At 72.3% G+C, this 226,693-nt stretch carries 208 protein-coding genes, 1 tRNA gene, 3 pseudogenes and 1 riboswitch (2 of these 213 running past the window's edge); of the genes and pseudogenes, 107 read left to right on the forward strand and 105 right to left on the reverse strand.

Features of this window, described 5'->3' with window-relative positions; genetic code table 11:
- Positions 1-713 carry the 3' portion of a cytochrome P450 gene (locus tag OGH68_RS15545; protein ID WP_264244545.1) on the forward strand. The gene continues 526 nt to the left of window position 1, outside the view, so the window shows 713 of its 1,239 coding nt (coding positions 527-1,239); its start codon lies off the left edge, out of view; the stop codon is at positions 711-713.
- On the forward strand, positions 710-1,942 hold the full coding sequence (locus OGH68_RS15550) for a cytochrome P450 family protein (RefSeq protein ID WP_264244547.1): 1,233 nt from the start codon (positions 710-712) through the stop codon (positions 1,940-1,942). Before OGH68_RS15545 ends, OGH68_RS15550 begins: the two co-directional genes overlap by 4 nt.
- 40 nt (positions 1,943-1,982) lie before the next feature.
- Here OGH68_RS15550 and OGH68_RS15555 read toward each other — a convergent pair whose 3' ends face one another.
- Positions 1,983-3,545, reverse strand: coding sequence for a FadD3 family acyl-CoA ligase (locus OGH68_RS15555; protein WP_264244549.1), 1,563 nt, complete (start codon positions 3,543-3,545; stop codon positions 1,983-1,985).
- A 67-nt stretch (positions 3,546-3,612) separates the two neighbouring features.
- On the opposite strand from OGH68_RS15555, the gene OGH68_RS15560 reads away from it, so the two are divergent.
- The 3 genes from OGH68_RS15560 to OGH68_RS15570 are packed head-to-tail and all read left to right on the forward strand — an operon-like array spanning position 3,613 to position 5,966.
- Positions 3,613-4,761 (forward strand): lipid-transfer protein, encoded by a 1,149-nt coding sequence (locus tag OGH68_RS15560; protein WP_264244551.1) that lies wholly within the window; start codon positions 3,613-3,615, stop codon positions 4,759-4,761.
- A gap of 9 nt (positions 4,762-4,770) precedes the next feature.
- Positions 4,771-5,193 (forward strand): Zn-ribbon domain-containing OB-fold protein, encoded by a 423-nt coding sequence (locus OGH68_RS15565; RefSeq protein ID WP_264244553.1) that lies wholly within the window; start codon positions 4,771-4,773, stop codon positions 5,191-5,193.
- Entirely contained in the window at positions 5,190-5,966 is a 777-nt protein-coding gene (locus tag OGH68_RS15570) for an enoyl-CoA hydratase/isomerase family protein (RefSeq protein WP_264244555.1), read from the forward strand. Before OGH68_RS15565 ends, OGH68_RS15570 begins: the two co-directional genes overlap by 4 nt.
- 12 nt (positions 5,967-5,978) lie before the next feature.
- On the opposite strand, the gene OGH68_RS15575 is transcribed toward OGH68_RS15570, so the two are convergent.
- Together OGH68_RS15575 and OGH68_RS15580 are read right to left on the reverse strand one after the other, a co-directional pair.
- Entirely contained in the window at positions 5,979-6,464 is a 486-nt protein-coding gene (locus tag OGH68_RS15575; protein WP_264244556.1) for a hypothetical protein, read from the reverse strand.
- Positions 6,465-6,641: 177 nt separating this feature from the next.
- The gene (locus OGH68_RS15580; protein ID WP_264244557.1) at positions 6,642-7,289 is read right to left on the reverse strand and encodes a TetR/AcrR family transcriptional regulator; all 648 of its coding nucleotides are present in this window, start codon (positions 7,287-7,289) and stop codon (positions 6,642-6,644) included.
- 92 nt (positions 7,290-7,381) lie between these two features.
- On the opposite strand from OGH68_RS15580, the gene OGH68_RS15585 reads away from it, so the two are divergent.
- From OGH68_RS15585 to OGH68_RS15600, 4 genes and pseudogenes are all read left to right on the forward strand, one after another.
- On the forward strand, positions 7,382-7,531 hold the full coding sequence (locus tag OGH68_RS15585) for a hypothetical protein (RefSeq protein ID WP_264244558.1): 150 nt from the start codon (positions 7,382-7,384) through the stop codon (positions 7,529-7,531).
- Between the two features lie 54 nt (positions 7,532-7,585).
- A pseudogene (locus OGH68_RS15590) lies at positions 7,586-8,383 on the forward strand (VOC family protein); the annotation flags it as partial.
- Between the two features lie 471 nt (positions 8,384-8,854).
- Positions 8,855-11,209 (forward strand): PQQ-binding-like beta-propeller repeat protein, encoded by a 2,355-nt coding sequence (locus tag OGH68_RS15595; RefSeq protein ID WP_264244560.1) that lies wholly within the window; start codon positions 8,855-8,857, stop codon positions 11,207-11,209.
- A gap of 604 nt (positions 11,210-11,813) precedes the next feature.
- Positions 11,814-12,422, forward strand: a complete 609-nt coding sequence (locus OGH68_RS15600) for a hypothetical protein (RefSeq protein ID WP_264244564.1) — start codon at positions 11,814-11,816, stop codon at positions 12,420-12,422.
- Here the strand turns inward: OGH68_RS15600 and OGH68_RS15605 are convergent.
- Both OGH68_RS15605 and OGH68_RS15610 read right to left on the reverse strand, forming a co-directional pair.
- Positions 12,409-12,906, reverse strand: a complete 498-nt coding sequence (locus OGH68_RS15605) for a nitroreductase family deazaflavin-dependent oxidoreductase (RefSeq protein ID WP_264244566.1) — start codon at positions 12,904-12,906, stop codon at positions 12,409-12,411. The genes OGH68_RS15600 and OGH68_RS15605 overlap by 14 nt on opposite strands.
- On the reverse strand, positions 12,906-14,012 hold the full coding sequence (locus OGH68_RS15610; protein WP_264244567.1) for an acyl-CoA dehydrogenase family protein: 1,107 nt from the start codon (positions 14,010-14,012) through the stop codon (positions 12,906-12,908). Before OGH68_RS15610 ends, OGH68_RS15605 begins: the two co-directional genes overlap by 1 nt.
- Positions 14,013-14,152: 140 nt before the next feature.
- Here OGH68_RS15610 and OGH68_RS15615 point away from each other — a divergent pair, with 140 nt between their 5' ends.
- Both OGH68_RS15615 and OGH68_RS15620 read left to right on the forward strand, forming a co-directional pair.
- Positions 14,153-15,322, forward strand: a complete 1,170-nt coding sequence (locus OGH68_RS15615; RefSeq protein ID WP_264244568.1) for a thiolase C-terminal domain-containing protein — start codon at positions 14,153-14,155, stop codon at positions 15,320-15,322.
- Positions 15,323-15,359: 37 nt separating this feature from the next.
- Positions 15,360-16,040, forward strand: coding sequence for a pyridoxal 5'-phosphate synthase (locus tag OGH68_RS15620; protein WP_264244570.1), 681 nt, complete (start codon positions 15,360-15,362; stop codon positions 16,038-16,040).
- A 112-nt stretch (positions 16,041-16,152) separates the two neighbouring features.
- Here OGH68_RS15620 and OGH68_RS15625 read toward each other — a convergent pair whose 3' ends face one another.
- Positions 16,153-16,563 (reverse strand): Zn-ribbon domain-containing OB-fold protein, encoded by a 411-nt coding sequence (locus tag OGH68_RS15625; RefSeq protein WP_264250099.1) that lies wholly within the window; start codon positions 16,561-16,563, stop codon positions 16,153-16,155.
- A gap of 38 nt (positions 16,564-16,601) precedes the next feature.
- On the reverse strand, positions 16,602-17,054 hold the full coding sequence (locus OGH68_RS15630; RefSeq protein WP_264244571.1) for a DoxX family protein: 453 nt from the start codon (positions 17,052-17,054) through the stop codon (positions 16,602-16,604).
- A 176-nt stretch (positions 17,055-17,230) separates the two neighbouring features.
- Here OGH68_RS15630 and OGH68_RS15635 point away from each other — a divergent pair, with 176 nt between their 5' ends.
- From OGH68_RS15635 to OGH68_RS15655, 5 genes are all read left to right on the forward strand, one after another.
- Positions 17,231-18,394 carry a flavin-containing monooxygenase gene (locus OGH68_RS15635; RefSeq protein WP_264244574.1) on the forward strand — a complete coding sequence of 388 codons (1,164 nt, stop codon included), beginning with the start codon at positions 17,231-17,233 and terminating at the stop codon, positions 18,392-18,394.
- A gap of 269 nt (positions 18,395-18,663) precedes the next feature.
- Positions 18,664-20,895: an acetate--CoA ligase family protein gene (locus OGH68_RS15640; protein ID WP_264244575.1), complete on the forward strand. Its 2,232-nt coding sequence runs from the start codon at positions 18,664-18,666 to the stop codon at positions 20,893-20,895.
- A complete protein-coding gene (locus OGH68_RS15645) occupies positions 20,886-21,677 on the forward strand; it encodes an enoyl-CoA hydratase/isomerase family protein (protein WP_264244577.1) in 792 nt (263 codons plus the stop codon). Before OGH68_RS15640 ends, OGH68_RS15645 begins: the two co-directional genes overlap by 10 nt.
- Before the next feature lie 58 nt (positions 21,678-21,735).
- Positions 21,736-22,326, forward strand: coding sequence for a flavin reductase family protein (locus OGH68_RS15650; protein WP_264250100.1), 591 nt, complete (start codon positions 21,736-21,738; stop codon positions 22,324-22,326).
- Between the two features lie 42 nt (positions 22,327-22,368).
- Positions 22,369-22,926 carry a DUF1203 domain-containing protein gene (locus OGH68_RS15655; protein WP_264244578.1) on the forward strand — a complete coding sequence of 186 codons (558 nt, stop codon included), beginning with the start codon at positions 22,369-22,371 and terminating at the stop codon, positions 22,924-22,926.
- 57 nt (positions 22,927-22,983) lie between these two features.
- Here the strand turns inward: OGH68_RS15655 and OGH68_RS15665 are convergent, their stop codons facing one another.
- Positions 22,984-24,324, reverse strand: coding sequence for an MFS transporter (locus OGH68_RS15665; RefSeq protein ID WP_413470988.1), 1,341 nt, complete (start codon positions 24,322-24,324; stop codon positions 22,984-22,986).
- Positions 24,325-24,362: 38 nt separating this feature from the next.
- Between OGH68_RS15665 and OGH68_RS15670 the strand changes: the two genes are divergently transcribed.
- Entirely contained in the window at positions 24,363-25,355 is a 993-nt protein-coding gene (locus tag OGH68_RS15670) for a GlxA family transcriptional regulator (RefSeq protein ID WP_264244580.1), read from the forward strand.
- Positions 25,356-25,390: 35 nt separating this feature from the next.
- Here OGH68_RS15670 and OGH68_RS15675 read toward each other — a convergent pair whose 3' ends face one another.
- Complete coding sequence (locus OGH68_RS15675; protein WP_264244581.1) at positions 25,391-26,440, reverse strand: alcohol dehydrogenase catalytic domain-containing protein; 1,050 nt, start codon at positions 26,438-26,440, stop codon at positions 25,391-25,393.
- A gap of 72 nt (positions 26,441-26,512) precedes the next feature.
- Positions 26,513-27,427, reverse strand: coding sequence for an SDR family oxidoreductase (locus OGH68_RS15680; RefSeq protein ID WP_264244583.1), 915 nt, complete (start codon positions 27,425-27,427; stop codon positions 26,513-26,515).
- An 81-nt stretch (positions 27,428-27,508) separates the two neighbouring features.
- Between OGH68_RS15680 and OGH68_RS15685 the strand changes: the two genes are divergently transcribed.
- Positions 27,509-28,435 carry a cyclase family protein gene (locus OGH68_RS15685; protein WP_264244585.1) on the forward strand — a complete coding sequence of 309 codons (927 nt, stop codon included), beginning with the start codon at positions 27,509-27,511 and terminating at the stop codon, positions 28,433-28,435.
- Positions 28,436-28,474: 39 nt separating this feature from the next.
- Here the strand turns inward: OGH68_RS15685 and OGH68_RS15690 are convergent, their stop codons facing one another.
- From OGH68_RS15690 to OGH68_RS15705, 4 genes are all read right to left on the reverse strand, one after another.
- Positions 28,475-28,945, reverse strand: a complete 471-nt coding sequence (locus OGH68_RS15690) for an ATP-binding protein (protein WP_264244586.1) — start codon at positions 28,943-28,945, stop codon at positions 28,475-28,477.
- A 377-nt stretch (positions 28,946-29,322) separates the two neighbouring features.
- Positions 29,323-30,249: an acyl-CoA dehydrogenase family protein gene (locus OGH68_RS15695; RefSeq protein ID WP_264244588.1), complete on the reverse strand. Its 927-nt coding sequence runs from the start codon at positions 30,247-30,249 to the stop codon at positions 29,323-29,325.
- On the reverse strand, positions 30,249-31,382 hold the full coding sequence (locus OGH68_RS15700; RefSeq protein ID WP_264244589.1) for an acyl-CoA dehydrogenase family protein: 1,134 nt from the start codon (positions 31,380-31,382) through the stop codon (positions 30,249-30,251). Before OGH68_RS15700 ends, OGH68_RS15695 begins: the two co-directional genes overlap by 1 nt.
- A gap of 8 nt (positions 31,383-31,390) precedes the next feature.
- The gene (locus tag OGH68_RS15705) at positions 31,391-32,587 is read right to left on the reverse strand and encodes an amidohydrolase family protein (protein ID WP_264244591.1); all 1,197 of its coding nucleotides are present in this window, start codon (positions 32,585-32,587) and stop codon (positions 31,391-31,393) included.
- Between the two features lie 135 nt (positions 32,588-32,722).
- On the opposite strand from OGH68_RS15705, the gene OGH68_RS15710 reads away from it, so the two are divergent.
- Positions 32,723-34,219, forward strand: coding sequence for a class I adenylate-forming enzyme family protein (locus OGH68_RS15710; RefSeq protein ID WP_264244593.1), 1,497 nt, complete (start codon positions 32,723-32,725; stop codon positions 34,217-34,219).
- Positions 34,220-34,315: 96 nt separating this feature from the next.
- Here the strand turns inward: OGH68_RS15710 and OGH68_RS15715 are convergent, their stop codons facing one another.
- Together OGH68_RS15715 and OGH68_RS15720 are read right to left on the reverse strand one after the other, a co-directional pair.
- The gene (locus tag OGH68_RS15715; protein ID WP_264244595.1) at positions 34,316-34,831 is read right to left on the reverse strand and encodes an EF-hand domain-containing protein; all 516 of its coding nucleotides are present in this window, start codon (positions 34,829-34,831) and stop codon (positions 34,316-34,318) included.
- Positions 34,832-35,079: 248 nt separating this feature from the next.
- Positions 35,080-35,454, reverse strand: coding sequence for an STAS domain-containing protein (locus OGH68_RS15720; protein WP_264244597.1), 375 nt, complete (start codon positions 35,452-35,454; stop codon positions 35,080-35,082).
- A 301-nt stretch (positions 35,455-35,755) separates the two neighbouring features.
- Between OGH68_RS15720 and OGH68_RS15725 the strand changes: the two genes are divergently transcribed.
- The gene (locus OGH68_RS15725) at positions 35,756-36,334 is read left to right on the forward strand and encodes a sigma-70 family RNA polymerase sigma factor (RefSeq protein WP_264244599.1); all 579 of its coding nucleotides are present in this window, start codon (positions 35,756-35,758) and stop codon (positions 36,332-36,334) included.
- Complete coding sequence (locus OGH68_RS15730; protein WP_264244600.1) at positions 36,331-37,836, forward strand: zf-HC2 domain-containing protein; 1,506 nt, start codon at positions 36,331-36,333, stop codon at positions 37,834-37,836. The genes OGH68_RS15725 and OGH68_RS15730 overlap by 4 nt, the downstream gene beginning before the upstream one ends.
- A 38-nt stretch (positions 37,837-37,874) precedes the next feature.
- Here the strand turns inward: OGH68_RS15730 and OGH68_RS15735 are convergent, their stop codons facing one another.
- On the reverse strand, positions 37,875-38,180 hold the full coding sequence (locus OGH68_RS15735) for a trypco2 family protein (RefSeq protein ID WP_264244601.1): 306 nt from the start codon (positions 38,178-38,180) through the stop codon (positions 37,875-37,877).
- A 36-nt stretch (positions 38,181-38,216) separates the two neighbouring features.
- On the opposite strand from OGH68_RS15735, the gene OGH68_RS15740 reads away from it, so the two are divergent.
- The 3 genes from OGH68_RS15740 (at position 38,217) to OGH68_RS15750 (ending at position 44,706) form a co-directional block, all read left to right on the forward strand.
- Entirely contained in the window at positions 38,217-41,975 is a 3,759-nt protein-coding gene (locus OGH68_RS15740; RefSeq protein ID WP_264244603.1) for a tetratricopeptide repeat protein, read from the forward strand.
- A gap of 321 nt (positions 41,976-42,296) precedes the next feature.
- On the forward strand, positions 42,297-43,421 hold the full coding sequence (locus OGH68_RS15745; RefSeq protein ID WP_264244604.1) for a hypothetical protein: 1,125 nt from the start codon (positions 42,297-42,299) through the stop codon (positions 43,419-43,421).
- A gap of 7 nt (positions 43,422-43,428) precedes the next feature.
- Positions 43,429-44,706 (forward strand): extracellular solute-binding protein, encoded by a 1,278-nt coding sequence (locus tag OGH68_RS15750; RefSeq protein ID WP_264244606.1) that lies wholly within the window; start codon positions 43,429-43,431, stop codon positions 44,704-44,706.
- A 24-nt stretch (positions 44,707-44,730) separates the two neighbouring features.
- Here the strand turns inward: OGH68_RS15750 and purU are convergent, their stop codons facing one another.
- Positions 44,731-45,582, reverse strand: a complete 852-nt coding sequence (gene purU / locus OGH68_RS15755) for a formyltetrahydrofolate deformylase (protein WP_264244607.1) — start codon at positions 45,580-45,582, stop codon at positions 44,731-44,733.
- Between the two features lie 45 nt (positions 45,583-45,627).
- Positions 45,628-46,074 carry an SCO4402 family protein gene (locus OGH68_RS15760; RefSeq protein WP_264250103.1) on the reverse strand — a complete coding sequence of 149 codons (447 nt, stop codon included), beginning with the start codon at positions 46,072-46,074 and terminating at the stop codon, positions 45,628-45,630.
- 172 nt (positions 46,075-46,246) lie between these two features.
- Here OGH68_RS15760 and OGH68_RS15765 point away from each other — a divergent pair, with 172 nt between their 5' ends.
- A complete protein-coding gene (locus OGH68_RS15765) occupies positions 46,247-47,557 on the forward strand; it encodes an ABC transporter substrate-binding protein (RefSeq protein WP_264244608.1) in 1,311 nt (436 codons plus the stop codon).
- Positions 47,558-47,756: 199 nt separating this feature from the next.
- Here OGH68_RS15765 and OGH68_RS15770 read toward each other — a convergent pair whose 3' ends face one another.
- Entirely contained in the window at positions 47,757-49,496 is a 1,740-nt protein-coding gene (locus tag OGH68_RS15770; protein ID WP_264244609.1) for a hypothetical protein, read from the reverse strand.
- Between the two features lie 229 nt (positions 49,497-49,725).
- A complete protein-coding gene (locus OGH68_RS15775; protein ID WP_264244610.1) occupies positions 49,726-51,111 on the reverse strand; it encodes a transcriptional regulator in 1,386 nt (461 codons plus the stop codon).
- A 287-nt stretch (positions 51,112-51,398) separates the two neighbouring features.
- Here OGH68_RS15775 and OGH68_RS15780 point away from each other — a divergent pair, with 287 nt between their 5' ends.
- The 3 genes from OGH68_RS15780 (at position 51,399) to OGH68_RS15790 (ending at position 54,569) form a co-directional block, all read left to right on the forward strand.
- Complete coding sequence (locus OGH68_RS15780; RefSeq protein WP_264244611.1) at positions 51,399-52,064, forward strand: bifunctional DNA primase/polymerase; 666 nt, start codon at positions 51,399-51,401, stop codon at positions 52,062-52,064.
- 88 nt (positions 52,065-52,152) lie between these two features.
- Complete coding sequence (locus OGH68_RS15785; protein ID WP_264244612.1) at positions 52,153-52,965, forward strand: ABC transporter ATP-binding protein; 813 nt, start codon at positions 52,153-52,155, stop codon at positions 52,963-52,965.
- A 44-nt stretch (positions 52,966-53,009) separates the two neighbouring features.
- Positions 53,010-54,569: a transporter gene (locus OGH68_RS15790; protein ID WP_264250104.1), complete on the forward strand. Its 1,560-nt coding sequence runs from the start codon at positions 53,010-53,012 to the stop codon at positions 54,567-54,569.
- An 88-nt stretch (positions 54,570-54,657) separates the two neighbouring features.
- Here the strand turns inward: OGH68_RS15790 and OGH68_RS15795 are convergent, their stop codons facing one another.
- The 3 genes from OGH68_RS15795 to OGH68_RS15805 form a co-directional block, all read right to left on the reverse strand.
- Positions 54,658-55,521, reverse strand: a complete 864-nt coding sequence (locus OGH68_RS15795) for an alpha/beta fold hydrolase (RefSeq protein WP_264250106.1) — start codon at positions 55,519-55,521, stop codon at positions 54,658-54,660.
- A gap of 608 nt (positions 55,522-56,129) precedes the next feature.
- Positions 56,130-57,800, reverse strand: coding sequence for an IS1182 family transposase (locus OGH68_RS15800; RefSeq protein WP_264243054.1), 1,671 nt, complete (start codon positions 57,798-57,800; stop codon positions 56,130-56,132).
- 140 nt (positions 57,801-57,940) lie between these two features.
- Entirely contained in the window at positions 57,941-58,633 is a 693-nt protein-coding gene (locus OGH68_RS15805; RefSeq protein WP_264244613.1) for a metal-dependent transcriptional regulator, read from the reverse strand.
- 189 nt (positions 58,634-58,822) lie between these two features.
- Between OGH68_RS15805 and OGH68_RS15810 the strand changes: the two genes are divergently transcribed.
- Positions 58,823-59,578, forward strand: coding sequence for an SIS domain-containing protein (locus tag OGH68_RS15810; protein WP_264244614.1), 756 nt, complete (start codon positions 58,823-58,825; stop codon positions 59,576-59,578).
- Positions 59,579-59,973: 395 nt separating this feature from the next.
- On the opposite strand, the gene OGH68_RS15815 is transcribed toward OGH68_RS15810, so the two are convergent.
- The 4 genes from OGH68_RS15815 to OGH68_RS15830 form a co-directional block, all read right to left on the reverse strand.
- Positions 59,974-61,323 (reverse strand): PAS domain-containing protein, encoded by a 1,350-nt coding sequence (locus OGH68_RS15815; protein ID WP_264244615.1) that lies wholly within the window; start codon positions 61,321-61,323, stop codon positions 59,974-59,976.
- Between the two features lie 455 nt (positions 61,324-61,778).
- Positions 61,779-62,606, reverse strand: coding sequence for an ABC transporter permease (locus OGH68_RS15820; protein WP_264244617.1), 828 nt, complete (start codon positions 62,604-62,606; stop codon positions 61,779-61,781).
- Positions 62,603-63,577 carry an ABC transporter ATP-binding protein gene (locus tag OGH68_RS15825; RefSeq protein WP_264244619.1) on the reverse strand — a complete coding sequence of 325 codons (975 nt, stop codon included), beginning with the start codon at positions 63,575-63,577 and terminating at the stop codon, positions 62,603-62,605. The genes OGH68_RS15820 and OGH68_RS15825 overlap by 4 nt, the downstream gene beginning before the upstream one ends.
- 2 nt (positions 63,578-63,579) lie before the next feature.
- The gene (locus OGH68_RS15830) at positions 63,580-64,383 is read right to left on the reverse strand and encodes an ABC transporter permease (protein WP_264244620.1); all 804 of its coding nucleotides are present in this window, start codon (positions 64,381-64,383) and stop codon (positions 63,580-63,582) included.
- A gap of 153 nt (positions 64,384-64,536) precedes the next feature.
- Here OGH68_RS15830 and OGH68_RS15835 point away from each other — a divergent pair, with 153 nt between their 5' ends.
- Positions 64,537-65,418 (forward strand): winged helix-turn-helix transcriptional regulator, encoded by an 882-nt coding sequence (locus OGH68_RS15835; protein ID WP_264244621.1) that lies wholly within the window; start codon positions 64,537-64,539, stop codon positions 65,416-65,418.
- 61 nt (positions 65,419-65,479) lie between these two features.
- Here the strand turns inward: OGH68_RS15835 and pdxH are convergent, their stop codons facing one another.
- Complete coding sequence (gene pdxH / locus OGH68_RS15840) at positions 65,480-66,103, reverse strand: pyridoxamine 5'-phosphate oxidase (protein WP_264250108.1); 624 nt, start codon at positions 66,101-66,103, stop codon at positions 65,480-65,482.
- Between the two features lie 401 nt (positions 66,104-66,504).
- On the opposite strand from pdxH, the gene OGH68_RS15845 reads away from it, so the two are divergent.
- Genes OGH68_RS15845 through OGH68_RS15855 form a run of 3 tightly spaced genes read left to right on the forward strand, consistent with a single transcriptional unit; the run spans position 66,505 to position 68,289 of the window.
- A complete protein-coding gene (locus OGH68_RS15845) occupies positions 66,505-67,605 on the forward strand; it encodes a citrate synthase 2 (protein ID WP_264244622.1) in 1,101 nt (366 codons plus the stop codon).
- A 48-nt stretch (positions 67,606-67,653) separates the two neighbouring features.
- Entirely contained in the window at positions 67,654-67,842 is a 189-nt protein-coding gene (locus OGH68_RS15850; protein ID WP_264244624.1) for a FitA-like ribbon-helix-helix domain-containing protein, read from the forward strand.
- 42 nt (positions 67,843-67,884) lie between these two features.
- Positions 67,885-68,289 carry a type II toxin-antitoxin system VapC family toxin gene (locus tag OGH68_RS15855; RefSeq protein ID WP_264244625.1) on the forward strand — a complete coding sequence of 135 codons (405 nt, stop codon included), beginning with the start codon at positions 67,885-67,887 and terminating at the stop codon, positions 68,287-68,289.
- On the opposite strand, the gene OGH68_RS15860 is transcribed toward OGH68_RS15855, so the two are convergent.
- From OGH68_RS15860 to OGH68_RS15900, 9 genes are all read right to left on the reverse strand, one after another.
- Entirely contained in the window at positions 68,286-68,879 is a 594-nt protein-coding gene (locus tag OGH68_RS15860) for a TetR/AcrR family transcriptional regulator (protein WP_264244626.1), read from the reverse strand. The genes OGH68_RS15855 and OGH68_RS15860 overlap by 4 nt on opposite strands.
- On the reverse strand, positions 68,867-69,598 hold the full coding sequence (locus OGH68_RS15865; protein ID WP_264244627.1) for an enoyl-CoA hydratase family protein: 732 nt from the start codon (positions 69,596-69,598) through the stop codon (positions 68,867-68,869). Before OGH68_RS15865 ends, OGH68_RS15860 begins: the two co-directional genes overlap by 13 nt.
- A gap of 51 nt (positions 69,599-69,649) precedes the next feature.
- Complete coding sequence (locus tag OGH68_RS15870; protein WP_264250110.1) at positions 69,650-71,233, reverse strand: 4-coumarate--CoA ligase family protein; 1,584 nt, start codon at positions 71,231-71,233, stop codon at positions 69,650-69,652.
- A gap of 60 nt (positions 71,234-71,293) precedes the next feature.
- A complete protein-coding gene (locus OGH68_RS15875; protein WP_264244629.1) occupies positions 71,294-72,424 on the reverse strand; it encodes an acyl-CoA dehydrogenase family protein in 1,131 nt (376 codons plus the stop codon).
- Positions 72,421-74,691 (reverse strand): biotin carboxylase N-terminal domain-containing protein, encoded by a 2,271-nt coding sequence (locus OGH68_RS15880; protein WP_264244631.1) that lies wholly within the window; start codon positions 74,689-74,691, stop codon positions 72,421-72,423. The genes OGH68_RS15875 and OGH68_RS15880 overlap by 4 nt, the downstream gene beginning before the upstream one ends.
- An 11-nt stretch (positions 74,692-74,702) precedes the next feature.
- Positions 74,703-76,337 (reverse strand): acyl-CoA carboxylase subunit beta, encoded by a 1,635-nt coding sequence (locus OGH68_RS15885; protein ID WP_264244632.1) that lies wholly within the window; start codon positions 76,335-76,337, stop codon positions 74,703-74,705.
- Positions 76,334-78,010, reverse strand: a complete 1,677-nt coding sequence (locus tag OGH68_RS15890) for an acyclic terpene utilization AtuA family protein (RefSeq protein WP_264244633.1) — start codon at positions 78,008-78,010, stop codon at positions 76,334-76,336. The genes OGH68_RS15885 and OGH68_RS15890 overlap by 4 nt, the downstream gene beginning before the upstream one ends.
- Positions 78,011-78,802, reverse strand: a complete 792-nt coding sequence (locus OGH68_RS15895) for a TIGR03084 family metal-binding protein (RefSeq protein ID WP_264244634.1) — start codon at positions 78,800-78,802, stop codon at positions 78,011-78,013.
- Positions 78,803-79,173: 371 nt separating this feature from the next.
- On the reverse strand, positions 79,174-80,097 hold the full coding sequence (locus OGH68_RS15900; protein WP_264250111.1) for an EamA family transporter: 924 nt from the start codon (positions 80,095-80,097) through the stop codon (positions 79,174-79,176).
- A gap of 192 nt (positions 80,098-80,289) precedes the next feature.
- Between OGH68_RS15900 and OGH68_RS15905 the strand changes: the two genes are divergently transcribed.
- On the forward strand, positions 80,290-81,147 hold the full coding sequence (locus tag OGH68_RS15905; protein ID WP_264244636.1) for a LysR family transcriptional regulator: 858 nt from the start codon (positions 80,290-80,292) through the stop codon (positions 81,145-81,147).
- Here the strand turns inward: OGH68_RS15905 and OGH68_RS15910 are convergent.
- Both OGH68_RS15910 and OGH68_RS15915 read right to left on the reverse strand, forming a co-directional pair.
- The gene (locus OGH68_RS15910) at positions 81,105-81,455 is read right to left on the reverse strand and encodes a hypothetical protein (protein ID WP_264244637.1); all 351 of its coding nucleotides are present in this window, start codon (positions 81,453-81,455) and stop codon (positions 81,105-81,107) included. The genes OGH68_RS15905 and OGH68_RS15910 overlap by 43 nt on opposite strands.
- Positions 81,456-81,508: 53 nt before the next feature.
- Positions 81,509-84,400, reverse strand: coding sequence for an FAD-binding and (Fe-S)-binding domain-containing protein (locus tag OGH68_RS15915; RefSeq protein ID WP_264244639.1), 2,892 nt, complete (start codon positions 84,398-84,400; stop codon positions 81,509-81,511).
- Positions 84,401-84,631: 231 nt separating this feature from the next.
- On the opposite strand from OGH68_RS15915, the gene OGH68_RS15920 reads away from it, so the two are divergent.
- The 3 genes from OGH68_RS15920 to OGH68_RS15930 all read left to right on the forward strand — a co-directional run bounded on the left by OGH68_RS15920 (position 84,632) and on the right by OGH68_RS15930 (position 87,282).
- The gene (locus tag OGH68_RS15920) at positions 84,632-85,243 is read left to right on the forward strand and encodes a GTP-binding protein (RefSeq protein ID WP_413470989.1); all 612 of its coding nucleotides are present in this window, start codon (positions 84,632-84,634) and stop codon (positions 85,241-85,243) included.
- A 131-nt stretch (positions 85,244-85,374) separates the two neighbouring features.
- On the forward strand, positions 85,375-86,493 hold the full coding sequence (serC, locus tag OGH68_RS15925; RefSeq protein WP_264244641.1) for a phosphoserine transaminase: 1,119 nt from the start codon (positions 85,375-85,377) through the stop codon (positions 86,491-86,493).
- 153 nt (positions 86,494-86,646) lie between these two features.
- Positions 86,647-87,282 carry a Uma2 family endonuclease gene (locus OGH68_RS15930; RefSeq protein ID WP_264244642.1) on the forward strand — a complete coding sequence of 212 codons (636 nt, stop codon included), beginning with the start codon at positions 86,647-86,649 and terminating at the stop codon, positions 87,280-87,282.
- On the opposite strand, the gene OGH68_RS15935 is transcribed toward OGH68_RS15930, so the two are convergent.
- Complete coding sequence (locus OGH68_RS15935) at positions 87,272-88,105, reverse strand: ABC transporter permease (RefSeq protein WP_264244643.1); 834 nt, start codon at positions 88,103-88,105, stop codon at positions 87,272-87,274. The two genes, OGH68_RS15930 and OGH68_RS15935, sit on opposite strands and share 11 nt — an antisense overlap.
- Positions 88,102-89,061, reverse strand: coding sequence for an ATP-binding cassette domain-containing protein (locus OGH68_RS15940; protein WP_264244645.1), 960 nt, complete (start codon positions 89,059-89,061; stop codon positions 88,102-88,104). The genes OGH68_RS15935 and OGH68_RS15940 overlap by 4 nt, the downstream gene beginning before the upstream one ends.
- Positions 89,062-89,153: 92 nt before the next feature.
- On the opposite strand from OGH68_RS15940, the gene OGH68_RS15945 reads away from it, so the two are divergent.
- Complete coding sequence (locus OGH68_RS15945; protein WP_264244646.1) at positions 89,154-89,921, forward strand: TetR/AcrR family transcriptional regulator; 768 nt, start codon at positions 89,154-89,156, stop codon at positions 89,919-89,921.
- A gap of 209 nt (positions 89,922-90,130) precedes the next feature.
- Here OGH68_RS15945 and OGH68_RS15950 read toward each other — a convergent pair whose 3' ends face one another.
- The 3 genes from OGH68_RS15950 to OGH68_RS15960 all read right to left on the reverse strand — a co-directional run bounded on the left by OGH68_RS15950 (position 90,131) and on the right by OGH68_RS15960 (position 92,527).
- Positions 90,131-90,523 carry a hypothetical protein gene (locus OGH68_RS15950; protein WP_264244647.1) on the reverse strand — a complete coding sequence of 131 codons (393 nt, stop codon included), beginning with the start codon at positions 90,521-90,523 and terminating at the stop codon, positions 90,131-90,133.
- A gap of 133 nt (positions 90,524-90,656) precedes the next feature.
- Positions 90,657-91,652, reverse strand: a complete 996-nt coding sequence (locus OGH68_RS15955) for a WD40 repeat domain-containing protein (RefSeq protein WP_264244649.1) — start codon at positions 91,650-91,652, stop codon at positions 90,657-90,659.
- A 32-nt stretch (positions 91,653-91,684) separates the two neighbouring features.
- Entirely contained in the window at positions 91,685-92,527 is an 843-nt protein-coding gene (locus OGH68_RS15960) for a class I SAM-dependent methyltransferase (protein WP_264244650.1), read from the reverse strand.
- 105 nt (positions 92,528-92,632) lie between these two features.
- Here OGH68_RS15960 and OGH68_RS15965 point away from each other — a divergent pair, with 105 nt between their 5' ends.
- Together OGH68_RS15965 and OGH68_RS15970 are read left to right on the forward strand one after the other, a co-directional pair.
- Positions 92,633-93,244: a TetR/AcrR family transcriptional regulator gene (locus OGH68_RS15965; protein ID WP_264244651.1), complete on the forward strand. Its 612-nt coding sequence runs from the start codon at positions 92,633-92,635 to the stop codon at positions 93,242-93,244.
- A gap of 98 nt (positions 93,245-93,342) precedes the next feature.
- Positions 93,343-94,044 (forward strand): GDSL-type esterase/lipase family protein, encoded by a 702-nt coding sequence (locus tag OGH68_RS15970; RefSeq protein ID WP_264244652.1) that lies wholly within the window; start codon positions 93,343-93,345, stop codon positions 94,042-94,044.
- A 149-nt stretch (positions 94,045-94,193) separates the two neighbouring features.
- Here OGH68_RS15970 and OGH68_RS15975 read toward each other — a convergent pair whose 3' ends face one another.
- Positions 94,194-95,096, reverse strand: coding sequence for an alpha/beta hydrolase (locus OGH68_RS15975; RefSeq protein ID WP_319020211.1), 903 nt, complete (start codon positions 95,094-95,096; stop codon positions 94,194-94,196).
- Positions 95,097-95,380: 284 nt separating this feature from the next.
- Here OGH68_RS15975 and OGH68_RS15980 point away from each other — a divergent pair, with 284 nt between their 5' ends.
- On the forward strand, positions 95,381-95,860 hold the full coding sequence (locus OGH68_RS15980) for a hypothetical protein (RefSeq protein ID WP_264244653.1): 480 nt from the start codon (positions 95,381-95,383) through the stop codon (positions 95,858-95,860).
- 226 nt (positions 95,861-96,086) lie between these two features.
- Here the strand turns inward: OGH68_RS15980 and OGH68_RS15985 are convergent, their stop codons facing one another.
- Positions 96,087-96,503, reverse strand: coding sequence for an acyl-CoA thioesterase (locus OGH68_RS15985; protein WP_264244654.1), 417 nt, complete (start codon positions 96,501-96,503; stop codon positions 96,087-96,089).
- A gap of 146 nt (positions 96,504-96,649) precedes the next feature.
- On the opposite strand from OGH68_RS15985, the gene OGH68_RS15990 reads away from it, so the two are divergent.
- Positions 96,650-97,084 (forward strand): CBS domain-containing protein, encoded by a 435-nt coding sequence (locus OGH68_RS15990; protein WP_264244655.1) that lies wholly within the window; start codon positions 96,650-96,652, stop codon positions 97,082-97,084.
- A 43-nt stretch (positions 97,085-97,127) separates the two neighbouring features.
- Here OGH68_RS15990 and OGH68_RS15995 read toward each other — a convergent pair whose 3' ends face one another.
- From OGH68_RS15995 to OGH68_RS16010, 4 genes are all read right to left on the reverse strand, one after another.
- Positions 97,128-97,874: an alpha/beta fold hydrolase gene (locus tag OGH68_RS15995; RefSeq protein WP_264244656.1), complete on the reverse strand. Its 747-nt coding sequence runs from the start codon at positions 97,872-97,874 to the stop codon at positions 97,128-97,130.
- Positions 97,871-98,413, reverse strand: coding sequence for an HAD domain-containing protein (locus tag OGH68_RS16000; RefSeq protein ID WP_264244657.1), 543 nt, complete (start codon positions 98,411-98,413; stop codon positions 97,871-97,873). The genes OGH68_RS15995 and OGH68_RS16000 overlap by 4 nt, the downstream gene beginning before the upstream one ends.
- A 128-nt stretch (positions 98,414-98,541) precedes the next feature.
- Positions 98,542-99,018 carry a hypothetical protein gene (locus tag OGH68_RS16005; RefSeq protein WP_264244659.1) on the reverse strand — a complete coding sequence of 159 codons (477 nt, stop codon included), beginning with the start codon at positions 99,016-99,018 and terminating at the stop codon, positions 98,542-98,544.
- Between the two features lie 118 nt (positions 99,019-99,136).
- On the reverse strand, positions 99,137-99,646 hold the full coding sequence (locus tag OGH68_RS16010) for a carboxymuconolactone decarboxylase family protein (protein ID WP_264244660.1): 510 nt from the start codon (positions 99,644-99,646) through the stop codon (positions 99,137-99,139).
- A 24-nt stretch (positions 99,647-99,670) separates the two neighbouring features.
- Between OGH68_RS16010 and OGH68_RS16015 the strand changes: the two genes are divergently transcribed.
- The 5 genes from OGH68_RS16015 (at position 99,671) to OGH68_RS16035 (ending at position 106,055) form a co-directional block, all read left to right on the forward strand.
- Positions 99,671-100,213: a MarR family winged helix-turn-helix transcriptional regulator gene (locus tag OGH68_RS16015; protein WP_264244662.1), complete on the forward strand. Its 543-nt coding sequence runs from the start codon at positions 99,671-99,673 to the stop codon at positions 100,211-100,213.
- Between the two features lie 91 nt (positions 100,214-100,304).
- Positions 100,305-100,922 (forward strand): Uma2 family endonuclease, encoded by a 618-nt coding sequence (locus OGH68_RS16020; RefSeq protein ID WP_264244663.1) that lies wholly within the window; start codon positions 100,305-100,307, stop codon positions 100,920-100,922.
- A 105-nt stretch (positions 100,923-101,027) separates the two neighbouring features.
- Complete coding sequence (locus OGH68_RS16025) at positions 101,028-103,862, forward strand: FG-GAP-like repeat-containing protein (RefSeq protein WP_264244664.1); 2,835 nt, start codon at positions 101,028-101,030, stop codon at positions 103,860-103,862.
- A gap of 260 nt (positions 103,863-104,122) precedes the next feature.
- Complete coding sequence (locus tag OGH68_RS16030; RefSeq protein WP_264244665.1) at positions 104,123-104,941, forward strand: endonuclease I family protein; 819 nt, start codon at positions 104,123-104,125, stop codon at positions 104,939-104,941.
- 124 nt (positions 104,942-105,065) lie between these two features.
- A complete protein-coding gene (locus OGH68_RS16035) occupies positions 105,066-106,055 on the forward strand; it encodes an aldo/keto reductase (protein WP_264244667.1) in 990 nt (329 codons plus the stop codon).
- Positions 106,056-106,191: 136 nt separating this feature from the next.
- On the opposite strand, the gene thpR is transcribed toward OGH68_RS16035, so the two are convergent.
- The 3 genes from thpR to OGH68_RS16050 form a co-directional block, all read right to left on the reverse strand.
- Positions 106,192-106,761 (reverse strand): RNA 2',3'-cyclic phosphodiesterase, encoded by a 570-nt coding sequence (gene thpR / locus OGH68_RS16040; RefSeq protein ID WP_264244668.1) that lies wholly within the window; start codon positions 106,759-106,761, stop codon positions 106,192-106,194.
- Between the two features lie 496 nt (positions 106,762-107,257).
- The gene (locus OGH68_RS16045) at positions 107,258-108,607 is read right to left on the reverse strand and encodes an MFS transporter (protein WP_264244669.1); all 1,350 of its coding nucleotides are present in this window, start codon (positions 108,605-108,607) and stop codon (positions 107,258-107,260) included.
- Positions 108,608-108,634: 27 nt separating this feature from the next.
- On the reverse strand, positions 108,635-109,084 hold the full coding sequence (locus OGH68_RS16050; protein ID WP_264244670.1) for a MarR family winged helix-turn-helix transcriptional regulator: 450 nt from the start codon (positions 109,082-109,084) through the stop codon (positions 108,635-108,637).
- 154 nt (positions 109,085-109,238) lie between these two features.
- On the opposite strand from OGH68_RS16050, the gene OGH68_RS16055 reads away from it, so the two are divergent.
- Entirely contained in the window at positions 109,239-109,421 is a 183-nt protein-coding gene (locus tag OGH68_RS16055; RefSeq protein WP_100107792.1) for a ribbon-helix-helix protein, CopG family, read from the forward strand.
- A gap of 48 nt (positions 109,422-109,469) precedes the next feature.
- Here OGH68_RS16055 and OGH68_RS16060 read toward each other — a convergent pair whose 3' ends face one another.
- Positions 109,470-110,924: an NCS2 family permease gene (locus OGH68_RS16060; protein WP_264244672.1), complete on the reverse strand. Its 1,455-nt coding sequence runs from the start codon at positions 110,922-110,924 to the stop codon at positions 109,470-109,472.
- 234 nt (positions 110,925-111,158) lie between these two features.
- Between OGH68_RS16060 and OGH68_RS16065 the strand changes: the two genes are divergently transcribed.
- On the forward strand, positions 111,159-111,461 hold the full coding sequence (locus tag OGH68_RS16065; RefSeq protein WP_264244673.1) for a DUF2530 domain-containing protein: 303 nt from the start codon (positions 111,159-111,161) through the stop codon (positions 111,459-111,461).
- A gap of 107 nt (positions 111,462-111,568) precedes the next feature.
- A complete protein-coding gene (locus OGH68_RS16070) occupies positions 111,569-113,971 on the forward strand; it encodes a cation-translocating P-type ATPase (protein ID WP_264244675.1) in 2,403 nt (800 codons plus the stop codon).
- Between the two features lie 67 nt (positions 113,972-114,038).
- On the opposite strand, the gene OGH68_RS16075 is transcribed toward OGH68_RS16070, so the two are convergent.
- The gene (locus OGH68_RS16075; protein WP_264244677.1) at positions 114,039-117,782 is read right to left on the reverse strand and encodes a Tat pathway signal protein; all 3,744 of its coding nucleotides are present in this window, start codon (positions 117,780-117,782) and stop codon (positions 114,039-114,041) included.
- A 274-nt stretch (positions 117,783-118,056) separates the two neighbouring features.
- Here OGH68_RS16075 and OGH68_RS16080 point away from each other — a divergent pair, with 274 nt between their 5' ends.
- On the forward strand, positions 118,057-119,361 hold the full coding sequence (locus tag OGH68_RS16080; protein WP_413470990.1) for a phytase: 1,305 nt from the start codon (positions 118,057-118,059) through the stop codon (positions 119,359-119,361).
- A 56-nt stretch (positions 119,362-119,417) separates the two neighbouring features.
- Here OGH68_RS16080 and OGH68_RS16085 read toward each other — a convergent pair whose 3' ends face one another.
- The gene (locus tag OGH68_RS16085; protein ID WP_264244678.1) at positions 119,418-119,822 is read right to left on the reverse strand and encodes a VOC family protein; all 405 of its coding nucleotides are present in this window, start codon (positions 119,820-119,822) and stop codon (positions 119,418-119,420) included.
- Positions 119,823-120,096: 274 nt separating this feature from the next.
- On the opposite strand from OGH68_RS16085, the gene OGH68_RS16090 reads away from it, so the two are divergent.
- Positions 120,097-120,756, forward strand: coding sequence for a maltokinase N-terminal cap-like domain-containing protein (locus OGH68_RS16090; RefSeq protein ID WP_264244679.1), 660 nt, complete (start codon positions 120,097-120,099; stop codon positions 120,754-120,756).
- Positions 120,757-120,823: 67 nt separating this feature from the next.
- Here the strand turns inward: OGH68_RS16090 and OGH68_RS16095 are convergent, their stop codons facing one another.
- Positions 120,824-121,231: a hypothetical protein gene (locus tag OGH68_RS16095; protein ID WP_264244680.1), complete on the reverse strand. Its 408-nt coding sequence runs from the start codon at positions 121,229-121,231 to the stop codon at positions 120,824-120,826.
- Positions 121,224-121,754: an ATP-binding protein gene (locus tag OGH68_RS16100; RefSeq protein WP_264244681.1), complete on the reverse strand. Its 531-nt coding sequence runs from the start codon at positions 121,752-121,754 to the stop codon at positions 121,224-121,226. The genes OGH68_RS16095 and OGH68_RS16100 overlap by 8 nt, the downstream gene beginning before the upstream one ends.
- A gap of 170 nt (positions 121,755-121,924) precedes the next feature.
- Between OGH68_RS16100 and OGH68_RS16105 the strand changes: the two genes are divergently transcribed.
- The 4 genes and pseudogenes from OGH68_RS16105 to OGH68_RS16120 form a co-directional block, all read left to right on the forward strand.
- Complete coding sequence (locus tag OGH68_RS16105) at positions 121,925-122,839, forward strand: helix-turn-helix domain-containing protein (protein ID WP_264250115.1); 915 nt, start codon at positions 121,925-121,927, stop codon at positions 122,837-122,839.
- Entirely contained in the window at positions 122,802-122,930 is a 129-nt protein-coding gene (locus OGH68_RS16110; protein WP_264244682.1) for a DUF397 domain-containing protein, read from the forward strand. Before OGH68_RS16105 ends, OGH68_RS16110 begins: the two co-directional genes overlap by 38 nt.
- Before the next feature lie 272 nt (positions 122,931-123,202).
- On the forward strand, positions 123,203-124,066 hold the full coding sequence (locus OGH68_RS16115) for a hypothetical protein (protein WP_264244683.1): 864 nt from the start codon (positions 123,203-123,205) through the stop codon (positions 124,064-124,066).
- Positions 124,063-124,217: pseudogene (locus OGH68_RS16120) on the forward strand (DNA-binding protein); the annotation flags it as partial. The gene OGH68_RS16115 and the pseudogene OGH68_RS16120, both read left to right, overlap by 4 nt.
- A 160-nt stretch (positions 124,218-124,377) precedes the next feature.
- Here the strand turns inward: OGH68_RS16120 and OGH68_RS16125 are convergent.
- From OGH68_RS16125 to OGH68_RS16140, 4 genes are all read right to left on the reverse strand, one after another.
- Positions 124,378-124,605 carry a hypothetical protein gene (locus OGH68_RS16125; RefSeq protein WP_264244684.1) on the reverse strand — a complete coding sequence of 76 codons (228 nt, stop codon included), beginning with the start codon at positions 124,603-124,605 and terminating at the stop codon, positions 124,378-124,380.
- Positions 124,606-124,876: 271 nt separating this feature from the next.
- Positions 124,877-125,533, reverse strand: a complete 657-nt coding sequence (locus OGH68_RS16130; protein WP_264244686.1) for a class I SAM-dependent methyltransferase — start codon at positions 125,531-125,533, stop codon at positions 124,877-124,879.
- 12 nt (positions 125,534-125,545) lie between these two features.
- On the reverse strand, positions 125,546-126,571 hold the full coding sequence (locus tag OGH68_RS16135) for a cation diffusion facilitator family transporter (RefSeq protein ID WP_264244688.1): 1,026 nt from the start codon (positions 126,569-126,571) through the stop codon (positions 125,546-125,548).
- Between the two features lie 86 nt (positions 126,572-126,657).
- Positions 126,658-127,215 carry a hypothetical protein gene (locus OGH68_RS16140; protein WP_264244689.1) on the reverse strand — a complete coding sequence of 186 codons (558 nt, stop codon included), beginning with the start codon at positions 127,213-127,215 and terminating at the stop codon, positions 126,658-126,660.
- 284 nt (positions 127,216-127,499) lie between these two features.
- On the opposite strand from OGH68_RS16140, the gene OGH68_RS16145 reads away from it, so the two are divergent.
- Positions 127,500-129,800, forward strand: a complete 2,301-nt coding sequence (locus tag OGH68_RS16145; protein WP_264244691.1) for a hypothetical protein — start codon at positions 127,500-127,502, stop codon at positions 129,798-129,800.
- Between the two features lie 55 nt (positions 129,801-129,855).
- Here OGH68_RS16145 and OGH68_RS16150 read toward each other — a convergent pair whose 3' ends face one another.
- The 3 genes from OGH68_RS16150 to OGH68_RS16160 form a co-directional block, all read right to left on the reverse strand.
- Positions 129,856-131,526, reverse strand: a complete 1,671-nt coding sequence (locus tag OGH68_RS16150; RefSeq protein WP_264243054.1) for an IS1182 family transposase — start codon at positions 131,524-131,526, stop codon at positions 129,856-129,858.
- Positions 131,527-131,657: 131 nt separating this feature from the next.
- Positions 131,658-134,816: a sacsin N-terminal ATP-binding-like domain-containing protein gene (locus tag OGH68_RS16155; protein WP_264244693.1), complete on the reverse strand. Its 3,159-nt coding sequence runs from the start codon at positions 134,814-134,816 to the stop codon at positions 131,658-131,660.
- A 332-nt stretch (positions 134,817-135,148) separates the two neighbouring features.
- Complete coding sequence (locus OGH68_RS16160) at positions 135,149-136,090, reverse strand: DUF3027 domain-containing protein (protein ID WP_264244695.1); 942 nt, start codon at positions 136,088-136,090, stop codon at positions 135,149-135,151.
- A 390-nt stretch (positions 136,091-136,480) separates the two neighbouring features.
- Between OGH68_RS16160 and OGH68_RS16165 the strand changes: the two genes are divergently transcribed.
- The 4 genes from OGH68_RS16165 (at position 136,481) to OGH68_RS16180 (ending at position 140,298) form a co-directional block, all read left to right on the forward strand.
- A complete protein-coding gene (locus tag OGH68_RS16165; protein ID WP_264244698.1) occupies positions 136,481-137,833 on the forward strand; it encodes an MFS transporter in 1,353 nt (450 codons plus the stop codon).
- Between the two features lie 443 nt (positions 137,834-138,276).
- Positions 138,277-138,756 (forward strand): DUF2771 domain-containing protein, encoded by a 480-nt coding sequence (locus OGH68_RS16170; RefSeq protein ID WP_264244699.1) that lies wholly within the window; start codon positions 138,277-138,279, stop codon positions 138,754-138,756.
- Positions 138,757-138,766: 10 nt separating this feature from the next.
- On the forward strand, positions 138,767-139,462 hold the full coding sequence (locus tag OGH68_RS16175) for a futalosine hydrolase (RefSeq protein WP_264244700.1): 696 nt from the start codon (positions 138,767-138,769) through the stop codon (positions 139,460-139,462).
- Positions 139,459-140,298: a 1,4-dihydroxy-6-naphthoate synthase gene (locus OGH68_RS16180; RefSeq protein WP_264244701.1), complete on the forward strand. Its 840-nt coding sequence runs from the start codon at positions 139,459-139,461 to the stop codon at positions 140,296-140,298. The genes OGH68_RS16175 and OGH68_RS16180 overlap by 4 nt, the downstream gene beginning before the upstream one ends.
- 36 nt (positions 140,299-140,334) lie before the next feature.
- On the opposite strand, the gene OGH68_RS36160 is transcribed toward OGH68_RS16180, so the two are convergent.
- Positions 140,335-140,718, reverse strand: a complete 384-nt coding sequence (locus OGH68_RS36160; protein WP_319020212.1) for a cold-shock protein — start codon at positions 140,716-140,718, stop codon at positions 140,335-140,337.
- A gap of 182 nt (positions 140,719-140,900) precedes the next feature.
- On the opposite strand from OGH68_RS36160, the gene OGH68_RS16190 reads away from it, so the two are divergent.
- On the forward strand, positions 140,901-141,161 hold the full coding sequence (locus tag OGH68_RS16190) for a hypothetical protein (RefSeq protein ID WP_264244702.1): 261 nt from the start codon (positions 140,901-140,903) through the stop codon (positions 141,159-141,161).
- Here OGH68_RS16190 and OGH68_RS16195 read toward each other — a convergent pair.
- A complete protein-coding gene (locus tag OGH68_RS16195) occupies positions 141,128-141,850 on the reverse strand; it encodes an HAD family hydrolase (RefSeq protein WP_264244704.1) in 723 nt (240 codons plus the stop codon). The genes OGH68_RS16190 and OGH68_RS16195 overlap by 34 nt on opposite strands.
- Positions 141,851-141,939: 89 nt before the next feature.
- Between OGH68_RS16195 and OGH68_RS16200 the strand changes: the two genes are divergently transcribed.
- The 4 genes from OGH68_RS16200 (at position 141,940) to OGH68_RS16215 (ending at position 146,226) form a co-directional block, all read left to right on the forward strand.
- Complete coding sequence (locus OGH68_RS16200) at positions 141,940-142,950, forward strand: FecCD family ABC transporter permease (protein WP_264244706.1); 1,011 nt, start codon at positions 141,940-141,942, stop codon at positions 142,948-142,950.
- 361 nt (positions 142,951-143,311) lie between these two features.
- Positions 143,312-144,385 (forward strand): FecCD family ABC transporter permease, encoded by a 1,074-nt coding sequence (locus OGH68_RS16205; protein WP_264244708.1) that lies wholly within the window; start codon positions 143,312-143,314, stop codon positions 144,383-144,385.
- A complete protein-coding gene (locus tag OGH68_RS16210; RefSeq protein ID WP_264244709.1) occupies positions 144,382-145,236 on the forward strand; it encodes an ABC transporter ATP-binding protein in 855 nt (284 codons plus the stop codon). Before OGH68_RS16205 ends, OGH68_RS16210 begins: the two co-directional genes overlap by 4 nt.
- Positions 145,237-145,251: 15 nt before the next feature.
- The gene (locus OGH68_RS16215; protein ID WP_264244710.1) at positions 145,252-146,226 is read left to right on the forward strand and encodes an ABC transporter substrate-binding protein; all 975 of its coding nucleotides are present in this window, start codon (positions 145,252-145,254) and stop codon (positions 146,224-146,226) included.
- 249 nt (positions 146,227-146,475) lie between these two features.
- On the opposite strand, the gene OGH68_RS16220 is transcribed toward OGH68_RS16215, so the two are convergent.
- Entirely contained in the window at positions 146,476-147,513 is a 1,038-nt protein-coding gene (locus OGH68_RS16220) for a hypothetical protein (protein ID WP_264244712.1), read from the reverse strand.
- A 75-nt stretch (positions 147,514-147,588) separates the two neighbouring features.
- Here OGH68_RS16220 and OGH68_RS16225 point away from each other — a divergent pair, with 75 nt between their 5' ends.
- Positions 147,589-150,120, forward strand: coding sequence for a helicase C-terminal domain-containing protein (locus tag OGH68_RS16225; RefSeq protein ID WP_264250117.1), 2,532 nt, complete (start codon positions 147,589-147,591; stop codon positions 150,118-150,120).
- Between the two features lie 252 nt (positions 150,121-150,372).
- Positions 150,373-152,028: a DNA repair helicase XPB gene (locus OGH68_RS16230; RefSeq protein WP_264244713.1), complete on the forward strand. Its 1,656-nt coding sequence runs from the start codon at positions 150,373-150,375 to the stop codon at positions 152,026-152,028.
- A 240-nt stretch (positions 152,029-152,268) separates the two neighbouring features.
- On the opposite strand, the gene OGH68_RS16235 is transcribed toward OGH68_RS16230, so the two are convergent.
- Positions 152,269-152,460, reverse strand: coding sequence for a hypothetical protein (locus OGH68_RS16235; RefSeq protein ID WP_264244715.1), 192 nt, complete (start codon positions 152,458-152,460; stop codon positions 152,269-152,271).
- 341 nt (positions 152,461-152,801) lie between these two features.
- On the opposite strand from OGH68_RS16235, the gene OGH68_RS16240 reads away from it, so the two are divergent.
- Complete coding sequence (locus OGH68_RS16240) at positions 152,802-154,859, forward strand: HelD family protein (RefSeq protein WP_264244717.1); 2,058 nt, start codon at positions 152,802-152,804, stop codon at positions 154,857-154,859.
- Between the two features lie 470 nt (positions 154,860-155,329).
- Here OGH68_RS16240 and OGH68_RS16245 read toward each other — a convergent pair whose 3' ends face one another.
- The gene (locus tag OGH68_RS16245) at positions 155,330-156,025 is read right to left on the reverse strand and encodes a copper homeostasis protein CutC (protein WP_264244719.1); all 696 of its coding nucleotides are present in this window, start codon (positions 156,023-156,025) and stop codon (positions 155,330-155,332) included.
- A gap of 193 nt (positions 156,026-156,218) precedes the next feature.
- Here OGH68_RS16245 and OGH68_RS16250 point away from each other — a divergent pair, with 193 nt between their 5' ends.
- From OGH68_RS16250 to OGH68_RS16260, 3 genes are all read left to right on the forward strand, one after another.
- Positions 156,219-158,513, forward strand: coding sequence for a heavy metal translocating P-type ATPase (locus OGH68_RS16250; protein ID WP_264244721.1), 2,295 nt, complete (start codon positions 156,219-156,221; stop codon positions 158,511-158,513).
- 42 nt (positions 158,514-158,555) lie between these two features.
- The gene (locus tag OGH68_RS16255) at positions 158,556-159,224 is read left to right on the forward strand and encodes a hypothetical protein (RefSeq protein WP_264244722.1); all 669 of its coding nucleotides are present in this window, start codon (positions 158,556-158,558) and stop codon (positions 159,222-159,224) included.
- 119 nt (positions 159,225-159,343) lie between these two features.
- Complete coding sequence (locus tag OGH68_RS16260) at positions 159,344-160,555, forward strand: Cmx/CmrA family chloramphenicol efflux MFS transporter (RefSeq protein WP_264250118.1); 1,212 nt, start codon at positions 159,344-159,346, stop codon at positions 160,553-160,555.
- A gap of 13 nt (positions 160,556-160,568) precedes the next feature.
- On the opposite strand, the gene OGH68_RS16265 is transcribed toward OGH68_RS16260, so the two are convergent.
- Entirely contained in the window at positions 160,569-161,126 is a 558-nt protein-coding gene (locus tag OGH68_RS16265) for a CGNR zinc finger domain-containing protein (RefSeq protein WP_319020213.1), read from the reverse strand.
- 143 nt (positions 161,127-161,269) lie between these two features.
- On the opposite strand from OGH68_RS16265, the gene OGH68_RS16270 reads away from it, so the two are divergent.
- From OGH68_RS16270 to OGH68_RS16280, 3 genes are read left to right on the forward strand one after another with little or no spacing between them, the layout of a single operon-like run.
- Positions 161,270-161,890, forward strand: coding sequence for an AzlC family ABC transporter permease (locus OGH68_RS16270; protein ID WP_264244724.1), 621 nt, complete (start codon positions 161,270-161,272; stop codon positions 161,888-161,890).
- Positions 161,887-162,201 carry an AzlD domain-containing protein gene (locus OGH68_RS16275; RefSeq protein WP_264244726.1) on the forward strand — a complete coding sequence of 105 codons (315 nt, stop codon included), beginning with the start codon at positions 161,887-161,889 and terminating at the stop codon, positions 162,199-162,201. The genes OGH68_RS16270 and OGH68_RS16275 overlap by 4 nt, the downstream gene beginning before the upstream one ends.
- A gap of 14 nt (positions 162,202-162,215) precedes the next feature.
- Positions 162,216-162,899, forward strand: coding sequence for an RraA family protein (locus OGH68_RS16280; RefSeq protein WP_264244728.1), 684 nt, complete (start codon positions 162,216-162,218; stop codon positions 162,897-162,899).
- 111 nt (positions 162,900-163,010) lie between these two features.
- On the opposite strand, the gene OGH68_RS16285 is transcribed toward OGH68_RS16280, so the two are convergent.
- From OGH68_RS16285 to OGH68_RS16305, 5 genes are all read right to left on the reverse strand, one after another.
- Complete coding sequence (locus OGH68_RS16285) at positions 163,011-164,774, reverse strand: prolyl oligopeptidase family serine peptidase (RefSeq protein ID WP_264244730.1); 1,764 nt, start codon at positions 164,772-164,774, stop codon at positions 163,011-163,013.
- Position 164,775: 1 nt separating this feature from the next.
- Positions 164,776-165,789 carry a hypothetical protein gene (locus OGH68_RS16290; RefSeq protein WP_264244732.1) on the reverse strand — a complete coding sequence of 338 codons (1,014 nt, stop codon included), beginning with the start codon at positions 165,787-165,789 and terminating at the stop codon, positions 164,776-164,778.
- 710 nt (positions 165,790-166,499) lie between these two features.
- Positions 166,500-167,573: a hypothetical protein gene (locus OGH68_RS16295; protein ID WP_264244734.1), complete on the reverse strand. Its 1,074-nt coding sequence runs from the start codon at positions 167,571-167,573 to the stop codon at positions 166,500-166,502.
- Positions 167,574-167,890: 317 nt separating this feature from the next.
- Positions 167,891-168,157, reverse strand: coding sequence for a DUF4031 domain-containing protein (locus OGH68_RS16300; protein ID WP_264244736.1), 267 nt, complete (start codon positions 168,155-168,157; stop codon positions 167,891-167,893).
- On the reverse strand, positions 168,154-168,510 hold the full coding sequence (locus tag OGH68_RS16305; protein ID WP_264244737.1) for a hypothetical protein: 357 nt from the start codon (positions 168,508-168,510) through the stop codon (positions 168,154-168,156). The genes OGH68_RS16300 and OGH68_RS16305 overlap by 4 nt, the downstream gene beginning before the upstream one ends.
- A 56-nt stretch (positions 168,511-168,566) precedes the next feature.
- Between OGH68_RS16305 and OGH68_RS16310 the strand changes: the two genes are divergently transcribed.
- From OGH68_RS16310 to OGH68_RS16345, 8 genes are all read left to right on the forward strand, one after another.
- Entirely contained in the window at positions 168,567-169,481 is a 915-nt protein-coding gene (locus OGH68_RS16310; protein WP_264244738.1) for a MurR/RpiR family transcriptional regulator, read from the forward strand.
- A gap of 39 nt (positions 169,482-169,520) precedes the next feature.
- Positions 169,521-170,492, forward strand: coding sequence for an N-acetylmuramic acid 6-phosphate etherase (murQ, locus tag OGH68_RS16315; protein ID WP_264244739.1), 972 nt, complete (start codon positions 169,521-169,523; stop codon positions 170,490-170,492).
- 27 nt (positions 170,493-170,519) lie between these two features.
- Positions 170,520-171,101 (forward strand): hypothetical protein, encoded by a 582-nt coding sequence (locus OGH68_RS16320; protein ID WP_264244741.1) that lies wholly within the window; start codon positions 170,520-170,522, stop codon positions 171,099-171,101.
- Between the two features lie 106 nt (positions 171,102-171,207).
- Positions 171,208-171,909 (forward strand): ArsR/SmtB family transcription factor, encoded by a 702-nt coding sequence (locus tag OGH68_RS16325; RefSeq protein WP_264244743.1) that lies wholly within the window; start codon positions 171,208-171,210, stop codon positions 171,907-171,909.
- Positions 171,906-173,246: an MFS transporter gene (locus tag OGH68_RS16330; protein ID WP_264244744.1), complete on the forward strand. Its 1,341-nt coding sequence runs from the start codon at positions 171,906-171,908 to the stop codon at positions 173,244-173,246. The genes OGH68_RS16325 and OGH68_RS16330 overlap by 4 nt, the downstream gene beginning before the upstream one ends.
- A 9-nt stretch (positions 173,247-173,255) precedes the next feature.
- Positions 173,256-174,842, forward strand: coding sequence for a serine hydrolase (locus OGH68_RS16335; RefSeq protein ID WP_264244746.1), 1,587 nt, complete (start codon positions 173,256-173,258; stop codon positions 174,840-174,842).
- A 161-nt stretch (positions 174,843-175,003) separates the two neighbouring features.
- Positions 175,004-175,228 (forward strand): type II toxin-antitoxin system VapB family antitoxin, encoded by a 225-nt coding sequence (locus tag OGH68_RS16340; protein ID WP_264244748.1) that lies wholly within the window; start codon positions 175,004-175,006, stop codon positions 175,226-175,228.
- On the forward strand, positions 175,225-175,641 hold the full coding sequence (locus OGH68_RS16345; RefSeq protein ID WP_264244749.1) for a PIN domain-containing protein: 417 nt from the start codon (positions 175,225-175,227) through the stop codon (positions 175,639-175,641). Before OGH68_RS16340 ends, OGH68_RS16345 begins: the two co-directional genes overlap by 4 nt.
- A gap of 5 nt (positions 175,642-175,646) precedes the next feature.
- Here OGH68_RS16345 and OGH68_RS16350 read toward each other — a convergent pair whose 3' ends face one another.
- From OGH68_RS16350 to OGH68_RS16360, 3 genes are all read right to left on the reverse strand, one after another.
- The gene (locus OGH68_RS16350) at positions 175,647-176,639 is read right to left on the reverse strand and encodes a hypothetical protein (RefSeq protein ID WP_264244751.1); all 993 of its coding nucleotides are present in this window, start codon (positions 176,637-176,639) and stop codon (positions 175,647-175,649) included.
- Between the two features lie 75 nt (positions 176,640-176,714).
- Entirely contained in the window at positions 176,715-176,927 is a 213-nt protein-coding gene (locus OGH68_RS16355) for a hypothetical protein (RefSeq protein WP_264250459.1), read from the reverse strand.
- Positions 176,924-177,142 (reverse strand): hypothetical protein, encoded by a 219-nt coding sequence (locus tag OGH68_RS16360; protein ID WP_264244753.1) that lies wholly within the window; start codon positions 177,140-177,142, stop codon positions 176,924-176,926. Before OGH68_RS16360 ends, OGH68_RS16355 begins: the two co-directional genes overlap by 4 nt.
- Before the next feature lie 118 nt (positions 177,143-177,260).
- On the opposite strand from OGH68_RS16360, the gene OGH68_RS16365 reads away from it, so the two are divergent.
- The 5 genes and pseudogenes from OGH68_RS16365 (at position 177,261) to OGH68_RS16385 (ending at position 181,437) form a co-directional block, all read left to right on the forward strand.
- Entirely contained in the window at positions 177,261-178,103 is an 843-nt protein-coding gene (locus OGH68_RS16365) for a helix-turn-helix domain-containing protein (protein ID WP_264244754.1), read from the forward strand.
- Positions 178,084-178,350, forward strand: a complete 267-nt coding sequence (locus OGH68_RS16370) for a DUF397 domain-containing protein (protein WP_264244756.1) — start codon at positions 178,084-178,086, stop codon at positions 178,348-178,350. Before OGH68_RS16365 ends, OGH68_RS16370 begins: the two co-directional genes overlap by 20 nt.
- A 225-nt stretch (positions 178,351-178,575) precedes the next feature.
- Positions 178,576-179,427 (forward strand): annotated as a pseudogene (locus tag OGH68_RS16375) (hypothetical protein).
- A 56-nt stretch (positions 179,428-179,483) separates the two neighbouring features.
- Positions 179,484-180,068: a Uma2 family endonuclease gene (locus OGH68_RS16380; RefSeq protein WP_264244757.1), complete on the forward strand. Its 585-nt coding sequence runs from the start codon at positions 179,484-179,486 to the stop codon at positions 180,066-180,068.
- A gap of 124 nt (positions 180,069-180,192) precedes the next feature.
- Positions 180,193-181,437: an MFS transporter gene (locus tag OGH68_RS16385; protein WP_264244758.1), complete on the forward strand. Its 1,245-nt coding sequence runs from the start codon at positions 180,193-180,195 to the stop codon at positions 181,435-181,437.
- Positions 181,438-181,499: 62 nt separating this feature from the next.
- Here OGH68_RS16385 and OGH68_RS16390 read toward each other — a convergent pair whose 3' ends face one another.
- The 9 genes from OGH68_RS16390 to thrC form a co-directional block, all read right to left on the reverse strand.
- A complete protein-coding gene (locus OGH68_RS16390; protein WP_264244760.1) occupies positions 181,500-181,946 on the reverse strand; it encodes a lasso peptide biosynthesis B2 protein in 447 nt (148 codons plus the stop codon).
- On the reverse strand, positions 181,943-182,200 hold the full coding sequence (locus OGH68_RS16395) for a lasso peptide biosynthesis PqqD family chaperone (protein WP_264244762.1): 258 nt from the start codon (positions 182,198-182,200) through the stop codon (positions 181,943-181,945). Before OGH68_RS16395 ends, OGH68_RS16390 begins: the two co-directional genes overlap by 4 nt.
- A 27-nt stretch (positions 182,201-182,227) precedes the next feature.
- A complete protein-coding gene (locus OGH68_RS16400) occupies positions 182,228-184,039 on the reverse strand; it encodes an asparagine synthase-related protein (RefSeq protein WP_264244764.1) in 1,812 nt (603 codons plus the stop codon).
- 22 nt (positions 184,040-184,061) lie between these two features.
- A complete protein-coding gene (locus OGH68_RS16405; protein ID WP_264244765.1) occupies positions 184,062-184,178 on the reverse strand; it encodes a lasso RiPP family leader peptide-containing protein in 117 nt (38 codons plus the stop codon).
- A gap of 335 nt (positions 184,179-184,513) precedes the next feature.
- The gene (locus tag OGH68_RS16410) at positions 184,514-185,968 is read right to left on the reverse strand and encodes an alanine/glycine:cation symporter family protein (RefSeq protein ID WP_264244766.1); all 1,455 of its coding nucleotides are present in this window, start codon (positions 185,966-185,968) and stop codon (positions 184,514-184,516) included.
- Between the two features lie 289 nt (positions 185,969-186,257).
- Positions 186,258-187,880 (reverse strand): chaperonin GroEL, encoded by a 1,623-nt coding sequence (gene groL, locus OGH68_RS16415; RefSeq protein ID WP_264244767.1) that lies wholly within the window; start codon positions 187,878-187,880, stop codon positions 186,258-186,260.
- Between the two features lie 419 nt (positions 187,881-188,299).
- Positions 188,300-188,503 (reverse strand): cold-shock protein, encoded by a 204-nt coding sequence (locus OGH68_RS16420; protein ID WP_005315736.1) that lies wholly within the window; start codon positions 188,501-188,503, stop codon positions 188,300-188,302.
- Positions 188,504-188,913: 410 nt separating this feature from the next.
- Positions 188,914-189,189, reverse strand: a complete 276-nt coding sequence (locus tag OGH68_RS16425; RefSeq protein ID WP_264244768.1) for a MoaD/ThiS family protein — start codon at positions 189,187-189,189, stop codon at positions 188,914-188,916.
- A 37-nt stretch (positions 189,190-189,226) separates the two neighbouring features.
- Positions 189,227-190,546, reverse strand: coding sequence for a threonine synthase (gene thrC, locus OGH68_RS16430; protein WP_264244770.1), 1,320 nt, complete (start codon positions 190,544-190,546; stop codon positions 189,227-189,229).
- Positions 190,547-190,563: 17 nt separating this feature from the next.
- Positions 190,564-190,691, reverse strand: a riboswitch (SAM riboswitch).
- A gap of 182 nt (positions 190,692-190,873) precedes the next feature.
- On the opposite strand from thrC, the gene OGH68_RS16435 reads away from it, so the two are divergent.
- The 4 genes from OGH68_RS16435 to OGH68_RS16450 all read left to right on the forward strand — a co-directional run bounded on the left by OGH68_RS16435 (position 190,874) and on the right by OGH68_RS16450 (position 196,092).
- Positions 190,874-191,842, forward strand: coding sequence for a glucosyl-3-phosphoglycerate synthase (locus OGH68_RS16435; protein ID WP_264244772.1), 969 nt, complete (start codon positions 190,874-190,876; stop codon positions 191,840-191,842).
- A 38-nt stretch (positions 191,843-191,880) separates the two neighbouring features.
- On the forward strand, positions 191,881-192,168 hold the full coding sequence (locus OGH68_RS16440) for a hypothetical protein (protein ID WP_264244774.1): 288 nt from the start codon (positions 191,881-191,883) through the stop codon (positions 192,166-192,168).
- 425 nt (positions 192,169-192,593) lie between these two features.
- Positions 192,594-194,456, forward strand: coding sequence for an FG-GAP-like repeat-containing protein (locus OGH68_RS16445; protein WP_264244775.1), 1,863 nt, complete (start codon positions 192,594-192,596; stop codon positions 194,454-194,456).
- A 178-nt stretch (positions 194,457-194,634) separates the two neighbouring features.
- Positions 194,635-196,092, forward strand: coding sequence for an alpha,alpha-trehalose-phosphate synthase (UDP-forming) (locus OGH68_RS16450; RefSeq protein ID WP_264244778.1), 1,458 nt, complete (start codon positions 194,635-194,637; stop codon positions 196,090-196,092).
- Here OGH68_RS16450 and otsB read toward each other — a convergent pair.
- The 3 genes from otsB to OGH68_RS16465 form a co-directional block, all read right to left on the reverse strand.
- The gene (gene otsB / locus OGH68_RS16455) at positions 196,089-196,943 is read right to left on the reverse strand and encodes a trehalose-phosphatase (protein WP_264244780.1); all 855 of its coding nucleotides are present in this window, start codon (positions 196,941-196,943) and stop codon (positions 196,089-196,091) included. The two genes, OGH68_RS16450 and otsB, sit on opposite strands and share 4 nt — an antisense overlap.
- 10 nt (positions 196,944-196,953) lie before the next feature.
- Positions 196,954-197,262: a DUF3263 domain-containing protein gene (locus OGH68_RS16460; RefSeq protein ID WP_264244782.1), complete on the reverse strand. Its 309-nt coding sequence runs from the start codon at positions 197,260-197,262 to the stop codon at positions 196,954-196,956.
- A gap of 67 nt (positions 197,263-197,329) precedes the next feature.
- Complete coding sequence (locus tag OGH68_RS16465; protein WP_264244784.1) at positions 197,330-198,604, reverse strand: extracellular solute-binding protein; 1,275 nt, start codon at positions 198,602-198,604, stop codon at positions 197,330-197,332.
- A 241-nt stretch (positions 198,605-198,845) separates the two neighbouring features.
- Between OGH68_RS16465 and OGH68_RS16470 the strand changes: the two genes are divergently transcribed.
- The 4 genes from OGH68_RS16470 (at position 198,846) to OGH68_RS16485 (ending at position 203,614) form a co-directional block, all read left to right on the forward strand.
- Positions 198,846-199,739: an SIS domain-containing protein gene (locus OGH68_RS16470; protein WP_264244786.1), complete on the forward strand. Its 894-nt coding sequence runs from the start codon at positions 198,846-198,848 to the stop codon at positions 199,737-199,739.
- 690 nt (positions 199,740-200,429) lie between these two features.
- The gene (locus tag OGH68_RS16475; protein ID WP_264244789.1) at positions 200,430-201,362 is read left to right on the forward strand and encodes an ROK family protein; all 933 of its coding nucleotides are present in this window, start codon (positions 200,430-200,432) and stop codon (positions 201,360-201,362) included.
- A complete protein-coding gene (nagA, locus tag OGH68_RS16480; protein WP_264244791.1) occupies positions 201,362-202,561 on the forward strand; it encodes an N-acetylglucosamine-6-phosphate deacetylase in 1,200 nt (399 codons plus the stop codon). The genes OGH68_RS16475 and nagA overlap by 1 nt, the downstream gene beginning before the upstream one ends.
- Before the next feature lie 117 nt (positions 202,562-202,678).
- Entirely contained in the window at positions 202,679-203,614 is a 936-nt protein-coding gene (locus OGH68_RS16485; protein WP_264244793.1) for a 1-phosphofructokinase family hexose kinase, read from the forward strand.
- 40 nt (positions 203,615-203,654) lie between these two features.
- On the opposite strand, the gene OGH68_RS16490 is transcribed toward OGH68_RS16485, so the two are convergent.
- The 5 genes from OGH68_RS16490 to cdgB all read right to left on the reverse strand — a co-directional run bounded on the left by OGH68_RS16490 (position 203,655) and on the right by cdgB (position 208,957).
- Complete coding sequence (locus tag OGH68_RS16490; protein WP_264244794.1) at positions 203,655-204,182, reverse strand: DUF5709 domain-containing protein; 528 nt, start codon at positions 204,180-204,182, stop codon at positions 203,655-203,657.
- A 26-nt stretch (positions 204,183-204,208) separates the two neighbouring features.
- Positions 204,209-204,940 (reverse strand): hemerythrin domain-containing protein, encoded by a 732-nt coding sequence (locus OGH68_RS16495; RefSeq protein ID WP_264244797.1) that lies wholly within the window; start codon positions 204,938-204,940, stop codon positions 204,209-204,211.
- Positions 204,941-205,075: 135 nt separating this feature from the next.
- On the reverse strand, positions 205,076-206,002 hold the full coding sequence (locus OGH68_RS16500) for a Rieske 2Fe-2S domain-containing protein (protein ID WP_264250120.1): 927 nt from the start codon (positions 206,000-206,002) through the stop codon (positions 205,076-205,078).
- Between the two features lie 126 nt (positions 206,003-206,128).
- A complete protein-coding gene (locus tag OGH68_RS16505; protein WP_264244799.1) occupies positions 206,129-207,100 on the reverse strand; it encodes a carbohydrate-binding protein in 972 nt (323 codons plus the stop codon).
- Between the two features lie 219 nt (positions 207,101-207,319).
- Positions 207,320-208,957: a diguanylate cyclase CdgB gene (gene cdgB / locus OGH68_RS16510; protein WP_264244800.1), complete on the reverse strand. Its 1,638-nt coding sequence runs from the start codon at positions 208,955-208,957 to the stop codon at positions 207,320-207,322.
- 383 nt (positions 208,958-209,340) lie between these two features.
- Here cdgB and OGH68_RS16515 point away from each other — a divergent pair, with 383 nt between their 5' ends.
- Positions 209,341-209,841 (forward strand): flavin reductase family protein, encoded by a 501-nt coding sequence (locus OGH68_RS16515; protein WP_264244803.1) that lies wholly within the window; start codon positions 209,341-209,343, stop codon positions 209,839-209,841.
- Between the two features lie 105 nt (positions 209,842-209,946).
- On the opposite strand, the gene arfB is transcribed toward OGH68_RS16515, so the two are convergent.
- Positions 209,947-210,381: an alternative ribosome rescue aminoacyl-tRNA hydrolase ArfB gene (gene arfB, locus OGH68_RS16520; RefSeq protein WP_264244804.1), complete on the reverse strand. Its 435-nt coding sequence runs from the start codon at positions 210,379-210,381 to the stop codon at positions 209,947-209,949.
- Positions 210,382-210,521: 140 nt separating this feature from the next.
- On the opposite strand from arfB, the gene OGH68_RS16525 reads away from it, so the two are divergent.
- Positions 210,522-211,097 (forward strand): TerD family protein, encoded by a 576-nt coding sequence (locus tag OGH68_RS16525; RefSeq protein ID WP_264244806.1) that lies wholly within the window; start codon positions 210,522-210,524, stop codon positions 211,095-211,097.
- 137 nt (positions 211,098-211,234) lie between these two features.
- On the opposite strand, the gene OGH68_RS16530 is transcribed toward OGH68_RS16525, so the two are convergent.
- Complete coding sequence (locus OGH68_RS16530) at positions 211,235-211,774, reverse strand: GlcG/HbpS family heme-binding protein (protein ID WP_264244808.1); 540 nt, start codon at positions 211,772-211,774, stop codon at positions 211,235-211,237.
- Positions 211,775-211,929: 155 nt separating this feature from the next.
- Here OGH68_RS16530 and OGH68_RS16535 point away from each other — a divergent pair, with 155 nt between their 5' ends.
- The 3 genes from OGH68_RS16535 to OGH68_RS16545 all read left to right on the forward strand — a co-directional run bounded on the left by OGH68_RS16535 (position 211,930) and on the right by OGH68_RS16545 (position 214,777).
- Positions 211,930-213,237 carry a sensor histidine kinase gene (locus OGH68_RS16535; protein ID WP_413470991.1) on the forward strand — a complete coding sequence of 436 codons (1,308 nt, stop codon included), beginning with the start codon at positions 211,930-211,932 and terminating at the stop codon, positions 213,235-213,237.
- A complete protein-coding gene (locus OGH68_RS16540; RefSeq protein WP_264244809.1) occupies positions 213,234-213,857 on the forward strand; it encodes a response regulator in 624 nt (207 codons plus the stop codon). The genes OGH68_RS16535 and OGH68_RS16540 overlap by 4 nt, the downstream gene beginning before the upstream one ends.
- Positions 213,858-214,276: 419 nt before the next feature.
- Positions 214,277-214,777, forward strand: coding sequence for a hypothetical protein (locus tag OGH68_RS16545; RefSeq protein ID WP_264244811.1), 501 nt, complete (start codon positions 214,277-214,279; stop codon positions 214,775-214,777).
- Positions 214,778-214,819: 42 nt separating this feature from the next.
- On the opposite strand, the gene OGH68_RS16550 is transcribed toward OGH68_RS16545, so the two are convergent.
- On the reverse strand, positions 214,820-215,488 hold the full coding sequence (locus OGH68_RS16550; RefSeq protein ID WP_264244813.1) for a pentapeptide repeat-containing protein: 669 nt from the start codon (positions 215,486-215,488) through the stop codon (positions 214,820-214,822).
- A gap of 125 nt (positions 215,489-215,613) precedes the next feature.
- Between OGH68_RS16550 and OGH68_RS16555 the strand changes: the two genes are divergently transcribed.
- Together OGH68_RS16555 and OGH68_RS16560 are read left to right on the forward strand one after the other, a co-directional pair.
- Positions 215,614-216,798 (forward strand): FAD-dependent oxidoreductase, encoded by a 1,185-nt coding sequence (locus OGH68_RS16555; RefSeq protein WP_264244816.1) that lies wholly within the window; start codon positions 215,614-215,616, stop codon positions 216,796-216,798.
- Between the two features lie 46 nt (positions 216,799-216,844).
- Positions 216,845-217,840 carry a zinc-binding dehydrogenase gene (locus OGH68_RS16560; protein ID WP_264244818.1) on the forward strand — a complete coding sequence of 332 codons (996 nt, stop codon included), beginning with the start codon at positions 216,845-216,847 and terminating at the stop codon, positions 217,838-217,840.
- Positions 217,841-217,899: 59 nt separating this feature from the next.
- Here OGH68_RS16560 and OGH68_RS16565 read toward each other — a convergent pair whose 3' ends face one another.
- Positions 217,900-218,370, reverse strand: coding sequence for a GNAT family N-acetyltransferase (locus OGH68_RS16565; RefSeq protein WP_264244819.1), 471 nt, complete (start codon positions 218,368-218,370; stop codon positions 217,900-217,902).
- A gap of 272 nt (positions 218,371-218,642) precedes the next feature.
- Here OGH68_RS16565 and OGH68_RS16570 point away from each other — a divergent pair, with 272 nt between their 5' ends.
- A complete protein-coding gene (locus tag OGH68_RS16570; RefSeq protein WP_264244821.1) occupies positions 218,643-220,034 on the forward strand; it encodes an NAD(P)/FAD-dependent oxidoreductase in 1,392 nt (463 codons plus the stop codon).
- Between the two features lie 55 nt (positions 220,035-220,089).
- Here the strand turns inward: OGH68_RS16570 and OGH68_RS16575 are convergent.
- Positions 220,090-220,166: transfer RNA gene (locus OGH68_RS16575), tRNA-Thr, on the reverse strand.
- 178 nt (positions 220,167-220,344) lie between these two features.
- Here OGH68_RS16575 and OGH68_RS16580 point away from each other — a divergent pair.
- The 3 genes from OGH68_RS16580 (at position 220,345) to OGH68_RS16590 (ending at position 222,961) form a co-directional block, all read left to right on the forward strand.
- Positions 220,345-221,469: an ABC transporter ATP-binding protein gene (locus OGH68_RS16580; protein ID WP_264244822.1), complete on the forward strand. Its 1,125-nt coding sequence runs from the start codon at positions 220,345-220,347 to the stop codon at positions 221,467-221,469.
- Positions 221,470-221,680: 211 nt separating this feature from the next.
- Entirely contained in the window at positions 221,681-222,103 is a 423-nt protein-coding gene (locus OGH68_RS16585) for a hypothetical protein (RefSeq protein ID WP_264244824.1), read from the forward strand.
- Between the two features lie 135 nt (positions 222,104-222,238).
- Positions 222,239-222,961 (forward strand): nucleotidyltransferase family protein, encoded by a 723-nt coding sequence (locus OGH68_RS16590; protein ID WP_264244826.1) that lies wholly within the window; start codon positions 222,239-222,241, stop codon positions 222,959-222,961.
- Between the two features lie 114 nt (positions 222,962-223,075).
- Here OGH68_RS16590 and OGH68_RS16595 read toward each other — a convergent pair whose 3' ends face one another.
- From OGH68_RS16595 to cysS, 3 genes are all read right to left on the reverse strand, one after another.
- Positions 223,076-224,710: a DoxX family protein gene (locus tag OGH68_RS16595; protein WP_264244828.1), complete on the reverse strand. Its 1,635-nt coding sequence runs from the start codon at positions 224,708-224,710 to the stop codon at positions 223,076-223,078.
- A 155-nt stretch (positions 224,711-224,865) separates the two neighbouring features.
- Positions 224,866-225,816, reverse strand: coding sequence for a 23S rRNA (guanosine(2251)-2'-O)-methyltransferase RlmB (gene rlmB, locus OGH68_RS16600; RefSeq protein ID WP_264244830.1), 951 nt, complete (start codon positions 225,814-225,816; stop codon positions 224,866-224,868).
- 100 nt (positions 225,817-225,916) lie between these two features.
- Positions 225,917-226,693 carry the 3' portion of a cysteine--tRNA ligase gene (cysS, locus tag OGH68_RS16605; protein ID WP_264244832.1) on the reverse strand. It continues 621 nt past the right edge of the window, so 777 of the gene's 1,398 nt are visible here — the last part of the coding sequence; its start codon lies beyond the right edge, outside the window; it ends in the stop codon at positions 225,917-225,919.

The raw sequence follows: 226,693 nt of genomic DNA on the forward strand, positions 1-226,693 counted from the left end.
ACGCCGCGCTCGGCCGGATGATGGAGGGCGGCGACCTCGCGGCCGAGGGCGAGGCGGAGTACGGCAAGTACGTGATGGAGCTGATCGGCGCCAAGATGGCCGAGCGCGGCGACGACCTCACCAGCCGGCTGCTCGACCACCCCCTGCGGCTCACCCCGGAGGAGGTCACCTGGCAGGTGTTCCTCACCCTCGGCGCAGGTCACGAGCCCTCGGCGAACCTGATCTCCAACGCCCTCTCCCGCATCCTCGGCAACCCCGCCTACTACTCCACCCTCACCTCCGGGTCGCGTCCCGTGATGGACGCCGTCATGGAGGTGCTGCGCTACGAGACCCCGCTCGCCAACTACGGCGTGCACTTCGCGCGCGAGTCGACGAGCTTCCACGGGATGTGGCTGCAGGCCGCCGTCCCCATCGTCATCTCCTTCGGGGCGATGGGGCACTTCGCGGAGCGGGACTACGCCGGGGCGCACCATCCGCACGACGCCTCGCACATGTCGTGGGGTGCCGGTCCGCACTCCTGCCCCGTGAAGCAGCCCGCCCTGCTGATCGCCACGGAGGCCATCGAGCGCCTCACCCAGTGGCTGCCGGACCTGCGGCCGCTGGTACCGCGTGAGCGGCTCGGCTGGCGGCCGGGTCCCTTTCACCGATCGCTGACGGCGCTGCCCGTCAGCTTCACCCCTCGCAGCCCCGACCAGGCAGGAGACCGCGCATGACCACGTCCACCCGTGTGGCCATCGATCCGTTCGGCGCCGACATCGTCGCCGAGAGTGCCAGGCTCCGCTCCCTCGGGCCGGTGGTACCCGTCGAGCTGCCGGGCGGCATCCCGGCCTGGGCGCCCACCGGTCACGACATCCTCAAGTCGCTGATCCTCGACCCCAGGGTCAGCAAGGACCCGCGCAAGCACTGGTCGCTCTTCCCCGAGATCGGTGACAACCCGGAGTGGGCCTGGATACTGGGCTGGGTCGGCGTCACGAACATGCTGTCGACGTACGGGAGCGACCACACGCGGCTGCGCAAGCTCGTCGCGCCCAGCTTCACGGCACGCCGCACCGAGGCGATGCGCGACCGGGTCGAGGCCATCACCGGGGAGCTGCTGGCCGGGATGGAGGCCGCCGGGGCGGACGGCTCCGTCGTGGACGTGAAGGCCGCGTTCGCCCACCCGCTGCCGATGCGGATGATCTGCGAGCTGTTCGGTGTGCCGGACCATCTGGTCGAGGCCACCGGCCGGCTGATCGCCGCGATCATGGACACCTCGGACCCGAGCCCGGAGCACGGCGCCTTCGTCCAGCAGCAGATCGGCACGGTCCTCGGTGCGCTGATCGCCCACAAGGTGGAGAACCCGGGCGACGACATGACCACCGAACTGATCAGGGTCCGGGACGAGGACGGTGACCGGCTCGGCGACGAGGAGCTGCTCCACACCCTGCTGCTCGTCATCGGCGCGGGCTTCGAGACGACGGTCAACCTCATCGGCAACGCCGTCGTCGCGCTCCTCGAACACCCCGCCCAGCTGGCCGCCGTACGCACCGGTGAGATCGGCTGGGAGCAGGTCATCGAGGAGGTGCTGCGCGTCCGGCCGTCCATCGCGAGCCTGCCGCTGCGCTTCGCGGTCTCCGACATCACCGTCGGCGGCGTCACCGTCCCGGCCGGCGACGCGATCCTGACGACGTACGCCGCCGCGGGCAACGACCCGGCCCGTTACGGCGACACGGCGGCGGACTTCGACGCCATGCGGGCGGCGGACGACCATCTGTCCTTCGGTGTCGGGGTGCACCGCTGCATCGGCGCCCCGCTGGCCCGGATGGAGGCGATGACCGCGCTGCCCGCGCTCTTCGAGCGTTTCCCCGGCCTCGTGGCCGCGTTCGAGGCGGGCGAGCTGAAGCAGGTGCCGTCGTTCATCGCGTACGGCTGGCAGGAGATCCCGGTCCGCCTCCACGGCTGACCGTCCGCGGACGTTCGCAGACGTCCCCGGTCGTCCGCCGTCATCCGCCGCGCGAGCGGAGCTCGGTCTTCAGGACCTTTCCGCTCGCGTTGCGCGGCAGTTCGGTGACGAACTCGACCTGCCGGGGCACCTTGTAGTTCGCCATCTCCCGCCGTGACCAGGCGATCAGGTCGTCACGGGTGAGTGTCGAGCCGGGCCGGCGCACCGCGTACGCCTTGCCCACCTCGCCGAGCCGCGCGTCCGGTACGCCGACGACGGCGACGTCCGCGATGTCCGGGTGCAGGCCGAGCAGCTGCTCGATCTCGGCGGGGTAGGCGTTGAAGCCGCCGACGATGAACATGTCCTTGATCCGGTCGGTGATCCGCAGGTTCCCCGCCTCGTCGAGGACGCCGACGTCGCCGGTGCGCAGCCAGCCGTCGGGGGTGATGGCGGCGGCCGTGCCCTCCGGGTCCTCGAAGTAGCCCCGCATGACGTTGTGTCCGCGCACCAGGATCTCCCCCGGCCGGCCCGGTGCGGCGAGGACGCGGACCTCGGTGCCGGGTATCGCGCGCCCCGAGGTGGCGGCGACGGTGCCCGGGTCGTCGCTGCGGCGGCACATGGTGACGATCCCGCCGGCCTCCGAGAGGCCGTACGCGGTCAGGACGGTGGCGATGCGCAGCTCGCTGCGCAGCCGTTCGACCAGCTGGAGGGGGACGACGGCGGCGCCGGTGACGACGAGGCGCAGTGCGCTCAGATCGTGCCGGTCACGGGCGGGGTGGTCGAGCAGCGACCGGTGCAGGGTGGGCGGGCCGGGGAGCACGGAGATGCGCTCGGCGGCGATGTTGGCGAGGACGGTGTCCACGTCGAAGACGGGCTGCGGGACGATCGTGGCGCCGCGGGTGAGGCAGGCGATGACTCCGGCCTTGTAGCCGAAGGTGTGGAAGAACGGGTTGACGACGAGATAGCGGTCCCCGGCGCGCAGCCCGGCGAGTTCGCTCCACAGGTCGTAGCAGCGCAGGGTCTGGCCGTGGGTGATGACGGCGCCCTTGGGGCGGCCGGTGGTGCCGGAGGTGTAGACGATGTCGGACGGGTCGTCGGCCGTGACGGTGTCGGCGCGTTCGCGCACCCGGGCGGCGGGGACGCCGTCGCCGCCCGCGAGGAAGTCCTTCCAGGTGCGGTAGTCCTCGGGTGCCGTGTCGGCGAGGACCACGACCTGTTCGAGGTCGGGGAGTTCGACGTCCGCGCGGCGCAGCGAGGCGACGTAGGAGGTGCCGAGGAAGGTGCCGGTGACGAAGAGGAGCCTGGCACGGGAGCGGCGCAGGACGTGGGCGGCCTCGGTGCCCTTGAAGCGGGTGTTGAGGGGGACGAGCACACCGCCCGCGGTCACGGCGCCGAGCGCGGAGACGATCCAGTCGAGGGTGTTGGGGGCCCAGATCGCGACCCGGTCGCCCTTGCGGACACCGGCGGCGATGCACGCGGCGGCGGCCCGCTCGACGCGCAGGGCGAGCTCCTCGTACGAGACGCGGGTGCGGCCGTCGGCGACGGCCTCGCGCCTGCCGTGGCGCTGCGCGGCACTGCGCACCAGCTTCCAGATGGTGCCCCATTCCAGGTCGCCGCGTCGCATCGCATGCCTCCCGTACGGCCGGTCCGCAGGAGCTGACGGTACGTCAGATTAGCTGTACGCTCCGGCCATGGCGACCCTCAAGGACAAGGCAGCGATAGTCGGAATCGGCCGGACGGCCTTCGCCAGGCGGCTGCCGGAGTCGGAGAAGACCCTGGCCTGCCGGGCGATCCTCGGCGCGCTCGACGACGCCGGCATCGCCCCCTGCGAGGTGGACGGCTTCGCCTCGTACACGATGGAGGAGACCGACGAGGTCGAGATCGCCAAGGCCGTCGGCGCCGGCGACGTCACCTTCTTCTCCAGGGTCGGCTTCGGGGGCGGCGGCTCGTGCGCCACCGTCGCGCATCTGGCGGCCGCGGTCGCCACCGGCCAGGCGGGCGTGGGCGTGGCCTGGCGGTCCCGCAAACGCGGCTCCGGCCCGCGCCCCTGGACCAGTACGGCGGCGCAGCTGCCGACCCCCGCCCAGTGGACCCGGCCCTTCGGGCTGCTGCGGCCCGCCGACGAGATCGGCATGCTCGCCCGCCGCTACATGCACGAGTACGGCGCGACCCGCGACCACTTCTTCAACGTCGCCCTCGCCTGCCGCAACCGCGCCAACCAGAACCCGGCCGCGATGATGTACGACCGGCCCCTGACCCGCGAGATGTACATGACCGCCCGCTGGATCAGCGAGCCGCTCTGCCTCTTCGACAACTGCCTGGAGACCGACGGGGCGCTGGCCTGCGTGATCGTGGGCGCGGAACGCGCCCGCGACTGCCGGCAGAAGCCCGTGTACGTCCACTCCGCGGCCCAGGGCCTGCCCGCGCAGCACCACGGGATGGTCAACTACTGGAACGACGACCCGCTCACCGGCCCCGCGTGGACGGCCGCCCGGCAGCTGTGGAAGCAGGCCGACTTCGGACCGCAGGACGTCGACGTGGCCCAGATCTACGACGCGTTCACCCCGCTGATCCCGCTGTCGCTGGAGGGCTACGGCTTCTGCGGCCGGGGCGAGGGCGCGGCCTTCACCGAGGGGGGCGCGCTGGAGATCGGCGGCCGGCTGCCGCTGAACACCGCCGGCGGCGGACTCAGCGAGGCGTACGTCCACGGCTTCAACCTGATCACCGAGGGCGTCGCGCAGCTGCGCGGCACCTCCACGGACCAGGTCCCGGGGGCCGGGACGTGCCTGGTGACCGCGGGCGAGGGCGTACCGACGTCGGCGCTTCTGCTGAGGAGCTGAGGAGCTGAGATGCTGCGACCGGTCATCGACGACGACGGCGCCCCGTTCTGGGAGTACGCCGCCCGTGGCGAGCTGCGGGTCCAGGCCTGTGCCGCGCCCGCCTGCGGCGAACCGCGCTTCCCGCCCCGGCCCTGCTGCCCGTGGTGCGGCTCGTTCGACAGTGAGTGGCGCCCGGTGAACGGCCGCGGCCGCATCTGGTCGTACGTGCTCCCCCACCCGCCGCTGCTCCCCGGCTACGCCGAGCAGGCCCCGTACAACGCGGTCGTCGTCGAACTCTCGGACGCGCCGCGCATCCGGCTCGTCGGCAACGTGGTCGCGGCACCGGACGCGCCGCTGAACTCCGTCGACCCTGCCCGGCTGCGCATCGGGGCCGCCGTACGCGTGGCGTTCGACGGCGACGGCATGCCCCGCTGGCTCCTGGATCGCTCATGAGCATCCGGGTCGAGAAGGACAGCGCCACCGGCGTCGCCCTGGTCACCCTCGACCGGCCCGCCAGGCACAACGCGATCGACCTGGAGACGGCCGCCGCACTCGGCGAGGTGTGGCGGGACTTCCGCCATGACGCGTCGGTGCGGGCGGCCGTGGTCACCGGCGCGGGCGGCCAGGCCTTCTGCACGGGCATCGACCGCTCGGCCGACGTCCCGCAGCCGCAGTCCCCCTACTCCGTCGACGACCCGCTCCTCACGGTCGGTCCCAAGGCCAACGACCTGTGGAAACCGGTGATCGCCGCCGTGGAGGGGATGGCCTGCGGCGGCGCCTTCTACCTGCTCGGGGAGAGCGACTTCGTGATCGCCTCGGACGAGGCCACGTTCTTCGACCCGCACACGACGTACGGCATGGTCAGCGCGTACGAGACCGTCTTCATGGCGCAGCGGATGCCGGCGGGCGAGGTCGCCAGGACGGCCCTGATGGGCACGGCGGAGCGGCTGACGGCCCGGCGGGCGTACGAGATCGGGCTGGTCTCCGAGCTGACCGGACCGGGCGGCGCCGCGACGGCGGCCCTGCGGGCCGCTGCGGTGGTGGCGTCGCACCCGACGGACGCCGTTCAGGGGACGGTCCGCGCGGTGTGGTCGGCGACCGAGGCGTCACGCACCCAGGCGCTCGCCCTCGCCCCGCACCTGGTCGCGCTCGGCAACCTGCCGCCGGAGCGGCAGGCCGAGCTGTTCACGAGCCGGCGGGGCAGGGGCGGCTTCCGACTGCGCTGACCCCTGCGGGGCTCAGCTGCGGCTGACCCGCGTGACCTCGCACTTGGTGTACTCGGAACCGTCGCCGGAGCCGGTGTACGGGGTGGTCAGCTCGGCGGTCTGCGTGGAGCCCCCGGTGACGGCGATCCCGGTCTTCATCGCGGTCGCGGGGACCGCGGTGCTGCCGGCGCCGCCGGTGAACTTCATGGTGACGTTGTAGTCGTAGTCCAGCATGTCGCTGTTGTCGATGCTGATCTTCGCGGTCAGGTTCTTCGTCGCGGGGTCGTACTTGCACTCGTCGATGGTCACATCGCGAGCGGCCTTGTCCGCGCTGGAGCCGCCGGACACCGAGCCGCCGGAGCTGGTGGAGCCACCGGTGCTGTCGTCGTCACGGTGGCTGCCGCCGCTGCTGGAGGAGCTGCTGGAGTTGTCGCAGCCGCCGCCGGAGCCACGGGCTCCCGTCAGCGCGACGAGCGCGATCCCGAAGACGGCGATGGCGCGGACATGACGGATCTTCACGTTTCAACCCCCGTTGAAAGTGTCGGCAGATGGGCTCGATTGACGAGCGCACGTCACCCTAGCAGCGGGAACGACCCCTCTGAGCACAAGAGCACCGACGGCGGCCACCCGGTGGGTGGCCGCCGTCGGCGTGACAGGACTCTCGTACAGGGAAGGGGGCGGAGCTCCGCCCCGTGGTTACTTCGCCGGCTTCTTGCCCGTGATGCCCAGATGCACCAACAGAGCGAGGTTCGGCTTCAGTTCGGCCTGCTTGACCCCCCAGGTCGTGAAGCCCTTCTGGTGGGAGGCGACCGCGGCCAGCATCGCCACCAGCGAACCGGCCATCGCCGCGGGGCTGACGTCCTTGTCGACCCTGCCCTTGCCCTGCAGCTCCTTGACCGCGTCCGTGAGGGAGTTGGTGACGGAGTTCAGGACCTTCATACGGATCTTGTAGAACCGCTTGTCGCCCTCTGCCGCGCCGAGATCGACGACCCGCAGGATCGCGTCGTTACGGCGCCAGAAATCGAGGAAACCCTCGACCAGTTCCTCCGAGGTCTGCCAGCCGGCCCTGCCGGTCCAGGAACGCCCGGAGACCAATTCGGTCAGCTGGGCGCCCTCCTTGGCCATTTCCTCGGCGATCTCGAGGACAGCGCCCTCGACATCGGGGAAGTACTGATAGAACGTCGCGGGCGAAGTGCCCGCTTTCCGGGCAACGTCGATGACTTTGACGTCCCGGTACGGCGAGGAACTGAGCATCTCGCTGAGGCAGTCGAGCAGCTTCTGCCGCGTCGCCTGGCCGCGTCGTCCGGCGACCCGGCCGTCGACGGTGCGTACTTGTCCTGTCATGCCGTCAGCTTACCGAGGGGTGATCGGGGCGCGATTCGGCCGACTGCAAATGGGGCCCCCGCCACAGAACGCAATAGTGTTATCAACAGCCTGTGGACAACTTCGGTGGACAACTCAACAAAATCAGCGCCACCGCAATCCACCCCGAGCGCCCGCCCCGCCTGCCCCTTGCCACGCTCGCCACCCGCCAGAACGGCATCTTTTGGACAAACGTTCGATTTGATTCCGCGCGCCCCGCGTGATGCGCCGTTAGCTTGATGGTGACGGGCACCACACCCAGGGAAGGAATCAGGTCCATGGCCGCATTCACAGAGGGCACGCCGTGCTGGGTGGACGCATCGCTTCCCGACGTGGAGGCGGGCAAGCGCTTCTACGGCGAGCTCTTCGGATGGACCTTCACCGAGCGGGGCGGCGGCCAGGTCCCCGGCGGCGGCGCACGCGCCCGCCACGCCGACGCGTACAGCGACGGACGGCTCGTCGCCGCACTGACGCCCAAACGGGACGGACGCATGCCCACCGTCTGGGGCGTCTACTTCGCCACTCCCGACGCCGCCGCCCTCGGCCGGCGCATCACCGACCGGGGCGGCCAGGTGATCACCGCCCCGCTGCCCGTCGGCCCCGAGGGGACCTCGGCCGTAGTCGCGGACCCCGGCGGCGCGGTCTTCGGCCTGTGGCAGGCGGGCGAGCGGGCGGGCTTCGAGAAGCACGGCGAGGTGAACTCGTACTGCTGGACCGAGGTGTACACCCGGGACCGGGAGCGCACCGACGCCTTCTACGAATCGGTGTTCGGCTTCCAGGGCACGGACCTGACCGGCCCCATGGCCGGGTTCCGCATGTGGTCGCCCGCCGGCACGGAACCGGGCGAGGCCACCGCCGTCGGCGGACGCAGTGTGATCACCGACGAGTTCCCGCCCGAGATGCCCGGCCACTTCCTCGTCTACTTCTGCGTGACCGACTGCGACGCGGCCGCCGGGGCGGTCGTCCGGCTGGGCGGCCGTGTCCGCAGCGCGCCCGTGGACACCCCCTACGGCCGGATCGCCACCTTCGGCGACAACCAGGGCGCCATCTTCGCGGTGCTCGCCGCGCCGGACCGGACGGCGGCGCCGAGCGGGGAGAAGGACCAGGAGGAGCACGGCGAGGACATGTCCACCGGCGGGTCGCAGCGGTTCGAGCCGCCGGCACGGGAGGCCGCGCGACAGTCGGAGGCGGCCGGGAGCGCGCCCGCCGAGGACTCCCGCCCCGGCTCCGGCGCGGCGGAGGGCGGGGACGAGGACGGGCACGAGGGCAGGGACACCGGCGGCAGAAAAGCGGGCTGAGCCGGGCGACGCCCCGGCCGCTGACTCCGGCCCGCCACCTTCCTGGGCGCCGCAGCCCCGCACCCGGCTCACAGAGGTGTCCGAAACGCGGTGAGACACCCCGATCCGCCCCCGGGTTCGCAACCATGGCCCCGGACAGGAAGAATCAGGGTGCTCACCGCCGAGGGGCTCGATGGTGAGACCCTGCACGGGGCTGTAAGTGACGGGCTCCATTTCGTGGGAGCCCGTACGGGGAGGTGGCACGCAAGTATGGAGCAGCTGACGCAGCACGACCCGAGACGCATCGGTCCGTTCGAGGTGCTGGGCCGGCTCGGTGCCGGCGGCATGGGACTGGTCTATCTCGCGAGGTCGGCGTCCGGCCGCCGGGTCGCGATCAAGACCGTGCGAACCGAGCTCGCCGAGGACCAGCTGTTCCGCGTCCGCTTCACGCGCGAGGTGGAGGCGGCCCGGGCGGTCAGCGGCTTCTACACCGCGGCCGTGGTGGACGCCGACCCGCGGGCCGCCGTGCCGTGGCTGGCCACCGCGTACGTCCCGGCGCCCTCCCTCGAGGAGATCATCAACGAGTGCGGTCCGCTGCCCGCCCAGGCGGTGCGGTGGCTCGCGGCGGGCATCGCCGAGGCCCTGCAGTCCATCCACGGCGCCGGCCTCGTCCATCGAGACCTCAAACCGTCCAACGTGCTGGTCGTCGAGGACGGGCCGCGGGTCATCGACTTCGGCATCGCGTCCGGCGTCTCCAACACCCGGCTGACGATGACCAACGTCGCCGTCGGAACCCCTGCGTACATGTCGCCCGAGCAGGCGCGTGACTCCCGCAGCGTGACCGGTGCCAGCGACGTCTTCTCGCTCGGGTCCACTCTGGTCTTCGCCGCCACCGGCCACGCCCCCTTCCACGGCGCGAACCCGGTGGAGACGGTCTTCATGCTGCTGCGCGAAGGCCCCGACCTGGAGGGCCTGCCCGACGAGCTGCGGCCGCTGATCGACTCGTGCATGCAGATGGAGGCCGGGCTGCGGCCCACACCGGAGGACCTGCAGGCGCAGCTCGCGCCGCACCTCTTCTCGTCCGGCGGCGACGACAGCGGCACCGCCTCCGCGTGGCTGCCGTCCAGCGCCACGGCGATGATCGAGACCCGCCGCGGCGGCGGCCGCCCCGCGGCCGCGCCCCAGCGTCCCGCGCCCTCCCGGCCGCCCACTCCGCCGCCCGCCCCGCAGGCGCCCCCGCCGCCGTCCGTCGCGCCCGCTCCCGCGCACGCGCCCGGCGGCCCGGTACGGCTGCCCGGCTCCAACGTCCCCATCGGCCCCGGCCCCCGGGTGGCGGACACCGGCCGTACCGCGCTCGCCGAGGCCGCCCCCGCCACGGGTTGGGTGCGGCCGCCCGGCGGGCTGAACGGCACGGACCACGCCGGCGCGGCGGTCACGTCCCCGGTCCCGTCACCTGTCCCGCCTCCGGCCCAGGCGCCCGACGCCGGCCCCGGTCACTGGCGGCCGTGGCGTTTCCGCATGTCGAACGACGTCTGGGGCACTCCGGTCGTCGACGGCGATCTGCTGTACGTCACCTCGTTCGAGGTCCACGCCCTCGACGTCGGAACGGGCCGCCGCCAGTTCAAGACCCGTGACGTGGCCTGGGCGATGGCCGTTGCCGCGGGCCGCATACACGCCTCCGACGGGCCGACGCTGTACGCGCTGGACGCCGGGACCGGCAACGAACGGTGGCGGCTGACGACCGACGCCTGGGTGTACTCCCTCAAGGTCGACCGCGGCACGGTTCTCACCGGCACCCGCGGCGGCGGTGTACAGGCGTGGGAGGCGTCCAACGGCGACAAGCTGTGGGAGATCACCGGCGCCCAGACCGACTTCGAGACCCCCGAGGCCGGACCGACGATCTTCGGCGACACCGTCTACGTGTGGAAGGACGCGCGGCTGCGCGCCCTGGAGGCCCGTACGGGTGACGAGCGCTGGTCGTACCCGATCGGCGACGCCGCCTCGTGCGGGAACGTGCCCGTACGGGTCCGGCCGGCGCCCGACGGCTACGTCTACATCTCGGCCGGCACGCGCGTGCTCGCCGTCGACATCGCGTCCGGCCTGGTGCGCTGGCACTTCGAGGCGCCGGCCGTGTTCCTCTCACCACCGGCCTTCGCCCCCGGCCCCGCGGTGACCGGCGGCGGCGTGTACCTCGCCGACTACCTCGGCACCGTGTACGCCCTCGACGCCACGACCGGCAAGGACCGGTGGCGCATCGCGACGGAGTCCCGCCAGTCCAGCGAGCCGGTACTGGTCGCCGCGGGCAACGTCCATGTCGGCAGCGGCAGCGCGCTCTACACGCTGGACGCGGTGACCGGCACACCGATGTGGCGCTTCGCGGCAGGCGGCGACGTCGTCGGCACGCCGGTCGTCGCGGACGGCCGCGTGCACTTCGGCTCCGCGGACCACGTGCTGTACACGCTGGACGCGAGCGGCGGCCAGCTGCGCTGGAAGCTCGCGACGGGCGGCGAGATCACGGGGTCGCCGGTGGCGCAGAACGGTGTGGTGTACGCGTGCAGCAAGGACCGGTGCGTGTACGCGCTGGACGCGGTGAAGGGCACGGCAACGGGCCGCACCACCCGCTGACGCCCGACCCCGGAGGCTCCGCCCCCGGGCCCCTGCGCCTCAATCGCCGGCGGGGCTGGCACTTGCCGGTCCCGTCGGGGCTTCGCGCCGAACCCCGCGCCTCAAACTCCCCCTACGTCCTGGCGGCCGTGGGAGGGGGCCCAAGCGAGGCTGGATGGACCCCTGCCGACGGGCTGGAACTTGCCCGTCTTGTCGGGGCTCCGCCCCGGAACCCCGCGCCTCAAACTCCCCCTACGTCCTGGCGGCCGTGGGTGGGGGCACCTCCCACGCCGCCAGGCGTAGGGGCGGACCCCCAGCGAGGCTGGAACTGGCTCCCGCCCGGCGGGCTGGGTGCCGCGCAGGGGCACACCAAGCCCGGCCGGCGATTGAGGCCACCGCGCGGAGTGCGGTACCGGGGCCCGGGGCGGAGGCCCGACGGGGTCCGGGGGCGGAGCCCCCGGTTTCGGGAAGGGGCGGGGTGGGGGAAAGCCCGCGCGGCGTCCGCCCGCACCCCGGGCCTACCCGGACGTTCCGGATGGCTCCGGCGGGGTACCCGCCCCCCACGCAGCGTCGTGACACGAAAGCGCGTGTCAACGACCCGCGGCTGACACAAGGAGGCCCGGCGATGATCCGCAACGTCATCGGTTCCGTCCTCGCTCTCGTCGGAGCGACGGCCGCCGTATGGAGCCCCTTCCTCGACTGGTACGAGGGCCGCCACGGGAGCGACTACCGCATCCAGGACCTCTTCGGCGGCATCAGTCAGAACGAAGGCGCGCTCGTCACGTCCATCCTGCTCCCCATGGCCTTCGCCGCCCTCGTCACGCTGGTCGGCCTGCTGCTCAGGTCCCGGCTGCTGGTGGCGCTCGCGGGCGTGATCGTGCTGGGGTTCACCGTGCTGTGGATGGTCCGCCAGGGCCAGGAGGCCGGCAGTCTCACGGTGGGCGCCGACGGTGACGGGCTCGGCCTGGGCGTGGCGCTCGCCGGCGGTGGCGGTGTGCTGCTCCTGCTGGCCGCCGCGCTGATGAGCGGCCGTCATGTGCTGCGGCGCAGGCGCGAGGAGCCGTACGACGAGGAGCCGCCGGGCCACGCGCCCGCAGACGACTGGGGCCCGTACGGGCAGGACCCGAACCGCGCGGCTCCCTACCCGCAGCAGTACGACGAACCAGGACCGGGACCGGGGCCCGGGCCGGAGCCGCAGGCTCCGCCGCGGCACTCGAGGTTCAGGCGCCACTGACCTCGTCACCGGCCTCGCGCCGGGCGGCGCGGAAGATCCGGATCTCGCGGTCCACGCGCGCCTGGTAGGCCGCGTACGGCGGCCAGAAGCGCACGGCCGACTGCCAGGCCGCCTCCCGTGCCGTGCCCGTGAGGAGCGTGGCGCGGACCGGGACCGTCCCGCCCTTCCGGCTCATCTCCGCGTCCGGGTGGGCGAGCAGGTTCGCCGACCAGGCGGGGTGGGTGGGGCGGCCGAAGTTGGACCCGATCAGGAGCCAGGTGCCCGTCTCCTCGGGCACGCAGGCGAGCGGGGTGGACCTGGGCAGTCCGGTTCTCGCGCCGCGGACGGTGAGCACGACGCCGGGCAGCATCCGGGCGCTCGGTAGCACCTTTCCGCGGGTCAGGCGGTGGACCGCGCGGTCCACCGCGGGAACGACGTGCGGCGCGAGCTTCGCGAAGGCGCGGGTGGCGGAGACCTTCTGGACCAGGCGGAGGGCGGTGGACATCAGGCCGCCGTCCCCTCGGCGGTGACCAGCCCCGCCCGCTGCGCGGCGGCGTCCCGCAGCCGGTGCACGGGGCCGAAGAGCCTGGCTTCGGCGGCGGCCCGTCCGGCGTACCGGTGCGTCGTCCCGTCGTCCCGGACGAGGCCGGGGCCGCCGGTGAGCCGCACGGTCTCGTCCGCGACGGTGCGCAGCGCCTCCAGGCCCTGGGCGAGCGCCGACGGGCCGGCGGTCGGGTCCCAGGCCGCGTAGTACGCCGCCGAGCGGGCCGCTTGGACGTGGGCGTACAGGTCGGAGAGCCGGTGTCCGACGGCGTCGCGGGCCGCGATGTGCCCGACGGCCCGGGACAGTGCGCCGGCGGCCGCCCCCGCTGCTTCCGCGGCGAGCAGAACGGCGGCCCTGCGGCCGGTGGCGGCGAGGGCGCCGGGGACGTCGGCGCCGTCGTCCGTGCCGAGCAGCAGCGCGGGACAGTCGCGGAGCTGGAGTCCGGCCAGGGGGCGCGTCCCGTCGGGTGTCGTGAGCCGGGTGCGGGTCAGCCCGGGGGCGTCCGCGCCGACGTGGAAGAGCAGGGCGCGGCTGCGCGGGAAGCCGCCCGTGTGCGCGGCGACGAGCAACAGCCGGGCGCTGTGGCCGTCGAGGACCTGCGGGGCCTCGCCGTACAGGGTCCAGCCGTCGCCGGTGCGTCGTGCCTGGAGGCCCCCGGACCGGCCGCCTCCGGCCCACGCTCCGGTCGAGTTGTCACCGGTCAGGGCGAGCGCGTCCGCGAGGCTGCCTGGAACGGCGAGTGTGCCGGTGAGTGAGGCGTCGGCGATCCGCGGCAGAAGCGCGGAACGCTGCTCGGGGGTTCCGAGGGCCGCGATCAGCGGTGCGGCAAGGCCGGCCGTGGCGAGCAGCGGGGACGGCGTCAGGTCCCGGCCGGTCTCCTCGCAGACGACGGCGAGGCCGGTGATCGTGCGGTCCGCGCCGCCGGACGCCGCCGCCGGGAGTGCGAGGCCGGGCAGGCCGAGTCGCCGGACGAGCCGGGCCCACCCGGCCGGTCCGGTGGCTCCTGTCAGCGCTTCGCGCACGGTGCGGCGGAACGCGTTCTGCTCGGCGGTGAGGACGGCATCCATCCGGGGCTCCTCTCCACAGTGACCGGCGGCCACGACCTGACGGGCCGTCATGTTAGAGGCGTCCGCCCCGGAAGCCCAGACGTCTTCGGCACCCGTTCCACCGGTGCCCACCGACCTTCACCTGATGTACCGTCAGAAACATGCCCTCCACACCGCGCAAGGTCGCCGTCGTCGGCATATCCCTCTCGGACTGCGGCCGCGTCGACGGCCCCACCCCCTACGCGCTGCACGCCCAGGCGGCCCGCCGGGCGCTCGCCGACTCCGGACTCGACCGCTCCGTCGTCGACGGCCTCTGCTCGGCCGGTCTCGGCACGCTGGCGCCGACCGAGGTCGCCGACTATCTGGGGCTGCGGCCGGTCTGGGTGGACTCGACGGCCGTCGGCGGGGCGACCTGGGAGGTCATGGCCGCCCACGCGGCGGACGCGATCGCCGCCGGCCACGCGAACGCGGTCCTGCTGGTCTACGGGTCGACCGCCCGCGCGGACATCAGGGCGGGGCGCCGCGCCTCGGAGCTCTCCTTCGGCGCCCGCGGCCCGCTCCAGTTCGAGGTCCCGTACGGTCACACGCTCGTCGCCAAGTACGCGATGGCCGCCCGCCGCCACATGCACGAGTACGGCACGACCCTGGAACAGCTCGCCCAGGTGGCGGTCCAGGCGCGGGCGAACGCCGCCGCCAACCCGGACGCGATGTTCCGCGACCCGATCACCGTCGACGACGTGCTCGAAGGGCCGCTGGTCGCGGACCCTTTCACGAAACTGCACTGCTGCATCCGCAGCGACGGCGGCTGCGCGGTCCTGCTGGCGGCGGAGGAGTACGTACCGGACACCGCGAAGACCCCGGTGTGGATCCTCGGCACCGGCGAGCACGTCTCCCACACCGCCATGTCGCAGTGGACGGACTTCACACGCTCCCCGGCGGCGGTCAGCGGCCGGCTCGCGTTCGAGCGGGCCGGGGTACGGCCGCGGGAGATCGATGTCGCGGAGATCTACGACGCCTTCACCTACATGACCCTCGTCACCTTGGAGGACCTGGGGTTCTGCGCCAAGGGCGAGGGCGGCGCCTTCGTGGAGAAGGGGCGGCTGCTGCGGGACGGCGAGCTGCCGGTGAACACCGACGGCGGCGGCCTCTCGGCCTGCCACCCGGGGATGCGCGGTCTGTTCCTGCTGGTCGAGGCGGTACGGCAGCTGCGTGGCGAGGCGGACGGCCGCCAGGTGCTGAGGGCCGGCGGCCGGCTGCCCGAGCTGGCGGTCGCGTCGGGGACGGGGGGCTGGTTCTGCTCGTCGGGGACGGTGGTGCTGGGGCGGGGCTGACCTGCCTCCGCAGGCGGGCGCGATGTTGAATGCGTCCATGGACCACGAGGAGCGAGACCCCCAGACCGCCTTCCGCGCACTGCTGCACGCACAGCGGGTCTGGGTCGTCCCGCTGCCCGCGTTCGACCCGGCCGGCGCGCCCGGTGAGCCGCTGCCGCTGTTCCACCGGTGGTTCGCCGAGGCCGTGGCGGCCGGGCAGACCGAGCCGCACACCATGACCCTGGCGACGGTGGACGAGCAGGGGTGTCCTGACGCGCGGATCGTGATGCTCCACGACGCGGACGCGCGCGGCTGGCACTTCGCCACGCACGCCACGAGCGCCAAGGGCCGGCAACTGGCGGCCCGGCCGGAGGCGTCGCTCGTCTTCTACTGGGCGGCGCAGGGCCGCCAGATCAGGGTGCGCGGCAGGGTGACGGCAGCGCCCGAGGAGGAGAGCCGGGCCGATCTCGCCGTCCGCTCGACCGGGGCGCTCGCCGCGGCGCTGACCGGCAGGCAGAGCGAAGTGCTGTCGTCGGTGGACACGTTGGCCCGCGCCTCGCAGGCCGCGTGGGAACGGGCGCAGTCGGAGCCGGACGCACCGGTGCCGACGTGGACGCGGTACGTGCTGGACCCGCGCGAGGCGGAGTTCTTCCAGGGCGACGAGCGGCGCAGGCATGTCCGGCTCCGCTACCGGCGGGCGGCGGGCGGTACGTGGGAACGGGAGCTGCTCTGGCCCTGACCGGCGCGCCCGTCCGGAGCGGGAGGCCCAGGACCGTACGGTCACGCCCTCCGGAGCGAGAGGCCCAGGACCGGTACCCTCACGCCCGGAGCGAGAGGCCCGGGACCGGTCGTCACGCCGGGCGGAAGACGGCCACGGCCACGCCGTCCTCCCCCGTACGGAAGGCGGCCGTCAGCTCCATCCCGACCGCCAGGCGCTCCGGTGGGCAGTCCACCACCTCCGTCATCATCCGGGGCCCTTCCGCCAGTTCGACCAGGGCCGCCGTGTACGGGACGCGGTCGCGATGCGGCGGCAGGTCGTTGCGGTGGACGACGGACCAGGTGTAGAGCGTGGCCCGGCCGGTCGCCCGTTCCCAGCCGACATCCTCGCTCCAGCAGTGCGGGCAGAACTCGCGCGGGTAGTGGTGCGGCCGCCGGCAGTCGGCACAGCGACGGATCAGCAGGTCGCCCGCGGCGGCGGCGTCCCAGTAGGGGCGGGTGAGGTCGTCGATGCCGGGGGTCGCCGGGCTGCCGGTGCCGGTCACTGCCGGGGTACCGGTGCCGGTGCCGGTCCCCCTGCCCGTCACAGGAACAGTCCGATCGCGCTGTCGAGGGACCAGACCTGCCAGGACATCGCGAAGAGGGCGACGAGCGATATCAGGGCCATCATCGCGTTCTGCCCCTGCTCGGCCCAGTCGTGGATCATGAGGATCAGATAGAGCAGATTGAGCACCAGCCCGCCCGCCAGCGCGATCGGCGTGAGGAACCCGGCGACCAGCCCCAGACCGAGGGCGAGTTCGGCGTGGACGACCAGGTAGGCCATCGCCCTGGGCCGGGGGGCCACGATCTTCTCGAAGCCGGTACGGACGGGCCGCCAGCGGTGTTCCGCGGCGACGCCGGCCGCCCAGGTGATCCCCGTCCCGCGCTCGAACCAGCCCTTCTTGTCCTTGTGCCGCCAGCTCTCCAGCCACCACAGGCCGAGGCCGATACGCAGGACGGCGACCCATTCGGCGCCGGTGAGCCAGATCGTCCGCATGGCCCGCTCTCCCCTCACCACTGTTTCTGACAGTACGTCAGTTTCCGGGTGTGCGGGCGGCCCGCGCAAGAGGGAGGGTGCCGGGGCGCCCGGAGTTCCCAGGTCGTGACCCATTCGCAACCGAACCCGGTCTTGACTGAGACCCATCAAATCGGCGGTTCATTACGCTCACGCTCATGGCCGACGAAAAGGACAACGACAGATTCCCGGGCACCGACCGGACGAACCACCGGCCCGTGTACGTCGTCGGCGGCGGCCCGGGTGGTCTCGCCGCCGCGGCCGCCCTGCGGGGGCGGGGCGTGCGGGCCGTCGTGCTCGAGAAGTCGGAGTCGGTCGGCGCCTCCTGGCGCCGCCACTACGACCGGCTCCATCTGCACACCACCCGCAGGCTCTCCGCACTCCCCGGGCTGCCGATGCCGCGCTCGTTCGGCCGCTGGGTCTCGCGCGACGACGTCGTCCGCTACCTGGAGAAGTACGCGGAGTTCCACGAACTGGAGATCGTCACCGGCGTCGAGGTGTCCCGCATCGAACCGGCCGGAGGCGAATGGCTGCTGCACGCCACCGGCGGTCGCGAGCTGACCGGCCGGGCCGTCGTGGTGGCCACGGGCCACAACCACACCCCCCGGCTGCCCGACTGGCCGGGCCGCGAGACGTACGGCGGCGAACTGCTGCACGCGCGCGACTACCGTGACCCGGCGCCCTACGCGGGCAAGGACGTCCTCGTCGTCGGGGTGGGCAACACCGGCGCCGAGATAGCCGTCGACCTGGTCGAGGGCGGGGCCGCGCGGGTACGGCTCGCGGTGCGCACCGTCCCGCACATCGTGCGCCGCTCCACGGCCGGCTGGCCCGCGCAGCGCACCGGCATCCTGGTCCGCCGGCTACCGGTGCGACTGGTGGACAAGGCCGGGGCACTCATGTCCCGGGTCGCCGTGCCGGACCTGGCCGCGCAAGGGCTGCCGCGCCCCGACACGGGCCTGTACTCACGCGTCAGGCAGGGCGCGATCCCGGTGCAGGACGTGGGCCTGATCGACGCCGTCCGCGCCGGCCGCGTCGAGCCCGTCGCGGCTCTCGAGTCCTTCGACGACGGCAAGGCGGTACTGGCGGACGGCACCCGGATCTCCCCGGACACCGTGATCGCCGCGACCGGCTACCGCCGGGCGCTGGAGGGCCTGGTCGGGCACCTGGGCGTGCTCGACGAACAGGGCCGGCCGGTGGTCCACGGCGGACGGACGCCCAAGCAGGCTCCCGGTCTCTACTTCACGGGCTTCACGAACCCGATCAGCGGCATGCTCCGCGAGATGGCGATCGACGCACGCAGGATCGCCAAGGCGCTGGCGTAGTCCCCGCTCTCCGGCGGCACGGAGCCGGGGCCGCGCCGCGGGAGCTGCGCCCCGACCCCGGCCCGGCACGGGGCGGACCCCTGCGGCGCGGCGCGACCCCGGACCGGCACGGGCGCGACCCGGCCCCGGCGGCACGCGCCTGCGCGGGAGGCGGCTGAGGCATTGCCGGCGCGGCACCGGTTCCTGACTTTCCGTCAGTTCGCTAATCTGACTGTGCGTCAGTTAAGTGGCCGGGCAGCTCGGCCATCGAGCAGGAGCGGAGACCAGCGATGCTCGGATCGACTCACGGCACACTCACCTCCGACCTCCGCGCGCGCGTCGTCGCCTGCGGCGATCAGCCCAGAAACGCCGTCCACGAGGCGGCCGGACCCACCGCCCTCGCCGGTGACCTCGACGTCGGCGGCCGTCCGCTGCACGCGCCCGTGCCCGACCTGGACCGGTTCTTCCAGCCCTCGTCCGTCGCCGTCGTCGGCGCCTCCGACGGGGAGGGCCGGCCGAACACCGGGATCACCCGGCAGCTCGTCGACTGGGCCGCCCGCGCCGGCGCCCGCCTGTATCCCGTGCATCCCACCCGTACGACCGTCTTCGGCATCGACTGTGTGCCCTCCGTGGCCGAACTGCCCGAACCGGTCGACCTCGCCGTGCTGCTGGTCGGCGACCCGCTGCCGGTGATCGGGCAACTCGGCGAGGCGAAGGTGAAGTTCGCCGTCGCCTTCGCCTCCGGTTACGCGGAGACCGGCGAAAAGGGCGCCGCCGCACAGGCACGGCTGGCGGCGGCCGTGGAGCGTTCCGGCGTCCGCCTGCTCGGGCCCAACACCAATCTGAACGCCTTCGAGAGGTTCCGCGACGACCTCGACGGACCGGCGATCGCGCTCGTCACCCAGTCCGGCCACCAGGGGCGACCCCTCTTCACCCTTCAGGAGCTGGGCGTACGGCTCTCCCACTGGGCGCCCACCGGCAACGAGGCCGACCTCGAGACGGCCGACTTCGTCTCGTACTTCGCCGAGCGCCCCGAGGTCGGGGCCATCGCCTGCTACGTGGAGGGCCTGAAGAACGGCCGTTCCTTCCTGCTCGCCGCCGACCGGGCGGCCCGCCGCGGGGTGCCGGTCGTCGCCGTCAAGGTCGGCCGCACCGACACCGGGGCGCGCACGGCCGCCTCGCACACCGGCAAACTCACCGGCAGCGACCAGGTGGTGGACGCGGCGATGCGGCAGTTCGGCGTGATCCGCGTCGACGGCCTCGACGAGCTCCAGGACACCGCCGCCCTGCTGGCCCGCGCCCGCCCGCCGGTGGCCGACGGAGTGGCCGTCTACTCGATCTCCGGCGGTACGGGGGCGCACTTCGCGGACCTCGCGACGGCGGCGGGCCTGCGTCTGCCGCGGCTCGGCGACGCCCGGCAGGCGGAGCTGCACCGGTGGATACCGCCGTACCTGAACGTCTCGAACCCGATCGACAACGGCGGCCACCCGGTGGGCGACTGGCGCGGCCGCAGGATCATCGACTCGATCCTGGCCGACCCGGAGGTCGGTGTGCTGGTCTGCCCCATCACCGGGCCCTTCCCGCCGATGAGCGACCGGCTCGCACAGGACCTGGTCGACGCGGCGGAGACCACCGACAAACTGGTGTGCGTGGTGTGGGGATCGCCGCTCGGCACCGAGTCCGCCTACCGCGACACGCTTCTCGGCTCCTCCCGCGTCGCCACCTTCCGCACCTTCGCCAACTGCATCACGGCGGTGCGCGCCCATCTGTCCCACCACCGCTTCACGGCCCGCTACCGCTCCCCCTTCGACGAGGCCCCGCGCACCCCGTCCCCGTCGTTCCGCAGGGCGCAGGCGCTCATGCAGCCGGGCCGGCAGCTGAGCGAGCACGCGGCGAAGAGCCTGCTGCGCGCGTACGGGATCCGGGTGCCGCGCGAGCAGCTGGTGACCAGTGCGGCGGCGGCCGTACGGGCGGCCGCGCTGGTCGGCTACCCGGTCGTGATGAAGGCGTCCGCGCCGCAGCTCGCGCACAAGACCGAACTGGGTCTGGTCAGGATCGGGCTCACCTCCGCGAGCCAAGTGCGCGACACCTACCGCGAGCTCACCGACATCGCCCGCTACGAGGGCGTCGACCTGGACGGCGTACTGGTGTGCCAGATGGTCGAGCGGGGCGTCGAGATGGTCGTCGGGGTCGCCCACGACGAACTGTTCGGCCCGACCGTGACCGTGGGGCTCGGCGGCGTCCTGGTCGAGGTGCTGCACGACACCGCCGTACGGGTCCCGCCCTTCGGCGAGGACCAGGCACGGGACATGCTCGGCGAACTGCGCGGCCGCGCGCTGCTGGACGGCGTACGGGGCGGCCCGCCGGCGGACGTGGACGCGCTGGTGGAGGTGGTCCTGCGGGTCCAGCGGATGGCGCTGGAGCTCGGCGACCAGCTCTCCGAGCTGGACGTCAACCCGCTGATGGTGCTGGGGCGCGGACAGGGCGCGGTGGCGCTGGACGCGCTGGCGGTGTGCCGGTGACGACGGGCGTCCTGCACCGGGTCGAGGAGTCCGTCTCGTGGATCACCCTCGACCGCCCCGAGGCCATGAACGCGGTGACGTGGGAGCAGCGGGAGCGGATCATCGGGCTGCTCGCCGAGGCGTCGTCCGACCCGGCGGTCCGCGCGGTCGTCGTCACCGCGAGGGGGCGCGGCTTCTGCGCGGGCGCCGACCTGCGCGGTGCGCCGGCGCGCGAGCCGGCTCCGGGGGACGTCGCACGCACGATCCGGCTCGGGGCGCAGCGGCTGATCGGGGCCGTACTGGACTGCGAGAAGCCGGTGATCGCCGCGGTCAACGGAACGGCGGCGGGCATCGGCGCGCATCTGGCGTTCGCCTGCGACCTGGTCCTGGCGGCGGCGGAGGCGCGCTTCGTCGAGGTGTTCGTACGGCGGGGTCTGGTGCCCGACGGCGGCGGGGCGTACCTCCTCCCCCGGCTGATCGGCCCGCAGCGCGCCAAGGAGCTGATGTTCTTCGGCGACGCGGTGTCCGCCGAGGAGGCGGCACGCCTCGGGCTCGTCAACCGGGTCGTGCCCGCGGCCGACCTGGAGAAGACGGCCCGCGAGTGGGCCGGCCGCCTCGCCGCGGGCCCGACGCGGGCACTCGCGCTGACCAAGCACCTGGTCAACGCGTCCCTCGACGCCGACCGCGCGACGTCCTTCGCGGCGGAGGCCACGGCCCAGGAGCTGAACATGACGACGAGGGACGCCCAGGAGGGCGTGGCGAGTTTCCGGGAGCGGCGCGCGGCGCGGTTCGAGGGCCGCTGACCGCTTCCCATCTGATGGACCGTCAGGTTCAATGGACGGCGTGATGGGACACGCAGCCATGGCCGCCACCGCCGTCCGGTATCTCCGGTCCGTCGGGGCACCCGTCGGCACCGATGTGTACGAGGCGCTGCCGGCGCCGGTGCTGCGGGCGGTCGGGGAGGACGAGCGACCACCGGTCGGGGCCGGCGAGTTCCGGCGGGTGCTGGGGCACTTCGCCAGCGGGGTGACCGTCGTGACGGCGGTCGACGCGGACGGCCCTGCCGGGTTCGCGTGCCAGTCGTTCGCGTCCCTGTCGCTCGAACCGCCGCTCGTGGTCTTCATGGTGGGGCGCGCGTCCACGACCTGGCCGCGGATCGCCCGTGCCGGGCGCTTCTGCGTCAACGTGCTCGGCGAGACGCAGGGGGAGTTGTGCCGCGGCTTCGCGGTGAGCGGGGCGGACAAGTTCGCCGGGGTGTCGTACCGGCCGGCGCCCGTGACCGGGGCGCCGCTGCTGGACGGCGTGGCCGCCTGGATCGACTGCACGGTGCAGGCGGTGCACACCGGCGGCGACCATCTGGTCGTGGTGGGCCGGGTCGAGGCCCTGGACGCGGACGAGCAGTGCGCGCCCCTGCTGTTCCACCGCGGGCGGTTCGGGCGGCTCGACGTCTGAATCCCGCCAGCGGCGGCGCGCGCCGTCCCGGAGGGTGGACGCATGACCACGACGCATGAGGCCCGGGCCATCGCCCCGGATGTACTGAAGCAGCTCCGCGAGCGCGACGACGCCGGCCACACCCGGCAGCCGTTCACCGACCCCGAGGGCGGCGAGGCCCTGCGCTGCTGCCTGCGGCGCAGCGCGGCCGGTGAGCGCATCGTGCTCGTCTCGTACGCGCCGCTGCGCCGCTGGGCCGCCGAGACGGGCGCGAAGCCCGGCGCCTACGAGGAGTGCGGCCCGGTCTTCGTCCACGCCGAGGAGTGCGAGGGGCCGGCCTCCGGGCCCGGCTACCCGGCCGGACTCCACGGCGCCCGCCGGGTGCTGCGCGCCTACAGCACCGACGGGCACATCCTCGGCGGGAGGCTGGTCGAGATCCCCAGGGAGCGTGCGGCAGAGGTGGACGACGCCCTGCGCGACGTCTTCGCCGACCCGGCGGTGGCGCTGGTGCACGTACGCGCCGTGGAGTTCGGCTGCTTCATGGTCGAGATCCGCCGCGCCGGGGCCGGCGGCGGGCGTGTCAGCCGGCCAGGCGTTCCACGAGCAGGAACCCGCCGATGACGATCATGACGGCCCCGGAGGCGCGGGTGACCGCCCGCGCCGCCGAGGGCCGGGTTGCTAGACGGCGGCCCGGGGCGCCTTCGGCAGTGGCTTGCGGCGGATGACCAGGGCCATCAGGGCCGCCGCCGCGCACAGGGCGCCGGAGGCGTACCAGATCACGTCGTACTCGCCGAAGACGTCGCGGACGACGCCGCCGGCGAAGGCGACGACGGCGGCGCCCACCTGGTGGGAGGCGAGGACCCAGCCGAAGACGATCGCGCTGTCGTCGCCGTAGTGCTCGCGGCACAGGGCGATCGTCGGCGGGACGGTGGCGACCCAGTCGAGGCCGTAGAACACGATGAAGAAGATCATCGGCGGTTGGACGGTCGGCCCGAGCAGCATCGGCAGGAAGAGCAGCGAGACGCCGCGCAGCGCGTAGTAGACCGCGAGGAGGCGGCGCGCCTCGAAGCGGTCGGTGAACCAGCCGGACGCGATGGTGCCGACGACGTCGAAGACCCCGATGACGGCGAGCAGCGACGCGGCCGCGGTGATGGGCATGCCGTGGTCGTGGGCCGCCGGTACGAAATGCGTCTTGACGAGGCCGTTCGTGGAGGCGCCGCAGATCGCGAACGTGCCGGCGAGAAGCCAGAACGGGCCGGTGCGGGCCGCCCGGAAGAGGACCGCCAGTGCTCTGCGCGCCGCTCCCGGCACCGGGTCCGGCTTGGGCGTGAAGCCTTCGGCGCCGTACGCGGCGATGCCCACGTCCGCCGGGTGGTCGCGCAGCAGCAGCCAGACGAACGGGACGACGGCCAGCGCACAGAGCGCGACGGTGATCGCGGCGGGCCGCCATTCGTGGTTCTCCACCAGCCAGGACAGCAGCGGCAGGAAGACGAGCTGGCCGGAGGCCCCGGCCGCGGTGAGGATGCCGGTGACCAGGCCGCGGCGCTTGACGAACCACCGGTTGGTGACGGTGGCCGCGAAGGCGAGCGCCATCGAGCCGGACCCGAGGCCGACGAGGACGCCCCAGTAGAGGATCAGCTGCCACGGCGCGGTCATCCACACGGTGAGCACCGAGCCGGCCGCGATCACAGTGAGCGCGACGGCGACGACACGGCGGATGCCGTACCGGTCCATCAGGGCCGCCGCGAACGGCGCGGTGAGTCCGTACAGCGCCAGGTTGACCGAGACGGCGAAGCCGATCGTGCCGCGCGACCACTCGAACTCCGCGTGCAGGGGCTCGATCAGCAGGCCCGGCAGGGACGCGAAGGCCGCGGCGCCGATGATCGTCACGAAGGTGACGGCGGCGACGAACCAGGCGCGGTGGACGCGGGGAGGCCGGCGCAGCGGCTGCTCGGAGGTGGTGTGCGGAACGCTTGTCTGGGTCACGTCACCCAGCTTCCGGCCCGGGCCGTCCACCATCGAGTGGCCCGAAGGACAGTGTTCGTTAGGATCGGGCCATGACACAGTCCCGACGGCATCGCGTGGTGGTCCTGGCGCTGACCGGGCTGCTCCCCTTCGAGCTGGGCATCCCGCACCGGATCTTCGGCCGCGCCAAGGCGCCGGACGGCAGCCCTCTGTACGAGACGGTCACCTGCGGTCTCGCCCCCGGCCCGGTCCGTACGGACGCGGACTTCGCCGTCCACGTCGAGCACGGCCCGAAGGCCCTGGCCACGGCGGACACCGTCGTCGTCCCCGCCTCCTACGAGCTGGGTCCGGTCTACGACGAGGGCCGCCTCACCGAGGAGCTGGCCGCCGCCCTCGCGTACGTCCGGCCCGGCACCCGGATGGTGTCCATCTGCACGGGCGGGTACGTACTGGCCGCCGCCGGATACCTGGACGGACGGCCCGCGACCACCCACTGGTCGTGCGCCGAGCACTTCCAGCGGCTCTTCCCGTCCGTCGCGGTCGACGCGGACGTGCTGTTCATCGACGACGGCGACGTACTGACCTCCGCGGGTGTCGCCGCCGGGATCGACCTGTGTCTGCACATCGTGCGCCGCGACCACGGCGCGGCCGTCGCCAACGAGGTCGCCCGCCGGACCGTCGTACCCCCGCACCGCGACGGCGGCCAGGCCCAGTACATCCACCGGCCCCTGCCCGACCCGCAGATGGCGACCACCACGGCCGCGCGGGCCTGGGCGCTGAGCCGGCTCCACGAGCCGCTGCAGCTGCGGGACCTGGCCGACCAGGAGTCCATGTCGGTACGGACCTTCACCCGGCGCTTCCGCGAGGAGGTCGGCATCAGCCCCGGCCAGTGGCTCACCCAGCAGCGGGTGGAACGGGCCAGGCACCTGCTCGAGTCCACGGAGCGCTCCGTCGACCAGGTGGCCAGGGACGCCGGCTTCGGCACGGCCCAGTCGATGCGCCAGCACCTCCAGGCGGCGCTCGGTGTCCCGCCCACGGTCTACCGGCGCACCTTCCGCGCGCGGACGGTCCCCTCCGGGGACTGACGGCCCGCTGCGGGTCGCACCGTGCGCGCCGTGCCTCAGAACGTCAGCACGCCGCGCGCCACCCGTCCCTGCTGCGCGTCGTCCGCCGCCTTGGCGAAGTCCTCGACGGGGTAGGTGGCGGTGACCAGTTCGTCCAGGAGGAGGCGGCCCTGCCGGTACAGGTCCGCGTAGAGGGCGATGTCGTGCTGCGGGCGGGAGGAGCCGTAGCGGCAGCCGAGGACCGACTTGTCCAGGAAGAGGGACGCGGGCAGGAAGGCGGCCTGTGCCGACGGGGAGGTCATGCCCAGCAGGACGGCCTGGCCGCGGCGGTCGAGCAGTTCGATCGCCGCGCGGATCAGCGCGGTGCTGCCCACACACTCGAAGACGTGGTCGGCGCCGGCGGGGAGGACGTCCCGCACGCCGTCGACGGAGGCGAGGAAGTCCGTGGCGCCGAACTGCCGTGCCACGGCCTCCTTCGCCGGGTTCGTGTCCACGGCGACGATCGCCGAGGCGCCCGCGATCCGCGCTCCCTGAAGGACGTTGAGGCCGACGCCGCCGGTGCCGATGACGACGACGGTGTCGCCCCGTTCCACCCTGGCACGGTTCAGTACGGCCCCGACGCCGGTCAGGACTCCGCAGCCGATGAGCGCGGCGGAGGTGAGGGGCACGTCGGCGGGGATCTTCACGGCCTGCACGGCCTTGACGACCGTCCGCTCTGCGAAGGCGGAGTTGGCGGCGAACTGGAACACCGGGGCGCCGCCGCGGGAGAAGGGGCGTCCGGGGCGGCCGATGGCCCGTCGGCACATCGTCGGGCGGCCCCGGTCGCAGTCGGCGCAGGCACCGCAGTTGGCGAGGGTGGACAGCGAGACGTGGTCACCTGGGGCGACATGGACCACGCCGGGGCCGACCGCCGCGACGACGCCCGCGCCCTCGTGGCCGAGGACGACCGGCACGGGGAAGGGGATCGTGCCGTCGACGACGGACAGGTCGCTGTGGCACAGCCCGGCGGCGGCGATCCCGACGAGGACCTCGCCCGGACCGGGGGCGCGTATCTCCAGGTCGTCGACGACCCGGACCCGTTCCCCGTCGAACACGACACCCTTCACCGCGGCTCCTTCGGCAGGCCGGGCGTCCACCCGGCGGGGACGTGGCGCCGGGCCCCGCCCGGCGCGCCCGGCTCACGCATTGGGGCGGGCGCCGCGCTGTGCCGCCGCGGACATGGCGTCCAGCTGCGCCAGCAGCGGCATGGGGTCGGTGCCGACCGTGCCCGGCAGGAAGTCGGCTATGCGGTCCGGGGTCCAGGGCCCCTCGCCGTAGGCGGCGCGCAGTTCCCTCGGCTGGGCCCAGACCGCGATCTTGGGGCCGGCGATCGTGTAGACCTGGCCGGTGATCCGCTCGGCGCGGGCCCGGTCGGAGAGCAGGTAGACGACCAGGGCGGCGACGTCCTCGGGCTCGCCGATCTCCTTGAGCTCCATGGGCACGTTCGCCGACATGCGGGTACGGGCGACGGGGGCCACCGCATTCGCCGTGACGCCGTACTTGTGCAGGCCGAGCGCCGCGCTGCGGACGAGGGAGATGACGCCGCCCTTCGCCGCCGCGTAGTTGGCCTGCGAGACGGACCCCTGGTGGTTGCCGCTGGTGAAGCCGATCAGCGTGCCGGAGCCCTGTGCCCGCATCACCGCGGAGGCGGCGCGGAAGACGGTGAAGGTGCCCTTGAGGTGGGTGGCGAGGACGGAGTCCCATTCCTCCTCCGCCATGTTGAACAGCATCCGTTCGCGCAGGATCCCGGCGACGCACACGGCCCCGTCCAGACGTCCGTACTCGGCGAGCGCCACGTCCACGATGCGCCGGCCGCCCGCCATCGTGGCGATGTCGTCGGCCACGGCGACCGCCGTGCCGCCGGCCGCCTCGATCTCCTTGACGACGCCGTCGGCGACCTCGGAGGTGGGCGAGGACGCCCCGTCCACGGAGACACCGAGGTCACCCACGACGACGCTCGCGCCCTCGGCGGCGCAGGCCAGTGCGACCGCCCGTCCGATGCCGCGGCCGGCTCCGGTCACGGCGACGGCCTTGCCTGCCAAGAAGTTCCCCACGACCGGCCCCTTCCCGCGGTTTCTGACGGACCGTTAGATTCTGGGGAGTCGGACACATGAACACAAGCCCCGGGAGGCCCCATGTCACTGCCGGCCGCGTTCCACGACATCGCGAAGCGCGTCAACAACTGGGGGCGCTGGGGCGAGGACGACGAGATCGGCACCCTCAATCTGATCGACGACGAGGTGGTCACCGGCGCCGTCGCCACCGTCCGCAGCGGGCTCCGCGTCCCTCTCGCGCTGCCGCTGAGGCAGGGCGGCGTGCAGACCGGCGTCATCCCGGGCCGGATCGACCCGCTGCACACGATGGTGCAGATCAACCAGGAGCTGTTCGGGCCCGGCACCGTGGCCACCAGCGACGACACGGTGACGATGGGACTCCAGGCCGCCACCCACTGGGACGCCCTCACCCACGCCTCGCACTCGGGCCGCCTCTACAACGGCCGCCCCGCAAACACCGTCACCCCGCACGAGGGCGCCCGTTTCAGCGGCATCGAGAAGGCCCCTCCCGTCGTCTCACGCGGCGTACTGCTGGACGTGGCCGGTGCGAAGGGGCTCGACCGGCTGCCCGGCGACCACGCCGTCACACCGGAGGACCTGGACGAGGCGGCGGAGTACGGGGGCGTCACCGTCCGCGGCGGCGACATCGTCCTGGTGCGGACGGGGCAGATACGGCTCCTGCTGGGTGGCGACCGGCACGGCTACGGGTATCCGTCGCCCGGTCTGTCGGTGCGTACGCCCGAGTGGTTCCACGCCCGCGACGTCGCCGCCGTCGCGAACGACACCCTCACCTTCGAGATCTTCCCGCCGGAGATCGAGGACCTCTGGCTCCCGGTGCACGCGCTGCACCTCGTGGAGATGGGCATGCCGCAGGGCCAGAACTGGAATCTGGAAAAGTTGTCCACAGCCTGTGCACAGGCCCGGCGGTACGCCTTTCTGCTCTCCGCGATGCCGGAGCCGTTCGTCGGCGCCACCGGGACACCGGTCGCCCCGGTGGCTGTGCTGTGAGTCTTCGGCGGCCGTGCGTACTGCGATTCCGCGGCGGTCTCAGGCCCCGCGCGCGACGACGGGTCCGCGCGCGACGGGCCCGCCGGCCAGCCGGTGCGCGCCCGTGGGCAGACCGCGGTCCACCTCGCACCAGATGGACTTGCCGGCGCCCTCCCGCCGCCAGCCCCAGCGGTCCGCGAGCCCGTCGACGAGTTCCAGGCCGCGGCCGCCGGTGTCCTCACCCTGCGCGTGCCGGGGCCTGGGCGGGCAGGCGCTGACGTCGGCGACCTCGACCCTGACCGTCCCGGCCCCCGCGGCGCCCCCGCCGAAGAGCATGCGCAGCACCGCCGGACAGCCGGTGTGCACCACAGCGTTGGTCACCAGCTCCGAGATCAGCAGGATCAGTGTCTCGGCCAGCCGCTCGTCGTCGCCCACCCCGGACTTCACGAGCCGCGCTCTGGCCCATCTGCGGGCCCGTCCCACTTCCGAAGGGTCGGACCCGATCTCCAACTGCACCTGAAGCACCTGCACCGCTCACACCACCCGAACCGGCGGACACATAGCCTCGCGCCTCACAGCCATAACGGAATGTGATTCCCTTGCAGCACAGCTTGATTGACTTACAGTCACCGCAACAAGCGCTTCGGGCATATTCCAGCGTGAAGGAGTACGCGTGGTGCATACTGTGCGACGCACGCCGCGGCGAGTCGAACACAGTGCCGCAGAACGCATTCGCACAGGCCGAACAGCTCGCATCGACGGGACCGGGACCGCCGTACCGGCGGCACCGTGAGACCCCGTCATCGCAGCGACTCGCATCCAACGGAGCGTACCGGAGTGCCGCCCCGACTCCACCGTGTGACGAGTCGCCCGAAGGACACAACCCGATATCGACACACGGTGACGGCTCAGAGCGCCGCGGCCAGGGCCTCGGCGTGCATCTCCTCCGCCTGTGACGTCGTCACCCACATCCGGGCCCGCAGCAGAGCCCGTTTGAGGTGGAGATGGACGTCCGCCTCCCAGGTGAAGCCCATGCCGCCGAGCACCTGAAGGCAGTCCCCCGCATTGCGCACCGCCGCCTCGTCGGCCGCCAGCTTGGCCCCCGCGGCCTCCGTCAGGTCCGGGCCGACGGCCGCCGCCGCATAGACGGCGGCGCGGGCGACCTCCGTACGCACCAGCATCTCGGCGCACAGGTGTTTGACCGCCTGGAAGCCGCCGACGCTCTGCCCGAACTGGACCCGGTGCTTCGCGTGGCGCACCGCCTCCTCCGTGCTGCGGGCCGCGCTGCCGAGCTGCTCGGCGGCGGTGAGGAGCACCGCGGCGGCCGGCAGCGGGCCGGGCGCGGCGGGCGGCGGCGGGTGCGGGAGCCGGTGCAGGGGCGTGAGCGGGTCGAGGGACCGTACGGCGGCCGCCTCCCGTAGCTCCACAGCCTCCAAAGCGCCTGCCCCGAGCGCGACCACGGCGTCCGCGTCGTCGAAATGCTGTACGAGGTGGGCTAGTTGGTTCGCGCAGGTGACGACCGCCGTGCCGTCCGCCGCCCCGGGCACCGTCCCCGCCGCGAGATGTGTCGCCACCAGCGGACCCGGCAGCAGCGCCCGGCCCGCCTCCTCGAAGAGCAGCACCGCCTCCGGCAGCCCCAGCCCGGCGCCGCCCTCGCTCTCCGGCAGCCGCAGCGCGAAGAACCCCGCCCCGCCCAGCTCGCGCCAAAGTTTCCGGTCCACCCTGCCGTCACGGTCGACGGCGGCCCGCAGCGCCTCGCGCGCGAAGCGGCCGTCGAGCAGCTCGCGCGCGCCGCTGCGCAGCGCCCGCTGGTCGTCGGTGAGCCGGAAGTCCATCAGCGTCCCTTGGGCAGGCCGAGAATGCGCTCGGCGACGATGTTCCGCTGGATCTGCGAGGTGCCGGCGGCGATCGTGTACGAGAGCGACGACAGCCGCTGCACGGTCCACGGCCGTGACAGGTCGAACGCGTCGGGTCCGAGGACCTCGGCGGCCGCGTCGTACAGCTCCTGACGGGCGTGCGAGTAACGGAGCTTGAAGACGGACCCGCCGGTGCCGGGGACGCTGCCGGTCGCGGCGGCCTCGCTGACGTTCCACTGGACGAGCCGCCACAGCGCCGCGAACTCCGCGTGCAGCCGGCCGAGTCCGCGGCGGAGTACCGGATCGTCCCAGCTGCCGTTGGCCCGTGCCTCGGCGGCCACCTCGGCGAGCGTGCGGCGGCAGGCGACGACCTCACCGGCGAAGGCGGTGCCGCGTTCGAAGGAGAGCGTGACCATGGTGACGCGCCAGCCGTCGTTCTCCTCCCCGACCCGGCAGTCGGCGGGCACCCGCACCTCGTCGAGGAACAGCTCGGCGAACTCGGCGGACCCTGCAAGGGTGCGCAGCGGCCGTACGGTGATGCCGGGCGCGTCCATGGGCATCGCGAGCCAGGTGATGCCGCGGTGCCGGGGGGCGGCGGGGTCGGTGCGGACGAGCAGTTCGCACCAGTCGGCGACCTCGGCGTGCGAGGTCCAGATCTTGGAGCCGGTCACGACGTACGCGTCGCCGTCGCGGACCGCCTTGGTGCGCAGCGAGGCGAGGTCGGAGCCGGCGTCCGGTTCGCTGAAGCCCTGGCACCAGATCTCGTCACCGCGCAGGATCGGCCCGAGCCAGCGTTCCCGCTGCTCGGGGGTGCCCTCCGCGGCGATGGTCGGCCCGGCGTGCAGCAGTCCGACGAAGTTGGCGCCCACGTACGGCGCTCCGGCCCTCTCCGTCTCCTCGAGGAAGATCAGCCGCAGGGTCGGGGAGGCGTCCCAGTGCACGTTCCCGTAGCCCGCGTCGTACAGCGCGCGCTGCCAGGCGGTGTCGTACGCCCGCCGCGCCGGCCAGTCGTCGGGCGGCGGCTGCGGGGGCAGGCCGGGCAGGGCGGCGGCCAGCCAGTCGCGGAGCCGGGCACGGTACTCCTTTTCGGCGTCGGTGTACGCCAGGTCCACGGGCCCTCCTACGAGTCCAGGTCCAGGCCGAGCATGCGGATCGCGTTGCCGCGCATCAGCTTGTACACGGTCTCGTCGTCGAGGTCCTTCACATGGTCGAGGGCGACCTCCTTGGTGTGCGGGAAGGTCGAGTCGACGTGCGGGTAGTCGGTCTCGAAGGTGGCGTTGTCGCGGCCGACGGTGTCGAGGGAGGCGACGCCGTGCTTGTCGCGGAAGAAGCAGCAGAAGATCTGCCGGTAGTAGTAGGTGGAGGGCGGTTCGGGGATCAGGTCGCGCACCCCGCCCCAGGCCCGGTGCTCCTCCCACACGTCGTCGGCGCGCTCCAGGGCGTACGGGATCCAGCCCATCTGGCCCTCGCTGTAGGCGAGGGTGAGGCGGGGGAAGCGGACGAGGACACCGCTGAAGAGGAAGTCCGTCATCGAGGCCATGGCGTTGTTGAACGACAGCGCGGCCTGCACGGCGGGCGGCGCGTCCGGGGAGGCGGCGGGCATCTGGGAGCTGGACCCGATGTGCATGTTGACGACCGTGCCGGTCTCCTGGCACACGGCGAAGAACGGGTCCCAGTGGCCGGAGTGGATCGAGGGCAGCCCGAGGTGGGTGGGGATCTCGGAGAAAGTGACGGCACGCACGCCCCGCGCGGCGTTCCTGCGGATCTCGGCGACCGCGAGGCCGATGTCCCACAGCGGGACGATGCACAGCGGGACGAGCCGCCCGCCGCTGTCGCCGCACCACTCCTCGACCATCCAGTCGTTGTAGGCGCGGACACAGGCGAGCGCGACCTCCTTGTCGTGGGCCTCCGCGAAGGTCTGGCCGCAGAAGCGCGGGAAGGTCGGGAAGCACAGCGACGCCTCGACGTGGTTCAGGTCCATGTCCTTGAGGCGTTCCACCGGGTCCCAGCAGCCGGGACGCATCTCGGCCCGGGTGATGCCCTCGAGGGTCATGTCGTCGCGGTCGAAGCCGACGGCGGCGATGTTGCGTTTGTACGGGAACCTCAGGTCCTCGTAGATCCACCAGTCGGTGGGCGGCCCGTCGGGGTCCATGGTGATCCGGTACTTGCCGCCGACGTAGGCGAGCTCGCCGATGCCGGCGGTCACCGGTTTCGGTCCGCGGTCGCGGTACTTGGCGGGGAGCCAGGTCTCGAAGAGGTGCGCCGGTTCGATGACGTGGTCGTCGACGCTGACGATCCGGGGCAGTTCCCTTTCCATCGGGACCATCCTCCGTTCCTGACGGTGCGTCAGTTCGGGTTGTCAGGCTAGCGCCGCACCCCTGGACCGACAAGGCGCGGAACCCTACGATCTGACGTGTCGTCAGTTATTGTCGGATCGCGGAGGTGCCCGGCCATGGACGAGACCGCACACGCCCTGGGCGCCGCCGCCACCCTCTGGGAGCTCGTCGACCGCCGGGCCGCCCTCACGCCGGACCGGCCCGTGCTGCTCCAGGGCGGGCGCCGTCTCACCTTCGGTGAGCTGCGCGACCGCGCGGAGCGGACCGCCGCCGGGCTGTACGCGAAGGGCGTGCGCCCCGGCACGGTCGTCGCCTGGCAGCTCCCCACCCGTATCGAGACGGTGCTGCTGACCGTGGCCCTCGCGCGGCTCGGCGCCGTGCAGTCGCCGGTCATTCCCTTCTACCGGGACCGCGAGGTCGGCTTCGCACTGCGGGAGTCCCAGGCCGCGTACTTCGCGGTGCCGGGCGAGTGGCGCGGCTTCGACTTCACGGCCATGGCCCGGCGCACCGGCGCCCGCGGCGTCTTCGAGGCGTACGACTCGCTGCCCGACGGCGACCCGGCGGCGCTGCCCGCGCCGCCCGCCTCCGGTACGGACGTGCGCTGGATTTACTGGACCTCCGGCACCACGTCCGACCCCAAGGGCGTGCTGCACACCGACCGTTCACTGATCGCGGGCGGCTCGTGCCTGGCGCACGCCCTGCGGCTGTCCGGGGACGACGTCGGCTCGATCGCCTTCCCGTTCGCGCACATCGGCGGCCCGGACTACCTGGTGATGCTGCTGCTGTACGGGTTCCCCGCGGTCCTCTTCGAGACGTTCGCGCTGCCCGACGCGCTCGACGAGTACCGCCGCCACGGCGTGACCACCGCCGGCGGCTCCACCGCCTTCTACTCGATGTTCCTCGCCGAGCAGCGCAAGCAACCCGGCGTCCGGATCGTCCCCACGCTGCGGCTGCTCGCGGGCGGCGGCGCCCCGAAGCCGCCCGACCTCCACCGCGCCGTGGTCGGCGAGATGGGCTGCGTCCTCACCCACGGCTACGGCATGACCGAAGTGCCGATGATCACCATGGGCTCGCCCGACGACTCGGAGGACGACCTCGCCCACACCGAGGGAAGACCGCCCGCGGGCATGGAGATACGGATCGTCGACGGCGGGATCCGGCTGCGCGGCGAAGCGGTCTGCAAGGGATATCTGGACCCCGCCGCGACGGCGGCCGCCTTCGACGCCGACGGCTTCCTGATCACCGGCGACCTCGGCCGGCTCACCGACAGCGGCCACCTGGTGATCGCGGGGCGGGTTAAGGACGTCATCATCCGCAAAGGGGAGAACATCTCGGCCAAGGAGGTCGAGGACCTGCTGCACGGCCATCCGGCGGTGGGCGACGTGGCGGTCGTCGGGCTGCCGGACGACGACCGCGGAGAACGCGTCTGCGCGGTGGTGGAACGGGCGCCGGGCGCGGCGGACCCCACGCTGGAGCAACTCACCGCGCATCTTCGCGCCGAGGGCCTGTCCGTCCACAAACTCCCCGAACAGCTCGAGGTCGTGGACGCGCTGCCGCGCAACGAAACCCTGCGCAAGGTGCTCAAGTACAAGTTGCGCGAACGGTACGCGTGACAGCGGGGCACGCCCCGGCCGCGGCCGCGGCCCCGGTCACGGCTGCGGCTCCGGTCCGGTCCGGTCCGGTCCGGAGCCGCGGTCGGCCGAGCCCGCCTATTCCGGCTCGGGAGTGACGTAGTAGGCGGCGAAGGCGGACAGGACGTCCTCCTCGCCGATCCGTCCGTCCCCGTCCGTGTCCAGTGCCGCCCCGGCCGCCGCCGCGACACCGGCGTCGACGCCCAGCGCGCCGAGCACACGCTCCACGCCCGCAGGGGTCACACCCCGGCCGTCCTCGTCGGCGACCCTCATCACGGCGTGCACGAACGGGCGGGCGATCTCGCCGAACCGCTTCGGGTTGTCGCGCAGTCTCTTCACCGCGCCCGTCACGAACTCCTCACGGGTCACCCGCTGGTCGCCGTCCACGTCGGCGATACCGGCCATGCCCTGCCAGAACGCCTCCGCACCGCTGTACAGGTCCTGCCCCCTGTCGGAGCGGGCGGTCACGGAGAACTCGGCGAGCAGCCTGGCCGCGGCGGAACTGAAGTCCTCGCGGTCGATGTAGCCGTTGCCGTCCTGATCGAAAGCGGCGAAGCGGGAAGCGATCTTCCGCTCGTACTCTGCGCTGTCCATGCGGGGAGCGTAAGGCCCCGGAGGCCGGGGTGGGTACGCGGCCGGACGATTGCACCGCGGCGACATCGGGGCGAAGGGCAGGTGACGGGTGTGCGACGGGGCGTACGGGGGCGCGCAGGTGAGGCGCGGGGGCGCGCGGCGCATCGGGGCTCCTGGGGCGCAGGGGGCGTCCGGGACGGCCGGGACGGGGGATCTTCGGGAGTTTCGGGGCTTTTCCGGCGTTACGGTCTTTCGGAGCATTTCCGGCGTCAGGCGGTGAGCGGCTGCGCACCGTCGTCGGTGGCCGAGCCCGTGTCCGCGTAGACCTCGAAGAGGCGGCGCACACCGAGAGCACCCAGCACCCGGTTGACGTGCGAGCCGTCCTCCGCACCACGGGCCGGCAGGATCAGCCGCAGCCTGCCCCGACACGAGCGCATCAGCCGCCGCGCGGCGATCAGCACCCCGACGCCGCTGGAGTCGCAGAAGAACACCTCGGAGAGGTCGAGCACGACATCGTGACGACCGGCGGCGACCGCGTCGTGCACCCTCTGGCGCACCACCGGCGACGACACGAGATCGAGCTCTCCGCGCACATGCAGCACGGTCCACGAGCCCTGCCGGGTCTCGGCCACATCGAGCATCACGTCTGGACCCTCCTCATGCCGGTCGCAGAAGACCGGAAGCTGCCCTTCCACTGCCGCTGCCCGAGCGGCCGTCGCTGAAACGCGACATTCGTCACGGAGCGCTCTCACGGGGCGTTCTCACGCCTTCCCCACACCTCCCCCACGGGTTCTTACCCGTCTTGGCCCGTACCATCCCGGGACCACCGGAGGGGCGTGGTTCGACACAAAGGCACGTGCGTTGTCCGCCCGGCGCACTACATTCGAAATGAACGACGAGTACGAGGGCAGAGGCAGCAGGGACCGAGCGCAGTTTGGAGGCCGCATGACGAAGGACGCACCACCGCGCTGGGACCGCAGGATGCAACAGCGGCTGGCACGGGGCGAGGCCGCCGCGCTCGGCGAGCTCTACGACAGGTTCGCCGCGCTCGTGCACAGCCAGGCCCACCGAGTGCTCGAGGACGAGGAGGCGGCCGACCAGGTCACCCGCGAGGTGTTCGGGTACATATGGGAAAACCCGGACGCCTATGACCCCAGGCAGGGCTCCATGCGGTCCTGGGTGGCGAGGCTCACCAACAGCCAGGCCGTGCACCGGCTGCGCCAGAGCGAGGCCGCGGCCCTCGCGGAAGGCGGCGGCACCACGGAGGAACTGGAGCAGAAGGTACGCAGGGCTGCCGTCGCGGCCCGCGCCGACTACATCGTGACCTCCATGCCGGCGCCGCTGCGGGCCGCGCTGGAGTCGGCGTACTTCCAGCGCAGGGACTACCGCCAGACCGCTGCCGACCTCGGCGTCACGGAGGACGAGGCAAGGCGGCGGCTTCGACTGGGGCTCCAGCTGCTGTCGACCGCGAACACCCGCGCGCTCGAGGGCTCCTCCCCGCCCCGCTACGGACGCGCGCTGTGAGCGGGCCTCCGGCCAGCGGCGGTGACGACGGCGAGGAGGTGCGCGGCGTGCCGCGCATACCGTCGCCGCGTGCCGCGGCGGACGACCTCCACCCCGGCGCGTACCGCCCGCCGGCGCCGGAGCCGCCGAAGGCGGCAGGGCGGCCCGAGCCGGCGCGCCGGGCCGAGCCGGACGCGGTGCCGGACGCCGACGCGGACAGCCGCGGGGCCCGCCCCGACGGCACGGACGTGCCCGGCACCACCGGCACGGACACGGCTGCCGACACCGCCGGTGCCCTTGCTCCCGACACGAACGGGCCGTGCCCGGCCGGGACCGACGACGCGGACGCGGAACGGCCCACGGCGGACGGCACCGACGCGGCCCCGCCCAGGGCGGACGACACGGGCACGGCGGCCACGACCGCCGCGCCCTCCCACGCGCTGCTGAAGTCGCTGCTCGGGGCGTGGGCGCTCGCCGCCTGCTCCGCCGAGGAGACGGCGGCCGTGGAGGAACACCTCGGCGAGTGCGCCCCGTGCGCGGAGGAGGCCCTGCGCCTGAGGGACGCGGTCGGGCTGCTCCACACCGATCGCGACCTGGACCTCGACCCGATGCTGCGGTTCCGGGTGCTGGAGAACTGCCTGGGCCGCCGGCCCGCCCGTATCCCGGTGCCCGCCTGGGCCGACCCGTACGACGCGGAGACCGCCAGGCTGGACGCGCTGCTGCGGGACATCGGCGATTCGGAGTGGCACGCGCCGGTGCGGCTCAAGTGGTTCGACGGCAGGGCACAGGTGAGCCGCCGTACGACCGTGGCCGGTGTGATCGGACATCTGATGGCCGTCGACGGACTCGTCGTCGGCGCGCTCGGGCTCGACGATCCGCTGGGTCACCACGCGCCGTTGCTGCCGGCCGCGCGTACCGAGTCGTTCTGGGACAGCGCGGACCGCCCGTCCACCGGCGCGATCCGTGAGCCGTGGCGCGACCAGAGCCACACCCTCATCCGCACGGTGTCCTTCGCGAGCCGGGGTGTCGCCGAAAAGTCCGTGTCGTACGGGGCGTTCGCGATGCCTCTGCGGGACGCGCTGCTCGACCGGGCCTTCGAGTGCTGGATCCACGCGGACGACATCGCCGACGCCGTGGACTACCCGTACGCGCCGCCGAGCGGTACGCATCTCAACCGCATGATCGACCTGGCGGCCCGGCTGCTGCCGGCTGCCCTCGCCGAGCGCAGGCGGGCGGGGCTCGCCGGGCCTCCACGGCATCTGGTCGCGGCGGGCTCGCCCGGACGCTCGCTCCATCTGGAGGTCGAGGGCTCCGGCGGCGGCAGCTGGTACATCGCCCTGGACTCGCCGGCCGCCGTCGCGTCCCCCGACCGGTCGGTCGCCCAAGTCGCGCTGGACGGTGTCGAGTTCTGCAAGCTGATGGCCGGGCACGTCTCCCCGGAGGAGGCCGCCGCAGGTCAGGACGGCGATCGGGAGGCGATCCGGGACGTGCTGTTCGCGGCCGCCGCGCTGAGCCGTCTGTGAGGACGGCGGCTGCCGGCCGCCCTCAGGCGGCGCCGGCGTCACTCCCCGCCGACGCTGAGGTTCGGGTTGCCGTCCGGGCCGTGGGGTTTCAGCTCCACCTGAATCGTGTGCGTGGTGTCGCGTGCCGCGGTCCCGCCGCCGCCGGCCGTCAGCACCCCGATCCGCAACTCGGCCCGTCCGCTGCCCTCCCGCCGCACCTGCACCGCGAACTCGAGGTGCACGCTCTCCACGCTGAACCGCAGATCGCGTCCCGCACCGGCCTGTTGGGCGCGCTCCAGCTCGTCCCGGACCTGCCCGATCACCTCTGCCAGTCCCACTACCGCGGTTTCGTCACGCTCAGCCATCGCGTCCCCCGCCTTCCGTAGTTACCGTTGAGCAGTATGAGCGAGCCGCTTCGCACCGCCAACTCCATGGCGCAGGAGGAGAGTTGGCGCGTACGGCTGCTCCGTGGCCCGGACCGGGCCGGCAGGCCGCTGGGTGCCGGGGTGCTGCTCCCCGGCGGGCTGGTGCTCACCTGCGCGCATGTGGTCCTCCTCCGCCCCGGCTCCTCCGGTGTCCGTACCCCGCTGGAGGAGGTCTACGTCGACGTGCCACGGATGCCTGCGGGCGACGCGACGCAGCCGCTGCGGGCCCGGCTGCTGAGGGAGTACCTGGTCATGCCGACGGGGCAGTTCGGCGGCGACCTGGCGCTGCTGAAACTCGATCACGAGCCCGCGGTCCCGCACGCCGTGCTGCACCGCCAGATCCCGGCGCGCGGCGACATGGTGCACTTCACCGGATACCCGGAGGACCTGCCCGGCGGTGAGCATCTGGACGCCCGGCTGATGGGGCGCGGCGGTCCCGCGCCGACCCCGGAGTGGGTGCAGCTCGACGCGCTGAACGCGCCGTACGTGGTGCGGCGCGGGTACAGCGGGTGCGCGGTGGTGCACAGCCGTACGCGGCGGGTCATCGGCATCGTGGCGCACCAGTTCGGCACGCCGCAGGCGCGGGTGCACCGTGACCACGCGTACATGATCCCGACCGAGACCGTGCTGAAGCATCTGCCGCTGGAGCGGCTGGGGCTGACGGTCACGGGGAAGCCGGCCGTCTCGCACGACGTCGCGGTCGCGCACGAGCGGACCGCCTCCGGGCGGGTGCCGGGCCTGCACCGGCGGCTGACCCGGTGGCTGGACGGCGCGCCGGACACCGATCCGGTGGAGCCCGTGTTCGCCGGGGAGGGCGAGCACGACCTGCTGCACACGGTCAGGTCGGTGCTCACCCTCGCCGACCGGGAGCAGAGTCCGCCCGAGGCGCCGCAGTCCCGGCCGAGCGGGACGGGCGCCGCGGACGGGGCCGACGATCCGCAGGCGGGCACCATCGACATCGCCGTCGACGCGACGAATCGGACCGTGGCGGACCTGGCCAGGGACGCGGCGGAGCGCATCGGCCTGGACCCGCTCCCCGACGGCACGGGCGGGGACGGCGGCCCGGACGGCCGGTCCGGCCGCACGGGCGGGGACGGCGGCCCCGAGGGCACAGGCGGCCCCGGCGGCGGCGCCCCGCGGCCCGGCGGTGACCTGCCGCCCGGCGGTGACCTGCTCGCGCGGATCGCGGCGGAGAGCCCGCCGCTGAGCGCCGCAATCCTGTCCGTCGACCGGTCGGCCTCCACCGACGACGAGATGCTGCGGCTCCTCACCGCGCTCCTCGCCCGCGGCCAGAGCCGGCTGCTGCTCGTCTTCAGCGACCCGCGCTCGCCGCTCCTCGCCCGGGTGCGCGCTGAACTGCTCGGCCCCCACTGGGCCGCCCGTCGCACCGAGCGGCTGGGCACCCGGGTGAGCCGGCTCGCGGAGACGGAGCAGCGGCTGCGCGGGCTGTCCGGCCGGCGGCCCCCGGAACTCGCCCCTCGGTTGCGCCGGACGCTCGGACAGCTCGGCCCCGAAGGCCCGTTGCACGGTTCGGAGGACCAGCCGCACGCCCTCTTCCGCTGCGCCGTCGACATCGAGGCCGCTCTGCTGGTCGCGGAGACCGCCGAGCAGGAACTGGCCGGCCCGGCGGGGCCGCGCGAGTTCGTCGTCGGGCCGCCGGGCGACGGACTGACCGATCTGCCCTCCGTCGCCGTGCGCGACCCGGACGCTCTCGTCACCGAGCGGACCGGGGACCGGCTGGAGGGCGGCGAACGGCTGCACCAGCAGTACGAGGTGGTGGGACCCATCGGCCAGGGCAACCACGGCAAGGTGTACCTCGCCCGCGACCTGCTCCTGGAGAACCGTCCGGTCGCCCTCAAGGGCATCCTCGACCCGGGCGATCCGGCGGCCGTGCTCCAGGCCCACCAGGAGCGGCTGCGGCTCGTCAGCCTCAATCACCCCTCGGTCATCCGGGTGGTCAACTACGCGCGCCACGAGCCCACGGCGGCCGAGTTCATCGTCATGGAGTTCGCCGACGGCGCGCCCCTGTCCTGGGTGGGGTCCCGGATCGCGCGGCGCGTCGAGCCGTTCGCGGGGCCACGCGTACGCGAGTTCATCGTCGCGTACGGCCTGCTGGTCCTCGAGGCGTTCGACCATCTGCACGAGGAGGAGAGACTCGTCTACGGCGACCTGTCGCTGACCAACGTCCTCCACTGCGGCACCGGCATCAAGCTCATCGACGTCGCGGGCGTACGCGAGCCCGGCGCGCCGGGGCCGGTCAGCCACCGGCCGCCGGACAGCGGGCCCACCGGCGGGATGACCACCGCGGGCGACCTCTACACGGTCGGCGCGGTCCTCGGCGAGCTGCTCGCCAAGGACCCATCGCCGCCGTCCGACCTCGGCACCGAGTCGCTGCGGCGGGCCCTGTCCCGCGCGACGGCCACCGACCCGCGGCAGCGCTACGCCTCCGCGCAGGAGATGGCCGTCCAGCTGCGCGGTGTGCTGCGCGAACTGCGGTCGCTGCGGCTGGATGAGGAGACGTTCGAACCCTCGCCGCTCTTCGACTCGGCCGCCATCGCCCTCGACGGCCGCCTGGGCAGGCCCCCGCCGCTCGAGCGCTGGCGGGCGGACGGCCCGGCCGACCGGCTCGGCGCGCATGTGCCGGAACCGGCGGAGGCGGCCGTGGCCCTGCCGGTGCCGAAGGCGGACGTGCAGGACCCCAACTGGAAGGAGCTGCAGCGCACCTCGTACGACGATCCGGCAGGTCTGCTCCAGCTCAGCAACGAGTGGCTGCCGTCGCCCGAGCTGCATCTGCTGCGCTGCCGGCTCCATCTGGAGCTGGCCGGCACTCGCCGCCACGGCCGCGACAAGGAACTGGTGACCGCCGCGGTGGAGCTGGAGCGGGCCGGGGGGCTGCTCGGCGACCGGGCACGCTACGACTGGCGTCTCGACTGGCACCGGGGCCTGACCCAGCTGGCGCACGGCCGGCTGCACCGGGCGCTGAACTGCTTCGACGAGGTGTACGCGGCGATACCGGGCGAGTACGCGCCCAAACTGGCGCTCGGCTACTGCCACGAGAAGCTCGCCGACGAGTGGCGGACCGGCGAGCAGGCCGAGGCGCCGGAGGCGCCGACGGCCCGCGAGGCGCACGAGGAGCAGGCCATGCTCTTCTACGACGCGGTGTGGCGGCGCAACCACGCGCTGGGCGCGGCCGCGTTCGGGCTGGCCCGTATCCATCTCGCCCGGCACAGCCCGGACCGCGCGCTGGCCTCCCTCGACGGCGTCCCGCCGGACTCCCGGCACCGCACGGCGGCGCGTACGGCGATGGTCCGCATACACGCCGGCACGCCCACGGTCACCTCCGCGGTCCGGGCGCACGCCGCGCTGCACCGGCTCGCCGCCCACGAGGGTTTCACGGACCGGCAGGCGCAGGAACGGCTCACCGCGGAGCTGCGGGAGCAACTGCTGGAGCTGGTACGGGCTCAGGGCGTCGATGTACTCCTCCAGCTGCGGGCCGCGCTGCCCGCGGCGGTGCCGCTGCCGGCGACGGAGCGGGAACTGCGCGAGCAGTTGTCGACGAGCTACCGCCAACTGGCGAAGCAGGTACCGCACACGGACCGCCCGGACGGCGCGGCGCTGGCGGAGGCGTTGCTGGACAACGCGTACAGCACGCGTCCGCTGGGCCTGCGGCACGCGCGGTCGCGCGGTGGGCGGCGGTCGTGGTTCCGCTCCCTGCCGCTCCGCGAGCCCCGATGACCGCCTGCGGCGGGCCTGTCCCCCACCCGCCCCTTCCCGCTGCACCGATGTGCGGCTCCGCCAGGTGGCGGAGCAAGCCCCGGGCCCCGGTACCGCGCTTCGCGCGGTGGCCTCAATCTCCCCCTACGGCCTGGCGGCCGCGGGTGGGGGTACCTCCCGCGCCGCCAGGCGTAGGGGGAGTGCCCCCAGCCGGGCTGGATTCTCCAGCCTCGCCGGCGTTTGAGGCGCGGGGGTCCGGGGGCGGAGCCCCCGGTTTCGGGAAGGGGCGGGTAGGGGAACGAGCCCGCCGCAGGCGGTCGGTGGCAGAGACGAGGAGGCCGGATGGGAGCCGCGGGCGCGGTCGTGCAGCGGTGGGCCGCGGCACTCGGGCGGGGCGCCACCGGCGCGGGACCCGCGCTGTGGGCGCACGCCGTGGGCCGGGGGCCCGGCGGACGGCGGCCGACGGCCGCGTTCCTGCGGCGCCGCATGCTCGTGCTGCCCGCCCTCGCGTTCGTCGCGCTCGCGCTCTGCGCCGCCGCGTACGCCGATGTGCACGACCGCTCGGAGCGGCTGCGCCATCGGTCCGTCCCGGCCCTGGAAGGGCTCGCGCACGCGCGGACGTCGTTGGAAGCGGCCCAGGACCAGGCCGAACTGCGTCTGCTGACGGCGGCGCAGGCCGGCAAGGTCGATCTGGGTGAGACGTACCGCTCGCGGCTGACGGAGGCGTCGCAGAGTCTCAACCGGGTCGCCCAGACCGGTGCCCTGAGCCGCGGGCAGGAGCAGGAGCTGCGGGTGGTCTCGGGGCTGGTCGTCGCGTACGGGGACAAGATCGCCTGGGCGGACCGCAACCGTGACAGCGAGGTGCTGCGCGAAGCCGGCGTCAGGTACGCGGCCGTCCTGCTTCGGGGCCCGGGCACCGGCTCGGCCGCGCCCGGGGAGCCGACCGCCGTGCTGGAGCGGATCAGGGAGCTGGAGCGTCAGCTGCGGCAGGAGTCCGGCGACCTCGCGGCCTGGAGCCCGCTGACGCTGACCGCCGCCGCGGCCGCCGTGCTGACGACGGGGCTGTTCGGCTTCCTGACCGTCGGCACGGCGCTGTTCCTGCGGGACCGGCTGCGGCTGGTCAGCGTGCAGATGGCGGCCGGCGCGCTGCCGGTGCTGCTGGCACCGGTGCTGCTGGGGTTCGGCGGGGCACAGGAGCAGGCCGCGCAGCAGCAGGCGCACGCGGCCGTGGCCGGCATGGTGAAGGTCGAATCGGGTCCGGCCGCCCCACGGGAGATCGAGAAGAAGGCGGACACCGCGTACGCGCGGATCAGCGAGGCGAACCCGGACGGCTGGTCGCTCACGGCGGGTGTCGTCGTGCCGGGTGCCGGGGTCGGCGCGCTCGCGTGCGGCGTCACGCTGTATCTCTACGGCAGGCCGTATCCGGCCGCCCGCACCGCCCTGAGACGCACGTACACGGAGGCGTGAGGACGTCATGAGGAGACGCAGAGGTCTGCGGGTGCTGCTGGCGGGATGCCTGATCGCCGTGGCGTCGGCGGTGGCCGGCTGCGGCGGCCCGCCGGAGGAGCGCACGCTGGTCGTGCTCGGCCCGTGGACGGACGGCGAGGAGAAGCCGTTCGTGGACGCGCTGGCCGCCATCGGCAAGCGGACCGGGCACCGTTACGTCTACAAGGGCACGCGTTCGCTGCGCGAGACCCTCGTCGCCCAGCTCCAGGCCGGCGCACCACCGGACATGGCGATCCTCAACAGCCCCGGCGAACTCGCCGAGTACGCGCGGGCCGGTGACCTCCATCCGCTGCCGGAGCGGGTGGCCGGTGCGGCCGTGCCGCCGTGGGCGCCGACGGTCACGGTCCAGGCGGCGGACGGCGAGGCGCGGACCCGCGCCTATTGGGCCCCGATCCGGGTGGATCTCAAGTCGCTGGTGTGGAGCCGCACGGACGTGACGGACAAGGAGCCCGTGTGGTGCGTCGGTCTGGGATCGGGCGCGACCTCCGGGTGGCCGGGCACCGACTGGCTGGAGGATCTGATGCTGCAGCGCCGGGGCTCGGCGGCGTACGAGAAGTGGGCGACGGGCGGGACAAGATGGCAGGAGACGCGGTCGCTGTGGGAGGAGTGGGGGCGGATGCTGACCAGCGGCGGCCGTGCCCCCGACCCGCGGTGGCTGGACGACTTCGAGCTGCTCGGCGTCAACCGCCACGGGCTGCTGAACCGCAGCGACTGCACCCATGAGCACCAGGGCTCGTTCATCCGCAGGCATTACGGCGACGACGTCCGGCCGACCCCGACGGCCCGCCATCTGACCGGAGGGCCGGCGGCGTGGAAGGACGAGAACGCCTTCGAGGTGTCCGGCGACATGGCCGCGGTGTTCCGGGCGAGCCCCGCGGCCTGGGACCTGCTCGGCCGGCTCACCTCGAAGGAGGCCCGCACGATCTGGGCGGACTCGGCGTCGCTCCCCGGTGAGCGTCCGTTCTTCCCCGGCGGCACGACGGCGCCCGACGGGGCGTCCGGGCCGACCGCCGAGGTGCAGAAGCTGTTCGACGCGGCGGACCGGATCTGTTTCGACGCCTCGGACGCTATGCCGCCGACGCTGCGCGACGCGTTCCACCGGGCGGTGCTGGAGTTCGTGGGCGACCCGCGCGACGAGGCGTTGCTGGAGCGGCTGCTCGGGCAGCTGGAGGCGGAGCGGCTGCTGCAGCGCGCGGAGGATGCGTTCGTGCTCGACGACCTGTGCGACAGACCGGTCGCCGAGTAGGAGCCGGCCGGGAGGGGCGTCGCGTCAGGTGAAGACGACCGTGCGGCGGCCGTTGAGCAGGATGCGGTGCTCGGCGTGCCACTTCACGGCGCGCGCCAGTGCCTGGCACTCCACGTCCCGGCCGATCGCCACGAGCTGGTCGGGGGTGACCTCGTGGCCGACCCGTTCGACCTCCTGCTCGATGATCGGGCCCTCGTCGAGGTCGGCCGTCACATAGTGCGCGGTCGCGCCGATCAGCTTCACGCCGCGGGCGTGCGCCTGGTGGTACGGCTTGGCGCCCTTGAAGCTCGGCAGGAAGGAGTGGTGGATGTTGATGATCCGGCCGCTGAGCTGCTTGCAGAGGTCGTCGGAGAGCACCTGCATGTAGCGGGCGAGGACGACGAGCTCCACGTTCTCGGCGTGCACCAGTTCCAGCAGCCGGGCCTCGGCCGCCGCCTTGGTGTCCTTGGTGACCGGAATGTGGTGGAACGGGATGTCGTAGGAGGAGACGAGCTCCGCGAAGTCCGTGTGGTTGGAGACGACGGCCGCGATCTCGACGGGCAGGGCGCCGGTGCGCGACCGGAAGAGCAGGTCGTTCAGGCAGTGCCCGAACCTGCTGACCATCAGGACGATCCGCATCCGCTCCTCGGCGAGATGGATCTGCCAGTCCATCTGGAAGGAGTCGCCGACGGCGGCGAAGCTGGCCCGCAGCTTGTCCACCGTGACCGGGGCCTCCGCGGAGAAGTGGACCCGCATGAAGAACAGACCAGTGTCCCTGTCACCGAACTGCTGACTGTCCTCGATGTTGCAGCCGGTGATGAAGAGGTAGCTCGAGACTGCGTGCACGATGCCCTGTTTGTCCGGGCACGAGAGCGTCAGGACGTACTGATCGGTCATTCTTGTAGCCTGCCACATCCCACCGGCCCGCCCGGCACGCGTCCGTCAGGCGGAACGCGTCATGATCCGCAGCACCTCGAGGGAGCGCGGCGGGGCGTCGGGGTCCTCGCCGTCGCTCGTGGCCATCCGGACGTGCGCTTCGCGCGCCGCCCGTACGGCCTCCGGCCAGCCATGGTGCTCCAGGTACGCGGAGACCGGGGCGTCGGCGCCGATCTGGTGCATGATCCGCAGCACGCGCAGCACGGCGACGTCCACGAGGGCGGCCTCACCGGAGTCCCGGAAGATCGTCCCGACGTACTTCTCGGCCGACCAGTTGTCCAGCCAGGTGTCCTCGACCAGGCGGTACACGGCATCCGTGACGTCGCCGTATCCCTCGCGGCCCGCCAGCCAGCACTCCTGGTGGAAGACGGGATCGGAAAGCATGTGCAGCGCCGAACGCACGTTGCTGCGCCAGCGCCACCAGGGCATGTCGTTGAGCGGCATGCCGCCCATGGTGGAGGAGCGACGGCCGCGACGGGAAGGGTTGTCCGAACCTTGCTGCACGCCTTCGATCGTACGTTCCCCTTCCGCTCGTCCGGACCCACCCCGGTAATTCACTTCGACGTCACCCCCCGTTGAACGATGCTCACTGTGTCGTTACCTGGAACCGGAAGCGTGCACAGTCATGACCGGTAGGCGTCGCTCCTTCCCTCACCCCTTCCAGACCTTCTCAGTCCGTACGGCGTGTACGGCGGCGGTGGCGGCCGGGGCGTCGCTCATCGCCGGATGTGGCGTACTCCCTGGAGACCCGGGGGGCTCCAGGGAGCCCGTCACCGTCATGACCTTCGCCCCCGAGGACACCGAGGCGACCAACATGCCCGGCATGCCGGCGATGGCCGAGGCCTACGCCCGCTGGGCGGCGAGCAGAGGTGGTGTCGACAGCCACGAACTGCGCGTCATCACCTGCAACGAGCAGAACACCCCCAAGGGTGCGGCCACCTGCGCCCGGCAGGCCGTCGACAAGGGCGCCGTCGCGGTCGTCGGCTCCTACAGCCAGTACGGCGACGCCTTCATGGCGCCGCTGGAGGCGGCCGGCATCCCCTTCATCGGCGGATTCGGCGTCTCCGACGAGGAGTTCACCAGCTATCTGTCCTACCCGGTCAACGGCGGCCAGGCCGCGCTGCTCGCCGGCAACGGCGAACAACTGGCGGACGTCTGCGACAAGGTCTCGCTCGTACGGCCGGACAGCCTCGCCGGTGACGACCTGCCCGACCTTCTCAACGCCGGCCTGACCCGCAGCAAGGCCCGTGAGTCGGCGGACATCCTCGCCGCCGACAACGCCACCGGCTACTCCGGCGAAGCCCGGCGGGCACGGGAGCGGGCGGCCGAGCCGACCTGGGCCGAGACCGCGGCCGACGGCGACCGGCCGGGCTGTGTCACGGCCGCGCTCGGCGATCGCACGGAGACCTTCTTCGACTCGTACCGGCGACTGCCCGAGGACGGCCGGAACATCAGGATCGCGTCGGTCATGGGCAGTGTCGGCCAGCCCCTCATCGACAGCGCCGGCGGTCGCAACGGCATCTACGAGGGCGCCTACATCACCGGCTGGTACCCGGACGCGGCGGACGCCCGCTGGGACCCGATGCGCGACGTCATCCGCACCCACGCCTTCGGCGACAACAGCCTCGACCCGGCGGACGCCGGCGTGCAGACGACATGGATCGCGTACACCGTCCTGGAAAAGGCCGTCCGGGCGATCGACAGCGGCACCGTCACCCCCGGCAAGATCTCGCACATCCTCGACCAGGGACTGAAGGTGTCGACCGACGGTCTGACACCGGACCTGCGGTGGGGTTACGAGGACATGCTCGGCGCCGCCCGCTATCCCCGGATGGTCAACAGCAGCGTGACGTTCCAAGTGGTACGCGACGGCCGCCTGGTGACGCAGCGGCAGGGCTTCGTGGACGTCGGCGCGACCCTGCTGGACGCGTCGTAGCGCTGCCGGTCCGAGCGGCCTCGGCCCGGCCGCCTCCGGTCCGGAGGATTCCGGCCCGGGGCGCTGCGGTGCGGGGCGCTGCGGTGCGGGGCGCTGCAGTGCGAGGGGCTGCGGCGCGGAGGGCCGCGGCCGGTGGGTCACGGCCGGGGCTGCCTCGCCGCTCTCGGTTCCGGTCCGCCGCTCGGTTCCGGTCCGCCGCTCAGAGCTGGCCGCTGCTGCGCTGCGTCAGGTCGTACTTACGGGCGATCGAGTTCCACAGCTTCGACGCCTGGTTCTTGGCCGCGGTCGCCTCGCGGCTCGCGTCGTTGCCCAGGGCCGTCTGCTTGGTGACGCGCGCCTTGCCGTCCTTGCAGCCCTTCTTGCCCTTGACCTGCACCGCCCACGCCGCGTAGTGGTCGTCCGCCGACGCCGACGCCTGCCACGCCTTGGTCAGCGACGCGGTCAGCGCGGCATTGTCCGGCAGCTTGTCCACGCTCAGGGCGCTCAGCCGGGTCACCAGCTCACGCCGCTGCTCGGCGGCGCCCTTCAGGTCCGCGGCGGCCTGGTCCAGGTTCTTGCACACCTTGATGTTCTGCACCGAGCGCACGACGGCGTCGCGGCTGTTGTTGCTGTCCGCGAGAAGCTTGTCGAGCTCCTCGGCCTGCGGCTCGGCCGGATCGGCCGACGCCTCGGGCGACGGACTCTCCGGGGTGGGCGCGGGCGAGTCGGCCGCGACGATCTTGTCCGGCGCCGGGTCCTTGTCGTCGTCCTCGCCGCCGAACATCACGGCGCCGACGCCGAGTCCGAGTACGGCACAGCCGATGACGAGCGCGGCGACCACCGGCGCGGTGGACCGGCGGCGCTGCTCGGGCTCGGCGTCGTACTGCGGAGCGTGCCGGGCCGACGGCGGCTGCTGATGAGGCTGCTGCCGGTAGGCGGGCGACGGCTCCTGGAAGCGGGGCATCTGCTGGGTGGCGTCGGCCGGTTCGGGACCGCCGTGGCCCTCCGAACGGAAGAGGCTGTCGAACTCCGCGGGCGGCTGGCGGTCCCCGGGAGCGCCGGGCCGGATTCCGAACGGTGCCCCTGAGGGCGCGGGCGGCACGGGGGCGATGTACTGGGTGGCCTCCGCGTCGGCGCCCTGGGGCGGCGCGCTCTGCGCGCTCTGCGGTCCGCCGTGGTCGAGGCGTCCGGTGCCGAGGAAGGTCGTCGACTCCGCGGGCATCTCGGGCGGCAGCGCACCGGGCCCGACGGGTGCGATGTACTGCGTGGCGTCGGAGTCTGCTGCGCGCGCTGCGCCGGTCTGGGGGTTCGCGCCGTACGGCCCCGGATCATGGGCCGCCTGCGGCGGCAGCCCGCCCGGTGCCGGGTACTGCCCCTGCGGGGCCGCGCCGTACGGCGCGGCCTGCGGGAACCCGTTCTGCGGCGGCATCGCCCCGGCGGGCGCGCCCGGAGCCGCGGGCCCGCCCTGCGGCGCTCCCGGGCCGTGGCCGCCCTGCGGGCCGGGGCCGTGGGCCGCCTGCGGCGGGAGCGGCTGGGCCTGGAACTGCGGGCCCGGCGTCGCCGGGGCCTGGTCGCCGTACGGCGGGTGCCCACCGGCCGCGGAGGGTTGCTGCGGCTGCGCGGCATAGGGGCCCGTCTGTGCGGCATAAGGGCCCGGCTGCGCGGGGTAGCCGTAGCCGCCGGCCTGCGCAGGAGCGCCCGGGTAGCCGTAGCCCTGCGGCGCCTCGCCGCCGCCCTGCGCGGGCGGCGGGCCCGGGTATCCGTACCCCGGTGCCGCCTGCGGCGGCGGCTGTTGGGGACCCCACGGCGCACCCCAGGGCTGTCCACCCGCGGGAGCCGTCTGCGCGTCCGGGGTGCCCGGTATGAGGGGCTCGCTTCCGTCGGCGGGCAGCACGACGCCTTCGTGCGCGGGCCGCCCGGCCGGCGGCCGCTGCTCGTCACCCTGTCCGCTGTGCGTCACCGGGACTCCTACGTGTGGACCTACGTCGATCGTCGGCTCACGCTACCGGGTGCCCGGAGCGGTCCGCACACACGTACCGGAGCGGTGACAAGATGCGGACACAACTCGCTGCGGACATACGGTGGAAAGCCCTTGTGCCCCCCTGGCTGCCCCCGCCGCCCGGTCCGCCTGTCCCCCGCCTCCCGAGCCGCCTCGGCAGCACTGGAACCGCCGCGCCCGCGGTCTGTGCTCAGGCCGCCGTGCGCAGCTCCAGACGCGCCGCGAACTCCCGGACGGGGGGCTCCTGCGCGTACGGCTCCAGCCGCAGTTGGAGGTCGTCGAGGTACTCGGCGCCCCGGCTCGAGCGCAGGGTGTCCAGCAGTTCCACCGCCCGTGTGCCGGTGTAGCAGGCCTGCTCGACCTCGCGCTGCTGGACCTGCGCCGTCGCCAGGAGGACCAGGCCGATCGCCCGGCGGCGGACCCGCGACTCGGGGAGGCCCTCCAGCGCGTCCACCGCGTGCCGCGCCGCGGTCTGGGCCCGGCCGAGGTCGCGGCAGCAGTGCGCCAGCTCGTCGGCGAGGTAGGCGTGGTCGAAGTGGGCGATCCAGTCAGGGTCGTCGCCCGCGTCCGGCCGGTCCCGCTCCAGCGCGGCGACGGCTCTGCCCGCCACCTCGTCGCAGGTGCGGCCGTCCCTCAGCAGGGCGTGCCCGCGTGCCTCCGCCGCGAGGAACATGGCCTGCACCCGGGGCGTGACCCGCCCCCGCGCGCCTTCCTGGGCGGCGCGTGCGAGCTGCGCGATCTCGCGCGGGTTGCCCAGTTCGGCGGCCAGGTGGCTCATGGAGGCGGCGAGCACATAGCCGCCGTACGCCCGGTCCCCCGCGGCGTGGGCGAGGCGCAGCGCCTGGATGTAGTAGCGCTGGGCGAGGCCGGGCTGGCCGGTGTCCACGGCCATGTAGCCGGCGAGCTCCGTCAGTCGCGCCACGGCCGCGAACAGTTCCCGGCCGACGGCCTCCCGGTACGAGCCGGACAGCAGTCCGGAGACCACGCTGTTCATGTAGTGCACGACGACCGGCCGCACATGGCCACTGCCGAAACGGTGGTCCATCTCGGTCAGCGCCGCGGTCATCGCGCGGACCGCTTCGACGTCCGACGGCCCGACCCGCGCCCCCGCGGTGCGCGCCACCTGCGGGTCCGCGCCGGTGATCAGCCAGTCGCGGCTCGGTTCGACGAGGGCGGACGCGGCGACCACGGAGCCGGACAGGAAGTCGCGCCGGCCCACGTCGCTGCGCCACAGTTCGCAGACCTGCTCGATCGCTCCGGGGACCGTCGGCGAGAACTGGAGGCCGACGCCGGTGGCGAGGTTCTTCCCGTTGGCCATGCCGATCTCGTCGATCGTGACCGTACGGCCGAGCTTGCGGCCCAGCGCCTCCGCGATGATTCCCGGCGCCCGGCCGCGTGGTTGCTGGCCACGCAGCCAGCGGGCCACGGAGGTCTTGTCGTACCGAAGGTCGAGGCCGCGCTCCGTGCCGACCATGTTGACGCGCCGGGCCAGCCCGGCGTTCGAGCACCCGGCTTCCTGGATGAGCGCCTGCAGCCGTTCGTTCGGCTGACGGACGGCGAGAGGCCTCGCTGCCATGAACTACCCCCTGGTGCCGTGTTGATCAATGAGTCGATCAATGCCCGGCTGATATACGGAGAATGCAGAGTTGGTCGTGTTGGTTCCTTTTGCCGTCGCCCGCCCGCCGCTTCCCGTTCCGCAGGCGTCCCCCGCACTGCCTACCCGCCCCCGCGGCACCCGGCCCGTGCGCGCCCCCGGCCGTGCACCCGTGCGCCCCACGTGCAGGATCGATGCTCCACCGCCCACCGCATCACGCCCCGTAACCCACGGTTGCGGCGGTAGTTGAGTGTGTCGTGGAAGAGACCATGGGAGTCACGGAAGTCGCACAGATCCCCCAACAGCGAAGCGAGCAGCTGCTGGACAGCGCCGTGCGGTACGCGGAAGAGCGGCACTGGGACGTGTTCCCCGGCACCTGGCTGGAGGCGGCGGAAGGAACGCGGCGCTGCTCGTGCGGCGATCCCGTCTGTCCCCTGCCGGGCGCCCACGCGTCCAGGCCGGACTGGGCGAACCAGGCGACCGGCAGCGCCACCGCCGCGCGCCGGCTGTGGTCGAAGCATCCGACGGCCTCGATCCTGCTGCCCACCGGCCGCACCTTCGACGCCATCGAGGTCTCCGAGTCGGCCGGCTTCCTGGCGCTGGCGCGCATGGAGCGGATGGGCCTCCCGCTCGGTCCGGTGACCTGCACCCCCGACCGCCGGATGCTCTTCTTCGTGCTGCCGGGCGCGGCCCTCAGGGCCCCCGACCTGATCAGGAAGCTGGGGTGGGCCCCGAGCTCCCTCGATCTGGTCGCCCGCGGCGAAGGCCACTACGTCGCCGCCCCGCCGACGCGGATCGGCGGACACGGCGCCGTGCAGTGGGCGCGCCGCCCGACCCCTGCCAACCGCTGGCTCCCGGACGCCGACGAGCTGATCTGCCCGCTCGCGTACGCGTGCGCCACGGAAGCGGCAGCGGCACGGGTGCGCCAGGGATAGGGCTGCACCGCGTTCGAACGCGTCCGTAGGGTGGACCCGTACACCGGTGCCGTACGGCACCCACGGGGCTTCGAAAGGCGCGGAACACATGCCGAACGGGACGGTCGACCAAGCGGGCGGGGTGCAGACGGCTCCGCCCGCCGTACAGGTCGAAGGGCTGTGGAAGCGGTTCGGCGAGCAGATCGCCGTCGCCGGGATCGATCTGTCGCTGCCGGCGGGCAGCTTCATCGGTCTGGTCGGCCCGAACGGCGCGGGCAAGACGACCACCCTGTCGATGGTCACGGGCCTGCTCCGGCCCGACCAGGGCCGGGTGCGGGTCGCCGGCCACGACGTGTGGCGCGACCCGGTGGAGGTCAAGTCACGGATCGGCGTGCTGCCGGAGGGCCTGCGGCTCTTCGAGCGCCTGTCGGGCCGTGAACTGCTCGCCTACAACGGGCGGTTGCGCGGACTGCCGGGCGACGAGGTCGACAAGCGGGCCGGACAGCTGCTGGACGTGCTGGACCTCGCGGGGGCGCAGCACAAACTGGTCGTCGACTACTCGACCGGCATGCGCAAGAAGATCGGCCTCGCCGCCGCGCTGCTGCACAATCCGGAAGTGCTGTTCCTGGACGAGCCGTTCGAGGGCGTCGACCCGGTGTCCGCGCAGACGATCCGCGGGGTGCTCGAGCGGTACACCGCCTCCGGCGCCACCGTCGTCTTCTCCAGCCATGTGATGGAGCTGGTCGAGTCGCTGTGCGACTGGGTCGCGGTGATGGCGGCCGGCACGATCCGCGCCCAGGGCCCGCTGGCCGAGGTACGCGGTGACGCGCCGTCGCTGCAGTCCGCGTTCCTGGAACTGGTCGGCGCGCAGGGCCGGGACAACGGGGAGTCGCTGGACTGGCTCGGCGGCGGTGCCCGGTGAGCACGGCGTCCCTGACCTCCGTCTTCGTACGGCTGAAGCTGTCGATGCTGCGCAACGGGCTGCGGCAGTCGTCGGGCCGTACGGCCGTGTTCGTGATCTCCATGGTCCTGACGCTGCTGGTCTCCGCGTTCCTGCTGCTGGGCCTGGTGGTGCTGCGCGGCAACGACCACGCGATGTCGCTCGTCGTCCTCGTCACGGGCCTGCTCGCGCTCGGCTGGGCGGTGCTGCCGCTGTTCTTCCCGAGCGGCGACGAGACCCTGGACCCGACGCGTCTGGTCATGCTGCCGCTGCGTCCAGGGCCGCTGGTGACCGCGCTGCTCGTCGCGTCGCTCGTCGGCATCGGCCCGCTGTTCACGCTCTGCGTGGTCCTGGGATCGGCCTTCGCGCTCTCGCACGGCGTGGTGGCGCTGATCGTGTCCGTCGTCGCGGTGCCGCTCGCGCTGCTGGTCTGCCTGGCGCTGGCCCGCACCGTCGCGGCCGCCAACATCCGGCTGCTCACCTCCCGCAAGGGCCGCGACCTGGCGGTCCTCAGCGGCCTGCTGATCGCGGTGGGCATCCAGTTCGTGAACTTCGGGGTGCAGCGCCTCAGTGACGCGGGCGGCCTCGCCGCGCTGGACCCGGCGGCGTCGGTCGTACGGTGGATCCCGCCGGCGTCCGCGGTCGGCGCGGTGGACTCCGCGAGCGACGGCGCGTACGGCACGGCGCTCGCCCAGCTGGCGCTCTCCGCCCTGGCACTCGTCCTTCTGCTGCGGACGTGGCGGCACAGCCTGACGAAGCTGATGACGGCACCGGACGGTTCGACGCTCGCCGCGGCGGCGGAACCGACCCGGAAGCCCTCGTCCTCCTCGGGTCTGCTGCACGGGATGCTGCCGGAGGGCCGCACGGGGACGGTGATGCGGCGCAGCTTCCTGTACATCTGGCGCGACCCCAAGACGAAGGGCGCCTGGGTGTCGTCCCTGGCGATCGGACTGATCGTGCCGATCTTCAACGCCCTCCAGGGCACCGGTTCCATCTACTTCGCGTGCTTCGCCGCCGGGATGCTCGGCATCATGATGTACAACCAGTTCGGCCAGGACACCTCCGCGTTCTGGATGGTGGCCCTGACGATCTCCTCCACGCGCGACGCGTACGACGAACTGCGGGCACGGGCCCTGGCGATGCTCGTCATCACCGTCCCGTACATGGCGCTCGTGTCGGTGATCACCGCGGCGGTGCTCGGCCGCTGGCACGATCTGCCGGAGGTGCTGGGGCTGTCGTTCGCCCTGCTCGGCGCGATGCTGGCGACGGGTGCGCTGTCGTCGGCCCGCTTCCCCTACTCGATCCCGCAGGACAGCGCGTACAAGAACGTGGCGCCGGGACAGGGCGGGCTCGCCTGGCTCTCGATCATCGGCGGCATGGTCATGGCGGCGCTGCTGTGCGCCCCGGTGATCGTCCTCACGATCCTGCTGAACGCCTCCGCGGGTCCGGGCACGGGGACGCAGTGGCTGCTGCTCCCGGTGGGCACGATGTACGGGGCGCTGATCGCCTGGGCGGGCGTGCGGATCGCGGCGCCGCAGACGGCGAGGCGGCTGCCGGAGATCCTGGCGGCGGTCAGCAAGGCGTGACGGGCGCGCCTCAGGACTTGGCGGCGGCGCCGGCCCGCCGCCTCACCTGACCGCCTCACCCGGACCGGCAGATCCGGGTGAGGTGCTGTCATGGTGTCAGGGCGCCGTCCAGGAAGGGCTCGATCGCTGTGCGCCAGCCGGACGGGCAGTCGTAGTGAACGAGATGGCCCGCGTCGGACACCTCGCCGTACTGGCCGCGGGGCAGGACCCGGACCATCTCCTGGGCCTCGGCGCGGCCCAGTTCGCCGTCGAGGCCGCGGACGACCAGGGTGGGGCAGCGGACCTGGGCGAGTTCCTCCCAGTGGGCGTCGTGGACCCAGGTCTCCCGCGAGACGAGCATCTGGCGGCGGGAGAACACCGGGCGCCAGCCGTCGGCCCGCTCTGCCATGATCTCGGCGAAGAACTCGCCGCGGGCCGGGTTCGGCCGCTCGACCCTGGGGTCGTCCTCGCCGAACCACTTGCGGACGTCCGCCAGGGTGGCGAACGGTACGGGCCAGGAGCGGAACCAGTTTTCCCATTCGCGCTGCGTCGCGGCGCCGAGCGCCGAGGCGCGCATGTCGCAGATGATCAGCGCCTGAACCAGGTCGGGCCGCTTCGCGGCCAGCTGCCACGCGGTCAGGGCGCCCATCGCATGGCCGATCAAGGTTACCGGCGCGAGGCCGAGTTGCTCGATCGCGGCCTCGGCGTCCGCCACGTACGCCTCACGCGTGTACGGCCCTTCCGCCGGCTTGTCGCTCCGGCCGTGGCCCCGCTGGTCGAGCGCCACCGCGCGATGGCGCTCGGTGAGCCATCGGGCCGTGGACGCCCAGTGCGAGGCACGGCCCATCAGGCCGTGGAGCAATAAGACCCCCGGGGCTTGCTCGCCCTCGCCGCGGCCCTTCGGCGGGTCCGCGAACTCCCAGGCAGCCAGGCGTACGCCACCTGTTCCGGTCACGTCGATGCGCCGCACCATCGGTCCTGGCACCCCCTTTTCTCCCCCGAGTCGGACTGGCTCGTCGCGAGCCCCGTGTCGAACCCCGCCACACTATCGAACTCGTATTCGAAAACGCGGTTCTGCCGCGCAACACCCCTCCTTCGAGTGACCACTGACGGGGATTGACCCGCGCCGCCGAGGGGAGATCTTCTGCGGGAGGCGGACCGCTCGGGGAAACAGGTCCGCGGGGACTGACCCTGGGAGCTCGGGGCTCCGGGTCAGCACAGGGGAGGACAGGTCCCGGCGCCCTCGGGCGCCGGGACTCCTTCGTGCCAGGAGGTCCCTGCGGACCGGGCGGCGCGACACCGGACGCGACGGTCCGTGCGGGTGCCCGCACCGGCGTCCGCTCCGGTCTACGCGCCGGTGTGCGCGCGGGGCGTACGACAGGCGCATCACCGCGATCCCCTCCCCTGCCCTCGGTGGGTTCCCCACCCCCGGCCGTGGTCATATGCCTCAGCCTCAGGGTGGCACGCGATTCGCCCGGCCGCTGCCATTCCGGACGGAAACCGGACCCCGCACACCCGGCGCACGGCGGCCGACGCCACCGGAACGGGACCGGCCCCGCTCTCAGGAGGGGATGCCGTTGGCTAATTCGCCCCGTTGAGCTTGTGCTCGGCGGGGCGAAGTGCTGTCAGGTGGGAGGTGCGGGTTCGGGCTCGGGGCCTGTTGGTGCTCCAGGCGTCCATGCGTGCGAGGTTGATCGCGGTCGCGGTGAGTTGGTGCTGGAGCCGGGTCTTGGCGAGCCCGTGGTAGCGGCATTGGCGCAGGCCGGTGACTCGGACGGCGTGGGAGATGGTGCCCTCGATGCCGTTGCGGGCCGCGTAGCGTTCCCGCCACTCGGGGGTTCCCTCTGCGGCGCGGGCCTGCCGGATTGCTTCGTGTTCGGCGCGGGGCCGGAGCGTGATCTCCCGGTGGGGCCGGGTGGTTGAGTTGATGCACTGGGGCCGGGAGGGGCAGGAGCGGCAGTCCTTGGGTGAGAACTGGATCCGGATGACAGGGGTGCCGCGGTGCGAGAGCGCGTCACGCCACTGGCTGGTGGTCATGCCGTTCGGGCAGGTCACGGTCTTGTTGTCCCAGTCCACGGTGAACGCATCCTGCCCGTAGGGTCCGGCGGCCTGGGCGGTGGTGTTGCCTGCGATGGGGCCGGTCAGGGTGACGTCGTGCCGGGTCTGGGCGGTGACGATGCGGGGACCGTCGAGGTAGCCCGCGTCCAGCAGGTGTTCGCCGGGCAACAGGTCTTTGTCGGCGAGACTGTCGTGGACGGTGTCGGTGGCCTTGATGTCGGGGACGGTGGCGTCGCTGGTCAGCACGTTCGTGATCAGGTGAACAGTGTCCGGGTCGCAGGTCTCGGTGAGATGGACTTTGAACCCGTCCCATTTGATGTCGCGCTTCACGCTCGCGCGGGCCTCGGTGTCATAGGGACTGACCAGGCGCAAAGCGCCCGGCGGGCACTCTTTTGGGTCCCGCCACCTCACCTCGCCCTCCATGTCGACCGCGTACTGCTGCACCCACGCGCGACGCAGAATCTGGACGGCGGGCAGCTCGCGCAGCCAGCAGGGCGCGTGAGCGGCGTGCACGTTGGTGAGCAGGCGCATTCCGTCCCGGCCGGTCTGTTCCGCCAGCTCAGTGCGCCTGCCGCGGCCCGAGGGCAGCCAGTAGTCCTCCGGCCGGGCGGCATACCGGTCGAACCATGCCGGATCGGCATGGCCGGTCAGCCACTCAGGGGCGGCTGCCGCGACCGCGTTGAGCGCCGCCCGCAGTGTCTCGATGACGAACTCCAGCCGGTTCAGCGACCGGATCGCGGCCAGCACATGCGTGGAGTCCGTCCGCGCTCGCCCCGGCGGCTTCAGCACACCCGCCTGCCGGGCGGCGTCCAGGACCCGGTCGAAGACCATTTGCCCGGCCTCGGCCTCGACCAGCCGGGCACGGAACTCGCACAGCACGGAGTAGTCGAACCCCGCATCGGTCAGTTCCAGGCCCAGGGCGTACTTCCAATCGATCCGGGCCCGCACCGCCAAGGCCGCCTGCCGGTCGGGCAGGCCCTCGGCGAACTGGAGCACCGACACCAGCGCCAGCCGGCCCGGCGACACCGCGGGCTTCCCCCGGGCCGGGAACAGACCGGCGAACTGCTCATCGGTGAACAGCACCCCCAGCTCGTCCCGGAGCCGGATCGCCAGACTCCCCTTCGGGAATGCCGCCCGAGCCACCCGCACCGTCTCCGCCGGAACATCCCCCGGCTCCTCCGGCTGCATCGACATCGACACCCTCCCCAAACGACAACGTCGGCCTTCAAGACCACAACCAGGTTTTGAAGGCCGACGTCACGCCCGGCCCCGGATTAGCCAACGGCATCCTCAGGAGGGAGCGGGGCCGGTGCAGCCGAAGACGCGGCCTCGAGTCAGCCCTTGGCGACGAAGACGTGGGACGCCACTTCCGCCTCCAGCTCCGCCGCCTCACCGCTGCTGCCCACGAGCACCCCACCCGCGGACTCCGTCACGCTCACCACGGAACCGGGCTGCACGCCCGCCCGCCGCAGCGTGTACATCAGCTGCGCGTCGGTCTGGATCGGCTCACCGATCCGCCGCACGACCACCGTCTTGCCGTCCACCCCCGGGTCCAGCTCGGCCAGCGAGACCATGCTGTCGTCCAGGAACGGATCGGCCTCGGCCTTCTCGCCGAGCTCCTCGAGACCCGGGATCGGGTTCCCGTACGGCGACTCCGTCGGGTGCCGCAACAGCTCCAGCACCCGGCGCTCCACCGCCTCACTCATCACATGCTCCCAGCGGCACGCCTCCGCGTGGACCTGCTCCCACTCCAGGCCGATGACGTCGACCAGCAGGCACTCGGCGAGCCGGTGCTTGCGCATCACGCGCGTGGCCAGCCGGCGGCCTTCGCCCGTCAGCTCCAGATGCCGGTCGCCGGCCACCGTCACCAGTCCGTCGCGCTCCATGCGCGCCACGGTCTGGCTGACCGTCGGACCGCTCTGGTCGAGCCGCTCCGCGATCCGGGCCCGCATGGGAACCACACCCTCCTCCTCGAGCTCAAGGATGGTGCGGAGATACATCTCCGTCGTGTCGATCAGTCCGGACATACGTGCCCCTCGATGCTGTGACTTGAAATCAGTCGTCCGCTGGCCCCGCCTCAATTCTTGCGCATACCGCCGACAACCGTGCGCGCCCGGTCCGGACCGTATTGACAGCGCAATGGTCCAGACCGCAACGTGATCCGCGACACGGGTACCACCGGTACTGACTCACCCCCCTGCGGAAAGGGCTCGGCGATGAGCGAGAGCAAGCTGGCCGGTCAGTTCTTCGACGCCGCGATCGGTCTGCTGCAGCGCGTACGGGACGAGGAGTCCCCGAACATCGCGGCCGCCGGGACCGCCGTCGCCGACACCGTCGCCGCGGGCGGCCGGCTCTTCGCGTTCGGCGCCGGACACTCCTCGCTCCCCGCGCAGGACGTCGTCTACCGGGCCGGTGGTCTCGCCCTGATGAACCTGCTCGCCGTGCCCGGCGTCGTCGGCGTCGACGTCATGCCGGCCACGCTCGGATCCGCGCTGGAGCGCGTGGACGGCCTCGCCGGCGCGGTACTGGACTCCAGCCCGGCACGGGCCGGCGACCTGCTCGTGATCATCTCCCTCTCGGGACGTAACGCGCTGCCTGTGGAGATGGCCATGAACGCCCGCGCCCTCGGCCTCACGGTGATCGGCGTCACATCGGTCGCGTACGCGGAGGAGACCAGGTCCCGGCACGCCTCCGGGACCTTCCTCAAGGACCACTGCGACATCGTGCTCGACTCCCACATCGCGGTCGGCGACGCCGAACTGACGCACCCGGGCATCGAGGCGCCGTTCGCCCCGGCCTCCACGGTCGTGACCAGCGCGCTGATGCAGGCGACGATGGCGGCCGCGGCCGAGCGGCTGGCGGAACGCGGGATCGAACCGCCGTTGCTGCGCTCGGGCAACGTGGACGGCGGGCACGAATGGAACGGCCGCGTGATGGACGAGTACGGCGACCGGATCTTCTTCCGCCATTGACGGCCCGGCGGCGGTGTCCGCTGCGCGGGGCTTGTCCCCTCCCCGCCCCTTCCCGAAACCGGGGGCTCCGCCCCGGACCCCGGTCCGCCCTCCGGGCGGTGTTCGGGGCTCCGCCCCGGACCCCGGTACCGCGCTTCGCGCGGTGGCCTCAATCGCCGGCCGGGCTGGATTGCCGCTTCGCGGCAATCCAGCACCGGCGGCGTGGCCAGCCCCGCCGGCGTTTGAGGCGCCGGGCTCGGGGCGGAGCCCCGACAAGACCGGCAAGTTCCAGCCCCGCCGGCGACTGAGGCGCCGGGCTCGGGGCGGAGCCACCGGGAACGGGGCCGGGCGGAGCCGCATACCGGTACAGCGGGGAGGGGCGGGGTGGGGGAACAAGCCCGCGCAGCGGCCCCAGGTCAGTGCTGCGCCAGGTCCAGCGCCGACGCCGTGAGCGCCGCGACGCTCTCCGCATGGACCGCGTCCGGGCGTTCGAACGCCGGGCGCGCCGCGCCGCGGAGGAAGGTGAGGACTCCGACGGTGCGGCCGCGGCTGCGCAGGACCGTGCACAGGGCGTGCGCCGCGTCCCGCGGCCACTGGCGGCGCTCCGCCCAGTCGCCGGCCGCCCCCTCCGCCCCCGCGCTCGCCCGCACGGAGCCGACCCGCTCCACCGCCTGGAACGCCGGGTGCCCGGGCGCGTAACGCACCGGCAGGCCGCCGCCCTCGACGCCCGCGCTGGGGCCCGGCTCGCCGACGGGCGACGCGGCGGCCCGCACCAGGCGCTCGCCGTCGTCCTCGGCCACGTCGAGCAGCACATGGTCGGCGAAGCCGGCCAGGGCGAAGTCGAGGTAGACGGTCGCCGCCTCCAGCGGGTCCTCGCACTCGGCGGCCGCGCGCCCCGCCCGGTGCAGTTGACCGGCCCGGAACCGGAGCCGGTTCGCCTCCTGCTCCGCCAGCTTGGTGTCCGTCACGTCGTGGAACAGCCACCCCACCCCGAGCGGAACCGGTTCCTCCGCGAGCGGGGAGGCCAGCCGGAGGAACCCGCTGCGCCAGCAGCGCCGTTGCTCCTGCCCGCCCGCCCCGGCGACGACCACCCACAGGTCCGCAAGGCCCCGCGGGGGGCCTTCCGCCAGCACATGGTGCAGCGCGCCCTCCAGTTCCTCCACGCCCTGGGCCAGCAGTTCGCCGAGCGGACGGCCCAGCACGGAGGAACGGCCCGCCCCGAGCGCACGGGCCGCCTCGCCGTTGACGACGGCGGGCCGCAGGTCCACGTCGACCAGTACGACACCCCACGACGCGTCCTCGAACAGCGCCTCGCTGAGCGCGATGGACCGCTCCAGGTCGATCTGGGCGTGCACCTCGCTGAACGCGCAGTACACCCCGGCGGGCCTGCCGTCCGCTCCGAGCACCCGCGCCGACTGGGTCCGTACGAGCACCCGCCCGCCGTCCTTCCGCAGCAGCGCGAACTCGTGCACCTGGCGCCCCGGGGTGTCCATCGCGGCCATCAGCCGCCCCTGGACCTCGCCGGCGTCGGCGCTGCGCACGGCCCAGCCGGCGAAGCCCCGCCGTCCGACGGCCTCGCGCGCCGACCAGCCGAGGATTCGCTCCGCCTCGCGGTTCCAGTGCGTCACGGTCCCGCGGGCGTCGAAGGCGCACAGCGCCGCGTCCATCCCGTCGAGCAGCGCCGCGAGCAGATGCGCCCCCTCCGGCTCCGGCTCGGGCCCGCCGGCGCCGGGCGCGTCGGTCGTCTCACTCCTGGAAGCACTCATCCCGGGACCCCCTGCAGGACTGTCCACGTGCGCCGATGCCTGTCCCCATTCAACTTCAACGTGACCCAGGACACACACGGTTCCCGTAAATCCCCCGCGCCCGGATCCGGCCGGCGGCCGAGGCGCCGCCCTGCCGCCCATGAGGCCCGCGAGAAATGCGTGCCTTAAATCGCTTGCCTCCGTTCCGAGCCGCTTCTTAGGGTGTGGGCACGCTCAGAAAGGAGGTGATCCGGAAGTGATTTCTTACCGGACAAGCGAGGTGGCTGCGGGCTGACGCCTGCCGTCGCACTCTGTGCACCTCGGCAGTCGTCTGCCGAAACCCAAGCAGTCACCCGACCCGTGGGCCGCCGGTAAGTCCGGCCGGCTCCCTCCGTCCGGACGGAGGGACCAAGGCCCACGGGTCGTCTGCGTTTCCGGGCCCTTCCACGAACGGCCTCGTACGGCGTCGAACGGCGTCAGGCCAGGCTCAGCCTGCCGGTGCGTTGCGACCGGGCCTCGCCCGCCCGGAGGATCACCGCCGCCGCGGCCACGAGCAGCGCGCTCAGGGCGGCCAGGGCCGCCAGTGTCGGGGCCAGGTCGGTGAGGGTGCGGCCCTCCAGGAGCGCGCCGCGTACCGCGACGAGGCTGCCGGTCAGGGGGAAGACCGCGCCGACGATCTGGACGAGGGCCGGCAGCGCGAAGTTCGGCAGCCGCACGGCAGAGACGAACCAGAGGGGCTCGTCCAGGAGCGTGTAGAGGAACGCCGAGTCCCGGGAGAAGACCAGCAGGCTGTTGAGGAACGCTCCCCAGGCGACCGCGGGGACCAGCAGCGACAGGAAGACCACCCCGTACATCCACCAGGCGGAGACGGCAAGGGTGCCGAAGCCGGTGAGGGCGGCGACCGTGAAGCAGGTCAGCAGCCAGGCATTCTGGAGGAGTGCCCCGGCGCCGTTGGCGATCATGAGGGTGAGGCGGCCCGCCGGGGAGAGGAAGAGGAGTTCGAGGGTGCCGGTGGCCCGTTCGAAGGAGAAGTGCCAGGCGGACTGGACGAGCGAGAAGAAGAACGCGTAGGCGAGGGTGCCGGTGGCCAGGAAGGCGAGCAGCCGGTCGGGGTCGGCGGCCAGGGGCCAGTTCGCGGGGGCCGCGGACGAGGTGGCGACGGGGCGCAGCGTGTAGTAGGTGGTGGCGAGTTGGAGTACGGGCCAGACCAGCATGGAGAAGACCACGAGCGGCTGGCCGAAGAGTCTGCGGTGCTGCTTGAGAGTCTCGGCGGCGAGGACGCGCAGGGCATGGGCGTTCTTCATGCCGGCGCCGCCTGCGGGGTGTCGGCGAGGGTGAGGATGGCGTCCTCCAGGCTGGCTTCCGCGATCTCGAGTCCGCCGATGGAGCCGCCCGCCCCGACGATGGCGGCCGCCAGGGGGCCGGCGATGTCGTCCGGGTGGCGCAGGGTGACCAGTTGGGATCCGTCGGCCAGGAGCCGGGTGGTCGCGCCGAAGGGTGCGACGGCGGCGTCGGTGGCCTCGCCGGGGTTGGTGACGGTGATGCGTACGGTGCGGTGGCTGCCGGTCGCGGCCTTGAGCTGTGCGGGGCTGCCCTCGGCGAGGTGGCGGCCCGCGGAGATGACGTAGACGTGTCCGCACAGTTCTTCGACCTCGGCCAGATAGTGGGAGGTGAGTAGCACCCCGGTCCCGGCGGCGGCGAGGTCGGCGACGACCCGGCGCAGGTCGCGTGCGATGGGGGCGTCGAGGCCGAGTGTGGGCTCGTCGAGGAGCAGGTAGGCCGGTTCGTTGATCAGGCCGCGGGCGATGGCGAGGCGTTGCGCCATGCCGCGTGAGTAGCGTTCGACCATGGTGTCGGCCGCGTCGGTGAGGCCGACGAGGGCGAGGAGTTCGTCGGTGCGGGCGCGCAGGCGGGCTTTGGGGACGTCGTAGAGCTGGCCGAAGTACCAGAGGTTCTCGCGGCCGGTCATGCGGGTGTAGACCATGCGTTCGCCACCGGCGATGAGGTTGATGCGCCGGCGTACGGCGCGGGCGTCGGTGACGGTGCCGAGCCCGTCGACGGTGACGCTGCCCGAGGTGGGCCGCAGCAGCGTGGCGACGGTCTTGATGGTGGTGGTCTTGCCGGCTCCGTTGAGCCCGAGCAGCCCGGTGATGCGCCCGGGCGGGATGTCGAGGTCGAGACCGTCGACGGCGGTCTTGGTGGTGCGGGGGCCGAAGATGCCCTTGTCGCGTACGGGGAATTCCTTGCGCAGTGCGCGTACGGCGATGCCCTGCATGGTCAGTAGGTCCTTTCGACGGCCCGGGTCTCGGCGCGGGGCAGGTACTTCAGGCCGAGGAGCAGATACCCGACGGTGAGCGCGGCGCCGGTCGCGAGACGGGGGACGAGTTCGGCGAGGGTCTGTCCGCCGGTGAGGGAGCCGTGCAGCACGTCCATGGCGGCGGTGGTGGGGAGGGCTTCGGCGAGCCATTGGGCGGGGGCGGGCAGGTAGTCGCGGGGGAAGGTGAAGCCGCCGAGGAGGCCCAGCACGACGAAGACGGTGTTCTGCGAGATGTGGGCCTCGCCGGCGGCGATCATCAGTCCGCCGAGTCCGACGCAGAGGGAGAAGACCGCGCAGACGAGGGCGGTCGCTCCGGCGAGTGCGCCGAGGGGTGAGGCGACGGGGACCGAGATGCCGAGGGCGGCGACGACGACGCCGAGGGTGAGGAATTCGACGAGGCTGCTGAGGACGGCGAAGGCGGTGAACCCGAGCAGGTAGGGCAGGCGCCCGGCGGGTGCGACGAGGAGCGCGGCGAGCGTCCCCTGGCGCTGTTCGGTGATCAGCGCCTTGGCCGACCAGAGGATGAGGCGGACGGTGAACTGGAAGGCCGTCGCGCCGACCGCGATGTAGGCGAGGTAGGCGGTGGTGCCGCTGCCGCTGCTGAAGTCCTCGCCGACGCCGCCGCCGCCGATGGCGTGGAAGCCGAGGTACGCGAGCGAGATCGTGAGTGCGGCCGGAAGCACCGTGCCGACGGCGTAGGTCCATGGGTAGGCGCGTCTGGTCGTCTGCCAGGTTCGCCATGCGGTTGCCCGGGCTGTGGGCACTGTCCCCTCCCCGAGTGAGTTTCCATTGGGAACTTGGAGTCAGTTTCTATCGGGAACTCACTCCATGGCGCAAGATGGTTCCGCACCGCACCGCAGTACCCGCCCCCGTTCCGCGCGGCGGTCGGGGCCGCACAGCCCCGGAGAGGAGACACCATGGCCAGAGCAGTACCGGAACGGGACGCCGCCTGTGCCATCGCCCAGGCCGCGGCCGTCGTCGGCGACTGGTGGAGCCTGCTCCTCGTACGCGAGACGGCCCGCGGCCGGCACCGCTTCGACGAGCTCCAGCACGAACTCGGCATCTCCCGCAAGGTGCTCACCGAGCGGCTGGCGCACCTGGTCGACAGCGGCGTCCTGGAGAAGGTCCCGTACCAGCAGGGGCCGGTGCGTCACGAGTACCGGCTCACCGCCGCCGGCCGGGCGCTGCTCCCGGTGCTGGTGTCGATGCAGGACTGGGCCGACCGGTGGCTGCTGGGCGACGGCACGTTGACGGCGTCGGCGGACGAGGACAGCGCGGAGACCCGCCGGACCCACGCACTGCCGGGCACCCGGCTGCCGCGGTTGACGCTGCCCGCGCACACCGGGACCGAGCTGGACCCGGTCGACCGCGACCGGGCGGCCACCGTGCTGTTCTGCTACCCGGCCACGGGCCGGCCCGCCCCGCTGCCCGACGGCTGGGCCGGCATTCCCGGCACGGTCGGCTGCACCCTGGAGAACCGGCTCTTCCGCGACGCGTACGGCGACTTCACCGCGGCGGGCGTCGCCGTGCGCGGCGTGAGCACCCAGCGCCCCGACGAGCAGCGCGAGTTCGCGAAGGCCGAGGACATCCCGTTCCCGCTGCTGTCCGACATGGACGCGCGGCTGTCCGCCGCACTGCGCCTGCCGACCTTCCGGGCCGGACAGGCGCTGCGTCTCAAGCGTGCGGTTCTGGTCCTCGACCGGGAGCGCACGGTACGGCATGTGCAGTTCCCGGTGACCGACATCCCGGAGGCCGTCCGGTCCGCCCTCCGCGTGGCCCGGGGGCTCCGGGAGCCGTAGGGGGCCGGAGAGCCGCGGGACGGCCGGGAAGCCCGCCCCGAGGGACCGACGAGCGCGGCGGCTACGGCGCCAGGCGTTCGACGCGCCAGCCCGCGTCCGTGCGGACGTAGCGCAGGCGGTCGTGGAGGCGGTTCTCGTGCCCCTGCCAGAACTCCACGGTGTCGGGCACGACGCGGATGCCGCCCCAGTGCGTGGGGGCCGGGATCTGTCCGCCTTCCTGGTAGCGGTCGTTCAGTTCCTCGTAGCGCCGCAGCAGTTCCGCACGCGAGGCGATCACCGTGGACTGGTCGCTCGCCCACGCACCCAACTGGGAGCCGTAGGGGCGGGTGCGGAAGTACGCGGCGGTCTCCTCGCGGCTGATGCGGGACGCCGTGCCGGTGACGATGATCTGGCGCTCGAGCGGGTGCCACGGGAAGAGCAGCGAGACATACGGGTTGGCGTCGATCTCGCGGCCCTTGCGGGACTCGTAGTTGGTGAAGAAGACGAAGCCGCGGGCGTCGTACTGCTTCAACAGCACGGTCCGCGAGGACGGCCGGCCGTCGGGCGTGGCCGTCGAGACGATCATCGCGTTGGGCTCCAGCAGGGCGGCCGCGGCGGCCTCGGCGAACCACTGGGCGAACTGTTCCATGGGGCCCGCGGCGAGGGCGCTCTCGTCGAGCGGGGTCGAGCGGTACTGCTCGCGCATGACGGCGGGGTCCGGGACGACGAGTTCCGTCTCTGCCGGGTCGGGCGCGGGCAGGCCCGCGACGGTCACGTCCGGGGGGCCGGGTTCGGGGGCGGCGGCATGGTCGGTCACGAGCACATCCTGCCGCAGGGACCGAGTTTGCCCGGCACGGAGTGCCGTCAATCCTCCCGGCACGAAATGGGGCAGTGTGCCGGATGTCACGCTTCCCCGCACCCGTGGGACCGGCCAAAATCTTGGGTCGGGCCGCTGTGGCCTCCATACAGCAGGGGATATCGTGCCTGCCTCCCGGCGGTCCGGTGACAACCGGGGCCGCACGGGGCATCACCGGGGTGACCGACCCACGACCGTCGGCCGCCGCATGCCGCACACGTCTGGTCGCACACGTCTTGAGGAGCCGCCTGATGTCCGACTTCGTACCTGGACTCGAGGGAGTCGTCGCGTTCGAGACGGAGATCGCCGAACCGGACAAGGAGGGCGGCTCGCTCCGCTACCGGGGCGTCGACATCGAGGACCTGGTCGGGCACGTCTCGTTCGGAAACGTGTGGGGCCTGCTGGTCGACGGCGCGTTCGATCCGGGTCTGCCGCCCGCCGAGCCGTTCCCGATCCCGGTGCACTCCGGTGACATCCGGGTCGACGTGCAGTCGGCGCTGGCGATGCTCGCCCCCGTCTGGGGTCTCAAACCGCTCCTCGACATCGACGCCGCGCAGGCCAGGGACGACCTGGCGCGGGCGGCCGTCATGGCGCTGTCGTACGTGGCACAGAGTGCCCGCGGCCAGGGTCTGCCGATGGTGCCGCAGAGCGAGATCGACAAGGCGGAGTCCATCGTCGAGCGCTTCATGATCCGCTGGCGCGGCGAGCCCGACCCGCGGCATGTGAAGGCCGTCGACGCCTACTGGACCTCGGCCGCCGAGCACGGCATGAACGCGTCCACGTTCACGGCCCGCGTCATCGCCTCCACGGGCGCCGATGTGGCCGCCGCCCTGTCGGGCGCGGTGGGCGCGATGTCCGGACCGCTGCACGGCGGCGCGCCGTCCCGGGTCCTCGGCATGATCGAGGAGATCGAGCGCACCGGCGACGCGACGGCTTACGTGAAGCGCGCCCTGGACAAGGGTGAGCGCCTGATGGGCTTCGGCCACCGTGTGTACCGCGCGGAGGACCCGCGGGCCCGTGTGCTGCGCCGTACCGCGAAGGAACTGGCGGCGCCGCGCTTCGAGGTGGCGGAGGCGCTGGAGAAGGCGGCGCTGGAGGAGCTGCACAACCGCCGCCCGGACCGGGTGCTGGCGACGAACGTCGAGTTCTGGGCCGCGATCATGCTGGACTTCGCGGAGGTCCCGGCGCACATGTTCACGTCGATGTTCACCTGCGCCCGTACGGCCGGCTGGTCGGCGCACATCCTGGAGCAGAAGCGGACCGGCCGCCTGGTGCGTCCCTCGGCGCGTTACGTGGGCCCGGGCCCGCGCAGCCCGCGCGAGATCTCGGGCTTCGGGAACATCGTCGACTGAGCGCTGCGCATGGCGCCACCACGCAAGCGACGGGACAATAATGCTTGCATGGCAATCGTTCATGTACGCGAGGTGCCGGAGGAGACGCTGACCACGCTCAAGGTCAGGGCCGCTCGCTCCGGCCAGTCCCTGCAGGCGTATCTGCTCCAGCTCCTCACGGGTGAGGCGGCCACGCTCACTCCGGAGGAGGCGGCGGAGCAGGCGCTCCATCGCTGCCCGCGGTCGGGTCACCGCTGATGACGTCAGCGACGTCATCAGTGAGATGCGCGAGGCGCGCAGGTGAGCGCGCTCGTGCTCGACACCTCCGCCCTGGTGGAGTTCCTGGTCGGCTCGGACGAGCTTGCGGAGCGCGTCCGGTCACGCACGTCCGGTCGACGGCTGGCGGCACCGCACGCCGTCGACCTGGAGTGCGCTTCCGTGTTGCGCGGGCTCGTGCGAGGCAAGAAGCTCCCCGAGGAGGAGGCGGCACGGGCACTCGATCTCCTGGGCCGCATGCAGCTTCGCCGCTACGACCATGTCCCGTTGCTGCCACGCATCTGGGAGCTGCGCCACAACATGTGGCCCTGCGATGCTTCGTACGTTGCTCTCGCTGAATCGCTCGGCAGCGAACTGCTCACGGTGGACGCGAAATTCGCAGGCGCTCCAGGCCTGCGCTGCAACGTGTCGAACCTGCGCACCGCTTAGGCCAGCCCCTCCTCGACCAGTGCCGCCCACTGCGCCACCACTCGTTCCCGGCGGGCCGCGTCGTCCGTGAGGAGGTTCGCGAGGCCCAGACCGCGGGCCATGTCGAGCAGGCCCTGCACGGTCTCGCGGACGCCGGGGCGCGACTCGTCCGCGTTCAGCAGGCGGACGGCGATGCGGTGGGTCTCGCGGCCGACCTTCGCCTCGAGCTCGGTGACCCGCGGGCGCAGCTGCTCCTCGTTGGACGCCGCCACCCACAGATGCAGCGCGGCGCGGAACAGCGGCCCGGTGTAGAGGTCGACGAGGGCGGCGACGACCGCCGTACGGTCCTGCGAGGGGAGCTCCCGCAGCGCCTGTGAGCGCTCCTCCGCCACGTATTCGACCGCCGCGGTGAACAGGTCCTCCCTCGTCGGGAAGTGGTGCTGGGCCGCCCCGCGCGAGACGCCGGCGCGCTCGGCGACCACCAAGACCGTGGAACCCGCCCAGCCGACCTCGGCCAGGCACGCCACCGCGGCCTCCAGCAGCCGCTGCCGGGTCGCCCGGCTGCGGTCCTGCTTGGGGGCCTTGGCGGTCGGTGGCGTCACAACACCCATGCGGGGTCCCGTCGTTCGAGGAAAGCCGTCATCCCTTCGCGCGCCTCCGACGATGCGAACAGCGACGCCGAGCGCTGGACCAGGTCTTCGGCGTCCCGGTCGAAGGCTGCCAGCACCCTAGCGGTGACCAGTCGCTTCGATGCCGCCAGCCCTTGCGGCGAGGCCCTGCGCAGCCCGTCGAGGACGGGCGCGAGGGCCGCGTCGACGTCGTCGGCGGCGAGGGTGAGCAGCCCGCTGCGGGCTGCCTCGACCGCATCGAAACGCTCCCCCGTGAGGTAGTGGCGCTCGGCTGCCCGCGGCTCCATGCGGGGCAGCAGCGGCAGCGAGATGACGGCGGGCGCGACCCCGATGCGGACCTCGGTGAACGCGAAGTCCGAGCCGGTGGTCGCCGCCGCGATGTCGCAGGCCCCGACCAGGCCGAGCCCGCCGGCCCGCACATGCCCGGCGACCCTCGCCACCACCGGCTTGGGCAGGGCCACGATCTGCCGCAGCAGCGCGACGAACGCGTACGGGCTGGGCGGTGCCTTCAGGTCCGCGCCCGCGCTGAACGTCGAGCCGGTGTGGGTGAGCACCACCGCCCGTACGGACGGGTCGCCGGCGCACTCGGTGAGTGCGGCGGCGAGCTCGCCGACGAGCGCCGACGAGAGGGCGTTGCGGTTCGCCGGGGCGTCGAGGATCAGGGTGGTGACGCCCCGGTCGTGGGCGGTGGCGACGGTCATGCGCTACTCCTTCGTACCGGTCGTGCGCTGCTCCTCCGTACCGGTCACGGGCTATTCCTTCGTACCGGTCTCGCGGTCCCGCAGCTCCCGTCGCAGGATCTTCCCCGACGCGGCGCGCGGGACACCGCCGATGAACTCGACCCGGCGGACCTTCTTGTACGGGGCGACGCGCCCGGCGACGAACGCCAGGACGTCGTCCTCGGTGAGAGACTCGGCGCCCGGCTGCCGCACGACATACGCCTTCGGGATCTCGTTGCCGTCGTCGTCGTGCACGCCGATCACGGCCGCGTCCGCGATCGACTCGTGCGTGAGCAGCAGTGCCTCCAGTTCGGCGGGGGCGACCTGGAACCCCTTGTACTTGATGAGTTCCTTGACCCGGTCGACGACGTACAGCCAGCCGTCGTCGTCGACCCTTCCGACGTCGCCGGTGTGGACCCAGCCGTCCGCGTCGATCATGGCGGCGGTGGCGTCCGGCCTGCCGAGGTAGCCCTTCATCACCTGCGGGCCGCGGATGACGATCTCGCCGTCCTCGCCGGTGCCCAGTTCCCTGCCGGAGCCGTCGAGGTCGAGGATGCGCATCTCGGTGCCGGGCAGCAGCAGCCCCACCGCGCCGGGCGGGGGGTCCTCGGCGTCGAGCGGCACGGCATGGGTGCCGGGCGACAGCTCCGTCATCCCGTACGCCTGCCGTACCGGCGGCAGCCCGAGCCGCTTCGAGCACGCCTCGGCCAGGTGCGCGTCGAGCGGTGCGGCGGCGCTGAGGACGTACTCCAGGGACGACAGGTCGTACGTGGCGACCGCCGGGTGCTTGGCCAGGGCGAGGACGACGGGCGGGGCGACGTACAGCCCGTTGATGCGGTGCTCCTGGATCGCGCCGAGGAAGGTGTCGAGCTCGAAGCGCGGCAGCACGACGACCGTCGCGCCCTGCCGGAGCGGGGCGTTCATCAGAGCGGTCGAACCGTAGATGTGGAAGAAGGGGAGGACGGCGAGGATGCGGTGCCCGACGCCCGCGGGGGCGAGAGGGGCGAGCTGCTCCAGGTTGGTGGCGATGGAACGGTGGGTGAGCATCACGCCCTTGGGGACACCGGTGGTCCCTGACGAGTACGGCAGCGCCGCGACGTCCTCGGACGGATCGATGTCGACGACCGGTTCGGGCGCGGTGGAGCCCAGCATGTCGAGCACACTCACATGCCCTTCGGCCTGGTCGCAGACGAAGATCTCCTCGACCCCGGCGGCGAGTTCCGCGGCCCGCCGGGCCACCTCCAGCAGCGGGGAGACGGTGACGATCCAGCGGGCGGAGGAGTCGCGCAGCTGCTTGGCGAACTCCTCCGCCGTGGAGAGCGGGTGGACGGTGGTGACCGTCGCACCGGCCCGCGTCGCCCCGTAGAAGACCGCCGGGTAGGCGATCGTGTTGGGGCTGTGCAGGGCCAGCACGTCGCCCTTGCGCAGACCGGCGTCGGCGAGCGCGGCGGCGATCCGACGGTGGAAGTGGTCGAGCTGCCGGTACGTGACGGTGGTGCCCTTCACACCGTCGATCAGGGCGACGGTGTCGCCGTACTCGGCGGCGCGGGCGAGCACGGTCTCGTGGATGGGTTCGACGACGGCCGGGACATCTGCGTATCTGCTGCGGAACACCATGGCGGTCCCCTCGGCGTTGGGTTGCACGGCCAGAATGCTGAACGGCCAGAATGTCGTCTGTCAGTACGACTTGGGGAGGCCCAGGGACTGGTGGGACACGTAGTTGAGGATCATCTCCCGGCTGACCGGGGCGATCCGGGCGACGCGGGCGGCCGCGATCAGCTTGGCGAGGCCGTACTCACGGGTGAGTCCGTTGCCGCCGAGGGTGTGCACGGCCTGGTCGACGGCCTTGACGCAGGCCTCACCGGCGGCGTACTTGGCCATGTTCGCGGCCTCCCCGGCGCCGATGTCGTCACCGGCGTCGTAGAGCGCGGCGGCCTTCTGCATCATCAGCTTGGCGAGTTCCAGCTCGATGTGGGCCTGGGCCAGGGGGTGGGCCACGGCCTGGTGGGCGCCGATGGGCGTCTTCCAGACCTGGCGGGTCTTCGCGTACTCGACGGCCTGCGCGAGCGCGAACCGGCCCATGCCGATGGCGAACGCGGCGGTCATGATCCGCTCGGGGTTGAGCCCGGCGAACAGCTGGAGCAGGCCGGCGTCCTCGTCGCCCACGAGTGCGTCGGACGGAAGCCGCACGTCGTCGAGGACGAGCTCGAACTGCTTCTCCTGCGCCTGGAGTTCCATGTCGATCGCCGACCGCTGGAAGCCTTCCGCGTCGCGGGGGACGATGAACAGGCACGGCTTCAGCTTCCCGGTGCGGGCGTCCTCCGTGCGGCCGACGATCAGGGTGGCGTCGGCGATGTCGACGCCGGAGACGAAGACCTTGCGGCCGGTGAGCACCCAGCCCTCGCCGTCCCGGCGGGCGGTGGTGGTGATCCGGTGCGAGTTCGAGCCGGCGTCGGGCTCGGTGATGCCGAAGGCCATGGTGAGGCTGCCGTCGGCGAGCCCCGGCAGCCAGCGCCGCTTCTGCTCCTCCGTACCGAAACGGGCGATGACGGTGGCGCAGATGGCGGGCGAGACGATCAACATGAGGAGCGGGCAGCCGGCGGCGCCGGACTCCTCGAGGACGATGGACAGTTCGCTGATGCCGCCGCCTCCGCCGCCGTACTCCTCGGGGAGGTTCACGCCGAGGTAGCCCAGCTTGCCCGCCTCCGCCCACAGGGTGGCCCGGTCGAAGTCCTTGCCGTGCCGGCGGCCCAGTGCGGCGACGGCCTCGCGCAGGTCCGTGTGCTCCTGGCTCTCGATGGCGTTCATGACGCGGTGTCCTCCTGTGCTTCCTCGGTGACGACGGCGAGCAGGGCACCGACCTCGACCTGGCGGCCGGGGACGGCGTGGAGCGCGGTGAGCGTGCCGGAGGCGGGCGAGAGGACCCGGTGCTCCATCTTCATGGCCTCCAGCCAGACGAGCGGCTGTCCTTGGGCGACCCGCGCTCCCTCGGTGACGCCGTCGCCGACCCGGACGACGGTCCCGGGCATGGGCGCGAGCAGCGACCCGGGCACGGCCCGGTCCTGCGGGTCGGTGAAGCGGGGCCGGACGGCGAGGGCGTGGGCGCCGACGGGCGAGTCGACGTACGCGGTGTCGCCGTGGACGGCGACGTCGTAGTGCCGTACGACGCCGTCGGTCTCGAGCGCGACACGGTCCGGCCGCGCCGACACCACCCGCACGCCGGGCCGGTCGACGAGCTCGAACCCGCCGTCGCGGGTGGGCCGGTAGCGGATCTCGTGGTCGCCGTAGGTCTTGAGCTGCGCCTGCGAGGCGAGGTTGCGCCAGGCGCCGCCGAACCGGCCCTGGCGGCCGGCCGCGTCGGCGATCGCCGCGGCGACGGCGGCGTGCGCCTCGCCGGGGGCGGGGCGCGTCAGCTCGTCGAGGTTCCGCTCGTAGAAGCCGGTGTCGAGCCGCCCGCCGGTGAAGTCGGGATGCTCCAGCGACGCCACGAGCAGGTCCCGGTTGGTCCGGGGGCCGTGGATGCGCGCGCGCCGCAGGCTGTGCGCCAGCCGGCGGACCGCCTCCGCCCGGGTCGGCGCCCAGGCGACGACCTTGGCGACCATGGCGTCGTAGTGCACCCCGATCACGTCGCCGCCCCCGTACCCCGCGTCGACCCGCACCCAAGGGCTCCGCCCCCGGCCACCGGGATGCGCCCCGCCGGCCGCCTCGGGAGCGGCCGCAGGGCGGGGCTCGCCGGCACCCGGTGCACCCGGTGCGCCGTGCGCGGGGCCGACCGCGCCCGTGGCCCCGCGTGCCGGGGCGACGCCCTCGGCACTGGGGGACGTGCTCGCGCCGGGTCCGCTCTGAGCCGGCCCGCCGGACGTGGACCACCTCGCACCCACGGCACCGGCGGCGCCTGGGGCGCCATCCGCCGGGTGGGCCGTGCCCGCGGTTCCGGGTACCGGGACGGAGTGCCCGGCACCGGGGGGCGTGCCCGCGCGCAGCACCGGGGGGACAGCGGGGGTGTGGGGGGCGGAGCCCCTCGCGTGCAGGGGCGGGTGGGTGGGGAAGCTCAGCTCGTGCAGGGTGCCGGTCTGCGGGGCCCACCCCGCGGCCGGGTCCTCCGCGTACAGGCGCGCCTCGATCGCGTGGCCCGTCGCCGGCGGCGGGGCCGCGGGGAGCGGCGCGCCCTCGGCGACGGCCATCTGGAGGGCCACCAGATCCACCCCGAACACCGCCTCGGTCACGGGGTGTTCGACCTGGAGGCGGGTGTTCATCTCCAGGAAGTGGGCCCGGCCGTCCTCGTCGACGAGGAACTCGACCGTGCCCGCGCCCCGGTAGTCGACGGCACGGGCGGCGCCGGTCGCCAGCTCGTGCAGTTCGGCGACCAGTTCCGGCGGGAGGCCCGGCGCGGGCGACTCCTCGATGACCTTCTGGTGGCGGCGCTGCAGCGAGCAGTCACGGGAGCCGAGCGCCCATACCGTGCCGTGCGCGTCCGCCACGATCTGGACCTCGACGTGGCGGCCGTTCTCCACGTAGGGCTCGACGAACACCTCTCCGTCGCCGAACGCCGACGCCGCCTCCGAGCTCGCCGCCGCCAGCTCCCCGGGGAGGTCCGCCAGGGACCGGACGACGCGCATCCCGCGGCCGCCGCCGCCCGCCGCGGCCTTCACCAGGACGGGGAGGTCCGCCTCCGTGAGCGACGCGGGGTCCAGGGGTGAGAGGCCCATGAGTTTCTTGGCGCGGGTCTTGGACGCCATCGCCTCGATGGCCTCCGGCGGAGGCCCGATCCACACAAGTCCCGCGTCCGCGACCGCCCGCGCGAAGCCGGCGTTCTCGGAGAGGAATCCGTACCCGGGGTGCACGGCGTCCGCGCCGGCCGCGAGGGCGGCCTTCACGATCAGCTCGCCCCGCAGATACGTCTCGGCGGGCGCCGCCCCCGGCAGCCGTACGGCCGCGTCCGCCTGCCGTACGTGCAGTGCGCCGGCGTCCGCGTCGGAGTGCACCGCGACCGTGGCAACGCCCAGTTCACGGCAGGTGCGGAAGACACGGCACGCGATCTCGCCCCGGTTGGCGACGAGCACGGTGGAAATCACAGCTGGGCCCCTCACATTCGGAAGACGCCGAAGCCGCCGCGCGCGCCCTCGACCGGTGCCGTGTGGATCGCGGACAGACACAGACCGAGGACGGTCCGGGTGTCACGGGGGTCGATGATCCCGTCGTCGTACAGCCGCCCGGACAGGAACATCGGCAGGGACTCGGACTCGATCTGCGCCTCGACCATCGCGCGCAGACCGGCGTCGGCCTCGGCAGCCTTGTCGTCGTACGGCTGCCCCTTGGCGGCGGCCGAGGCCCGCGCGACGATCGACAGAACGCCCGCGAGCTGCTGCGGGCCCATGACGGCGGACTTGGCGCTCGGCCACGCGAACAGGAAGCGGGGGTCGTAGGCCCGGCCGCACATGCCGTAGTGCCCGGCGCCGTAGGACGCGCCCATCAGCACCGACAGATGCGGCACCCGGCTGTTCGACACCGCGTTGATCATCATCGCGCCGTGTTTGATGATGCCGCCCTGCTCGTACTCCTTGCCGACCATGTAGCCGGTGGTGTTGTGCAGGAACAGCAGCGGTACGTCACGCTGGTTGGCCAGCTGGATGAACTGGGCGGCCTTCTGCGACTCGGCGGAGAAGAGCACGCCCTGGGCGTTGGCCAGGATGCCGACCGGATAGCCGTGCAGGGACGCCCAGCCGGTCGTCAGGCTGGCGCCGTACAGCGGTTTGAACTCGTCGAAGTCCGAGCCGTCCACGATCCGCGCGATCACCTCGCGCGGGTCGAACGGTGTCTTCAGGTCCTCGGGCACGATGCCGAGCAGTTCGTCCGCCGCGTACTTCGGTGGCTCGGCGGGTGTGGGGGTCCCCCCGCCGGAGGCAGGGGCAGGATCGGCGTGCGCCTTGCGCCAGTTGAGGCGGGCGACGATCCGCCGGGCCTGCCGCAGCGCGTCGGGCTCGTCGAGCGCGAAGTGGTCGGCGAGCCCGGAGGTGCGGGCGTGCATCCGGGCGCCGCCGAGCGACTCGTCGTCGCTCTCCTCCCCGGTCGCCATCTTCACCAGCGGCGGGCCGCCGAGGAAGACCTTCGACCTGTCCTTGATCATGACGGTGTGGTCGGACATGCCGGGCACGTACGCGCCGCCCGCCGTCGAGTTGCCGAAGACGACGGCGATCGTGGGAATGCCCGCGGCGGACAGCCGGGTCAGGTCGCGGAAGAGCGCCCCGCCGGGGATGAAGATCTCCTTCTGGGAGGGCAGGTCCGCGCCGCCGGACTCGACGAGGGAGATCACCGGCAGCCGGTTGGCGAACGCGATCTCGTTCGCCCGCAGCGCCTTCTTCAGGGTCCACGGGTTGGACGCCCCGCCGCGTACGGTCGGGTCGTTGGCGGTGATCAGGCACTCGACGCCCTCCACGACTCCGATGCCGGTGACGAGCGACGCGCCCACGGGGTAGTCGCTGCCCCAGGCGGCGAGCGGGGACAGCTCCAGGAACGGCGTGTCCGGATCGAGCAGCAGCTCCACGCGCTCCCGGGCGAGCAGCTTGCCGCGCCCCCGGTGCCGGGCGACGTACTTCTCGCCGCCGCCCGCGAGGGCCTTGGCGTGTTCGCCGTCCAGCTCGGCGAGCTTGTCGAGCATGGCGGCGCGGTGGGCGGCGTATTCGGGGCCCGTCACATCGACGGCCGAGCCGAGAACGGTCACAGCAGTGCCTCCGGGATGTCGACGTGCCGGGCGCGCAGCCACTCGCCCAGCGCCTTGCCCTGCGGATCGAAACGGGCCTGCGCGGCGACTCCCTCGCCGAGGATCCCCGCGACCGTGAAGTTCAGGGCGCGCAGATTCGGCAGGACGTGTCGTACGACGGTCAGCCCTGCGGTCTCGGGCAGCAGTTCGCGCAGCCGCTCCACGGTCAGTTCGTGGGCGAGCCAGCTCCAGGCCGCGTCGCTGCGGGCCCATACGCCGATGTTCGCGTCGCCGCCCTTGTCGCCGCTGCGGGCGCCCGCGACGAGGCCGAGCGGCGCCCGCCGGGTCGGCCCGGGCCCGGGCGGCTCGGGCAGCGCGCCCGGCCCGGGGTCCTCGAGGACCCGAGTGCGCCGCGGATGGGGCACGGCGACGCGCTCGCCGCCGGGCAGGACGGCGGTGTGCGGGACGTCGGCGGCGTCGACGTACGCGGCCTCGAACACCCCGTAGGGCGTGCCCTTGCCGGGCGGGGCGGTGACGTGGAAGCCGGGGTAGCTGGCGAGGGCCAGCTCGATCGCGGCGCCGCTGACGGCCCTGCCGACCTTGTCGGAGTCCGGGTCGCGCACGACGAGCCGCAGCAGAGCGGCGGCCCGTTCCTCGGTGTCGGCGTCCTCGTGGTCGGTGCGGGCGAGTTCCCAGCGCACTTCGGCGGGCCGCTGCTTGCCGAGCGCGTCCTCGAGCTGTTCGCGCACGAGTCGGGCCTTGGCGTCGATGTCGAGACCGGTCAGCACGAACACGACCTCGTTGCGCCAGCCGCCGAGCCTGCACAGGCCGGTCTTGAGGGTCGGCGGCGGCGCCTCGCCGCGCACCCCGGAGATCCTGACGCGGTCGGGGCCGTCGGGGTCGAGGCGTACGGTGTCGAGCCGGGCGGTCACGTCCGGCCCGGCGTAGCGGGCGCCGCCCGTCTCGTACAGCAACTGGGCGGTGACGGTGCCGATGTCGACGAAGCCGCCGGTTCCTTCGTGCTTGGTGATGACCGAGGTGCCGTCGGAGTGGATCTCGGCGAGCGGGAAACCGGGCCGGCGCACATCGCGGCCGGCCTCGGCGAAGAACGCGTAGTTGCCGCCGGTGGCCTGGGTGCCGCATTCGAGCACGTGCCCGGCAACGACGGCGCCCGCGAGCTCGTCGTACGCCTCCGGGCCCCAGCCGAACCGCCAGGCCGCGGCCCCGGTGACGAGGGCCGCGTCGGTGACCCGTCCGGTGACGACGACGTCCGCGCCGGCGCCCAGGCAGGCGGTGATCCCGGCGCCGCCGAGGTAGGCGTTGGCGGTCAGCGTGCCGGGGAAGCGGGCGGTGAGGTCGTCGCCCTCGACATGCCCGACCCGGACGGGGACGCCGACCTGGCCGGCCAGTTCCCGTACGGCGTCGGCGAGTCCGGCGGGGTTGAGGCCGCCGGCGTTGGCGACGATGCGGACGCCGCGTTCACGGGCGAGCCCGAGGGTGTCCTGGAGCTGGTGCAGGAACGTCCTGGCGTAACCGAGATCGGGGTCCTTGAGCCGGTCGCGGCCGAGGATGAGCATGGTGAGCTCGGCGAGATAGTCCCCGGTGACGATGTCCAGCGGCCCGCCGGTCAGCATTTCACGCATCGCGCCGAACCGGTCGCCGTAGAACCCGGACACGTTCCCGATGCGCAGCATCTACGCCGCCCCCTTGGGCTCACGGCCCTTGCCGGGCGGGCCGGCGAACGCCTGGGCGAGGTCCAGCCAGCGGTCGGCGTCCGCGCCGTCGGCCCGCAGGGCCAGGTCGGCGCGGTGGGCGCGCCGGGTGACGAGCAGGGCGAAGTCCAGGGCGGGCCCGGTGACACGCTGGGCGGCGTCCTCGGGGCCGTACGCCCACAACTCTCCGGCCGGGCCGGTGAGTTCGAGGCGGAACGGCTCGACGGGCGGCGTCAGGCCGTTCACGCCGTATGCGAAGTCCCTGGTGCGGAACCCGATCCAGGCGATCTGAGCGAGCCGGGCCGTGGGCGTGCGGACGGCGCCGAGCCCGTCCGCGACGTCCTGGCCGTGCGCCCAGGTCTCCATCAGTCGCGCGGTCGCCATCGACGCGGTGCTCATCGGCGGGCCGTACCAGGGGAAGCGGCTGCCGGGCGGGGCGTCGCGCAGCGCCCCAAGGAGCCGTTCGCGGCCCTCACGCCAGCGGGCCAGCAGTGTGGCGGGTGGCAGCGCGGCGCCCTCGGCCGCGCCGTCGTCGACGAAGGAGTGCGGCGCGGCGAGCGCCTTCTCCGCCTCCTCGGCGAAGGCCGCGGGGTCCGTGACGGCGACGAGGGCGACGGAGTCGGTCCAGGCGAGGTGGGCGATCTGATGGGCGACGGTCCAGCCCTCGGCGGGTGTGGCGGCCGCCCATTGCTCGGGGCTCAGGTCACCGACCAGCCGGTCGAGGTCTTCGCTTTCGCTGCGCAAGTCGTCGAGTACGACGGCCGGATGGGACACGGGACGCTCCCCTGTGGCACGGCGGTGTGTGCCCGGAGCATGGCAGCCCCCACAGAAACAAGCAAGCATGCTTGCTTTGATTTTACGGGGCCCGAATCCGTCGTCCACGCTTCACCGCAGGTCAACCGCATCCCGCCGCAGAATTGATTCTCTTTGAACCGCAAGGATGGTCCCTCAAAGGACTGTTGCGGCGCCCACGGCCCCCGCCTCACCTTGGGGGAACGCCCCCTCCCCCGGCGCCCGCGCCGTCTTCCAGGAGGACGGCAACCTCGTCATCCACGCACCGGGCGCGGGTGAGCGGTCCGCCGTGGCAACACGGCGGACCGCTTGCGGCATGCTCTTCCCGGCGCCGGGCGCCCGGCGACCGCCGGTCAGCCGGGCGGCGCCGGCTTCTTCGCCGCCGCCTGTGTCCGGACCGCCCCCATGCTCGCCACGACGACCAGCACGATCGCCAGCCCCTCGGGCGGCGAGAGCGCCTGGTTCAGCACCAGGAACCCGGCCGTCGCGGCGATCGCCGGCTCCAGGCTCATCAGCACCGCGAACGTCGCCGCGGGCAGCCTGCGCAGTGCCAGCAGCTCCAGGGTGTACGGCAGGACGGACGACATCAGCGCCACCGCGAGCCCCAGCCCCAGTGTCGAGGGCACGAACAGCCGCGACCCCGCCTCGACCAGTCCGAACGGCAGACTCAGCAGCGCGCCGAAGCCCATCGCCAGCGCCAGCCCGTCCGCCTGCGGGAAGCGCCGCCCGGTCCGGGCGCTGAAGATGATGTACGCCGCCCACATGCCGCCCGCGGCCAGCGCGAACGCGGCGCCGACCGGGTCCAGCCGGTCGAAGCCGCCACCGCTGAGCAGGACGACACCGCCGAGCGCGAGTCCCGCCCACAGCAGGTTCACCAGCCGCCGGGAGGCGATCACGGACAGGGCGAGCGGGCCGAGCACCTCGAGCGTGACGGCCGCGCCGAGCGGGATGCGGTCCACGGCCTGATAGAAGAGCATGTTCATGCCGCCCATCGCGGCACCGAACGTGATCACTGTGCCCCAGTCGGCACGGGAGTGGCCGCGCAGCCGCGGCCGGCAGATCACGAACAGCACGACGGCCGCGAGCACCAGCCGCAATGTGACGACGCCGAGCGCCCCGGCCCGCGGCATCAGCAGCACGGCGACAGCCGCCCCGAACTGCACGGACAGGCCGCCCGCGATCACGAGGGCGACGGGCCCGAGGGAGCGCCGGGCCCCGGAGGCCGGTTCCGGGCCTGCTCCGGGTGCGCGGGCCGCCGCGCCCGCCGCCTCCGGCAGCACGACCGCCGCGGTGCCCGCCTGCGCGTCGCCGCCCGGGCGCCCGCCGACGCCCGTGCACGATCCCGCGGACTGCGCGTCCTTCACCCCGGCCTCCCTGAACCGACCCGTCACCCCGTGCGTCCTCCCCACGCTACGGACCCGGGCGGCGCGCGTGAAATGCAATTCTCGCTGCGGTTATGCTCCGGACGTATGAGCATCGAGCTGCGTCACCTGCGCTGCTTCCTCGCCGTCGCGGAGGAGTCGAGCGTGACCAGGGCCGCGGCGCGGCTCGGCCTCACCCAGCCCAGCGTCTCCCGCGCGCTCGCCGCCCTCGAAGCGCACCTCGCCGTCCGGCTGGTCGACCGCTCGACCCACCATCTCGAGCTCACCGCGGAGGGCCGGGCCTTCCGCGACAAGGCCGCCGTCGCCGTCGCCGCGTTCGACGAGGCACTCGACGCCGGACGGCTTCCGCACCGGCCGCTGCGTCTCGGGCACGCCTGGTCGGCCCTCGGCCCGTACACGACCCCGCTGCTGCGCCGCTGGCGTACCGAGCACCCGGACACGGCGCTCGAGCTGCTGAGGATCGACGACCGTACGGCGGGGCTCGCCCGCGGCGAGGTCGACGCCGCCGTACTGCGCGGCCCGGTGGACACGCCCGGCGTCACCACCGAGCTGCTGTTCACGGAGCCCCGCGTCGCGGCCGTGCCGTCGGACGGTCCGCTCGCGGCCCGCGCCTCACTGACCCTGGCGGACCTGGCGGCCGGCCCGGTGGTCCTGAACTCGGTCTCCGGCCTGACCACCCTGGACCTGTGGCCCCCGGAGATCCGGCCCACGGCCACGGTCACGGTGGCCAACACGGACGACTGGCTCACGGCGATCGCCGCGGGCCGCGGCGTGGGCGCGTCGGTCGCCTCCACCACCCAGATGCACGCGCACCGCGGTGTCACCTACCGGCCGCTGTCCGACGCCCCGCGCGCCCCAGTCCACCTGGCGTGGCGCAGCGCGTCACCGCATCCGGCGGTCCGTCATCTGGTGGCGCTGGCCCGGTCGGTGGCCGAAGCCGCCTGAGAACGCCCGGCATGCCCGGACGGCTGACAGCGGCGCACCAGGAGCCGCCGGGCGAGCCGGACGCCCCGTACCGCCACGATCAGCAGCAGCACCGCCACGACGCACGCCGCAGCGCCGAGCGCGCCCGTCGAGGTCCCCCGCAACAGCGAGACGACGAACGAGCCGAGGCCCCTGTCCGTCGCCGCGCCCACCGGGTCCACCGCGATCGCCGACACCAGCAGTTGCGCGACGAGTGCGACGACGAGCAGGACCGCGCCCGCCCGCGCCAGCAGACCCACGATGCCGGCCCGCCCGACGCTCCCCCGCATGGCATCCGCCCCTTCCCGCGTGGTCGGCCGCCCATCCTGCCGGATGCCGCACGTCACCCCGCGTGCAGGTCCCCCGGGCCGTCCGCCGACCGGTCCGCCCCGCCGTGCACGAGGCCGTCCGCGCCGTCGGCCCCGAGTCCGTCCGCCAGCACCTCCGCCAGGTGCCGGGCCCGGCGGCCCGCGAGCTGGTCGAGCTGGGTGCGGCAGGAGAAGCCGTCCGCCAGCAGTTCGGTGCCGGCTGCCGCCGACCGAACGGCCGGCAGCAGCTGGTCCTCCGCGCAGGCCACCGACACCTCGTAGTGGCCGCGCTCGAAACCGAAGTTGCCGGCGAGCCCGCAGCAGCCGCCGCTCAGCTCGCCCGTCAGGCCGGCCCGTTCCCGCAGCCGGCGTTCGGCCGCGTCGCCGAGCACCGCGTGCTGGTGGCAGTGGGTCTGGCCCGCCACCGGGCGTCCGATCAGCGGCGGCTGCCAGTCGGGCGCGCACTGCTCCAGCGTCTGGGCGAAGGTCCGCACGGACGCGGCGAGCCGGTGCGACCTCGGGTCGTCGCCCAGCAGCTCGGTCAGGTCGGTCCTCAGGGTGGCGGCGCAGCTCGGTTCCAGCACGGCGACCGGCACGTCGAGGTCGAGCAGCGGCTCGACGACGTCGAGGGTGCGCCGCATGACGTGCCGCGCCCGGTCGAGCTGGCCCGTCGATACATAGGTGAGCCCGCAGCACACCCGCCCGGGCGGCAGCACGATGTCGATGCCCGCCGCCTCCATGACCCGTACCGCCGCCCGGCCGGCCGACGGCGACAGGTGGTCGGTGAACGTGTCGGGCCACAGCACGGCGCTGCGGCCCCTCTCCAGCACCTGCGCCCGCCCGCCCAGGTGCCCGCGCAGCCAGCGGCGGAACGTCTCCGGGGCCAGACGTGGGAGCTCCCGCTGCGGCGCGATGCCGCCGAGCCGTTTGGCGAGCGCGGCCAGCGGCCGTACCCGGGCGAGGGCGTTGACGGCGGGCGCCCAGGGCGCGGCGGCGCGCAGCCACTGCGGGAGGCGGCCCATGGCGTAGTGGGCGGCGGGCCGGCGGCGGCCGGCGTAGTGGTGGTGCAGGAACTCCGCCTTGTACGTGGCCATGTCGACGCCGACGGGGCAGTCGCTCCGGCACCCCTTGCAGGACAGGCACAGGTCGAGCGCGTCGCGTACCTCGGTCGAGCGCCAGCCGTCGGTGACGACCTCACCGGCGAGCATCTCGTGCAGCAGCCGCGCCCGGCCGCGGGTGGAGTGCTGTTCCTCGCCGGTCGCCCGGTACGACGGGCACATCAGGCCGCCGCCCGCCGCCGCGTGTTCCGTACGGCACTTGGCGACGCCCACGCAGCGGCGCACGGCCCCGGCGAAGTCGCCGCCGTCGTGCGGGTAGCCGAAGACGACGTCGACGGGGGTCGCGGGCAGCGGGGCGAAGCGGAGGTTCGCGTCCAGCGGGCCCGGGCGCACCAGCATGCCCGGGTTCATGGCGCCCGCCGGGTCCCACAGGTCCTTGAAACGGCCGAAGAGGGCGACCAGTTCGTCCCCGTACATCTTCGGCAGCAGTTCGGCGCGGGCCTGCCCGTCGCCGTGTTCGCCCGACAGCGAGCCGCCGTGCGCGACGACGAGCGAGGCGACCTGTTCGGAGAACACGCGGAAGCGCCGGACGCCGTCCCGGCTCAGCAGGTCGAAGTCGATACGGACGTGGATGCAGCCGTCCCCGAAGTGGCCGTACGGGGTGCCGCGCAGGCCGTGCTCGGTGAGCAGGGCACGGAAGTCGCGCAGATAGGCGCCGAGACGGGCGGGCGGCACGGCGCAGTCCTCCCAGCCGGGCCACGCCTCGCCGCCGTCCGGCATCCGGGTGGCGGTGCCGGAGGCGTCCTCCCGCAGCCGCCACAGGGCCCGCACGGCGGCCGGCTCGCCGACGACCGTGCCGTCCAGGGCGTCGGCCGCCCGTACGATCCGCTCCGCCCGGTCCCCGGCCTGCGCCGCGGTGGCGCCGCCGGTCTCGACGAACAGCCACGCCCCGCCGCGCGGCAGCCCGTGACCAAGGGGCACCAGGTCCTCCGCCATGCCTTCGACGGTCAGAGGACCGAGGGGCAGCAGGCCGGCGGCGGCCTCGGCGGCGGCGCTCTCGTCGGGGTACCCGAGGACGGCGAGCGCCCGGGCGGCCGGCGCGTCCACGAGCCGTACGGTCGCCTCGGTGAGCACGGCCAGGGTGCCTTCGCTGCCGCAGAACGCGCGGGCGAGGTCGGCGCCGTTCTCCGGCAGCAGCGCGTCGAGCGCGTATCCGGAGATCCGGCGCGGGAGGCCGGCGGGGAAGCCGGTGCGCAGCAGGGCGAGGTGGCGTTCGACGAGGTCGCCCAGGCCGGGCGGGGCGCTGCCGGGCCCCAGGCCCCGGGCGAGGTGGTGGCGGGCGCCGGCGTAGGTGACGACCGACAGGTCGCGGACGTTGTCGGCGGTCGTCCCCCAGGCGACCGAGTGCGCGCCGCACGCGTTGTTGCCGATCATCCCGCCGAGGGTGCAGCGGCTGTGCGTCGAGGGGTCGGGCCCGAAGACCAGGCCGTGCCCCCGTACGGCCTGCTGGAGCCGGTCGAGGACGACACCTGGCTGCACGCGCGCGGTCCGGGCGTCCGGGTCGACGGCCAGGATCCGGTTCATGTGGCGGGTGAAGTCCAGGACCACACCGGTGCCGGTGGCCTGTCCGGCGATGGAGGTGCCGCCACCGCGCGGCACGACCGGGACGCCGTGCCGCCGGCACACCTCCAGGGCGGCGGCGACGTCGTCGGCGTCACGGGGCGCGACGACACCGGCCGGGACGCGCCGGTAGTTGGAGGCGTCCATGGTCGTCAGGGCCCGGGCGGCGGCCGAGAAGTCGACATCACCGCCGACGGCGGCCTTGAGCGCGCGGGCGAGTTCGCTCGTATCCCTGATGTGTTGGGCCATACGTTCCAGGATGAGGGCTGCACCGGTCACCGCACCGGCAGGAAACGTGCCACTTGCACACGTTGTGTGCCGGGAGAGGGGACCGGAGCCGGGCGAGAAGCGCCCCGGCCATCCCCAACTGATCGTCAGCCCTCCTATAGTGGCGACGACTTCGCCGAAGAACGGCGGCTCCAGTTGCGCCCCCCGTCACCCCGGAAGGCACCACTCGATGACCGGCACCGCCAAGAAACGATGAACCGCGCCACCCCCCGGGCGATCCCCGGAAACGGCGTGGCCGACCCCCCTCCGGCCGTTGCCGGTGCTCTGAAGATCGCCGTCGTCGGCGGTTTCGGCGCCGGCCGTTCCACCATGGTCCGCTCCGTCAGCGAGATCCGTCCGCTGCACACGGAGGAGACGATGAGCACCGACGCCCTGGTGCACGACGCCGGCGCGCGGGTCCCCGCGAAGACGGCGACCACGGTCGCCCTCGACTTCGGCCGCATCACGATCGACGAGCACCGGGTGCTGTATCTCTTCGGCACACCGGGACAGGAACGTTTCCGCTTCCTCTGGGACCGGCTGCTCTCCGGCACCACCGGCGCGGTCGTCCTGGTCGACACCCGCGCCGTCGCCGACGCCTGGTACGCGATCGACCGGCTCCGCCGGCACGGCACGCCGTTCATCGTCGCCGTCAACGACTTCGGCGGCCCGTTCCGCTCCGCGGACGAGATCCGCGACGCGCTCGCCCTGGCGCCGGCGGTACCGCTGGTCGAGTTCGACGCCCGGGACCACTCGTCCAGCAAGTTCGTGCTGATCGCCCTGATGGACCATCTGCGCACGCTCGGCCTCGGCCACGGCCCCTGACCGGCGGGCCGGCCGCCGCGGCACGTCCCACCCGCGTGACCACGGCGCCGTCTCAGCCGCCGGACCGCCGCACGTCTCAGCCGCCGGACCGTGACATCGTCCGGCGGCCGGGGCGGTATACGCTCCGGAACGTGGCTGATATCCAGATTCCCGCTGACATCAAGCCCGCCGACGGCCGTTTCGGCGCGGGCCCCTCCAAGGTGCGTACGGAGGCGCTGGACGCGCTGGCCGCCACCGGCACCTCCCTCCTCGGCACGTCCCACCGCCAGGCCCCGGTCAAGAACCTGGTCGGCGAGGTCCGCGACGGCGTGCGCGAGCTGTTCTCCCTCCCCGAGGGATACGAGGTGATCCTGGGCAACGGCGGCTCCACCGCCTTCTGGGACGTGGCGACGCACGGCCTGATCGAGAACAAGTCCCAGCACCTGTCGTTCGGTGAGTTCTCCTCCAAGTTCGCCAAGGCCGCCAAGCTGGCGCCGTGGCTGGCGGAGCCGACCGTCATCTCCTCGGACCCGGGCACCCACCCGGACCCGCGGGCGGAGGCGGGCGTCGACGTCTACGCCTTCACCCACAACGAGACCTCGACCGGTGTCGCCGCCCCGATCCGGCGGGTCGCCGGCGCGGACGACGGCGCGCTGGTCCTGGTGGACGCCACCTCGGGTGCGGGCGGCCTGCCGGTCGACATCGCGCAGACGGACGTCTACTACTTCGCCCCGCAGAAGTCCTTCGCCTCCGACGGCGGCCTGTGGATCGGCGTCTTCTCCCCCGCCGCCCTGGAGCGCGCGGCCCGTGTCCACGGCTCGGGCCGGCACGTGCCGGAGTTCTTCTCGCTGCCGACGGCGATCGACAACTCGCTGAAGAACCAGACGTACAACACCCCGGCCCTCGCGACCCTCTTCCTGCTGAACGAGCAGCTGAAGTGGATCAACGGTCAGGGCGGCCTCGACTGGTCCACGGGCCGCACCGCCGCCTCCTCGCGCACCCTGTACGGCTGGGCGGAGGCGTCCAAGTACGCGACCCCGTTCGTCGTCGACCCGGCGAAGCGCTCGCAGGTCATCGGCACGATCGACTTCGCCGACGAGATCGACGCCGCCGCCGTCGCCAAGGCGCTGCGCGCGAACGGCATCGTCGACACCGAGCCGTACCGCAAGCTGGGCCGCAACCAGCTCCGCGTGGCGATGTTTCCGGCGATCGACCCGGCGGACGTCGAGGCGTTGACGGCGTGCGTCGACTACGTGATCGAGAAGCTGTAGCCGCGGGCTCGTACGCGGACGTGCGGGGCGCTGACCGGCCGGTCGGCGCCCCGCACGCACGTTCGCCCGATGGTGTGACGATCCGCCTTACGGACGTTTGGGCCCCCCGCGTCCTACGATGATGCTCTCGACACCAGCCACCAGGAGGCCCGCATGTCTGCCGCAGCAGTCGAGCGTCCCTGCGACCCCTGCGACGGCGAGCTGCCGACGCTGCTCGAAGAGGCTGACAGCCTCATGGAGCGGCTTCCCGGCTACCGCGTCGAGATCATCGGAGGCGTCCTCACCGTGACCCCGCCCCCGGACGGTGCCCACGCCAGGGCACTCACCAAGCTCATGCGTCCTTTCCTGATGGCGGGCCTGGACGGAGGAGAGACGGAAGTCCTTCAGGCCGTAGGCCTGTGGCTGCCGGACGGCCCGGAGGATTTCGCTGTTCCGGACCTGGCTCTCGTCGACGCGGACTTCGAAGAGCATCTGGTCGAGTTCAACTGCTACGAGCCTGCCGTCTTCCGGCTCGTCCTCGAGGTCACATCCAGCAACTACCGGAACGACCTGCGGAACAAGGTTGTCGCATACGCGCAGGCCAAGATTCCCGTCTACGTGATCGTCGACCGCAAGCACAACCGGGTCCACGTCCTCACCAGCCCGCTCACCAGCGAATACGACAGTCACGAGGTGTACGCGCCCGGCCAGCAGATCATCCTCCCCTCGTCCATCGGTGCCGAGGTCAAGCTCGACGCGACCGAGTTGCTGAAGGCCGGGCAGCGGCGGACGGACACCGTCAGCGACTGAGCCGCTGGAAGCGCCGTACCGCCAGCGGCAGGAACACCGCCGTGATCACCAGCGGCCACACGACCGCCATCAGCAGCGGGTGCTCCTGGACCCAGCTTCCGTCGCTCGCCACCGGGTTGCCGAACAGCTCGCGGGCCGCGGCGGCCGTCGAAGAGATCGGATTCCAGGCGGCGATCGTGCCGAGCCAGTCCGGCATCGTCGAGGGCGGCACGAACACGCTGGAGATCATCGTGAGCGGGAAGGCCACCGCGTAGAGGCCGCCGGCCGCTTCGGTGGTGGGGACCAGCAGGCCCAGCAGGACGCCTACCCAGATCAGGCAGAACCGCAGGAGCAGCAGTAGTCCGAACGCGGCCAGTGACGCGCCGATGCCGGTGTCCGTGCGCCAGCCCATCGCGAAGGCCGTCGCGGCGAGGATCGTCAGCTCGGCGCAGGCCACGATCAGGTCGTTGACCCCGCGGCCGGTGACCACCGCGGAGGGCGCCATCGGCATCGAGCGGAAGCGGTCGACGACACCCTTGGAGGCGTCGGTGACGACCGCGATCGCCGTGTTCATGAAGCCGAAGGCCATCGTCATCGCGAACATGCCGGGCATCAGGAAGTCGCGGACGCTGCCGCCCTCCGGCGATTTCATCGCGCCGCCGAAGACATAGCCGTACAGCAGCACGGAGATGATGGGAAAGCCCAGCTGCCAGGCGATGAGGACCGGCTGGCGCTGGTAGTGCGTCAGCCCCCGCCGTACGACGTTCCAGCAGTCGGCGACCACCCAGAAGGCGCGGCCGTGCCGGTCCTCGATGCCGAGGTCCGTCACTTCGGTCGTGCTCATGCGGCTTCCTCCAGTTCCGTGCCGTGTCCGGTGAGGCGCAGGAACACGTCGTCCAGGCTCGGCCTGCGCAGTCCGATGTCCTCCACGTCGATCCCGTCGTCCTGGAGGGCCCGCGCCACCTCGGTCAGTGCGGCGACCCGGTCGGTGACCGGCGCGTGGACGCGGCGCTCGAACTCGTCCGTGGCCGGTTCGGTGTCCGCGACGCGGGCCACGGTCTTGGCCACGGCCGGCAGATCGGCGGCGTCCCTGGCGACGACTTCGATCCGGTCGCCACCGACCCGGTTCTTCAGTCCGTCGGGGGTGTCGTCGGCGATGGCGCGGCCCTGGTCGATGACGGTGATACGGGAGGCGAGCCGGTCGGCCTCCTCCAGGTACTGCGTGGTGAGCAGCACGGTCGTGCCGCCCGCGACGAGCCGGCGCACCGCCTCCCACACCTCACCGCGCGAGCGCGGGTCGAGTCCGGTCGTCGGCTCGTCCAGGAACAGCACGTCGGGCGCGAGGATCATCGACGCGGCGAGGTCGAGCCGGCGGCGCATGCCGCCGCTGTACTTGCCGGCGCCCTTGTCGCCCGCCTCCACCAGGTCGAACTGCTCCAGCAGTTCGGTGGCCCGGTGTGCCGCGCGCCGCCCGCCGAGGTGGAAGAGGCGGCCGAACATCTCGAGGTTCTGCCGGCCGGTGAGCACCTCGTCCACGGCGGCGTACTGGCCGGTGAGTCCGATACGGCGGCGCACCCGCCGCGGGTCGTGCCGGACGTCGACCCCGGCCACCCGCGCCCGTCCGCCGTCGAACCGCAGCAGGGTCGCGAGGACCCGTACGGCGGTGGTCTTGCCCGCGCCGTTCGGCCCGAGCAGGCCGTGCACCGTGCCCGGGCGCACGGCGAGGTCGAAGCCGGCCAGTGCGTGTCTGTCCCCGTACCGCTTCTCGATTCCTTCGGCCAGCACTGCGTATTCGTCCACGTCCGTCCCCTTCGAACCAAGCAACCGAGTACACCGTACCCAGATGAGAGTACACCGTACCCAGTTCTTGCGCACGGGATTAGGGTGAAGCCATGACGACGACGGAGACGAGTGGCAGCGGCGACATCCGGCGCAGCCTCGAACTGCTCTGGGGCACCGGCGAACGGCCCTCACGCGGCCCGAAACCGGGCCTCAGCCTCGACCGGATCGTCACTGCCGCCGTGGAGATCGCCGACGCGGAGGGCCTCGCCGCGGTCTCGATGCGCCGCCTCTCCACCGAGCTCGGCACCGGCACGATGTCCCTCTACCGGTACGTCCCCGGCAAGAGCGAGCTGCTCGACCTGATGCTCGACCGGGTCACGGGCGAACCGCTGGACAGCCAGGAGGATGCGCCCGGGGACGCCGACTGGCGGGACGCGGTGCGGGCCATGGCCGACGCGTACCGCACACTGCACCGCGCGCACCCGTGGCTGCTGAAGGTCAACCAGTCCCGCACGGTCCTCGGCCCCAGCGCCCTGCGCGGCCTCGAGACGTCACTGGCCGCACTGCACGGCATGGGCCTGCGCGACCCCGAACTGATCTCGGTGATCATCGCCGTGCAGAGCTTCGTCTCCGGTATCGCGCGCATGGAACTGGAGGCGGCGGAAGCGGCACAGCAGACGGGGCAGAGCGACGCGGAGTTCTGGAGGAGCCAGGAGCCTTTCCTCGACCGGGCCATGGCGACCGGCGACTACCCGCGGCTCGCGGGCCTGTCCGAGGACGCGTTCGGCTCGGACTTCGACCACTTCGCCTTCGGTCTCGACCGCCTGATCGACGGCTTCGAGAAACTGGTACGCGAACGGGCCGCGGACCGCGGCTAGGCCGTGTTCTGGAAGTTTCTGCTCGGCCGGCGCCCGCTGCACCGATCCCGACGCGCGTGCGCCGGCACTCCCGGGAACTGACCGACGCGGCCGTGAGCCGGCGAAGTCCGCCACCCGACGGCCGCGGGCGACAGGACGACGGCCGCACGGACGATCATTGCGCATCCGCCGTCGCCCCGCACGGAATCGAGCAGCAGAGCCTCAGCGGATCACGCGTCGGGGTTGATGCCCTGGGCGGTCTTCTTCAGCCGGTCGATCTGGAGCTTCGCGAGGTCGTTGCAGTCCGGCTTCTCCACGAAGGTACCGTCACCGTTCACCACGACGACGACGCTGCCGATCCGCATCATGACCGTGGTCTCGCCGTCGGCGTCCTCGAAGGCTTCGGTCTCCTCGGCGCCCGCGTCGATCTCGACCGGCTTCGCCTTCTCTCCGTCCTTCTCGGCCTTCCTGCGCTCCTCGGCTACCAGGGCCTTGTACGTGGCGCTGCCGTCGCCCGGGGTCTGGAAGGCCAGGATGCCGAAGTCGACCTCACCGTCGCAGTCGGAGCTGTTGCTCCGGCCGCTGTCGTCCGTGTCGAAGTCGGTGGCGCCAATGCTGAGCAACCCGCCGCAGTTGGACTCGGTCGAGTCGGCGCAGTCCTCGACGGCCTCGTCCCCGTCCTCGACCCTGATGTCGTCGCACCCCGTTCACCCCGAGATCACGGGCAAGGAACGAAGCCCACTTCCACAACACGCCCTAGTCGCGGCGCCGCCTCAGCGCCAGCACCAGCACTCCCGCGCCGCCGAGGACGAGCAGCCCGTACGTGGTGGCGCCGCCCTCGCCGTCACCTCCGGCGGCCGTGCCGTCACCCGGACCTCCGGACTTCGCACCGTCTTCCCTCGCACCGTCTTCCTTCGCCCCGCCGGAGCCGTTCCCGCCACCGCCTTCGACCGCCACCGGCTCGACGGGGCTTGCCTCCCCCTCCGTGCCGAACAGCAGCGTCGTGCCGTCGAGCGTGTACGTCACCGACTCGGACTGCGCCTGGATCGGCCCGCGCACCCGGTGGTCCGCGCCGGGGCGGCCGTCCTGCCAGGCGTATCCGCGGGCACTGAAGTACGAACGGAGTACCAGCTCCTTCCCGTCCGGCGAGAAGGCGCCGTCGGTCACCCACGGCACCTCCCCGATCCGCCGGAAGACGTTGACCTGCCCCGTCCGCAGCGTCACCGGGCCTTCGTAGAGGCCGCCGCCGTCCTCGTTCTTCGACGCGATGTAGACCCGCCCGGTCTTCGGGTGCACCATCAGCGCCTCGGCGTTGCGCGCCCCGTCGGCGTACTTCACGTCGAACTGCGTGGCGTCCACGGTCTGGTCGCGCAACCGCTCCGGCTCGGGGAAGCGGTAGATCCAGACGTGGTCCCAGCTTCCGTCGAGGTTGTCGCCGATGTCGCCGACGTAGACGGCGCCGTCGGGTCCCACGGAGATCGCCTCCATGTCCCTGGGCTCGCCGACGCCCCGCATCGTGATCGTGGCGACGGTCTCGCCCGTCCTGCCGTCGACGGCGAAGACCCGCGGCTTGTCCTGATCGTTGTGCGTCCAGTAGATCCCGGGGTGCGCCCGGCTCGCGGCGAGCCCGCTGGACTCGGTGATGCGCGGGTCCTTGATGGTGAACCCGGAGTGCTCGTCGGCGGCCGCGGGCACGGCGGCGGCCAGCACGAGGGCGGCCGCGAGGCCGGTGACGTACGGAAGCGAACGCATGGCCCAAGCCTGCCACCTCCGCCGGCCGGACCCTACGGGTGATCGGCGGTCGCCAGCCACGCCACGCTGCGCAGCCGGACCGCGCCGTCCCGCTCGTACCCGCGCAGGATGCCGGCCAGTTCGCGCCGGGCGCGCTCGCCCGTCTCCGGGTCGACCTGGCTCAGCAGATGGCGGCCCGGTCCGGACCCCATGAGGAACCCGGTGGCGTCCTCCGCGTCCCGGCCCCACCTGCCGTACGCCTCCACCCGCTCGATCCCGATGCCGGTGAAGCCGCCCGCGGTCAGGACCTCGCGGACCCGGTCCGGGTCGGCCAGCGAGAACATTCCGGGGCCGCCGGTGGCGCCGAAGCCGCCCATGGGGAGCAGCCCCCGCAGGCCCACCAGCGCCTGGATCCAATCGTTGCCCTCGCCGTCCGCCGCGACGACGAACGCCGCCCGGCCCCCGGGGCGCAGCCCGCTGCCGATGTTGGCGAACGCGGCCGCCGGATCGGCGAAGAACATCACGCCGAAGCGGCTGAGGACCACGTCGAAACCACGCCCCGCCAGCGGGTGGACCTGGGCGTCACCGTGCTCGAAGGTCACGTTCCCGATGCCCTCGGCGTGGGCGGTGACCCGGGCGCGTTCGAGCATCGGGCGGGACAGGTCCACTCCGGTGGCGCTGCCTTCCGCCGCGCGGCGTGCGGCGAGCCGGGTGGTGGCGCCGGCGCCGCAGCCGATGTCGAGGACCGCGTCCGCGGGGAGGATGGCGGCCGCGGTGAGGAGGACGTCGTCGAACCCCTCGTTGATGGCGTCCCAGCGGTCCTGATTACGGGCCCAGTGGGTGCCCTCGTACCCGTTCCACGCCTGCTCCTGCTCGGTGTTCACAATGTGGGCCATGGCGGCGCCTCCTGGTGTCGCGACTAGAATGGGCGTATGCCCAAACAGTATGGGCGCTCGCCCATACTGTCCACCGCGACACCACCGAAGTCCGGAAGGTCTCGAATGTCACCCCGTGGAGTAGCCGTCCCCGATGCCCGCGAGCGTCTCTTCGCGGCAGCCGAACGCGTCGTGACCCAGGGCGGTCCCGGCGCCCTGACCAGCCGGGCAGTCACCGACGAGGCGGACTGCTCGAAGGGGCTGCTGCACGCCCACTTCCCCGGCGGGCTCGACGAGTTCGTCGCGGAACTGGTCCTGGACCGGTTCGCCCGCACGGCCGCGCTGGCCGCGGAGCTCCCCGCCCGGGCGGGCCAGGACACCGTCACCGCCAATCTGACCGCCGTCGCCTCCGCCCTGCTCGACTCCGCCGGCCCGGCCCTCGCCGCCGTGGCGCTCACCCGGCCGGGCGCCGCGCTGCGCTTCCGCGACGCGATGGCCGCCGGAGCGCCGGGATTCGCCGCCGTCCAGGAGTCGGTCGCCGCCTACCTGCGCGCCGAGCGGCGCGCCGGCCGGGTCGCCGGCGAACTGGACCCGGAGGCCGTCGCCCTCGCGCTCGTCGGCACGGTCCACCATCTGCTGATGACGACCTGGTCCTCCGCCGACCCCGACCCGCGCGAGCAGATCGGCCGGCTGATCCCGGCACTGACGGGCAGCGGCAGGCCCCGGGCCGAGAGTTGATCCCGGCGCTGACGGGCCGCGGCAGACCACCGCCCGTGTTCAGCCTCACATCGCCGACAGGTGCCGGGTTACCGGCGGGTTCGGCGATGATGGCGCCCATGCGCTTTCTGTTCGTCGGCGATTCCATGACCATCGGAAGTGCCGGTGACCACAGCTGGCGCTACCGCATGTGGCAGCACCTCGTCTCGACCGGTGTGCCCTTCGAGATCGTCGGGCCGCGCCGCGAGCTGTACGACATCGTCGCGGACGCGCCCGTGTCCCACGCCTACGCCGACCCCGCCTTCCCCGCGGACGCCCGCCGGCACCTGGCCGGATGGGGCGAGGGCTGGCTGCACATGGCGCCCGTGATCCGCGAGACGGTCGCCACCGAGCGGGCCGACGTCCTGCTGGTCTCGCTCGGCCTGATAGACCTTGGCTTCTACACGAACAGCGACCAGACGGCGGCGAACGCCCGCGCGTTCATCGCCGAGGCCCGCCTCGCCAACCCGCACGTCCGGATGGTCCTGCTCCCCGTCATCCCGAACGTCCGCGCCGAGTCCGACGCGCCGTTCGCCGCCGAGTGCCTGCGCTTCAACGTGCTGCTCGCCAAGGCGGTCGCCGATCTGGACACGCCCGCGTCCCCGATCCTGCTCGCCTCGCACCCGGCGTCGTACGACATCCACACCGACACCTACGACGGCACCCACCCCGGCCCGACGGGCGAGATCAAACTGGCCGGGGCCTTCGCGACGGCGATGCACCAGGCGTGGGGACTGGGCGGGGCGTACGCCGCGCCCTGCCCCGCCCCGACCCCGACCTGACCCGCCGCGCCCTACCCCGACCCGACTCGGCCTCAACCGCCCTGCCTCGCCCCCGACCCGGCCCGGCCTCGACCGCCGTGGGCCGGCCGCGACCTGACCCGGCTGCGACGCCGCCCTTGTGCCGAGGTGCGCCGTTCGATGCCGCCGCGCTACCGCCCCGCCCGTGCCAGGACGTCCAATACGGCCTGCGTGACGACGTCGGGTCGGCTGCTGTGGAAGTGGTGGCCCGCCGCCGGGACCACCGAGTGTTCACCCGCCGGGGCCGACAGGGCGACGGACTTCTGCAGTTCGGTCCACCGCCGTCGCATGCCGTCCGGCATGCCGCGGCTCGCGCTCAGGACGGTCACGGGCACGTCCGGCAGGCTCGACGCGGCGCGGCGGCGCCGGATCTCGGCCGCCGCCTCGTTGATCATCCGGTTCTCGCCCACGGCGGAACGGACCTGCTGCCTGCCGCCCGAGGCGGCGAGCCACGCGTCGACCAGCAGGTCCCGGACGCGCGGGTCGTCGGCCGTGCGGGCGGCCTCACGCAGGGCGTGCCGGTGCCTCGACCGGCCGGTGAGCCGGAGAGCGGTTCGGGCCGCGAGCTGACGCGCGTGCATCCCTTCGGCGACGCGGCCGAGCCACGGCTGGAACTCCTCGTGCGCCGGATCGAGCAGTACGAGCCCTGCCACCAGGCCCGGTTCGGCCCACGCGACCAGCTGCGCCAGCAGGCCGCCCCAGCTGTGGCCGACGACCACGCACGGGCCGTCGCCCGCCCGGGACAGCAACGCGGCCAGATCCTCGACCGCCGAGTCGAGGGAGAGCCGATGCACCGGGTCGCTCGCGCCGAGCCCCGCCCGGTCGTAGGCGACGACCCTGGTGCAGCGGGCGAGCGGTGCCAGCACCGGAGCCCACGTCAGCGACGGCGTACCGCTCGCCGCCTCCAGCACGACCGCCGGCCCGCCCTTGCCCGCCTCGATCCAGCGCAACGCCCTTCCGTAGCGGTCCAGTTCACCCCGTAGCGCCCCGCCAGGGACCAGCGCCCCGACGGCCTTGGCAACCGCGTCGTCCACGACTTCCCCTCCAGATCTGCGTCCGGCGCTTGCGCCAACGAATCTGCGAGGCCGCTGGTTCCGGACGGGCCCGTTCCCGGCGGTGCGGCGTACTCCCGTGCCGCGTCAGGAAGTTGCCATCGCGGAGTGGTCGGGCGGCCGCTTTCGGACGGCGACGGAAAGGTGCTGTTGACCATGCGGCGGCCCGACTCCAGACTTCCCACGGTGACGGCGCGTAGTAGATTCGTCACTTGGTGCAACCTTCAAAGGTCGTTCCCCGACCACTCCCACAAATGGAGTCAACGATGTCGCACAACACCCGTACAGGCGCCCTCGCCGCGTCCTTCACCCTTGCCCTCGCCCTCGTCGGGACCGTCGCCGCCGCCACCGGCGCGGGCGCCACGACCGCGGCCGAGAAGTCGGTCGACCAGTCCGTCGCCCTGGTCGTCCCCGGCACCGAGGTCGCGGAGCTGTGCGCGTCGGGCGCCGTGAGCAAGTGCGTCACCGTCGCGACCGGCCCCAGCACCGTGACCGGCACGCTCTCCGTCACGGTCTCCATGCCGAACCTCACTCCGGTCGTCGAGACGCTGCCCTGCCCGAGCGGTTCGTCAGGCGTGGTCGTGCGGGTCGGCGCCGGCACCGAGGGCGGCAGCATGACAGCCCGCTTCCAGGGCTCCGCGTCCTCGGGTGATCTGCCGGGCACGTCGATGGACAAGACCGTGTCCGCGAGCGTGCCCGACGAGAAGGACGTGCTGACGGCGTCCCTCTGCCTCGCTCGCGGCTGAGGTCGGGGACATCCCCCACCGCGCGGCGGCGGGATCGCCGCACCGGCGGTGAGTGACAGGCAGCCAGGCAGGCCCGGTCGTAGTCCGTCCGGAGCGCCGTCATCGCGACGGACCCGGCCGGGGCCCTGCCGCCCCCAGGGTCGGGGGTGCGGGTCCGCCGCGCCCGCCGGTGCGGGGTCAGGTCCGCCGCGGCGCCTGGTGCGAAACGCGTCGACCGCCGCGGATGTCAGCCGGTGAGCAGGTCCGGGTTGTCGGCCAGGGCGGCCAGGTGCCCCCGCGGATCGGCGATCAGCCGACGCGTGGTGAGGTCGAGCATGCCCGCCACGCCGGAGATCTCCGCGGCGACCGTGCCGTCGTCCTTGACGATCTGCTGCTCGACCGTGAAGGTCTTGCCCTCCCCGTAGACGAACCGGCACGTCACCCGCACCTCGTCGCCGCCGCGCAGCTCGCGCAGGTACTTGACCGTCACTTCGAGCGCGACCGGGCCCACGCCACTGGCGAGCAGCTTCTCCTGGGGAAGGCCCGCCGCACGCAGCAGTTCCCAGCGTGCGTGCTCGGCGTACTGGAGATAGACGGCCTGGTTCAGGTGCCCCTGTGTGTCGAGCTCGTAGCCCCGCACGGTCACGTCGGCGAAGAAGGTCATGCGCGCGCCAACAACAGGACATGGCCCGCTATTCCCTGCGCCGGACCGACGCCGCGTCGCACCGTGCCGGAGACTTTTCGACGCGTGCTCGCTGGGCACCCGTCGTGGCGTCGGATGCATTCCACATTCCCGCGAGGGGAGGCCTCATGGCCGGAGAGCTGCGAGCCAAGGACATCATGACCAGCGGTGCCAAGTGCGTCGGTGCGCATCAGTCGCTCCACGAGGCGGCCAAAATGATGCGGGACCTGGGCGTCGGAGCCCTGCCGATCTGCGGTGACAACAACAGGCTCACGGGCCTGGTGACCGACCGGGACATCGTCATCACCTGCTGCGCCGAGGGCGTGGACCCGGCAGAGGTGCAGGCGGGTTCCCTGGGCGGCGAGCTGCACTGGATCGACGCGGAGGCGGACGCCTCCGAGGTGCTGGCGGCCATGGAGAACAACCACGTCAAGCGCCTGCCGGTGATCGACGTGGCCGGCGGTCACCGTCTGGTGGGCATGATCACGGAGGCGAATGTCGCCAAGAACCTGAGCGACGAGCAGATCGCGGAGTTCGCGACCCGCGTGTACGCGGAGGCGTAGCGGCCACCGCTGCCGTGCGACGGGGGCGCTCCCGTACGCCGCGTCACCGCGCCCGCCCTCGCACGGGCGCGGTGAGGTCGGCTGCGCGTCGCTGGTCCCCCGCTGCTTCGAGAAGGATCCGGGCGAGTTCGGCGGGCCGGGAGAACATCGGCCAGTGGCCGGTGTCCATCTCGACCAGCCGCCAGTTCTCGCCGGTGAGCAGCACGGCCACGTCGTCCGCCGGTTCGGGGCCGTCGAGCAGGCACTTGACGTAGGTCGCCGGAAGTCCGTCGAGCGGGCGCGCCAGGACGGCCGGTTCGGTGAGGGTGGCGCCCGGGTGCGGTGTCGCGCCGCCCACGAGGCGCGTGGTCTGCTCGTCGGTGAGGCCCTGTCCGTCGCACTCGGCGGCGGTCAGCGGAGCCCAGAAGCCGCCGTTGTCCGCGATCGCGGCCTCCAGTTTCGCCGGGCCCTGCCACCAGCCGGAGGCGAACGACTCTCCGTCGGCCGGTACGTCGGAGTCGACGAAGACCACACGCGCCAGCCGGTCGCCGATCCGCTCGGCGGCCTGGCCGACGGGAATGCCCGAGTAGCTGTGGCCGACCAGGACGACGTCCCTCAGGTCCAGCCGCTCGACCTCGTCGACGATGTCCCGCACATGGGTCTGCTGCCCGGCGGCCACGCCCTGCTTGTCCGCGAGACCTGACAGCGTCAACGGGTGCGCTCCGTGGCCCGCTGCGCGCAGTCGCGGCACCACGTCGTCCCACGCCCACGCTCCGAGCCACGCCCCTGCCACGAGTACGAATTCCGTCATGGCGGCAACGTAGTGGAGACGTCCGACAGCCAGGCGCCGAGAGCGGCGAAGTCGGCGTCCGTCAGACCGAGTCGCGCGTCGACGCGCCGCAGCAGGGCCGGTCGGCGGTGGTGCGTCGCGACCCAGGCCCGGTCGGTGTCGGTGATCTCGTCGTCGACCCAGGCGAAGGGGCGTCCCGCTGCCCGTTCGACGAGGGTGCGGGTCTTCCAGTGCAGCCCGTCGCGTGCGTCCTGCTCGTCGGTGGCGGACCGCTCCGGCCAGGCCACCACGGGCAACGGCGGCAGTCCGAGCCTCGGCGCGACGCACTCGTTGGCGTCGGCCATCCAGGTCGTCGCCCAGACCAGCTCGCACGGCAGGGCCGCCAGCCGGGGCCCGTGCGAGGGGTCGATACGCGAGAGCAGCGGATTCCGGCCGGGCCCGCAGGGGTCGGGATCCGGCTCTTCGCCCCGGGCCGGATACTGCCGCGGCACCCCGCCGAACGGGATGAGCGGCCCGTCCACGTCGAGGAAGAGCAGCGGACGCGGCGCTGAAGTGGACACATCTGCAGGCTAGCGGGGCCGGCCCGGCCCTCGGTGGGGACGAGGACCGGGCCGGATCAGGGCGGGACGGACGGGGACGTGCGCGTCGTGGACCTTGCGCGTCGGGACCGGTCGTGGTCGGGCAGGCGTCAGAAGACGAACGGTCCCGGGTTCTGCGGGGACGTCGCCGTGCACTCGGCCGTGATGCCGAAGACCACCACCGTGAGGGACTTCGCCTCGAGGCTGTCGCCCGCCGCGACCGTGCCGTCGAGCGGACCTGTGGAAACGGCGCCGCCGGCCGGGATCGCGGGGTTGGAACTGCCGGTGAACGTCGTCGTGCCGGTGCCGTTCTTGTCCAGCGTGAGCGTGGACCGGACGGAGTTCGCCCCGATGGGGATGGGAGCGGTGATGGCGTCCGTGGAGACCTCGATGGTCGCGGCCGTGCCGTCCTGCGTGGCCTTGAGCGTGGCCGTGCCGGAGCCGTACGAGCCGCAGTCGAACGACAACGTTGCCGTCTCCGGCGTCACCGCGTGTGCGACGGGCGCCATGGCGAGGGTGGTCGCGGCCAGCACGCCGAGGACGCCGAGGCCGCTGCGCTTCAGGGTGGTTCGCTCGGTGGTCTTCATGGGGGGATCCGCCTTCGTGTGGGGGTCACGGGCTGGTGGTGGCATTGCGGCACGAGGGACCCCGGAAGGGAAGAGGGACACAGCCGTCAGGCACCACAACGGCCGGATCCCGTCCCTCTCAGAGCTCGGCCCGCGTCAGACGGTTGGCGAACGTCGACATCGTGTACGTACCGATGCCCATGACCACCTCCAGCGCGTTCTGCGAGGTGAAGCCGTGGGCGAGGAAGGCGCGCAGTTCCGCGTCGCCGACCGCGCCGGCGGTACGGAACACCTCGAGGGTGAACTGCCGTACCGCTTCGAGCCGTTCGTCGTGAAGCGCGCGCTCCTCGCACAGTGCCGCGATCAGCTCCTCGGACGCGCCGAGCGCACGCAGCTTGCCGGTGTGCATGGCCACGCAGACATGGCATCCGTTACGCGTGGCGACCGTCATCACGACCACCTCCCGGGCCATGGGGTCGAGCGTCGTCGCCTCGAAGGCGGCACTGAGCCTGAGGAACCCGTCCAGGAGATGCGGGGAGGCGGCCAGCCTGGCGACGGCGGGCGGCAGATGGCCGAGCCGCTTGACGGTCGACTCCATGGCTCGGCGGGAGGCGGGCGGCGCGGAGTCCAGGGTGTGCTCGGTGAACATGGGGCCACTCCTACAATGGACAACATGGTTGACGAACCCGACCCGCAAAACGTAAACCAGGTTGTCGAAGCGCGCAAGGCGCTATCCGGGCCGCCCGCCGCACCCGAGCCGCCCGGCTACGAGCTGCCGCTGCTCCTCTTCGCCGGTTTCCGCTCCCTCATCGACAAGCTGCACGCCGAACTCGCCCGCCAGGGCCACCCCGACGTCCGCCCCGCCCACGGCTTCGCGATGCAGGCCATCGGCACGGACGGCGCCACCGCCAGCGACCTCGGCCGCCGCCTCGGCGTCTCCAAGCAGGCCGCGGGCAAGACCGCCGACCGCCTGCTCGCCCTCGGTTACGCGGAACGCGCGGCCGACCCGGCCGACGCCCGCCGCAAGCTGATCCGCCTCACCCCGCACGGCCTGGACGCGCTGGCCCGCTCGGCCGCGATCTTCGACGCGCTCCGGGACGAGTGGGCGCGGGCGATCGGCCCCGACCGCCTGCGCGACCTAGAATCCGCCCTGCGCACGGTCACCGGGCCGGAGAGCTTCCGCCTGGACGCGGCGGGCTGGCTGGGCGGCACGTGACGCAGTTCGACAGCCGTGACCCGGTCACCGTGCGTATCGTTTTGCCGCGCGGTTGCCGGCGTGGCTGCGGCAGCCGGGGAGAAGCGCCACGATGACCGCCTTGGACGAGCGCAGGATCGAAATGGCCGAGAACAGCGACGAACGCACACTGGACGAGATGTTCCAGTGGCTCGAATCCGCCCCCGAAGGATTCAAGGTCGAGATCGTCGAGGGGGCCGTCTTCATGTCGCCGCAAAGGGGCAACCACTGGCAGATCATCGCGGACATCTACGAGCAGCTGCGCGAGAAGTACCCGCGCAAGCGCGTGAAGTCGGACGTGCGCGTCGACTATCCCGGCCACTTGAACGGCTTCGCCAGTGACGTGACAGCGATGGCGGAAGGCGCAGCCAAGACCGACGACGGCCGCTGGCGTCACCAGGACGTCGAGTTCGTCGCCGAGGTCATCTCCAAGGGCACCGGCCAGAACGACTACGGCCCGAAGAAGCGGGCGTACGCCACCGCGGGTGTCCCCGTCTACTTCGTCGCGGACCCGTACCAGCGCAAGTGCCACCTCTACACGGACCCGAGCGACGGTGACTGCACGTCGGACACGATCGTCACCTTCGGCAAGGACGTCGACCTCACCAAGACCCCCGTCGGCCTCACCCTGACCACTGCAGGACTTCCCCCACGAGTGACCTCCGACGGCCCGGAGATCACCGTGTCGTAACGGATCGCCACCCGTGTACAACCGGCCGTCCCCCTCATCGATCTGGTCATCGAGCGCCGCACACGCATCCCCCGCGCTCCGCCAGGCCCAGGAGGACGACCCGCCGTGCCGCCGTCACGACCAGCCCGCCAGAGACGCCGCCTCGCCATCGCCGGCACGCTCGTCGCCACGCTCACCGGTGGACTGCTCGCCGCCACCGCCGGCACCGCCGCCGCGGCGGCCGTACCCGCGGCCCTGCCCACCGGCACCCAGGCCGACTTCAACGGCGACGGCTTCGCCGACCTCGCCGTCGGCGCGCCCCTCGCGGACGTCGGTACCAAGGACAACGCCGGCGCGGTGGTCGTGCTGTACGGATCGGCGAACGGCTTCTCCGGCGCCAGGCGCGTGATCGTCCACCAGGACACCCCCGGAGTGTCCGGCGCGGCCGAACCGGGCGACGCCTTCGGGCGGTCCGTCGCCACCGGCGACCTCGACGGCGACGGCTACACCGACGTCATCGCCGGCACCCCGAGCGAGGCGGTCGGCGACCGCGGCCGCGTCGGCGGGTCGACCGTCCTGTGGGGCGGCCCCAAGGGGCTGAGCGGGGCCTCCTGGCTGCCGCTCCCGTCGTATCTGAAGGACAGCTACGTCGGCCGGGGCGTCGCCACCGGTGACTTCGACGGCGACGGGCACACGGACGTCACCGTCACCGGCCACCGCGAGACCAGCACCTACTACGGCCCGGTGCAGCGCACCGGCGCCCCCGCCCGGCACGTCTCCGAGCCCCTCGGCACCAGGTTCACCACCGTCGCGGGCGACCTCAGCGGCGACGGGGCGGCCGAACGCCTGTACCCGTCTCTCATCACCGGCGACCCGGGCGGCACCATCGCCTACATCCGTCGGGACGGGAGCGGCATGAGCGCCGATCCGGAAGACGGCTACACCACCACCGAACTCACCGGCGCCGACGGCGACGCGTCCTCGATCGGCGACATCGACGGCGACGGTTACGGCGACCTCGTCGTGGGCGATGCCGTCGACCCGTCGGCCGCCAAGCCCACCGGCCACAAGGGCGGCCGGATCACCGTCTGGTACGGCGGCCCGAACGGCCCCGACCCGGCGCAGCAGCCCGGGGTCTTCCACCAGGACACCGCCGGTGTCCCCGGCGGCGGCGAGGCGAACGACCGCTTCGGCGCTTCCGTGTCGGTCTCGGACACCAACGGTGACGGTTACGCGGACGTCGCCGTCGGCGCGCCCGGCGAAGCCCTCGGCAGTGTCCGGGACGCCGGGGCGGTCACCGTGCTGTACGGGTCGGCCGCCGGACTGACCGCCACCGGCTCCCAGTTCTGGTCCCAGAACTCCGCGGGCGTCCCCGGTGGCGGCGAGACGAGCGACCACTTCGGCGGCGCCGTCCGGCTCATGGACGTCACCGGCGACGGCCGGGCGGACCTGACCGTCGCCGCCCCCGACGAGAACGACTCGGGCGCGATCATTCTGCTGCGCGGCAGCGCGTCGGGCGTCACGGCCTCCGGCGCGATGTTCCTGTCCGCCGCGGCCGTCGGGCTCACCGTGAGCAACCAGGGCTGGTTCGGCTCCGCCCTCGGCGCACCGGCCGAACAGCCCCGCCCGAAGGAGAGGTTCGCGGACGACTTCAACGGCGACGGCTACCGCGACACGGTCGTCGGCGCACCGCTGGCCGAAGTCTCCGGCCGACGCGAGGCGGGCGCGGTCACCGTGCTCTACGGCGGCCCGGCGGGTCCCACCGCCACGCGCCGCCAGACACTCACGCAGGCGTCCCCCGGTATTCCGGGCGGCCCCGAGCAGAGCGACCAGTTCGGTCACTCGGTCGCGTCCGCCGACTTCGACGAGGACGGCTACGCCGACCTGGCCGTGGCCACTCCGTACGAGGACCACGGCACCACGACCGTCGACGCGGGCATGGTCACCGTGGTGTGGGGCGGCCCGCGCGGCCTGTCGGGCGCGACCGGGGTGGACGTGTCGCAGGGATTCGACCTCACGGGCCACGGCGACTGGCTGGGCATCGACCTGGCCGCCACGGGCGGCGCGCCCTACGCCCACGCCGAGCTGCTGATCGTCGGAAACCGTGCGGCTGCCCTGGTCGGCCCGTTCACCCGGGACGGTAAGGCCGCCGCGGTGCGCCCCCAGAATCCCGTCTCGAGCATCGTCGGCGCGGCCTCCGGCGACCTGAACGGCGACCGCACCGCCGACCACGTGCTCGTCGCGCCGCTCTCCGACGGGTCGGTCTACGTCAACCCCGGTGAGAGCACGGGCAACACCCCGGAGCGGCTGCCGTACGACGCGACCAACGCGGCCATCGGCGATGTGAACGGCGACGGCTTCGACGACCTGGTGGCGGGCGCGCCCTACAGCCTGAGCGAATCGGACGGCCCCACGGTCCACAAGGGCGGTCAGGTCGCCGTCTGGTTCGGCAGCGCGTCCGGGATCGACGCCACGACGACCGCGCGCGTCCTGCACCAGGACACGCCGGGTGTCCCGGGCGCCGCTGACGGCGAGTTCGGCACCGACGTGACGGTCGGCGACATCGACGGGGACGGCATCGACGACATCGCCGTGGGCGACCCCAACAAGTGGGTGAACGGACGTGCGGAGGCCGGCAGCGTCACCGTCCTTCCCGGTCGCGCCAACGGGCCGGACGGCACCGGTGCCTACGTGCTGACACAGGACTCCGCCGACGTGCCGGGGGCCGCGGAGGACAGCGACCTGTTCGGGTACCGGGTGCGGCTGGCGGACATGACCGGCGACGGCAGGGCGGATCTGATGGTGAGCGCTCCGGGCGAGAACCTCTTCGAGGGCGCCACGGTGTTCCTCCGCGGCAGCTCGTCCGGGCTGCGGACCGCCGGCTCGACCATGATCATGGCCAACCACGCCGGTCTCACGCAGAGCGGCCACCGGGGCTGGGGCGACGAGATCGCCCCGTAGCACCGCCGAAACCGCCTCACCCCTCAGGACCGGACGCCTCCGCGCGTCCGGCCCTGAGCCGTTTCCGCGTCGTCACCGGGTAAGTTCTTGCCGCCCGTCGCATGACGATGTACACACAACCGTCTTGGCATGTTCACCCCACCTCCGCGCCGCGCTGAAATGCTTTTCGATGTCCTCATCGATCGCCACCCGCGCCGCCGGGCAGTTCTTCTGCCGATCCCCTGGGGCGCGGGTGCGCCCCAGGAGCAGGGAACCCCCACATGCTTCGACTCCGTATGCCCGCCCCCCGGTCCACGCTTCTCGCCCTGGCCGCCGGCCTGGCGCTGACCTGCGTGGCGACCACGGCCCCCGCAGCCACCCCCGAGACGGCGACGAATCGTTCCGCCACCACGCTGGACGACACGTACTACCAGGACGCGCTCGGCAAGTCCGGGCCGGCGCTCAAGGACGCGCTGCACACGATCATCAGCGACCAGTCGAAACTGTCCTACTCCCAGGTCTGGGACGCCCTCAGGAACACGGACCAGGACCCGGACAACTCCTCCAACGTGATCCTCATCTACGCGGGTCGATCCCAGAGCAAGTACGACAACGGCGGCGACATCGGCGACTGGAACCGCGAACACGTCTGGGCCAAGTCCCACGGCGACTTCGGCACGTCGACCGGCCCCGGCACCGACATCCACCACCTCCGCCCGTCGGACGTGCGGGTCAACTCCATACGCGGCAACAAGGACTTCGACCTCGGCGGCAGCGAGGTCGACGGCGCCCCGGACAACTACACCGACTCGGACTCCTTCGAGCCCCGCGACGCGGTCAAGGGCGATGTCGCCCGCATGATCCTCTACATGGCCGTGCGCTACGAGGGCGACGACGGCTTCGCCGACCTCGAACCGAACGACCGGGTGAGCAACGGCTCACAGCCCTACATCGGCCGACTGTCGGTCCTCAAGCAGTGGAACGAGCAGGACCCGCCGGACGCCTTCGAGCAGCGCCGCAACCAGGTCATCTACGACCGGTACCAGCACAACCGGAACCCGTTCATCGACCACCCGGAGTGGGTCGAGGCCATCTGGTAGGCCGCAAGGCCACTTCTTCCCGTGCCTCCCGCGGCGCCCTGCCGAGCCGCGCCGCGGGAGGCGCGCGCCCCGGACCCCGAATGCCCTTGCTTCGAGCGGACTCGAAGGCGTTGGCTAGGGCCTCATGAAGTACACGCAGCTCGGACGCACGGGACTCAAGGTCAGCCGCATCGTCCTCGGGACGATGAACTTCGGGCCTCAGACCGACGAGGCCGCAAGCCACACCATCATGGATGCCGCGCTCGGCGCGGGCATCAACTTCTTCGACACCGCCAACGTCTACGGCTGGGGCGAGAACAAGGGCCGCACCGAGGAGATCATCGGCACCTGGTTCGCCGGTGACCGCAGCCGCCGCGACAAGGTCGTCCTCGCGACCAAGGTCTACGGCAACATGGCCGGCGACGGCGACCCGTGGCCGAACCACGACCGGCTCTCCGCCCTCAACATCCGCCGCGCGGTGGACGCTTCGCTGAAGCGGCTGCAGACCGACTACATCGATCTGTACCAGTTCCACCACATCGACCGCCGCACCCCCTTCGAGGAGATCTGGCAGGCGATCGACGTCCTCGTCCAGCAGGGCAAGATCCTCTACGCGGGCTCCTCCAACTTCCCCGGCTGGGGCATCGCCAAGGCCAACGAGACGGCCCGCCGCCTCGGTTCGTACGGCCTGGTCAGCGAGCAGTGCCTCTACAACCTCGCCGAGCGCCGCGCCGAGATGGAGGTCATCCCCGCCGCGCAGGACTACGGCCTCGGGGTCATCCCGTGGTCGCCGCTGCACGGCGGCCTGCTCGGCGGCGTGATCAAGAAGGAGAACGAGGGCAGGCGCCGGGCGACCGGACGCTCCGCCGACGCGCTCGCCAACAGCTCCGTCCGCGAGCAGGTGCAGGCGTACGAGGACCTGCTCGACAAGCACGGTCTCGAACCGGGTGAAGCGGCGCTGGCGTGGCTGCTGACCCGGCCGGGTGTCACCGGCCCGATCGTCGGCCCGCGTACCGCGGACCAGCTCGCGTCCGCGCTGCGGGCGGTCGAGCTGGAGCTGTCCGAGGAGGTGCTCACGGGCCTGGACGAGATCTTCCCCGGGCCCGGTCCCTCCCCGGAGGCCTTCGCCTGGTGACGTGCACGGCGGCGGCCGTGGCGGGTCGGTGCAGGACCTACCGGCCCACCGCGGCCGCCACCGCGACGATCACGAACATGAGCACCAGCGCGGCGGCCATGATCTGGTTTCTGGTCTTGGGGTTCACCCGTCGAGGTTAACCCGCGCCGCCGAGCGGCCAGGAACCGGCCACTTCGTACCGCGGCTGCTCGCCCTGTACGCCGCTGACCGGCAGATTGCTGCGGACGAGGGCGAGCTGCCCCACCTCCCAGGCCGTGCCCTCGAAGCCGTCGAGCGCGTCGACGTACGGGCGCAGGTCGGCGGCCAGGCGGGCGCGGGCGATCGTGAGGTGCGCCTGGTAGCGGCGGTGCTCCTCCATTTCGACGCCGGCACGCCGGGCCGCGGCGTCCGCGCGCTCGGCCAGCAGCCGCATCTGCTCGATCCCGCCCGCCGCCCCGACCCACAGCGCCCGGTTCCCGAACCGCCCTCCACGGTGCAGCCGCAGCGGGAACGGCGCCGTCCGGTGCGCGGCCCGCGCCAGCCGGGCACGGAGGTCGGGAACGAACTCGTCCCCGATCTCCCCCATGAACGCGAGCGTGAAGTGCCACCCGGCATGACCGGTCCACCGCAGGCTGTCGGCGTCGGGCAGCCGCTTCAGGGCGGCGACCTCGGTGGCGAGTTCGTCGACGGCCGTGGGGGTGGGGAGTACGGCGGCGAAGAGTCTCATGCCCCCCAGTGTGACGTGCGCGTGCCCTTCCCCCACCCCGCCCGCTGTGCCGATATGCGGCTCCGCCGCGGGGTCGGGGCATGCCCCGGACCCCGGTCCGCCCTCCGGGCGGTGCTCGGGGCTCCGCCCCGGACCCCGTACCGGCTTCGCGCGGTGGCCTCAATCTCCCCCTACGGCCTGGCGGCCGTGGGAGGTACCCCCAGCCGGGCTCAAATTGCCGCTGCGCGGCACCAGCCCGCCGGGCGGGCACATCCAGCCCCGCCGGCGCTTGAAGCGCGGGGACACCGGGCCACATCCAGCCCCGCCGGCGATTGAGGCGCCGGGTTCGGGGCGGAGCCCCGACAAGACCGGCAAGTTCCAGCCCCGCCGGCGTTTGAGGCGCGGGGGCCCGGGGGCGGAGCCCTCCGGAAACGGGTCCGGGCGGAGCCCGGTTCGGGAAGGGGCGGGTAGGGGACCAGCCCCGCGCAGCGGCCCCCGACCCGCGCGCCGCAGCGCGCTACGCCGCCGTCACCAACCGCTCCCGTTCCACGAACCGCACCCGCGGGTGCCCCCCGTACCAGCCGACCGACAGCCGCAGGCCGCCGACACGCGCCAGCATCAGGCCGACGCCGGCCGCCGCCGCCGCGGCCACCGCGCCGCCCGCGGCGAAGCCGACGCGCGCGCCGTAGGTGTCCGTGATCCAGCCGACGAGCGGCGCGCCCAGCGGCGTACCGCCGGTGAAGACCATCATGAACAGGCTCATGACCCGGCCCCGCATCAGCGGATCCGTCGCCATCTGGACGCTGGAGTTGGCCGTGACGTTGACCGTCAGGCCGAACATGCCGATCGGGACCATCATCACCGCGAAGATCCAGAAGGCCGGGGCGAAGGCCGTCACGATCTCCAGCACTCCGAACAGCACCGCCGCGCCGACCAGCAGCCGCAGCCTCGACGTGCCGCGCCGGGCGGCGAGCAGGGCGCCGGCCAGGGAACCGGCGGCCATCAGGGTGTTGAGCAGGCCGTATGTACCCGCGTCGCCGTGGAAGACGTCGTCGACGAACGCGGAGAGCCAGATCGGGAAGTTGAAGCCGAAGGTGCCGATGAAGCCCACGAGGACGATCGGCCAGATCAGCTCGGGCCGGCCGGCGACGTACCTGAGGCCCTCGCGCAGCTGGCCCTTGCCGCGCGGGGCGCGTTCGACCTTGTGGAGTTCACCGGCGCGCATCATCAGCAGCCCGGCGATGGGCGCGAGGAACGACAGGCCGTTGAGCAGGAACGCGTACCCGCTGCCGACCGCGGTGATCAGCACACCGGCGACCGCCGGTCCGACGAGCCGTGCGGACTGGAAGTTCGCGGAGTTGAGCGAGACGGCGTTGCGCAGCTGGTCGGGGCCGACCATCTCGGCGACGAACGACTGCCGCGCCGGGTTGTCGACGACGGTGACGAGGCCGAGTAGGAACGCCGTCAGGTAGACGTGCCAGACCTGGACGTGTCCGCTGAGCGTGAGCACGGCGAGCGCCAGGCCGGTGAGGCCCATCGCGGCCTGGGTGGCGAGCAGCAACTGCCGCTTGGGCAGCCGGTCCGCGAGCACCCCGCCGTAGAGGCCGAAGAGAAGCATGGGCAGGAACTGCAGCGCGATGGTGATGCCGACGGCGGACGCCGATCCGGTCAGGCTGAGCACCAGCCAGTCCTGGGCGATGCGCTGCATCCAGGTGCCGGTGTTGGAGACGACCTGTCCTGTCGCGAAGAGCCGGTAGTTACGGATCTTCAGCGAGCTGAACATGCTCTGCTTACGGGCAGGCCGGGCGGTCAGGGTGTCGGGGTCGGTCGGTGCGGGGGCGGAGTCTGCTCCGGATCCCGTACTCAAAGGGGTTCGCCTCCTCGGCGTCGGCGGTCATTGCAGATGCGCGAGCTTCTCCAGGACGGGGGCGGCTGCGCGCAGCTTCGCCCACTCCTCGTCGTCCAGGCCTTCGGCGAGCGCGGCCAGCCAGGCGTTCCGCTTGCGGCGGGACTCCTCGAGCATGGTCTCGGCCCGTTCGGTCTGGGTGACCACCTTCTGCCGGCGGTCGTCGGGGTGCGGCTCGAGCCGGACCAGTCCCTTGGCTTCGAGAAGCGCGACGATCCGGGTCATCGACGGCGGCTGCACGTGCTCCTTGCGGGCCAGCTCACCGGGGGTGGCCGAGCCGCAGCGGGCGAGGGTGCCGAGTACCGACATCTCGGTGGGACTCAGCGTCTCGTCGACGCGCTGGTGCTTCAGACGGCGGCCCAGCCGCATGACGGCGGAGCGCAGGGAGTTCACGGCGGCGACGTCTGCGGCGTCCGTGCCGTGGGACAGGTCAGGCATGTTCATTAGCATAACTCATTACCCAGTCTAAAGAAAGGCGCCACCGGGCCGGTCGCTCAGTCGGTCACGGGGAAGATGCACACGTCACCCATATGAGTGAGACACATCCGGAAAGTGACGCCGGGGCGGCCGGAGTGCGGCGACCCTGATGCGCATGGGATCGACAGTGCTCAGCCTGCGGATGGACGGTGAGTTGCTCGACCGGATCCGGCAGCATGCGGCGAAACGGCAAATGAGCGTCCAGGACTATGTGGTCCGGACGCTCATTCGCGACGACTTCGACGAGCGCTTCAAGGCGGCCGTCGACGAGACGGAGAAGTTCTACGACGTCACCTGAAGCGCGAGGCGACGCGCGACGGCGCGACGGCGCGACGGCGCGACGGGACTACGTGAGCCCCAGCGCCGGCATGGCGTACGAGAAGACGAACACCGCCGACACGACGTACATCGCCGCGGGCACCTCGCGCCCGCGCCCCGCCGCGAGCCGCAGCACACTGAAGGCGATGAAGCCGATGCCGATGCCGTGGGTGATCGAGTAGGTGAACGGCATCATCACCAGCGCCAGGAACGCGGGCGCGGCGATCGTGTAGTCGCTCCAGTCGATGTCCTTGATCGACCCGGCCAGGATCAGGAAGCCGACCGCCACCAGGGCGGGGGTCGCCGCCTGGGACGGGACCATCGTGGCGAGCGGCGTGAGGAACAGCGCCAGCGAGAACAGCAGACCCGTGACGACCGACGACAGCCCCGTGCGCGCGCCCTCGCCGACACCGGCCGTGGACTCCACGAAGCAGGTGTTGGCGGAGCACGAGGTGGCACCGCCCGCGGCGACGGCGAGGCCGTCGACGACCAGCACCCGGTTGATGCCCGGGTAGTTGCCTTCCTTGTCCATGAGATTCGCCTCGTCGCCGACGGCGAGGATCGTGCCCATCGCGTCGAAGAAACAGGACAGCAGCACGGTGAAGACGAACAGGGCACCGGTCAGCAGGCCGACCTTCTCGAAGCCGCCGAACAGGCTGACCTCGAAGAACAGCCCGAAGTCGGGCGTCGAGACCGGGTTGCCGGGCCACTCGGGCGTGGTCAGGCCCCAGGACTCGACGTCGGCGACGGCGTGGACGGCCATCGCGACGACCGTCATCACGACGATCGAGATCAGGATCGCGCCCGGCACCTTGCGGATGATCAGCGCGAGGGTGAGCAGCGTGCCGATGGCGAAGACGAGGACCGGCCAGCCGAGCAGATGACCGCCGGTGCCGAGCTGCAGCGGGACGGTGGTGTGGGCGGCGTCGGGGATACGGGTGACGAAGCCGGAGTCCACCAGGCCGATGAGCATGATGAACAGGCCGATGCCGATCGCGATGGCCTTCCGCAGGCCGAGCGGCACGGCGTTCATCACGCGCTCGCGCAGCCCGGTGGCCACCAGCAGCATCACCACGAAACCGGCGAGGACCACCATGCCCATGGCGTCCGCCCAGGCCATCTGGGGCGCGAGCTGGAGGGCGACGACCGTGTTCACGCCGAGGCCGGCCGCGAGCGCGATCGGGACGTTGCCGATGACGCCCATCAGCAGCGTCGAGAACGCCGCCGTCAGCACGGTGGCGGTGACCAGCTGGCCGCCGTCGAGCTGGTGCCCGTACATGTCCTTGGCGCTGCCGAGAATGATCGGGTTCAGCACGAGGATGTACGCCATCGCGAAGAAGGTGGCGAATCCGCCCCGGACCTCGCGGGCGACGGTGGAGCCGCGCTCCGAGATCTTGAAGAAGCGGTCCACGCCGCCGGTGGGCTCCGGGGGCGTGGGCGGCAGGCCGGGGGATTCGACCTCGGCGGTGGCCGTGGGGGACATGCGGAATGACCTCGTGACGGGGATGATTTTGCCGGTTCCCTGGAGGTTCATACGAACGAAACCGGTCGGACGCAAACTCGTTCAGTATGAACATATATAGGGAAGATCGGTATCTCCGCGCGTAGACCCCTGCGAGGGACCGCCCAGGGTCACCTCGCGACCGCCTCGCGACCGCCTCGGGAGCGGCCCGGGACCGGCCCGGGACGAACCCGGACCGCGACCTACACTGTCCGCATGATCCGTCCTTCATCGGGATCCCCCCGTCACGAGGCACCCGAACCCCTTGAGGGGCCGATCGTCGCCACCATCACCGGCGGCACGATCCTCTGGTTCGTGATGTTCCTCGTGCAGGTCCCCTTCTACGGCTGGTTCCACGACCGCGATCTGACGTGGTGGGTGTGGACCTGCCTGGCCGGCGCGGGCCTCGGGCTCATCGGCATCTGGTACGTCCGCAGCCGCGACGCGGCGATCAAGCGCGCACGGGCCGCCGAAGCGGCCGACGACGCCGAGCCCCGGGAGCCGGGCACGCCCGCCTGAGGCACCCCGGAGGCACGTAGTGCCCAGGGACCATTCGCGTCCTACCCCGGTCTGATCTTCCGCCGTTTCGGGCGGTGGTCCGGCACCGGCACCCGTAACGTCGAACCATGACTCAGCGGGCGGACATAGCAGCCGACGGCCCCGAGCGCGGGCCCCTTGCGGACACCGGCGCCGGCCGAAGGGCCACCGGTCTGACGTCCGCCGAGGTCGCGGCACGGGTCGAGCGCGGCGAGGTCAACGACGTACCCGTGCGCAGCTCCCGCTCCGCCGTCGACATCGTCCGCGCCAACGTCCTCACCCGCTTCAACGCCATCATCGGCGTGCTGTGGGTGATCATGTTCTTCGTCGCGCCGATCCAGGACAGCCTCTTCGGCTTCGTGATCATCGCCAACACCGGCATCGGCATCATCCAGGAACTGCGCGCCAAGAAGACCCTCGACTCCCTCGCGGTCATCGGCGAGGCGAAACCGAGAGTGCGGCGGGACGGCGTCGCCACCGCGATCAGCACCTCGGAGATCGTCCTCGGCGATCTCGTCGAACTCGGCCCCGGCGACAAGGTCGTCGTCGACGGCGAGATCGCGGAGGCGGACAACCTGGAGGTCGACGAGTCGCTGCTGACCGGCGAGGCCGACCCCGTCCTGAAGCAGCCCGGCGACCCGGTCATGTCCGGAAGCTTCGTGGTGGCGGGCGGCGGCGCCTTCACCACCACGAAGGTCGGACGCGAGGCGTACGCGGCGCAGCTCGCCGAGGAGGCATCCCGTTTCACGCTCGTCCATTCCGAACTGCGCTCCGGGATCTCCACGATCCTCAAGTACGTGACCTGGATGATGGTCCCCACCGCGATCGGCCTGATCATCAGCCAGCTGGTCGCCAAGGACAACAACTTCAAGGACTCGGTCGCGCGGACCGTCGGCGGGATCGTGCCGATGATCCCCGAAGGGCTGGTCCTGCTCACCTCGGTCGCCTTCGCGATCGGCGTGATCCGCCTGGGCCGCAAACAGTGCCTGGTGCAGGAGCTCCCCGCCATCGAGGGTCTGGCCCGGGTCGACGTCGTCTGCCTCGACAAGACCGGCACCCTCACCGAGGGCGGCATGGACGTCACCGAGCTGCGCCTGCTCAATGGTGCGCAGGAGCGGCACGTACGGGCGGTCCTCGGCGCGCTCGGCGCGTCCGACCCACGGCCGAACGCCTCGCTCCGGGCCGTCGTCACGGCCTATCCGGACGGCGGCGACCACAGCTGCACCGCCGCCCTCCCTTTCTCCTCCGCCCGCAAGTACAGCGGCGCGACCCTCGCGGACGGCGACGGCACGCGTTCGACCTGGCTGCTCGGCGCACCCGATGTGCTCCTGCCCGCCGGGAACCCGTCCCTCGCGGAGGTCGACGAACTCAACCGGCAGGGGCTGCGGGTGCTGCTGCTCGCGCAGGCGGAGGGCTCCCTGGAGGCACCCGCTGAGAAGACGGCCGCCGCCCTGGTCGTCCTCGAACAGCGCCTGCGCCCCGACGCGGCCGACACCCTGCGCTACTTCGCCGACCAGGACGTCGCGGCGAAGGTCATCTCCGGCGACAACGCGGTCGCCGTCGGCGCGGTCGCGGCCAAACTCGGCCTGCCGGGCGCCGACTCGACGCTCGACGCGCGCAAGCTGCCCGCCGAGCGCGAGGCGATGGGCGCGGAGCTGGACGGGGCCGCGGTCTTCGGCCGGGTCAGTCCGCAGCAGAAGCGCGACATGGTCGGTGCCCTGCAGTCCCGTGGCCACACGGTGGCGATGACCGGCGACGGCGTCAACGACGTCCTGGCGCTGAAGGACGCCGACATCGGCGTGGCGATGGGGTCGGGCTCCGAGGCGAGCAAGGCCGTGGCGCAGATCGTTCTGCTGAACAACAGCTTCGCGACGCTGCCGTCGGTGGTCGCGGAGGGCCGCCGGGTCATCGGCAACATCACGCGCGTCGCGACCCTGTTCCTGACCAAGACGGTCTACTCGGTGCTGCTGGCGATCCTGGTGGTCTGCAGCCAGGTCGAGTACCCGTTCCTCCCCCGCCACCTGACGCTGCTCTCCACCCTCACCATCGGCGTCCCGGCCTTCTTCCTCGCCCTCGCGCCGAACAAGGAGCGCGCCAGGCCGCACTTCGTGCGGAGGGTCATGCGGTACGCGATCCCCGCGGGCGTGATCGCGGCGACGGCGACGTTCGCCGCGTACCTGCTGGCCCGCGCGTACTACAGCGGCCCCGGCTCGCTGGCCGCGGAGACGAGCGTGGCGACGCTGACCCTGTTCCTGGTCGCGATGTGGGTCCTCGCGATCGTCGCCCGCCCGTACACGTGGTGGCGGATCGGTCTCGTGGCGGTGATGGGGCTGGGCTTCCTGCTGGTGCTGACGGTGCCGTGGCTCCAGGACTTCTTCGCGCTGAAGCTGGTGGGCACGACCATGCCGTGGACGGCCGTCGCCGTCGCGGCGGTGGGCGCGGCGCTGCTGGAGCTGTCGTGGCGTGTGGTGGGGCGGCGCTTCCCCGCCTGACGGGGCACATGCGAAGGCCCCGCCGCGCGCCGGGATCCGGCGGGCGGCGGGGCCTTGGCGGTGGCCGCTACTTCACGTAGTAGCCGGCGACGTCGGCGATCAGGTTCACCGAGCCCGCGTGGTTGTAGAACGACACACGGCCGTTGACCACCGGGACGACCACCAGGTTCGGCGCCGTCTGCCCCGCCACCACGTTCAGGTTCGACGCACTCGTCCGCGTCGTCCCGTTCGGATAGACGGAGATGTACGTCGTCGCCGTCGGACCCGTCGCCGTCACGTTCATGACCACGGCCGTCACACCCGACGCCGGAACACCGTTCTTCCCCGTCACCTGAAGCGTGACCGTCTTCCCGGCAGCCACCTTCGCCTTCGGCACACCCAGCCCGGTCCGCGTGTCCATGAACCGCGTCGGCGTCAGCGGCCGGTAGGTCGAGCCCTCGACGGACGACGTGAAGTACCCCTGCACATCCGCGATCAGGTTCACCGAACCGGCGTAGTTGAAGAAGTTCACCTTCCCGTTCACCACCGGCACGACCACCAGGTTCGGAGCCGTCTGCCCGGCGACCACGTTCAGGTTCGACGCACTCGTCCGCGTCGTCCCGTTCGGATACACCGAGATGTACGTCGTCGCCGTCGGACCCGTCGCCGTCACATTCATGACCACAGCCGTCACCCCGGAGGCCGGGACCCCACCGCGACCGGTCACCTGCAGCACGACCGTCTTCCCGGCGCCGATCTTCGCCTTCGGCACACCCAGCCCGGTCCGCGAATCCATCAACCGCGTCGGCTGCACCGGCTCGTACGTCGAACCCTCACCCGACGCCGCGAAGTAACCCGACACATCCGCGATCAGATGCACCGAACCCGCGTGGTTGAAGAAGTTCACCTTCCCGTTGACCACCGGCACCACGACCAGGTTCGGACGCGTCTCACCCGCCCGCACATTCAGGTTCGACGCACTCGTCCGCGTCGTCCCGTCCGGGTAGACGGAGATGTACGTCGTCGCCGTCGGACCCGTCGCCGTCACGTTCATGACCACGGCCGTCACCCCCGACGCCGGGACACCGCCCTTGCCCGTCACCTGGAGCGTGACCGTCTTCCCGGCACCGATCTTCGCCTTCGGCACACCGAGCCCGGTACGCGAATCCATCAACCGCGTCGGCTGCACCGGCCGGAACGTGCCTGTCAGCTCGGGCTGCGGAGGCGTCACCGTCAGGGTGCCCGCGGTCGTCTGCCATCCGCGGTGGGAGGTGACGCTCACCGTCCAGGTGCCGGCCGGCACGGCCCGCAGATCCACCTCGGCGGTCAGCGTCCGCCAGTCGGCGGAGACGCCGGTCACGGTGGCCGGGTGGCTCTTGCCGTCGGCGACGATCGCGACCGTGTCGCTCTCGTGCAGGGCCTCGCCGCGCACGGTGAGCTCGGCGGTGGTCCCGGCGGGCGCCGAGTCGGGCGTCACGGAGTCGGCGTCGAACTGCTCGCCGCCGCACCAGCCCGAGTAGCACGCGGTCTCCACCCGGTAGGACACCTGTGACGCCTTCTCCGGCAGCGACACCATCAGGAGCGCCGGGGCCTCCTTGCTGTCCCCTTCGGAGCGAAGGCTGCACGTGTACTCGTCGCCGGACCTCATGCAGTCGTCGGTCCAGCTGCCGTCGTACACCGACACGACGGCCCGGTCCGTTCCCCCGGAGGGGTTCGCGACGGTCACCTTCAGCATGTCGTTGCTGACCGTCGGCAGGACGGCGCACACCGCCGTGTGCTCCTCGGTGAGCGTGCCGGTCAGCGGAGCGTGGCCGTAGGCCGCGGAAGCGGCACGCGGGCACTCTGCGGCCGGACCGTCGGCTTCGGCGACGCGCCAGGCGTCCAGGCGGTGGTAGGCGTCGGGCGCCTCGAGACCGAGCGGCACCTGCATCACCACCTGGTAGGTGGTGGACCCGGTGACCACGCAGGACCGGTTGCGGAAGGAGCAGTCCGCGCTCCGCCCGTCGGCGCCCAGGGCCATGATGTTGAGCGTGCCCTTCGAGTCACGGACGTCGATCCGGACACGGTCGGTCGCCGCGGCGGTGGTGACCTTGTGGCAGCGCAGCGCCCCGGCGGTACCGCCGTAGACCCCCGGCTGGGACGGTCCGCCGACCGCGGTGGCCGCGCTCTTGGTGCAGCCCCACGCCGTCGAGGTGACGTCGCGCCGGCTCAGGGTGTAGGACGCGGCGGTGTCCTGGCCGGTGAAGACGACGGTGTGCGCCTTGCCCGGCGTGAGCGGGCAGACCGACCACCCGTTCTTCACCGAGTTCCGCTCGCACTTCAGCTCTCCGGACTCGTCGATGACGGAGAAGTTGGCGGGCGCGGTCCCCGACACGGTCCGCAGCTCGAAGAGTTCGGAGGCCGAATGGTCGGCGGCCGGGACGGCCAGGCAGTGGGTGAAGACCCCGCCGCCGGTGGTGAGCTCGGTCGCGTTGCTCGCGTCGCTGAAGGTGCTGCGCGGCATCACGGCGCAGGTGCCGGGCGGCGTGGAGTCGGTGCGCAGGAAGCTGATCGCGTACGGGCCCGGCTGCTCGCCGGCCTCGGCGTGGACGATCGCCCGGTACGGCGCGACGCCGGACAGCTGACAGTCGCCGGCGCGGAGCCCGCTCTCGTCGCACTGCAGCGCGCCGACGGCGTCCAGCACCTCGGCGCCGATGCGCGGCCCGGTGCCGGTGCGGGGCTGCCCGGAGATGCGGGAGTCCTTCGGCATGGGCAGTTCGAGGCAGTCGTACTGGCCGGCCACGAGGGTGCCCTCGTGTGTTCCCTCTGCCACGGGCACGCAGCCTTCGGTGCCGGTCCGGTCGAGGAAGGCCGTGCCGTAGCTGCCCTCGTAGACCCGGGTCGGGTCGCCCACCAGCAGCGTGTAGGAGCCTGCGGACGGGAAGGTGCACCAGCCGCCCCGGCAGACCTCGGTCGCCTCGCCGTCGTAGACGTACATCCAGAACTGGCTGTTGAACTCGTCGACCGGGTTCACCAGATAGCGGCCCGCGGCCGGCACCGTCAGGACGCGGCAGCGCACCTCCCCGGTCGGGGAGGCGGGCGGGGCGCCGTAGCGGCCGACGGTCACGGTGGGGCAGCCCTGCGGATCGCTGAGACGCGCGACCTGGAGCTGGTAGTCGACCGACTCGCTCTCACCGGTCACATACGTCAGTACCCGGTACGGTCCGTCGCCCGGAAGGGCACAGCCCGGCTTGTCCGACGGGTAGGGGCAGATCCCGCGGCCCGTCTCGTCGGTGATCCAGCGCCTCGCCTGCCCGTACGCGACGGTGCTCGCATAGGCGACGACGCGCTCTCCGGGCGCCGCGTCGAGCGACTGGCAGTCGACCTGGAGGCCGTTGAGGGCGGAGCGGACCGGCACCGGCTGGTCCCACGACGTCCCGGTGGCCGGCGCGCACCGCTCCGTACCGTTCAGCGGGACGACGACGAGCCGGTAGTCGCTCTGCTCCCAGTTGTCGTTCCGTACGCGCACGGTGTAGGTGCCGTCGGCGGGTACGTCGCAGCTTCCGGCCTCGGAGTTCTTCGCGTAGCAGTCGAGGGGGCCGTCGGGGCCGTCGATCGACACGATGACGTCGTATTTCGCGCGCAGCAGCACCAGGTGCTGGCCGGCCTTCGCCTGCGTGGTGAAGCAGTCCTGCGCGCCGGTGGCGAGCGTGCCGCTCGCCACCGCGTCGCCGGGGTCACCGAACGGGGCGAGTTTCAGCGGCGCGCAGACCGCCGGCGCCGGCTCGTCGGCCGCCTGGGCCCACGTGGCGGGCAGCAGCAGCGACACGAGCGTCGCGAGCACCAGTGTCACCAGTGCGGTCGGAGCGGATCTTCGGTTACGTGGAACACGCGGAACAGGTGCTGGTCCAGGCATGGCCCCCCCAGGGCAAGTGGCGATCGAACGAGATCTTCGCATGCGGAACCGACACCTCGAAGAGAGTTCCCGGAGCGGGCCCGCATGCGGATTTCCCGGTACCGCTCCGCCGAATTCACCGCGCCCACATGTGCCCATCACCCGCCACCCACCGGCCGTGGTCAGGCTCCTGGTGAGCGAAGCGTCATGCACGCGACATTAAGGAGCACATGTGACCACGCGCCACCCCCTCCGTCCCGCCGTCCTCGTCACGGGCACGGCCCTCGCCGCGATCGTCGCGGCCGTGCCCGCCCAGGCCGACCCGCGGGACCGGGCCGGTCTCCCCGCCGTCCAGCCGCGGGCCGAGACGCCCACGCTGTACGACGACGAGGCCGGCGGCAACGCCGACGCCGACGACCCCGCGATCTGGCGCAATGCGGCCGCCCCCGGGCGCAGTCTGGTCGTCGCGACGGCCAAGGAAGGCGGCTTGCGCGTCTACGACCTCGACGCCCGCCAGGTCCAGTCGATCCCGGCCCCGGCCCCCGCCGCACCGGACGACGCCCCCGGCCGCTTCAACAACGTCGACCTGCTCCAGGGGGCAAGGCTCTCCACCGGGCGGGCGGACCTCGCCGTGGTCAGCGACCGCGGCAACGACCGGCTCCGCTTCTACCGCATCGACCGCGACCGGCCCGGCGGCCCGCTCTCCGACGTCACCGACCCGGCCGCCGCGCCCGTCTTCTCCTCGGGCCAGGACGAGATCAACGACCAGAACACGGCCTACGGCCTCGCCACCTGGACCGACCGGTCGACGGGCCGCTCCTACGCGCTCGCCAGCCGGCGCAACCGGACGACCGTCGCCCTGCTGGAGATCACGCCCGGCCCGGGCGGCACGGTCGGCTACCGCAAGGTCCGCACCATCGACCTGCCGTCCGCCTTCCGCCTGCCGGACGGCACTTCCTGGACGCCCTGCGGCGAGCCGGGCGAACTCCCCCAGGTCGAGGGCATGGTCGTCGACCCGGCGAACGGCGTCCTCTACGCCGGCCAGGAGGACGTCGGCATCTGGCGCCTCCCGGCCGACCTGCGGGGCAGGCCCGTACTCGTGGACAAGGTCCGCGAGTACGGCGTCCCCGGCACATACGACGAAGAGACCGAGGAGTGCACGCCCGGCGCCGACCCCGGCCACGGCGGCAGGCACCTGTCCGCCGATGTCGAGGGCCTCACGCTGCTCACCGAGGACGACGGTGACGGCCATGTGCTGGCCTCCGGCCAGGGCGACGACTCCTTCGCCCTCTACGACCGTGAGCTCGGCGACGACAACGAGTACGAGGGCGGCTTCCGCGTCACCGCCGCCTCGCCGGCGCTGGACGGCTCCGAGGAGTGCGACGGCGCGGCCGTGCTGAACGCCCCGCTCGGCGACAAGTACCCGAACGGCCTGCTCGTCGTCCAGGACGGCCACGACACCCCGGAGGACGGCGAACGCGACGCCACCGGCTTCAAGTTCGTCGACCTGGACGACGTCCTGGACGCCGTCGACTAGCCATCGGGGCCCGCCCGGCGCCGCGCAGGGGGTCGCCGCCCCCTGCGCGGCACGCCCTACGGCCGGGCGTAGGGCCGGGTCATGATCTCCACGTTGTGGCCGGAGGGGTCGTCGAAGTACGCGCCCCGGCCGCCGAAGAGCCGGTTGACCGCACCCGGTTCGGTGTGGTTCGGATCGGCGTAGTACGTGACTCCCACGGCCTCCAGACGGGCGATCATGGCGTCGAACTGCTCGTCGGGCACCTGGAACGCGTAGTGCTGCGCCTGGATCGGCCCGTCGGCGAACTCGTAGTAGTCGAGCGTCACGCCGTTGCCGAGGTCGACCGGCAGGAACGGCCCGAACGGTGCGCCCACTTCGAGGCCGAGGATCGTGGCGATGAACTCGGCCGACAGCTGACGGTCCTTGGCGAACACGGCGATGTGGTTGAGCTGGACGGTGGTGACGGACTGCTCGTGCGGCATGGTGAGGTGACTCTCCAGGTCTCGGGTCTTGGTTCCTCGGAAAACAAGGAAGAACAGGTCGGAGACGGAGAGGGAACGGCGGGGCTCTGGCCCGCCTCGCGCTCACGCCGAGGCCGGGCGCCTCACTCGTGCGTGGCCCATGGCCGACCCGGCAGTCACCCGGCCGACCCTAACCGCCGCTCACGGGCGCGGCAATCGACTTCCGGCCCCGGTGCGCGTTCCGCACTCGGGCCGGAAACGGGAATGCCCGACGACCAGGGGAAGTTCACCGATCATGGCTGTCATCCACAGGACAACAATGGCGCCCGGCAAGCTGGAGCTGCTCGCGGCCTGGCTCCCCGCCCGGCCGTGGTACCTCGGCTCGGGACGCGAGCCGGAACTGACCAATGCCGGCGGCTTCCGGCTCGACGACCCGCAGGGCGAGGTGGGCATCGAATTCATGGTGGTCACGGACACGTCCGGCGACGATCCGGTCTCGTACCTGGTGCCGATGGGCTACCGCGGTTCGCCGCTCGACGGCGCGGACGAGGCGGCGCTCATCGGCACGAGCGAGCACGGCGTGCTGGGCAAGCGCTGGCTCTACGACGGGGCCCACGACCCGGTCGTCGTGGCTCAGTTGCTCGCCTTCGTCCAGGGCCGGGCCGAGGCGCAGGCGCAGAGCGTGTCCGACACCCCCGACCCGACGGTCTCCGCCCACTTCACCGGTGAGGCCGTGCCGTCCCCGGTCACGTCGGTGTCGGTCACCGACGGGCCTGGCGGCACGACGGTCACGCCGGGCGCCGAGCCGCTGACCCTCCAGGTGACGCGCGCCCTCGGTCGGCAGCAGGACGGCTCCGGCACCGGCGTCCGGGGCCATGTCACCGCCGGCTGGCGCCTGCCGGACGGCACGGAGCAGCGAGACCGGTTCTTCGTCCTGCGGGACGCGTCACGCTGACGGGCCGCCCCCCGCCCGTGCCGCCGTTCCGGTCGGCACGGGGCCGGGCGGGCCGGGCGGGGCCGGCTCAGTGTTTCCCGGCCTCGGAAAGCACCCATGCGCTTTCGCCTCCGAGCGCGACGGTCAGTTCGAGCCCCGGGTCGATGTCCTGCGCGACGAAGAAGTCCGGTGCGGTCTCGAACTGCCCGAGCAACTGCTCCACCCACGGCAGCCGGTAGCGGTGCACCAGCAAGGGGCGCCCGGCCCGTTCGACCCGGAACGTGTTCCACAGCAGGTGCGCCCTGTGCCGCACCCGGGTGTCCGGCCCGATGACCGTTTCCCGGTCACCGACTCGCAGCACCGTCAGTCCGCCCATCCGCTCCAGCGTGAACGGCGTCCTGCCCAGCACACCGGAGAGCGGGCCCGGCGGGCGGGCGCTGTGCTCTTCGTGCGTTCCGTCCGCTGCGCGGCTTACTGCCGAGCCGTCCTCACTCATGCGCGTGAGCATGACATGGATCGGTGCCCGATCCGGCCCAAGTCCCCACCTCTGCTTCCGCCCAGACGGTCTTCCCGACGACAGGGCGCGGCTCCACACCCCAGCGGTCGGCCAGCGCGTCCACGAGCACCAGGCCCCGCCCCGACACGTCGTCGGCGGCGGGCGCTCGCACGTCGGTCGGCGGATGCACCGACGACGCGTCCGAGACCTCGACACGCACCCGCCGCGCGTCGAGTGCCAGCCGCAGCCGGAAGTCCCGCCCCGGCACGCGGCCGTGCCGTACGGCATTGCCGGCCAACTCCGCCACCAGCAGGGCGACGGTGCACGAGAGGTCCGAGTCGGCGGGGTGACCCCACTCGGCCAGGTGCCGGACGGCGACCCGCCGGGCGAGCCGCGCACCCCGGGGTGTCGAGCCGAACAGCGCCGCGAACTCGGCCTCCGGTTCCGTCTCTGCCGCCCGTTGCCGGTCCGGGCCGTCGCCCGTTGTGGTCGTGGTCGTGGTCTTCAGCACCGCGTCGCCCATCCCGTTCGGTCTTTCGTCTCGGGGCACCATCCGCGGGTGTACGGATCGTGACGTTCCGTGTTCAAGATTCGTCGGACGGACCTACGCTCGGAAGGGCAGGCAGCCTTACACCGCAAGCCGTAAGGAACGGAAGTGAGCCCATGGCCAAAGCAATTGAGCCCGAGGAGTCGATGGCCGCCCTCTTCGGCTCGCAGGTCCGCAGACTGCGCACGGCCGCCGGTCTGACGCAGGCCCAACTCGGCGCGAGAACCCATGTGGTGAGCACCCGGATCACGCAGGTCGAACGGTCGTCCGGGGCCAAGCCGACACTGGAGCTCGCGCGGGCGCTGGACGCGGCGCTCGGCGCGGACGGGTTACTGATCGACCTGTGGCCGCACGTCTACCGGGAGTCGTTCCCGGACTGGTCACGGACGTTCATGGCGTACTCGGCGCAGGCCACCGCGATCCGCGAGTACACGGCACATGTCGTGCCGGGCCTTCTGCAGACCAAGGAGTACGCCCGGGCCGTCCTGGGCGTCGGCATGTCCCACCGGGACGAGGAGCACCTGGAGGAGCGGCTGGCCGCCCGGCTGGAGCGGCAGAAGCGGCTCTGTACACCGGACCGCCCGGAGCTGCTGGTGATCCTCGACGAGGCGGTGTTGCGGAAGCGCATCGGCGGCGACGAGGTCATGCGGCACCAGCTCGACCGGCTGCTGACAGCGGCGACGGAGCCCCATCTCACCGTGCAGGTACTGCCGTTCGACGCCGGGGCACACGACGCGCTGGGCGGCTCTCTGACCGTGCTGACCCTGCCCAACGCTTCTGAAGTCGCCTACTTGGAAGGCTCGGACTTCGGCCGTCTCTTCGAAGAAACTGACGATGTGCGGCGACTCGCGGTGTCCTACGATCGGCTGCGGGCGGCGGCCCTGCCCCCGCGCAGGTCGCTCCACATGATCCGATCCGTGTTGGAGGAGGACTACCGTGACCCGAATCTCCCTTCCCGGTCCGCGCGACGCCGCCTGGCGCAAGAGCAGCTACAGCAATCAGGAGGGCGGCAATTGCGTCGAGGTGGCCGACGGAGTCCCCGGCGTGGTGCCGGTGCGTGACAGCAAGGCCCCGCACGGCCCGGCGCTGGCCTTCGCGGCCGCGTCCTGGGCGGAATTCATAGGCGAGTTGAAGGCTGCCGACCGGTCCTGAGTCTGCCGGGACCCGGTCCGGAACCCTCCTTCCGTCCCCGCCGGGACCTGGCCCGCGAGGGGACGGCGAGCCACGAACTCCCCCAAAGAACCTGAGGGAAAGAACTCCTGCCCTCCCTCCCCTCCCGTGCGTCACCCGGACGGGTGACCGGCTTGCGGGGGCGGGAAGTCGGCGGTTACGTTCGCGGCAACAACCCCAGACATATGACGGCCCCCGGCCGGGACGGCAATCCCGATCGAGGGCCTCACCGATCAGGAAGAAGCACCTTCCCGATGGCTGAACCGCAGTCTAACGCGCCCCTGCGCGCCCCCGCCGGAGCTCCGGCCTCCGGTGTGATCCACGTCCGCACTCGCCTCACCGCCGACTTCACCGTGGTCGCCAACGCCCTCGCACAGCGCCCCGGCAGCGCGGTCACGGTCGGCGTCGCGATCTACATCCTGTCGCTGCCGGACGGCACGCCCGTACGCATCGACGCGCTGTGCGAGCACTTCACCGAGGGCGAGATCCTCATCTCCCGCGCCCTGCGGGAACTGGAGGCGGACGGCTATCTGGAGCGGCGCCGCGAGCGCTGCCCGGACGGCAGGCTCCGCACCCGGACCTTCTTCCACGACGTGCCGCCCGGCGAGGGCCCCGAACCGCCGCGCCCGCCCACACCGCCGCGCCCGCGCAGGGCACGACCGATCCCACCGGAGCCCGCACCCGCGCCCGAGCCCGAGCCCGAGCCCGAGCCACGGTGCGAGCCCGAGCCCGAACCCGTACTCGACGGCACCGGGCTCGATCCTCGCGCGTCCGTGATCCTGGCCTCGCTGCGCATCGTCGACCGCCGGCTGATCCTTTCCCGGCGCGAGGTCGACCGGCTCGCCCCGGCCGTCACCCAGTGGCTGGCCCACGGGGTCGGCCCCGACGAGATCACCGCCCACCTGACCGAACGTCTCCCGGCCCCTCTCCGCGCCCGCCCGGCCCGCATCCTCGCCTACCGCCTGCGCGAACTCCCCCCACCTCTGCCCGACCGCCCCGCCTCGCCCGCTCCCCTCCCCTGGCAGACCTGCGACGGCTGCGAACGCGCCTTCCGCGCTCCTGAACCAGGCCGCTGCCGCGACTGCCCACCGGCCGCACCCCTGGCGGCGGCATGCTGACCGGCACCACCGGTCTACACGGCCGCAGCACGCGCTCGACGCCATCGTGAGCGCGACCGCACTCGCGTCACCGCCGCCCACCACCGTCCTGACTTCGGATCCCGAAGACCTGCTCCTGCTGTGCGGCACTCGCGTCCGAGTGGTGGGAATCCGACTCGCCGTCGCGGTCCGGCGGGCGAGCACCGTCCAGGGCCACGCGCACAAAGCCCCGGGACTGGATGTCCCGGGGCCGGGCCCGCCGTCACGGCCCGTTCGGGAACGGGCGGGGCGAGCACATGCACATGGCCGAAGAGGCCTTGAGGCAGTTGCCCTCAGATGCCGGTGGTCTGCACCGAGACGACGCCGCTGGCCGCGCCGGTGACCGCGCCGACCGGCACGACGGAGGCGATGGACTGAGCCGCACCGGCGACGTCGCCGACGTTGACGCCGACGCCGTAGCCGTTGACACCCGCGTGGGCGCTGGCTATACCGCCGGAGATGCCGTCGAGCTCGCTGTCGGAAATCTCGGCGGTCTCAACAGAGGTGAAGTCGTTACGCACTTTCTCTCCCTTTTCACATCGGAAAATTGCAGGGCTGTCGACCCGGAGCCACGTCAGGGACCAACAGCAGGGGGCAGATGGCCGCCGCCTCAAGCCCGTCGCGGGCACCTGGTGATCACGACCCCGCGCCACCCGATGACATCACGCCAACGGGCCAACTGGCAACGTACGTTCCGGTTTTCAAACGTGAATACTTCTTCACGACAAAGTCAATTGACGTGCACTTACCGCCGACCCGCCGCAGAGGCGTGTTCCGGGTCGAACCGGTGCGTCAGACGCGCGCGATCAGGGCGTACCGCTCGTCCGTCACCGGACCGCCCCACAGGATCGGGTAGTCGGCCAGCGGATCGACGCGCAGGTCGGTCACGAGGGGGCGCACCTCGGCCGCCAAGTCGTCGGCGGTGACGCCTCCGTGCCAGGGCAGGGTCTCGGCGCCCGCCACGTACGGCACACCGGACCGGCCCGACTCGCGCCAGCGGCCCTCGACGAGGATCAGCGTGCCGCCGGGGCGGAGCCGGCGCGTCCACTCACGCAGCGCCGCGCTCGGATCGGGCAACGTCCAGACGAGGTGACGGCAGAGCAGGACGTCGAACCGCTCGTCACCGGTGGGTGGCGCCGCCGCGTCGCCCACCAGGAAGCGGCCGCTCAGCCCCGCGGCGGCGAACTTGGCACGGGCCTGGTCGACCATGCGCGGCGAGAGGTCCACGCCCGTGACCCGGTGGCCGGCCTCCGCCACCAGCGCGGAGAGCGAGCCCGTGCCACAGCCGACGTCCAGCACGGACGACGGCTCGGAGGGGAGCCGGCCGGTCAGCAGCCCCGCCCAAGCGGCGCGGGTCTCCTCGGCCCGCAGCCCGTGGTCCGGCTCGGCGTCGAAGCCGACGGCGGCTGCGTCCCAGTACGCGGTGATCGCTGTGGAGTAGTCGGTCATCCGTCGATGCTGTCAGCCGGCACTGACACCACCATGGTGGGCGAGCGCCGCGTGCGGGTCCCCCCGGACGGGACTGTGGTCGATGTGGACGGTGGCCGCGGTCAGCCGGGGTACGGCGTGGATCAGGGCGTGTTCGGCCGCGACGGCCAGCGAATGCGCCTGCACGACGGTCAGTTGCGGGTCGACCACGATGTCGGCCTCCGCGCGCAGGGCGTGGCCGATCCACCGCATCCGTACCTGCCCGGTGCCGAGCACCCCGTCCACGCCGCGCAGCGCGCTCTCCGCGGTCTCGACGAGCGCGGGGTCCACGGAGTCCATCAGCCGCCGGCAGACCTCCCGGGCCGCGTCCTTGAGGACCACCAGGATGGCGACGGTGATCAGCAGGCCGACGACCGGGTCGGCCCACCGGAGGCCCAGCGCGGCACCCCCCGCGCCCAGCAGGACGGCCAGCGAGGTGAAGCCGTCGGTACGGGCGTGCAGCCCGTCCGCGACCAGCGCGGCCGAACCGATCCGCCGACCGGTGCGGATGCGGTAGCGCGCGACCCACTCGTTCCCGACGAAGCCGGCCAGCGCGGCCCCGGAGACCGACCACAGGTGGGTGATGTCGCGGGGGTTCAGCAGCCGGTCCACGGCCATCCAGGCGGCGACGGCGGCGGATGCCGCGATGACGGCCACGACGACGACCCCGGCCAGGTCCTCGGCGCGGCCGTAGCCGTACGTGTAGCGGCGGTTCGCCGCGCGCCGCCCCAGGAGGAACGCGATGCCGAGCGGGACGGCGGTCAGTGCGTCGGCGGCGTTGTGGACGGTGTCGCCGAGCAGCGCCACCGAGCCGGACAGGGCGACGATCGCGGCCTGCACGACCGTGGTCACGCCCAGGACCACGAGGGAGATCCACAGGGTGCGCAGCCCCTCGCGGGACGTCTCCATCGCCGTGTCGACCTTGTCGGCGGCTTCGTGGCTGTGCGGCCGGAACAGACGGCGACGGTGGTGGTGACCGTCGTGGTGGGCGTGCGGATGAGTGTGCCGTTTCCCCTCCATGGCACACACCGTGGCACAGGAATCACATTGCGGCTACAGCCGTCATACGTGCTCTGACCAGGTGCGATCCGGTCGCAATTGCGGGATCACTCCTCCCGGTCGCCCTCGTCCTCGTCGTCCTCGTCCTCGTCGGGGTCGTGCAGCGCGCCGCGGAGCCGGGGCTCGACGGGCTCGTCCCACTCGTCCACGGTGCTGTACAGCTCGTTGAGCGCACCCAGCGGATACAGCCACTCGCCGTCCCCCGAGCCCGGCGCCCCCACGAACGGGGTGTCGATCACGAAGGGCGTGGCCGCGGCGAAGAAGGTCGACGGTGCGTGGCCCGTCGGCGGCGTCGGGTCGTACATCCACACAAGCGGATCGTGGGTTCCGCATGCGGCGTACGACCGACGCACCGCCTCTCCGACGTACCAGGTCGCTCCCTGCACGAAGTCGCTGGTCTTCGCGGCCATGACCTCCTCCACGCCGGCGAACCTCTCCCGCACGACGTCTTCCAGAGCGTCCAGCGAAGCGGCGCTGAAGTCCCAGGGCCGGTCGGGCCCCAGGGCGGCGGCCCAGCGCTCGAATGCCGCCTCGCGTTCTTCCAGCCAGACCAGCAGTTCCGGATGCCGCTGCCGGTCGAGGCCCTCATCCATCCGATCACCCATGGGGGCATCGTAGGCACGACTTCCGTCCGCTGCCCCAACCACACTTCGTCACCACAAAGTTGACCCAGGACACGCCCGCATATCGGTTGCCCCATGCGTCGCACCCACTCCTATGGTGGGAGGGCTGGCGGTGACATGTCACGGGGGCCCACCGCCGGCGCCTTCTGTCCCATGAGCCCCCTGCAGGGGACACCACGTTGACAACATCCATACGATCACGCCTCCGGGCGCGGCTGGCAGCCTGCCTCGCGTCCGTCGCCGCAGCCGGAATCCTGGTCACCGGCGTGCCCGCCTTACAGGGGGAAGCCGACGCCGCACCCGGCGCCGTCCGCTGCGACAAGAAGTGGCTCGGCAAGGAGTACGGCTCACCGCCCGCCGGTTCGGGCATCCAGGGCAAGAACCAGCCCTTCAGCCAGCGCCCGCAGAACGAGTGGGACGACTACTGGTTCGAGAATCCCTCCCACGCCTTCGACGGCCTCAAGAAGCCCACCCCGAGGCAGAGCAACGCCGCGGGGGACACCGATGAGGCCGCCCAGAAGTGGAAGAAGAAGTACGAGGCCACCAAGAACCCCCAGTACCGGGTCCTGGAGATCTACGCCCGCTACAACGTCCAGCTCAAGAAGTCGACGGGCGTGAAGGACTGGGGCCTCTGGCTGGACCAGCGTCTGATCGGCTACGAGGCCAACCGGCTCAAGGGCGACGGCTTCGAAGCCAAGGTCGTACGTGACTTCAAGCTCGTCGGCCCGCACTGGATCTGCCAGAAGAACGTCCCGGTCTTCGACAAGGACGGCAAGCCGGTGATCGACAAGCAGACCGGCAAGCAGGCCGTCCGCAAGTACGACGCGTACAACGCCAGGACCAAAGAGTTCGTCGAGTTCAAGTCCAACGGCAAGCACATCCCGAAGCAGCTCCGCTACGACAGCCACATCCTGCGCAACAAGGAGTACAGCGACCACAAGCTGCGCCTGATCACCGGTGCCGAGACCAAGTCCAACACGGTCAAGAAGTACGCCGCGCTCAACAAGCAGCTCGAGACCGAACGGGGCGGCAAGCTGAACCAGGCGACCGTCCGCGAGCACCGATCCACCGGCGCCCCCAGGTGGCGCGCCAACCAGTACACCCGATACAACCCGATCATGAACCCCGACCCGCGCAGGGTCGGCTCCACGGGCCCGATCAACGACGCCGCGTTCCGCTCCGGGTCCACCCCGAGCAACGCCAAGCAGATCCAGCACCAGTACCGCGGCTACAACACCAACGGCGTCTTCGGCCGCGGCGGACCGGGCGGCATCGACTTCTCCACCCTGGAACTGAACTACATCGGCAGCCCCGTCAAGGGCAAGGGACTGGACTACTCGTTCCAGGCTGACTACGCCAAGGACCCGGAGAACAACCCCGGCTGGGGCGGCAAGGCCAAGCTCCAGCTCGCCTCCGACGCCATGTTCACCTGGCTGGCGCTGACCCCGGACAAGTTCTGGGTCAACCTCAACCCCGACCAGCCCGACAAGATCATGGACAAGACGTTCGGGAAGACCGACGCCGGCCGGGTGCTCCTCGATGCCGACCTCGAGATGAAGCACGACTACGCGAAGGACATGGACCCCCGCGAAGGCGTGGGCAAGAGGTACTGGGAGGCCATGCAGGCCGCGAACATCCCCTGCGGCCACGGGGTCAGGCTGTGGATCGTCCCCAAGACCGCCGACGTCCGCGTCGAAAAGGACGGCATCTACATCCTCGACGCGCCGCTGAAGGTCAACTCCGAGCCCCAGGACGTCGACCACCCCGACCCCAATGGCACGTGCAACCTGACCGATGGGCAGATCCGTACCTCCCAGCGCCTCCTGGAGCAGTACGTCATCCCCGACGTCGAGAAGAAGGTCAACACCGGTCCCGCCTACGCCGACCTGCGCCGCGTCTACGCGTCCCGCGTCGCCGCCGAGTACATCCGCGACCAGGACAAGGACCACGCCACGGACTTCCGCCCGATCATCAACAGCGACAACGTGGCGCGCTGGCCGATGAGCGACGAGCACAAGGACTGGACCCCGAAGAAGACCTGGGACGCCTACATGAAGTCCTACACGGAAGGCGACTACAGCTACCCCTGCAACATCGGCGGCCAGAACAAGACCTGCGTCATGGGCGGCGTCGACTTCTCCAAGGCGCCCAAGCGCAACATCACCAAGGTCCGATTCGAGGCGGAGCACCCGCGTCTGGACAAGGACACCAAGACCTCGGTGAAGACCGAGATCTCCTACCGCGACGGCAGCACCGCCCTCATCGGCGGCAACGGATCAGGCCGGCCGGCAGGCGGCGACGAGGACCCGATCCCCACGCCCACGCCGACGCCGACACCGACCGACGGCCCGTCCACCCCGGCACCGTCCGACACCCCCACCCCGCAGCCCAGCACCCCCGGCGGTGGTGAGCCGACCACGCCTCCGGCGAAGGACCCGGACGGCGACCTCGCCGACACCGGATCCGACACTCCCGTCGCTCTGATCGCAGGCGTCGCGGCCGCCCTCGCGGCCGCCGGCGCATCCCTCACCTGGTGGATGCGCCGCCGAAAGGCCGGCACCAGCTGACCCTGACACCGGCGAGCACACCTTCGGCCCCGCACCGTCACCGGGATGCCGTTGGCTAATTCGCCCCGTTGAGCTTGTGCTCGGCGGGGCGAAGTGCTGTCAGGTGGGAGGTGCGGGTTCGGGCTCGGGGCCTGTTGGTGCTCCAGGCGTCCATGCGTGCGAGGTTGATCGCGGTCGCGGTGAGTTGGTGCTGGAGCCGGGTCTTGGCGAGCCCGTGGTAGCGGCATTGGCGCAGGCCGGTGACTCGGACGGCGTGGGAGATGGTGCCCTCGATGCCGTTGCGGGCCGCGTAGCGTTCCCGCCACTCGGGGGTTCCCTCTGCGGCGCGGGCCTGCCGGATTGCTTCGTGTTCGGCGCGGGGCCGGAGCGTGATCTCCCGGTGGGGCCGGGTGGTTGAGTTGATGCACTGGGGCCGGGAGGGGCAGGAGCGGCAGTCCTTGGGTGAGAACTGGATCCGGATGACAGGGGTGCCGCGGTGCGAGAGCGCGTCACGCCACTGGCTGGTGGTCATGCCGTTCGGGCAGGTCACGGTCTTGTTGTCCCAGTCCACGGTGAACGCATCCTGCCCGTAGGGTCCGGCGGCCTGGGCGGTGGTGTTGCCTGCGATGGGGCCGGTCAGGGTGACGTCGTGCCGGGTCTGGGCGGTGACGATGCGGGGACCGTCGAGGTAGCCCGCGTCCAGCAGGTGTTCGCCGGGCAACAGGTCTTTGTCGGCGAGACTGTCGTGGACGGTGTCGGTGGCCTTGATGTCGGGGACGGTGGCGTCGCTGGTCAGCACGTTCGTGATCAGGTGAACAGTGTCCGGGTCGCAGGTCTCGGTGAGATGGACTTTGAACCCGTCCCATTTGATGTCGCGCTTCACGCTCGCGCGGGCCTCGGTGTCATAGGGACTGACCAGGCGCAAAGCGCCCGGCGGGCACTCTTTTGGGTCCCGCCACCTCACCTCGCCCTCCATGTCGACCGCGTACTGCTGCACCCACGCGCGACGCAGAATCTGGACGGCGGGCAGCTCGCGCAGCCAGCAGGGCGCGTGAGCGGCGTGCACGTTGGTGAGCAGGCGCATTCCGTCCCGGCCGGTCTGTTCCGCCAGCTCAGTGCGCCTGCCGCGGCCCGAGGGCAGCCAGTAGTCCTCCGGCCGGGCGGCATACCGGTCGAACCATGCCGGATCGGCATGGCCGGTCAGCCACTCAGGGGCGGCTGCCGCGACCGCGTTGAGCGCCGCCCGCAGTGTCTCGATGACGAACTCCAGCCGGTTCAGCGACCGGATCGCGGCCAGCACATGCGTGGAGTCCGTCCGCGCTCGCCCCGGCGGCTTCAGCACACCCGCCTGCCGGGCGGCGTCCAGGACCCGGTCGAAGACCATTTGCCCGGCCTCGGCCTCGACCAGCCGGGCACGGAACTCGCACAGCACGGAGTAGTCGAACCCCGCATCGGTCAGTTCCAGGCCCAGGGCGTACTTCCAATCGATCCGGGCCCGCACCGCCAAGGCCGCCTGCCGGTCGGGCAGGCCCTCGGCGAACTGGAGCACCGACACCAGCGCCAGCCGGCCCGGCGACACCGCGGGCTTCCCCCGGGCCGGGAACAGACCGGCGAACTGCTCATCGGTGAACAGCACCCCCAGCTCGTCCCGGAGCCGGATCGCCAGACTCCCCTTCGGGAATGCCGCCCGAGCCACCCGCACCGTCTCCGCCGGAACATCCCCCGGCTCCTCCGGCTGCATCGACATCGACACCCTCCCCAAACGACAACGTCGGCCTTCAAGACCACAACCAGGTTTTGAAGGCCGACGTCACGCCCGGCCCCGGATTAGCCAACGGCATCCCGTCACCGGTGCGGGGCCGAAGTGCCGTCCAAGGTCTAGGCGTCGAACCAGCGGTCCCGTGCCAGTTCCTCCGTGCGGGACGGGTCCTCCAGCAGCGCCGCGACCTCGAAGCGGCGGGGCCACTGGCCCGCCGCCCAGGCGAGGCCCGCCGCCACGCCCTCCAGCGTCGCGGCGTGCAGCACGCCGTCCGGGGTGCGGCGCCAGTCCAGCTCCGTGCCGCCCGCGACGAGTTCCTCGTGCTCGACGTACGAGGCCGGGGTGGCCCGGCCGAGCAGGACCCGGACGGACTCCGGGACGTCGTGCTCCTCGCCCTCCGTCGTGACGTCCGCCTCGACGGTCTCGCTCAGCCGGCGCACCTGGAACAGCTCCGCCAGGTCGGCGGCCCGGGTCGGGGCCACCGGGAGCAGCGCCAGCCCGGCGGTCAGGGGCAGCAGGTCGGGGGTGTCGGCGACGACCGCGTCGGCGGCGTCGACGACCCGTACCTCACCGTCGACGACCGCGCGCAGCTCGTCGGGGAGCGTGACCTGCTCCGGGTCCATGTCGGCGAGAGCCGTGTACAGGGCGTGGAGCTGGCGGCCCGTCACGTCGCGGTCCGGGTCGGCGAGGCGGGCCAGCAGCTCCGCCGCGCCGCCCGGCTCGTCGAGGAGCGCGGCCACGGACGTGCGCACGCCGAGCGCGTGCAGCACCTGCGCGTCCCCGAAGCCGGTCGTGTCGGCGGACTCGTACAGGCCCTCCAGCAGCGGGTCCGCGCCCGAGGCGCGCAGGCCGGCCGGGCGGCGGCCGTTCAGCACCGGATGGTCGCGCAGCCACCACGCCGTGTACGGGCGGACGGTCTGTGTCGTGCCGTCCGGCAGCAGGACGCGCACGTTCTGGATGAGCGCGTCCCGCAGCGGCGGCTGGGCCAGCAGGGCGAGCGCCTGCGGCCAGCGGTCGTCGTCCACCAGGTCCAGGTCGCGCACGGCGACGATCTCCGTGGCCACCGGCGGCACGGGCGTGTCCGGCAGGCGGTCGAGGACGTCCTCGCACCACACGTCGACCGCGTCGAGCAGGCCCGCGTCGTCGGGCTCCGCGAAGTCCCCGTCGCGCGGTTCGAGTTCGTCCGGGTCGAGGACGACGTCGGTGGCGCGGACGAGGGCGAAGCCGGCGAGGACACCGCAGGCGGCGAGCGGCTGCTCGCCCCATCGCTCGGCCAGTTCGGCGTCGCACAGGGCCAGTTCGCCCTCGCGCATCACCGACGCGAACGGGCTGCCCGGCAGCACCAGTTCACCGGCCGGGGCGAGTTCACCGTCCTCGTCGGGCAGGGCCAGAGCGCCGAGCCACGGCTCGTCGCCGGGGTCCAGCTCGGCCTCCCTGACCAGGGCGAGGACCGTGTCCGCCAGCTCCTCCGCGTCGAGCGTGTCCGCCTCCTCGTCCCACACCTCCCCCTCGTCCAGGGACGCGGCGACCGCGGCCCGTACCTGGGGCGTCGTGAGGACGGCACGCGGGGTGGCGGGCAGGGCGCCCAGCTTCTCCAGCAGCGGGTGCGCGGCGTCCGGGTGGACCACCTTCAGCCCCAGCCGGGTCAGGTCCGCCGGGGTGTCGGCCAGCGGCAGCAGGGTCTGCCGAGGACCGATGGTGGTACGCGAGTCGGCGAGCGGCACCGGCAGACCGGTCAGCCGGTCCGGGTCGACCCCGGCGAGGCTCTCGTAGAGCCGCCGCCACCAGGCCGGTTCGCGTTCCAGACCGGCGAGGCGGTCGATCGCCTCGGTCAACGGCACCCGTGCCACACCCAGGGTGCGCAGCTCCACCCGGCGCTCGAGACCGGCGGGCAGCAGCGTCGGCATCACCTCCGCCAGCACGCGCACCGTGTCCGTGCCCGCGCCCTCCAGCACCTCCGCCTCGACGGGCCGCAGACCACCGGTGGTCACCCGGTCCGGCAGGCCGGTGTCCTCGTCGGACAGTCCCCCTACGCCTAGCGGCGTGAGAGGTACCCCCTCGCGCGGACTGGCCGCCTCCAGGAACGCGACGCGCGGCAGGCGCGCCAGAATCGCCGCCCGCAGCACGCCGTCGAGCTCGCCCTTGCCGAGCGGGCCGGGCACCAGGTCGATGACACCGGTCGTCACCGGCTGCCAGGCGCCGAGGAGTTCGGCGTACGCGTCGGCCGCCCGCTCCACCAGGAAGTCCGTGAGCGGCCCGCGGGCCGGGTGGCGGCGGGTCGTGTCCAGCGGCAGCGACGCGATGAGCAGCGCCGGTACGCCGAGGGGTTCGTCGGTCGGCGTCGGCGCGTGGACCACGGGCTGGGTGAGCGGGCGGACGGGCGCGCCGTCGTCGTCGACCGGCACCGCCCAGGTGACCGCCCAGTGGGGGCGCAGACGCTCCTCGACGGGCCGGTCCGCGAGCAGTGCCGACTCGATCGCGCCACCGTGGCTGACGACCCGCCAGCGGCGTTCGCCGTGCACGCTGTCCTCGACCCGGACGTACGGGTCCTGCTCGTAGCGCTTCAGGACCCGTACGGCGCCCGGGGTTTCGACGACGATCTCGGCGAGGCCGGGGAGCGTCAGGAGCAGCGCGTCGTCGATGCCGGTGAGCAGCCGCTCGACGAGGTCGACGGCCGCGCCGTCCCGCAGCGGCAGCACCACGACCGTGTCGTAGCCCTCCGGCGCGGTGCCCTCCGCGGGCATCGGGAGCCGCAGCAGCGGTACGTGTCCCTCCCGTCGGCGCAGCTCGTCCCCGAGGCCGGGGCTGGCCTTCGCGACCTGCGCGGTCAGCTCCCTGGCCTCGGCCAGCGACCAGCGCACGCCGCCGTGGCGGCCGACCACGGCCGGCTCGTCACTGACGGCGAGCACGGCGGCGAACCCGACACCGAACCGGCCGACGGCCGCCTCGTGGCCCTCACGCTTCGCGGAGGCGCGCAGGGTGCTCAACGACTCGACGCCGGTGGCGTCCAGCGGGGCGCCGGTGTTCGCGGCGGCGAGCGTGTTCTCGCTCAGGGTCAGCCGCAGCCGGCCGGGGACACCGGCGCGGGCGGCGGCGTCGGCCGCGTTCTGGGCGAGCTCGACGACGAGACGGTCGCGGTAGCCGCCGAGGGCGAGGTCCTCCTCGGCGTTCGCGTCCTCCCGGAAGCGGGCGGGGCTCGCACCCCACGCGTCGAGCACCCCGCGCCGCAGCCGCGCCGTCCCGAACGGGTCGGCCCACTCGGTCGTCCTGACGCTCACGCTGTGCTCCGCTCTGTTACGGCTGTCGCTTACGGCCACGGCCCCCGGGTCGGGCGGCTCGCGCCGGTCCCGAGTGCTGATGCGCCCGAAGGTACCGCGTGCGGGGGTGGGGGTGACGCGCGGCGAGGGGGGTGTCCGCTGCGCGGAGCCGATCCCCTCCCCGCCCCTTCCCGAAACCGGGGCAGGCCCCGGGCCCCGTCACGGGGCTCTGCCCCGGTCCCTGTACCGGCGCGCGGCGGACTCCGCCCGGGCCCGGTTCGGGAAGGGGCGGGGTGGGGTGGGGTGGGGGAACGGCCCCCGCGCAAACGGGGCGCTTACGTGCCCCCCGAACGCTACGAGTGCCCCAGGTCCTCCGACTCACCGTCGGGCTCCGTCGGGACGGAGCCCCCGTCGCGGGGCGGGCGGATGACGAACTCGTCCGCCGCCATCGAGTCCAGAACCGGCGGCGCCGGCGTCGGCGGCTTCGGCATCACGGCCGCCTCCGAGTGCCCGCCGCAGCCGTACGCCAAGGACACCACGCGCCCGTCCGCCGGCGAGAACTCGTTCGCGCACACGCCGAAGGCCTGCCGCAGAGAGCCCCCGATGGGGACCAGGAAGCCGCAGGACTCGCAGGACGCCGGGGCCGCCTGGGCCATGGGCGTCTTCGCGCCGTAGGACTCGTCCCAGCGGTCGGCCGCCGTGTGCAGCCCGTACCGGGACAGCACGCGCGCCCGGCGCATGCCCAGTTCCTCGGCGAGCGCCGCGATCTGGCCGCGCCCGTTGTTCGTCGTGGCCTCGATCGCCGGCCTGCGGTCCGTGAGCTCCGCGTCCTCCGCCTCGACCCGCTCGACCAGGTCGTGCGACGGCGGGTGCTCGGCGAGGACCGAGTTCGGCGGCGGCTCGTCCTCGCCGCTGTAGCCGGGCTCCAGCCGCAGGTCCTCGGCGTCGGTCGGCAGCAGGTCGCCGGGCCCCATGTCACCGGGCCGCAGCCGCTCGCTCCACGGCACCCACTCGGGAGCCAGCAGGGCGTCGGGGCCGGGCAGCAGGACGGTTTCGTCAAGCGTGACGACCTTCGCGCGGGAGGCGCGGGTGACGGTCACGGCCCAGCGCCAGCCGCGGTAGCCGGGCTCCTGGCACTCGAAGAAGTGCGTGACGACCCGGTCTCCCTCGGAGACGAGCGACACATGCTCTCCGACCACCCCGGGCGCGGCGGCCTCCTCCGCGGCATGCCGGGCGAGGTCTACCGCCTCGGCGCACAGGCGGTCGGGGGTACGGCTTCGCGTCGCAGCACTCACTAGTCTCGCTTCTCTCCTACGCCGTCTCACGGATGCGCTCGGCCGATGAAGAGGTACGGGGCAGGGCGGCGAACGGAGCGGACCAGGGGGCCGCATCGACGTCCACACGCCCGGACCGTCCAGATCCCGGGCACACCTAACGTCATCCATTCTGCGGGATGCCGAAGAGGCGCGCGGCCGAGAACAACCGCCGGTGGCGCGCTACGCACGCTACCCCTTCCTACGCCCGCCGCCCACCTGCCCGTCCCAACACGGGACGAACCGACAGCGACGGAGCGGCGGCACAACCGGTCCGCACGGGCCCGCGCACACGCGGCAAGAAGGAAACACGCCGCACGGCGGGCCGGCGATCACGGTTCGGGACGGCAGGGCTTGGGGCACTATGACGGGGTGGCAGCCGCAAGGTCGTCCCGCTCCGACGGCCCGGTCCGCAAGGCGGGCCGGACGGTCGGCCGCGCCCTGCACCTACCGTTCACGGGCACCGCGCGCGGCATCCGCAGGGCGACCCACGCGCACGGCGCGGGCGAATCCGGTCTCGGGAAACTCATCGAACTGCACGCCGTGAACGGCGCGGGCGACGTCATGATCACCGTGGCGCTGGCGTCCACGGTGTTCTTCTCCGTACCGACCGACGAGGCCCGTGGCCGCGTCGCCCTCTACCTGGCCATCACCATGGCGCCCTTCACCCTGCTCGCTCCGGTGATCGGCCCCCTTCTCGACCGCCTCCCGCACGGCCGTCGCGCGGCCATGGCAGGCGCGATGCTGGCCCGCGTGCTGCTGGCGGTCCTGCTGTCGCGCGCCGTCGTGTCGGGCAGCCTGGAGCTCTATCCGGAGGCACTGGCGGTGCTGGTGTCCTCCAAGGCGTACGGGGTGGTGCGCAGCGCCGTCGTGCCACGGCTGCTGCCACCGAAGTTCTCCCTGGTGAAGGCGAACTCCCGGGTGACCCTGGCGGGCCTGCTGGCCACCGGTATCGCGGCGCCGATCGGAATCGGGCTGCAGCAGATCGGGCCGCAGTGGCCTCTGTACGGAGCCGCCGTGCTGTTCGCTCTCGGTTCGTACTGGGCCTTCACGATGCCGCACAAGGTCGACTCGGCGAAGGGCGAGACGCCGGTGCAGGTGATCGCGCACGGCGAGAAGAAGCCGTCCCTGCGTACGGTCGGCCCTTCGGTGCTGTACGGCCTCCAGGCGAATGCGGCGCACCGCGCGCTGTCCGGGTTCCTGATCTTCTTCCTGGCGTTCCTGCTGCGCGAACATCCGCTCTCCGGTCAGTCCGCCGCGGTCTCCCTGGCCATGGTGGGCGTCGCGGCGGGCACGGGCAACGCGCTGGGCACGGCGATCGGCGCATGGCTGAAGGCCCGTGCCCCTGAGGCGATCATCGTCACGATGCTGACGCTGGTCCTTGGGGCGGCCGTCACGGCGGCGGTCTTCTTCGGCACTGGCATGGTGGCGGTGCTCGGCGCGATGGCCGGGCTGTCGCAGGCGTTGTCGAAGCTCTCCCTGGACGCGGTGATCCAGCGTGACGTCCCGGAACAGGTCCGGACGTCGACGTTCGCACGGTCGGAGACGCTGCTGCAGATGGCGTGGGTGGTGGGCGGCGCGATCGGCATCGTGCTGCCGCTGAACGGCGTGCTGGGCATGAGCGTGGCGGCGTGCATCGTCGCGACGGGGGCGGTGGCGTCGTGCCGCGGCCTCCTGACCGCGGCGCGGCACCGGCCGGGGACGCCGAGGGCGCGGGTGGCGTAGGCGGGGGTGGGTGCGTTTGGCGCCTGCGGCGGGCTTGCCCCCACCCCGCCCCTTCCCGCTGCACCGATGTGCGGCTCCGCCGCGCGGCGGGGCAAGCCCCGGACCCCGGTACCGCGCTCCGCGCGGTGGCCTCAAACGCCGGCCGGGCTCGATGTACCGCTGCGCCGCACACCAACCGGCGGCGGCAACTCCAGCCCCGCCGACGATTGAGGCGCCGGGCTCGGGACCCCGACAAGACCGGCCAGCTCCCCCGCCGGCGATTGAGGCGCCGGGCTCGGGACGGAGCCCCGACAAGACCGGCCAGCACCAGCCCCGCCGGCGATTGAGGCGCGGGGGTCCGGGGGCGGAGCCACCGGGTGCGGGGAGGGGCGGGGAGGGGAAATGGCCGCCGCGCCGCGTACCCCCGCGCGGCTGGGCGAAGCGCGCCCGATAGCCTTCGGCTCATGACCGTTGCGTTCTTCTCGGGCAAGCGCCGTCGGGCCGCTGCCGCTCTCGGTGCCGTCTCCGCCGGGCTCCTCGTCCTTTCCGCCTGCGGCGACAAGCCGACGCCGCTCGTCACGGTGACGATCGGTTCGGACTCCGTCCACGCGGAGGCCGCCTGCTACAACGACGGTGAGGCGATCAAGGAGTCCGAGATCCAGGACTGCCTGACCAAGAAGCCGACGGAGACCATCGAGGTCGCCATGGACGACAAGGTCCGCATGGGTGTCGACCCGGAGATCGCGGACAACGGCTGGACCCTGCTGTTCGGCGCGCAGCCCGTGGAGCAGGAGCCGTTCAAGAAGACGTACCGGACCATCCCGGGCAACGCCTTCTTCTCCTCGATGACCGGCGAGCCGACCACGAAGACGGCTGTCAGCGTCATGGAGACCAAGGGCAAGAGGGTCGTCGGCATCTGGAACTTCCAGTTCGTGAAGGAGTAGGACCGACGCCGTGCGCGTGCTTGTCGTGACCGCGGTGGCGGCCGAGGCGGCCGCCGTCACGGGCGCGGGCGCCGACACGGCGCCGGGCCCGGTTCTCCCCGGCGGGTACGCGCTGACCCGCACCCCCGCGTACGACGTGCTCGTCGGCGGTGTCGGCCCCGCGGCCGCCGCGGCGGCGACAGCGACGGCCCTCGCCGTGGCCGACGCGGCCGGGGAGCCGTACGGCCTTGTGGTCTCCGCGGGCATCGGCGGCGGGTTCCCGCCGCACGCGCCCGTCGGGTCCGTCGTCGTCTCCGACTCCGTCGTCGCCGCCGACCTCGGCGCCGAGACCCCCGACGGCTATCTGCCCGTCGACGCGCTCGGCTTCGGCCGTACGGTGCACCCGTCGCCCGCCGGGTTGTCGGCGCTTCTCGCCGAGGCCCTGGGCGCCGTCCACGCGCCGGTGCTGACCGTGTCGACCGTCACCGGCTCCGCCGCGCGAGCCGCCGAGCTCACGGCCCGGCATCCGCGGGCCGCCGCGGAGGCCATGGAGGGCTTCGGTGTCGCGGAGGCCGCCGCCGCGCACGGCCTGCCCGTCGTCGAGATCCGCGCGGTCTCCAACGCCGTCGGTCCCCGGGACCGTGCCGCCTGGCGCATCGGTGACGCGATGGCCGCGCTGCGGCAGGCGTTCCACCAGCTCGTCCCCGTACTCCAGGAGCAACCGTGACGCTGCGGATCGCGTACTCGCCCTGCCCGAACGACACCTTCGTCTTCGACGCCTGGGCCCACGGCCGGGTCCCCTGCGCGCCCGCCCTCGACGTGACGTTCGCGGACATCGACATCACGAACGGCATGGCGGAGCGCGGTGAGTACGACGTGCTGAAGGTGTCGTACGCGGTGCTTCCGTGGGTGCTGGACGAGTACGCGCTGCTGCCCTGCGGCGGCGCGCTGGGCCGCGGCTGCGGCCCCCTCGTGCTCACCCGGGAGGTCGGAACGGACCTGGCGGGGAAGACCGTCGCGGTGCCGAGCGAGCGGTCGACCGCGTATCTGCTGTTCCGGCTGTGGACGGCGGACGTGGTCCCCGGGGGCGTCGGCAAGGTCGTCGTGATGCCGTTCCACGAAATCATGCCGGCCGTGCGCGACGGCAAGGTCGACGCCGGGCTCGTCATCCACGAGGCCCGTTTCACCTATCAGGACTACGGGTTGCACTGTCTCGCCGACATGGGCGAGCACTGGGAGTCGGTCACCGGGCTGCCGATCCCGCTCGGCGCGATCATCGCCAAGCGGTCGCTGGGCGATGAGACGCTGCGGCTGCTCGCCGAGTCCGCGCGCACGTCCGTCCGGATGGCGTGGGAGGACCCGGAGGTCTCCCGCCCCTATGTGCTCGAACACGCACAGGAGATGGACCCGGCGGTCGCCGACCAGCACATCGGGCTGTACGTCAACGAGTTCACGTCCGACCTGGGCCCCGACGGCTACGCGGCCGTGCGCGGACTGCTGACGCGCGCCGCGGCCGAGGGGCTCATACCGCCCCTCGGCCGGGATGCGCTGTCGTTCGTGTGAGCGTGAGCGGGTGAGTTGTGAGCGGGCGACTGCCGGCTACACGTCCAGTTGGTCGGCCACCGCGCGCAGCAGGCCCGCGATCTTCGCGCCGTGCGCCTTGTCGGGGTAGCGGCCGCGCTCCAGCATCGGCGTGATGTTCTCCAGCAGGGTCGTGAGGTCCTGCACGATGGACGCCAACTCGTCCGGCTTGCGCCGCTGCGCGGCCGCCACGGACGGCGCCGGGTCGAGCAGGGTCACAGTGAGCGCCTGGTCGCCGCGCTGGCCGGCCACCACGCCGAACTCGACGCGCTGGCCCGGCTTCAGGGCCTCGACTCCGGACGGGAGCACGGAGGAGTGCACGAAGACGTCGCCGCCGTCGTCACGGGAGAGAAAGCCGAAGCCCTTCTCGCTGTTGAACCACTTGACCTTGCCGGTAGGCACGTCTGTCCTCGTCCTCGTACTCGTTGGGCGCTGGGGCACCGCAAGTCGGTCCGCCGAAAAAACGGCTCTTGATAGCACTACAGCGGGTCGCCTGACCCGCCACCCCCAAGGCTAATGGTCCAGAGGCTGGTGACAAGACGTCCCCGATCGGTTCCTGTGCGCAAGGGAACTACCCTGGCCGAATGACAGCTACTCCTCCTGCCGCCGCTCCTGCCCCGGGTGACGGGCTGGTGCGCGCCGGTGCGATCGTCTTCATCATCGGCGCGGTGGCCACGCTGGTGACGGTGGCGCCTCTGTTCCTGGGCACCGAGCCCTTCCCGACCGTCGCGTACGCGGTGAGCATGCTGATGGGCGTCGGGTTCCTCGTCGCCGCGGCCGGGGTGCTGCGGTCGATCGCCGCGCAGCGGCGTCAGGCCGGATCCAGCCGGTCGTCGGCGCTGTAGGGACGCCCACTGCCGGAACCGGCACTGAAGGAACCGGCACTGAAGGAACGCAGCCACGCCGGGAACGCGGTCAGGTCCTCCAGGACCACGTCCGCTCCCGCCGCACGCAACTCGTCCGCGTCGCACGGCCCGGTCGGCACCGCCACCGAGAGCGCGCCGGCGAGGCGGGCACCCCGTACGTCGCCGGTGTGGTCGCCCACGTACACGCTCGCGCCGTGCTCGCGCAGCGCCTCCGCCTTGGCCTCCGCCCACAGCCAGCCGATCGTCGCGTCCGGTTCGATGCCGAGGTGCGCCAGGTGGAGCTCGGCGTTCGGCTCGTGCTTGGCGGTGACGACGATCGCGCGTCCGCCGAGCCCCTGGACGGAGGCCACGGCCTCGTGGGCACCGGACATCGCGGGCGTCGGCCCGATCGCGTGCACCGGATACATCTCGCGGTACCGGTCGGCCATCTCCCGGATCCGCTCGTCGGGGAACCAGTGGGCCAACTCCTGCTCCAGCGGCGGCCCGAGACGCGTGACGGCCAGGTCCGCGTCGATCCGTACACCCGTCTCCGCCGACAGGGCGCGGTAGGCGGCGTGGATACCGGGCCGTGAGTCGATGAGCGTCATGTCGAGGTCGAACCCGACGGTGAGCCCGGCGGGTCCGGGGGCGGGCGGGCGCGGGGCGGAGTGAGGAGCCATGGGGCTCATTGTGCCCACCCGTGAGCACACATTTTCGGACGCATAGACTTAGCCAAGCCTTACCAACCTTGCCGGTCCCCTGCCTCCGATTGGTGCCCATGTCAGCCAGACGCGCGCTCGCGGCCCGCCGCATCGGGTGGACGGCCGCCGCCGTCGCGGCCCTGGTGTTCGCGGTGCTGCTCAGCCTCGCGGTCGGGGCACGCTCGGTCGCCCCGTCCGCCGTCCTCGACGCCGTACTGAACGGCGGGCACAGCGCCGACGCCGAAGTCGTACGCGAACTACGCGTGCCGCGGACCCTGATCGGCCTGATGGTCGGCGCGGCGCTGGCGATCGCGGGCACCGCCCTGCAGGGCATCACCCGCAACCCGATCGCCGACCCCGGCATCCTCGGCATCAGCCAGGGCGCCTCGGTGGGTGTGGTGCTGGCCATCGCCTTCGCGGGGGTGCACACACTGACCGGGTACGTCTGGTTCGCCTTCGCCGGCGCGGCGATCGCCTCGGTCGCCGTCTACGCGATCGCGGCACGCGGCCGCGGCGGCGCGACGCCCGTCAAGCTGGCGCTCGGCGGTGCGGCGATCAACGCGCTGCTGGTGTCCGTGACGATGGGCGTGCTGACGACGAAGGCGGCCGCGCTCGACGAGTTCCGCTTCTGGCAGGTCGGCTCGGTCGCCGGGCGCGATGCCGAGGTGGTGGGCCAGATCTGGCCGTTCCTGCTGGTGGGCACCGTGCTGGTGGTGGCGGTGGCCCGCGGCCTGGACGCGCTGGCCCTCGGCGAGGACGTCGCGAAGGGCCTCGGGCAGAACGTCGCGGCGGTACGGATCGTGGGCGGCGTCGGCGCGACGGTGCTCACGGGCGCCGGCGTGGCGGCCGCCGGGCCGATCGCGTTCATCGGCCTGGCCGTCCCGCACATCGCCCGCGCGATCGTAGGCAGCGACCACCGGTGGGTGCTGCCGATGGCGGCGCTCGTCGGCCCGGTGATGCTGCTGGTGTCCGACGTGATCGGCCGGATCGTCTTCCCGCCGAGCGAGGTGCCCGCGGGCGTGATGACGGCGCTGATCGGGGTGCCGTTCCTGGTGACGCTGGTACGCCGCAAGGCGGTGCCGGCGTGAGCCTCTCCCCCACCCCGCCCTCTCCCCGGACCGGGGCTGCGCCCAGGACCCCGTTCACGGGGGCTCCTCCCCCTGGATCCGGCGGCCTGGAGGGACCCCCGGCCGACCCCCGCGCCTCGATCTCCCCCTACGGCCCGGTGGCCGTGGGAAGCGCCCCCGGCGGGGCCGTACTTCGCTGTGCGGAATCAGCCCGGCCGGCGTGCGAGGCCACCGCGCGGAGCGTGGTGAACGGGCCCTGGGGGTCCCCCCACGCCGCCGGGCGTAGGGAGAGGAGTCCGGTTCCGGGAATGGGCGCGGTGGGGAAACGGCCCCGTGCAGCGGCCACCCACCGGCGGCGCCCCGTACACAAGGAGGGCGCCGCGTGAGCGCTGAGACCGTCACCGGCCGGGTCCGCCCCGCCGGTTACACCCTCGTCCGCCCCGCCGGCGGCCGTGTCAGCTTCCTGCTCCACCGCCGCGCCGCCGCCGTCGCCGTCGGTCTCGCCGCCGTGCTCGCCGCGGCCTGCGTCGCCTACCTCTGCGTCGGCGAGAGCTTCATCGCGCCCGGCGAGGTGCTGAAGGTGATCTTCGGGCAGCCGTCGTCCCACGAACTCGTCGTCGGGACGCTGCGGCTGCCGCGGATGGTCCTCGGGCTGCTCGTCGGCGCCGCCTTCGGCGTCGCGGGCGCGCTGATCCAGACCGTCGCGCGCAATCCGCTCGCCAGCCCCGACATCATCGGCATCAGCCAGGGCGCGAGCGCGCTGACCGTGGGCGCGCTGACCTCCGGCGTCACCTCGTACACCGTCCTGCCCTACCTGTCCGTCACCGGCGGCATCCTCGCCGCCGCGCTGGTGTACGTCTTCGCCTGGCGCGGCGGGCTGCACGCCACCCGGTTCGTCCTCATCGGCATCGGTTTCGCGATCGCGCTCCGCTCGGTCACGACGCTGTTCATGACCAAGGGCGACTATCTGGTGGCCCAGCAGGCGCAGATCTGGATGACCGGTTCGCTGAACGGCCGCGGCTGGGAGGAGGCCGCGCCGCTCGGCTGGACGCTGCTGGTGCTGCTGCCCGCCGTGCTGTGGGCGGCCCGCGCCCAGCGCACGGCGTCGATGGACGACGACACGGCGACCGCCCTCGGCGTACGGCTGGGCCGCCTGCGGCTCGGACTGGTGCTGCTCGGCGTCGTACTGGCGTCGATCGCGACGGGTGCCGCGGGGCCCGTCGACTTCGTGGCGCTGCTCGCGCCGCAGATCGCGCGCCGGATGACCCGTACCGCGCAGATCCCGCTGCTGTGCTCCGCGCTGCTCGGCGCGGTGATCATCGTCCTCGCCGATCTGGCGGCCCGCCGGGTGTTCTCGCCCACCGAGCTGCCGGTGGGCGTGCTGACGGCCGCCATCGGTGCCCCGTACCTGATCTGGCTGATCATCCGTAGCCGAACCGCTGGAGGAAAGTCGTGAGCAGGCTGACGGCCCGCGAGCTGACGCTCGCCTATGACGACCGCACGGTGGTGCACGACCTCGACCTGGCCGTGCCCGACGGGCGGGTCACGGTGATCGTCGGCCCCAACGCCTGCGGCAAGTCGACGACCCTGCGCGCCCTCGGCCGGCTGCTGAAGCCGAAGGGCGGAGCGGTCCTCCTCGACGGCTCGGAGCTCGCGAGGATCCCGACGAAGAAGATCGCCCAGTCGATCGGACTGCTGCCGCAGTCCCCGGTCGCCCCGGAGGCCATCACGGTCGCCGACCTCGTCGCCCGCGGCCGTCAGCCGCACCAGCACTGGTGGCAGCAGTGGTCGCAGGACGACGAGCGGGCGGTGACGGACGCCATGGAGCGTACGGACGTCACCGCGCTCGCCGACCGACCCGTCGACGAACTGTCCGGCGGCCAGCGGCAGCGCGTGTGGATCGCGATGGCGCTCGCGCAGGAGACGGATCTGCTGCTGCTGGACGAGCCGACGACGTTCCTCGACATCGCGCACCAGGTCGAGGTGCTCGACCTGGTGCGGCAGCTGAACCACGAGCGCGGCCGCACGGTCGTCGCCGTCCTCCACGACCTCAACCAGGCCGCCCGCTACGCCGACCACCTCGTCGCCATGAAGGACGGCCGGATCGTCGCGGAAGGACGTCCCGAGGACGTCGTCACCGCCGAACTGGTCCGGGAGGTCTTCGGCATGGACTCGGTCGTCGTCCCCGACCCGGTGACCGGATCACCGCTCGTCGTGCCGGGAGCCCCGTACTCCCCCGCATCCCAAGCCCCCACACCCACCTCCACCCCCACCCCCACGCCCACGCCCACCTCGCAGTCAGCCTGAAAGGTTTCCCCGTCCATGAGCAACACGCTTCGCCGCCGCGGCCTCCTCGCCGGTTCCCTCGCCCTCACCGCCGCGATGGCACTGAGCGCCTGCGGCACGAACGACGACACCGGCTCCTCCGACAAGACGAAGGCCGGTGGCACCCACACGGTGAAGACGGCCATGGGCGACGTCGAGGTCCCCGACGCGCCGAAGCGGGTCGTCGTGCTCGACACCGCTGAGCTCGACTCGGTCATCACCCTGGGCGTGAAGCCCGTCGGCGCCACCCACACCGGCACGGAGTCGGGCTTCCTGAGCTACCTGCCCAAGGACAAGCTCGAGGGCATCAAGGACGTGGGCGAGATGATGACGCCCAACCTGGAGGCCATCGCCGCGCTCGAGCCCGACCTGATCCTCACCAGCAAGATCCGCCACGGCGACAAGTACGCGGAGCTGAAGAAGATCGCGCCGACGGTGATGACCGAGACCACCGGCCTCCCCTGGAAGGAGAACTTCCAGCTCCACGCCGACGCGCTCGGCAAGAAGGCGGAGGCGGCGAAGGCGGTCGCCGCGTACGAGGCGCACGCCGGGAAGGTCACCGAGGCGCTCGGCGGCAAGGAGAAGGCGGCGTCGACGGAGGTCAACGTCGTCCGCTTCGTCGAGGGCGCGGACATCCGCATCTACGGCAAGCAGAACTACATCTCCACGATCCTCGCCGACGTCGGCCTGGGCCGCCCCGCGATCACCGACAAGGCCAAGGACGGCTTCTCGTACGACGTCAGCCCCGAGAAGATCGACCTCGCCGACGCGGACGTCGTCATCCACTCGACGTACGGCGACCCGGAGAAGGCGAAGCAGAAGCAGACGCTGGACAGCGCGCTCTGGAAGAACATGAAGGCGGCGAAGAACGACAAGGTCTTCGGCGTCGAGGACGAGCTGTGGATCCAGGGGATCGGCTACACGGCGGCGGACCAGATCCTGACGGAGCTGCAGGGCCACCTGGCGGGCTGAGCGGAGCCGCTCCGCTGCGCGGGGCTGTTCCACCGCCCCGCCCCTTCCCGCTGCACCGATGTGCGGCTCCGCCGCGTGGCGGGGCAAGCCCCGACCCCGGTACCGCGCTTCGCGCGGTGGCCTCAATCGCCGGCCGGGCTTGATGTGCCTGCGCGGCACACCAGCCCGCCGGGCGGGAACCAGTTCCAGCCCCGCCTGCGATCGAGGCGCCGGGCTCGGGGCGGAGCCACCGGGGCGGGTGGGGGCGGCCTAGCGGGCGCGCCGGGCGCGCCACACCAGGAACACCGCGGAACCCACCGCCGCCCCCTTCAGCACCCACGGCCACGTCCCCGTCAGCGCGTCCCGCACACCGTCCTCCTCGATCGCCTCGCCCCACTGCTCGTTGACGCGCCCCCACAGCCACAGCGCCCCGGCCGTCACAGCCGTGCCGGGAATGCCGAACACGGCCAGCTTCGTCTCAGCGGGGGAAAGCCGGCGGGAGGCGTACGCGAAGAGCCACCCGAGGCCGAGGGCAACGAGCGAACCCAGGGCCGCGCCCACGAGGAGCAGCGCGGCGGCGAACAGCAGCACCGGGCTGCCGAAACCCGCCCGCGGCAGCCGCGGCAGCAGCCGTCGACGCCCCTCGGTCCCGGCCCCGGCCTCCGCCTCCGCCTCGCCCTCCGTCTCGTCCGAGGACTCCGCGTCGTCCGAGGGCTGTGGCGGCGGCTTCAGTATCTCGGGGATCTCGACACCGCCGACGAACCCGGCCACGCCGTCGCTCGCGCCCATCGCCGCGGGGTCGATGCGCCACCAGTCCGGCTCCGAGCCGGAGGGGCCGAGCTCGTCCATGCCGGCCAGGTGCGGCGGCGACGCCGTGACGGGCGGCACCGGCGCCGGCGAGGGCGTGTCGGTCTTGCGGGGCCGGGGGACCCGGCGCCACCCCCGCTGGCGCGGCACCGCGCCGTCGGGCGGCCCCGGCTCCGGGGCCAGGGTGGCCGCGCCCGGCGGGGTACGCGGGCCCGGGTCCGGGGCCGGCGCCTCGGCCCCGGCGTCGTCCCCGGTGGCCGCCGAGGCCACCACCTCGTCCGGCGTACCGAGCCGCCCCAGGATGCGGCGTACGCCCGCCGGGCTGTGGCCGCCGAACTTCGTCCGCTGCCGCTCGATCTCGTTGCGCAGCGTCGCCACGAGCCGCATCCGGGTGCCGGACGGGAGCTGGGCCTGCTGGGCCAGGTCGCCGACACGGCTCAGATAGTCGTAGACGAGCTGATCGCTCTCGATCCCCACCGACGGTTCCCCTGCACTGGCCACGGGCCGCCCGCCTTCCCGAGCCGCCCCGTCCCCGACGGTAGCGCTCCAGGGGCTAACGTGGGGCGGATGGGGACCATGCCCGAAGGAAGCGGCGGCAGCCCGCGCACCCTCGCGGAAGCGCTGCGCGCCCGCGACGACGAGGAGCTGGCCGCGCTGCTGCGCGCCCGCCCCGATCTGCTGAGCCCGGTGCCGAACGACGTCACCCAGCTCGCCACCCGCGCCGGCACCCGCGCCTCCGTCGTACGGGCCCTGGAGCGGCTGGACCGGTTCGCCCTGCAGACCGCCGAGGCACTGGCGGTCGCTCCCGACCCGGCCCCGTACGGCACCCTGCTGGCGCTGATGACCGGCGACGACGGTGACGCGGCCGTCGAGGCGGTGCTTCCGCAGGCCCTCGAAACGCTGCGCCGGCAGGCCCTGGTGTGGGGCGGCGACGACCGGCTGCGGCTGGTGCGCACGGCCCGGGAACTGCTCGCACCGTCCCCGACGCGCCCTTCGCCGACGGGTCTCGGTCCGACCGTCACGGAGGCCACCGCCGGCATGTCGCCCGGCCGGCTCCAGGAGATCCTGGTGGCGGCGGGACTGCCGACGACGCACGACCCGGTGTCCGCGGTCGCGGCGCTGACGTCGCTGTTCACCGACCGCACGCGGATGGCGGCGCTGCTCGACACGGCCCCGCCGGACGCGCTGGCGGTCCTGGACCGGCTGGTGTGGGGGCCGCCGTACGGGGAGGTGACGGCCGATCCGACGCCGCCCGTGCGATGGCTGCGGGACCGTGGTCTGCTGCTGCCGGCGTCGGCGCGCACGGTGGTGCTGCCACGGGAGGCTGCGCTGCATCTGCGGGCGGGGCGTGCGCACCGGGTGCCGGAGCCGGTGCCGCCGGCGGTCGCGGCCGCCTCGGAACACCGCCCACAGGTTGTGGACAGCGCGGCGGCGGGCCAGGCCTACACGGCGCTGACCACCGTCGAGGACCTGCTGAAGGACTGGCACGAGGGCGGCCCGCCGGTGCTGCGCGCCGGCGGTCTGGCCGTACGGGACCTCAAGCGGACGGCCGCCGCCCTGGACACCAGCGAGCAGCTGGCCGCGTTCTGGCTGGAACTGGCCTACGCCGCAGGTCTGCTGGCCTCCGACGGCGAGGCCGACGAGCGGTACGCGCCGACCCCGGCGTACGACGAGTGGCTGGAGCTCCCGACGGCGGAGCGGTGGGGTGAACTGGCGGCCGCCTGGTTGACGGCGACACGTACGCCCGGCCTCGTCGGCAGCCAGGACGCGAAGGGCCGCACCCTCTCCGCCCTCGGCCCGGAGCTGGACCGCTCGGCCGCCGTGGAGGTGCGCCACCGCGTCCTGGAACTCGCGGCGGGTCTGGTCTCCGGCGCGGCGCCGCACCCGGAGACGCTGCTCGCCAGGCTGCGCTGGGAACGGCCGCTGCGCGGCGGCGCGGCGGGCGGCGAGGCGGGCGGTGCGGGCAAGGATCTGCGGGCGATGGTCGCGACGTGGACGCTGTCGGAGGCGGAACTGCTCGGCGTGACGGGCCGGGGCGCGCTGTCCACGCACGGCCGCGCGCTGCTCGGTGCGCCACCCGCGCCGCCCATGGACGCGGACACGGGCACGGACGGCGAGACGCCCGTGGCCGGCGAGACGCTCGTCGACCACGAGACGCTCGCCGAACGCCGCGCCCGCGCGGTCAAGGCACTCGCGCCGCTGCTGCCGGAGCCCCTCGACCACGTCCTCCTCCAGGCGGACCTCACCGCGGTCGCGCCCGGCCCGCTGGAGCGCCCGCTGGCGGAGACCCTCGCCGTGCTCGCCGACATCGAGTCCAAGGGCGGCGCGACCGTCTACCGCTTCACGCCCGGCTCCGTCCGACGCGCGCTCGACGCCGGCAGGTCCGCGTCCGACCTGCACACCTTCCTGACCACGCACTCGCGTACGCCCGTGCCGCAGCCGCTGAGCTACCTCATCGACGACGTCGCCCGCCGCCACGGCCATCTGCGGATCGGGGCGGCGTCGGCCTATGTGCGCTGCGACGACGAGGCGATGCTCGACGAGATCCTCGCCGACAAGCGTTCCCAGGGCCTGGGCCTGCGCCGCCTCGCGCCCACCGTCCTCGCCGCCCGGGCCGACCCGGGAACGCTGCTGGAGGGGCTGCGCGCCATGGGGTACGCGCCGGCCGCCGAGTCGTCGGAGGGCGATGTGCTGATCACCCGCGCCCACGCCCGCCGCACCCCGCCGCGCACCGCGCCCGCCCCGGTACCGGAGGGGCCGCCCGTGCCGGACGGGACACTGCTCGGCGCGGCCGTGAAAGCGATCAGGGCGGGTGACATGGCGGCCACGGTCGTACACAAGCCGGGCGCCGAGCAGGGCCGCCGCGAGCCCGGCGAGCTGCCGCGCACCACCTCGTCGGAGACGCTGGCCACCGTCCAGGCCGCGGCGCTCACCGGCTCCGCGATCTGGATCGGCTACGTCAACGCGGAGGGCACCGCCAGCCAGCGCGTCATCGCGCCGGTCCGCGTCGAGGGCGGTTTCGTGACGGCGTACGACCACACCGCCGACGAGGTCCGGACGTATCCGCTGCACCGCATCACGGGTGTCGCGGAGCTGGCGGAGGAGTAGCAGCACCACAATCCGGGGGACATGACACGAGCGAGGCGTACGGCCGAGCGGGAGACCGCAGGGCGGGCCGTCACGCGGGCAGGGCTGCCCAAGGGTCTCGTGGGCTTCACCGCAGGGGCACCACCGTCGGCGCGACGCTGCTGCTCCGCTACCTGCGCCGGAACCCGCCACGTCCGACGCAGCCCGGCATCACCGGGCGATAAGGCAAACTGGAGGTTTGGCCGTACAGAGCCACGACGAAAGGGCATGCGCGTGAACGGACCGCTCATCGTGCAAAGCGACAAGACACTCCTGCTCGAGGTGGACCACGAGCAGGCAGACGCCTGCCGCCGAGCCATCGCCCCGTTCGCCGAGCTGGAGCGCGCGCCGGAGCACATCCACACCTACCGGGTGACCCCGCTCGGCCTGTGGAACGCACGCGCCGCCGGGCACGATGCCGAGCAGGTCGTCGACGCCCTGGTCGAGTACTCCCGCTACCCCGTGCCGCACGCGCTGCTCGTCGACGTCGCGGAGACCATGGCCCGCTACGGCCGGCTCGCCCTGTCCAAGCACCCCGTCCACGGGCTCGTCCTCACCACCACCGACCGGCCGGTGCTCGAGGAGATCCTGCGTTCCAAGAAGATCCAGCCCCTGGTCGGCACGCGGATCGACCCCGACACGGTCGCCGTGCACCCCTCCGAGCGCGGCCAGATCAAGCAGACGCTGCTGAAGCTGGGCTGGCCGGCCGAGGACCTGGCCGGTTACGTGGACGGCGAGGCGCACCCCATCGAGCTCGCCGAGGACGGCTGGGCACTGCGCCCGTACCAGAAGCAGGCCGTCGAGGGCTTCTGGCACGGTGGCTCCGGCGTCGTCGTCCTGCCCTGCGGCGCGGGGAAGACCCTCGTCGGGGCGGGGGCGATGGCGCAGGCCAAGGCCACGACCCTGATCCTCGTCACCAACACCGTCTCGGCCCGCCAGTGGAAGCACGAGCTGGTGAAGCGCACGTCGCTGACCGAGGACGAGATCGGCGAGTACAGCGGTACGAAGAAGGAGATCCGCCCGGTCACCATCGCCACCTACCAGGTGCTGACGACCAGGCGGAAGGGCATCTACCCGCACCTGGAGCTCTTCGACTCCCGCGACTGGGGCCTGGTCGTGTACGACGAGGTCCATCTGCTGCCCGCGCCGGTCTTCAAGTTCACCGCCGACCTCCAGGCCCGCCGCCGGCTCGGCCTCACGGCGACCCTGGTGCGCGAGGACGGCCGGGAGTCGGACGTCTTCTCCCTCATCGGCCCCAAGCGCTTCGACGCCCCGTGGAAGGAGATCGAGGCGCAGGGCTACATCGCCCCCGCGGACTGCGTGGAGGTCCGGGTCAACCTGACCGATTCGGAGCGGCTGGCCTACGCGACGGCGGAGCAGGAGGAGAAGTACCGCTACTGCGCGACGACGGCGACCAAGCGCCGGGTGACCGAGCAGTTGGTGCACAAGCACGCGGGGCAGCAGATCCTCGTCATCGGCCAGTACATCGACCAGCTCGACGAGCTCGGTGAGCACCTGGACGCGCCGGTGATCAAGGGCGAGACGCCCAACTCACAGCGCGAGAAGCTCTTCGACGCGTTCCGCAGCGGTGAGATCAGCGTGCTCGTGGTGTCCAAGGTCGCGAACTTCTCGATCGACCTGCCGGAGGCGACGATCGCCATCCAGGTCTCCGGCACGTTCGGTTCACGCCAGGAGGAGGCGCAGCGCCTGGGTCGCGTGCTGCGTCCGAAGGCGGACGGGCACAAGGCGCACTTCTACTCGGTGGTCGCGCGGGACACGATCGACCAGGACTTCGCGGCCCACCGCCAGCGGTTCCTGGCGGAACAGGGCTACGCGTACCGCATCGTCGACGCGGACGACCTCCTGGCGGGCGAGGACCCCGTCCACTGACCCGGCGGACGGCCGGCGGGGCTCGTTGTGCCTCCGCCCGGCGGGCGGGTGTGCCGCTCAGCGGCATATCCAGCCCGGCTGGGGGTACCTCCCACGGCCGCCAGGCCGTAGGGGGAGATTGAGGCCACCGCGCGAAGGGCGGTACGGGGTCCGGGGCGGAGCCGCGTTCGGGGTCCGGGGCGGAGCCGCGGTTTCGGGAAGGGGCGGGGTGGGGGACGGCTCCGCGCAGCGGTGTCGCCGTCAGCGGCGGCGGACGCCCGCCTCCTCCGCGTACTCTCCGAGCACAGCGACGCTGAAGACCGCGCTCGCGAAGACCTTGACCGCGCGCAGGACGTTGCCGCCCCGGTGCCGCGGGTGCGCGCCGGCGCCGCTCGCCGTGGCGCCGTGACGGGAGTGGGTTCCTGGGGCCGGAGTGAGGGTCGCTGTGGTCATGCGTCCATGGTGCTGCGGGTCACCCGGTCGGAGCATCGGGCTGCGGGGTGAACCGCGAAGCGCCCCGCGTACTACTCCAGGCATAGCCCGTCCCCTACGGGGAGGACGCGGCGCCGAGCGACGGGCACCGAGCGACGACGGCCGGACGGAAAACCGTTCGCGCCCGTTCCCCGGCCCCACTACAATCGCGGGCTTGCCCCGGGCACGGCCCGGGTTCCCCCGCCTCCTCCGACCGTCCCGAGGAGCGCCGCCGTCCGGACGGAAACCGGCCGGTCCGCCATGTCGTGACCACGCAGCTCAGCCGGAGGCAACCCGTGCCCGCGCACGCCCCTGTACCCGACGTGTCCGCCGCCACCACGGCCCGAACGGCCCCCACCGACGGGGCCGACCCGCTCGCCCGCGAACGGGCGCACCTCGCCGCGTCCCGGTCCGCCCTGCGCGCGATGCGCGAGGACGTCCAGTCCCTCGACATCAGGGACGTCACCGCGAACTGGGTCAACGCCGCCGTCCTCCAGTCGCAGATCGAGGACCGCATCAAGGCGCTCGCCGACCTCTCGCACACCCCGCTCTTCTTCGGCCGCCTGGACTACCTGCCCACCACGCAGGAGGGCCGCCGCTTCTACATCGGCCGCCGCCACGTCCACGACGCCGTGGGCGACCCGATGGTGATCGACTGGCGTGCGCCGGTGTCCCAGCCGTTCTACCGGGCCTCCCGCAAGGACCCCCAGGACGTCGGTCTGCGCCGGCGCTTCGGCTACACGGCCGGTGACCTCACGGCGTACGAGGACGAGCACCTCACCGACCCGTCCGAGACCGAGCAGACGTCGAAGCTCCTCCAGGCGGAGATCGAACGGCCGCGCGTCGGGCCCATGCGGGACATCGTCGCGACGATCCAGCCCGAGCAGGACGAGATCGTCCGCAGCGGCCTGTCCGGCACGGTCTGCGTGCAGGGCGGTCCCGGCACCGGGAAGACGGCCGTCGGCCTGCACCGTGTCGCCTTCCTGCTGTACGCGCACCGGGAGCGGCTGGCGCGCACCGGCACGCTCGTCATCGGGCCGAACCGTTCCTTCCTCCACTACATCGAGCAGGTCCTGCCGGCGCTCGGCGAGCTGGAGGTCAAGCAGTCCACGGTCGACGACCTGGTGGCGCACGTCGACGTACGCGGCGAGGACACCGCCGCGGCGGCGGTCGTCAAGGGCGACGCGAGGATGGCGCGGGTCCTGCGGCGGGCGGTCCGCTCCCACGTCACGATCCCGACGGAGCCGGTGGTCGTCGTGCGCGGCTCCCGCCGCTGGCGGGTCCCGGCGTACGAACTGGAGGAGATCGTCCGCGAGTTGCTCGACCGCGACATCCGCTACGGGGCCGCCCGCGAGGCCCTGCCGCAGCGGATCGCGCACACCGTCCTGGTGCGCATGGAGCAGTCCGGGGAGGCCCCGGACGACCGCGTCCAGGACTCGGTCGCGCGGGGCCCCGCCGTCAAGGCGGCGGTCAAGGCGATCTGGCCGCCGGTCGACCCGGCGAAGCTCGTGCTGCGTCTGCTGTCCGACGCGGACTTCCTCGCGGAGCACGCGGAGGGCCTTCTGTCGGCGGAGGAGCAGGCCACGATCCTCCTTGCGAAGCCGCCCCGCAGCGTGCGGGCCGCGAAGTGGACGGCGGCGGACGCGGTACTGATCGACGAGGTGACGGACCTGGTCCAGCGCACCCAGTCGCTGGGCCATGTCGTCCTGGACGAGGCGCAGGACCTGTCCCCGATGCAGTACCGGGCGGTGGGCCGCCGCTGCTCGACGGGCTCGGCGACGGTCCTCGGCGACCTGGCCCAGGGCACGACGCCGTGGGCCACGGCGTCGTGGGCCGAGGCCCTGGCCCATCTGGGCAAGCCGGAGGCCGCCGTCGAGGAGCTGACGGCCGGTTTCCGCGTGCCGCGCGAGGTGATCGCATACGCGTCGCGTCTGCTGCCGCACATGTCGCCGGGTCTGGCGGCGGTCTCGTCCGTCCGTGAGACGCCCGGCTCGCTCGACGTCCGCTGCGTGCCGGAGCACGGTCTCGACGAGGCGGTCGTCGCGGCGTGCACGGAGTCCCTCCGGCACGAGGGGTCGATCGGCCTCATCGCGGCGGACTCCCGAGTGCCGGCGCTCGCGGCGGCACTCACGGCGGCGGGCCTGCCGTACCTCTCCCCCGGCGAGGAGACCACCCGGGAGACACGCCTCACCCTGGTTCCCGCGTCGCTGGCGAAGGGCCTCGAGTACGACTACGTGGTCCTCGACGAGCCGTCGTCGGTCATCACGGCGGAACCGGACCGACGAACGGGCCTGCGCCGCCTGTACGTCGCCCTGACGAGAGCGGTCTCGGGCCTGACGGTGATCCATGCGGAGCCTCTGCCGCAGGAACTCTCCGCCTGAGCCCCCGCGCGCGAGGACCGGGCCGGGCATTTCAGACCGCGCGCGAGGCCCCGACCAGGCCGCACCCCGACCGCCGCCCGCAGCGCGGTCCAGGTCCGGGCCTGCCGCGACCACCGCCCGAAGCCCGGTCCCGAAATCCGGGGCCCCGGCCCCCACCACGCCCGCAGTGCGGCCAGGGGTCCGGGGCTTACCCCAACCACCGCCCGCAGCGCGGGACCGGGACCCGGGGCTTGCCCCGACCGCCCCCGTGCGAGGCCCCGATCGGGACCGAGCCGCACCCCGACCGCACCCCGACCGCACCCCGACCGCAGCCCGCAACGCGGCCAGGGGTCCGGGGCTTGGCCCGACCGCCTCGCCCGAAGGGCGGGCCGGGGTCCGGGGCTTGGCCCGGTTCCGGGAAGGGGCGGGGAGGGGACAGGCTCCGCGCAGCGGCCGCCCCGCCCCCACACCCCCCGGGCGCTCCGGCGCCCCTACGCGTCCAGCACCTCGCGCCACTCCCTGACCGCCGATGCCGCCACCGGCGCCGTCCAGCCGCCCGGCCTCGCCGCGCCGCCGATGTGGAAGCCCGTCACGCCTCCGGCCAGCAGACGGGGCACGTGCTCCAGGCGGAGACCGCCGCCGACCAGGAGCCGGGGCTCGTAGCCCGGTTCGCCCGCACGCGCCGCCTCCGCGAGGAGCGTCGACAGGCCGTCGTCGACGCCCGTCGCGGATCCCGCCGTCAGGTACGTGTCCAGCCCGGGCAGGTCCGCGAGCTGCTTGCGGAGCGCATCCCGGTCGGCCGCCCGGTCGATCGCGCGGTGGAACGTCCACCGGCAGCCGTCCAGTACCGCCAGCAGCCGCTCGATCGTGACGAGGTCCGGCTGTCCGTGGTCGTCGAGGAAGCCGAGGACGAACTCGTCCGCCCCCGCCTCTCTCAGCCCTTCCGCCGCGTGCACGAGCGCGTCCGCCGCGCCGCCGGCCGAGAAGCCGTCGGTGAGGCGGAGCATCGCCCGCAGCGGGATGTCGACGGCCGCGCGGATCGACGTGAACGTGGCGACCGGCGGCGTCAGCCCGTCCGCCGCCATGTCGGTGACCAGCTCCAGCCGGTCGGCCCCTCCGGACTGGGCGGCGACCGCGTCCTCGGCATCGAGGGCGATCACCTCCAGGAGTGCACGGTTGCTGCTCATGGGACCCATTCCTCCAGGCTCCGACAGGTCTAGTCCAATGACCAGCCTAATGCCAGCCGGCCCGCACGGCAGCCATCCCTCGATCACCACCCGCAGGGAACGACCTTGCATCCTTGTACGGGTCGGGGGTATACATGAAGCAGATGGATACCCCCTAGGGGTATCAAGACGGAGCAAGCGCCGGAGGGCCGCCATGCCGCAGACCACGACCGGGACCACCAGCACGACCGCCACGGGCAACGGCACCGCCGCGAGCGGGGCGCGCTCCGTCGAGCTCGTCATCGGCGGCGTGACCTGCGCCTCGTGCGCGGCGCGCATCGAGAAGAAGCTCAATCGCATGGACGGCGTCGAGGCGACCGTGAACTACGCCACCGAGAAGGCGAAGGTGACCTTCGCCGAGAGCGTCCAGGTCACGGACCTCATCGGCACCGTGGAGGCGACCGGTTACACGGCCGCCGAGCCCGCGCCTCCGCCACCACCCGAGGAAGGGACCGCGAGCCGGCCGGATGAGGACGACGGGCTCGTTCCCCTGCGGCAGCGGTTGGTGACGGCGGTGGTGCTGGCCGTGCCGGTGATCGCGATGGCCATGGTCCCGGCGTTGCAGATCGAGTACTGGCAGTGGCTGAGTCTGACGCTGGCCGCGCCGGTCGTCACCTACGCCGCGTGGCCGTTCCATCGTGCGGCGTGGACGAACGCGCGGCATGGTGCGGCGACGATGGACACGCTGATCTCGGTGGGGACGTCGGCGGCGTTCGTGTGGTCGGTGTGGGCGTTGTTCTTCGGGACGGCCGGTACGCCGGGGATGACGCATCCGTTCGAGTTCACGATCGCGCGCAGTGACGGGGCGGGGAACATCTATCTGGAGGCGGCGGCGGGGGTGACGGCGTTCATCCTGGCGGGCCGGTACTTCGAGGCGCGGTCGAAGCGGAAGGCGGGTGCGGCGCTCAAGGCGTTGCTGGAGTTGGGGGCGAAGGAGGTCACCGTGGTGCGCGGTGGCCGTCAGGAGACGATCGCGACCGGGGATCTGGTGGTGGGTGACCGGTTCCTGGTGCGGCCCGGTGAGAAGATCGCCACGGACGGCACGGTGGTGGAGGGGTCGTCGGCGGTGGATGCGTCGATGCTGACCGGTGAGTCGGTGCCGGTGGAGGTGTCGGTCGGTGACGCGGTGACCGGGGCGACGTTGAACGCGGGTGGCCGGCTGGTGGTGGAGGCCACCCGGGTGGGGGCGGACACGCAGTTGGCGCGGATGGCGAAGCTGGTGGAGGACGCGCAGAACGGCAAGGCCGCGGCGCAGCGGCTGGCCGACCGGATCTCCGCGGTGTTCGTGCCCGTCGTGATCGCTCTGGCGCTGGGCACGTTGGGGTTCTGGCTCGGCAACGGCTCGGGGTTGACGGCGGCGTTCACCGCGGCGGTCGCCGTGTTGATCATCGCCTGCCCCTGTGCGCTGGGTCTGGCCACCCCGACCGCGTTGATGGTCGGCACCGGTCGCGGCGCGCAGCTGGGGATTCTGATCAAGGGCCCGGAGGTGCTGGAGACCACCCGCAAGGTCGACACCATCGTGCTGGACAAGACCGGCACGGTGACCACCGGGCGGATGACGCTGCTGGCCGTCCACACCGTCGAGGGCACCGAGGAGAGGGAGGTGCTGCGGCTGGCCGGTGCGCTGGAGAACGCCTCCGAGCACCCCGTCGCCCAGGCCGTGGCCACCGGCGCCGCCGAGCGGCTCGGCGCCCTGCCGGACCCGGAGGACTTCGCCAACGTCCCCGGCCTGGGCGTGCAGGGCATCGTCGACGGCCACGCCGTCCTCGTCGGCCGCACCAAACTCCTGGCCGAGTGGTCCATCGAGCTGCCCGCCGATCTGGCCCGGGCCCGGCACGACGCCGAGGCCGCCGGCCGCACCGCGATCACCGTCGCCTGGGACGGAGCCGCCCGCGCCGTCCTGGAGGTCGCCGACGCCGTCAAGGACACCAGCCCCCAGGCCATCCGCCGCCTGCGCGCCCTGGGCCTGACCCCGATCCTGCTGACCGGCGACAACAAGACCGTCGCCGACAGCGTCGCCACCGAGGTCGGCATCGACGAGGTCATCGCCGAGGTCATGCCCGAGGACAAGGTCGACGTCGTCAAACGCCTCCAGGCCGAAGGCCGCAGCGTCGCCATGGTCGGCGACGGCGTCAACGACGCCGCCGCCCTCGCCCAGGCCGACCTCGGCCTCGCCATGGGCACCGGCACCGACGCCGCCATCGAAGCCGGCGACCTCACCCTCGTCCGCGGCGACCTGAACGCCGCCGCCGACGCCATCCGCCTCTCCCGCCGCACCCTGGGCACCATCCGCTCCAACCTCTTCTGGGCCTTCGCCTACAACATCGCCGCCCTCCCCCTCGCCGCCGCCGGACTCCTCAACCCCATGATCGCCGGAGCTGCCATGGCCTTCTCCTCCGTCTTCGTCGTCGGCAACTCCCTGCGCCTGCGCAGCTTCAAAGCAACCTGAGCAGGACACACGGCCGAGGCCCCGGCGGGCAGAATGAGGGGCATGGCCGCCGTTCCGCAGCACCCCGCCCACGAGAACCTCCGCAGCCGCTGGCGCCAGGACCTGTCGGCCGCCCGCGACAGCACGGACGGCGCGGCCGACCCGTCCGCGTACGCGGAGAATCTGCTCGCCCGCTGGGCGGAGCCGCAGCGCCGTTACCACACGACCGATCACCTCGTCGCCGTCCTGGACCGGATCGACGAGCTCGAGCAGTACGCGGACGACCCGGCGCTCGTACGTCTCGCCGCCTGGTTCCACGACGCGGTCTATCTGCCCGACCGTTCGGAGAACGAGGAGCGCTCCGCGCGCCTCGCGGAGCGCGCGCTCCCCGAGGCCGGTGTCGGCGAGCGGGCCACCGCCGAGGTCGCCCGCCTGGTGCGCCTCACCGTCACCCACGACCCGGACCAGGACGACCGCAACGGCCAGGTGCTGTGCGACGCCGACCTGGCGGTCCTGGCCGCTGCCCCGGAGGCGTACGCCGCCTATGCGGCCGCCGTCCGCGAGGAGTACGCCTTCGTCCCTGACGACGCCTTCCGCGACGGCCGCGCCGGGGTGCTCCGGCAGCTGCTGGGGCTGCCGCACCTGTTCCGCACACCGCACGGGCAGCGCGAGTGGGAGCAGCGGGCGCGCCACAACCTCATGGTCGAACTGGAACTGCTCGCCGCGTCCTGAGCCGGCCGGGGACGCCCGCCCCGGCACCGGGCCGGGGGCGGCAGGGAATTCCAGGCTTCAACCTCGTGTTGGCACGTGTCATGCCCGCCCCGTCACCCGGCGCCGCCCGTGCCGCCCGTATGCCGCTCGCCGTCTACATACTCGGCCTGTCCGTGTTCGCCCTCGGAACCAGCGAGTTCATGCTCTCCGGGCTGCTGCCGCCGATCGCGCGCGACATGGACGTCTCGATCCCCCGGGCGGGGCTGCTGACGTCGGCCTTCGCGGTGGGCATGGTGGTCGGTGCGCCGCTGCTGGCCGTGGCGACGCTACGGCTGCCGCGCAGGACCACGCTGATCTCCCTGATCTCCGTCTTCGGCCTCGGGCAGGTCGCCGGCGCCCTGGCGCCCACGTACGAGGTGCTCTTCGCGTCCCGCGTCATCAGCGCGCTCGCGTGCGCGGGCTTCTGGGCCGTCGGCGCGGCCGTGGCGATCGCGATGGTGCCGGTGAACCAGCGGGCCCGGGCGATGGCGGTGATGATCGGCGGTCTGTCGATCGCGAACGTCCTCGGCGTGCCGGCGGGCGCGTTCCTCGGCGAGCACCTCGGGTGGCGGTCGGCGTTCTGGGCGGTCGGCGCCGCGTCCGCCGTGGCGCTCGTCGGCGTACTGACGCGCATCCCGCACATCCCGCTGCCGGAGCAGAAGCCGCAGCTCAGGAAGGAGCTGACGATCTACCGCGACCGCCAGGTGTGGCTGGCCGTGGCGATCACCGCGCTCGCGGCGGGCGGCGTGTTCTGCCTCTTCACCTACCTCAGTCCCCTGCTCACCGAGGTGGCCGGGCTGGACGCCGGCTGGGTTCCGACGGTGCTGGCGCTGTTCGGGATCGGCGCGCTGGCCGGTTCGACGATCGGCGGCCGGGTCGCCGACGCGCACCTCTTCGGCGTGATGCTCGGCGGCATCGCCGCCTCGACGGTGCTGCTGACGGCGCTCGCCCTGTTCTCCTCGTACGCCGCCGTCGCGGTGGCGCTGTCGTTCCTGCTCGGCTTCTCGTCGTTCTTCACGGCCCCGGCGCTCAACGCCCGGATGTTCAATGTCGCGGGCGCGGCCCCGACCCTCGCGGGCGCGACGACGACCGCGGCCTTCAATCTGGGCAACACGGGCGGTCCGTGGCTCGGCGGCGTGGTCATCGACGCGGACCTCGGCTTCGCGTCGACGGCCTGGGCGGGCGCGGCGATGATGCTGGTCGCGATCGCGCTCGTCGCCGTCGCGATGCGGCTGCACGGCAGGTCCCGGGTGGTGGCGGGAGCGACGGCCGCCGCCCCGGCGGAGTCCTCACTGCGCGCCGAGCGGGTCTGATTCCCCTCGCCGGTCAGAGGGTGGCACCCTTCCGGCGGGCGCGGTGGGCCGCGGCGCTGGCGCGGTTTCCGCAGATCTGCGGACTGCAATAGCGACGGGACTGGTTTCGGGAGACATCCACGAACACCTCTTCGCAGCGGTTGCCGTCGCAGATGTGCAGTCGGCTCATTCCCGTGGTGGTGATGACGCCGAGGAGGCCCATGGCGGCGTTCACGGCGTATTGGTCCACCGGCGGGGCCTGCGGATCGGTGACGTGAAGGTGCCATTCGCCGTCGTGATCGGTGTAGTGCGGCACTGCGTGATGCTCGGCGAGTATGCGGTTGAGCAGGGCGATGGCGGTGGACTCGTCGGGGGCGCCGAAGACCTCCCGAAGGGCCGTCCGCAGGGTGCGCGCCCTCTCGAGGTCCTTGTTGGTGGGCACGCCTTTGATCCGGATGCCGTGAGCAATGAGCAGTTCCGCCAGCGCGGCCGGATCGGGCATCTTTTCTTTCCCGCGGACCACGTTGTAGGTGTTGACGAGATCCTCGGCCCACGTTGCCGGACCTTCTGAGTAACTAGTAAATCTCATCATGGCTCCGTATTATCTGGCGTAATGGATCGTCTCACGATGGAGGGTCGATGGACTCCCAAGAGGCATTACCCGCTCCCGCCGCCGCACCTGAAGGGTATTACCCTCCGGCCGGCTTCAGAGAGGAGTGGCTGCGCGGAGCGCGCATGGCGATACCGCTGGCGATCGCCGTCTTCGGCTTCGCCGTCTCCTTCGGCGTGGTGGCCCGGGCCGCCGACATGGGAATCATGGCGCCCATCGCCATGTCCTTGACCACCTTCGCCGGATCGGCCCAGTTCGCGGCCGCGTCCGTGGTGGGCACGGGCGGGGGCATCGCCGCGGCCATCGTGGCCGCCGTTCTGCTCAACTCCCGTTATCTGCCCATCGGGATCAGCGTCGCCCCGGCGATGAAGGGCAACGCCGTCAAGCGCTTCTTCTCCGCGCAGCTGGTGGTGGACGAGTCCTGGGCCGTGGGGCATCTGGGCGAGGGCCGCTATTCGCACGGCCGGCTGCTGGGCGCGGGCGTGGTCGTCTACTGCGCCTGGGTGGGCGGCACGGCCGTCGGCGTCCTGGGGGCGGAGTATGTCGGGGACCCGCTGCGCTTCGGACTGGACGTGGTGTCGCCCGTCCTCTTCCTGGCCCTGCTCAAGGGGCAGATCAGCGATCGGCGCGCGCTCGTGTGCGCGATCCTCGGGGTCGCGGTCGCGCTGTCGCTGACGCCGGTCGCCTCACCCGGAGTGCCGTTGATCGCGTCCACCGTCGTCTGTCTGCTGGGATTGAGGAAATGATGAGCGGAGTATGGCTGGCGGTGCTCCTCGTGGGTGCCGTGTCGATGGCACTGAAAGCCACCGGGCCGGTGCTGCTGGGCGGGCAGGAACTGCCGGACAGCATGCAGCGCGTGGTGGCCCTGATGGCGCCGACGCTGCTGGCGGCACTGATCGCCACTCAGATCTTCGGCGACGGCCAGGCGTTGACGGTCGATGCCCGCGTGGTGGGTCTGGTCGTGGGCGCCTTCGGGGTCTGGCGGAACTGGCCCACGCTGCTCGTGGTGTTCCTGGGCGCGGGAGCGGCGGCGGTAACCCGCCTGATCGCCGGATGAGAGGAGGCTCAGCCATGGACGCAGACCCGGCCGAGGCCCACATGTGGCCGACGGCGGCACTGTGGGACGCGGGACTCCGGCTCGGGCACCGGCTCGCCCTGCCACCGCTGCCCCTGCGGCCGGCGGCGGTCGGGATGAGGCTCGCCGGTCCGCTGCGCCGGATCCATCACACCGAAGGTGTCGCGTCGATCCTCGACGGCCTGGACGAGGCGCGCGAGGGCGACGTGCTGTTCATCGACAACGGGGGCCGCACGGACGAGGCGTGCGTGGGCGACCTCGTCGCGATCGAGGCACGGCTGGCGGGCGTGGCCGGTCTGGTGGTGTGGGGGTGTCACCGGGACACCGACGAACTGGCCGTCATCAGGCTGCCGGTGTTCAGCCTGGGGCCGTGCCCGTCGTCGCCCACCCTGCGTCAGGACACGGACGCCGTTGTGGAGCAGCCGTTCCCGTTCGAGGCGGGCGACATCGCGGTGGGCGACTTCGACGGTCTGGTCCTCGTACCCGCCGGGATCCACCCCGAGGTCGTGGATGTCGCCCGCGCCATCGTGGAGGCCGAGCAGCGCCAGGCCGAGAAGGCACTGCGCGGAGTGAGTCTGCGCGAGCAGCTGCGCTGGGCGGAGTTCAAGGAACGACGGCGGGAGGACCCGTCGTACACCTTCCGGATGCACATGGCCCGGGTGGGCGGGGCCCTGGAGTAGGAGCCGGGTGCGGTCAGGCGGGGGTGCGCCAGCGCAGCAGGAGGTCGCGGCGCCCCCGCGGACGGCGGACGACGATCTCCCGGCGGGTGTCCCCCGGGGTGCATCGGCAGATCATGCGAGCCTCCTGACAGCGTTGATGTGCGTGCGGGTGAACTCCATCTGGCGGCGGAAGACCGTGACGCGTTCCTCGACGGCCGTCACGCTGTGGCCCCCCTCCATGGCGTGGAACTCGACGGGCAGGCCGCGGGCTTCGAGGCGGTCGGCGTAGGCGCGGGCCTGGTCGATGGGGCAGCGCGCGTCGTTGACGCCGGCGCAGATGAAGACCGGTGCACTGACGGCGTCGGCGTAGGTGGCGGGCGAGGCGTCGCGGTAGATCTCGGGGACTTCCTCCGGTGTGCCGCCGAAGAGAGTGCGGTCGAGTGCCTTGATGTCGTCCATGGCCTGCTCGTGGGCACCGGCGCAGTCGGCGACCGGAGCGCCGGCCAGGCCGACGGTCCAGTCGTCCGGCCGGGTGCCGAGGCCAAGCAGGGTCAGATAGCCGCCCCAGGACCAGCCGGCCAGTACGAGACGGCCGGGGTCGACGATCCGCTGGTCGACTGCCCACTGCCGTACCGCGGTGACGTCCTCGAGTTCGGTGTGGCCGACGCGGCTCCGCAGGGCCTCCGTCCACGCGCGCCCGTAGCCGGTCGAGCCGCGGTAGTTGACGCGTACGACTGCGAATCCCTCGTCCGTCCAGGCCGCGGCCTCGGGATCGAAGGCGTCCCGGTCGTGTTCGTCGGGCCCGCCGTGGAGCAGGAACACCGCGGGGTGCGGCTCGGTACCCGTACGGGGCAGGCTCAGCAGCGCGTGGACGCGGCCGCCGGGGCCGTCGACCCATATGTCGCGGGCGAGCGCGGTCTGCGGCGGACGGCTGGTGGCGGGAAACCGCGGATCGCTGTCGAGGGCCCGGAAGACCGGCGGGTGCGCGGAGTCGGACCACTGGAACCAGACATCGCCACCGGGCCGGGTACGGGCGTGTTCGATGGTGCCGTCGGGGATCTCCAGCCGGGTCAGCTCGCGGGCGGCCAGGTCGTATCTGAAGGCCTGGGAGCGGGCCTGATGGTCGTGGACGACCAGCAGGGAGGTGGCGTCCTGCGACCATTCGACGGACGTCTCCCCGGGCAGACCGAGGTCGAGGGCGACGCTCTCGCCGGTGCGCGGGTCGTGGATGACGGGCTCCCAGCGGTCCTGGCGCGGCTGGAGGACCAGCAGCCGGTTGTCGCCGGGGACCGGGGAGAAGCCGACGGCCTCGCCCTCGAGGTCGGCGACGGCGTCGCCGTCCGTGGTGAGGACGCGCACGCCCGGCTCCCACAGGTCGCCGCGCTCGCTGTGCGCGATGACGGCAAGCGTGAGGTCGCGGGACAGGTCGACGGCGTACGCGGGTTCCTCGTGCCGGTAGAGGCGGCGGGACGCGCCGCCGGGCAGCACGAGGGAGACATCGGTGCCGTGCTCGGTGGAGTGGCCGAGCAGGTTGTGTCCGCGCAGGCCGAGGGCGAGTCCCGCGGGCCAGTACGGCTTCAGATCACGTACGGCGGGCTCGTCGGGGCCTCCGCCGAACGGCTGCCGCATCCACTGGCCGCGTTCGTCGCCTTCGGTGTCGGCGAACCACCACACGGCCTCACCGGACGCCTCGACGGCGCAGTGCTGGGCGCCGGAGGGGCGATGGGTGACCTGCCGCAGCGTGCCGGCCGTGCGGTCCCAGCAGTAGACCTGGGCGTTGCCGGAGCGGTCGCTGACGAACACGCAGCGCTCCGGGGAGCTCTTGGCCCAGGCGGGGAGCGTGTGGCGGGAGGCCCGGAAGCGCTGTTCCCACAGCGGTGTGTCCACGGCGTCCATGTCAGTGGCAACCGCAACTGGCCGCGGTCACGCGGTTCATCCGGCGGCGGGGGGCCGCGCCGGCGGCCGCCGTACCCGCTCCCGCCAAGGGCGCGGTACCGCCGAGGGCGGTCAGCGAGCTGGTGGCGCAGTCGAGGACGATCTGGAACTCGTTGAGCGGCAGTGAGCCGAGCAGCAGATGGACGGAGGCCGCGGTCCTGCCCGTGGCTGCGGCGTTGGACTCGGAGTTGAAGGGCAGCTGGGGTGCGGCCGGGTTGATGCCGAACTCGAGTCCGGTGACTTCGGCGTGGCCCCGGTCGGCGGCGAAGAGTTCCGTCAGTGCGGCGGCCGCGGCAGCGGATCCCGCCTCGGTCGCCTTCATGTCGGTCACCGCTCCGTCCTCGACGGTGAGCACGAGCGGGTAGTGGGAGAGTCCGGAGAGCTTCTCGAACAGCTCCTGACACCGGGCCGTGCCCGTGGCGCGGGTGCGTACGACGGACCAGCCCTTCACGGCGACCTGTCCGGTGACGGTGGTGCCGACGCTCGTGAGGTCCAGCCTCTGCAGGCCGGTGGGTGCGCTCTGGACGGCGCCGGGCACGAAGCTACCGCTGTCCGTCCGGGACCACGCCGGCGCGGCGGAGGTCATCTTGGCCACGGAGTCGGTCAGAGCCTCTTCGAGGACCAGGCCGCCGGCCGCCGCCACGGCGTCGCGGAGCGTGGCGCCGGTCGTGGCAAGGGCGTTGGGATCGGCCTTCTCCAGCGACCCGAGCAGACTGCCCAGTTGGTCGAGGGCAAGAGGGCCGGTACCGGCGCGGAGAGCGGCGACGGTACGGTGCGGACCCACCTCGGTCCCGGGAGCCGTCAGCAGCCCGTCGTCATGGGCCACGACGAGGATGTCGCTGTCCTCCGGAACGCCGGAGCGCAGTACGCCGGTGAGGGACTGACCCGCCTCGGCCGTGACTGTGTCGCATACTTCGTGGCGGCTCGAGGGCTCGATCCGGAAAGAGCCGGAAAACCGCTCTTCCAGGACGAGCACGAATCGGTTCCGGCCTGCCGGGTACTGGCGATAGGCCTCAGGACGGACGATAATCACTGTGACACTCCCAGATCGTTGTGCCGGTGTGTCAGCGAGGCGGGCCGAGCTATCACCTCGGCCCGCCTCGCTTACGGCACACCCGGCGCGATGCTTCTCGGGCACTTCGCGCGTGGCGGCCTGCTACCCGGCTCAGCCGAGCAGGGTGCCGAGGTAGTTGCTGTTCTTGCGAACCTTGATGGTCTTCTTCACGGCGAACACCCCCCAACTGATTCTCGGTCCGACAGGCAGGCGGGGCGGGCCTTCAACAGCCGGCCCGGACCCGGCTCAGCCCAGCAGCGTGCCCAGGTAGTTGCTGTTCTTGCGAACCTTGATGGTCTTCTTCACGGCGAACACCCCCCAACTGATTCTCGGTCCGACAGGCAGGCGGGGCGGGCCTTCAACAGCCGGCCCGGACCCGGCTCAGCCCAGCAGCGTGCCCAGGTAGTTGCTGTTCTTGCGAACCTTGATGGTCTTCTTCACGGCGAACACCCCCCAACTGATTCTCGGTCCGACAGGCAGGCGGGGCGGGCCTTCAACAGCCGGCCCGGACCCGGCTCAGCCCAGCAGCGTTCCCAGGTAGTTGCTGTTCTTGCGAACCTTGATGGTCTTCTTCACGGCGAACACCTCCTTTCCATGATGGATTTCGCGCTCGTGCGATTCGCTCAGGGCCGTCAGGCAACAGCGGCCATGCGAACGCTGGGAGCGCCGCCTTTGTCGCCCAGTACCACGTCACCGCTTTCGGTGTACACGGTGGTGTCGGGCGAGATGATGTCGAGGTGGTACTGGGTGAAGGGGGTCAGACCCAATCCCCAGTGGAGGCAGCCTCGTTCGCCGCCGTACACCTCGTTCATGGCATGGTTGCCCGGAAGAATGTCCAGGCTGGTGTTGAGGGCATGTCCGATCTCCCAGACCAGCGCATAGCGCGAATCGATCTCGAACATCGCCTCGAAGACCTTGGCGACCTCGGCGCCTTCCTTTCGGAAGGGGCGCAGCGAGGTGATCGTTCCCTTGGTGACATCACAGACCACTGCCTCGTGTTCGAGGCCGGCGAGTTTGCCGGAAAGGCGCGCCTGGTCCTTGCGGATGAACGACGGTGTGCCGCTGTGCAGGATGGGGAATCCGCGGAACGCGATGCTTCCTTCGAGGGGAAGGTGCAGCTTCTCGTCGAATTCGACGATCTGCATCGGCAGCACGCTGATCTCCCCGGAGGGAACGATCTGCTGCTCTCCCCAATCGAGCGGGCCGGCCTGCTGGTTCCAGATCAGACCGTCGGCAAGGTGGTCGAGCACGGCGCGCGTGCCGTGCCGTTCGTCGACGTAGATCAGGTGATCAGTGGTCTCGGCGAGCTCGAAGAAGCGGTCGCTGAACTCGCCCTGCTCCTTCGCGGAAGTATTTTCGATGACACCGATGAAATGCCGGATGATTTCCAGATCGGCGGGCGTCGAGTTGCAAGCCATCCCCATCAGCTTGCGATTCGGACCGAGGGCCTCTTCCGAGGGCGACTCAAAGAATCGGTACGGTGAGATGACCAAGGAGTGCGACCGCTGAGGAATCGTTCCGTCAGCGAGCATGGCCTCGAAGTCGTCACCCTTGCTGATGAAGATCGTCCGGTATTCCGCGTACGGGGCTTCCTTGACGACCTCGAGCTCGTTCTCGAGCTCACGGTTCGTGATCAGACAGAAGATGCTGCCTTCCGCCGGCCCGAACTGACTGTATCGAGCAGGGTTAATCTTGATCGCCGTCATAACCAGCCTGTCCTCTCATCGGTCATTAGCCGCTCGACCCAGGCCATAGCCAACATCACCAAGTCGGGGCGCGCAACAACGCCTGGAACTACGGCCGGAATTGAAGGAGGTTTAAAACGCGAGAACCTGGAACCGGAAGGAAAAGGTCCGCAGCCGCACCGCGACCATCACGCAATTTCACTCGACCAAGATCTGTCAAGTACGCATCTTTCACATTGACGAAACAGGCGGAACGGCGAAGTTTCCAGCCATGATCCTGCCCCGCACATCGGGCGTACGCCCGAGATCCATCACAAATCGGCCGCACCGGCGGAGATCTAAGCGGGCCGGCCCTTCGGCCTGCGCAGCCCCGCGGCCGTCAGCCGGCGCACCAGCTCCTTCGCGCCGACCTCCACCGCACCCGCCGCCACGGCGTCCGCGTAGCGGTGGGAAGGGACGTCGTAGTGGTCGCGCTCGAAGGCGCGCGGCGGACAGCCGATGCGTGCGGCGAAGGTGTGGAGCTCCTCGAACGACACGTCACTGACCAGGTGTGACCACATGCGCCCATGGCCCGGCCAGGTCGGCGGGTCGATGTAGAGCGTCACCGCAACCCGCCTATGGGGGCCACCACCACGCCCGCCTTGGAGCAGACCCAGTGCGGGTCCGGACCGAGCTCCGGTTCGACCTCGAGGGCGTGCGGGTCGCCCGCGTCGCAGACCGGGCAGAGCGGCCAGCGGCCGTGCCGCTCCAGCAGCGCGTCCTGGACGTCCTGGGCGACGAGACCGGCGACGTACTCCACGCCCTCCGGCCATTGCTGGACCCACCAGCGCCGGTGCGTGATGGAGTCCTCGACCATGGAGACGACCGTGGCCTCGGCGACGTCGCGGGCGGCCAGATCGGCGAGGACCAGGGCACGGGCCGCGTGCAGCGCCTGCTCCAGTGGGTTCGAGTCGTCCATGCACCCATTGTCTCCGGGTCTTGACTGCACCCGAAACGCGAAAATACCTTTCAAGGGTGACCAATCCAGTGAAGGAAATTTTCATGGGCGACGCTCCCGCTCCTGCCGCCCTCGCGGCCAAGGTGCGCACGCTCTCGCCGTCCATGACCCGCTCCATGCAGCGGGTCGCCGAAGCCGTCGCCGACGACCCGGCCGGCTGCGCGGCCCTCACGGTCACCGGTCTCGCCGAGCTCACCGGCACCAGCGAGGCCACCGTGGTCCGTACGGCCCGGCTGCTCGGCTACCCCGGCTACCGCGACCTGCGCCTCGCGCTCGCCGGTCTCGCCGCGCACCAGGAGTCCGGGCGGGCCCCCGCCATCACCACCGACATCGCCGTCGACGACCCCATCGCGGACGTGGTCGCCAAGCTCGCCTACGACGAGCAGCAGACGCTCGCCGACACCGCCGCCGGCCTCGACACCGTCCAGCTCGGCGCGGCCGTGTCCGCCGCGGCGACGGCCCGCCGCATCGACATCTACGGCGTGGGCGCCTCCTCCCTCGTCGGCATGGACCTCGCGCAGAAGCTGCTCCGCATCGGCCTGATCGCCCACGCGCACGCGGACCCGCACCTCGCGATCACCAACGCCGTGCAGCTTCGCTCCGGCGACGTAGCCATCGCGATCACGCACTCGGGCTCCACGGGGGACGTGATCGAGCCGCTGCGGGTCGCCTTCGACCGGGGCGCGACGACGATCGCGATCACCGGCCGCCCGGACGGTCCGGTGTCGCAGTACGCCGACCACGTCCTGACCACCTCGACCGCCCGCGAGAGCGAGCTGCGGCCGGCCGCGATGTCGTCCCGGACGAGCCAGCTCCTCGTCGTCGACTGCCTGTTCATAGGCGTGGCCCAGCGTACCTACGAGTCGGCGGCCCCTGCCCTCGCCGCGTCGTACGAGGCTCTCGCGCACCGCCACAACCCCCGCACCCGCTGAACCAGTCCCGCACGTACCGAGAAAGCCGAGCCGCCCTTCATGACCTCCACGTACGGTGAACTCCGCGCCCAGTTGGCCAGTTTGACCACCGAGGCGTTCCGGCCCGAGCTCGCCGACATCGACCGGCTGCCGACACTCGAGATTGCCCGCATCATGAACGGCGAGGACGAGTCCGTTCCGGCCGCCGTCGCCGCGCAACTGCCGGCCATCGCCGCCGCGATCGACGCCACCGCCGAGCGCATGGCCGGCGGCGGCCGGCTGGTCTACGCGGGGGCCGGCACGGCGGGCCGGCTCGGCGTCCTGGACGCCAGCGAGTGCCCGCCCACCTTCAACACCGACCCGTCGGAGATCGTCGGCCTGATCGCGGGCGGCCCGACCGCCATGCTCAGGGCCGTGGAGGGCGCGGAGGACAGCAAGGAGCTGGCCGCCGCGGACCTGGACGGCCTGAAGCTGACCGCGGACGACACGGTGGTCGGCATCTCCGCGTCCGGCCGCACGCCGTACGCGGTCGGCGCGGTGGAACACGCCCGCGGCCTGGGCGCGCTCACCATCGGCCTGTCCTGCAACGCGGACAGCGCGCTCGCCGCCGCCGCGGACCACGGGATCGAGGTCGTCACCGGCCCCGAACTCCTCACCGGCTCCACCCGGTTGAAGGCGGGCACGGCACAGAAGCTGGTGCTCAACATGATCTCGACGATCACGATGATCCGCCTCGGCAAGACCTACGGAAACCTGATGGTCGACGTCCGCGCCTCCAACGACAAGCTCCACGCCAGGTCCCGCCGGATCGTGGCACTGGCGACGGGCGCGTCGGACGAGGAGATCGAGTCGGCGCTGGAGGCGACGGACGGCGAGGTGAAGACCGCGATCCTGGTCATCCTCGGCGGCGTCGACGCCCCGACGGCATCCACTCTCCTGTCCCGGGCCAACGGCAATCTCCGCGCCGCACTGGAGGATGGCCAGGCCGCGCCCACCCGCGCCCCGGAGCCCGGCGGGCCCGCTCTTCCCTGAAGGGCGCCGAAGCGGCAGGGTGCAGTCGTGATCGCTTCCTTCTCACGTGATGACATGCAGGGCTCGCTGACGATCGCCGTGGAGCAGGTGGACGATCCCGCCGCGATCGGCAAGCACCCCTCGGCCCGCGGTTTCCCGAGCTGTACGGCCGTTGTGGATTTCCCCGGGCAGGGCTACCGGGCCCTCTTCGGCTGGGTCCAGCTGGTGCGTTCGACGGACAACTCCTTGGCCGGGGCCGGCTTCGACATGGATCCGTTCTACCTCTTCGAGGATGCGCCGTCGCCGTACGCGTTCTTCGGGATCAAGCCCACGTTGTTCGACGCGCCCTCCCGCGACGGGCGGGATCCTCTCGGCTGGACCGCCCACAGCTTCCTCGCATGGACACCGATGGACGACACCCAACGGCGGGTGCTGCCGCTGGTCGGCTTCTCCTGGGGGTTCGACATCGACTCGGAGGGTCACATCATGCTGCAGCCCGTGCAGGCGCTGGCGCCTGGGGACTGGGACGCTCACCTGCCCTTCCTCGGCGCCTCATGTCCGGGCTGGATTTTCGACGCGTGGCAGCCCGGAGCCGTGACGGACCGCCCGTTCCCTGCGCCGTCCCCTTGAGCGCGGGGCGACCCGGCCTCGCGTGGAGGCACCGCACCGCAAGTTCACCAAATTCTTTTTGCAAAAACCCTTTGGCAAACCCGGCCGGCCCTTCTACGCTCGCCCCGTGCCCGACAAGATCCGCTCTCCCCAGCCCTCCGGCTACAGCAGCCGCGACCTCGACCCCGGCAAGGACGCCGCCGCCCTCAAGGCGCTGACGCACCCCCTGCGCATCCGCATGCTGGGCATGCTCCGCATGGAAGGCCCGGCCACCGCCAGCGAACTGGCCGCCAGGACGGGCGAGTCGTCCGCGTCGACCAGCTACCACCTGCGGGTACTGGCCAAGTACGCGTTCATCGAGGAGGCCGCGCACCGCGACGGCCGCGAACGGCGCTGGCAGGCGGTGCACGAGGTCACCAGCTGGAGCAACGCCGCGATGACCGGCTCCGTCGAGGCCCGGGCGTTCGTCGACGTCTCGCGCCGCGCCCAGCTCGACCACCTGGAACGGTCCCTCGTCCGCCACCAGGAGGACCTGGCGGCCGGCCGCCTCGGTGACGAATGGCTGGAGCCCTCCGGCTTCACCGACCTGGTGGCACGGCTGACCCCCGAGGCCGTCACGGAGCTGTGGGAGACCTTCAACCGCGCCGTGGCCGAGCTCGCCGCCCGCGACGAGGGCGACCCGCGCGCCGAGCAGGTCGTGCTCTTCGCCGCCGGCCTCGCGGTCCACGTGGAGAGCCGCGCGGGAAAACAGACGGGAAACCAGGCGGAGGACCGGGCGGGAAACCAGACGCACGCGCAGGCGGAGGACCGGGCGGAGGACCGCTCGTGAACCGGCCGCTGGACCCGCGTGCGGCCCGCCGCCGCTTCGTCGCCGTCACGTTCCTCTTCTGGCTGCCCGTCGGGCTCTACATCCCGTCCCAGGTGCTGCTGCTGACCGAACGCGGTATGAGCCTCGCCGTCGTCGCCGGGCTCTTCGCCGTCCACTCGGTGACCGTGTCCGTCCTGGAGCTGCCGACCGGCGGCCTGTCCGACGTCGTCGGCCGCCGCGCCGTGCTGGCCGCCGCGGGCCTGCTCAACCTCTCCGCGCTGACCGTGATGGCGCTCGGCACCACCGTCTGGGCCCTGGCCGTCGCCATGTTCCTGATGGGCTCCGGCCGCGCGCTGTCCAGCGGCCCGGCGGAGGCCTGGTACGTCGACACCGTCCAGGCCCACTCCGGTCCCGGCGCCGAACTGCGCACCGGCCTGGCCCGCGGCAACACCGCGTCCGCCGCCGCGCTCGCCGCGGGCACGCTCCTCGGCGGCGCCCTGCCGCTCCTGCTGGGCCTCGGCACGGACCCCGGCGCCCGGCTGGCCGACGCCACCGGCGGCCTCGTACTGCCGCTGTCGGTCCCCGGCCTGCTCGGCGCGGCCGTCGGCGTCGGCTATGTCGCGTACGTGCTGACCGCCCTGCCCGAGCCGCCCCGGCCGCCCGCCACGCTGCGCGGGGTGCTGCGCGGTGTCCCGGCGACGATGCTGGGCGGGCTGCGGCTCGGCGTCACCGAGCCGCTGGTCCGCCGGGTCCTGCTGACGGCGGCCGCCGCCGGCGCGGCGCTCGCCACCGTCGAGCTCCTCACCCCGGGCCGGGCCGCCCGGCTCACCGGCGCACCGGAGTCCGGCGCCGTGCTGTACGCCTCCCTCGCCTGCGCCGGTTTCCTGTGCACGGCGGTCGGCAGCCACTGCGCGCCGCCGGCGGCCCGGCTGACGGGCAGCGGCGAACACGCGGTGCTGGCCGCCCTCGGCGTGAGCACAACGGGGCTCGCGCTGCTCGGCGTGACGGCCGCCTGGGACGGCGGCACCGCCCCGCTGGTCCTTGCCGCCGTCGGCTACGGCCTGGTCTACCTCGGCCTGGGCGCCGCCGGCCCGAACGAGAACGACCTGCTGCACCGCCGCGTCGACAGCACGGTCCGCGCGACGGCCCTGTCGGTGAAGTCGCTCGCCCTCCAGTCGGTCGCCGCGCTGACCGGCCTCGTCGCCGGCTCCCTCCCGATCGGCCCGCTGCCGTGGCTGGTGGGTGCCACCGCCCTGCTGCTGGGCGCGCTCCTGTGGATCCGCCGGGCGAAGCCGGTCCCGGCTGCCGCTCCGGCCGTGTCCGGGCTCACCGCGACAGAGTCGGTGCCCGGGCGTTGAATGGGAAGCATGGTTCTCCAGCGACCTGTGGGCCACCGCCGACGCAGGGCTCCCGGGGCGGTGCTCCTGGCCTCCCTCCTCGTGGCGACCGGCGCCACCGCGGCAGGCGCGGCGGAACCCCCGCCGCCGCCCCCGCCCCAGCTGACCGACAAGCAGGTCGACGACGCGGTGGCCAAGCTCGACGGCATCGTCCGCGACGGCATGAAGAGGACGGGCGTACCGGGCGTCGCCGTCGCCGTCGTCCACAAGGACCGGGTCGTGCACATCGAGGGGTTCGGGGAGCGGGAGACCGGCAAGGCCGGTGCCGTGTCACCGGACACGGTGTTCCAACTGGCCTCCCTGTCCAAGCCGCTGGCCTCGACCGTGGTCGCCGGCGCCGTGGGCGACAAGGCGATCGCCTGGGACGACCCCGTGGCGAAGCACGTCCCGCACTTCGCGCTGAAGGACCCGTGGGTGACGGAGCACGTCACCGTCGCCGACCTCTTCTCGCACCGCAGCGGCCTGCCCGACCACGGCGGTGACCTGCTGGAGGACCTCGGTTACGACCGCGACTACATCCTGTCCCACCTGCGCCACCTGCCCCTGGCCCCGTTCCGCGCCTCGTACGCGTACACCAACTTCGGTCTCACCGCGGCCGGTGTGGCCGTGGCCGAGGCGAGCAACACCGACTGGGAGAAGCTGGCGGAGGACACGCTGTACTCGCCGGCCGGCATGAACTCCACCAGCTCCCGTTTCGACGACTACGAGAAGGCGCGCAACAAGGCGGTCACGCACGTCAAGGAGGGCGACACCTGGAAGGCCAGGTACGTACGGGACGCCGACGCCCAGTCCCCCGCGGGCGGTGTCAGCTCCACCGCCGAGGACATGGCCACCTGGATGCGCCTGCAACTCGCCAACGGCAAGCTCGGCGACGACCGGATCATCCCCGCCGGCCCGCTCACCCGCACCCACGAGCCCGCCGCCGTCGCCCAGCCCCCCGCCGCCCCGACGGACCGCACCGGCTTCTACGGCCTCGGCTGGAACGTCGGCTACGACGATCAGGGCCGGCTCCGCCTCAGCCACTCCGGCGCGTTCGGCCTCGGCGCCAACACCAACGTCACCCTGCTGCCCGCCGAACAGCTCGGCATCGTGGTCCTCACCAACGGTGAACCGGTGGGCCTCGCGGACTCCGTCGCATTCAACTTCTACGACACGGCCCAGTACGGGAAGCCGACCGGCGACTGGCTCGCCAGGATCGGCCAGGTCTACCAGCAGGAGGAGCAGGAGGCCCGCTCCCCCACCGACTACGGCAGGCCGCCGCCCGACGCCGCCGACGCACAGCCCGACAACACGTACACGGGCACGTACCGCAACGACTACTACGGCACCCTCAGGGTCACCGCCTCGAACGGCGAGCTGACCATGGAACTCGGCCCGAAACCCCTGCGGTTCCCCCTCGCCCACTACGACGGCAACACCTTCAGCTTCATGACAGTGGGCGAGAACGCGGTCGGCCGCTCCGGGGTCATGTTCACCGTCGACTCGGACGCCAAGGCGTCGAAGGTCCGCGTCGAGAGCCTCGACAAGAACGGCCTCGGCACCTTCACCCGCCAGTAGGGCGGCCCGAGCATCGGCGCCTTCACTCGGGTCGTCCGGAGCCCTCCGATCACAACCGCGTGCCGGGCACCCGAGAGGCGGGGCGGCGCGGAGCTCGGCCTTGCATCCATGTACATGGAGGGGCACACTGAGGCACAGATTATGTACAGGATGGAGTCCACATGGCTCTGACCCACATCGACATCGACGACGAGGCCCTGGAGACCGCCAAGCGTCTGGGAGGCCACCGCACCAAGACCGCTGCCGTCGCGAAGGCGCTGGAGGAGTACAACAAGCGCCTGTTGCGCGCCGCCGCGTACAAGAAGTATTTCGAGATCGCCCAGGACTGGGACATCGAGGCCGCCGAAGCCGCCCACAAGGCCGACAAGGAGACCTTCGGCCGGTGAACGTCTATCTGCTCGACTCGTCAGCCCTGTGGCGCATGCTGCGCGAAAGGTCCCTGCACACGACATGGCAGGACACTGTCCTGGAGGGCGACGTTCGTTCCTGCTATCCGCAGCGCGTGGAGTTCCTGCGCTCGGCGCGGGACGCGAAGGAGTACGAGGCGTACAGCGCGATGTTCGCCGAACTGTACGACGACGTCCCCGTGCCGAAGAGCGCCGCGCACTGGGTCGGGGGCCTCCAGACACGAGCCGCCCCGCACGGAGCGCACCACGCGCTCTCGGCGGTCGATCTCCAGATCTGCTCGACTGCTGCCCACCACGGATTGATCGTCCTGCACGACGACCGGGACTTCGTGACCGCAGCACGTTTCGCGGTCGAGTTGCAGCAGCACAACGTGCACGACGGCCCGCGCTGAGCGGCTCACCCGCGCAGCGTCACCCCGTACCGCGTCCGGAGGCGGGTGAGCTCCCACCACGCGATGGCCGTCACCGACGCCGGGCCGCCGATGACCGCGCAGATCTGGACGGCCGGCGGGCCCGGCGGCATGCCCGCCGTGGTCAGGTTGACGACCGCCAGCTCCCACACCAGGACGCCGGTGAGCAGAGCCGGAAGCGCCGCGTGCACCTCGGCCGTGCTGAACGCGGTACGGACGGCGGTTGTGGAGGCGAAGACGACGAAGAACAGCACCCACAGCACCGGAAGCAGCAGCGCGAGCGTGACCAGCGGGCTGAGGGGGCTGCTCGCGTAGCTCTCGCTGAGCAGCATCACGCCCGCGAACAGCAGCGGCACGGCCGTGAAGGCGCCGAAGTACCAGAGCACCGAGCGGACCGCGGGCCGCAGGCGGGCCCGCATGCCCGGCCGCGCGGCGGGCGGCGCGAGCCGGAACAGGACGAGCAGCACGAACGGGGTGGTGAGGAGCAGCAGCCACGGGGTGATCGCGAGCCGGAAGAAGTACTGCTCCTGCACCTCGTTCCAGTCCGCCTCCGTGCCGTAGGCGACCAGGATCAGGAACGACGCGCCCAGCGCGCCCCACGCCCGGGCTTTCTGCACGCGCCACACCTCGGGGTCGTGATAGCGGCGGATGCTGTGCGCGGGGAACTTCCGCCGGGCCTGCCGACGGGCGGACCGGGCCAGCGGATAGCCGATCAGCACAGCCAGCGCGGGCCACACGCAGCACATACCGAGCGCCAGAAGGCACCCCGGCACCCGCCGCAGCTCATGGAGCAGCTCTCGCAGCGGGGGCCACTCGTCCTCGCGGAACCGCTGCCACAGCGTCGGGCGCGGCCCGTACGGCCGGTACGGTAACGGCGGCCCCGGATACGGCCCCGGCTGCGGCGGTACGCCCGGCCGAGGCGGCGGCCCTGGCTGCGGCTGCCCGGTCCGCCGGTACGGATTCTGTCCCCCGAACGTCACGCCTGCGTCCCTCCTGGAGTGGTCGGACGATCATTCCAGGAAGGCGAACTGCCGTGCAGCACAGCCCACATGGCGTCACGGCAGCCGCGCCTGCGCGTTCACCTCCCGCACTCGGGCCCGCAGCAGCTCGCCCGGCGTCGCCGGCCGCACGGCCCCGGGCGGGCAGTCCCACTCCTTGCCCCCACCCGGCGGCCGCAGCTGTACGTACGTACCGACCCGGCCCATCACCCGCGCCACCCGCCCGTCCCGGACGTCGACGACGTACCCGGCATCGCCGTGCGCGCTCACTTCTCCAGCCCTTGCAGCACGGCCGCCAGCCGCAGCGCCGTGTCCAGGTTGCAGCGCCCCAGTTCGATCAGCGGATACGGCGCCTCGCTAGCCAGCGACACCACATCGACCCGCAGCGACGGCAACGTCACCGACACCACCCCCAGCCCCGTCCTGAGCCGGTCCACCACCTCCTCGGCCGCCTTCAACCGCTCGGCCGATCGCACCACCGTCATGTTCTCCGCACCTCCAGTACGCAGTGTTCCGATTCATCACCCAGCGTGTACGGATGCTGGCTAGCCTGGGAAGAGACGGCGGCCCAACAACGCGACCTGTCGATCAGGGAGTTGCACCATGCCCGGACCCAAGGACCTCGACCCGTCGACCTCACCACGCGCACTGCTCGGCGCGGAGCTGCGCCACGCCCGTATAAAGGCCGGTCTCACACAGGACGAGCTGGGCGAACCCCTGTTCGTCAGCGGTTCGTACATCGGCCAGATGGAAGCCGGCACCCGCCGCATCCTCCCCGAGCACGCGGCCCGCCTCGACGAGGCCCTGGGCACGGACGACTTCTTCACCCGCAACTGCGAGGTGTCCAACAAGTCCCGCTACCCGGACCACTTCGCCGAGGCGGCGGAGGCGGAAGCGACGGCGGAGACCATCAAGGAGTACGCGCCGCTGCTCGTCCCCGGCCTGCTCCAGACGGAGGCGTACGCACGAGCGGTGTTCCGTGCCTACCAGCCGACGGCGACGGACGAGGTCATCGCCGAACTCGTGGAGGCGAGGCTCGACCGCGCCCACCTGCTGGCCGATCCAACAACGCCGTTGTTGTGGGCCGTGCTCGACGAGGCCGTGTTACGGAGGGAGGTGGGCGGCCCGGCGGTGATGGCCGGGGCACTGCGCCATGTGGCAGGCCTGGCGCGGCGGCACCGGATCATCGTGCAGGTCCTGCCGTTCGCGGCGGGCGCGCACGCGTCGATGAACGGCGCTCTCAGACTGATGTCCTTCCCGGACGCACCCCCGCTCGCCTACCTCGAAGTCCTTGCAACGGGCCAGTTGGAGGACGATCCGGCCACGGTCGCCCGATACCAACTGTCCTACGATCTGGTCAGGGCCAGCGCACTGTCGCCGGAATCGTCCTTGGCCCTGATCGAGTCAGTGGCGGAGGATTACGCGCATGAAGACGAGCAGCCATGAGTACGACCTGACCACGGCCGTCTGGCACAAGTCCAGCTACAGCGACGGCAGCGGCGGCAACTGCCTGGAGGTCGCCACCTGGCGCAAGTCGACCTACAGCGGTGGCGAGGGCGGCAACTGCCTCGAAGTCGCGGACGGCCACCCCGACGTCGTCCCCGTCCGTGACTCCAAGAACCCCGACGGCCCCCATCTCGCCTTCCCGGCCGTCGCCTGGTCGGCCTTCGTCGCCGACCTCAAGCAGGGCTGAGGCAGCAGTCCCGGAGCTCAAGTCCCGAGATTCGAGCGCTCTTCACAGTGATGTGGGGGGTGGGTCCTGTTGAACCCACCCACCCTCCCTGTCGAGTTGACATCACGCGACCGACTTGCCACGCAGCGTCATCACGCTCCAGCGTTCCGATAAACGAACAACCCCCGCCAGGTGCTACCAACACCTGCGGGGGTCTGACCATCACGATCGAAAGAGCCTCGATCCATGGCTGACTGCCAGCTTAGTGCTGCCCCGCATCCCCTCGCCAACCCCGGCTACGGCAAACGAACCGTGTCGGGCCAAACGCCGCTCACCGCTGACGACTTCGCACATCTGCCCAAGCGTGAGGCGGCCGTCGCCGCGTACATCGACCGGCTGGCCGACAACAGCGACATCTCCGTGAAGACGCTGGCCAAGTTCACCCCGTACGGCCAGTGGGCCATCTCCAAGGCGCTCAACCACCTGATCCGGGCCGGTCATCTGCGGCGCGGGCTCGAAGCGATCAACTCCGAGTCGGGCAGCACCCTGTGGGTAACACGCACATGATGGTCCCGTACGGCACACGACGACGCGTGGTGGGCGGCCTTCCAGCGCGGTGACGTGCCGGTGGAACCGGTGGAGAAGCGCCGACCGACCCGCTCGCGGGCGTACGTCCTGCTCGCCGCGCTGGGGCGGGCGAACCCGATGATGTCGCTGTCCCACACCGAGTGCCTGGCGCTCGTGCCGCTGGTGGACGAGTGGTTCGCGCGCGTCGCGACCGAGCGGCAGCTGCTGCACGCGCTCACCGACGGGCTGCCCGTCCCGGTCCACCACGCCGCCGCGCTCGCCCGCCGCCGCCTCACCGACAAGCTCCCGTCGGAGCCGGTCCCGCTGCCGCCGCCCCACCGCATCCTCGAATGCGGCAAGTGCGGGGCGCCCGGCCGGGCGGACGCGCTCGTGGACGGCGTATGCGCCCGCTGCCGAGGCGGCGACACGGCCCCGCCACCCACTCTCCCGGCGGCCCGCGTCCACGCCCACGCGGCCCAGGCCCGCGCGGCGGCGACCCGCCCGCCCGAGACGACAAGGACACAGCCATGACCGTGCCGCTCACCCGGCCCCGCCACGGGGGACGATGGAGGGGAGGAGGCGACGCCATGACCCGCATCAGCGCCGAGAACCCCGAGATGTCCGTCGAGGACTTCGAGGAACTGGCACGCACTGCCCCTGAGGGCGTAAAGCTCGAGTACATCGCAGGAAAGTTGAGGGTCAAGCCCGTGCCGGACCAGCTTCACAGGGCAATGGTCATGTGGCTACTGACACAGTGCATGCAGCAACGGCCTGACCTGCTTCTTTACCCCGAACAGGACCTGCGGCTGGAGGGCTACCGCCGGGGGCGCGCCATCGCGGACGGCGCGCTGGCTCCGATCGACCACTTTGTGGCGCATGAGGCCATGTGGCCGAACCCGGAGGGCGTCCTCATGACCGTCGAGGTCACCTCACACGACGGCGACACCCACAATCGCGACCGGATCGAGAAGCGCGACGGCTACGCGGCCGCCGGGATTCCCGTCTATCTCCTCATCGATCGGGACACAAACTCGCTTCTCGTTCACAGCGAGCCCAGGAACGGCACGTACCACCTCGCCCGGACCTACTCCTACGGCGAGACCGTCCGGCTCCCCTCTCCCGTCGACATCACCCTCGAAACGGAGAGGCTCAAGGACTACACCCAGGCGTAAACTCGGCCGCATGAGCCGACGACGACATTGATCCACCGCCTCTGGTCCAGGAACGGGCTGTCGCGGGCCGCCGCGCGGGTGAGCACCCGGCGTCCCCTGTCCGTCCCAGCCAAGGACCACACGCATGCTCACCGCTTCGTCGTGCCCACCCGGGCCGAACGGCCCGCTCGATCCCCGCGTCCGCAGACTTGAGCGACGGCTCTACGCCTACGCGGGACTTGAGGACTTCGTCCTCCTCTACCCCCTCTACGCCCTGCTCTTCGCCGAGCACGGTCTGACCACCGCCGAGATCTCGTCCCTGTTCGCCATCTGGTGCGTCGTCGGCCTGCTGGTCGAGGTGCCGTCCGGTGTGTGGGCCGACGTCGTGTCCCGCCGGGCCGTGATGGTCGTCGGCCCGGTGCTGACCGCCTGCGGGTTCGCGCTGTGGGCGCTGACCCCGTCGTACGCCGCCTACGCCGCCGGGTTCACGCTCTGGGCGATCGGCGGTTCACTGCGCTCGGGCTCGATGGAGGCCCTCGTCCACGACGAGCTGGAACGGCTCGGCGCGGCCGACCGCTACGGGCGGGTCATGGGCCGGGCGGCGGCCGTCAGCATGGCCGCGACCGCCACGGCGACCGCCGCCGCCACGCCCGCGCTCGCCTTCGGCGGCGACACCCTGGTGTGGGCGGGCAGCATCGCCGCGTGCCTGCTGTGCGCGGCGGTCGGCGCGACGCTCCCCGAGCACCGGGCAGCCGCCCACCCTCGCGCGAAGGCCGAACTCCCGGGGTACGTCGCCACCTTGCGGGACGGCCTCACCGAGGTACGTGGCAGCCGGCCCGTCCGCCGGGCCATGGTGCTCGCCGTGGTGATCACCTCGGTGTGGGGCGTGCTGGACGAGTACGTGCCGCTGCTGGCCGCGTCCACGGGCGTGGCGACCGAGACCGTACCGCTGCTGGTGCTGGTGGTGTGGGTCGGTGTGACGCTCGGCTCGCTGCTGGTCACGGCCGGCGAACGGCTCGCGGACCGTACGGTGGCCGCGCTGGTCGCGGCAGCCGCCGCCGCACTGGCCGCGGGCGCGCTCTCCGGCGTGCCTGCCGGATTCGTGCTGCTCGGTGCCGCGTTCGGCACCTTCCAGCTCGCGGACGTCCTGGCGGACGTACGGCTCCAGTCGGCGATCACCGGCCGAAGCCGGGCGACGATCACCTCGCTGACCGGTCTGGGCACCAACATCGTCTCCCTGCTGGCGTACGGCGCCTACGCGGCGCTGTCCCCGTTCGTCTCGCACGGTGCCGTCTTCGCCCTGCTGGCGCTGCCGTACCTGCTGGTGGCCGCCGCGCTGGGCCGGGCGCGGCGACCGGCCCAGGCGCCGGCCGGTCAGGAGACGCAGTAGCGGTCCCCCTCGGGCCGGCCTTCGGACCGCCCTTCAGGCCGGTCTTCTGCCCTGAGCTCTCGTCACTCCTCGGTGGCGCGCCCCGCCTTGGCCGGCGGCACGGCGATCAGGCGGGCGAAGCTCTCCGGGCGACCCCGTTCGCCGATCAGTTCACCGTCCGCCTCGACCCATGCGTGCGCGGCGAACGGCGGTGCCGCCCGTACGCCGACGCACCAGGTGGGCCACACGCCCTGGAGACGGCAGAGCAGCGCGATGGAGACCGAGCGCGGCAGGCACGAACGCAGGCCGTTGAGGCTGAGGCTGGCCGCCAGCACCGAGGCCCGGGCGCCGTGCGCCTGGGTGCTGTTCGCGGCGGCGGCCCCCCGGCTGAGGCGGGTCAGTACGCGGGTCAGCAGATGAGGTCTGAGGAGAACCAGCAGCCGGGCGGTGCAGATGGCCAGCCGGGTGAGGAGCCGCAGCCGCAGCGGCCGTCTGGTCCGGTTGCGCTCCAGGGCGACGGTGATGCTCACTCCTGCACCACCCCGGCGGAGCGCATGGCCGCGATCAGGGCCCGCACGTCGTCCGCCGCGCGCTCCGTGTCCACCTCGAAGTGGTCGGTGACGCGCCGGACGGCGTCATCGGTGTCGCCGCCGTCCAGCAGCGCCCGGGCGGCGGTGGCGGCGCTGGGGTTCATCTGCCAGTACTCGCCGGTCTTGGTGTCCAGCAGGACCGCACCGTATTCGGTCTCGGTGACGGTCAGATACGGGCGGTTGCGCAGCTTCATCGCATTCCTTCCTTCCGGCCGGGCACGTCAGGCGACTGCGCGCAGCCATGCTTCGCAGATGATGGTGGAGTCCACGGCGCCGTCCTTGAGGGCGGGCGTGCCGGGTGTCTCCGTCAGCCGGGCGAGCGCGCCGGCGTCGATGAGCCCGGCCTTGGCCAGGTCGCTGTCCTCCCACAGCGACCGGACCTCGTCGCGGTGCCGGTAGAGACCGCCGACCGCGTCGACGGTGCCTTCGAACTTGGTGGCGCGTGCCCGGCACTCCTCGGGCAGCACGCCGCGTACCGCTTCCTTGAGCACGGGCTTGAACTGCCAGGGGTCGGTCCGGTCCTCGGGGCGTACCGACAGTGCGGCGTCGACCACCGCGTCGTCGAAGTACGGCATGGTGACGGGAACGCCCGCCCGGCGTCCGGCCTCGGCGATCGCCGCGCACTCCTGCGTACCGGAGTAGAGGGCCGACAGCTCCCGGTGGCGGCCGAGCGTGGGTGCGTACGGCTCGGCCTGCGAGGCGGCCTCCCGCAGCCCGGCGGTCACCAGGTCCCGGCATTCGGGGGTGAGCCACGGCTGGACCACGGGCGGGGCGATCCAGGCCAGTTGCGGGGTGCAGAAGCCGAGGTCGCCGGGTGTGCTCAGGTCGATCCCGGCGACCGCGCGGCGGTAGGAGCGCCGGTCGGCGAGCTGGCGCAGCACGGGGCGCCAGCGCCATCCGTAGAGGGTGCGGTAGCCGCGGACCCGCTGCCAGGCCAGCAGCGGGCGGCGGGTGATCAGGTCGTGGCAGTAGGCGCCGGTCTGGAAGAACAGATGGTCGCCGCCGTGTCCGGTCATGTGCAGCCGGGAGCCGCGCTCCGCCATCAGGGAGATCACGGCGGTGGCGCGGTCGCGGCTCATGGCGACACCGGCGGGGATGTCGGTGCGGCAGCCGTCGTCGAGGATGCCGCGGTAGAACAGCGGGGTCTGCTCCGGCGTCAGTTCCACGTGCTCGACGTGCGGCCAGTGCGCGGCGGCGAGACGGGCGTAGTGGGCGTCGTCGCTGATCGACTCGTCCCCGGGGATGCCGCCGACGATCAGTTCGCCCGCGCCGAGTTGTCCGGCGGCGAAGGCGCACAGCGAGGTGGAGTCCATCCCGCCGGACAGGTCCGCGCTCAGCAGGCCGTCCCGCTGTGTGCGGACGGCGACGGCGGCGGCCAGCGCCTCGCGTACGTCGGCCGCGCCTTCGGCCGACGAGCGCTCGGGGGCGGGCGGGGTGTGCCAGCGGACGTGCCGGGGCGGGGTGCCTTCGCCGGTGGCGAGTAGGGCGAATCCGGGGGCGACGTCGGTCACGCCGTGCCACATGGGGCGCGGGGGCAGCTGCACGGCCAGTGGTTCGGGCAGCCGCAGGGCCACGGAGGTGAGGTCGATCTCGGCGCCGGCCAGCTCCGCCAGCGCCACGGCACGGTCGCCGGCCACCGGGCAGCCGTTCACGACGGTGTGGTGCACGCGGCGCATGCCGTAGGCCGTGCCCTGCACGTACAGGGTGCCGCCGACGCTGCCCACCACGTGGAAGCTGCCGGGGATCGCCGCGGAAAGGGCCTCGAGCCGTCCGGCCCTGCCCCGCAGCCTTCCGGTCCACCGGGGCAGTTCGTCGGTCCGTCGCGGCAGCATGCCGATCAGCGCGACGGCGTCCGTGCCGGCCCGGGCGACGGCGATGTCCTCGTCGGCCCAGGCGCCGATGATCCAGGGGCGGCCGGAGGGATGGTGCAGCACCCGCAGTCCGGGTGCCGCGGCCTGGAGGCGACGGGCCACGGCGCCCGCGTCCTCGCGGTCAGGAAGCGCAAAGAAGTGCGGTGCGCCGTGGCTCGTCATCACGGGTTCCTCCGGGAGTCCGTCAGAACCAGCCGCGTCCGGTGCCGTCGTTGCCGAAGATCACCACGAAGCCGGTGACATCGCGGAAGGTGCCGGCGGAAACGAACTCCGGGGTCTCGTAAGCAGCCTTCTTCGCCATCGTTCAGGTCCTTTCTCTTGATGGGATCGGAATGGATCCGTAGGGATCTGGGGGGTGACCCGCATGGATCCGTTGGATCGATCGAACGATCGGCAGAAGCCTTGCCGCCCTGGGCGTGGCCGGGCGAGGGCGCTGACCGCTTGGTGCCGGTCCCGGGAACGTGCTTGGCAGGTCCGGCCGGACCACGCATGACCGGCCGGGGTGAACCACGTCACATCGGCCGCCCCGGTGCCGCCTGTCCGGGCCCGGAAACGCCCGAGGGCGGCACCCCCTTGAAGGGGTGCCGCCCTCGGCCCTGCGGTCGGGTCCGGTCCGGGAGGGACCAGAGGTCCGTGTCACTGCCCGCCGTGCGACTTGGCGAGCCGCTGCGCGTCGTCGGCGTCCGTGCCCGCCGGTTCCCAGCACTCCACGCCCTTCAGGCCGGGGATGCGGTCCCGGGTGAAGACGGGGTCCAGTCCGGCACGGCGCTGGGCGGTGTAGTCGTCCATCAGCCGGAAGGCGATCGCCGACAGCGGCAGGATCGCGATCAGGTTGACGAGGACCATCGCGCCCATCGTGATGTCCGCGAGGCTCCACACGACGCTGACCGAGCCCATCGCTCCGAGCACGGCACAGGCGAGGACGACCGCCCGGTAGCCGGTCATCGCCGACGCGCTGCCGGTGATGAAGCGGATGTTGGACTCGCCGTAGTAGTAGTTACCGATCATGGAGCTGAAGGCGACCATGAAGACGACCAGCGTCAGGATGTGTCCGGCCCAGTCGCCGAGGGCCACGTTGAGGGCGGACTGGGTGACGTCCGCGCCGCCGCGCTCGCCCAGGGTCGGGTTGGCGCTGAGGATGATGAACGCGGTCATGCTGCAGACGACCAGCGTGTCGAAGTAGACGCCGAGGGTCTGCACCAGGCCCTGCTTGACCGGGTGCGTGGTGTCCGCGGAAGCGGCGGCGTTGGGCGCGGAGCCCATGCCGGCCTCGTTGGAGAACATGCCGCGCCGCACGCCCTGGAGGATCGCCGTGCCGACCGCGCCGCCCGCGACCTCGCGGAAGCCGAACGCGCCGCCGATGATGTCGGCGATCATGCCGGGCACCGCGGTGATGTTGAACAGGACGACCACGAGGCCGAGCAGCAGGTAGATGCCCGCCATCACCGGGATCAGCACCTTGGTGACCGCGGTGAGGCGCTTCACGCCGAAGAACACGGCCAGCGCGAGCAGCACGGCCAGCACGACGCCGAGCACCGGGGCGAACCAGCTGGAGTCCGTACCGCCCATGGAGCCCTCGACGGCCACCGTGATGGTGTTGGACTGCACTGCGGTGAGAACGAACCCGAAGGTCAGAGTGATGAGCACGGCGAACAGCACACCGAGCCAGCGCTTTCCGAGGGCGCGCTCCATGTAGTAGGCCGGGCCTCCGTGGTACGTGCCGGGCTCCTTGCCGCGCGCCTTGTACAGCTGGGCGAGGGCGGACTCGACGAACGCCGAGGCGCCGCCGACGAGGGCCATCATCCACATCCAGAAGACCGCGCCGGGCCCGCCCATGGTGATGGCGGTGGCCACACCGGCGATGTTGCCGGTGCCGATGCGGGCGGCCGCCGAGATGGTGAAGGCCCCGAAGGGGGAGACGCCGTCCGTCGACTTGTCCTTGAAGACCCGGAACATGTCCGGGATCATCCGCAGCTGGACCGCCCTGGAGCGGAAGGTGAACCAGAGGCCGGCCACGGCCACCAGCGGGATCAGCAGATAGGTCCAGAAGACATCATTGATGTCGACGATCCAGGTGTTGAGGGTGCTCATGATGAGATGCGTCCCGGGTCTTTGTGAGTCGGGGCTCGGCTCGGGCTGCGATGCGTACGGGTCGCGTACAGCTGGTGCCCTCGGCCGCGGAAGCATTCTTCCGTTCAAAGCTCTGCAGAGCTAACCAGGGCCTTGTCCCGCTGAAAAGACATTCCGGTCGTGCGGCATCTCACACTCTGTACCGGTTTCTCCCGCAGAAAACCGCCCTGGAGCGGCAACGCCCGAGGGCGGCACCCCCTGGGAGTGGGGTGCCGCCCTCGGTCAAGGACGGTTGATCGACAGAAGTCGATCAGAAGTCCATGTCACCGCCCGGCATGCCGCCCGGAGCGGCCGCGGAGGCCTTCTCCGGCTTGTCGGCGATGACGGCCTCGGTGGTGAGGAACAGCGCCGCGATGGAGGCCGCGTTCTGCAGAGCGGAACGGGTGACCTTCGCGGGGTCGATGATGCCCTCGGCGATCATGTCGACGTACTCACCGGTCGCGGCGTTCAGGCCGTGGCCGACGGGCAGGTTGCGCACCTTCTCGACGATGACGCCACCCTCGAGACCACCGTTGACGGCGATCTGCTTGAGCGGGGCCTCCAGCGCGAGCTTCACGGCGTTGGCGCCGGTCGCCTCGTCACCCTGGAGCTCGAGCTTCTCGAAGACCGAGGAAGCCTGCAGCAGCGCCACGCCACCACCGGCGACGATGCCCTCCTCGACGGCCGCCTTCGCGTTGCGAACGGCGTCCTCGATGCGGTGCTTGCGCTCCTTGAGCTCGACCTCGGTCGCGGCACCGGCCTTGATGACGGCCACGCCGCCGGCCAGCTTCGCCAGACGCTCCTGGAGCTTCTCGCGGTCGTAGTCCGAGTCGCTGTTCTCAATCTCGGCACGGATCTGGTTGACGCGACCCTGGACCTGGTCGCTGTCACCGGCACCGTCGACGATCGTGGTCTCGTCCTTGGTGATGACGACCTTGCGGGCGCGGCCCAGCAGGTCCAGGCCGGCGTTCTCGAGCTTGAGACCGACCTCCTCGGAGATGACCGTGCCGCCCGTGAGGATGGCGATGTCGTTCAGCATGGCCTTGCGGCGGTCGCCGAAGCCCGGGGCCTTGACCGCGACGGACTTGAAGGTGCCGCGGATCTTGTTGACGACCAGGGTCGACAGGGCCTCGCCCTCGACGTCCTCGGCGATGATCAGCAGCGGCTTGCCCGACTGCATGACCTTCTCCAGCAGCGGAAGGAGGTCCTTCACGTTGCCGACCTTGGAGTTGACGATCAGGATGTACGGGTCGTCCAGGGACGCCTCCATACGCTCCATGTCGGTGGCGAAGTACGCCGAGATGTAGCCCTTGTCGAAGCGCATGCCCTCGGTGAGCTCGAGCTCCAGACCGAAGGTCTGGGACTCCTCGACGGTGATGACGCCTTCCTTGCCGACCTTGTCCATGGCCTCGGCGATGAGCTCGCCGATCTGGACGTCGGCGGCGGAGATGGAGGCGGTGGAGGCGATCTGCTCCTTGGTCTCCACGTCCTTGGCCTGCTCGAGCAGGGCACCGGAGACGGCCTCGACGGCCCGCTCGATACCGCGCTTCAGAGCCATCGGGTTGGCGCCGGCGGCCACGTTGCGCAGGCCCTCACGGACGAGCGCCTGGGCGAGGACGGTCGCCGTGGTCGTACCGTCACCGGCGACGTCGTCCGTCTTCTTGGCGACTTCCTTGACCAGCTCGGCGCCGATCTTCTCGTACGGGTCCTCGAGCTCGATCTCCTTGGCGATGGAAACACCATCGTTGGTGATCGTGGGGGCGCCCCACTTCTTCTCGAGGACGACGTTGCGACCCTTGGGGCCAAGGGTGACCTTGACGGCGTCGGCGAGCTGGTTCATCCCGCGCTCGAGACCGCGCCGTGCCTCCTCGTCGAACGCGATGATCTTGGCCATGTGAAGTGGTCCTCCCGGACTGGGGTGGATTGCTTCGGATCGCATCCGGCGCCCGCGACGGACGGCCTGCGCGCCGCGTGGTTCCTTGCCCCACCCGGCCCGCGGGCCTCACCGACCCGATCCAAGTTCTGTCACTCTCACTGGGAGAGTGCTAACGCCAATGATTAGCACTCGACCCCCGAGAGTGCAAGCGGCTCCGAAGAAGCCTCCCTGAGGAGTGGCGGTCGGGTGACGGGAGGGCGCAAGCGGCTTCGAGGGAACGCGAGGCGGCGCCTGGGAGGCGGCCGACGCCGGATCGCGCCGGGAGGCGACCGGAGAGACGGACGGGCGCGCCCGGGCACGCGTGAGGGGCCCGCATCCCGGTGACCGGGAGGCGAGCCCCTCATGCGTGAGTGCGTCGGTGGCCGATCGCGCCTGGATCAGACGGCGAGCTTGACCATGTCCGCCTGCGGACCCTTCTGGCCCTGCGAGATCTCGAATTCGACTCGCTGACCTTCTTCAAGGGTGCGGTAACCGTCCATCTGGATCGCGCTGTAGTGGACGAAAACATCCGCACCACCGTCGACCGCGATGAAGCCGTACCCCTTCTCCGCGTTGAACCACTTGACGGTGCCCTGAGCCATGCCTAACTCCCCTATTACTGGCCCTTGCGCAGGACCGCACTTCGCGGACCCGGGTCAGATCTCCACCCCAGCAGGAGGGGTGTGCGCCGGAACGCGTCGACCGCGGCTGAATGTATCTGCCCAACTGCCCTCTGCAACAGGTCAATCGGACGAGAATTCTGGGCAGGACCGAACGACCGATCCCTACGATTCCATAGAATTCCGGGGCAAGTCGGGCCCGGCAAATGACGCCTAAGTGGCAATTCGATCACGCAGTTTGGCCGCATTCTTGCGGAACTCGAAGGCATTCACGAGCGGCCGGCGGAGGGGGCTTCCCAGACTCTACCGCGCTCAACCATGCAGAATTGCCCCCTCCGCTTCTCGGCGGAGAGGGCAATCTCTGTAACTACGAGTAAATCTTTGGGGTTGGATCAGCCGCCGGCGACCGCGGGAATGATCGACACGCCCGCGCCCTCCGGCGTGGCCGTCTCCAGGCCCTGCTCGAACCGCACGTCGTCGTCGTTGACGTACACGTTGACGAACCGGCGCAGCTTGCCCTGGTCGTCCAGAACGCGGGCCGCGATACCGGTGTGGTTCTTCTCGAGGTCCGCGATGACCTCGGCGAGGGTCGCGCCCTCCGCCGGGACCTCGGCCTGGCCGCCCGTGTACGTACGGAGGATGGTGGGGATGCGGACGTTGACGCTCATGTGTGCAGCCTTCCTTGGGTCTCGGATCTCAGGGATCTCAACGGGCCAGGCCGGCGTCGCGGAACGCGTCCAGGCTCGGGCGGATGACGGCGGTCGCCTGTGAGGTCTCCGCGACCGCGTCGAGGGTCTTGAGGCCGTCGCCGGTGTTGAGGACGACGGTGGTGAGCGCCGGGTCGAGCACGCCCGTCTCGATGAGCTTCTTCGTCACACCCACCGTCACACCGCCCGCCGTCTCGGCGAAGATGCCCTCGGTACGGGCCAGCAGCTTGATCGCGTCGACGACCTGCTCGTCGTTCACGTCCTCCACCGCGCCGCCGGTGCGGCGGGCGATGTCCAGCACGTACGGGCCGTCGGCCGGGTTGCCGATGGCCAGCGATTTGGCGATGGTGTTCGGCTTCTGCGGGCGCACGACGTCATGACCGGCCTTGAACGCGGCAGAGACCGGCGAGCAGCCCTCCGCCTGGGCGCCGAAGATCTTGTAGGGCCTGTCCTCGACGAGACCGAGCTTGATCAGCTCCTGCAGGCCCTTGTCGATCTTCGTGAGCTGCGAGCCCGACGCGATCGGGACGACGAGCTGGTCGGGCAGCCGCCAGCCGAGCTGCTCGCAGATCTCGTACGCCAGGGTCTTGGAGCCCTCCGCGTAGTACGGGCGGAGGTTGACGTTGACGAAGCCCCAGCCCTCGCCCAGGGGGTCGCCGATGAGCTCGGAGCAGAAGCGGTTCACGTCGTCGTAGTTGCCCTCGATACCGACGAGCTCGCCGCCGTACACCGCGGCCATGACGACCTTGCCCTGCTCCAGGTCGTGCGGGATGAACACGCAGGAGCGGAAACCGGCCCGCGCGGCGGCGGCGCCGACCGCACCCGCGAGGTTGCCGGTGGAGGAGCAGGACAGGGTGGTGAAGCCGAAGGCGCGGGCGGCCTCGAGGGCCTGGGCGACGACGCGGTCCTTGAAGGAGTGCGTCGGGTTGCCGGAGTCGTCCTTGATGTACAGACCGCCGGTGACGCCCAGTTCACGCGCGAGGTTGTCGGCCTTGACGAGGTGGGTCCAGCCCGGGTTCAGGTTCGGCTTGTCCGCCACGTCGGCGGGGACGGGCAGCAGCGGGGCGTAGCGCCAGATGTTGGCCGGGCCGGCTTCGATCTGCTTCCGCAGCTCTTCGGGGCTGCCGCTCGGCAGGTCGTAGGCGACTTCGAGCGGCCCGAAACACTCCGCGCAGGCGAAAATGGGGCCGAGTTCGAAACGCTGTCCGCATTCGCGGCACGCGAGGGCGGCGGCGGGGCCGAGGTCCACGGAAGCGGATCCGGTGGAGGCGGTGGCGGAGGTGCTGGCGCTGGTGTTTGCGACGGTCTGCGCAGCCATGATGGCGAGGCCCTTTCTCCTCATCTTCCTCGTGACGCATTTCGCCACAAGACGGAATTGGCACCTTCCCCACCGTGACCTCGCGGTCGGCGGGAGGGTTGCCGGGGCTTCAACGGGCCGTTCCCTCTGCCCCTCTGGATGAGCGGTATGGCTCCGGACGTGCGGTCCGGGCGTTTGTGTGCTTGGACCCCCGAGATGCGAGGGTCGTTCGCGTTGCTCAAGACTGTAACCGAAGCCCCGGACGGTTGAGATAGTCGTCCGAACCGCGAGATGGATCACACGACCACAGTTCACCGACTGTTCGTCGACTGCCAAGGGAGACGCGAAGTGCTCGATGAGGTGGCCCGCTGGCTGAGCCGGCGCTCCTGGTCCGCGTCCGACCGCTCCCTCGACCGGCTGATATCCGCCAAGGTCAGACAGGGAACGACGGTCAGTGCCGTCCTTCCCGCGCTGAACGAGGAGGCGACGGTCGGCGACATCGTCACGATCATCCGCCGAGAGCTGATGGAGAACGTCCCGCTCGTCGACGAGCTGGTCGTGATCGACTCCGCCTCCAGCGACCGCACGTCCGAGGTGGCCGCGGCCGCGGGGGCCCGGGTGGTGCACCGCGACTCGATCCTGCCCGGCCTGCCCGCCGTGGCCGGCAAGGGCGAGGTGCTGTGGCGGTCGCTGATGGTGACCGGCGGCGACATCGTCTGCTTCTGCGACTCGGACCTGCGCGACTTCTCGCCCGACTTCGTCTCCGGCATCGTCGGACCGCTGCTGACCGAGCCGGAGGTCCAGTTCGTCAAGGCGATGTACGACCGCCCCCTCGGCGGCGGCGCCGCACCCGGCCCCGACGGTGTCCCCGCCCAGGGCGGCCGGGTGACCGAGCTGGTGGCGCGGCCGCTGCTCAATCTGCACTGGCCGCAGCTCGCCGGATTCGTCCAGCCGCTCGGCGGCGAGTACGCGGCACGCCGCTCGCTGCTGGAACGGCTCCCGTTCCCGGTCGGGTACGGCGTGGAGCTGGGACTGCTGATCGACTCGCTGAACCTGGTCGGCCTCGACGCGTTGGCCCAGGTCGACGTCGGCACCCGCAAGCACCGCCATCAGGACGGACAGGCGCTCGGCAGAATGGCCGCGACGATCTACCGCACGGCGCAACTCCGGTTGTCCCGGCCGCACTTGGTACGGCCGTCGATCACCCAGTTCGATCGGGTGGGGAACGGCTTCGCCCCGCGGACCTACCGGGTGGACACCGAGGAGCGGCCGCCGATGCTCGAGATCGGTGAGTACGCGGCGCGTCGCGCGGCATAAGCAGGACCTGCCGGTCATTTTGCCTACATTTCCGATGTATGGCATTCATCGGATTTCTTGCTCCGCCGCGCGGCAGGCACCGCAGGCCCACGCCCTCCGGCGCGCACGAGCGGCTGACCCGGTTGCTCGGCGTGCTCGCCGTCACGACTGCCGCGACACTCGGTCCGGCCGGGCCGGCGACGGCGTCGCAGCAGGTGGAAATGGCCCGCACCGGCACCACGGCGGAACAGCTGTGGCTCCTGGGCGGCATCACACTGAGCCTGACAGCGGCGGGCCTCGTCGCCCTCGCCGCCACCCGCCACCGCCGCGACCGCCGCGACCCCTGAGTCCGCCGCCCGGTCTGCCGCCGCGGCCGCCGACACCCCTGGGCCGGAACGGTCGCCACGGCCGCCGACACCCCCACCGGAACGGTCGCCGCGCCGGTCGCCGCGCCCCGAAGACTCCGCGGTGGTGATCTTGTGCTCGGCCACCGGGACTCCTACGGTGGCCGGGATGCCAGGGGGGGCGATCGAGGGATCGAGAGGCATAACGGGGGGATGGGGATGGTGGGGCCGGGTTTCGACCGCCAGTTTCATCAGGGCCGGCGCGGCCGCGTTCCGCGGCCGGCAACACTTCCTCTTTCCACGACCACCGGACGTGACACCACGGCCGGAAGTGTCGTGCGTCCCGTCCCACGGGGCTCTCGAAGCCCCCTGGCGAAGCGGCACACAGGCCGCTTCCGACCCGGGAAGGACGGACAGAGAAAGCCACCATGCTGAGACAACACAGACACACCCGTGCAGCCACGACGGCCGCGGTCACGCTCGCCGCCGTCGCGGCGGGCGCGCTGGGCGCCGCCCCCGCGCAGGCGGTGGTCGGCACTCCGGTCGCGAACGGTCAACTCACGTTCGCCGCACAGATCGACGTCGGGGGCGAGCGCGGCTGCTCCGGTGTCCTGGTGGACCCGCAGTGGGTCCTCACCGCCGCCTCCTGCTTCGCCGCGAACCCGGCGGACACCTCCGACGTCGTGGCCGGCGCGCCGTCACTGAAGACGGTCGTCACCGTGGGCCGCACCGACCTGAACGCCACGGGCGGGCACGTCAGCGAGGTCGCCGAGCTGATCCCGCGTACGGACCGCGACCTGGTGATGGCCCGTCTCGCCACTGCCGCCACCGGTGTCGCCCCGATCGCGCTCGCCACCGGTGAACCCGCCGCGGGTGAGCGGCTGCGGGTGGCCGGCTTCGGCCGCACCGCCGACCAGTGGGTGCCCGACCGTCTGCGCAGCGGCACGTACACCGTCTCCTCCGTGACGGACACCTCGCTGAACCTCGCGGCGGACGAGGGTTCGAGCATCTGCATGGGCGACACCGGCGGCCCGGCGTTCCGTGAGCGGAACGGGGCCTTCGAGTTGGTCGCCCTCAACAGCCGGTCCTGGCAAGGCGGCTGCTTCGCTTCCAAGGAGACCCGCACCGGGGCCGTGGACACCCGGGTGGACGACATCAACCCCTGGATCCAGCAGGTCCGTTCCCTGCCGCAGGGGAGCACTCCGCTGGCCGGTGACTTCGACGGCGACGGCAAGGCGGACTTCGGTGCGATGACCGGCTACGCCAGGACGCCGGACGGCCGGAACCACACCGCGCTGTGGAACCTGGTCAGCGACGGCAGCGGCCTCGCGGAGCCGCGGACCGCCTGGGACAGCGGAACCGGCAGCTGGAACCGGGACTCCACCAAGCCGGTCACCGGCGACTTCAACGGCGACGGCAAGACCGACGTGGCGGCCTTGTACGACTACGGCAGGAGCGCGGACGGCCGCAACCGGACTGGCCTGTGGACCTTCCTGGGCAACGGCAGCGGCTTCGCCGCCCCCACCAAGGTCTGGGAGAGCGGAGCAACGAGCTGGAGCTGGGACGCCGGCAAGCCCGTGGCCGGTGACTTCAACGGCGACGGCAGGACCGACCTCGGCGTCCTGTACCGCTACGCCCAGACCTCCGACGGCCGCAACCACACCGGCCTGTGGACCTTCCTCAGCAACGGCACCGGCTTCGCCGCCCCCACCAAGGTCTGGGACAGCGGAGCCGGCAGCTGGAACTGGGACGCCGGCAAGCCCGTGGCCGGCGACTTCAACGGCGACGGCAGGACCGACCTCGGCGTCCTGTACCGCTACGCCCAGACCTCCGACGGCCGCAACCACACCGGCCTGTGGACCTTCCTCAGCAACGGCACCGGCTTCGCCGCCCCCACCAAGGTCTGGGACAGCGGAACCGGCAGCTGGAACTGGGAGTCCAGCAAGCCCGTCGCCGGCGACTTCAACGGCGACGGCAAGGCCGACGTCGCGGTCTTCTACGACTACGGCAGGAGCGCGGAGGGCCTCAACCGGACCGGCCTGTGGAGCTTCCTGAGCAACGGCCCCGGCTTCGCCGCCCCCGCCAGGGTCTGGGACAGCACCACCAGCTGGAGCTGGGACGCCACCGACCCGGTCGCCGCTGACTTCACCGGCGACGGCAAGGCGGACCTGGGTGTGCTCTACCGGTACTCCCCGACCGCGGACGGCAGGAACCGGATCGGCGTCTGGTCGTTCACGAGCAACGGCCCGGGCTTCGCCGCCCCGGTGCGGCACTGGGACAGCAGGCTCTAGCTGTACTCGGCCGGCACCTGCGGGGACCGCCTTGGTCCCCGGGCCGCACCCGGGTACCGCCCGGCGGAGGAGGGTGCGGCGGCACGGCCGGAAGCGTCACGGCCGGAAGTCGCCGCACCCTCGCGGATCGGGACGTACGCACGTTTGAGGGGCAGCGGTACGGGCTAGGTTTCGGCACATGGTCTCCGACGCAGCCCAGATTCTCGTCGCGTCCAACCGCGGCCCCGTCTCGTACGCGCTGAACGACAACGGAGAGCTCGACGCCCGCCGCGGTGGAGGAGGTCTCGTCTCCGGCCTGTCGGCCATCGGCTCGAACGCCCGGTCGACATGGGTGTGCGCAGCCCTCGGCGACGGTGACCGCGAGGCCGTGCGACGCGGCGTCGGGGAACCGGGCGTACGGATGCTCGACATCCCCGCGGCCGTCCACCACGACGCGTACAACGGCATCGCCAACTCGGTGCTGTGGTTCGTCCACCACATGCTGTACCAGACGCCCATGGAGCCCGTGTTCGGCCAGGAGTTTCGGCGGCAGTGGGGCGCGTACCGGCTCTACAACCGGGCGTTCGCGGAGGCGCTCGCCGCGGAGGCGGCCGACGACGCGGCGGTGCTGGTCCAGGACTACCACCTCGCGCTGGTGCCGGGGATGCTCCGGGAACTCCGCCCCGACCTGCGGATCGGGCACTTCTCGCACACCCCGTGGGCGCCCCCGGAGTACTTCGCGATGCTCCCCGGCGACGTCGCGGAGGAGCTGCTGCTCGGGATGCTCGGCGCGGACCGGCTCGGGTTCCTGACCAAGCGCTGGCTGCGCGCGTTCCAGGGCTGCGCCGCGAGCGTACTGGCGCCGTACGACGGGACGTCGGTGTGGCCGAAGGACAACGAGCCGGCGTTCGAGTTCCGGATCGAGGGCCGCGGGCGCCACCGGACCCGGCTCGGGGTGCACGGGCTCGGCGCCGACGGCGACTTCCTGCGCGAGCGTGCCGCGAAGCCCGACGTCGAGGAGCACCTGGCGGCCCTGCGCGCCCAGGTGGGCGAGGGCCGGCGGACGATCGTCCGCGTCGACCGTACGGAACTGTCCAAGAACATCGTGCGCGGCCTGCTGGCCTACCGGGAGCTGCTGGAGGAGCGCCCCGAGTGGCGCGAACGCGTCGTGCACATCGCGCTCGCCTACCCATCGCGCCAGGATCTCGCGGTCTACCGCGAATACACGGCCGAGGTCTCCCGCCTCGCCGAAGAGATCAACGCGCAGTACGGCACGGACGCCTGGACGCCCGTAGTCGTTCACGTGAAGGACGACTTCGCCCGCTCACTGGCCGCGTACCGAATGGCCGACGTGGCGCTGGTCAACCCGATCAGGGACGGTATGAACCTGGTCGCCAAGGAGGTCCCCGTCGTCACCGACCTCGGCTGCGCCCTGGTGCTGTCGCGGGAGGCAGGCGCCCACGAGGAGCTCGCCCACGACGCCATCACCGTCAACCCGTACGACGTGAGCGGCACCGCGGCCGCGCTGCACGAGGCACTGACGATGTCCGCGGACGAGCGGGCCGACCGGTCCAAGCGGCTGGCGGCGGCAGCGACCGCGCTGCCGCCGCGGCAGTGGTTCCTCGACCAGTTGGACGCGCTGCGCGAGAGCGCCTAGAGGCGCCGCGCCAGGGCCGCCAGGAAGTCCGACAGCTGCGCCGGGCCCGGCAGCAACAGGTCCGCGCGCTCGGCGAGTTCGGTGACCTCGCTGCCGCTGCACACCAGCAGCCCGGACAGGCCGTCGGAGCGGAGCTTGTCGACGGCGGCGTACGCGGCGAGATCGCCGAGGTCGTCCCCGGCGTACAGCACGACCTCCGCGCCGACCTCGCGTACGTACTCGGACAGGGCCACGCCCTTGTCCACGCCCGGCGGGCGCAGTTCCAGGACCATGCGCCCCGGCTCCAGGATCAGGCCGTGCCGGGAGGCGAGCGCCGCCAGGGGCTCGCGCAGGGCGTCGAAGGCGGCCTGCGGGTCCGCGGCGCGGCGGGTGTGCACCGCGACGGCACGGCCCTTCTCCTCGATCCAGGTGCCGTGCCAGGCGCCGATGCCGTCGAGGAAGCCGGGGAGTTCGGCGCGCGCGGCCGCGACCCCCGGGTCGGGGGCCGGCGCCCGTACGGAGCCGGTCACGGCGTCCCAGCGTTCCGCGCCGTAGTGGCCGAGGACGACGAGGCGGTCCAGGCCCTCGACACCGGCGAAGCCGCCGTACCGGACGGCGACCCCGGCCGGGCGGCCGGTGATCACCGCGACGGAGGCGACCTTCGGCGCGAGCGCGGCGAGCGCGGGGACGGCACGCTCATGGGCGCGCGCCTGCTCGGGGTCGGGCACGATCTCGGCGAGCGTGCCGTCGAAGTCGAGGGCGATCACGGCTCTGCCGGGCCGTTCGAGGAGTGCCGCGAGGCCATCCCGGCCTGCGGGGGTGGACGGCGTCGGCAGGGAGTCACTGGCGTCTGCATACGGGGAGCTGCCCATGCCTCCGACCCTAGCGGCGACTTCTCCTCGCGTCCCTCACACGACGAAGCCTGTTGACGGTGACCGGGTCGTGGGCGAGGGCGCGCGGGTCGTCGAGGAGGGCGTTGAGCAGCTGGTAGTAGCGGACCGGGGAGATGTCGAGCTGCTCCCTGATGGCCCGCTCCTTGGCCCCGGGGCCGCGCCAGGAACGCCGCTCCATGGCCAGAACGGCCCGGTCCCGCCCGGACAGCTCCTGATCGTCGGGGCGGTCGTCGTCAGGGCCGCCGGTGGCGCCGGTGGCGCCGGTGCGCTCGTCGTCAGATCCCTGGTCCTCGGTCATACGATCCAACATATCGGCGCCTTCTGACGTTCCGACCGCCCCTGTGGACAACGCCCCGGGGCCGCGCCTACTCCGCGGCTTCGGCCGCCCTGGCGTCCTGCGAGATCCGGCTCAGCGTGCGGGCGGGACTGCCGCCCGGTCCCACGGCCTCGCCGATGTTCTTCTTGATGTCCTCGCTCGCCGAGGCCCACGACGTCTTGCCCACCGGCGGCAGTACGGAACCCGGCAGCACCTCCAGGAACTCCTTGAGGTCCGCGTGCTCCTTGTCGTTCCTCATCGTCTCCTGTGCGGAGACCGTCACCGGCAACAGATCGTTCTGCCCGGCGAACTCCAGGACGTTCTGGTCGGTGAAGAGGAAGTTGAGGAAGGTACCGATCTCCTTGCGGTGACCGTTCTGCTTGAAGCCCATGATCCAGTCGGCGACACCCATCGCCGTCTCGGCCGGGCCGTCCTTGCCGGGCAGCGCCACCGTGCCGACGTCGATCCCCGTCTTCTTCGCAGCCTGCAGGAGCGACGGGTGGCCGTTGAGCATGCCGACCTCACCGCGCGTGAAGGCGGCGAAGGCGTCCTTGCGGTTGAGCTTGCCGGGGGCGATCGGGCCGGTGAGCTCCTCTTCGACCAGGTTCTCCTTCAGCCACTCGAAGGTCTTGATGTTCTGCGGGGAGTCGATCGCGTACCTGCCGAGCTCGTCGGTGTAACCACCACCGCCGCTGAGCAACCACATCATCGTCTCCGCCTGGGCCTCCTCGGGACCGAGCGGCAGAGCGAAGGGGTAGGCGACGTCGGTGTTCAGCTTCAGCTGCTCCGCGTCCTCCTTCAGCTCCTCCCACGTCTCGGGAGCGCTGGTGATCCCCGCGTCCTCGAACAGCTCCTTGTTGTAGAAGAGCAGCCGGGTGGAGGCGACGAACGGCAGACCGTAGAGCGTGCGCTTCATCTCGCCCGCCTCGGTGAGCGGGGGAAGGAAGTTGGAGTGGACGGGTATGGAGAGCATCTGGTCGGCGGAGTACAGCTTGCCGGCCGCCGCGTAGTCGGCATAGGCGCCGATCTGGGCGATGTCGGGGGCCTCACCGGCCTTGACCATCTCGGCGACCTTGCGGTCCACGTCGTTCCACGACTCGATCTGGACGTCGACGTCGATGCCGGGGTTCTCGGCCTCGAACGCGGCCGTCAGGTCGGCCCAGTACTTCTTGCTGCTCTCGCCGCCGGCGACGTCGTAGTCCGCGGCAACCAGCTTGAGGGTGACGTCGTCACCGGAGCCGCTGGTGGTGCCGCATCCCGCGAGCGACACCGTCATTCCGAGTGCGGCGACTGCCGCGGTCAGACCCAAGAAGCGCCGCTGCACAGCTCTTCCCCACCCTCTGCTACTCAATGTTTGTCCGTTTGATCCCAGTCGGTCCCCCGCGACGTCCTGTGAGACGGGGAGCGATCTTTCCCCATCCGGACTGCAAGGTCTACACCACTGTGGTCTCACTTTCACAACGCCCGCGCTCCACCGGGCGGCGGGCGGGGCGGCGTTGCCGCCGTGGCGCGGCGGCTGCTATGCACGTCACGTCATGGCCGCCGCCCCCGAGGAGCCTCGCCGCATGTCGCGTACCGCAGCAGAGATAGCCACGCAGCCCGCCTGCTGGCGCCGGGCGGCCGAGGCCGCCGCGGCTTTCGAGGGGCTGCCCCGGCCGGGCGAGCGGGTCGCCGTCACCGGCTGCGGGACGTCGTGGTTCATGGCGCTCGCGTACGCCGCGCTGCGGGAGGGGGCGGGGCTCGGCGAGACCGACGCGTTCGCCGCGTCGGAGTTCCCGGCGGGCCGTGTGTACGACCGGGTGGTCGCGATCACCCGGTCCGGTACGACGACCGAGGTCCTCGGCCTGCTCACCCGACTCAAGGACCGGGTGCCCACCCTCGCGCTGACCGCCGGCCCCGCGACGCCGGTCGTGGACGCGGCCGACGCGGTGGCGGTACTGGACTGGGCGGACGAGGAGTCGGTCGTCCAGACGCGCTTCGCGACGACGGCCCTCGCGTTCCTGCGGGCCGGGCTCGGGGAGCTGCCCGGCGTGAAGCCGGTCGCCGAGGCGGCGGTGGACGCGGAGCTCGCGCTCACCGAGCCCCTGCCGGAGGCGGTCGTCACCGCCGAGCAGTGGACGTTCCTGGGCCAGGGCTGGACGTACGGGCTGGCGCTCGAGGCCGGCCTGAAGATGCGGGAGGCGGCGGGTGCGTGGACGGAGGCGTACCCGGCGATGGAGTACCGCCACGGCCCGGTCGCGATCACCCGCCCGGGGCGGGTCACGTGGGTCCTCGGCGCGCTCCCGGAGGGCCTGGCGGGCGACGTGGCGCGGGCCGGCGGCACGCTTGTGGCCCGCCAGGACGCGGATCCGCTGGCGGACCTGATCCGCGCGCAGCGCCTCGCGGTGACCCTGGCGGAGTCCCAGGCCCTCGACCCGGACCACCCCCGCCACCTCACGCGCAGCGTGATCCTCCCCTGACCGACGCCCCCACGGGCGTGCACCGCTTCGCGGGGCTGCTCCCCACCCCGCCCCTTCCCGAAACGGGGCTCCACCCCGTCCCCCGCGCCTCAAACGCCGGCGAGGCTGAACTTGCCACCCGTCGGGGCTCCACCCCGAACCCCGCGCCTCAAACTCCCCCTACGGCCTGGCGGCCGTGGGAGGGACCCCCAGCGAGGCTGGATTTCGCTCCCGCCCGGCGGGCTGGGTGCCGCGCAGTGGCACATCCAGCCCGGCCGGCGTTTGAGGCCACCGCGCGAAGCGCGGTACCGGGGCCCGGGGCGGAGCCCTGGTGCGGGGGCCAGGGCGGAGCCGCGGTACCGGGGTCCCAGGGGTCCCAGGGCGGAGCCCCGAAACGCCGCGCGGAGCGCGGACCGGGGCCCGGGGCCGAGCCGCGGTACCGGGTCCCGGGGTCCGGGGCGGAGCCCCGAAACGCCGCGCGGAGCGCGGACCGGGGCCCGGGGCGGACCCCGGTTTCGGGAAGGGGCGGGGTGGGGGAAAGGCCCGCCGCAGGCGGCACCGCGTCACGCCGGGAGGGCGTAACGGGACCTCGCCGGGAGGCGTGTCACGGCCGCGGCGGCGGGCAATGGCGTGGTTATCGGTTTGTATGGCGTGGCAACAATCTCGCGCAGTGGACTAGACCTATTCTGGGTTCACCGCCAGACTGTTCCCGTGAGACACGTCATCGCCCTCGATGTGGGCGGCACCGGTATGAAGGCCGCCCTGGTCGGGGCGGACGGCGCGCTGTTGTACGAGGCGCGGCGCGCGACCGGGCGGGAGCGCGGGGCCGACGCCGTCGTCGAGTCGATCCTCGGCTTCGCCGAGGAGCTGCGCGCCCACGGCCGGCAGCGCTTCGGCACGGCCGCAGAGGCCGCCGGCGTCGCCGTGCCCGGCATCGTCGACGCCGAGCAGGGCGTCGCCGTCTACGCCGCCAACCTCGGCTGGCGCGACGTCCCGATGCGGGAGCTGCTGAGCCGCAGGCTCGGCTCGGTCCCCGTGGCCCTCGGTCACGACGTCCGCGCCGGCGGCCTCGCGGAGGGCCGCATCGGGGCGGGCCGCGGCGCCGACCGGTTCCTGTTCGTGCCGCTCGGCACCGGCATCGCCGGCGCGATCGGCATCGCCGGCACCATCGAGGCCGGCGCCCACGGCTGCGCCGGCGAGATCGGCCACGTCGTGGTCCGCCCCGGCGGCCCCGCCTGCGGCTGCGGGCAGCGCGGCTGCCTCGAGACGCTCGCCTCCGCCGCCGCTGTCACCCGGGCCTGGGCCGCCGCGACCGGCGACCCGGCCGCCGACGCCGCCGACTGCGCCAAGGCCGTCGAGGCCGGCGACAAGACGGCGACCACGGTGTGGCAGGAGGCCGTCGACGCGCTCGCCGACGGTCTCGTCATGGCGCTCACCCTCCTGGACCCCCGCACGCTGATCATCGGTGGCGGCCTCGCCGAGGCCGGGGAAACCTTGTTCACACCCCTTCGGGCGGCCGTGGCGGAACGCGTCACGTTCCAGAAGCTGCCCACGATCGTCCCGGCGGCCCTCGGGGACACCGCCGGATGCCTGGGCGCAGGGCTGCTCGCCTGGGATCTACTCGCCACGGAGGTAACCGCCTGATGGCCGCCAGTGCCGCTCGCGCCACGAGCACGGTTCACGCCAGGAGCCCGCACCACCCGAAGAGCACCGTCCTGGCCGGTGCCCGCGTGGTGCTGCCGACGGGAACCGTCGACGGCGGACGGGTCGTCGTCGAGGGCACGAAGATCGCCGAGGAGGCCCACGCCGACGCGACCGTCCACGACCTGTCCGGCCACTGGGTCGTCCCGGGCTTCGTCGACATCCACAACCACGGCGGCGGCGGCGCCTCCTTCACCTCCGGCAGCGCGGAGGACGTGCTGCGGGGCGTGATGACGCACCGCCGGCACGGCACGACGACCCTCGTCGCCTCCACCGTCACCGGCGACATGGACTTCCTTGCCCACCGGGCCGGGTTCCTGGCCGAGCTGGTCGAGCAGGGCGATCTCGCGGGCATCCACTTCGAGGGCCCGTTCATCTCCCCGTGCCGCAAGGGCGCCCACAGCGAGGACCTGCTGCGCGACCCCGACCCGGCCGAGGTCCGCAAGCTGATCGACGCCGCCCGCGGCACCGCCAGGATGGTCACCCTCGCCACCGAACTGCCCGGCGGCATCGACTCCGTACGCCTTCTGGCCGAGCACGGCGTGATCGCCGCGATCGGCCACACGGACGCCACGTACGAGCAGACCCGTGAGGCCATCGAGGCGGGCGCCACGGTCGCCACCCACCTGTTCAACGCGATGCCCGCGCTGGGCCACCGGGCCCCCGGGCCGATCGCCGCGCTGCTCGAGGACGAGCGGGTCACGGTCGAGCTGATCAACGACGGCACGCATCTGCACCCCGCCGCCCTGGAGCTCGCCTTCCGCAGCGCGGGCGCCGGCCGGGTCGCGTTCATCACGGACGCCATGGACGCGGCCGGTTTCGGCGACGGCCGCTACCAGCTGGGCCCCCTCGAGGTCGAGGTCAAGGACGGTGTCGCACGGCTCGTCGAGGGCGACTCCATCGCGGGCTCCACGCTCACGCTGGACACGGCCTTCAGACGTGCCGTCACCGTCGACCGCCTCCCGGTCGAGGAGGTCGTCGCCGCGATCTCCGCCAACCCGGCCAAGCTGCTCGGCGTCCACGACAGGGTCGGCTCGCTGGAGTCCGGCAAGGACGCGGACCTCGTGGTCCTCGACGCCGCCTTCGGTCTCAAGGGCGTCATGCGACGCGGCGAATGGGTGGTCGACCCCCAAGCTGGCTGAGCACGCGACACCTCACGGCAGGCGGCCGGCCACCAGGTCTTGGGCCAACCGCCTTCCGTTTGGCATGATCAGGACCCGTACGAGCACGGCGAACGCGTTCTTCGGGGGTGTCCACGGGTGATCCTTACGGTCACACTCAACGCCGCCCTCGACATCACGTACAAGGTCGCCGCCCTCACCCCGCACGCCGTCCACCGCGTCGGCGAGGTCACCGAACGCCCCGGCGGCAAGGGCGTCAACGTCGCCCGGGTGCTGGCCGCGCTCGGTCACGAGAGCGTCGTCACCGGCTTCGCCGGCGGGCCGACCGGGGCCGTGCTGCGCGAGATGCTCGCGCCGATGGCACCGCGTGACGCGTTCGTCGAGGTCGCCGGCAACACCCGCCGTACCCTCGCCGTCGCCGACGACGCGACCGGCGACACCACCCAGCTGAACGAGCCGGGCCCGACGGTCACACCCGGCGAGTGGACCGCCTTCCTCTCCTCGTACGACGCGCTCCTGCGCGATGCCGAGGCCGTCGCGCTGTGCGGCAGCCTGCCGCCGGGCATCCACGTCGGCGCGTACGCCGAGCTGGTGCGCCGGGCGCGAGCATCCGACGTGCCGGTGCTGCTCGACACCAGCGGCGAACCACTGCGCCGGGGCATCGCCGCCCGCCCCGATCTCATCAAGCCGAACGCCGACGAACTCGCCCGGCTCACCGGCTCCCGCGAACCGCTGCGCGCCACCCGTGACGCCCGCCGCCGCGGCGCCCACACGGTCGTCGCCTCCCTCGGCCCCGACGGTCTGCTCGCCGCCACCCCGCACGGCACCTGGCAGGCCACCCCGCCCGAACGGATGAAGGGCAATCCGACGGGCGCGGGCGACTCGGCGGTCGCGGGCCTGCTGTCCGGGCTCGTCGCGGGACTGTCCTGGCCGGAGCGCCTGTCACGGGCGGTGGCCCTCTCGGCGGCGACGGTCCTCGCCCCGGCGGCCGGCGAGTTCGACGCCGCGGCCTACGAGGAACTGGTGCCGCGCGTCACGGTCGTCGAACACCCGGCGGCGGCGCCGGGCAGGTGACGCCCGGAAAACCCCTGCACGACCGGGACTTCGGCCGGGCTCACCTGTCGCCCGTGTCCACGGCCCGGTCCGAAGGTTCAGGGCCGAGGCCAAAGCCAAGGCCGCTGTCGCTGTCGCGTACGACATGCATGGCGGCCTCCTCGGAAGCTGCGGCACCGGCATCGATGCCCACGTCGGAGGCGAAGAGCTCCCTGTCGGTGTCCTCGTGGGCTCCCTCATCCGGCGCCACGAGCCGTCCCGCCCGCTCGTTCCCGGCCTCGGGATCGACCGGTTCGCCCTCGCCGCCGGGCAGGTCGCCGATCCCGTCGTCCGTCTCGTCCGCGACGGTGTCGGGCAGCTCCTCGGCCAGCCGCTGGTCGAGGGTCTCGCCGTCGTGCTGCTCCGCCGCGGTGGTACCGACTCTGTTCACCCCGAGCGGCCTCTCCGGCGGCGAATAGCCCTCGTCGAGGATCTCGTCGTAGGTACGCTCGCCCACCGCGTCCTGCAGGTCCAGGGCAGCGGCGTCGGCTTGCTCCTCGTTGTTGCCCGTGGGCTGGTAGACGTCGTCGGCCATGCTGTCGTCGGCCATGACTGCTCCCTCTCTCCGCCGGCGGGTCACGCTCCGTTCCGGGCCGGTGGCGACTCCTTCGGGCGCGGTTCCTTCCGCGGCCTGCCGAGCCGGCGCAGTACGGCGCACACCGCTGCCGCGGTGACGAGCGCCCCGGCCAGTCCGACGGACTTCCTCCAAGCGCCGCCGGCGGTGCCGCCGGGACCGAGCACGTCACGTGTCCGGTCGTAGAGACTCAGCGGTACGCCCAGGATCGCGTTGCCCGGTGGACGCCGGGGGACGACGGGGTGGGGATGCGTCGGTGCGGTCTGCCGTACGGTCTCCCAGGCCGTGCCGAGTCGTCGCAGCCGGGCCGTGTCCATCGCGTCCTGCAGCCGGGGCAGGAGAAGGTCCTCCTCGTCCCGGATGTCCTGCCGTATCAGCGCGAACGCTCGCTCCACCTTCTCCTCGCGGTCCGGGTCGCCGGGAGCGAGGCGTTCGACGTCGGCGACGAGATCGCTGATCTGCTGGTGTTCCCCCTCGACCCGGGCGGTCAGTTGCTCCCCTTCGGGGACCGCGCGCCGCACGGTCGGCCACAGCACGGTCTCCTCCGCGAAGGCGTGGCTGAAGACCAGCTGGACGACCTCCTGCAGTATCCGCTCGCGGGTCTCACGGCGCCCGGAGGCCCGGTACTGGTCCATCAACCGGTCGATCTGCGCGTGTTCACGGCGCTGCCGCGCCAGAACGCTGCTGGAGCCGCCCAGTTGCTGAAGCGTCTGCTCCTTGATGGTCTTCGACATGGACCGCTCCCATCCGGCCGGGCCGCTCCGGCAAGGACGCCGGCTCACGGCGCGGTCAAGCCGTGCGTTCCGTTTCGCACCGCGGCCTGAGCCTGTGCCCGGCCGGTCCCTGCCCGGCCGGTCCCTCCCCGGGCGTCAGGCGGCATCCCACCCCTTTGTGCCCCTCGCTCCGTCGAGGCGCAAGCATGCTTCCACGTGGCCGTCCGTGATGCGCGTTTCGAAGGCGGGCTGCGGTGCCGTCGCCGGGCCGCGTACGTTCCAGCCGTCGGCGAGACGGAAGACGCTGCCGTGCCACGGGCACTGCACACACTCGTCCGCGATCACGCCCTCCGTGAGCGGCCCGCCCAGGTGGCTGCACCTGTCGGCCAGGACATGGACCTGGTTGCCGCTCTCACGGACGACCAGCACGGTCACGTCGTCGATGTGGCGTCGGACCGCCTGGCCGACGGGGAAGTCGGCCACCGCTCCGATGCGGTGCCAGCCGGGTGTCACCAGATGGGGCACCACTTCGGAGTGATTGGCCCCGGCGGCCTGCCGGTAGGCCAGGTGGCCGCCGAGCGCGCCGCCGAGACTCACGGCCGAGAGGCCGGCGAATCCCAGCGCCCTGCCCAGGCCGTCGCGTCCCCGGAGCCGTGCGCCCAGCGAACCCGCGTAGAGCGCCACCGCGGTGATGTTGGCCGCGGCGTGCACGAGCCCCACCCGCATCTGCTGGCGTTGCAGCTCCGCCCAGTCGACCCAGCCGGCCACGGCCGCGGGTCCGGCGGTGGCGAGCCCCACACCGATCAGCGCCCGGGCTCCCCGGCGCTGCCCGGGCAGCAGGTCGAGCACCGCTGCGGAAAGCCAGCTGCCCATCGGGACCTGCACCATCAAGGGGTGCACCGGGTGGCCCAGCCAGCGTCCGTGCAGTGCGTCCCGGCCGCGGCCGAGCGGCAGGCGGCGCACCACTCCCTGAACAGAGCGCGCGATGCCGTCGAGCCCGGCATTGCTCTCAAGGCGGTCCACCGCCGTGAGGACTCTTCCCGGCCCCGAGGCTGACGGCAGCAGCCTCTCCAGCGTGTGCATCGGCCCGGGGCCCTGATTATCGGCTTTCGGCTGTCGGTACATGGCGACCGGGTACCCGGCTGCGGCGGAAGAAACGCTCCTCGCCGACCGTCGCCGGAGAGCCCGCGGGCTGTCGCCCGGCGCGGCTCAGCTCTTGTTCTGGCCGGCCTCCAGCCAGACCTGGTCGAGATACGCCTCGCACTGGTCCCCCTGCTCGCAGGAGATCTTGAGGTCGTTCCTGCCCTTCTCCAGGTTCACGAAGGCGTAGGTGTTGGTCCAGCCCTTCTCCCAGTCGCCCTCCTCGGCCTTGGCGAAGTTCGACATGTTGAGCTCTCGGGGCTCCCCGCCGTTGATCGTCAGGCTGGTCTTGGCGTCCTTGCCGGGCACGCTGTACGTGATGTACATCGTGTACGCACCGGCCTCCGGGACCTCCACCGACCAGCCGGCCGAGCCGCCGACGCCGTTGAACATCACGTACGCGCCGTCCGCGCCCTTCGCGCCGGGCACGTCCTTGGCCAGGGCCGCCGGCGGTCCGAGCGTCAGCGTCGCCGCGTCCTGCTTGGGCAGATCGGCGGGCTCCGTCTCCTTCTCCGACGGCGACGGCTGCTCCTGGACGGTCTCGCCCGCGGACGGCGTGCTGCCGGCCGGGTTGTCACCGCCGGCCTGGTCCTTCTCGCCGCCGCTGGTCATCAGCGCCGCGGCGATGCCGATCACGACGACAGCGACGACCGCGATCGCGCCGATCAGCAGACCCTTGGTGTTGGGGCCGCCGCTGCGGCCGCTGCCGTGACCACCGTGCCCGTGGCCGCCCTGGGGCGGCACCGGAACCTGGCGCGTCTGGGCGGCGGCGCCCGGGTAGGTCTCGGGAGCGGCGTACGCGGCCGTGGGCTGCTGGCCGTACGCCTGCTGCTGCGGGACCTGCTGGCCGTACTGGCGCTCGCCGACCGTCCGGACCTGGTTGTACGAGGTGCGGGGAACCCCGGGCTGCGCGGCCGGACCGGGGTAGCCGTAGCCGCCCTGGCGGGGCGGCGTGGCGCCCGCCTGCTGCCCGTCCGCATACAGATAACCGAACGGGTCTTCGTCCTCGGGCGTGCTCGCGCCGTTGTTCGCGGCCGTCATCCCAGTCACTCCTCACCATCTCGCCAGCACAACGCTGACGCGTGGCGAGCCTACCCGGTTCCCCGCACCCGATTGAGTGGCATGGACCTCATCCCGTACCCGGCCGCCCGGTCACCAGGGCGGGTACGAACCCGGTGTGATACGTCACCACGGGACCTGCCGCCGCCCGTACCGCGATCCGCACCTGGTCCGTACCGGATCCGCACGTGGTCCGAACCGTCATCCGGCCCGGCGGTGGACCTTCGAGCGGGACCGCTTCTCGATGTACATCCGCTGGTCGGCCGACTGCAGGACCTCCTCGACGGACATCCCGCAGCTCGCCCAGCCGATACCGAAGCTGGCACCCACCCGCACCCCGCGGCCGCCGACCCGGATCGGCAGGATGATCGCGTTCCGCAGGCGTACTGCCAGATCGGCGGCGTCCGCCGCGCCGAGGCCGTCCGCGAGGACCACGAACTCGTCGCCGCCGAGCCTGGCGACCGTGTCCCCGTCCCGCACACCGGTGGTGAGCCGGCGCGCGACCTCGACGAGGACGGCGTCCCCGGTCTGGTGCCCGAACCGGTCGTTGATCGACTTGAAGCCGTCCAGGTCGCAGAAGAGGACCGCGAGCCCCTTGGTCCCGTCGTCGATCTCGCCGTCCGGCGCCACCGTGTGCACATGGTGGTCGTACGGCCGGGTGCCGACCGCGTCGAAGTCGAAGCCGTCGCCGCGGTAGGCACGGTCGCCGTCGTACGCGGCGTCGAGCGCCTCGATGTCCGTCGCGTACGCCGCGTGCGGGCGCTCGCACAGCCGGGAGCTGAGCCGGGCGCGCAGTTCGGCGCTGTTGGGCAGGCCGGTGAGGGCGTCGTGCGAGGCGCGGTGCGCGAGCTGGAGCTCGTGACGCTTGCGGTCCTCGATGTCCTCGACGTGGGTGAGCAGGAAACGGGGCCCGTCCGCGGTGTCGGCGACCACCGAGTTCCGCAGGGACACCCACACGTAGGAGCCGTCCCTGCGGCCCAGTCTGATCTCCGCGCGCCCGCCCTCCGCGGAGGTACGCAGCAGTGTGCCCACGTCCTCCGGGTGGACGAGGTCGGCGAAGGAGTAGCGGCGCATCGCGGAGGCCGGGCGGCCCAGCAGCCGGCAGAGCGCGTCGTTGGTGCGCAGCAGCCGTCCGTGCTGGTCACCGCCCATCTCGGCGATGGCCATGCCGCTGGGCGCGTACTCGAATGCCTGACGGAATGATTCCTCGCTGGCGCGCAGTGCCTGCTGCTCCCGCTCGAGGCGGACCAGGGCGCGCTGCATGTTGGCGCGAAGTCGTGCGTTGCTGATGGCGATGGCGGCCTGCGACGCGTACATCTGCAGCGCCTCCTGGCCCCAGGGGCCGGGGCGGCGGCCGTTGCGCGGGCGGTCGACGGATATCACGCCGAGCAGTTCCCGTCCGCCGCCGGACGCGTACATGGGCGCGTAGAGACGGTCCTGCGGGTGCCACTCGTCCTCGAAGCGGGGTTCGGGGCCGTCGGTGTGCCACTGGGGCACGTCGTCCTCGATGAGCACCCAGCCCTCGGTGTGCGGGATGAAGCGCAGGTCGCCCCAGGCCTCACCCATGGACAGGCGGCGGTCCCAGGAGGTCCGGGAGCCGACCCGGCCGGTGATCAGCGCCTCCGCGGCGGCGCTGCCGGCGAAGGCGGCGACGACGAGGTCACCGTCCGGGCGGACGAGATTGACACAGGCCAGCTCGTAGCCCAGTCCGGCGACGATTCCGTCCGCGACGGTCTGCAGGGTGTCGGCCAGGCTGCGGGCCGTGTTGAGCTCCGCGACGACCCGGTGCAGCTGCCGCAGGGTCGCAAGACGGACATAGGGCTCCGACTCGGTCTCCATCGCTCGCTCTCCCCGAGACCTCGACAGCAAACTCCAGGGCGTCTGATTGGCGTACTTGTAGCGGTATCCCGGCCACTGAATCACAGCGAGCAGCCCGCTCGGTACACAGGGTCAACAAATACTCTCCTGTGTGACTCAAGTCACATCAGATGATGAAGGGTCAGATGCGGTCGGACGCCCTGACGCCCGCCTCCCCGGCGTCAATTATTGAACGCAAAACCATTGGTCCGTACCCATGGTTACGCGTGCTCATGAGGCCATGGTCCTAGGACCAGGCTGGTCCCGGGGCCCGATGCGAAGGCGGAACGGCCGACACTAGCGTCAGTTGTGTGTTGCACACGACTCCCGCACCGACCGCACCCGCCATCCCCCATCCTGAGGGGGTGAGCAACGAGGAATTCCGTGCCGCCATGTCCCGGCTGGCCGCCGGCGTGGTGCTCGTCACCGCGCACGACGCCGACCACGGGCCGCGCGGCGAGGACGTGGGGATGACGGCCACGGCCTTCATGTCCGTCTCGCTCGATCCGCCGCTGGTGCTCGTCAGCCTGCGCAACGGCTCACGCATGGACGACCTGCTCGCCGAGCAGCCGCTGTGGGGCGTCTCCGTACTCGCGGAGAGCCAGCGTCAGATCGCCGGGCGCTTCGCGATGAAGGGGCGGCTCAGCGACCGCCTGCTCTTCGAGGACCTGGCCCACGAGCGTGGCGAGGTGTGCGGGGCGCCGCTGGTCGCGGGTGCGCTCGCGACACTGGAGTGCCGCACGCGGCAGCGGGTGGAGGCGGGCGACCACACGCTGGTGATCGGGCACGTGCTGAAGGTCGGCCTCGCCGACCAGGTGGCGGGGCCGCTCACCTACTTCCGGGGCCGGTACCGGCACCTGGCGTGAAGCGCCCGCGGCGGCCGGTACGGGGTGGGGTGGGAGCAGGGCGGGCCGGAGCGGGGCCGTGGCGCCGGCCGCAAGGGGGAGGCGCCTTCGCCGCCCGGCGCGTGCCTACCAGTCGCGGCCTGAGCGGCCGCGCTTCTTCTGCGCGCGCTGCTTCTTCTCCCGCAGCCGGCGCTCGTTGATACCCCGCGGGATCTTCGTCGGCCTGCGCGGCCTCGGCGGCGGGGCCGTCGCCTCCGCCAGCAGCGAGGCCAGCCGCACCGCCGCGGTCTCCCGGTTGCGCCACTGAGAGCGGTGCTCCGAGGCGCGTACGGTGATCACGCCGTCCACCAGCCTGCCCGCGAGCCGCTCCAGCGCGCGGTCCTTCCAGACCTGCGGCAGCGCCTCCGTCTTCGCGAGGTCGAAGCGCAGCTCCGCCTGCGAGTCGCTGGTGTTGACGTGCTGGCCGCCGGGCCCCGAGGAGCGGGAGAAACGCCACATGAGCTCCGCCTCCGGCAGGGAGACGGAACCGCGGATGATGTAGGGCCCGGACATGACATCCATGGTCCCGTGTACGACCGGGGTGCGTCACCCTCTTTTCGCCGCGGATGGAACCTGGAGGTCCCCTCCCCGCGTTATGGCCTGTGACGGTAGCTTCGGGAGGACCCGCAAGCCCGCAGTAACGAAACGAAGGGGACTTCCCAATGGCAGTAAGCCTGTCCAAGGGCGGCAACGTCTCGCTCACCAAGGAGGCTCCGGGCCTGACCGCCGTCACGGTCGGCCTCGGCTGGGACGTCCGCACCACCACCGGCACGGACTTCGACCTCGACGCCTCCGCGATCGGCGTGAACGCCGCGGGCAAGGTCGCCTCCGACGCCCACTTCGTCTTCTTCAACAACAAGTCGACGCCGGACCAGACCATCGTCCACACCGGCGACAACCGCACCGGCGAGGGCGGCGGCGACGACGAGCAGATCAACGTCAACCTGGCCGGTCTGCCGGCCGACGTCGACAAAATCGTCTTCCCGGTCTCGATCTACGACGCCGTGACCCGCAGCCAGAACTTCGGCCAGGTGCGGAACGCCTACATCCGCATCGTCAACCAGGCCGGCGGCGCCGAGATCGCCCGCTACGACCTGAGCGAGGACGCCGCCGTCGAGACCGCCATGGTCTTCGGCGAGCTGTACCGCAACGGCGCGGAGTGGAAGTTCCGCGCGGTCGGCCAGGGTTACGCCTCCGGCCTCGAGGGCATCGCCCGCGACTTCGGCGTCAACCTCTGACGAAGCCTTCGCAGCTCTGTCGCGCAGGGCCCCGGCTCCGGCCGGGGCCCTGCCGCGTTCGCGGTCCGCGCCGAGACCGGGCCCTTCACCACCGGCGACCGCCGACGGCCGCCTCCCCGTCCGGGCGCGGCGCCGGCTCAGCGGCCGAGCGCGGCGACGCCCGCCAGGGCGAACTTCTCGTCCAGGGCGCCGCTCGGCGCGCCCGCCACACCGATGCCCGCGACCGGCGCGCCCTTGACCTGCACCGGCGCGCCGCCGCCGAGGAACAGCGTGCCCGGGATGTCCTTCAGGTTCGGTGCCTGCTCCAGACGCTTCGTCAGCTCGGAGGTGGGCGCGTTCCAGGAGACGGCGGTGTACGCCTTCTTCTCCGCCGACTCGTACGACTGCGGGCCCGCGCCGTCGCCGCGCAGGGTGACGATCGTGTTGCCGTTGCGGTCGACGACGGCGACGGTGATGCGCTGGTTCTCCTTCTCGGCGGCGTCGAGGGCGGCCTGCGCGGCCCGGGTGGCGGCGTCGATCGTCAGATGCGTGGACTGCTGGAGGCTGCGGTCCGAGACGTCGGCGGTGACGGCGGCCTTCGACTCCGCGGCCGGGGCGGAGGCGTTCGCCGCGACCGTGCCGAACGTACCGGCGGCGACGACGGCGGCGGTGACGGCACCGATCATGGTCTTCTTCATCTGGGGTGGCTCCTTCGGAAGGGCGGCTGATCCGCCGCGGTTGTCGTGCCGCCATCGATCCTCCGGCCGCGCGGCGGCCCGCACGGTCCACGCTCCGGCTGCCGCTGCCGCGCATGATGGACGACGGCGGGGTCAGCCGATCGGCTGATGCCCGCATGGCCGCGCCGGGCCACCATGAACCAGGCGGGCCCAGGTCCGGGCCGGGCAGGACGAGCGAGGAGACGGTGGTGCGGCGGGAACACGTCCGCGACGACCAGGAAGCCGACGAGCGAGGAGCCGACGAGCAGGACCCCGACGCCCGCTGGCTGGCCCGGGTGATGCACACGGCGTTCTTCCTGCTGCTCGGCGCCTCCCTCACCCGCTATCTGCTGCGCCACCCCTGGGAGTTCCGCTCCCCGTGGATCATCGGGCTCTCCGCGGCCCTCGCCGTGCTCTACACGGTCGGGCCGGTGTTCGGCCCGCGCGCCACGCCCCGCCGGCTGCTGTGGCTGTTCACCGTCGTGGCCGTCTGGGTCGTCCTCGTGGTCCTCGCGCCGAGCTTCGCCTGGTGCGCCGTCCCCCTCCTCTACACCGGCCTGCGCGCCCTGCCGACCCGCGCGGCGATCGCCCTGGTCGTCCTGCTCACCCTGTTCGTGGTCGCCGCACAACTCCAGCTCGCGGACGGCGGCTTCGACCCGAATCTCGTGCTCGCCCCGCCCTCCGTCGCGGCGGTGGCGACGGCGGTCTTCGTCCACGCCGAACGGCTCGCGGAGCGCCGGCGGGCGCTCATCGACGACCTGGTCCGCACCCGCCGCGAACTCGCCGCCACCGAACGGCGCGAGGGCACCCTCGCCGAACGGCAGCGGCTGTCCATGGAGATCCACGACACCCTCGCCCAGAGCCTGTCCAGCCAGCAGATGCTGCTCCAGGCCGCCGACCGGACCTGGGACACCGACCCGTCCGCCGCCCGCGAACATGTCCGTACCGCCGAGTCGATCGCCGAGCGCAGCCTCGCCGAGGCGCGCCGGTTCGTCCACGACCTCGCCCCGGCGGACCTGGCCGCGGGCGGAAGTCTGCCGGAGGCACTGCGCACCCTGGCGGCACGGGAGACGACCGGCGCCCTCGCCGTGCGCTTCCATCTCGACGGACCCGACGTGCCGCTGCCCCAGCCGGCCCAGTCGGCCCTGCTGCGGATCGCGCAGGGCGCACTGGCGAACGTGCGGGAGCACGCGGACGCGACCACCGCGACGCTCACCCTCACGGTCCTCGACGACCAGGTCGTCCTCGACGTCGCGGACGACGGCCGCGGCTTCGACCCCGCGGCCGTCCGCCCCGGCACGGCACGGGCCGAGGGCCCGCGCGGGCACGGCCTGCCCGCGATCCGGGCCCGTACGGAACAGTTGGGCGGCGCCCTCACCATCGAGTCCGCACCCGGCGAAGGCACCGTGCTGTCCGCCGCGATCCCGTTGGAGGCCGGCCCATGACCGCCGTACGCATCCTGCTCTGCGACGACCACGCCGTCGTACGCGCCGGGCTGCTCGCCCTGATCGGCAGCGAGGCCGACATCGAGGTCGTCGGCGAGGCCGGCAGCGGCGAGGAGGCCGTCGCCATGGCCGCCAAGCTGAAGCCGGACGTCGTCCTGATGGACCTCCAGCTCGGCGCGGGCATCGACGGGGTCGAGGCGACCCGCCGTATCGCCTCGCCCGACGTGCATGTGCTCGTCCTGACCACGTACGACACCGACGCGGACATCACCCGTGCCATCGAGGCGGGCGCGACCGGCTACCTCCTCAAGGCCGAGCGGCCCGAGGAGCTCTTCGCGGCGATCCGCGCGGCGGCGCAGGGCCGCACCGCGCTCTCCGCGCCCGTCGCGAGCCGTGTCATGGACCGCATGCGCGGCGCCGCGGGCCCGTCGCTGACCGACCGGGAGCGCGACATCCTGGCCCAGCTGGCCCACGGCCTCGGCAACCGCGAGATCGCCCGCGCCCTGTTCATCAGCGAGGCGACCGTGAAGACGCACCTCGGCCGCATCTACGCCAAGCTCGGCGTCGACACCCGCGCCGGCGCGGTCGCCGTCGCCAAGGAACGACGACTGCTCCCCTGACGCACCCCCCGCCCCGCCGCACACACCCCTCGCAGGTCACGTCGCCCCTCGCCGGACCGGGGCGTGCCGGCCGGGGGCGCACGCCGCCGCCGGAAGCCACACGCCAGGGCAGGGCGCCGCCGCAGGCAGCCAAGCGCCCGGACCTGGATCGAGGTCGGCACCGCGGCGACCGTGCCGCGGCCAGCCACCACAGCCGCGGAGCCGGGCAGCTGCACCGCGCCCCCGAAGCCGGGCGACCGGACTGGACCGAGCCGTGCCGGGACCGGGCCGGCGCGCACACCGCCGCCGGCGGCCACGCGACCGGGGCAGGGCCTGCCGCCGCCGGGCCAGGCGGCCGGGCCGGAGCCAGCCGGCCAAGCCGGTGGCGCCGGCTCGTGCGGTGGGCGGCGGGTGGTGGCGGGCATGGCACCATCGAGCACGTGCTCGACATCGGCTACTCCCTCTCCCGCCGCTTCCCCGACCCGCCGCAGACCGACTACCGGCGCGCGGACGTGCAGGCGCTGCGCCACGACCTCTTCTGCGGCGACGTCTACCTCGCCGACACCAAAGAGGACCGTGAGGTGTCCACGGCCTGGGGATGGGTGCCGGTGCTCGACTTCGCCTGGGCGCTCTGCGACATCGTCGAGCAGCTCGACCGCGACCCCCTCGGCAGCCGCCAGGCCAAGCCCCAGCACGCCGAGCTCGACTTCACCGAGTCCAGCGACCGGATGCTCTTCGAGCGCCGCTTCGGCTGGGTCGACGTCGAAGCGGACTGGATGCCCGCCGACGAGCCTCCTCTCAGCTTCAACCACGCCGAACTCCGCCGCGAGGCCCGCGACTTCCTCCACGACCTGATCGCCGACCTCACCGACATGCACGAAGGCCTCGGCGACAACCCGGTGATCTGGGACCTCCAGGCCCGCTTCCCCCGCACCCCCTGACGCCTCCCGCCGGCCCCCGCCGGCCCTCGCGCCGCGCCCCCGTCACTCCACACGGACCCCGATCTGCGCCGCGAACGCCGGGGCCAGGTCGAACAGTTGGGCGGAGCTGATCACGCCGCCCGACAGCCGCTCGACCCCACGAGCGATGTCGAGCTCCGCCGCACCCCGCAGGTCCACATCCTTCATCCGCACCGCGGTCAAGTCCGCCTGCCGCAGCGCACAGTCCCTGAACTCCACCCTCTCCAGCCGCGCACCCCCGAAATCCGCCTCCGACAGCACACAGCCGTCGAACACCACATCCGTCAGTCTCGCCTCCCGAAGATTCAGATAGTCGATCTTCCCGCCCCGCAGCAGCACACCCGTCAGCACCGCCCCGTGCAACTGCGCCCCGCCCAGCCGCGCCTCCCGCACCTCCACGTCGCGCAGCGAAGCCCCCGCGAGATCCGCCCCCACCCCCCGGACCCCCTCCAGCACGCAGTCCACGAAACGGGCCTGCGGCAACCGCGTCCCGTCCAGCGCGCAGTCCCGCAGCGCGCAGTCGATGAACCGCGCCCCCGCCCCGTCCTGGCCGCCCAGGTCCAGCCCCGCGAACTCCACCCCGTCGTAGTCCCCGTCCGGCTCCAGCGCCCCGCCCCCGAACGCCTCCAGCCGGGGCAACCGGACCTCGGTCACCCTCGCCGCCGCCACCGCCGGCCTCCGCGCCTTCGCCATGACCCCACAGTGACATGCGCCACTGACAACGCCCTGCGGCCCGCCCGATGTCACGCGCCACGGCCCCCGGTCCGTCCCAGTCGTGGAAACGCATCGAGCGACACCAGGAGCAGGAGAGAGACACCATGCAGGAGATCACCGTCATCGGCGGCGGCTTCGCCGGGCTCACCGCGGCCATCACCGCCGCGGAGTCCGGCGCCCGCGTCTGCCTGTACGAGGCCCACCACACCCTCGGCGGACGCGCCCGCACCAGCGAAGGCCCCTACAGGACCAACGACGGCCCCCACGCCCTCTACCACCGCGGCCCCCACTGGACCTGGCTGAAGCAGCGCGGCCTCCTCGGCCCCCTGGCGCGCCTGCCGCTCCTCGAAGGCGCCCGCCTGCGTTTCCGCCGCGACGGCGCGCTGCGCAGGACCCCGCCGCTCGGCATGCTGCGGCTCGCCCGCCGTCCCGCCGAAGCCGCCCCCGTCGACATCGACTTCCTGAGCTGGGCCACCTCCGCAGCGGGCGAGAAGGCCGCCCGCGCCGCCGCCCACTACATGGGGGTCGCCCTCTACCACCACGATCCCGGCTCACTGTCCGCCGCGTTCGTCCAGCAGCGCCTCCGCCGCGCCACCGCCCTCCCGCCCGAGGCCCACTACCCGCGCGGCGGCTGGGGCCAGGTCATGGAGCGCATGGCCGCCCGCGCCTGGGACCTCGGCGTACGCATCGAGACCACGTCGCGCGTCGACACGCTGCCCGAGGGCCACGGCCCGGTCGTCGTCGCCACCACCCTCGACGCCGCACGCCGCCTCCTCGGCGACGACACCCTGCACTGGACCAGCGGCCGCACCACCCTGATCGACCTGGCGCTGCGCACCCGGCGCGGCGACCCGTTCGCCGTCTCCGACCTCGACGCCCCCGGCTGGCTGGAGCGCTTCACCGCGCAGGACCCGACGCTCGCCCCCGCCGGGGAACAGCTCATCCAGGGCCAGCTGCCCATCGCCCCCGACCGTTCCAAGGCCGACGGCACCGCCCACGCGGAAACCCTGCTCGACCTCGGCTTCCCCGGCTGGCGGGACCGGACCGTCCGGCGGCGCGAGGCGGTCGCGAACGGCCGCACCGGCGCCGTCGACCTGCCGGGCACCACCTGGCGCGACCGCCCCGCCATCGACCGCGGCGACGGGGTGTACCTGGCCGGGGACCAGGTGGCAGCCCCCGGCCTGCTGTCCGAGGTGTCGTTCAACAGCGCGCTCGAAGCCACCTCACTGGCGCTTCGCGGGAGTCGGCGTCCGGCCTCCCGCAACCACCTTGACCTCAAGCGCGCTTGAGGTTGAAGAGTGGGGTTCCTCGATCCGCGTCACAAGGGAGCCCCCCATGCACGCCGTCCGCCTGCACGCCTTCGGCCCCGCCGAGAACCTCACCTACGAGACCACCGACGACCCCGTACCCGGCCCCGGCCAGGTACGGATCACCGTCGCGGCCGCCGGTGTCCACCTCCTGGACACCGCACTGCGCGAAGGCGCGGCAGGCCCCTTCGGCGCCCCCGCCCGACTGCCCACCATTCCCGGCCGCGAGGTCGCCGGCACCGTCGACGCCCTCGGCGAGGGCACCGATCCCGCCTGGCTCGGCAAGCGCGTCGTCGCCCACCTCGGGATGGTCCCCGGGGGCTACGCGGAACTCGCCGTCACCGACGCCGGCAGACTCCACGAGATCCCCGGCAACCTCGACGCGAGCGAAGCCGTCGCCATGATCGGCACCGGCCGCACCGCCCTCGGCATCATCCAGTACACCGAACTCGGCCCCGAGGACATCGTGATCGTCCCCGCCGCCGCGGGCGGCATCGGCACCCTGATCGTCCAGTACGCCAAGCACGCCGGCGCCACCGTCATCGGCCTCGCCGGCGGCCCCGCCAAGACCGCCCGCGTCCGCGAGAACGGCGCCGACCTCGCCGTCGACTACAAGCGGCCCGACTGGCCGCAGACCGTACGGGACCACCTCGGCGACCGGCACGCCACCGTCGTCTACGACTCCGTCGGCGGCGACGCCGGCCGCGCCGCCGTCGGCCTCCTCGGCAAAGGCGGCCGGCACATCGTCTTCGGCTGGTCCAGCAAGGGCATCCTGTCCGACAGCCCGCTCGCCTTCACCGACGAGGAACTCGCCGAACGCGGCATCACCTCGCACAGCGTCCTCGGCCCCGCCATGCTCGAGAAGGCCGGCGGCCTGCGCGCCCTGGAGACCCGCGCCCTCACCGAAGCCGCCACCGGCCGGCTGCGCCCCGCGATCCAGCGCCACGCCCTCGCCGACGCCGCAGGCGCCCACCGCGCCCTGGAGACCCGAGGCACCGTCGGCAAGGTCGTCCTGATCCCCTGAGGACTGCTGAGGCGGTTGCGGCCCGTTGACGCCCGTGGACGCCCGAAAGCGGGCCCGCCCTACGAACCCAGGCTCTTGAGCGCCCCGTCGGTCAGCCGGTACACCGACCACTCGTCCTGCGGCCGCGCGCCCAGCGACCGGTAGAAGTCGATCGACGGGGTGTTCCAGTTCAGCACCGACCACTCCAGCCGCTCGTAACCCCGCTCCACACAGATCCGCGCCAGCTCCGTCAGCAGCGCCTTGCCGTGCCCGCCGCCCCTCAGCTGCGGACGCACGTAGAGGTCCTCCAGATAGATCCCGTGCACGCCCCGCCACGTCGAGAAGTTCAGGAACCACAGCGCGAAACCGGCGACCCGGCCGTCCTCGGTCTCCGCGATGTGCGCGAACGCGGCGGGCCGCTCGCCGAACAGTGCCTCACGCAACTGCTCCTCGGTGGCGTTCGCCTCGTGCAGGGCCTTCTCGTAGTCCGCGAGCTCCCGGACCATCTCGTGGATCACCGGGACATCAGCGGGTGTGGCGTTGCGAATCATGGCCTCAGCCTGCACGGACACCCGCTCGTCGCGCCAGCGGCGTCCGAGCGGTGAACATGCCCCTCGTCCGGCTCCCCCTCCCCGGCCTCCGTGCGCCGGAGGCCGTTCCGCAGCACCCTGCCAGCGTCCAGGCCCGTGCCCGGTCCCGGTCCGGCCCCAGCGCCCCGGCCATCAGGTCGACCACGCCGTGATCGCATGTCGCCAAACCCCGGGCCGAGCAGTAGATTCCCGCCAGACGCAGGCGACCACCGGCAGGGAAACGGCACACGACAATGAACACCGTCAACGGCGGCATATCGTTCTGGTACGCGCAGGACGGCGCCTCCGCGCCCCGCGAACCCCTCCCCGGCGACAGCACCGCCGACGTCTGCATCGTCGGCGGCGGCTACACCGGCCTGTGGACCGCGTACTACCTCAAGAAGGCCGTCCCCTTCCTCAACATCACCGTCCTGGAAGCCAGGTTCTGCGGCTACGGCGCCTCGGGGCGCAACGGCGGCTGGCTCTACAACGGCATCGCCGGCCGCGGCCGCTACGCGCGGCTCCACGGCCACGACGCCGCCGTACGCCTCCAGCAGGCCATGAACGACACCGTCGACGAGGTCGTCCGCGTCGCCGCCGACGAGAACATCGACGCCGACATCCACAAGGGCGGCGTCCTCGAGACCGCGCACACCCCCGCCCAGCTCCAGCGCCTGAAGGACTTCCACTCCGTCGAGGTCGCCTTCGGCGAGAAGGACCGCGTCCTGCTCGGCGCCCGCGAAACGGCCGAACGCATCCGCGTCAGCGGCGCCGTCGCCTCCAGCTGGACCCCGCACGGCGCCCGGCTGCACCCGGTGAAACTGGTCAAGGGCCTCGCCGCCGCCGTCGAAGCCCTCGGCGTCACCGTCCACGAGTCGACCCCCGTCACCGAGATCAGGCCCAAGCACGCCGTCACCCCGTACGGCACCGTCCGCGCCCCGTACGTCCTGCGCTGCACCGAAGGCTTCACCGCGTCCCTGAAGGGCCAGCACCGCACCTGGCTTCCGATGAACTCCTCCATGATCGTCACGGATCCGCTGCCCGAGGACGTCTGGAGCGAGATCGGCTGGTCCGGCCGCGAAACGCTCGGCGACATGGCCCATGCCTACGTGTACGCCCAGCGCACCGCCGACGACCGCATCGCGATCGGCGGCCGCGGCGTCCCGTACCGCTACGGCTCGAAGACCGACCACGACGGCCGCACTCCGCCCGCCACGGTCGAGGCGCTGCGCGACATCCTGGTCCGGTTCTTCCCCCGGCTCGCCGGCGCCGGCATCGCCCACACCTGGTCCGGCGTCCTCGGCGTCCCCCGCGACTGGTGCGCCACCGCCACCCTCGACCGCTCCACCGGCCTCGGCTGGGCCGGCGGCTACGTCGGCTCCGGCGTCGCCACCTCCAACCTGGCCGCCCGCACCCTGCGCGACCTGATCCAGCAGGACTCCGGCCAGTCGGGCCCCACCGACCTCACCGCCCTGCCGTGGGTCGACCACAAGGTCCGCAAGTGGGAGCCGGAACCGCTTCGCTGGCTCGGCGTCCAGAGCCTCTACGCCGCCTACCGCAAGGCCGACCACCGCGAGGCCACCACCCACGCCCCGACGACCGACCGCCTCGCGACCCTGGCCGACAAGATCTCCGGCCGCCGGTGACGGCGAACGGCGAAGGGCTCCGGACATCTCGTGTCCGGAGCCCTTCGCGCCGCTGTGGAGCCCCCTGTCGGGTTCGAACCGACGACCCCCGCTTTACAAGAGCGGTGCTCTGGCCAGCTGAGCTAAGGAGGCAACCAGAGCAGTGTAACCAACCGCCGGACCACCATGGTCAAGAATTTCGTCGCCCGAGAACTGCTGACAGACGCCACCCGGCCGGGTAGCGTCACGGCAGGTCCACGCCGTTGGACTACACCACTCCCTTACAACGGATCGTCCGGCACGTTCCTGCCGGTGAAGGAGACGCTGAACCATGGCCACTGTCACGTTCGACAAGGCGACCCGGATCTACCCGGGTTCCGACAAGCCCGCCGTCGACCAGCTCGAGATCGAGACCGAGGACGGCGAGTTCCTCGTCCTCGTCGGACCGTCCGGCTGCGGCAAGTCGACCTCCCTGCGGATGCTCGCGGGTCTCGAGGACGTCAACGGCGGATCCATCCGCATCGGCGACCGCGACGTCACGCACCTGCCGCCCAAGGACCGGGACATCGCCATGGTGTTCCAGAACTACGCGCTCTACCCGCACATGACCGTCGCCGACAACATGGGCTTCGCGCTCAAGATCGCCGGCGTCAACAAGAGCGAGATCCGCAAGAAGGTCGAGGAGGCCGCGAAGATCCTCGACCTCAGCGAGTACCTGGACCGCAAGCCGAAGGCGCTCTCCGGTGGTCAGCGGCAGCGTGTCGCGATGGGCCGGGCCATCGTGCGTGAGCCGCAGGTCTTCCTCATGGACGAGCCGCTGTCGAACCTCGACGCCAAGCTCCGTGTGTCGACGCGTACGCAGATCGCGAGCCTGCAGCGCCGGCTCGGCATCACCACGGTGTACGTCACGCACGACCAGGTCGAGGCCATGACCATGGGCGACCGGGTGGCCGTGCTGAAGGACGGTCTGCTCCAGCAGGTCGACTCCCCGCGCCACATGTACGACCGTCCGGCCAACCTCTTCGTCGCCGGCTTCATCGGCTCCCCGGCCATGAACCTGGTCGAGGTGCCGATCACCGACGGTGGCGTGAAGTTCGGCAACAGCGTCGTCCCCGTCTCCCGCGAGGCCCTGTCCGCCGCCGCCGACAAGGGGGACACCACGGTCACGGTCGGCGTCCGCCCCGAGCACTTCCAGGTCGTCGAGCACGGCGCCGACGCCAAGACGCTCTCCAAGGACGCTCCGGCCGGCCTCGCCGTGTCGGTGAACGTGGTCGAGGAACTCGGCGCCGACGGTTACGTGTACGGCTCCGCCGAGGTCGGCGGCCAGCACAAGGACCTCGTCGTCCGCGTGGGCGGCCGCAGCGTCCCCGAGAAGGGCAGCGAGCTGCACGTCGTGCCGCAGCCGGGCGAGCTCCACGTCTTCTCGACGTCGACGGGCGAGCGCCTCAGCGACTGAGGACAGCAGTGGCCCCAAGGGCCGGGCCGGGCTCCGCACTTCGGTGCGGAGCCCGGCTTTTCCTTTCAGGGGACAAATACCCTGACAGGCCGGGCATTCGGCCTATTTCACGGCACCGCGTCAACACGGGATTCGAAAGGAGGCCTCGAACCGTCCCTCGCGTGAGTGACTAAATGTCGCCATATCATCACCGGGCGCTACGCTCGCTCGCGTGACCCACACAGCCCGCCGAATCGGCCGCACACTCGCCCTTGTTCTGCCTGTCGTCCTCGTGCTCTCGGGAACCCTCGCGGTCACCGCCGTCCCGTGGGCGGGGCAGGCCACACAGTCGCAGATGCTCACCGCCTCCTCGGAGAACGTGTCCGTACGCGCCAAGTCCCGTGCCCCGCACGAGGTCCTGCGCGACCGGCTGCTGACCGAACTGCAGACGAAGGACCCCGGCGCGGCGCTCACCCGCCTCCAGCGCGAGGTCGAGGCGCGCCCGTCGCTCGCGGAGCACTGCATGTCGATCGCGCGGGCCCTCGGCCGCGCCGCCGTCGAGCGCTACGGGCCGACGCGTGCCCAGCGGTTCTCCCGGCCCGTATGCGACACCTCGTTCGCCACGGGCGTCGCGCAGCAGACCCAGGGCTCCTGAGAAGCGTTCTGAAGGCTCTGAGGCGCCCCTGGGCACCCTGACCCGGCCGGCGCCCCGGAAGACGGCCCCACGGGGCCTGCGAGCCCGTCGCACCCGTCGCGGTACGGGGTCGGCGGGCCGCATATCGTTCACGCCATGCAAACGCCTACGTTTCCGACGCAGGCCGTGGTCCTGGCGGGCGGCCAGGGCTCGCGGCTGCGCCCGTACACGGACGACCGCCCCAAGCCGATGGTCGAGATCCCGGGGACCGGGACCCCGATCATCGGCCATCAGCTTGCCTGGCTGGCCGAGGAGGGCGTGACGGACGCCGTGGTCTCCTGCGGCCATCTCGCCGAGGTCCTCCAGGAGTGGCTGGACAGCGCGGTGCTGCCGCTGCGCGTCACGACCGTCGTGGAGACGGAGCCACTGGGCCGTGGCGGCGGGCTGAAGTACGCCGCGGCGAGCCTGCCGCACCCCGACCGGCCCTGGTACGCGACGAACGGCGACATCTGGACCCGTTTCTCGCTGCGGGAGATGGCCGCGTTCCACACGGAGCGCGATGCCACGGCGACCCTCGCGCTGGCGCGTCCCCGCATCCCCTGGGGAGCCGTCGAGACGGACGCCTTCGGGCACATCACCGACTTCATCGAGTCGCCGCCGTCCCCGTATCTCATCAACGCGGGCGTGTATGTCTTCTCCGCCGCGTTCACCGGGCTGCTGCCCGACGTGGGCGACCACGAGCGCACGACCTTCCCGCGGCTGGCGCGTGAGCGCCGGCTGGCGGGTTTCCCGTTGCCGAACGGGGCCTACTGGCGGGCGATCGACACCGCGAAGGACCTCACAGAGGCGGCCAAGGAGCTCGACACGAAGGTGCGCTGAGCAACACCGCTGAGGAACGCTGCCGAGGAGCACGGACCGAGGGGCGGCCACCGGATCGGGGATCCGGTGGCCGCCCCTCGTCGCGTCGTGCGCGGGCCGCCTGCGGCGGGCCGCTCAGCCGAGCAGGCCGCCGATCACGCCACCGCCGGAGCTCGCGTCGCCGTCCCCGGAGCCGCCGGTCGAGTCGTCGCCGGTCCAACCGCCGGAGCTGCTGCCGCCCGTGGACGTCGGCCCGGTCGTGCCGGAGGACGGCGGCGGCGTGGGCTGCGAGTCGGTGGGCGGCTGCTGGCCGCTGCCCTGCGTCTCACTGGGCGTACCGGCGACCGTGCCGGTCTCCTGCACGGACTCCGCCGGAGGCGTGGACGCCTCTTCCTCGGGCTTCTCCGCGGTGTGGCTGGCGGACGGGGTGGGCTTGTCCTCACGCGTGGCCGAGGAGCTGCGCTGCGCACCCGGCTCCCCCGGCAGCGGTGCGCCGGGCAGGTGGTTGGTCGGGTGCTGGTTCGGTCCGGGGACGGTGACCATGTCGTCGGAGCGGACGGCTCCGCCGAGCACGGAGCCGACGAGCATCGTGAGCCCGACCACGACAGCGGCGGCGAGACCGCCGCGCCGCAGTACGCGCCGGCGCAGGTCCCACAGCTCCGAGCGGGGCCCCAGGGTGCGCCAGGCCTCGCCCGCGAGCCGGCCGTCGACCGAGTAGACCGGAGCCCCGGCGATGATCAGCGGCGACCATGCGGCGAGGTAGATGAGGTCCGGCGTCTCGTAGACGGGGACGGTGCTCCAGCTGACGGTCATGACCAGCGCGGCGGACAGCAGCGCGCCGAAGACGGCCGCGAGCCGCTGCCAGAGTCCGAAGACGGTCAGGACGCCGACGACGACCTGGAGGAAGGCGACGGTGAGGCCGGAGCCCACCGGGTGGGCGATCGCGAAGTCCCGCAGGGGCTCGCCGAGGGCCCACGGGTTCAGACCGTTGAGCCACTTGACCATGGAGCCGCGGTCGCCGCCGTCGAAGTAGACGGGGTCGCACAGCTTGCCCATGCCGGCGTAGATGGAGATGAAGCCGAGCAGCAGGCGCAGCGGCAGGAGCACCACGCCGAGGTTCATCCGGCGGCCGGGGTAGTACGCGTGCCGCACCGAGTCGGCTGCGTGGCGCTGCGGCGGGCGCCGCCGGTCCTTGGCGAGAGCGTCGTCGTAAGGCTCGACGTCGTACATGCCGGCGTCGTAGGGCTGCCGGCCGTGGTAGGGCTGCCGGCCGTCGGAGGGCCGGTCGTCGGGAAGCGGGTCGTACGGCGGGTCGGTGTTGTATGAGTCGTAGGCGCCGGCCGCCTGCCGCATGGGCGGCAGCAGCGGCTTGTCGCGGCCGGGCCCGCCGGGCGCGGGGACCGTCGGGGCCTGCATCGTCTCGTCGAGCGCGACGCGTGGCAGGACCTGGGTGGCGGCCCCGCTGTAGGTGTCGTGCTCCAGGGTGGAGTTGCGTACGGCCTGGAGGAGCCCCGTCGCGCCGGAGTCCCCGGGCGCCGACCTGCCGCTCCACACGACGGGTGCCCGGCGCCGCGCCGGGGCGGCTCCGGCGAGGGAGGCGAGGCGTGCGGTGTTCGCCAGGCCACGAGCGGGGCGCGGGCTCTGGGAGAGCTGCACCCGGAAGCTGGCGTGGTTGACGATGACCTGCGCGGGATCGCAGTCCACCTTGACCATGCTCAGCGCAGGCTGATCATCGAACCCGGACCGGGGCGTTCTGGTGTCCACACTCATCTAACCGAGTGATGGGTGTTTAGGGCACGGCCGTGACGGGCCCGATCTGTCCGAGACCCGTCAAGCACACCATATCGGCCGGTTTGCGCCAAGGTGCGCCAAGGTCCGCCCGGAGACGGTACGAGGTCCGTCAGAAAACGACCGGACCGGGCACCTCACGCGCGCCGCTTGGCCGCCTCGTACAGCACGACACCGGCCGCGACACCCGCGTTGAGCGACTCGGCGCCGCCCGGCATGGGAATGCGGACCAGAACGTCGCAGGTCTCGCCGACGAGGCGGGACAGACCCTTGCCCTCGCTGCCGACGACGATCACCAGGGGACCGCCCAGCGCCTCGAGGGCGCCGACCTCGGTGTCACCGTCCGCGGACAGACCGACGACCGTCAGACCGGCCTTCTGGTACGCCTCGAGGGCGCGCGTCAGGTTGGTGGCGCGGGCGACGGGCGTACGGGCGGCGGTGCCCGCGGAGGTCTTCCAGGCACCCGCGGTCATCCCGGCGGCACGGCGCTCGGGGACGACGACGCCGTGACCGCCGAAGGCGGAGACGGAGCGGACGACCGCGCCGAGGTTGCGGGGGTCGGTGACGCCGTCGAGAGCGACGATCAGCGGGTCCTCACCGTCGTCGAAGGCGGCGGCGGCCAGGTCCTCGGGGTGCGCGTACTCGTACGGCGGGACCTGGAGCACCAGGCCCTGGTGGTTGAGCCCGTTCGTCATCCGGTCGAGCTCGGGGCGCGGCGCCTCCATGATGTTGATGTTGCCGCGACCGGTGGCGAGCTGGAGCGCCTCGCGCACCCGCTCGTCGTTGTCGATGAACTGCTGCACATAGAGCGTGGAGGCGGGCACACCGTCGCGCAGCGCCTCGAAGACGGGGTTGCGGCCGACGACCATCTCGGACGTGCCCTTGCCGCCGCGGCGAGCGACGGGCCGGCGAGCGGCGTGCTTGGCCTTGGCGTTGGCCACCCGGTTCTTGACGTGCCCCTTGCGGGCGGAGGCGGGCGGCGTGGGGCCCTTGCCCTCGAGCCCGCGACGCCGCTTGCCACCGCTGCCGACCTGCGCGCCCTTCTTGTTGGACGTGCGGCGGTTCCTGCGCTGGCTGTTCCCGGCCATGACTTTTCGTTCCTCTGGATCGCGTCGTTGAGTGAAAGTGTGCCGCCCGGGTCCCCGGGCGGCACATTGCGCCTGGTGCTGCGGACGCGAGGGCCGGACCCTAGCGGGGTCCCAGCGTCCAGCGGGGCCCGTCCGGACCGTCCTCGATGACGAGCCCGGACTGGTTCAGCTGGTCACGGATGGCGTCCGCCGTCGTCCAGTCCTTGCGGGACCTGGCCGCCTCGCGCTGCTGGAGCACGAGCCGCACGAGGGTGTCGACGACTCCGTGGAGGTCCTCACCACGATCGGACTCGCCGGCCCAGTGGGGGTCGAGCGGATCGAGTCCGAGCACACCCAGCATGGCACGGACCTCGGCGAGGCGGGCGACGGCGGCTTCCTTGTCGTCGTCGGCCAGTGCGCTGTTTCCCTGCCGGACGGTCGTGTGGACGATCGCGAGGGCCTGCGGCACCCCGAAGTCGTCGTCCATGGCCTCGGCGAACGCGGGCGGCACCTCCGCCGCCGGCGCGACCGGACCGGACTTCTCGACGACCCGCTGGACGAAGCCCTCGATCCGCGCGAACGCCGACTCGGCCTCGCGCAGCGCCTCCGGGCTGTACTCGATCATCGAGCGGTAGTGCGGGGTGCCGAGGTAGTAGCGCAGGACGATGGGGCGCCACTGCTTGACCATCTCGGAGACGAGCACCGAGTTGCCGAGCGACTTGGACATCTTCTCGCCGCTCATGGTGACCCAGGCGTTGTGCACCCAGTACGAGGCGAAGGCGTCGCCGTAGGCCTTGGCCTGGGCGATCTCGTTCTCGTGGTGGGGGAAGACCAGGTCGAGGCCGCCGCCGTGGATGTCGAAGGCCTCGCCCAGGTACTTGTGCGCCATCGCCGAGCA

This window comes from Streptomyces peucetius (genome assembly GCF_025854275.1).
Classification (GTDB): domain Bacteria; phylum Actinomycetota; class Actinomycetes; order Streptomycetales; family Streptomycetaceae; genus Streptomyces; species Streptomyces peucetius_A.

Bases quoted from the DNA above. Each gene is read 5' to 3' on its own strand.
- OGH68_RS15550 (WP_264244547.1), top strand. From the start codon at position 710: ATGACCACGTCCACCCGTGTGGCCATCGATCCGTTCGGCGCCGACATC.
- OGH68_RS15555 (WP_264244549.1), bottom strand. From the start codon at position 3,545: ATGCGACGCGGCGACCTGGAATGGGGCACCATCTGGAAGCTGGTGCGC.
- OGH68_RS15560 (WP_264244551.1), top strand. From the start codon at position 3,613: ATGGCGACCCTCAAGGACAAGGCAGCGATAGTCGGAATCGGCCGGACG.
- OGH68_RS15565 (WP_264244553.1), top strand. From the start codon at position 4,771: ATGCTGCGACCGGTCATCGACGACGACGGCGCCCCGTTCTGGGAGTAC.
- OGH68_RS15570 (WP_264244555.1), top strand. From the start codon at position 5,190: ATGAGCATCCGGGTCGAGAAGGACAGCGCCACCGGCGTCGCCCTGGTC.
- OGH68_RS15580 (WP_264244557.1), bottom strand. From the start codon at position 7,289: ATGACAGGACAAGTACGCACCGTCGACGGCCGGGTCGCCGGACGACGC.
- OGH68_RS15595 (WP_264244560.1), top strand. From the start codon at position 8,855: ATGGAGCAGCTGACGCAGCACGACCCGAGACGCATCGGTCCGTTCGAG.
- OGH68_RS15600 (WP_264244564.1), top strand. From the start codon at position 11,814: ATGATCCGCAACGTCATCGGTTCCGTCCTCGCTCTCGTCGGAGCGACG.
- OGH68_RS15605 (WP_264244566.1), bottom strand. From the start codon at position 12,906: ATGTCCACCGCCCTCCGCCTGGTCCAGAAGGTCTCCGCCACCCGCGCC.
- OGH68_RS15610 (WP_264244567.1), bottom strand. From the start codon at position 14,012: ATGGATGCCGTCCTCACCGCCGAGCAGAACGCGTTCCGCCGCACCGTG.
- OGH68_RS15615 (WP_264244568.1), top strand. From the start codon at position 14,153: ATGCCCTCCACACCGCGCAAGGTCGCCGTCGTCGGCATATCCCTCTCG.
- OGH68_RS15620 (WP_264244570.1), top strand. From the start codon at position 15,360: ATGGACCACGAGGAGCGAGACCCCCAGACCGCCTTCCGCGCACTGCTG.
- OGH68_RS15630 (WP_264244571.1), bottom strand. From the start codon at position 17,054: ATGCGGACGATCTGGCTCACCGGCGCCGAATGGGTCGCCGTCCTGCGT.
- OGH68_RS15635 (WP_264244574.1), top strand. From the start codon at position 17,231: ATGGCCGACGAAAAGGACAACGACAGATTCCCGGGCACCGACCGGACG.
- OGH68_RS15640 (WP_264244575.1), top strand. From the start codon at position 18,664: ATGCTCGGATCGACTCACGGCACACTCACCTCCGACCTCCGCGCGCGC.
- OGH68_RS15650 (WP_264250100.1), top strand. From the start codon at position 21,736: ATGGCCGCCACCGCCGTCCGGTATCTCCGGTCCGTCGGGGCACCCGTC.
- OGH68_RS15655 (WP_264244578.1), top strand. From the start codon at position 22,369: ATGACCACGACGCATGAGGCCCGGGCCATCGCCCCGGATGTACTGAAG.
- OGH68_RS15665 (WP_413470988.1), bottom strand. From the start codon at position 24,324: ATGGTGGACGGCCCGGGCCGGAAGCTGGGTGACGTGACCCAGACAAGC.
- OGH68_RS15670 (WP_264244580.1), top strand. From the start codon at position 24,363: ATGACACAGTCCCGACGGCATCGCGTGGTGGTCCTGGCGCTGACCGGG.
- OGH68_RS15685 (WP_264244585.1), top strand. From the start codon at position 27,509: ATGTCACTGCCGGCCGCGTTCCACGACATCGCGAAGCGCGTCAACAAC.
- OGH68_RS15695 (WP_264244588.1), bottom strand. From the start codon at position 30,249: ATGGACTTCCGGCTCACCGACGACCAGCGGGCGCTGCGCAGCGGCGCG.
- OGH68_RS15705 (WP_264244591.1), bottom strand. From the start codon at position 32,587: ATGGAAAGGGAACTGCCCCGGATCGTCAGCGTCGACGACCACGTCATC.
- OGH68_RS15710 (WP_264244593.1), top strand. From the start codon at position 32,723: ATGGACGAGACCGCACACGCCCTGGGCGCCGCCGCCACCCTCTGGGAG.
- OGH68_RS15715 (WP_264244595.1), bottom strand. From the start codon at position 34,831: ATGGACAGCGCAGAGTACGAGCGGAAGATCGCTTCCCGCTTCGCCGCT.
- OGH68_RS15725 (WP_264244599.1), top strand. From the start codon at position 35,756: ATGACGAAGGACGCACCACCGCGCTGGGACCGCAGGATGCAACAGCGG.
- OGH68_RS15735 (WP_264244601.1), bottom strand. From the start codon at position 38,180: ATGGCTGAGCGTGACGAAACCGCGGTAGTGGGACTGGCAGAGGTGATC.
- OGH68_RS15740 (WP_264244603.1), top strand. From the start codon at position 38,217: ATGAGCGAGCCGCTTCGCACCGCCAACTCCATGGCGCAGGAGGAGAGT.
- OGH68_RS15745 (WP_264244604.1), top strand. From the start codon at position 42,297: ATGGGAGCCGCGGGCGCGGTCGTGCAGCGGTGGGCCGCGGCACTCGGG.
- OGH68_RS15750 (WP_264244606.1), top strand. From the start codon at position 43,429: ATGAGGAGACGCAGAGGTCTGCGGGTGCTGCTGGCGGGATGCCTGATC.
- purU (WP_264244607.1), bottom strand. From the start codon at position 45,582: ATGACCGATCAGTACGTCCTGACGCTCTCGTGCCCGGACAAACAGGGC.
- OGH68_RS15760 (WP_264250103.1), bottom strand. From the start codon at position 46,074: ATGGGCGGCATGCCGCTCAACGACATGCCCTGGTGGCGCTGGCGCAGC.
- OGH68_RS15765 (WP_264244608.1), top strand. From the start codon at position 46,247: ATGACCGGTAGGCGTCGCTCCTTCCCTCACCCCTTCCAGACCTTCTCA.
- OGH68_RS15775 (WP_264244610.1), bottom strand. From the start codon at position 51,111: ATGGCAGCGAGGCCTCTCGCCGTCCGTCAGCCGAACGAACGGCTGCAG.
- OGH68_RS15780 (WP_264244611.1), top strand. From the start codon at position 51,399: ATGGGAGTCACGGAAGTCGCACAGATCCCCCAACAGCGAAGCGAGCAG.
- OGH68_RS15785 (WP_264244612.1), top strand. From the start codon at position 52,153: ATGCCGAACGGGACGGTCGACCAAGCGGGCGGGGTGCAGACGGCTCCG.
- OGH68_RS15790 (WP_264250104.1), top strand. From the start codon at position 53,010: ATGCTGCGCAACGGGCTGCGGCAGTCGTCGGGCCGTACGGCCGTGTTC.
- OGH68_RS15795 (WP_264250106.1), bottom strand. From the start codon at position 55,521: ATGGTGCGGCGCATCGACGTGACCGGAACAGGTGGCGTACGCCTGGCT.
- OGH68_RS15800 (WP_264243054.1), bottom strand. From the start codon at position 57,800: ATGTCGATGCAGCCGGAGGAGCCGGGGGATGTTCCGGCGGAGACGGTG.
- OGH68_RS15805 (WP_264244613.1), bottom strand. From the start codon at position 58,633: ATGTCCGGACTGATCGACACGACGGAGATGTATCTCCGCACCATCCTT.
- OGH68_RS15810 (WP_264244614.1), top strand. From the start codon at position 58,823: ATGAGCGAGAGCAAGCTGGCCGGTCAGTTCTTCGACGCCGCGATCGGT.
- OGH68_RS15815 (WP_264244615.1), bottom strand. From the start codon at position 61,323: ATGAGTGCTTCCAGGAGTGAGACGACCGACGCGCCCGGCGCCGGCGGG.
- OGH68_RS15820 (WP_264244617.1), bottom strand. From the start codon at position 62,606: ATGAAGAACGCCCATGCCCTGCGCGTCCTCGCCGCCGAGACTCTCAAG.
- OGH68_RS15825 (WP_264244619.1), bottom strand. From the start codon at position 63,577: ATGCAGGGCATCGCCGTACGCGCACTGCGCAAGGAATTCCCCGTACGC.
- OGH68_RS15835 (WP_264244621.1), top strand. From the start codon at position 64,537: ATGGCCAGAGCAGTACCGGAACGGGACGCCGCCTGTGCCATCGCCCAG.
- pdxH (WP_264250108.1), bottom strand. From the start codon at position 66,103: ATGCGCGAGCAGTACCGCTCGACCCCGCTCGACGAGAGCGCCCTCGCC.
- OGH68_RS15845 (WP_264244622.1), top strand. From the start codon at position 66,505: ATGTCCGACTTCGTACCTGGACTCGAGGGAGTCGTCGCGTTCGAGACG.
- OGH68_RS15850 (WP_264244624.1), top strand. From the start codon at position 67,654: ATGGCAATCGTTCATGTACGCGAGGTGCCGGAGGAGACGCTGACCACG.
- OGH68_RS15860 (WP_264244626.1), bottom strand. From the start codon at position 68,879: ATGGGTGTTGTGACGCCACCGACCGCCAAGGCCCCCAAGCAGGACCGC.
- OGH68_RS15865 (WP_264244627.1), bottom strand. From the start codon at position 69,598: ATGACCGTCGCCACCGCCCACGACCGGGGCGTCACCACCCTGATCCTC.
- OGH68_RS15870 (WP_264250110.1), bottom strand. From the start codon at position 71,233: ATGGTGTTCCGCAGCAGATACGCAGATGTCCCGGCCGTCGTCGAACCC.
- OGH68_RS15875 (WP_264244629.1), bottom strand. From the start codon at position 72,424: ATGAACGCCATCGAGAGCCAGGAGCACACGGACCTGCGCGAGGCCGTC.
- OGH68_RS15890 (WP_264244633.1), bottom strand. From the start codon at position 78,010: ATGCTGCGCATCGGGAACGTGTCCGGGTTCTACGGCGACCGGTTCGGC.
- OGH68_RS15905 (WP_264244636.1), top strand. From the start codon at position 80,290: ATGAGCATCGAGCTGCGTCACCTGCGCTGCTTCCTCGCCGTCGCGGAG.
- OGH68_RS15910 (WP_264244637.1), bottom strand. From the start codon at position 81,455: ATGCGGGGGAGCGTCGGGCGGGCCGGCATCGTGGGTCTGCTGGCGCGG.
- OGH68_RS15915 (WP_264244639.1), bottom strand. From the start codon at position 84,400: ATGGCCCAACACATCAGGGATACGAGCGAACTCGCCCGCGCGCTCAAG.
- OGH68_RS15920 (WP_413470989.1), top strand. From the start codon at position 84,632: ATGAACCGCGCCACCCCCCGGGCGATCCCCGGAAACGGCGTGGCCGAC.
- OGH68_RS15930 (WP_264244642.1), top strand. From the start codon at position 86,647: ATGTCTGCCGCAGCAGTCGAGCGTCCCTGCGACCCCTGCGACGGCGAG.
- OGH68_RS15935 (WP_264244643.1), bottom strand. From the start codon at position 88,105: ATGAGCACGACCGAAGTGACGGACCTCGGCATCGAGGACCGGCACGGC.
- OGH68_RS15945 (WP_264244646.1), top strand. From the start codon at position 89,154: ATGACGACGACGGAGACGAGTGGCAGCGGCGACATCCGGCGCAGCCTC.
- OGH68_RS15955 (WP_264244649.1), bottom strand. From the start codon at position 91,652: ATGCGTTCGCTTCCGTACGTCACCGGCCTCGCGGCCGCCCTCGTGCTG.
- OGH68_RS15960 (WP_264244650.1), bottom strand. From the start codon at position 92,527: ATGGCCCACATTGTGAACACCGAGCAGGAGCAGGCGTGGAACGGGTAC.
- OGH68_RS15965 (WP_264244651.1), top strand. From the start codon at position 92,633: ATGTCACCCCGTGGAGTAGCCGTCCCCGATGCCCGCGAGCGTCTCTTC.
- OGH68_RS15970 (WP_264244652.1), top strand. From the start codon at position 93,343: ATGCGCTTTCTGTTCGTCGGCGATTCCATGACCATCGGAAGTGCCGGT.
- OGH68_RS15980 (WP_264244653.1), top strand. From the start codon at position 95,381: ATGTCGCACAACACCCGTACAGGCGCCCTCGCCGCGTCCTTCACCCTT.
- OGH68_RS15985 (WP_264244654.1), bottom strand. From the start codon at position 96,503: ATGACCTTCTTCGCCGACGTGACCGTGCGGGGCTACGAGCTCGACACA.
- OGH68_RS15990 (WP_264244655.1), top strand. From the start codon at position 96,650: ATGGCCGGAGAGCTGCGAGCCAAGGACATCATGACCAGCGGTGCCAAG.
- OGH68_RS15995 (WP_264244656.1), bottom strand. From the start codon at position 97,874: ATGACGGAATTCGTACTCGTGGCAGGGGCGTGGCTCGGAGCGTGGGCG.
- OGH68_RS16005 (WP_264244659.1), bottom strand. From the start codon at position 99,018: ATGAAGACCACCGAGCGAACCACCCTGAAGCGCAGCGGCCTCGGCGTC.
- OGH68_RS16010 (WP_264244660.1), bottom strand. From the start codon at position 99,646: ATGTTCACCGAGCACACCCTGGACTCCGCGCCGCCCGCCTCCCGCCGA.
- OGH68_RS16015 (WP_264244662.1), top strand. From the start codon at position 99,671: ATGGTTGACGAACCCGACCCGCAAAACGTAAACCAGGTTGTCGAAGCG.
- OGH68_RS16020 (WP_264244663.1), top strand. From the start codon at position 100,305: ATGACCGCCTTGGACGAGCGCAGGATCGAAATGGCCGAGAACAGCGAC.
- OGH68_RS16030 (WP_264244665.1), top strand. From the start codon at position 104,123: ATGCTTCGACTCCGTATGCCCGCCCCCCGGTCCACGCTTCTCGCCCTG.
- OGH68_RS16035 (WP_264244667.1), top strand. From the start codon at position 105,066: ATGAAGTACACGCAGCTCGGACGCACGGGACTCAAGGTCAGCCGCATC.
- thpR (WP_264244668.1), bottom strand. From the start codon at position 106,761: ATGAGACTCTTCGCCGCCGTACTCCCCACCCCCACGGCCGTCGACGAA.
- OGH68_RS16050 (WP_264244670.1), bottom strand. From the start codon at position 109,084: ATGCCTGACCTGTCCCACGGCACGGACGCCGCAGACGTCGCCGCCGTG.
- OGH68_RS16055 (WP_100107792.1), top strand. From the start codon at position 109,239: ATGGGATCGACAGTGCTCAGCCTGCGGATGGACGGTGAGTTGCTCGAC.
- OGH68_RS16060 (WP_264244672.1), bottom strand. From the start codon at position 110,924: ATGTCCCCCACGGCCACCGCCGAGGTCGAATCCCCCGGCCTGCCGCCC.
- OGH68_RS16065 (WP_264244673.1), top strand. From the start codon at position 111,159: ATGATCCGTCCTTCATCGGGATCCCCCCGTCACGAGGCACCCGAACCC.
- OGH68_RS16070 (WP_264244675.1), top strand. From the start codon at position 111,569: ATGACTCAGCGGGCGGACATAGCAGCCGACGGCCCCGAGCGCGGGCCC.
- OGH68_RS16085 (WP_264244678.1), bottom strand. From the start codon at position 119,822: ATGCCGCACGAGCAGTCCGTCACCACCGTCCAGCTCAACCACATCGCC.
- OGH68_RS16090 (WP_264244679.1), top strand. From the start codon at position 120,097: ATGGCTGTCATCCACAGGACAACAATGGCGCCCGGCAAGCTGGAGCTG.
- OGH68_RS16095 (WP_264244680.1), bottom strand. From the start codon at position 121,231: ATGAGTGAGGACGGCTCGGCAGTAAGCCGCGCAGCGGACGGAACGCAC.
- OGH68_RS16100 (WP_264244681.1), bottom strand. From the start codon at position 121,754: ATGGGCGACGCGGTGCTGAAGACCACGACCACGACCACAACGGGCGAC.
- OGH68_RS16105 (WP_264250115.1), top strand. From the start codon at position 121,925: ATGGCCGCCCTCTTCGGCTCGCAGGTCCGCAGACTGCGCACGGCCGCC.
- OGH68_RS16115 (WP_264244683.1), top strand. From the start codon at position 123,203: ATGGCTGAACCGCAGTCTAACGCGCCCCTGCGCGCCCCCGCCGGAGCT.
- OGH68_RS16130 (WP_264244686.1), bottom strand. From the start codon at position 125,533: ATGACCGACTACTCCACAGCGATCACCGCGTACTGGGACGCAGCCGCC.
- OGH68_RS16135 (WP_264244688.1), bottom strand. From the start codon at position 126,571: ATGGAGGGGAAACGGCACACTCATCCGCACGCCCACCACGACGGTCAC.
- OGH68_RS16140 (WP_264244689.1), bottom strand. From the start codon at position 127,215: ATGGGTGATCGGATGGATGAGGGCCTCGACCGGCAGCGGCATCCGGAA.
- OGH68_RS16150 (WP_264243054.1), bottom strand. From the start codon at position 131,526: ATGTCGATGCAGCCGGAGGAGCCGGGGGATGTTCCGGCGGAGACGGTG.
- OGH68_RS16170 (WP_264244699.1), top strand. From the start codon at position 138,277: ATGACCGTTGCGTTCTTCTCGGGCAAGCGCCGTCGGGCCGCTGCCGCT.
- OGH68_RS16190 (WP_264244702.1), top strand. From the start codon at position 140,901: ATGACAGCTACTCCTCCTGCCGCCGCTCCTGCCCCGGGTGACGGGCTG.
- OGH68_RS16195 (WP_264244704.1), bottom strand. From the start codon at position 141,850: ATGAGCCCCATGGCTCCTCACTCCGCCCCGCGCCCGCCCGCCCCCGGA.
- OGH68_RS16200 (WP_264244706.1), top strand. From the start codon at position 141,940: ATGTCAGCCAGACGCGCGCTCGCGGCCCGCCGCATCGGGTGGACGGCC.
- OGH68_RS16215 (WP_264244710.1), top strand. From the start codon at position 145,252: ATGAGCAACACGCTTCGCCGCCGCGGCCTCCTCGCCGGTTCCCTCGCC.
- OGH68_RS16225 (WP_264250117.1), top strand. From the start codon at position 147,589: ATGCCCGAAGGAAGCGGCGGCAGCCCGCGCACCCTCGCGGAAGCGCTG.
- OGH68_RS16235 (WP_264244715.1), bottom strand. From the start codon at position 152,460: ATGACCACAGCGACCCTCACTCCGGCCCCAGGAACCCACTCCCGTCAC.
- OGH68_RS16245 (WP_264244719.1), bottom strand. From the start codon at position 156,025: ATGAGCAGCAACCGTGCACTCCTGGAGGTGATCGCCCTCGATGCCGAG.
- OGH68_RS16250 (WP_264244721.1), top strand. From the start codon at position 156,219: ATGCCGCAGACCACGACCGGGACCACCAGCACGACCGCCACGGGCAAC.
- OGH68_RS16255 (WP_264244722.1), top strand. From the start codon at position 158,556: ATGGCCGCCGTTCCGCAGCACCCCGCCCACGAGAACCTCCGCAGCCGC.
- OGH68_RS16260 (WP_264250118.1), top strand. From the start codon at position 159,344: ATGCCGCTCGCCGTCTACATACTCGGCCTGTCCGTGTTCGCCCTCGGA.
- OGH68_RS16265 (WP_319020213.1), bottom strand. From the start codon at position 161,126: ATGATGAGATTTACTAGTTACTCAGAAGGTCCGGCAACGTGGGCCGAG.
- OGH68_RS16270 (WP_264244724.1), top strand. From the start codon at position 161,270: ATGGCGATACCGCTGGCGATCGCCGTCTTCGGCTTCGCCGTCTCCTTC.
- OGH68_RS16275 (WP_264244726.1), top strand. From the start codon at position 161,887: ATGATGAGCGGAGTATGGCTGGCGGTGCTCCTCGTGGGTGCCGTGTCG.
- OGH68_RS16280 (WP_264244728.1), top strand. From the start codon at position 162,216: ATGGACGCAGACCCGGCCGAGGCCCACATGTGGCCGACGGCGGCACTG.
- OGH68_RS16285 (WP_264244730.1), bottom strand. From the start codon at position 164,774: ATGGACGCCGTGGACACACCGCTGTGGGAACAGCGCTTCCGGGCCTCC.
- OGH68_RS16295 (WP_264244734.1), bottom strand. From the start codon at position 167,573: ATGACGGCGATCAAGATTAACCCTGCTCGATACAGTCAGTTCGGGCCG.
- OGH68_RS16305 (WP_264244737.1), bottom strand. From the start codon at position 168,510: ATGGACGACTCGAACCCACTGGAGCAGGCGCTGCACGCGGCCCGTGCC.
- murQ (WP_264244739.1), top strand. From the start codon at position 169,521: ATGACCTCCACGTACGGTGAACTCCGCGCCCAGTTGGCCAGTTTGACC.
- OGH68_RS16335 (WP_264244746.1), top strand. From the start codon at position 173,256: ATGGTTCTCCAGCGACCTGTGGGCCACCGCCGACGCAGGGCTCCCGGG.
- OGH68_RS16340 (WP_264244748.1), top strand. From the start codon at position 175,004: ATGGCTCTGACCCACATCGACATCGACGACGAGGCCCTGGAGACCGCC.
- OGH68_RS16360 (WP_264244753.1), bottom strand. From the start codon at position 177,142: ATGACGGTGGTGCGATCGGCCGAGCGGTTGAAGGCGGCCGAGGAGGTG.
- OGH68_RS16365 (WP_264244754.1), top strand. From the start codon at position 177,261: ATGCCCGGACCCAAGGACCTCGACCCGTCGACCTCACCACGCGCACTG.
- OGH68_RS16370 (WP_264244756.1), top strand. From the start codon at position 178,084: ATGAAGACGAGCAGCCATGAGTACGACCTGACCACGGCCGTCTGGCAC.
- OGH68_RS16380 (WP_264244757.1), top strand. From the start codon at position 179,484: ATGACCCGCATCAGCGCCGAGAACCCCGAGATGTCCGTCGAGGACTTC.
- OGH68_RS16385 (WP_264244758.1), top strand. From the start codon at position 180,193: ATGCTCACCGCTTCGTCGTGCCCACCCGGGCCGAACGGCCCGCTCGAT.
- OGH68_RS16395 (WP_264244762.1), bottom strand. From the start codon at position 182,200: ATGAAGCTGCGCAACCGCCCGTATCTGACCGTCACCGAGACCGAATAC.
- OGH68_RS16400 (WP_264244764.1), bottom strand. From the start codon at position 184,039: ATGACGAGCCACGGCGCACCGCACTTCTTTGCGCTTCCTGACCGCGAG.
- OGH68_RS16405 (WP_264244765.1), bottom strand. From the start codon at position 184,178: ATGGCGAAGAAGGCTGCTTACGAGACCCCGGAGTTCGTTTCCGCCGGC.
- OGH68_RS16410 (WP_264244766.1), bottom strand. From the start codon at position 185,968: ATGAGCACCCTCAACACCTGGATCGTCGACATCAATGATGTCTTCTGG.
- groL (WP_264244767.1), bottom strand. From the start codon at position 187,880: ATGGCCAAGATCATCGCGTTCGACGAGGAGGCACGGCGCGGTCTCGAG.
- OGH68_RS16420 (WP_005315736.1), bottom strand. From the start codon at position 188,503: ATGGCTCAGGGCACCGTCAAGTGGTTCAACGCGGAGAAGGGGTACGGC.
- OGH68_RS16425 (WP_264244768.1), bottom strand. From the start codon at position 189,189: ATGAGCGTCAACGTCCGCATCCCCACCATCCTCCGTACGTACACGGGC.
- thrC (WP_264244770.1), bottom strand. From the start codon at position 190,546: ATGGCTGCGCAGACCGTCGCAAACACCAGCGCCAGCACCTCCGCCACC.
- OGH68_RS16440 (WP_264244774.1), top strand. From the start codon at position 191,881: ATGGCATTCATCGGATTTCTTGCTCCGCCGCGCGGCAGGCACCGCAGG.
- OGH68_RS16445 (WP_264244775.1), top strand. From the start codon at position 192,594: ATGCTGAGACAACACAGACACACCCGTGCAGCCACGACGGCCGCGGTC.
- OGH68_RS16450 (WP_264244778.1), top strand. From the start codon at position 194,635: ATGGTCTCCGACGCAGCCCAGATTCTCGTCGCGTCCAACCGCGGCCCC.
- otsB (WP_264244780.1), bottom strand. From the start codon at position 196,943: ATGGGCAGCTCCCCGTATGCAGACGCCAGTGACTCCCTGCCGACGCCG.
- OGH68_RS16460 (WP_264244782.1), bottom strand. From the start codon at position 197,262: ATGACCGAGGACCAGGGATCTGACGACGAGCGCACCGGCGCCACCGGC.
- OGH68_RS16470 (WP_264244786.1), top strand. From the start codon at position 198,846: ATGTCGCGTACCGCAGCAGAGATAGCCACGCAGCCCGCCTGCTGGCGC.
- nagA (WP_264244791.1), top strand. From the start codon at position 201,362: ATGGCCGCCAGTGCCGCTCGCGCCACGAGCACGGTTCACGCCAGGAGC.
- OGH68_RS16490 (WP_264244794.1), bottom strand. From the start codon at position 204,182: ATGGCCGACGACAGCATGGCCGACGACGTCTACCAGCCCACGGGCAAC.
- OGH68_RS16495 (WP_264244797.1), bottom strand. From the start codon at position 204,940: ATGTCGAAGACCATCAAGGAGCAGACGCTTCAGCAACTGGGCGGCTCC.
- OGH68_RS16500 (WP_264250120.1), bottom strand. From the start codon at position 206,002: ATGCACACGCTGGAGAGGCTGCTGCCGTCAGCCTCGGGGCCGGGAAGA.
- OGH68_RS16505 (WP_264244799.1), bottom strand. From the start codon at position 207,100: ATGACGGCCGCGAACAACGGCGCGAGCACGCCCGAGGACGAAGACCCG.
- cdgB (WP_264244800.1), bottom strand. From the start codon at position 208,957: ATGGAGACCGAGTCGGAGCCCTATGTCCGTCTTGCGACCCTGCGGCAG.
- arfB (WP_264244804.1), bottom strand. From the start codon at position 210,381: ATGGATGTCATGTCCGGGCCCTACATCATCCGCGGTTCCGTCTCCCTG.
- OGH68_RS16525 (WP_264244806.1), top strand. From the start codon at position 210,522: ATGGCAGTAAGCCTGTCCAAGGGCGGCAACGTCTCGCTCACCAAGGAG.
- OGH68_RS16530 (WP_264244808.1), bottom strand. From the start codon at position 211,774: ATGAAGAAGACCATGATCGGTGCCGTCACCGCCGCCGTCGTCGCCGCC.
- OGH68_RS16535 (WP_413470991.1), top strand. From the start codon at position 211,930: ATGGCCGCGCCGGGCCACCATGAACCAGGCGGGCCCAGGTCCGGGCCG.
- OGH68_RS16540 (WP_264244809.1), top strand. From the start codon at position 213,234: ATGACCGCCGTACGCATCCTGCTCTGCGACGACCACGCCGTCGTACGC.
- OGH68_RS16550 (WP_264244813.1), bottom strand. From the start codon at position 215,488: ATGGCGAAGGCGCGGAGGCCGGCGGTGGCGGCGGCGAGGGTGACCGAG.
- OGH68_RS16555 (WP_264244816.1), top strand. From the start codon at position 215,614: ATGCAGGAGATCACCGTCATCGGCGGCGGCTTCGCCGGGCTCACCGCG.
- OGH68_RS16560 (WP_264244818.1), top strand. From the start codon at position 216,845: ATGCACGCCGTCCGCCTGCACGCCTTCGGCCCCGCCGAGAACCTCACC.
- OGH68_RS16565 (WP_264244819.1), bottom strand. From the start codon at position 218,370: ATGATTCGCAACGCCACACCCGCTGATGTCCCGGTGATCCACGAGATG.
- OGH68_RS16570 (WP_264244821.1), top strand. From the start codon at position 218,643: ATGAACACCGTCAACGGCGGCATATCGTTCTGGTACGCGCAGGACGGC.
- OGH68_RS16580 (WP_264244822.1), top strand. From the start codon at position 220,345: ATGGCCACTGTCACGTTCGACAAGGCGACCCGGATCTACCCGGGTTCC.
- OGH68_RS16590 (WP_264244826.1), top strand. From the start codon at position 222,239: ATGCAAACGCCTACGTTTCCGACGCAGGCCGTGGTCCTGGCGGGCGGC.
- OGH68_RS16595 (WP_264244828.1), bottom strand. From the start codon at position 224,710: ATGAGTGTGGACACCAGAACGCCCCGGTCCGGGTTCGATGATCAGCCT.
- rlmB (WP_264244830.1), bottom strand. From the start codon at position 225,816: ATGGCCGGGAACAGCCAGCGCAGGAACCGCCGCACGTCCAACAAGAAG.